Source organism: Streptomyces sp. NPDC044064 (genome assembly GCF_056434245.1).
The window spans coordinates 330,359-553,220 of the sequence record NZ_JBWKFN010000002.1 but is presented as its reverse complement, the minus strand read 5'-3'; the positions used below and the strand labels follow the sequence as shown (position 1 = coordinate 553,220).

183 protein-coding genes, 4 tRNA genes and 4 pseudogenes are annotated in these 222,862 nt (G+C 71.0%); 105 read left to right on the top strand and 86 right to left on the bottom strand.

Annotated features, from left to right (window positions below; genetic code table 11):
• Positions 1-261 precede the first annotated feature (261 nt).
• Together AC07DS_RS05475 and AC07DS_RS05470 are read right to left on the bottom strand one after the other, a co-directional pair.
• Positions 262-1,326 carry an LPO_1073/Vpar_1526 family protein gene (locus AC07DS_RS05475; RefSeq protein ID WP_479142883.1) on the bottom strand — a complete coding sequence of 355 codons (1,065 nt, stop codon included), beginning with the start codon at positions 1,324-1,326 and terminating at the stop codon, positions 262-264.
• Positions 1,327-1,338: 12 nt separating this feature from the next.
• Positions 1,339-2,379 (bottom strand): LPO_1073/Vpar_1526 family protein, encoded by a 1,041-nt coding sequence (locus AC07DS_RS05470; RefSeq protein ID WP_479142881.1) that lies wholly within the window; start codon positions 2,377-2,379, stop codon positions 1,339-1,341.
• A gap of 767 nt (positions 2,380-3,146) precedes the next feature.
• Between AC07DS_RS05470 and AC07DS_RS05465 the strand changes: the two genes are divergently transcribed.
• From AC07DS_RS05465 to AC07DS_RS05450, 4 genes are all read left to right on the top strand, one after another.
• On the top strand, positions 3,147-3,773 hold the full coding sequence (locus AC07DS_RS05465; RefSeq protein WP_479142879.1) for a hypothetical protein: 627 nt from the start codon (positions 3,147-3,149) through the stop codon (positions 3,771-3,773).
• Positions 3,774-3,982: 209 nt separating this feature from the next.
• Positions 3,983-5,647, top strand: a complete 1,665-nt coding sequence (gene ettA / locus AC07DS_RS05460; RefSeq protein WP_479142877.1) for an energy-dependent translational throttle protein EttA — start codon at positions 3,983-3,985, stop codon at positions 5,645-5,647.
• A 6-nt stretch (positions 5,648-5,653) separates the two neighbouring features.
• Entirely contained in the window at positions 5,654-6,067 is a 414-nt protein-coding gene (locus AC07DS_RS05455; RefSeq protein WP_145878241.1) for an acyl-CoA thioesterase, read from the top strand.
• Complete coding sequence (locus tag AC07DS_RS05450) at positions 6,064-6,741, top strand: DUF8185 domain-containing protein (RefSeq protein WP_479142876.1); 678 nt, start codon at positions 6,064-6,066, stop codon at positions 6,739-6,741. Before AC07DS_RS05455 ends, AC07DS_RS05450 begins: the two co-directional genes overlap by 4 nt.
• Before the next feature lie 31 nt (positions 6,742-6,772).
• On the opposite strand, the gene AC07DS_RS05445 is transcribed toward AC07DS_RS05450, so the two are convergent.
• The 4 genes from AC07DS_RS05445 to AC07DS_RS05430 form a co-directional block, all read right to left on the bottom strand.
• Positions 6,773-7,729 (bottom strand): ABC transporter ATP-binding protein, encoded by a 957-nt coding sequence (locus tag AC07DS_RS05445; protein ID WP_479142875.1) that lies wholly within the window; start codon positions 7,727-7,729, stop codon positions 6,773-6,775.
• Positions 7,730-7,758: 29 nt separating this feature from the next.
• A complete protein-coding gene (locus tag AC07DS_RS05440) occupies positions 7,759-10,464 on the bottom strand; it encodes an FtsX-like permease family protein (RefSeq protein WP_479142912.1) in 2,706 nt (901 codons plus the stop codon).
• 10 nt (positions 10,465-10,474) lie between these two features.
• The gene (locus tag AC07DS_RS05435; protein ID WP_479142873.1) at positions 10,475-13,822 is read right to left on the bottom strand and encodes an FtsX-like permease family protein; all 3,348 of its coding nucleotides are present in this window, start codon (positions 13,820-13,822) and stop codon (positions 10,475-10,477) included.
• A 153-nt stretch (positions 13,823-13,975) separates the two neighbouring features.
• Positions 13,976-14,380 (bottom strand): globin, encoded by a 405-nt coding sequence (locus AC07DS_RS05430; protein ID WP_479142872.1) that lies wholly within the window; start codon positions 14,378-14,380, stop codon positions 13,976-13,978.
• Positions 14,381-14,480: 100 nt separating this feature from the next.
• Here AC07DS_RS05430 and AC07DS_RS05425 point away from each other — a divergent pair, with 100 nt between their 5' ends.
• Positions 14,481-15,458 (top strand): methyltransferase domain-containing protein, encoded by a 978-nt coding sequence (locus AC07DS_RS05425; RefSeq protein ID WP_479142870.1) that lies wholly within the window; start codon positions 14,481-14,483, stop codon positions 15,456-15,458.
• 20 nt (positions 15,459-15,478) lie between these two features.
• Here the strand turns inward: AC07DS_RS05425 and AC07DS_RS05420 are convergent, their stop codons facing one another.
• From AC07DS_RS05420 to AC07DS_RS05390, 7 genes are all read right to left on the bottom strand, one after another.
• Positions 15,479-17,008: an FHA domain-containing protein gene (locus tag AC07DS_RS05420; RefSeq protein ID WP_479142869.1), complete on the bottom strand. Its 1,530-nt coding sequence runs from the start codon at positions 17,006-17,008 to the stop codon at positions 15,479-15,481.
• Positions 17,009-17,058: 50 nt separating this feature from the next.
• Positions 17,059-18,438 (bottom strand): vWA domain-containing protein, encoded by a 1,380-nt coding sequence (locus tag AC07DS_RS05415; RefSeq protein ID WP_479142868.1) that lies wholly within the window; start codon positions 18,436-18,438, stop codon positions 17,059-17,061.
• A 101-nt stretch (positions 18,439-18,539) separates the two neighbouring features.
• A complete protein-coding gene (locus AC07DS_RS05410; protein ID WP_479142866.1) occupies positions 18,540-19,847 on the bottom strand; it encodes a PP2C family protein-serine/threonine phosphatase in 1,308 nt (435 codons plus the stop codon).
• A 3-nt stretch (positions 19,848-19,850) separates the two neighbouring features.
• On the bottom strand, positions 19,851-22,319 hold the full coding sequence (locus AC07DS_RS05405) for a serine/threonine-protein kinase (RefSeq protein ID WP_479142864.1): 2,469 nt from the start codon (positions 22,317-22,319) through the stop codon (positions 19,851-19,853).
• Positions 22,316-23,626 carry a hypothetical protein gene (locus AC07DS_RS05400; protein ID WP_479142862.1) on the bottom strand — a complete coding sequence of 437 codons (1,311 nt, stop codon included), beginning with the start codon at positions 23,624-23,626 and terminating at the stop codon, positions 22,316-22,318. Before AC07DS_RS05400 ends, AC07DS_RS05405 begins: the two co-directional genes overlap by 4 nt.
• Positions 23,627-23,684: 58 nt before the next feature.
• Entirely contained in the window at positions 23,685-24,716 is a 1,032-nt protein-coding gene (locus tag AC07DS_RS05395; protein ID WP_479142860.1) for a glutamate ABC transporter substrate-binding protein, read from the bottom strand.
• 14 nt (positions 24,717-24,730) lie between these two features.
• On the bottom strand, positions 24,731-26,155 hold the full coding sequence (locus AC07DS_RS05390; protein ID WP_479142858.1) for a hypothetical protein: 1,425 nt from the start codon (positions 26,153-26,155) through the stop codon (positions 24,731-24,733).
• Between the two features lie 212 nt (positions 26,156-26,367).
• On the opposite strand from AC07DS_RS05390, the gene AC07DS_RS05385 reads away from it, so the two are divergent.
• Complete coding sequence (locus AC07DS_RS05385; RefSeq protein ID WP_479142856.1) at positions 26,368-26,784, top strand: VOC family protein; 417 nt, start codon at positions 26,368-26,370, stop codon at positions 26,782-26,784.
• On the opposite strand, the gene AC07DS_RS05380 is transcribed toward AC07DS_RS05385, so the two are convergent.
• Positions 26,723-27,121, bottom strand: coding sequence for an ASCH domain-containing protein (locus tag AC07DS_RS05380; protein WP_479142854.1), 399 nt, complete (start codon positions 27,119-27,121; stop codon positions 26,723-26,725). The genes AC07DS_RS05385 and AC07DS_RS05380 overlap by 62 nt on opposite strands.
• A gap of 3 nt (positions 27,122-27,124) precedes the next feature.
• On the opposite strand from AC07DS_RS05380, the gene AC07DS_RS05375 reads away from it, so the two are divergent.
• The gene (locus tag AC07DS_RS05375; RefSeq protein ID WP_479142913.1) at positions 27,125-27,304 is read left to right on the top strand and encodes a hypothetical protein; all 180 of its coding nucleotides are present in this window, start codon (positions 27,125-27,127) and stop codon (positions 27,302-27,304) included.
• Positions 27,305-27,328: 24 nt separating this feature from the next.
• On the opposite strand, the gene AC07DS_RS05370 is transcribed toward AC07DS_RS05375, so the two are convergent.
• The 7 genes from AC07DS_RS05370 to AC07DS_RS05340 form a co-directional block, all read right to left on the bottom strand.
• Positions 27,329-28,318, bottom strand: a complete 990-nt coding sequence (locus tag AC07DS_RS05370) for an N-acetylglucosamine kinase (protein WP_479142852.1) — start codon at positions 28,316-28,318, stop codon at positions 27,329-27,331.
• The gene (locus tag AC07DS_RS05365; RefSeq protein ID WP_479142850.1) at positions 28,309-29,574 is read right to left on the bottom strand and encodes a 6-phospho-beta-glucosidase; all 1,266 of its coding nucleotides are present in this window, start codon (positions 29,572-29,574) and stop codon (positions 28,309-28,311) included. The genes AC07DS_RS05370 and AC07DS_RS05365 overlap by 10 nt, the downstream gene beginning before the upstream one ends.
• Before the next feature lie 7 nt (positions 29,575-29,581).
• Positions 29,582-30,484: a carbohydrate ABC transporter permease gene (locus AC07DS_RS05360; RefSeq protein WP_479142848.1), complete on the bottom strand. Its 903-nt coding sequence runs from the start codon at positions 30,482-30,484 to the stop codon at positions 29,582-29,584.
• Positions 30,485-30,486: 2 nt separating this feature from the next.
• Positions 30,487-31,455 (bottom strand): carbohydrate ABC transporter permease, encoded by a 969-nt coding sequence (locus AC07DS_RS05355; RefSeq protein ID WP_479142846.1) that lies wholly within the window; start codon positions 31,453-31,455, stop codon positions 30,487-30,489.
• Positions 31,456-31,457: 2 nt separating this feature from the next.
• Positions 31,458-32,801 carry an ABC transporter substrate-binding protein gene (locus AC07DS_RS05350; protein ID WP_479142844.1) on the bottom strand — a complete coding sequence of 448 codons (1,344 nt, stop codon included), beginning with the start codon at positions 32,799-32,801 and terminating at the stop codon, positions 31,458-31,460.
• 56 nt (positions 32,802-32,857) lie between these two features.
• Entirely contained in the window at positions 32,858-34,069 is a 1,212-nt protein-coding gene (locus AC07DS_RS05345; RefSeq protein WP_479142842.1) for an ROK family transcriptional regulator, read from the bottom strand.
• Between the two features lie 250 nt (positions 34,070-34,319).
• Positions 34,320-35,147, bottom strand: coding sequence for a hypothetical protein (locus AC07DS_RS05340; RefSeq protein WP_479142840.1), 828 nt, complete (start codon positions 35,145-35,147; stop codon positions 34,320-34,322).
• Between the two features lie 247 nt (positions 35,148-35,394).
• On the opposite strand from AC07DS_RS05340, the gene AC07DS_RS05335 reads away from it, so the two are divergent.
• Entirely contained in the window at positions 35,395-36,033 is a 639-nt protein-coding gene (locus AC07DS_RS05335) for a hypothetical protein (protein WP_479142838.1), read from the top strand.
• Here the strand turns inward: AC07DS_RS05335 and AC07DS_RS05330 are convergent.
• On the bottom strand, positions 36,002-37,102 hold the full coding sequence (locus tag AC07DS_RS05330) for a mechanosensitive ion channel family protein (protein ID WP_479142836.1): 1,101 nt from the start codon (positions 37,100-37,102) through the stop codon (positions 36,002-36,004). The genes AC07DS_RS05335 and AC07DS_RS05330 overlap by 32 nt on opposite strands.
• 317 nt (positions 37,103-37,419) lie before the next feature.
• Here AC07DS_RS05330 and AC07DS_RS05325 point away from each other — a divergent pair, with 317 nt between their 5' ends.
• A complete protein-coding gene (locus tag AC07DS_RS05325) occupies positions 37,420-37,956 on the top strand; it encodes an HNH endonuclease (RefSeq protein ID WP_020940112.1) in 537 nt (178 codons plus the stop codon).
• Positions 37,957-38,052: 96 nt separating this feature from the next.
• On the opposite strand, the gene AC07DS_RS05320 is transcribed toward AC07DS_RS05325, so the two are convergent.
• From AC07DS_RS05320 to AC07DS_RS05310, 3 genes are read right to left on the bottom strand one after another with little or no spacing between them, the layout of a single operon-like run.
• Positions 38,053-39,432 carry an ABC transporter permease gene (locus tag AC07DS_RS05320; RefSeq protein WP_479142834.1) on the bottom strand — a complete coding sequence of 460 codons (1,380 nt, stop codon included), beginning with the start codon at positions 39,430-39,432 and terminating at the stop codon, positions 38,053-38,055.
• A complete protein-coding gene (locus AC07DS_RS05315; protein ID WP_479142832.1) occupies positions 39,429-40,127 on the bottom strand; it encodes an ABC transporter ATP-binding protein in 699 nt (232 codons plus the stop codon). The genes AC07DS_RS05320 and AC07DS_RS05315 overlap by 4 nt, the downstream gene beginning before the upstream one ends.
• Complete coding sequence (locus AC07DS_RS05310) at positions 40,124-40,657, bottom strand: PadR family transcriptional regulator (RefSeq protein ID WP_145878281.1); 534 nt, start codon at positions 40,655-40,657, stop codon at positions 40,124-40,126. The genes AC07DS_RS05315 and AC07DS_RS05310 overlap by 4 nt, the downstream gene beginning before the upstream one ends.
• Positions 40,658-40,842: 185 nt before the next feature.
• Here AC07DS_RS05310 and AC07DS_RS05305 point away from each other — a divergent pair, with 185 nt between their 5' ends.
• The 4 genes from AC07DS_RS05305 (at position 40,843) to AC07DS_RS05290 (ending at position 45,816) form a co-directional block, all read left to right on the top strand.
• Complete coding sequence (locus AC07DS_RS05305; RefSeq protein ID WP_479142830.1) at positions 40,843-41,088, top strand: hypothetical protein; 246 nt, start codon at positions 40,843-40,845, stop codon at positions 41,086-41,088.
• Positions 41,089-43,170, top strand: coding sequence for a 4-alpha-glucanotransferase (malQ, locus tag AC07DS_RS05300; protein ID WP_479142828.1), 2,082 nt, complete (start codon positions 41,089-41,091; stop codon positions 43,168-43,170).
• A gap of 47 nt (positions 43,171-43,217) precedes the next feature.
• Positions 43,218-43,472, top strand: coding sequence for a hypothetical protein (locus AC07DS_RS05295; RefSeq protein WP_479142826.1), 255 nt, complete (start codon positions 43,218-43,220; stop codon positions 43,470-43,472).
• Positions 43,473-43,719: 247 nt separating this feature from the next.
• Positions 43,720-45,816 carry a hypothetical protein gene (locus tag AC07DS_RS05290; RefSeq protein WP_479142824.1) on the top strand — a complete coding sequence of 699 codons (2,097 nt, stop codon included), beginning with the start codon at positions 43,720-43,722 and terminating at the stop codon, positions 45,814-45,816.
• A gap of 164 nt (positions 45,817-45,980) precedes the next feature.
• On the opposite strand, the gene AC07DS_RS05285 is transcribed toward AC07DS_RS05290, so the two are convergent.
• Complete coding sequence (locus tag AC07DS_RS05285) at positions 45,981-46,577, bottom strand: TetR/AcrR family transcriptional regulator (RefSeq protein ID WP_479142822.1); 597 nt, start codon at positions 46,575-46,577, stop codon at positions 45,981-45,983.
• Positions 46,578-46,691: 114 nt separating this feature from the next.
• Here AC07DS_RS05285 and AC07DS_RS05280 point away from each other — a divergent pair, with 114 nt between their 5' ends.
• Both AC07DS_RS05280 and AC07DS_RS05275 read left to right on the top strand, forming a co-directional pair.
• The gene (locus AC07DS_RS05280; protein ID WP_479142820.1) at positions 46,692-48,191 is read left to right on the top strand and encodes an FAD-dependent monooxygenase; all 1,500 of its coding nucleotides are present in this window, start codon (positions 46,692-46,694) and stop codon (positions 48,189-48,191) included.
• A gap of 134 nt (positions 48,192-48,325) precedes the next feature.
• Positions 48,326-51,676: an NACHT domain-containing protein gene (locus AC07DS_RS05275; RefSeq protein WP_479142819.1), complete on the top strand. Its 3,351-nt coding sequence runs from the start codon at positions 48,326-48,328 to the stop codon at positions 51,674-51,676.
• Positions 51,677-51,710: 34 nt separating this feature from the next.
• Here AC07DS_RS05275 and AC07DS_RS05270 read toward each other — a convergent pair whose 3' ends face one another.
• Complete coding sequence (locus AC07DS_RS05270; protein ID WP_479142817.1) at positions 51,711-52,229, bottom strand: MarR family winged helix-turn-helix transcriptional regulator; 519 nt, start codon at positions 52,227-52,229, stop codon at positions 51,711-51,713.
• Positions 52,230-52,336: 107 nt separating this feature from the next.
• Between AC07DS_RS05270 and AC07DS_RS05265 the strand changes: the two genes are divergently transcribed.
• Genes AC07DS_RS05265 through AC07DS_RS05255 form a run of 3 tightly spaced genes read left to right on the top strand, consistent with a single transcriptional unit; the run spans position 52,337 to position 55,546 of the window.
• Positions 52,337-53,635 carry an MFS transporter gene (locus tag AC07DS_RS05265; protein WP_479142815.1) on the top strand — a complete coding sequence of 433 codons (1,299 nt, stop codon included), beginning with the start codon at positions 52,337-52,339 and terminating at the stop codon, positions 53,633-53,635.
• 34 nt (positions 53,636-53,669) lie between these two features.
• On the top strand, positions 53,670-54,599 hold the full coding sequence (locus AC07DS_RS05260; protein ID WP_479142813.1) for an EamA family transporter: 930 nt from the start codon (positions 53,670-53,672) through the stop codon (positions 54,597-54,599).
• 29 nt (positions 54,600-54,628) lie between these two features.
• Positions 54,629-55,546, top strand: a complete 918-nt coding sequence (locus tag AC07DS_RS05255) for a DMT family transporter (protein ID WP_479142811.1) — start codon at positions 54,629-54,631, stop codon at positions 55,544-55,546.
• Positions 55,547-55,604: 58 nt separating this feature from the next.
• On the opposite strand, the gene AC07DS_RS05250 is transcribed toward AC07DS_RS05255, so the two are convergent.
• Positions 55,605-56,057 (bottom strand): DUF5707 domain-containing protein, encoded by a 453-nt coding sequence (locus AC07DS_RS05250; protein WP_479142809.1) that lies wholly within the window; start codon positions 56,055-56,057, stop codon positions 55,605-55,607.
• 169 nt (positions 56,058-56,226) lie between these two features.
• On the opposite strand from AC07DS_RS05250, the gene AC07DS_RS05245 reads away from it, so the two are divergent.
• The gene (locus AC07DS_RS05245; protein WP_479142807.1) at positions 56,227-57,117 is read left to right on the top strand and encodes a LysR family transcriptional regulator; all 891 of its coding nucleotides are present in this window, start codon (positions 56,227-56,229) and stop codon (positions 57,115-57,117) included.
• On the opposite strand, the gene AC07DS_RS05240 is transcribed toward AC07DS_RS05245, so the two are convergent.
• Positions 57,114-57,593 carry a DUF1203 domain-containing protein gene (locus tag AC07DS_RS05240; RefSeq protein WP_479142805.1) on the bottom strand — a complete coding sequence of 160 codons (480 nt, stop codon included), beginning with the start codon at positions 57,591-57,593 and terminating at the stop codon, positions 57,114-57,116. The two genes, AC07DS_RS05245 and AC07DS_RS05240, sit on opposite strands and share 4 nt — an antisense overlap.
• Before the next feature lie 121 nt (positions 57,594-57,714).
• Here AC07DS_RS05240 and AC07DS_RS05235 point away from each other — a divergent pair, with 121 nt between their 5' ends.
• Both AC07DS_RS05235 and AC07DS_RS05230 read left to right on the top strand, forming a co-directional pair.
• The gene (locus AC07DS_RS05235) at positions 57,715-58,368 is read left to right on the top strand and encodes an SDR family NAD(P)-dependent oxidoreductase (RefSeq protein ID WP_479142803.1); all 654 of its coding nucleotides are present in this window, start codon (positions 57,715-57,717) and stop codon (positions 58,366-58,368) included.
• Between the two features lie 87 nt (positions 58,369-58,455).
• The gene (locus AC07DS_RS05230) at positions 58,456-59,691 is read left to right on the top strand and encodes a M14 family zinc carboxypeptidase (protein ID WP_479142801.1); all 1,236 of its coding nucleotides are present in this window, start codon (positions 58,456-58,458) and stop codon (positions 59,689-59,691) included.
• A gap of 89 nt (positions 59,692-59,780) precedes the next feature.
• Here AC07DS_RS05230 and pepN (AC07DS_RS05225) read toward each other — a convergent pair whose 3' ends face one another.
• The gene (pepN, locus tag AC07DS_RS05225) at positions 59,781-62,351 is read right to left on the bottom strand and encodes an aminopeptidase N (protein WP_479142799.1); all 2,571 of its coding nucleotides are present in this window, start codon (positions 62,349-62,351) and stop codon (positions 59,781-59,783) included.
• Between the two features lie 165 nt (positions 62,352-62,516).
• Entirely contained in the window at positions 62,517-63,536 is a 1,020-nt protein-coding gene (locus tag AC07DS_RS05220; RefSeq protein WP_479142797.1) for an aspartate-semialdehyde dehydrogenase, read from the bottom strand.
• A gap of 333 nt (positions 63,537-63,869) precedes the next feature.
• Here AC07DS_RS05220 and AC07DS_RS05215 point away from each other — a divergent pair, with 333 nt between their 5' ends.
• Positions 63,870-64,415: an RNA polymerase sigma factor gene (locus tag AC07DS_RS05215; RefSeq protein ID WP_479142795.1), complete on the top strand. Its 546-nt coding sequence runs from the start codon at positions 63,870-63,872 to the stop codon at positions 64,413-64,415.
• A gap of 1 nt (position 64,416) precedes the next feature.
• Positions 64,417-65,331, top strand: a complete 915-nt coding sequence (locus AC07DS_RS05210; protein WP_479142793.1) for a hypothetical protein — start codon at positions 64,417-64,419, stop codon at positions 65,329-65,331.
• Between the two features lie 54 nt (positions 65,332-65,385).
• Here the strand turns inward: AC07DS_RS05210 and AC07DS_RS05205 are convergent, their stop codons facing one another.
• A complete protein-coding gene (locus AC07DS_RS05205) occupies positions 65,386-68,688 on the bottom strand; it encodes a S8 family serine peptidase (RefSeq protein WP_479142791.1) in 3,303 nt (1,100 codons plus the stop codon).
• A gap of 157 nt (positions 68,689-68,845) precedes the next feature.
• Entirely contained in the window at positions 68,846-69,388 is a 543-nt protein-coding gene (locus tag AC07DS_RS05200) for a CGNR zinc finger domain-containing protein (RefSeq protein WP_479142790.1), read from the bottom strand.
• A 106-nt stretch (positions 69,389-69,494) separates the two neighbouring features.
• Here AC07DS_RS05200 and AC07DS_RS05195 point away from each other — a divergent pair, with 106 nt between their 5' ends.
• The 6 genes from AC07DS_RS05195 (at position 69,495) to AC07DS_RS05170 (ending at position 76,096) form a co-directional block, all read left to right on the top strand.
• Positions 69,495-69,941: a VOC family protein gene (locus AC07DS_RS05195; protein WP_479142788.1), complete on the top strand. Its 447-nt coding sequence runs from the start codon at positions 69,495-69,497 to the stop codon at positions 69,939-69,941.
• Between the two features lie 2 nt (positions 69,942-69,943).
• Positions 69,944-70,915 carry a pyridoxamine 5'-phosphate oxidase family protein gene (locus tag AC07DS_RS05190; RefSeq protein ID WP_479142786.1) on the top strand — a complete coding sequence of 324 codons (972 nt, stop codon included), beginning with the start codon at positions 69,944-69,946 and terminating at the stop codon, positions 70,913-70,915.
• A 9-nt stretch (positions 70,916-70,924) separates the two neighbouring features.
• Entirely contained in the window at positions 70,925-71,413 is a 489-nt protein-coding gene (locus tag AC07DS_RS05185) for an NUDIX hydrolase (RefSeq protein WP_479142784.1), read from the top strand.
• 199 nt (positions 71,414-71,612) lie between these two features.
• Positions 71,613-73,367: a TIGR03767 family metallophosphoesterase gene (locus AC07DS_RS05180; protein WP_479142782.1), complete on the top strand. Its 1,755-nt coding sequence runs from the start codon at positions 71,613-71,615 to the stop codon at positions 73,365-73,367.
• A 94-nt stretch (positions 73,368-73,461) separates the two neighbouring features.
• Positions 73,462-74,577: a serine hydrolase domain-containing protein gene (locus tag AC07DS_RS05175; protein WP_479142781.1), complete on the top strand. Its 1,116-nt coding sequence runs from the start codon at positions 73,462-73,464 to the stop codon at positions 74,575-74,577.
• Between the two features lie 151 nt (positions 74,578-74,728).
• Complete coding sequence (locus AC07DS_RS05170) at positions 74,729-76,096, top strand: glycosyltransferase (protein WP_479142910.1); 1,368 nt, start codon at positions 74,729-74,731, stop codon at positions 76,094-76,096.
• Here the strand turns inward: AC07DS_RS05170 and AC07DS_RS05165 are convergent.
• The 3 genes and pseudogenes from AC07DS_RS05165 to pepN (AC07DS_RS05155) all read right to left on the bottom strand — a co-directional run.
• Positions 76,046-76,411: pseudogene (locus AC07DS_RS05165) on the bottom strand (GNAT family N-acetyltransferase); the annotation flags it as partial. The gene AC07DS_RS05170 and the pseudogene AC07DS_RS05165 overlap by 51 nt on opposite strands.
• 110 nt (positions 76,412-76,521) lie before the next feature.
• Complete coding sequence (locus tag AC07DS_RS05160; protein ID WP_479142779.1) at positions 76,522-77,559, bottom strand: hypothetical protein; 1,038 nt, start codon at positions 77,557-77,559, stop codon at positions 76,522-76,524.
• A gap of 207 nt (positions 77,560-77,766) precedes the next feature.
• Positions 77,767-80,346 carry an aminopeptidase N gene (gene pepN, locus AC07DS_RS05155; RefSeq protein WP_479142777.1) on the bottom strand — a complete coding sequence of 860 codons (2,580 nt, stop codon included), beginning with the start codon at positions 80,344-80,346 and terminating at the stop codon, positions 77,767-77,769.
• Between the two features lie 139 nt (positions 80,347-80,485).
• Here pepN (AC07DS_RS05155) and AC07DS_RS05150 point away from each other — a divergent pair, with 139 nt between their 5' ends.
• Positions 80,486-81,148, top strand: a complete 663-nt coding sequence (locus AC07DS_RS05150) for a DsbA family protein (protein ID WP_145878326.1) — start codon at positions 80,486-80,488, stop codon at positions 81,146-81,148.
• Positions 81,149-81,203: 55 nt separating this feature from the next.
• On the opposite strand, the gene AC07DS_RS05145 is transcribed toward AC07DS_RS05150, so the two are convergent.
• The 8 genes from AC07DS_RS05145 to AC07DS_RS05110 are packed head-to-tail and all read right to left on the bottom strand — an operon-like array spanning position 81,204 to position 89,792.
• Positions 81,204-82,631 carry an FGGY family carbohydrate kinase gene (locus tag AC07DS_RS05145; RefSeq protein ID WP_479142775.1) on the bottom strand — a complete coding sequence of 476 codons (1,428 nt, stop codon included), beginning with the start codon at positions 82,629-82,631 and terminating at the stop codon, positions 81,204-81,206.
• Between the two features lie 25 nt (positions 82,632-82,656).
• Positions 82,657-83,679 carry a 2-hydroxyacid dehydrogenase gene (locus tag AC07DS_RS05140; protein WP_479142773.1) on the bottom strand — a complete coding sequence of 341 codons (1,023 nt, stop codon included), beginning with the start codon at positions 83,677-83,679 and terminating at the stop codon, positions 82,657-82,659.
• On the bottom strand, positions 83,676-84,752 hold the full coding sequence (locus AC07DS_RS05135; RefSeq protein ID WP_479142771.1) for an ABC transporter ATP-binding protein: 1,077 nt from the start codon (positions 84,750-84,752) through the stop codon (positions 83,676-83,678). The genes AC07DS_RS05140 and AC07DS_RS05135 overlap by 4 nt, the downstream gene beginning before the upstream one ends.
• Entirely contained in the window at positions 84,730-85,554 is an 825-nt protein-coding gene (locus tag AC07DS_RS05130; RefSeq protein ID WP_479142769.1) for a DeoR/GlpR family DNA-binding transcription regulator, read from the bottom strand. Before AC07DS_RS05130 ends, AC07DS_RS05135 begins: the two co-directional genes overlap by 23 nt.
• On the bottom strand, positions 85,554-86,645 hold the full coding sequence (locus AC07DS_RS05125) for an ABC transporter ATP-binding protein (protein WP_479142767.1): 1,092 nt from the start codon (positions 86,643-86,645) through the stop codon (positions 85,554-85,556). The genes AC07DS_RS05130 and AC07DS_RS05125 overlap by 1 nt, the downstream gene beginning before the upstream one ends.
• Positions 86,642-87,472 (bottom strand): carbohydrate ABC transporter permease, encoded by an 831-nt coding sequence (locus tag AC07DS_RS05120; RefSeq protein WP_479142765.1) that lies wholly within the window; start codon positions 87,470-87,472, stop codon positions 86,642-86,644. Before AC07DS_RS05120 ends, AC07DS_RS05125 begins: the two co-directional genes overlap by 4 nt.
• The gene (locus AC07DS_RS05115; protein ID WP_479142764.1) at positions 87,469-88,359 is read right to left on the bottom strand and encodes a carbohydrate ABC transporter permease; all 891 of its coding nucleotides are present in this window, start codon (positions 88,357-88,359) and stop codon (positions 87,469-87,471) included. The genes AC07DS_RS05120 and AC07DS_RS05115 overlap by 4 nt, the downstream gene beginning before the upstream one ends.
• Positions 88,356-89,792: an extracellular solute-binding protein gene (locus AC07DS_RS05110; protein ID WP_479142762.1), complete on the bottom strand. Its 1,437-nt coding sequence runs from the start codon at positions 89,790-89,792 to the stop codon at positions 88,356-88,358. The genes AC07DS_RS05115 and AC07DS_RS05110 overlap by 4 nt, the downstream gene beginning before the upstream one ends.
• A 189-nt stretch (positions 89,793-89,981) precedes the next feature.
• Between AC07DS_RS05110 and AC07DS_RS05105 the strand changes: the two genes are divergently transcribed.
• Positions 89,982-91,424, top strand: a complete 1,443-nt coding sequence (locus AC07DS_RS05105) for an FGGY-family carbohydrate kinase (protein WP_479142760.1) — start codon at positions 89,982-89,984, stop codon at positions 91,422-91,424.
• A complete protein-coding gene (locus AC07DS_RS05100; RefSeq protein ID WP_479142759.1) occupies positions 91,421-92,029 on the top strand; it encodes a histidine phosphatase family protein in 609 nt (202 codons plus the stop codon). The genes AC07DS_RS05105 and AC07DS_RS05100 overlap by 4 nt, the downstream gene beginning before the upstream one ends.
• Before the next feature lie 4 nt (positions 92,030-92,033).
• Here the strand turns inward: AC07DS_RS05100 and AC07DS_RS05095 are convergent, their stop codons facing one another.
• The 11 genes from AC07DS_RS05095 to AC07DS_RS05045 form a co-directional block, all read right to left on the bottom strand.
• Positions 92,034-92,669 (bottom strand): response regulator, encoded by a 636-nt coding sequence (locus AC07DS_RS05095; RefSeq protein WP_479142757.1) that lies wholly within the window; start codon positions 92,667-92,669, stop codon positions 92,034-92,036.
• Positions 92,666-93,838 carry a sensor histidine kinase gene (locus AC07DS_RS05090; protein ID WP_479142755.1) on the bottom strand — a complete coding sequence of 391 codons (1,173 nt, stop codon included), beginning with the start codon at positions 93,836-93,838 and terminating at the stop codon, positions 92,666-92,668. Before AC07DS_RS05090 ends, AC07DS_RS05095 begins: the two co-directional genes overlap by 4 nt.
• Before the next feature lie 4 nt (positions 93,839-93,842).
• On the bottom strand, positions 93,843-96,062 hold the full coding sequence (locus AC07DS_RS05085) for an MMPL family transporter (RefSeq protein WP_479142753.1): 2,220 nt from the start codon (positions 96,060-96,062) through the stop codon (positions 93,843-93,845).
• A gap of 190 nt (positions 96,063-96,252) precedes the next feature.
• Entirely contained in the window at positions 96,253-96,900 is a 648-nt protein-coding gene (locus tag AC07DS_RS05080) for a superoxide dismutase (RefSeq protein ID WP_479142750.1), read from the bottom strand.
• 118 nt (positions 96,901-97,018) lie between these two features.
• Positions 97,019-98,410, bottom strand: a complete 1,392-nt coding sequence (locus AC07DS_RS05075; protein WP_479142748.1) for an amino acid permease — start codon at positions 98,408-98,410, stop codon at positions 97,019-97,021.
• 121 nt (positions 98,411-98,531) lie between these two features.
• Positions 98,532-99,422: a TauD/TfdA dioxygenase family protein gene (locus AC07DS_RS05070; RefSeq protein ID WP_479142746.1), complete on the bottom strand. Its 891-nt coding sequence runs from the start codon at positions 99,420-99,422 to the stop codon at positions 98,532-98,534.
• A gap of 14 nt (positions 99,423-99,436) precedes the next feature.
• On the bottom strand, positions 99,437-100,774 hold the full coding sequence (locus AC07DS_RS05065; RefSeq protein ID WP_479142745.1) for an LLM class flavin-dependent oxidoreductase: 1,338 nt from the start codon (positions 100,772-100,774) through the stop codon (positions 99,437-99,439).
• Positions 100,771-101,505: an ABC transporter ATP-binding protein gene (locus tag AC07DS_RS05060; protein ID WP_479142744.1), complete on the bottom strand. Its 735-nt coding sequence runs from the start codon at positions 101,503-101,505 to the stop codon at positions 100,771-100,773. The genes AC07DS_RS05065 and AC07DS_RS05060 overlap by 4 nt, the downstream gene beginning before the upstream one ends.
• Entirely contained in the window at positions 101,481-102,329 is an 849-nt protein-coding gene (locus tag AC07DS_RS05055; protein ID WP_479142743.1) for an ABC transporter permease, read from the bottom strand. Before AC07DS_RS05055 ends, AC07DS_RS05060 begins: the two co-directional genes overlap by 25 nt.
• Positions 102,326-103,369, bottom strand: a complete 1,044-nt coding sequence (locus AC07DS_RS05050) for an ABC transporter substrate-binding protein (RefSeq protein WP_479142741.1) — start codon at positions 103,367-103,369, stop codon at positions 102,326-102,328. Before AC07DS_RS05050 ends, AC07DS_RS05055 begins: the two co-directional genes overlap by 4 nt.
• Positions 103,370-103,576: 207 nt before the next feature.
• Positions 103,577-104,776 carry an ROK family transcriptional regulator gene (locus tag AC07DS_RS05045; RefSeq protein WP_479142739.1) on the bottom strand — a complete coding sequence of 400 codons (1,200 nt, stop codon included), beginning with the start codon at positions 104,774-104,776 and terminating at the stop codon, positions 103,577-103,579.
• Positions 104,777-105,218: 442 nt separating this feature from the next.
• On the opposite strand from AC07DS_RS05045, the gene AC07DS_RS05040 reads away from it, so the two are divergent.
• Positions 105,219-105,800, top strand: a complete 582-nt coding sequence (locus AC07DS_RS05040) for a biotin transporter BioY (RefSeq protein WP_479142738.1) — start codon at positions 105,219-105,221, stop codon at positions 105,798-105,800.
• Between the two features lie 81 nt (positions 105,801-105,881).
• Here the strand turns inward: AC07DS_RS05040 and AC07DS_RS05035 are convergent, their stop codons facing one another.
• Positions 105,882-106,598, bottom strand: a complete 717-nt coding sequence (locus AC07DS_RS05035) for an LPXTG cell wall anchor domain-containing protein (protein WP_479142736.1) — start codon at positions 106,596-106,598, stop codon at positions 105,882-105,884.
• Between the two features lie 252 nt (positions 106,599-106,850).
• Here AC07DS_RS05035 and AC07DS_RS05030 point away from each other — a divergent pair, with 252 nt between their 5' ends.
• Positions 106,851-108,728, top strand: a complete 1,878-nt coding sequence (locus AC07DS_RS05030; RefSeq protein ID WP_479142908.1) for a serine/threonine-protein kinase — start codon at positions 106,851-106,853, stop codon at positions 108,726-108,728.
• Between the two features lie 35 nt (positions 108,729-108,763).
• Here the strand turns inward: AC07DS_RS05030 and AC07DS_RS05025 are convergent, their stop codons facing one another.
• Positions 108,764-110,191, bottom strand: coding sequence for an amino acid permease (locus AC07DS_RS05025; protein WP_479142734.1), 1,428 nt, complete (start codon positions 110,189-110,191; stop codon positions 108,764-108,766).
• 203 nt (positions 110,192-110,394) lie between these two features.
• Here AC07DS_RS05025 and AC07DS_RS05020 point away from each other — a divergent pair, with 203 nt between their 5' ends.
• Positions 110,395-110,880, top strand: a complete 486-nt coding sequence (locus AC07DS_RS05020) for a ribose-5-phosphate isomerase (protein WP_479142732.1) — start codon at positions 110,395-110,397, stop codon at positions 110,878-110,880.
• Between the two features lie 126 nt (positions 110,881-111,006).
• Positions 111,007-111,816, top strand: a complete 810-nt coding sequence (locus AC07DS_RS05015) for an Fpg/Nei family DNA glycosylase (RefSeq protein ID WP_479142730.1) — start codon at positions 111,007-111,009, stop codon at positions 111,814-111,816.
• A gap of 10 nt (positions 111,817-111,826) precedes the next feature.
• On the opposite strand, the gene AC07DS_RS05010 is transcribed toward AC07DS_RS05015, so the two are convergent.
• The gene (locus AC07DS_RS05010; protein WP_479142728.1) at positions 111,827-113,068 is read right to left on the bottom strand and encodes a GNAT family N-acetyltransferase; all 1,242 of its coding nucleotides are present in this window, start codon (positions 113,066-113,068) and stop codon (positions 111,827-111,829) included.
• 175 nt (positions 113,069-113,243) lie between these two features.
• On the opposite strand from AC07DS_RS05010, the gene AC07DS_RS05005 reads away from it, so the two are divergent.
• The 4 genes from AC07DS_RS05005 to AC07DS_RS04990 all read left to right on the top strand — a co-directional run bounded on the left by AC07DS_RS05005 (position 113,244) and on the right by AC07DS_RS04990 (position 118,244).
• Complete coding sequence (locus AC07DS_RS05005) at positions 113,244-114,419, top strand: SpoIIE family protein phosphatase (RefSeq protein WP_479142726.1); 1,176 nt, start codon at positions 113,244-113,246, stop codon at positions 114,417-114,419.
• A gap of 134 nt (positions 114,420-114,553) precedes the next feature.
• A complete protein-coding gene (locus tag AC07DS_RS05000; protein ID WP_479142725.1) occupies positions 114,554-115,312 on the top strand; it encodes an ABC transporter ATP-binding protein in 759 nt (252 codons plus the stop codon).
• Positions 115,312-117,768 (top strand): ABC transporter permease, encoded by a 2,457-nt coding sequence (locus AC07DS_RS04995; RefSeq protein WP_479142723.1) that lies wholly within the window; start codon positions 115,312-115,314, stop codon positions 117,766-117,768. Before AC07DS_RS05000 ends, AC07DS_RS04995 begins: the two co-directional genes overlap by 1 nt.
• Positions 117,765-118,244 (top strand): HD domain-containing protein, encoded by a 480-nt coding sequence (locus AC07DS_RS04990; protein ID WP_479142721.1) that lies wholly within the window; start codon positions 117,765-117,767, stop codon positions 118,242-118,244. The genes AC07DS_RS04995 and AC07DS_RS04990 overlap by 4 nt, the downstream gene beginning before the upstream one ends.
• Here AC07DS_RS04990 and AC07DS_RS04985 read toward each other — a convergent pair.
• Complete coding sequence (locus AC07DS_RS04985; protein WP_479142720.1) at positions 118,241-119,335, bottom strand: acyltransferase family protein; 1,095 nt, start codon at positions 119,333-119,335, stop codon at positions 118,241-118,243. The two genes, AC07DS_RS04990 and AC07DS_RS04985, sit on opposite strands and share 4 nt — an antisense overlap.
• A 532-nt stretch (positions 119,336-119,867) precedes the next feature.
• On the opposite strand from AC07DS_RS04985, the gene AC07DS_RS04980 reads away from it, so the two are divergent.
• The gene (locus AC07DS_RS04980; RefSeq protein ID WP_145878385.1) at positions 119,868-120,062 is read left to right on the top strand and encodes a hypothetical protein; all 195 of its coding nucleotides are present in this window, start codon (positions 119,868-119,870) and stop codon (positions 120,060-120,062) included.
• A gap of 310 nt (positions 120,063-120,372) precedes the next feature.
• Positions 120,373-120,621 (top strand): SCO4226 family nickel-binding protein, encoded by a 249-nt coding sequence (locus AC07DS_RS04975; RefSeq protein WP_479142906.1) that lies wholly within the window; start codon positions 120,373-120,375, stop codon positions 120,619-120,621.
• 122 nt (positions 120,622-120,743) lie between these two features.
• On the opposite strand, the gene AC07DS_RS04970 is transcribed toward AC07DS_RS04975, so the two are convergent.
• Positions 120,744-120,814 (bottom strand) — tRNA-Gly (locus AC07DS_RS04970).
• A 163-nt stretch (positions 120,815-120,977) separates the two neighbouring features.
• Here AC07DS_RS04970 and AC07DS_RS04965 point away from each other — a divergent pair.
• From AC07DS_RS04965 to AC07DS_RS04940, 6 genes are all read left to right on the top strand, one after another.
• Positions 120,978-121,054 (top strand) — tRNA-Pro (locus AC07DS_RS04965).
• Positions 121,055-121,233: 179 nt separating this feature from the next.
• Positions 121,234-122,604, top strand: coding sequence for a trigger factor (tig, locus tag AC07DS_RS04960; protein ID WP_479142718.1), 1,371 nt, complete (start codon positions 121,234-121,236; stop codon positions 122,602-122,604).
• A 303-nt stretch (positions 122,605-122,907) separates the two neighbouring features.
• A complete protein-coding gene (locus AC07DS_RS04955; protein WP_145878692.1) occupies positions 122,908-123,513 on the top strand; it encodes an ATP-dependent Clp protease proteolytic subunit in 606 nt (201 codons plus the stop codon).
• 67 nt (positions 123,514-123,580) lie between these two features.
• Positions 123,581-124,246: an ATP-dependent Clp protease proteolytic subunit gene (locus AC07DS_RS04950; protein WP_479142716.1), complete on the top strand. Its 666-nt coding sequence runs from the start codon at positions 123,581-123,583 to the stop codon at positions 124,244-124,246.
• A 183-nt stretch (positions 124,247-124,429) separates the two neighbouring features.
• Positions 124,430-125,716 carry an ATP-dependent Clp protease ATP-binding subunit ClpX gene (clpX, locus tag AC07DS_RS04945; RefSeq protein ID WP_067003552.1) on the top strand — a complete coding sequence of 429 codons (1,287 nt, stop codon included), beginning with the start codon at positions 124,430-124,432 and terminating at the stop codon, positions 125,714-125,716.
• A 189-nt stretch (positions 125,717-125,905) separates the two neighbouring features.
• Positions 125,906-126,193 carry a hypothetical protein gene (locus tag AC07DS_RS04940; RefSeq protein ID WP_147325548.1) on the top strand — a complete coding sequence of 96 codons (288 nt, stop codon included), beginning with the start codon at positions 125,906-125,908 and terminating at the stop codon, positions 126,191-126,193.
• Between the two features lie 69 nt (positions 126,194-126,262).
• Here AC07DS_RS04940 and AC07DS_RS04935 read toward each other — a convergent pair whose 3' ends face one another.
• Positions 126,263-127,210, bottom strand: a complete 948-nt coding sequence (locus tag AC07DS_RS04935) for a hypothetical protein (protein ID WP_479142714.1) — start codon at positions 127,208-127,210, stop codon at positions 126,263-126,265.
• A gap of 137 nt (positions 127,211-127,347) precedes the next feature.
• Between AC07DS_RS04935 and AC07DS_RS04930 the strand changes: the two genes are divergently transcribed.
• The 13 genes from AC07DS_RS04930 (at position 127,348) to AC07DS_RS04870 (ending at position 145,076) form a co-directional block, all read left to right on the top strand.
• Positions 127,348-129,972 (top strand): valine--tRNA ligase, encoded by a 2,625-nt coding sequence (locus AC07DS_RS04930; RefSeq protein ID WP_479142712.1) that lies wholly within the window; start codon positions 127,348-127,350, stop codon positions 129,970-129,972.
• Between the two features lie 203 nt (positions 129,973-130,175).
• Positions 130,176-131,690 carry a bifunctional tetrahydrofolate synthase/dihydrofolate synthase gene (folC, locus tag AC07DS_RS04925; protein ID WP_336112567.1) on the top strand — a complete coding sequence of 505 codons (1,515 nt, stop codon included), beginning with the start codon at positions 130,176-130,178 and terminating at the stop codon, positions 131,688-131,690.
• Between the two features lie 9 nt (positions 131,691-131,699).
• Positions 131,700-132,056, top strand: coding sequence for a DUF4233 domain-containing protein (locus tag AC07DS_RS04920; RefSeq protein WP_145878396.1), 357 nt, complete (start codon positions 131,700-131,702; stop codon positions 132,054-132,056).
• A gap of 63 nt (positions 132,057-132,119) precedes the next feature.
• On the top strand, positions 132,120-132,533 hold the full coding sequence (gene ndk, locus AC07DS_RS04915) for a nucleoside-diphosphate kinase (RefSeq protein ID WP_145878398.1): 414 nt from the start codon (positions 132,120-132,122) through the stop codon (positions 132,531-132,533).
• Positions 132,534-132,845: 312 nt separating this feature from the next.
• Positions 132,846-133,865, top strand: a complete 1,020-nt coding sequence (locus tag AC07DS_RS04910; RefSeq protein WP_031158632.1) for a rod shape-determining protein — start codon at positions 132,846-132,848, stop codon at positions 133,863-133,865.
• Positions 133,866-134,028: 163 nt separating this feature from the next.
• Positions 134,029-134,970 carry a rod shape-determining protein MreC gene (gene mreC / locus AC07DS_RS04905; RefSeq protein ID WP_479142709.1) on the top strand — a complete coding sequence of 314 codons (942 nt, stop codon included), beginning with the start codon at positions 134,029-134,031 and terminating at the stop codon, positions 134,968-134,970.
• Positions 134,971-134,983: 13 nt separating this feature from the next.
• Positions 134,984-135,661, top strand: coding sequence for a rod shape-determining protein MreD (mreD, locus tag AC07DS_RS04900; RefSeq protein WP_479142707.1), 678 nt, complete (start codon positions 134,984-134,986; stop codon positions 135,659-135,661).
• A 136-nt stretch (positions 135,662-135,797) separates the two neighbouring features.
• On the top strand, positions 135,798-138,047 hold the full coding sequence (mrdA, locus tag AC07DS_RS04895; protein ID WP_479142706.1) for a penicillin-binding protein 2: 2,250 nt from the start codon (positions 135,798-135,800) through the stop codon (positions 138,045-138,047).
• Positions 138,044-139,240, top strand: a complete 1,197-nt coding sequence (gene rodA, locus AC07DS_RS04890; protein WP_479142705.1) for a rod shape-determining protein RodA — start codon at positions 138,044-138,046, stop codon at positions 139,238-139,240. The genes mrdA and rodA overlap by 4 nt, the downstream gene beginning before the upstream one ends.
• 111 nt (positions 139,241-139,351) lie before the next feature.
• Positions 139,352-140,851: a CYTH and CHAD domain-containing protein gene (locus AC07DS_RS04885; RefSeq protein WP_479142703.1), complete on the top strand. Its 1,500-nt coding sequence runs from the start codon at positions 139,352-139,354 to the stop codon at positions 140,849-140,851.
• Positions 140,852-140,924: 73 nt separating this feature from the next.
• Positions 140,925-142,886, top strand: a complete 1,962-nt coding sequence (locus AC07DS_RS04880; protein ID WP_479142701.1) for a TIGR03960 family B12-binding radical SAM protein — start codon at positions 140,925-140,927, stop codon at positions 142,884-142,886.
• A gap of 393 nt (positions 142,887-143,279) precedes the next feature.
• Positions 143,280-144,608, top strand: coding sequence for a globin domain-containing protein (locus AC07DS_RS04875; protein ID WP_479142904.1), 1,329 nt, complete (start codon positions 143,280-143,282; stop codon positions 144,606-144,608).
• A 345-nt stretch (positions 144,609-144,953) separates the two neighbouring features.
• Positions 144,954-145,076 carry a hypothetical protein gene (locus AC07DS_RS04870; RefSeq protein WP_479142699.1) on the top strand — a complete coding sequence of 41 codons (123 nt, stop codon included), beginning with the start codon at positions 144,954-144,956 and terminating at the stop codon, positions 145,074-145,076.
• 96 nt (positions 145,077-145,172) lie between these two features.
• On the opposite strand, the pseudogene AC07DS_RS04865 reads toward AC07DS_RS04870, so the two are convergent.
• The 4 genes and pseudogenes from AC07DS_RS04865 to AC07DS_RS04850 form a co-directional block, all read right to left on the bottom strand.
• A pseudogene (locus AC07DS_RS04865) lies at positions 145,173-146,252 on the bottom strand (cytochrome P450); the annotation flags it as partial.
• Positions 146,253-146,426: 174 nt separating this feature from the next.
• Positions 146,427-147,794: pseudogene (locus AC07DS_RS04860) on the bottom strand (NAD(P)/FAD-dependent oxidoreductase); the annotation flags it as partial.
• Positions 147,791-148,021, bottom strand: coding sequence for a ferredoxin (locus tag AC07DS_RS04855; protein ID WP_479142697.1), 231 nt, complete (start codon positions 148,019-148,021; stop codon positions 147,791-147,793). The pseudogene AC07DS_RS04860 and the gene AC07DS_RS04855, both read right to left, overlap by 4 nt.
• Before the next feature lie 388 nt (positions 148,022-148,409).
• Complete coding sequence (locus AC07DS_RS04850) at positions 148,410-148,991, bottom strand: hypothetical protein (RefSeq protein ID WP_479142695.1); 582 nt, start codon at positions 148,989-148,991, stop codon at positions 148,410-148,412.
• A 299-nt stretch (positions 148,992-149,290) separates the two neighbouring features.
• On the opposite strand from AC07DS_RS04850, the gene AC07DS_RS04845 reads away from it, so the two are divergent.
• Positions 149,291-150,118 (top strand): ZIP family metal transporter, encoded by an 828-nt coding sequence (locus AC07DS_RS04845; RefSeq protein ID WP_479142694.1) that lies wholly within the window; start codon positions 149,291-149,293, stop codon positions 150,116-150,118.
• Positions 150,119-150,263: 145 nt separating this feature from the next.
• On the opposite strand, the gene AC07DS_RS04840 is transcribed toward AC07DS_RS04845, so the two are convergent.
• Positions 150,264-151,001, bottom strand: a complete 738-nt coding sequence (locus AC07DS_RS04840) for a peptidase inhibitor family I36 protein (protein WP_479142692.1) — start codon at positions 150,999-151,001, stop codon at positions 150,264-150,266.
• A 465-nt stretch (positions 151,002-151,466) separates the two neighbouring features.
• Here AC07DS_RS04840 and AC07DS_RS04835 point away from each other — a divergent pair.
• The 3 genes and pseudogenes from AC07DS_RS04835 to AC07DS_RS04825 form a co-directional block, all read left to right on the top strand.
• A pseudogene (locus AC07DS_RS04835) lies at positions 151,467-151,646 on the top strand (hypothetical protein); the annotation flags it as partial.
• Between the two features lie 155 nt (positions 151,647-151,801).
• Positions 151,802-152,785, top strand: a complete 984-nt coding sequence (locus tag AC07DS_RS04830) for an AraC-like ligand-binding domain-containing protein (protein WP_479142691.1) — start codon at positions 151,802-151,804, stop codon at positions 152,783-152,785.
• A 71-nt stretch (positions 152,786-152,856) separates the two neighbouring features.
• On the top strand, positions 152,857-153,210 hold the full coding sequence (locus tag AC07DS_RS04825; RefSeq protein WP_479142690.1) for a hypothetical protein: 354 nt from the start codon (positions 152,857-152,859) through the stop codon (positions 153,208-153,210).
• 101 nt (positions 153,211-153,311) lie between these two features.
• On the opposite strand, the gene AC07DS_RS04820 is transcribed toward AC07DS_RS04825, so the two are convergent.
• Complete coding sequence (locus tag AC07DS_RS04820; protein ID WP_479142688.1) at positions 153,312-153,782, bottom strand: VOC family protein; 471 nt, start codon at positions 153,780-153,782, stop codon at positions 153,312-153,314.
• A gap of 324 nt (positions 153,783-154,106) precedes the next feature.
• Between AC07DS_RS04820 and AC07DS_RS04815 the strand changes: the two genes are divergently transcribed.
• The gene (locus tag AC07DS_RS04815) at positions 154,107-155,420 is read left to right on the top strand and encodes a vanadium-dependent haloperoxidase (RefSeq protein ID WP_479142686.1); all 1,314 of its coding nucleotides are present in this window, start codon (positions 154,107-154,109) and stop codon (positions 155,418-155,420) included.
• 118 nt (positions 155,421-155,538) lie between these two features.
• Here the strand turns inward: AC07DS_RS04815 and AC07DS_RS04810 are convergent, their stop codons facing one another.
• Positions 155,539-157,740 carry an FUSC family protein gene (locus AC07DS_RS04810; RefSeq protein ID WP_479142685.1) on the bottom strand — a complete coding sequence of 734 codons (2,202 nt, stop codon included), beginning with the start codon at positions 157,738-157,740 and terminating at the stop codon, positions 155,539-155,541.
• Between the two features lie 218 nt (positions 157,741-157,958).
• Between AC07DS_RS04810 and AC07DS_RS04805 the strand changes: the two genes are divergently transcribed.
• Both AC07DS_RS04805 and AC07DS_RS04800 read left to right on the top strand, forming a co-directional pair.
• Positions 157,959-158,573 (top strand): DUF1326 domain-containing protein, encoded by a 615-nt coding sequence (locus AC07DS_RS04805; RefSeq protein ID WP_479142683.1) that lies wholly within the window; start codon positions 157,959-157,961, stop codon positions 158,571-158,573.
• On the top strand, positions 158,570-159,328 hold the full coding sequence (locus AC07DS_RS04800; RefSeq protein WP_479142681.1) for a DUF2182 domain-containing protein: 759 nt from the start codon (positions 158,570-158,572) through the stop codon (positions 159,326-159,328). Before AC07DS_RS04805 ends, AC07DS_RS04800 begins: the two co-directional genes overlap by 4 nt.
• A gap of 397 nt (positions 159,329-159,725) precedes the next feature.
• Here the strand turns inward: AC07DS_RS04800 and AC07DS_RS04795 are convergent, their stop codons facing one another.
• Positions 159,726-160,319, bottom strand: coding sequence for a TetR/AcrR family transcriptional regulator (locus AC07DS_RS04795; RefSeq protein ID WP_479142679.1), 594 nt, complete (start codon positions 160,317-160,319; stop codon positions 159,726-159,728).
• Between the two features lie 158 nt (positions 160,320-160,477).
• Here AC07DS_RS04795 and AC07DS_RS04790 point away from each other — a divergent pair, with 158 nt between their 5' ends.
• The 4 genes from AC07DS_RS04790 to AC07DS_RS04775 all read left to right on the top strand — a co-directional run bounded on the left by AC07DS_RS04790 (position 160,478) and on the right by AC07DS_RS04775 (position 163,768).
• Entirely contained in the window at positions 160,478-161,386 is a 909-nt protein-coding gene (locus tag AC07DS_RS04790; RefSeq protein ID WP_479142677.1) for an NADP-dependent oxidoreductase, read from the top strand.
• A gap of 294 nt (positions 161,387-161,680) precedes the next feature.
• Positions 161,681-162,367 carry an SDR family oxidoreductase gene (locus AC07DS_RS04785; protein ID WP_479142675.1) on the top strand — a complete coding sequence of 229 codons (687 nt, stop codon included), beginning with the start codon at positions 161,681-161,683 and terminating at the stop codon, positions 162,365-162,367.
• A gap of 160 nt (positions 162,368-162,527) precedes the next feature.
• Complete coding sequence (locus tag AC07DS_RS04780) at positions 162,528-163,118, top strand: VOC family protein (RefSeq protein ID WP_479142674.1); 591 nt, start codon at positions 162,528-162,530, stop codon at positions 163,116-163,118.
• 20 nt (positions 163,119-163,138) lie between these two features.
• The gene (locus AC07DS_RS04775; protein ID WP_479142672.1) at positions 163,139-163,768 is read left to right on the top strand and encodes a cysteine hydrolase family protein; all 630 of its coding nucleotides are present in this window, start codon (positions 163,139-163,141) and stop codon (positions 163,766-163,768) included.
• 140 nt (positions 163,769-163,908) lie between these two features.
• Here AC07DS_RS04775 and AC07DS_RS04770 read toward each other — a convergent pair whose 3' ends face one another.
• Together AC07DS_RS04770 and AC07DS_RS04765 are read right to left on the bottom strand one after the other, a co-directional pair.
• Positions 163,909-165,114, bottom strand: coding sequence for a cytochrome P450 (locus AC07DS_RS04770; RefSeq protein WP_479142671.1), 1,206 nt, complete (start codon positions 165,112-165,114; stop codon positions 163,909-163,911).
• Entirely contained in the window at positions 165,114-166,112 is a 999-nt protein-coding gene (locus AC07DS_RS04765; RefSeq protein WP_479142670.1) for a DUF1259 domain-containing protein, read from the bottom strand. The genes AC07DS_RS04770 and AC07DS_RS04765 overlap by 1 nt, the downstream gene beginning before the upstream one ends.
• 240 nt (positions 166,113-166,352) lie before the next feature.
• On the opposite strand from AC07DS_RS04765, the gene AC07DS_RS04760 reads away from it, so the two are divergent.
• Positions 166,353-169,418 (top strand): SpoIIE family protein phosphatase, encoded by a 3,066-nt coding sequence (locus AC07DS_RS04760; RefSeq protein WP_479142668.1) that lies wholly within the window; start codon positions 166,353-166,355, stop codon positions 169,416-169,418.
• Positions 169,419-169,452: 34 nt separating this feature from the next.
• Here AC07DS_RS04760 and AC07DS_RS04755 read toward each other — a convergent pair whose 3' ends face one another.
• From AC07DS_RS04755 to AC07DS_RS04740, 4 genes are read right to left on the bottom strand one after another with little or no spacing between them, the layout of a single operon-like run.
• Positions 169,453-170,646 carry a PP2C family protein-serine/threonine phosphatase gene (locus AC07DS_RS04755; RefSeq protein WP_479142666.1) on the bottom strand — a complete coding sequence of 398 codons (1,194 nt, stop codon included), beginning with the start codon at positions 170,644-170,646 and terminating at the stop codon, positions 169,453-169,455.
• Between the two features lie 41 nt (positions 170,647-170,687).
• Positions 170,688-171,908, bottom strand: coding sequence for a cytochrome P450 (locus tag AC07DS_RS04750; protein ID WP_479142665.1), 1,221 nt, complete (start codon positions 171,906-171,908; stop codon positions 170,688-170,690).
• Between the two features lie 13 nt (positions 171,909-171,921).
• Positions 171,922-173,316 (bottom strand): NAD(P)/FAD-dependent oxidoreductase, encoded by a 1,395-nt coding sequence (locus tag AC07DS_RS04745; protein ID WP_479142663.1) that lies wholly within the window; start codon positions 173,314-173,316, stop codon positions 171,922-171,924.
• Entirely contained in the window at positions 173,313-173,543 is a 231-nt protein-coding gene (locus AC07DS_RS04740; RefSeq protein WP_479142662.1) for a ferredoxin, read from the bottom strand. Before AC07DS_RS04740 ends, AC07DS_RS04745 begins: the two co-directional genes overlap by 4 nt.
• A gap of 430 nt (positions 173,544-173,973) precedes the next feature.
• Here AC07DS_RS04740 and AC07DS_RS04735 point away from each other — a divergent pair, with 430 nt between their 5' ends.
• Entirely contained in the window at positions 173,974-174,651 is a 678-nt protein-coding gene (locus AC07DS_RS04735; RefSeq protein WP_479142660.1) for a GAP family protein, read from the top strand.
• 37 nt (positions 174,652-174,688) lie between these two features.
• Here the strand turns inward: AC07DS_RS04735 and AC07DS_RS04730 are convergent, their stop codons facing one another.
• Both AC07DS_RS04730 and AC07DS_RS04725 read right to left on the bottom strand, forming a co-directional pair.
• The gene (locus tag AC07DS_RS04730) at positions 174,689-174,817 is read right to left on the bottom strand and encodes a hypothetical protein (protein ID WP_479142659.1); all 129 of its coding nucleotides are present in this window, start codon (positions 174,815-174,817) and stop codon (positions 174,689-174,691) included.
• 114 nt (positions 174,818-174,931) lie between these two features.
• Positions 174,932-175,498, bottom strand: coding sequence for a hypothetical protein (locus AC07DS_RS04725; RefSeq protein ID WP_479142658.1), 567 nt, complete (start codon positions 175,496-175,498; stop codon positions 174,932-174,934).
• 182 nt (positions 175,499-175,680) lie between these two features.
• On the opposite strand from AC07DS_RS04725, the gene AC07DS_RS04720 reads away from it, so the two are divergent.
• The 5 genes from AC07DS_RS04720 to AC07DS_RS04700 all read left to right on the top strand — a co-directional run bounded on the left by AC07DS_RS04720 (position 175,681) and on the right by AC07DS_RS04700 (position 185,241).
• Positions 175,681-176,763 (top strand): DUF3533 domain-containing protein, encoded by a 1,083-nt coding sequence (locus AC07DS_RS04720; RefSeq protein WP_479142656.1) that lies wholly within the window; start codon positions 175,681-175,683, stop codon positions 176,761-176,763.
• Between the two features lie 288 nt (positions 176,764-177,051).
• Positions 177,052-179,601, top strand: a complete 2,550-nt coding sequence (locus tag AC07DS_RS04715) for an amino acid permease (protein WP_479142654.1) — start codon at positions 177,052-177,054, stop codon at positions 179,599-179,601.
• Positions 179,602-179,743: 142 nt separating this feature from the next.
• Positions 179,744-180,745 (top strand): polyphosphate kinase 2 family protein, encoded by a 1,002-nt coding sequence (locus AC07DS_RS04710; protein ID WP_479142652.1) that lies wholly within the window; start codon positions 179,744-179,746, stop codon positions 180,743-180,745.
• A gap of 28 nt (positions 180,746-180,773) precedes the next feature.
• Positions 180,774-183,491 carry a cation-translocating P-type ATPase gene (locus AC07DS_RS04705; protein WP_479142650.1) on the top strand — a complete coding sequence of 906 codons (2,718 nt, stop codon included), beginning with the start codon at positions 180,774-180,776 and terminating at the stop codon, positions 183,489-183,491.
• A gap of 10 nt (positions 183,492-183,501) precedes the next feature.
• Complete coding sequence (locus tag AC07DS_RS04700; protein ID WP_479142648.1) at positions 183,502-185,241, top strand: SulP family inorganic anion transporter; 1,740 nt, start codon at positions 183,502-183,504, stop codon at positions 185,239-185,241.
• Positions 185,242-185,243: 2 nt separating this feature from the next.
• Here AC07DS_RS04700 and AC07DS_RS04695 read toward each other — a convergent pair whose 3' ends face one another.
• The 6 genes from AC07DS_RS04695 to AC07DS_RS04670 form a co-directional block, all read right to left on the bottom strand.
• Positions 185,244-186,551, bottom strand: a complete 1,308-nt coding sequence (locus tag AC07DS_RS04695; RefSeq protein WP_479142646.1) for a diacylglycerol/lipid kinase family protein — start codon at positions 186,549-186,551, stop codon at positions 185,244-185,246.
• Between the two features lie 152 nt (positions 186,552-186,703).
• Positions 186,704-187,057, bottom strand: a complete 354-nt coding sequence (locus AC07DS_RS04690) for a DUF805 domain-containing protein (RefSeq protein ID WP_145878482.1) — start codon at positions 187,055-187,057, stop codon at positions 186,704-186,706.
• A 117-nt stretch (positions 187,058-187,174) separates the two neighbouring features.
• Positions 187,175-188,389, bottom strand: a complete 1,215-nt coding sequence (locus AC07DS_RS04685) for an alpha/beta hydrolase family protein (protein ID WP_479142645.1) — start codon at positions 188,387-188,389, stop codon at positions 187,175-187,177.
• An 18-nt stretch (positions 188,390-188,407) separates the two neighbouring features.
• Positions 188,408-189,514 (bottom strand): glycosyltransferase, encoded by a 1,107-nt coding sequence (locus AC07DS_RS04680; protein WP_479142643.1) that lies wholly within the window; start codon positions 189,512-189,514, stop codon positions 188,408-188,410.
• Positions 189,515-189,561: 47 nt separating this feature from the next.
• The gene (locus tag AC07DS_RS04675; protein WP_479142641.1) at positions 189,562-190,404 is read right to left on the bottom strand and encodes a class I SAM-dependent methyltransferase; all 843 of its coding nucleotides are present in this window, start codon (positions 190,402-190,404) and stop codon (positions 189,562-189,564) included.
• 175 nt (positions 190,405-190,579) lie between these two features.
• Positions 190,580-191,569, bottom strand: coding sequence for a hypothetical protein (locus AC07DS_RS04670; protein WP_479142639.1), 990 nt, complete (start codon positions 191,567-191,569; stop codon positions 190,580-190,582).
• A gap of 181 nt (positions 191,570-191,750) precedes the next feature.
• Between AC07DS_RS04670 and AC07DS_RS04665 the strand changes: the two genes are divergently transcribed.
• From AC07DS_RS04665 to AC07DS_RS04615, 11 genes are all read left to right on the top strand, one after another.
• Positions 191,751-192,842: a hypothetical protein gene (locus AC07DS_RS04665; protein WP_479142637.1), complete on the top strand. Its 1,092-nt coding sequence runs from the start codon at positions 191,751-191,753 to the stop codon at positions 192,840-192,842.
• A gap of 46 nt (positions 192,843-192,888) precedes the next feature.
• Positions 192,889-193,665 (top strand): TIGR03936 family radical SAM-associated protein, encoded by a 777-nt coding sequence (locus AC07DS_RS04660; RefSeq protein ID WP_479142636.1) that lies wholly within the window; start codon positions 192,889-192,891, stop codon positions 193,663-193,665.
• 262 nt (positions 193,666-193,927) lie between these two features.
• On the top strand, positions 193,928-198,169 hold the full coding sequence (locus AC07DS_RS04655) for an Rne/Rng family ribonuclease (RefSeq protein ID WP_479142634.1): 4,242 nt from the start codon (positions 193,928-193,930) through the stop codon (positions 198,167-198,169).
• Between the two features lie 240 nt (positions 198,170-198,409).
• Positions 198,410-198,730, top strand: coding sequence for a 50S ribosomal protein L21 (gene rplU / locus AC07DS_RS04650; protein ID WP_030749991.1), 321 nt, complete (start codon positions 198,410-198,412; stop codon positions 198,728-198,730).
• Positions 198,731-198,744: 14 nt separating this feature from the next.
• Positions 198,745-198,999 carry a 50S ribosomal protein L27 gene (rpmA, locus tag AC07DS_RS04645; RefSeq protein WP_061922958.1) on the top strand — a complete coding sequence of 85 codons (255 nt, stop codon included), beginning with the start codon at positions 198,745-198,747 and terminating at the stop codon, positions 198,997-198,999.
• Between the two features lie 107 nt (positions 199,000-199,106).
• Entirely contained in the window at positions 199,107-200,555 is a 1,449-nt protein-coding gene (obgE, locus tag AC07DS_RS04640; protein WP_479142632.1) for a GTPase ObgE, read from the top strand.
• Positions 200,556-200,878: 323 nt separating this feature from the next.
• Entirely contained in the window at positions 200,879-202,432 is a 1,554-nt protein-coding gene (locus AC07DS_RS04635; RefSeq protein WP_479142631.1) for an alkaline phosphatase D family protein, read from the top strand.
• A gap of 241 nt (positions 202,433-202,673) precedes the next feature.
• A complete protein-coding gene (locus AC07DS_RS04630; protein WP_479142629.1) occupies positions 202,674-203,021 on the top strand; it encodes a hypothetical protein in 348 nt (115 codons plus the stop codon).
• Between the two features lie 150 nt (positions 203,022-203,171).
• Positions 203,172-204,668: an SDR family NAD(P)-dependent oxidoreductase gene (locus tag AC07DS_RS04625; RefSeq protein WP_479142627.1), complete on the top strand. Its 1,497-nt coding sequence runs from the start codon at positions 203,172-203,174 to the stop codon at positions 204,666-204,668.
• 187 nt (positions 204,669-204,855) lie between these two features.
• Positions 204,856-206,961: a hypothetical protein gene (locus tag AC07DS_RS04620; RefSeq protein ID WP_479142902.1), complete on the top strand. Its 2,106-nt coding sequence runs from the start codon at positions 204,856-204,858 to the stop codon at positions 206,959-206,961.
• A gap of 297 nt (positions 206,962-207,258) precedes the next feature.
• Entirely contained in the window at positions 207,259-208,473 is a 1,215-nt protein-coding gene (locus tag AC07DS_RS04615; protein ID WP_479142625.1) for a glycosyltransferase family 2 protein, read from the top strand.
• 23 nt (positions 208,474-208,496) lie between these two features.
• Here AC07DS_RS04615 and AC07DS_RS04610 read toward each other — a convergent pair whose 3' ends face one another.
• On the bottom strand, positions 208,497-209,915 hold the full coding sequence (locus tag AC07DS_RS04610; RefSeq protein ID WP_479142624.1) for a polysaccharide pyruvyl transferase family protein: 1,419 nt from the start codon (positions 209,913-209,915) through the stop codon (positions 208,497-208,499).
• Between the two features lie 211 nt (positions 209,916-210,126).
• Between AC07DS_RS04610 and proB the strand changes: the two genes are divergently transcribed.
• The 5 genes from proB (at position 210,127) to AC07DS_RS04585 (ending at position 214,978) form a co-directional block, all read left to right on the top strand.
• The gene (gene proB, locus AC07DS_RS04605) at positions 210,127-211,233 is read left to right on the top strand and encodes a glutamate 5-kinase (RefSeq protein WP_479142901.1); all 1,107 of its coding nucleotides are present in this window, start codon (positions 210,127-210,129) and stop codon (positions 211,231-211,233) included.
• A gap of 122 nt (positions 211,234-211,355) precedes the next feature.
• Positions 211,356-211,784, top strand: a complete 429-nt coding sequence (locus tag AC07DS_RS04600; RefSeq protein ID WP_145878503.1) for a hypothetical protein — start codon at positions 211,356-211,358, stop codon at positions 211,782-211,784.
• 89 nt (positions 211,785-211,873) lie between these two features.
• Entirely contained in the window at positions 211,874-213,160 is a 1,287-nt protein-coding gene (locus tag AC07DS_RS04595) for a glutamate-5-semialdehyde dehydrogenase (protein ID WP_479142621.1), read from the top strand.
• 85 nt (positions 213,161-213,245) lie between these two features.
• A complete protein-coding gene (locus AC07DS_RS04590; RefSeq protein WP_479142619.1) occupies positions 213,246-213,818 on the top strand; it encodes an SCO2584 family spore wall biosynthesis protein in 573 nt (190 codons plus the stop codon).
• 89 nt (positions 213,819-213,907) lie between these two features.
• A complete protein-coding gene (locus AC07DS_RS04585; RefSeq protein ID WP_479142617.1) occupies positions 213,908-214,978 on the top strand; it encodes an SCO2583 family membrane protein in 1,071 nt (356 codons plus the stop codon).
• Positions 214,979-215,081: 103 nt separating this feature from the next.
• On the opposite strand, the gene AC07DS_RS04580 is transcribed toward AC07DS_RS04585, so the two are convergent.
• Positions 215,082-216,194, bottom strand: coding sequence for a M48 family metallopeptidase (locus tag AC07DS_RS04580; protein WP_479142615.1), 1,113 nt, complete (start codon positions 216,192-216,194; stop codon positions 215,082-215,084).
• Between the two features lie 104 nt (positions 216,195-216,298).
• Here AC07DS_RS04580 and AC07DS_RS04575 point away from each other — a divergent pair, with 104 nt between their 5' ends.
• The 9 genes from AC07DS_RS04575 to AC07DS_RS04535 all read left to right on the top strand — a co-directional run bounded on the left by AC07DS_RS04575 (position 216,299) and on the right by AC07DS_RS04535 (position 221,322).
• Positions 216,299-216,463 carry a hypothetical protein gene (locus AC07DS_RS04575; RefSeq protein WP_145878512.1) on the top strand — a complete coding sequence of 55 codons (165 nt, stop codon included), beginning with the start codon at positions 216,299-216,301 and terminating at the stop codon, positions 216,461-216,463.
• 143 nt (positions 216,464-216,606) lie between these two features.
• Positions 216,607-216,771: a hypothetical protein gene (locus AC07DS_RS04570; protein ID WP_186581454.1), complete on the top strand. Its 165-nt coding sequence runs from the start codon at positions 216,607-216,609 to the stop codon at positions 216,769-216,771.
• A gap of 56 nt (positions 216,772-216,827) precedes the next feature.
• Entirely contained in the window at positions 216,828-217,556 is a 729-nt protein-coding gene (gene nadD, locus AC07DS_RS04565; RefSeq protein WP_479142613.1) for a nicotinate-nucleotide adenylyltransferase, read from the top strand.
• 16 nt (positions 217,557-217,572) lie between these two features.
• Positions 217,573-219,270, top strand: a complete 1,698-nt coding sequence (locus AC07DS_RS04560) for an LCP family protein (protein WP_479142611.1) — start codon at positions 217,573-217,575, stop codon at positions 219,268-219,270.
• Positions 219,271-219,372: 102 nt separating this feature from the next.
• Complete coding sequence (rsfS, locus tag AC07DS_RS04555) at positions 219,373-219,816, top strand: ribosome silencing factor (RefSeq protein ID WP_145878518.1); 444 nt, start codon at positions 219,373-219,375, stop codon at positions 219,814-219,816.
• Positions 219,816-220,484, top strand: a complete 669-nt coding sequence (locus tag AC07DS_RS04550) for a histidine phosphatase family protein (protein WP_479142609.1) — start codon at positions 219,816-219,818, stop codon at positions 220,482-220,484. Before rsfS ends, AC07DS_RS04550 begins: the two co-directional genes overlap by 1 nt.
• An 81-nt stretch (positions 220,485-220,565) precedes the next feature.
• Positions 220,566-220,638: transfer RNA gene (locus tag AC07DS_RS04545), tRNA-Ala, on the top strand.
• Positions 220,639-220,911: 273 nt separating this feature from the next.
• The gene (locus AC07DS_RS04540; protein ID WP_145878522.1) at positions 220,912-221,085 is read left to right on the top strand and encodes a hypothetical protein; all 174 of its coding nucleotides are present in this window, start codon (positions 220,912-220,914) and stop codon (positions 221,083-221,085) included.
• A gap of 3 nt (positions 221,086-221,088) precedes the next feature.
• Entirely contained in the window at positions 221,089-221,322 is a 234-nt protein-coding gene (locus AC07DS_RS04535; protein ID WP_003976229.1) for a hypothetical protein, read from the top strand.
• Here AC07DS_RS04535 and AC07DS_RS04530 read toward each other — a convergent pair.
• A complete protein-coding gene (locus AC07DS_RS04530; protein ID WP_479142607.1) occupies positions 221,301-222,524 on the bottom strand; it encodes a glycosyltransferase 87 family protein in 1,224 nt (407 codons plus the stop codon). The two genes, AC07DS_RS04535 and AC07DS_RS04530, sit on opposite strands and share 22 nt — an antisense overlap.
• A 114-nt stretch (positions 222,525-222,638) precedes the next feature.
• On the opposite strand from AC07DS_RS04530, the gene AC07DS_RS04525 reads away from it, so the two are divergent.
• Positions 222,639-222,711: transfer RNA gene (locus tag AC07DS_RS04525), tRNA-Ala, on the top strand.
• Positions 222,712-222,862: the final 151 nt, after the last annotated feature.

Sequence of the window (222,862 nt, the reverse complement as noted above, 5' to 3'; positions counted from 1 at the left end):
GGCCCTTCTTCCATGCACCCGTACCGGCCAACTCACCCGAACCAGGCCCTTGTTCGAATCCCACCGACCACACGGACGGATAGAGAACAGCCAGTTAGGCAGCCACTTTGGCGCGAGCCTCGCAGATCATGGCCCCAACGTCGTGCTTTACCGGGCAGGTCCACAGACTGCCCGACGCGCCGGAAGCTTACGGGGCCATGATCACTCGCGCCAAAGCAGCTCCAGCCCAAAGCCGCTCCGCCGACCTAGTGTTACACCTGCTTAAGTCATCCAGCTGTTAATCGGAGCATTGAATTGCCCGCCAGTCACACGGCGCACATTTGCATGCCCAATACATAGCCCAACGGCCGTATTCAAGTATGAGGAAATACCCATATCGTGCCATTTCGAAAAGAATGGCCTCATGTCAGGGCGACAGGAAACCACTTTTTCCAGGATTCGCTCCTCACTCGGCAGCCTGAAACTCAACGCAGTTCTCGCCAGGTCACCCATTTCCTGGAGCTGGTACACATCAATGAGCGATTCGAGTTCCGCCCGAGTTGCAGCAGCCACTTTGTAGCGGCCACCAAATTCCGGGTGGTCAACAATTAGTGGAGTATTCAGAAGAGCCAGGCCAGGGGGAAAATCGTCTAGAGTAAACCCTTCCGAAAAAAGGCCTGGATAGTTCATGCCCATGTACCTACCAGGCGACATGCTGCCGGCTCCCATGATGAGGCAGCCTGCGCCGCACAAGTAGTCAAGATCGGCCTGCATCGCGGCAAGGAAATCTTCCCCGAAGGGCGCCAGAGCGGTAGCCAACTGGTCGGCAATGTCACTCTCTGTGCGTGCCGCAGCAAAAGCAACATGCTTAAGGAAGAAGTTACAGGACAGAAGTGAAAAATGACGCCCGCAGAGATTCTGTGAAACCTCTAGCGCAGAATTCAAAGATAGTTGGATAACATCTCGGTCGTCCCTCTCGATTCTATCCGCGAGCAATCCAACTAGCAGCTCACCAAGCTCCGGGTCCCCGGTCTTTGCATAGCCGGACTGAGCCTCAAGGATCGCCGCCTGTACTCCAGGGTCCCCTAGATTTCTATAGCCCGTTGAGCCCCTGCTTTGCAACTCCTCTAGAAGATTGTCGATGAACTCGCCTGCGCGTGAAATGGCGATTCCATAAGCCTCTTGTGAAAGCTTTGCGAAGTTGTCTTTGAAAACCTCCATTGCTACGTCTTTGGCAACTTCCTGGACATCCCGGTAACCCAGACCGACGTGCACATCTACATCTCGCCCAGCCATCAGGCTCAAAGACTGATCTCCGGAATTTTGCTTTTGCGTCCTCCACTTCATTTCAGTCGCACCTCAGGAGATCCAGATGTCGAGGTCGGCAGTGAATGCTTCCCCTATCGTCTTTTTTAGATTGGCATGAGCGATGGCCATGCCGATGACTGAAGGCACACTGCTCTTAAGCGTAGTTCGCTTCCAAAGCTGCATGAAATCATGAATGCCTGGCACACCCGCTATCAGCTCCTGCTCTACTTCATCGTCAGGCAGCGGGTTTGCATTGAGCAAGGTCTGTAGCTCTTGCATGGAATCTTGCATACCGAGTTGGGTCAGGATGGATTCGAGATGCCTTTCGCTCACAGCATTCACCTGTAGCAGCGAATTATTGCGAAGGCAAGGAGTCAACAGCGACGTGCCCTCGTATTTTTTGATGACGGGGTGTGACTCTTCACTCAGGCCGTTACAGTAGAGCCCGGGATAGTTGGTGCGAATGCTTGAAGAAATCTGTCTCGACGAAAGCAGTTCAATTCGAATAGCCCCAGCGTCGGCGAGATACTGGATATCCGCATCGGATGCCGTTAGGCCGTCCAAGAACGGTGAAAGGTGAGTGGACAAATGGCCATAGAGCTCGTCCGGCCTCGTGGGTGTTCCAAACGTTACAGCGAGGATGAGGAAGAGTACCGTAACCAGTTGTACATGTTTGTACGAAAGCTTCGCGGTAGCGCCAATTGCTTCGGTTAGCGCTAGTTGCTGAACGTTCCGTTCGGTATTCTCGGTACGCTTCACAAGCATCTCGACGAGCACCTGGCCAAGATCAGTATCACCCATCTTGGCATAAGCTGACTGAGCGTCAAGAATGGCGGACTGGACGCCAGGGTCCCTGGCATTTTCTAGGGCCTCGGGCTGGTCCTCTTTGATTGCTCTAAGGTAGTTTACGGTGAACTCTTCGACTCGGTCTTTTGCCTCTCCGAAGGCTGCTTGGGAGAGCCTGGAGAGGTTGTCATCGACGTAGTTCGATACTACAGCCAGAACATCTTCGTAACCGAGGCCAAAGTTGGCCACGGCTGCCTGAATATTCTGCGAGTTGTCACCCGAGCGTTGCTTTTGCCACCAAGCCATCGGTATCAAGTTCCTTCAGAGCTTGTTATTGTCTCCGATGTTCATGTTGCCGCCAGCCTGGAAGTTCTTGGAGTTGTCTCCACTTCGCTGTGACTGGTGAATGCCTGTAAGGCGAGATTGGCGCGGAGTTTGGATCGCGCCTCTGGTGTTGAATGCCCCCCAGGCCGATATTGCAAGTCCAGCGAGATCGACGAACACCCCTATGACGCCTGATATCTGATTGCCTTTCTCAAGGCCAACCTTCGTGAGGTATACGCCCAGCCCGAGACACGTCAGGCCGAACAAAGTCGTTACTACCCATACAGCGATGCGTTGTGCCCGAGTCATCCGGCCATTATGGAGGGCTGGGGCCCTTAGTATCAGCTGTTTGCCTATGTAGGTAGAAAAAATACGAGCTGTCCGCTTTTGCGGTTATTTGGTCACCGGTATTCATGTTCGCTGTCGACGTCAAGAACCCTAAGGTCGCCAATGGCGTACGAGGCTGACCAATACGCCGACTGCTTGGGGCCGGCCGCAGGCCCAAAGGCGGCAGGTCGAATGCGTGCCGAAGGTCAGTCGATGAGACGCCCAGCACGGGAAGAGAGGCAGGTCAGCAGCGGTGTGAGACACGACCCGCAAAGCGCCTTCTAAGCCCCTGCTCGCTCTTAGCTTGCCGCGGGCGCCACTGGGACCCGTAGCGCTATGTGGCCGGATCGCACCCTTGCTGGTCCTTCGTGTACGTGTCACACAGTTGATAGGCGGGGGTGACTGGGGGAGGGGGACTCTGCATGTCTGTGCTGGGTAGCAACCGCGGGGAGCCGTCGGACTGGGCCGTGAGGCGGTTCGGGCGGCACGCCGGCAGCCTCGTCGAAGTGATTCCGGAGCAACTGGCAAGGGCCCATGCGCGGGCTCACGCAGTGCACCTCACCGCGAGGTTGAAGAAGCGCAGTCCCTACGGCTCGACCTTGGCGGAGGCGGTACGCGAGAACCTGGCGGACACCGCGCGGGAGCTGGGAGAAGCCGTACGGGACCTACGCGGGTACGAGTACGCCGTCATCAATCACCATGCGCTCTTCCCCTTTAAGTACGCCAACAGGCTCAAGCCTCTTGAACGGGCGCGGTTGGCTGCCGACGCTTCCCCTACCCGCCGCCGCATGCTCTTGAGTCACGGGCCCGAGCCGGAGGACGGCCTCTTCCCGCTGGATGACGAGTACACGACGGAGGAGTACGAGGATCTGCACGAGACCTTCGAGGCGCTGGGCGCGTCCACGAAGCTGGTGTGCCTCTTCTTCACCGCCGACCCGGAGGGCGGCATCCACGTGATCCATTGGGGGGACGCGCGCCTCGAGCCGGACCGTACCTTCACCTGGCCTTACAGCGAACAGCTGCGGGTGGCGACCCAGCCCCTTGAGTGAGCCAGTCCCGCGCTGGGCCGTCCCTGGGCCGTCCGAGGCCCCCCGAGGCCGACCAACGGCGACCGATAGTGACAGGCGACCCACAGCCGTCACCAGCGAAACCCCAGGTCAGGGCCCCCCGGCCATACGGGTTTCCATCCAGGGCTAGCGGTCAGGCAAGATGGGGTGTATCTGCCCACTGCCAGATTCAAGCTGCCGGACGGTTTCTCTTGGCTGAGTTCATTTACACCATGCGCAAGGCGCGCAAAGCGCACGGCGACAAGGTGATCCTCGACGACGTCACCCTGAGCTTCCTGCCGGGAGCGAAGATCGGTGTCGTCGGCCCGAACGGCGCCGGTAAGTCGACCGTGCTGAAGATCATGGCTGGCCTTGAGCAGCCGTCGAACGGCGACGCGTTCCTGTCGCCGGGCTACACCGTCGGCATCCTGCTGCAGGAGCCCCCGCTGAACGAGGCGAAGACGGTCCTGGAGAACGTCCAGGACGGTGTCGCCGAGATCAAGGGCAAGCTCGACCGGTTCAACGAGATCGCCGAGCTGATGGCGACCGACTACTCCGACGCGCTGCTCGACGAGATGGGCAAGCTGCAGGAGGAGCTGGACCACGCCAACGCGTGGGACCTCGACGCCCAGCTGGAGCAGGCCATGGACGCGCTGGGCTGCCCGCCCGGCGACTGGCCCGTCACCAACCTCTCCGGTGGTGAGAAGCGCCGCGTCGCGCTCTGCAAGCTGCTGCTGGAGCAGCCCGACCTGCTGCTCCTCGACGAGCCCACCAACCACCTCGACGCCGAGTCCGTGAACTGGCTGGAGCAGCACCTCGCCAAGTACCCGGGCACCGTCGTGGCCGTCACCCACGACCGGTACTTCCTCGACAACGTCGCCGGCTGGATCTGCGAGGTCGACCGCGGCCGCCTGCACGGCTACGAGGGCAACTACTCGAAGTACCTGGAGACCAAGGCCACGCGTCTGAAGGTCGAGGGCCAGAAGGACGCCAAGCGGCAGAAGCGGCTCAAGGAAGAGCTGGAGTGGGTGCGGTCGAACGCCAAGGGGCGTCAGGCCAAGTCCAAGGCCCGTCTCGCGCGGTACGAGGAGATGGCCGCCGAGGCCGACAAGATGCGGAAGCTGGACTTCGAGGAGATCCAGATCCCGCCGGGCCCGCGCCTGGGCAACGTCGTCGTCGAGGTCGACAAGCTGAACAAGGCCTTCGGCGAGAAGGTCCTCGTCGACGGACTGAGCTTCACCCTCCCGCGCAACGGCATCGTCGGCGTCATCGGCCCGAACGGCGCCGGCAAGACCACGCTGTTCAAGATGATCCAGGGCCTGGAGACCCCGGACTCCGGCGACATCAAGGTCGGCGAGACCGTCAAGATCTCCTACGTCGACCAGAGCCGCGAGAACCTCGACCCCAAGAAGACGCTGTGGGAGGTCGTGTCCGACGGGCTCGACTACATCAACGTCGGACAGGTCGAGATGCCGTCCCGCGCGTATGTGTCCGCCTTCGGGTTCAAGGGGCCGGACCAGCAGAAGCCGTCCGGTGTCCTCTCCGGTGGTGAGCGCAACCGCCTCAACCTGGCCCTGACCCTGAAGCAGGGCGGCAACCTGCTGCTCCTCGACGAGCCCACCAACGACCTCGACGTCGAGACCCTCAGCAGCCTGGAGAACGCGCTGCTGGAGTTCCCCGGCTGCGCCGTGGTCGTCTCCCACGACCGGTGGTTCCTCGACCGGGTCGCCACGCACATCCTCGCCTACGAGGGCGAGTCGAAGTGGTTCTGGTTCGAGGGCAACTTCGAGTCGTACGAGAAGAACAAGATCGAGCGGCTCGGTGCGGACGCCGCGCGTCCGCACCGTGCCACCTACAAGAAGCTGACCCGGGGCTGATCGATCTTGCGTCACATCTACCGCTGCCCCCTGCGCTGGTCCGACATGGACGCGTACGGCCATGTCAACAACGCGGTCTTCATCCGCTACCTGGAGGAAGCCCGGATCAACTTCCTGTTCCGCCCGGACAAGGAGTTCAAGCAGGGGTCCGTGGTGGCGCGCCACGAGATCGACTACAAGCGGCAGCTCGTCCACCGGCACCACCCGGTGGACATCGAGCTGTGGATCACCGAGATCAAGGCCGCGTCCTTCACCATCACCTACGAGGTGAAGGACGAGGACGTGGTCTACGTACGGGCCTCGACGGTGGTCGTGCCGTTCGACTTCGAGGCCCAGCGGCCGCGCCGGATCACCCAGGAGGAGCGGGAGTTCCTCACGGAGTACACGGACGCGGCCGACGAGGAGGCCGTCGCCGCATGACGGTGCTGCACCTGGCCGACGAGTCGGAGGCGGCGGACCTCGCCGCCTTCCTCTCCCGGCTGCTCCACTACGACCGTGGAGCCGCGGTGCGCCTGCAGGCGTCCGGGACCGCACTCGCCGTGTTCGGGCGGCCGCCGTCCTTCGAGGTGCTGGCGGTCCGCGCGGTGCGCCTGGCGAAGCCGTACGAGAACGGGCTCGACGTCACGCTCGACGTGACCGTCTCCGCCGGTGAACTCCTGGAGTCCGTGGACGAGCGGGCTGCCACGGCCGCCGTCCCGGCCGCGGTCACCGGGCCGCCGTGGGCCGGTGTGCTGCCGCCGCGCGGCGGCTGGCAGCCCGAGCCGGGGCTGCCCGCACCGGACGTCCTGCGTACGGCGGTGGCCGCGGCCGTCGCCGAGTTCCGCTCCCGTACCGAGGAGTTGGCGCCCGAGCGGCGTACGCGTGCGGAGCTGGACCGGATCGGACGGGACATCTGGACCCGGGAGATCGGGGAGACCCGGCTGCCGGTGCGGGCCGTGCACGCGGCCCAGTCGCTGGGCTTTCTGCGGCCGGGGACCGGCGCGGCAGAGACCGGGCTGTTCTCCTCCGGGGCGTGGCTGAGGCTGCGCACGCCGTACGGCTCCGTCGTGGTGCGGCGCGCCGGGCTCGGCACCCTCGGCGTCAGCGTGCGCTGACCCGGCCTCCTGCTTCTGCGCTGCTCATCCGCTACTTCTCCGCGCTGTCGTCCGGCCACACCCCGATGTGGTCCGGCTCCAGTTCCAGGGCCACCCGGTCGCGCATGTTCAGTGCCCGCGTGTACTCGGCGGGCAGCTGGAGGCGGCCCGCGCGGTCGAGCATGGCGTACTCGCGTGCGACCACGGTCTCGTGGCCGGTCGTGGCGTCCACCTCGCTGCGGCGCAGCACCTCGGTGGAGGTGCGGCCGTCGCGGATGGCCACCGTGCGGCGGACCTCACCGGCCACCGTCTGGTCGTGGGTGACGATCACGATGGTGGTGCCGAGCGTCTCGTTCGCGGTGCGGAACGCGTCGAAGATCTGCGCGCCGGTCTGGGAGTCGAGTTCGCCGGTGGGTTCGTCGGCGAGGAGGACCGCGGGGGCGTTCGCGAGGGCCACCGCGATCGCGGTGCGCTGCTGCTGGCCGCCGGACATCTCGTGCGGGTGGCGGTCGCGGCAGTCGGCCACCTGGAGCAACTCCAGCAGTTCCAGGGCGCGTTCGGCGCGGACTCGGCGGCGGGTGCGGGTGCCGGACAGCTGGAGCGGGAGGGCGACGTTCTGGGCCGCGGTGAGGTAGGGGAGCAGATTGCGGGAGGTCTGCTGCCAGACGAACCCGACGACCTCACGGCGGTAGGCGAGGCGGTCCTTCGCGGTCATGGTGAGCAGGTCGCGGCCGGCGACGCGGGCGGCCCCCGCGGTGGGGGTGTCCAGACCGGCCAGGATGTTCATGAGGGTGGACTTGCCGCTGCCCGAGGCGCCGACCAGGGCCATCAGCTCGCCCTCACGGACGAGCAGGTCGAGCCCCTGGAGGGCCTGGACCTCCACGCCGTCCGCGGAGAAGATGCGGACGAGGCGGTCGCAGGTGATGAGGGCGTCATGGCCGTAGGCGGGTCGGTTGCGGGTCTCGGCGACCTGGTCGGCGAGGTCGGAGAGAGTGGTATCGGCTGTCATGGGGTCTCCTGGATGGTTGCCCGGAACGCTCATCGCCCCTCCCCGGCCCGCAGCTCCCGTACCGACCCGCGTCTCCCGGTCCACCACGCCTGGGCCCCCGCCACCCCCACCGTCAGCACCACGACCGTGATCGCCGGTGCCGTCAGCGACCAGGTGTCCGGGCGGAGGACGGCCGAGCTCACGCCGGGCTGGGCGGAGGTCAGGGCGACGGTGGTCAGGTCGATGCCGGGGGACAGGAGCCGGATGGCGGCCCAGCCGGTCAGGGTGCCGCCGGCCGCGGCGAGGAGGGCCTGGGGAAGGGACTCCAGGACGAGGAGGCGGCGGCCCTGGGCACGGGTGAGGCCCATCGTGCGCAGGCGGGCGAGGAGCGCGGCGCGTTCGGGTGCCGCCCGCAGCAGTGCGAGGAGCAGGGCGAGGACCGCGAAGCCGGCGCCGGCGGCCACCGCCGCCGCGTAGACGTGCCCGGCGCCGGTCTGCAGGGGCGAGTCGGCGTACCGGGAGCGCACCTCGGCCAGGGCCTGTACCCCGACCGAGGCGGGGGCCGCGCGGCGCAGCGCGTCCGCGTCCAGGTGGGCACCGGTCAGCAGCAGTGTCGTGGGGCGGTGGGCCGCGTCCGGGAGTCCGGCGCGGTTCACGATCAGGAAGTCGGCGCCGGGCACGGCCGGGGTGCGGTCGAGGACGGTGGTGATCCGGACGGTGACCGCGCTGCCGTCGCCCAGCCGTACCAGGAAGGGGCGCCGGGTGCCGTACGCGTGGGCGACGGAGGGGGAGGCGAGGGCGGGGAGCGTCTTCGCGTTCCTCAACTCGCCCGCCGGGAATGCCCCGAGGCCGGTGTCGGCCGCCAGCCGGCCGTACGCGGCCGGGTCCACCCCGACCAGCGGCACCGTGTCCTCCCCGTCCAGCGGCTTCGCCTCGTACGTGATGCTCGCCGCCGCCACCCCGTGCACCCCGGGCAGCGCGCGTACCCGGGCGGCCAGGTCCGACGGGAGCGCGGTGGCCGCGTCCATGCGGGCGTCGGCCCCGACGGTGAGCAGGGCCGCACGGTCCCGGGCCTCGGCCACCCCGGCCAGGACCGAGCCGCCGAAGGCCGCCGTGGTCAGCGCGGTCAGCAGCGCCACCAGGGGCAGTGCCGCGGAGGCCCGGGCGCGGCCCGCGCGGGCCAGGGACAGATGGCCCACCGCCCCGCGCAGCCGGCCGGCCGGGCGGGCGAGGCGGCGCAGCAGCAGGGGATGGAGGCGGAGCAGCAGCACGGCCGCGATGACGCCGGTCAGCACCGGGGCCAGGGAGACCAGTTGACCGGCCGACGTGCCGCTGCGGCGCAGGGTCGCCACCGCCCCGGCCGCCAGGGCCAGCAGGGTCAGCTCGGCCACCGTGCGGCGCCGGGAGGGTCGTACGGCCGTCACGTCCTCCCGAGCTGCCGTCACCCGTACCACGCGGTGGGCGAGCGCGACGCGCAGCGGGAGGGCGGCGCAGGCGGTGAGCGTGACGGCCAGGGCGGCGGCCACGGCGGGACCGGTACGGGCGCCGGGGAACAGGAGCAGCGCGGCGGCCAGGCCGGCCGCGCCCGCGGGTACGGCGACCACAGCGGTCTCGGCCAGCAGCCGGCCGGTGAGGCCGGGCAGGGCGGCGCCCCTGGCGCGGAGCAGGGCGAGTTCGGTGCGACGGCGGTCGGCGGCCAGGCCGCCCGCCATGAGCAGGACGACGACGGCGACCGTGGCGGTGCCTGCGGCGGCCACCGCGACCAGCGGGGCGATGCGCGAGCGCAGCCGGGAGAACGCGGTGAGGCCGTCGTCCAGGCCGGTGCCGATGTCGGTGCCCTCGCCCGTGACGGTGCGGGCGCGGCGCAGGCCGGGACCGGACTCCAGGGAGGCGACGGCGGACCGCAGACGGTCCACGTCGTGGGCGCGCAGACCGCCGAGGTCCGGTGCGAAGTACCAGTAGCGGGAGGGCTCTCCGCGCGTGTACGGGAGGGCGGGGGCCGCCTCCAGGGGCAACAGGAGTGCGCCGAGCCAGTAGGTCTCCGGCGGGTTGGGCGGGGGCGTCCGGACCAGGCTGGGCGTGCGCAGCAGCGGGACGGTCGACCAGTAGGCGCCGGCGGGGTCGTGCGGGGTGAGGATGCCGGTGACCCGGACGGCGAGCGGGCCGCGGCCGACGCAGGGCACGTGGATGACCGAACCCACCTTGATGTGCAGGCTCTTGGCGGTGGCGGCGGTGACGGCGGCCTCCACCTCGGGCGCCATCGAGTCCACCGGGCCCGAGGTGCGCGGGAGCCGGCCCTCGCGGACGCCGGCGTGTCCGGCCAGGCCGCTCTGTGCGATCAGCTGGACATGGGCGAGCAGGCCGCTGGGACGCGGGATGAACGCATCGGGCACGGCCGTGTCGGTCTGGGCCGCGATGCCGTACGCGGACTGGGCACGGTCGACGGACAGCGAGTCGTCGACCGTGTCCAGCAGCTTCTGGAACTGCCGTTTGAGCACGCCGGGACGGAGGAGCGTGCCCGAGGCGCCGCCGGACATGTCATAAAGGGGCATCGACGGGGTCACCCGCAGGGTGGTGCGCTCGGGGCGGGCCTGGTGGAGGGTGTGCACCAGACCCGCGTCCTCGTACCGGTCGACCGCACGCGGAAGGGCCCCCGCCAGACAGGCGGTCACCACGACCAGCAGCGCGAGCGCCAGCGCGGCACCGGGTGCGGACCGCAGCCGGGTGCGCACCCAGGGAGCGACCACGGCGGGCACGGAACTCACGTCACTCACCCCTCTGTTCGCGCAGTGCCCGTGCCGGGTCCGCCCGGCGTACGGTCGCCGTCGCCGCGACAGCCAGCGGAGCCACTGCGACGACGGCCAGCAGCAACGCCACACGGGCGGGCGGGAGTTGGACCAGCAGGTCGGGAACGGGCCGGGTGGCGTCACCGGTCAGGACGATCAACGGGAGTACTCCACGGGCCAGTACGGTGCCGAGGGCGACGCCCACCGCCAGGGACAGACCCACCAGGACGGCCTGTTCGGCGGCGACCGTGCGGGCCAGCCGGCGGCGTGGGGCGCCGAGGGCGCGCAGCACGGCGAAGTCCGCCTCGCGCGCCCGCAGCGATCCGGCGGCGCCCACCGCGAAGCCCACCGCGGCGAGGGCCGCCGCCACCACGGCGGCCGCGGCGAACGCGGCCGTGGGCCCGGCGCCGAACGGGTCGTCGCGCAGCTCGGCGGCCATCTCGTCCCGGACCACCACCTGCCCCGGGTCGACGACGTCCGGCAACGCCCGCACCTCGGCGGCGACCTGGGCCGGCTGGCCCGGAGCCGTACGCAGCCACCACTCGGTGGGCTTGAGGCTCTCCCCGTAGCGCGCGTGCAGCACCCGGTTCGCGGCCCGCAGATCGATCAGTACGGCGCCGCCGTCATGGCTGCCCGAGGTGCCGGTCGTGGGCAGCGCGCGCACCGCCCTGACGATCCGCACCGGGATGCTCTGGTCGCCGACCTGCACGTCCACGCGCTGCCCGGTGCGGGCGCCCGCCGAGTCCAGGAAGCGGTCGGTGGCCACGGCCGTCACCTCGGGCGGCGTGGGACGTGCCACCTGGAGCTGGACGGACACGGTGGCGACCGTCCAGTCCGCGTCCGGAAGGTATCCGGTGCGGTAGGTGACGGTCAGCGGCCGGGTGGAGACGATCCGGGGCCGGGTGGGGCTGGTGGCGGGGGTGGTGACGGCCGCGCCGCCGGTCTGCACGGCCGTGGTCCAGGAGGCCGGCAGCGCCAGCGGGCGCCGGGTCCCGTCGGTCCCTTCGGCGGTCAGGCCGCGGAACGTGAGCCGGTGCTGTTCGGCCCGATCGGCCGGCTGGGGCATGTCCAGCTGGAGCGCGGTGAGCAGCGCCGGTCCGGTGGCGGAGCCGAGGTCGAGGGTGAGGGTGTGCGGGCGGCCGTCGGCGGGGAGCCGCCCGAACGGCACCTGGTACGGCACCCCGGACCGGTCCTCGAGCCCGACCGTGACGTCGGCGGTCGTCCCGGGCCCCGCGGAGCTGTGCAGGCTCGCCGTCAGCCGCAGCTGCGCGGTGTGCGCCGGCACCCGGGTTCCGGCCGGGGAGTCCTTCGGCGTCAGCGCGGCCAGCAGCGGCCGCACCGGTACGGCCGCCAGGTCCGGTCGCATCAGCATCGCGTCGCCCGCGTGCGCGGTGTCCATGGCCAGCACGGTCGCCGTACGCTCGCCGGACAGCGGCTCCTCGGCGCGTGCGGCGGGGACCGCCCCGCGTACGTGCGGCAGCGCCGCGTACACGTCCGTACGGCCGAGCTGCCCGTCCCCCGCGGACAGCACCCGCACCGGCGCTCCGGCGCGGAAGTCGGCCTGGTCGTCCTGCGAGCGGTCCCAGGAGGACGCCTGCCCGACGGCCAGCATGCCGAGCGCGACGGCCAGCACGAGCAGCAGCACGGGGCCCGCGGCGCGTGCGGTACGGCGGCTGAACTGCCAGCCGGCCAGCGCCGCCGACAGCCCCCGCCCGGCCGCCGCCCACCGTTCGGCGAGCCGCGCCACGGGCGGCAGCAGCCGCAGCGTCAGCACGGTCCCGGCGAGCAGCGCCAGCGCCGGCGCGGCCACCAGCAGGGGATCCACCCCGAGCGCCCCCGACCGGTCGGCGGAGACACTCCCCGAGTCCTGCTGCGCCAGCTGCCAGTAGGCCACCGCGGCCACGGCGAGCAGGCCCAGGTCGCCCCCGGCGCGGAGCGGGGTGGGGAGCAGACCGGCGCCGGTGCGGCGGGCGCGGGGGCGGGAGCCGGGCGGGCCTCCCGAACGGCCCTTCCCGAAGCGGGAGATGAGCGGTCGCCGCGTCCGGCCCGGCTCCGCCCGCCGTCCGCGCCGCTCCTTCTCCGCCCCGGTCAGCGCCGGTGGTGTCAGCGTCAGCACGCAGCCCAGGGCCACGGCGGCCGCCACCAGCCAGACGCCGGGGCTGCCGCCGGGCGGGAGGTCCAGCCGCAGGCCGAGGCGGGACAGCGGGCCGTGGTCGGTCAGCAGGGTGGTGAGCGGTCCGGCGAGCAGGGGCGCGCAGACGGCGGCCGGGAGGGCGAGCAGCAGCGACTCGGCCGCGGCGAGGGCCGCGATCCGGGCCCGGGAGGCGCCCCGGGCCCTCAGCAGCCTTGTGTCGGCCGCCCGTTCGGCGCCGAGCAGCCGGGCCACCAGCAGCAGCGCGTACCCGGCGAGCAGCACCAGCTGGAGCGCGACGATCAGCAGGGTCGAGCGGGAGACCAGCAGCGAGCGGTCGGCCCGGTCCAGGACGTCCGGCAGCGAGGTCGTCGACGCGGTCACCCCGCTCAGGGCGTGGGACCTGCGCAGTGCCGTGCTCCCGGCCCGCGCCGCGTCCCGCAGCGGCCCGATCCGCCCGGTCGTCACCGCATCGAACCGGGCCGACGCCAGCCAGGCCGTCGGCCCGGTGCTCACCCGTCTGCCGGCGAGTACCGAGGGGTCGGCGAGCAGCGGCCCGTACGTCGTGAAGCCGGAGTCCTTCACACCGCGCCCGAGCAGTTCGTCCAGCTGCCAGTACGGCGCGTTCGCCGACGCGGGCCGGTACAGCCCGCTGACCCGTACCCGGACCGTCCCCTCGCCCAGCCGGTCGGCCAGGGTGAGACGGTCGCCGGGCTTCAGGCCGAGCGGCCGGGCGGCCGCCTCGGGGAGCGCCACCTCGATCTCGCCGCCCGTCCGGCCGGGAAGCCGGCCGGCGACCGTCCGCACCTGCGTGCGGTCCAGCGCGGCGAAGAAGGTCAGATCCGGGTTGCCCGACCGCTCGGCGGGCGGCTGGAGCGAGCGGGGCAGCGCGTACGGGCCCGAGCGGCGCAGCGTCCGCACGGTCACCGGTAACCCGTCGAAGGTCCGGCGCGCGCCCTGTCGTACGGCGGTGTCGGCGGCGGCGCGCCCGTCGGCCGGTACCCCGGCCTTGACGATCAGCGAGGTGGCGGCCGCGTTGCGCGGGTCGTTCAGCACATGGCGCAGTGCCGCGTCCCCGATCGCGCCCGAGTACGCCGTGAGCGTCGCCAGCACCGCGGTGGTGAGCAGCACCGTGAGCAGGGTGGAGCCGAGCAGCAGGCGATACGCCCGCGCGCGTGCGAAAACGAACCCCGTCACCCTGCCCCCGTGTCGTCCGGACGTGCAGAACTTCCAGACCTCCGGGCGATGCTGGCAGAAGTGACAGCTCGCGGGTAAGCGTTTCTCGATCGGTCTATACCGGATCGTGACCGGATTCCGGCGTCAGGCGACCGGAATCCGGCGTTCAGCGGGTCATTCGGGAGTGTTCACCATCGACTGGGCCGCATACGTCAGGTAGTTCCACAATGTCGTCTCGTGCTCCTCGGAGAGCCCCAGTTCGTCGACGGCCACCCGCATGATTCTCAGCCAGGCGTCGTGCGCGGCCCGGTCGACGGTGAACGGGGCGTGCCGCATCCGCAGCCGGGGGTGGCCGCGGTTGTCGCTGTAGGTGGTGGGGCCACCCCAGTACTGCATCAGGAACAGGGCCATCCGCTCCTCGGCCGGGCCCAGGTCCTCCTCCGGGTACATCGGCCTGAGGATCGGGTCCTCGGCGACTCCCTCGTAGAAACGGTGGACGAGCCGGCGGAAGGTCTCCTCCCCGCCGACCTGCTCGTAGAAGGTCTGCTCCTGAAGCGTGCCGCGCCGAATCTCTTTCACCCGTCCATGGTCTCAGACGGGGTGGCCCAGGACTCAAGGCTTAGGACCGCACCCGCCGGGACAGCCCCGCCGGGGGAGGCGGCAGCCCTACTGTGGACATATGGGCGCCTACGACACCGAGATCGACGTGCTCGCCGCCGTGGCGCGGGCCGCGCTGGTGCGGGAGATCGACGCCGAGGGGGTCTGGGCCGAGGACCCGGTGTGGCGGGAGGCGTTCTCGGAGGTGCCCCGGCACCTGTTCGTGCCGTTCTACTACGTCGGCGTCAGGGGCGGTTACGAGCGCCGCTGGCGGGAGAGCCCGGACCCCGAGGACCGCAGACGCTGGGTTTCCGGCGCCTACGCCGACACCCCGCTGGCCACCCGGCTGCGTGACGGCGAGCTGCTCTCCTCCAGCAGCCAGCCCTCGCTCATGGCGAGGATGCTGGTCGCCCTGCGGGTCGAGGACGGCAACCGGGTCCTGGAGGTGGGCGCGGGGACGGGATACAACGCGGCGCTGCTCGCCCACCGGCTCGGCGACGACGGCCTGGTCACCACCGTCGACCTGGAGCCGGAGATCACCGAGTCGGCCCGGCAGCACCTGGCCCTGGCCGGGTACCACCCGGTGGTCGTCACCGGCGACGGCGCGCGCGGGGTGCCCGAACGCGCCCCGTTCGACCGGATCATCGCCACCTGCACGCTGTCCACGGTGCCGCGCGCCTGGCTCGACCAGTGCAGCCCCGGCGCCCGCATCCTGACCCCGTTCGCGACCGGGCTGCTCGCCCTCGACGTCTTCGGCGCCGGGCACGCCGAGGGCCGCTTCCTGTCCACGGCGGCCTACTTCGTGCCCCTGCGGGGTGCGGGCCGGGTGGAACCCGGGGCGGTGTCCCTGCAGGGGCTGCCGCGCCCGGCCCGTGAGCACGAGCTGTTCCGCTTCCTGCTCGCCCTGACCCACGGTGCCTTCGACCCGCAGGAGGCCTACGCCCTGTGGGAGCGCGAGGGCAGACCGGAGCGTGCACGGTACGGCGTCACGGTCAGCGGCGAGCGCGTGTGGGCGTGGCTGGACGACCCGGAGGGGCCGTACATCTGGCCCCTCCCCTGATCGTCCGGTTCCTCCCGGGCTCAGCCCCGGCGGACGGTGATCGTCGTCCAGGCGCCCACGTGGACCCGGTCGCCGTCCTGCAGCGGCACCGGCACGAACGGCTGGATCGGTTCGTCCGAGCCGTTGACCGTGGTGCCGTTCGTCGAGTTCTGGTCGACGACCGCCCAGGTGCCGTCCGGCTGCTGGACCAGCACCGCGTGCTGGTGCGAGACGCCCGGGTCCTCCGGCGGCACCGACAGGTCGATGTCGGGGGTGTCGCCGGTGGAGTGCCGGCGGCGGCCGATGGTGACCTGGTTGCCGCTGAGCGTGCGCTGCTGCTCGGGCGAGTACGCGGGCAGGTTCAGACCGGCGGCCTCGGGGCCGGAGCGGTGCATCATCGCCATGAAGTACTCGCGGTCCGGGCCGATGGTCGCGATCCACGTCGTCGGACCCTGCGGCGCCGGCGGGAAGCCGGGGCCGGGCGGGGCCTGGGTGACGCCGGGCGGAGGGTAGCCGTAGCCGCCCTGTCCGCCGCCGGGGCCTCCGGGACCGCCGGGGCTTCCGGCCGACGGCGGGGAGATCACCCAGTCGTCCTCGGCGCCGCCGAAGGCCGGACCGCCGGCCGGGGGCCGGCCGGTCTCCCGCGGGAACGCGGGCGGCGCGGGCGGGCCGGACTGCTGGAAGGCCTGCGGCGCACCGCCGGGACCGGCGGGCGGGGTCGGACCGGGCGGCGGCGGAACCGGACGGGACGGGTCGCCCCCGAAGCCACCGGGGCCACCGGGACCGCCAGGACCGCCAGGACCAGAGGGCTCACGGCCGAAGGGCGGCGGGCCGGAGGGGCCGCCGGGGCCACCCTGGCTCTGCGCACCGCCGTAGCCGGAGGGACCACCAGGGCCGCCGGGGCCCTGGCCCGGGCCACCGCCGAAGCCGGACGGACCGCCGGGCCCGCCGGGGCCACCCTGGCCCTGCGCACCGCCGTAGCCCGAAGGGCCGCCGGGACCGCCCTGGCCCTGACCGGGACCGCCGCCGAAGCCCGACGGGGGACCGGAGGGGCGCTGGCCGCCGCCGAAGCCGCCCGGGCCGCCCGCGGTGGGCGGCGGGCCGGACGGGCCGCGCTCACCGGCGAACGGCGTCGGGCCCGAGGGCTCGCTGCCGAACGACGGGATCGGCTCGGCGGGACGGTTCACCTGCGAGGGCCGCGAGCCCTGGTACTCGTACGAGTCACCGCCGCCGTACGTCGAACTCGGCGGCTGGAAGCGCGGCTGGGCCGGCCGCGGCGCGGCCGGGGTGTACGAGGTGGCCGTGTTGGTCAGGAAGTTCCACCGGCACTCCTCGCAGAAGGGCGCGCCGCCCTCGCGGGGCGTCCGGCACTGCGGGCACAGCTCGGGCTCGGGCGCACCGGCCCCCTGCGGGCGGCCGCCGGCCTGGGTGCCCTGCGGGGGCGGGAAGCCGTAGCCGCCGGCGGCCGGCGGCGGTGGCGGGGGCGGAGGTACGGCACCGGCCATGCGGTGACCGCACACCTCGCACCAGTCGTCGGAACCCGACTGGTGTCCGTTCGGGCAGGTCGGCATGTCGGCGCTTCCCCCTCTCCTTCAGGGTCCTACTCAGTACTGCTTGGTCACTACTTCTTTACACGAACAGTCTTTGTGGACCGTGTCTCGAGAGTCATCTCGTCGGCCTCCGCGACCTTCGCCTTCAGTCGCACAGTACCTGTCGCTGCATCGACCACGTCCACCACCTTCGCAAGCAGTTTCGCAGTATCGGCGTTCCCGGAGGCACTCGCGAGCTGAACAGCGCGGCCCAGTTTGGCCGTTGCTCCATCGAAATCGCCCGCTTTGCGAAGATCGAGCCCTTGCTGGATGGCTTGTGCCAGTTCGGCCTGCCCGGTGTAGTGGGCGACTTGGGGGTTGATCGAGGTCGAGGCCGTCATGTCGTCGGTCCACACGGCCCGCACGAGCCCCTGGGCGCCGAGGTTCTGTGCGGTTCCTCCCCCACTCTCGGCTGCGCTCGAGCGGGAGGTGCCCCCAGGCTGCGGTACGACCAGCGAGACCCGGGCGGCGAGCATCTCCCGGCCGAGACCGGCCGCCGGGACCTCGACGCACAGGTGGTAGTCGCGGGACTCGTCGCCCCAGGACCCGGTGGGGTAGTCCCCGGCCCGGGGTCCGGCCTCCGTGCGCCGGCCGGTCAACTCCTCCACCGTGGGTGCGACTTGCTTGACGAACCTGATGGTCGTGCCGACCGGGGTCCACACCCGCAGGGCGACGTCGGCGACCTCCTTGCCCATTGCCGTCTCCATCATGTGCGTGAAGTCGGCGGCCAGCCCGGCCGGGTCGGCGACGATGTCGGCGGTGCCGAGCAGCGCGGAGGCGATGCCTGTGACTTCTTTCACTTCCCAGTCGGTGCCCACGCCGCGCGCGTCACAGGTGAACCGCCCGGCACACTCGTCCAGCGCGGCCCGCAGGTCCTCCGGCGACTCGTGCTCGTTGCGTCCGTCGGTGAGCAGGATGCCGTGCCGGATGGCCACGTCCGCCGAGGACAGCAGCCGGTCGGCCAGCCGCAGCCAGGTGCCGATGGCCGTGCCGCCGCCCGCACTGAGCCGGCGCAGCGCCTGCTTGGCCTCCTCGCGGGTCCGGGCGTCGGCGGCCGCGAGCCGTCCGCCGCCCGGGTAGACCTCCTTGGCGACGTGTGTGCCGCCGATCACCGCGAAGTGGGTGCCGTCGCGCAGGGTGTCGATCGCGGCAGCCGTGGCGTCCCGGGCGTTGCGCATCTTGGTCGGCGGGTAGTCCATCGAGCCCGAGCAGTCGACCATGATCGCCACGGCGGCGGAGGGCCCGTGGCCCGGTGCGTACACGGGTGCGGTGAGCGCGCTCCCGATCGTGCCGCCGCCCGTCGCCGTCACCGTGACGATGGCGTTGACCTCACGGCCGCCCTCGGGCAGGTACTCGTTCTGGTAGACGTCGACCGAGAACTGTGGCGCGTGGGACTTCGCGAAATTGGCCATGTTGGTTCAGATCCCCCTCGGACACCCCGCCGAAGCGGAGCAATGCGTGTGGACGGACCGGTCCCCTCCGGTCCGTCGAGGCTTCCCCGTTTTGTACGGCCTCAGGCCGATCCTGCCCCCTGCGGCGGCACCGGGAACGGCAGGACGGCCACTGTTACGTTGTCGTGGCCCCCGCCGTCCAGGGCGTGGCCGACCAGAACGCGGGCGCTGTGCAGCGGACGCTCGGCCGCGTCGGCCGGTACGGCCTCGGCCATCTCCTCGGCCGTCTCCGCGTAGTTCCACAGGCCGTCGGTGCACACCACCACGACACCGGGCCGATCCGGCTTGAAGGAGGCGGTGTGCGGCTCCAGTTCGTAGGCGTCCGCGCCGAGCCAGCCGGTGATCGCGTGGGCGCGCTCGTCGGCGTAGGCCTCCGCTTCGTTCATCAGGCCGGCCGCGACCATCTGCGCCGCCCAGGAGTCGTCCTCGGTCAGCCGGGCCGCGGGCGCGCCGCGGTCCGCCGGCACCCAGTAGGCGCGGCTGTCGCCGACCCAGCCCACCACCAGCAGCCCGGAGGTGACGACCGCGCCGACGATGGTGCACGCCGGGGCGTTCTGGTGCGGGGCGTGTTCACGGTCCCCTGCGGGCTCCTCGGCGAGCGCGTTGACGGCCTGGGCGGCCGCCACGATCGCCTCGTGCATCGCCTGCTGCGGGTGCGTGCCGCGCGGCAGGGCGGCCAGCAGGGTGTCACCGGCCGCCTGTGCGGCGGCCGCCGAGGCCTCGTCCGGGCGGGTCGCCGAGGACACGCCGTCGCAGACGATCGCCAGGTCGGCGGGCGCACCGTCGGGCAGCGCGGTGCGGCAGACCGTGAAGGCGTCCTCGTTGCGGTGGTGGCGCAGACCGCGGTCGCTGACCGCGGCGACCGGGCCCGACTCCCGCTCCATGTGGTCGCGTTCGCGGGGCTGGGCGTGCCCGCAGTTCTCGCAGTAGCCGTCGCTGTCCACCCGGCCCGCCCGGCAGGCCACACAGACCGGCTGGGGCTCCTCCGGCACGGCGGCGGCCGCCGCGCGCGGGTCCGGTGCCTGCAGCGGGTACTCGTCGGGCTCCGGGGGCCGGTCGAAGCGGACACCGGGCGCGTCCGGCTCCTCGGCGTGCAGCGGCTTGCCGCCCGAGTCGGTGCCGGGCAGATCGGCCGGCAGATGGACCTCGCCCGGGGTGCCGCCGGAGCCGGCCGGCTCGGGGGCGGGCCAGCCCACGCCGTCCCCGGGCACGGGGGAGCCGGTCATGGTGAGCGTCGGATGGTCCTGCGGCGGGACGGGCACGACGGAGAGGTCGTATCCGCACGCGCCGCAGAACAGGTCACCCGGTTCGAGCGGCTCCGCGCAGCTCGGGCACTTCGACGGTGCGGCCTGCTGGGGCATCTGCGACATCAACTACACCCACGTCCGGGGGCGGTAACGGTTGGCCCGTTCCACCAGTTCGATCCTCTCCTCGCCGCCGGGCGCCAGCCGGGCCAGCGTGCGGTACGCGCGCTCCAGTCCGAAGCGGAGGCCCCGCTCGTCCAGACCGCTGCCGAGCAACACCCGTCCGCCGGCGGCGGGTCGGTCGGTGCCCTGGCCTGTGGAGAGTATCCAGTCCAGCGCGCTGCCGAGCACTTCGGCCGACAACTGCTCGCGCCGGGACGGGTCCAGGCCGTACGCGTCGAGCGCCTCGACCTGGCCGGCGGCGGCCGTCAGATCGTCCAGGAACGGTACGTCCGCGGCGCTCGCGGTGCGCTGTCTGAGCCGCGCCCGGACCGCGGCGACCCGGGCGGCCGTGTAGTGGATGGAGGACTCCGGCACCGACTCCAGGGTCCGTACGGCACCGCGCCGGTCGCCGGCCGCGAGCTGCACCCGGGCCAGCCCGAAGGCCGTGCTGACGAAGCTCGGATCGGTCGCCCACACCAGGCCGTAGTACTCGGCCGCGTTGTCCAGCTGGCCGAGCACCTCCGCGCACAGGCCGAGCGCCAGCTTGGGCGCGGCCTCGCCCGGGAAGGCGTCGTAGATCGCGTCGAAGGACAGCGCCGCGCCTTCGAAGTCACCGGTGACCAGGGCGGCAACGCCCCGGTACCACACCACCCGCCAGTCGTCGGGCCGTTCCTCGTCCAGCTCGGCCAGTGCCGTCAGCGCGGCCTGGTGGTCACCGCTCTCCAGCCGCGCCCGGATCTGCCGCAGCCGGGTCTCGACGGTCTGCGTCGGCGCCGCGTCCAGCGCGCTGATCAGCTCGGCCGGCGCGGACGCCATCAGGCCCGCCAGGAAACCGGCGTTGGGGTCGCCCGGGTCGACCAGCGGGACGGGCAGGGCGAGGGCGGCGGCGGGGGTCTCGACCGGCTTGACGATCGAGACCGCGGGCAGCGCGGGGGCGGGGCGGGTGCTGTGTACCTGCCGCGCCCCGAGCCGGGACACGTCCCCGTCGAGCTTGGGGAACAACTCGGTGTCCGTGACCTTCACTTCGGGTCCGAGCAGCGTCGACAGCGCGGGCCGGGCCTGCCCGGTCTGCAGCGAGACGACCTCGCGCAGGACCCCGGTCAGCTGCTCGGCCATCTCCTGCGCGGAGCCGAACCGGCGGGCCGGGTCGGGGTCGGTGGCGCGGACCAGGAGCCGGTAGAAGGACTCGTACCGGTGGAAGACCTCGATGTTGTCCGGGTCGGGCAGGGAGTCCACGAAGACGTTCGTGTAGCCCTGGAAGTCGAAGGTGAGCACCGCGAGCGTACGGCCCACCGTGTACAGGTCGCTCGCCACCGACGGGCCGACCTCGGCGACCTCGGGCGCCTGGTAGCCCACCGTGCCGTAGATCGCCGACTCGTCGTCGTCCATGCGGCGCACCGCGCCCATGTCGATCAGCTTGAGCTGGTCCTCGGTCTGGATGGCGTTGTCGACCTTGAAGTCGCAGTACAGCAGGTTCCGGCTGTGCAGATGCCCGAGCGCCTCCAGCGCTTCGATGCCGTACGCGCACGCCTGTTCCACCGGCAGCGGATCGCGCCGGCCGTCCGGTGTGCGGCGGGCGTTGGCGATCTCCTTCAGCGACTTGCCGCCGACGTACTCCATGACGATGTAGCCGTCGAGGGAGCCGGTGCGCTGGTCGAGGTGCTCCACGAAGTTGTAGATCCGCACGATGTTGGCGTGCTCGATCTCCGCGAGGAACCGCCGCTCGGAGATCGCGGCCGCCATCGCGTCCTGGTCGCCGGTGTCGAGCAGGCCCTTGAGCACCACCCACCGGTCGGACACGGCCCGGTCCACGGCCAGGTAGATCCAGCCCAGGCCGCCGTGCGCGAGGCAGCCCGCGACCTCGTACTGGCCGTGCACGATGTCCCCGGCCTTCAGCTTCGGCACGAACGAGTAGGGGTGCCCGCACTTGGTGCAGAACCCCTCCGTGCGCCCCGGCCGGTCACCGCGCGCCCGGCCCACGGGAGCCCCGCAGTCGGACCGCGAGCAGAACCGCTTCCGCTCCGGCACCTCCGGGTTCTCCAGCACCATCGCGCGCGGGTCCGGCCGCGGCACCTGCGGCACCGAGACGAGACCGGCGCCCAGCCGCCCCCGGGCGGAGGTGCCGGAGGAGGAGCCGGAGCTGCGCACCGACACCGAGCGGCCGGTGGACCTGCCCGACAGCGAGCGCGAGAGCCGCCCGGACACCGAGCGCCGCGATTTGGACGACTGCGACGATGTACGCGAGCTGCGCGAACTGCCGCCGCTCGCCGAGCCCCTGCCGCCACTGGTGATCCCGGTGGGCGGCGACCCGACCATCCCGGTCGCCGAGACCACGGGAGCGAGGCCGCAGGTGTCGCAGTACAGTTCACCGCCGCCGACGTCCTCGTACGTCCCCTCGCAGCCCGGCCGCTGGCACGCCCGCTGTGCCTGACTCATGACGACTCACTCCTACGGTCCTGAGGTTCGCCCTGCTGGGGAATCCTCGACGCGCCGAGCTGTTCGGCCGCGGCCTGCTGGTAGCGCAGCACGGCCTGTTCGGCCACCCGCAGGTCGCAGGGCGCGCTCCACAGCATGCGCCGGGCGCTGTCGTACCGCTCGATCAGCAGGGGGTCCTCGGCCAGCCCGTGCCGGGCGACCTTCGCCCGGTACGCGTCCAGGCGGCCGCGCAGCTCGGCGCGGACCGCGAGCGGCGCGGTGACCGCGGTCAACGACTCACGCGCGCGCAGCAGTTCGTCCTCGGCCTTCTGTTCCAGGGACTCCAGGAGCGGGGAGAGCCGATGCCACTGCGCCTGCCGCCGGTACTCGGCCGCGGTCGCCAGCTGTTCCTGCAGCGCGGTCGGGGGTCCGCTGACGACGGGCACCTCGGTCGCCGCGATCTTGGCGAGCACCTCACCGCGCGCGGTGCGCGCCTCGGCGAGCGTGCGGTCCGCGCGGGACAGCACGTCCCGCAGCCGGATCAGCCGGGTCTCGGCGTCCTGACGGACGGTCAGCACGGCGTCGATCTCGCGGCGTACGTCCTCCAGGGCGCGCGCCTCACGGTCGTACACGGTGGTGTCCGGGCGGCCGCCGCCGGGCGCCGAACTGCCCTCCGCGGGCACCCAGAAGGCGAGCGGGTCCGAGACCACGTCCTCGCGCAGCCTGGTCAGCGTGCGGGTGATGCGTTCCAGGTCGTCGCCGGCCGGGTGCTCGCCGGGGCGTACGCCGACGGAGTGCGCGAGCTTGCGGGTGCGCTGGAGTTCCGCGGCGAGTAAATCGATCCGGGCGGGCAGTGCCGACCAGACCGCGTCGGCGGTGACGACCAGGTCCAGCGAGGACGCGTACAGCTCGTTCATCCGGTCGACCAGGGTGCCGAGCGAGAAGCTCTCGCTGAGCTTGCCGGCGGCCGCGAGGGTGGCGGCACCGCCGGGCACGGTGACGGAGTCGCCGCGCAGCAGTTCGGTCAGTTCCACCAGGTCCTCGCGGCTGGACCAGCGGCGCCGGGTGCGGATCTCCCGGGCGGAGCGCAACGCGGCCGTGTACGCGTCGAAGTACGCCCACAGCAGGGTGATCGACGCCTCCGCGGCCGGCCAGCGTTCCCTGGTGACGCCGGTCAGTTCGGCGCCTTCGAGGAGTCTGCGGCCCGCGTGGTCCTGGAGGGCGAGCAGCGAGGTCTCGATCGCCTCGTGCTCGGCGCCGAGCCGCGCCAGCGCACGGTCCACCTCGTCCCGGTCCATCACCGGCCCGGCGGGGTCCGTGACGCCCATCGATCACCTCTCGCTGCTGTGTGGTTGGCCTTAGGCGGGTTCTGGTCGGGGGTCGGGGTCAGCTCTTGCGCAGGTACTCCGGGGCCGGCGGCTTGGACGCTCCGGAGTCCTCGCCCAGTGTGGCCGACAGCCATCTGTCGTACGACGCCTGCCAGCCGCTCGCGCGGTAGCCGACCAGGATGCGATTGACCCGGCGTACCAGATCGCCGGCGTCCTTCTTCATCGCCACGCCGTAGTACTCGGTGGTGAACGCCTCGCCCTTCAGCTCGACCGTCGGGTCCTGGGCGGCCTGGCTCGCGGCGAGCGCGCCGTCGGTGACGACCGCGTCGACCTCGCCGAGCTGCAGCCGGACCAGGCAGTCGAGCTGGTTGGGGACGGTGCTGGAGATGTCCGTGGAGGCGGGCAGGGTGCCCTTGTCCCGGTCGGCCTTCAGCTTGAGGTAGGCGGTGGAACCGGACGCCGTGCAGATCCTCTTGTGCGCGAGCGTGTCGTCGTACCCCGTGATCGACGAGGACTTGGGTGCCAGTACCTGCTGCCCGGTCTTGAAGTACGGAGCGGAGAAGGCGACTTCGCCGAGCCGCTGGCAGGTGATGGTCATCGTGCGCACGACCATGTCGACCCGGCCGTCCTGGATGGCGGGGATGCGCTGGCTGGTCGGTATCGCCTTGAACTGCACCGCGTCGGGGTCGCCGAGGATGTCCGCGGCGATCCGGTGCACCAGGTCGATGTCGAAGCCCTCCAGCTCCGCGCCCTTGGTGTTCGGGTTGCGGTAACCCCAGTGGTAGCTGTTCTGGTCGACGCCCACGACCAGCTTGCGCTTGGCGCCCGTACGGGACTTGATGGCGTCGATGGTCGGCCCGTCGGCGCCGGACGGCGACAGCGTCTGCTTCTGCGCGTCCGAGTCCTTGCAGTCGGAGGCCCGGGCCTGGGTGGCCTCGGCCACTCCCGGTCCGGCCGTGCGCCCGGCCTGGCGGGCCTCCTGGGTCCGCGGCAGCAGCAGGACGAACGCCAGCGCCAGGGCGCACAGCACCGCCATCGCGCCGACTCCGCCCCAGCCCCGCAGGGAGGCCCGTGCACGTGCTGCGTACATCGTCCTGCCCCCTGTCACCGGTACTCCGAAAGCCTGCGTCCGATGCCGGCGACCGCGCCCGCGGCACCGAGGACCGCGAGGACGGCGGCGCCGACCGGAAGCCCGGTCATCGCGTCCCGTCCGTCCCCGGCCGCCTGCTTGAACTCGGCCTGCTCGTGGTCGATGGCCAGGGCGAGATTGCGGTCGACGCTGTCGAAGCACTCACCGGTCGCGCCCTTGCCGCCGATCACCATGTCCAGCGCCTGCTGGTAGTTGCCGTTCTCGTCCTCGGTGCGGGCGGTGGTGTGGCGCTTCTTCCACACCGCCATGTTGCCCTCGGCCGCCTTGACCGGCTCGGTGCCCGTCCGGTCGTCGGCGAGCCGGTCGGCCTCGGTGAGGCCCTTGCCGAGCACGGTCATGTCCTTGTCGAAGTCGTAGTAGTACGCGTCGTACGTCTGCCCGCCGACCGTGACCGTCTCGGCGCCGCGGGCCACCAGGCTCAGGTTCTCGTTGCCGCGCGCCTTCAGGGACGCGATCCGCGCGTCGTGCAGGACCTTCAGCGAGCGGATGCCGTGGTCGTACGAGCCGTCGAGGCCCGAGCGTGCGACGGCGTGCCCGACGACCAGCCACAGCAGCACCAGGGTGGTGGCGGAGGAGGCGGCGACCAGGCCGTGGTTGAGGACGCGGTTGGTGCGCCGGTAGGTGCGGTGCTGGGCCCAGCCGAGCGCGGCCAGCGCGAGCACGCCGAGCGCGATCGCGTACCACGGGTACGGCGTCGCGTCCCCGTAGTCGGCGTCGAGCCGCTGGTTCTCCTTCGTGTAGAGATCCTCCGCGGCCGGGAGCATCTCCTTCTGCATCTTCTCGTTGGCGTACCGCAGATAGGCGCCGCCGACGGGATACCCCTGCCGGTTGTAGGTCCGGGCGCGCTCGATGAGGCCCTTGTACTCGGGCAGCAGCCGGTTCAGCCTGGCGATGGTCGCCTCGGAGGGGGAGCCCGGCTCCGCGTTGGCGGCGGCCGTGACGAGCCCCGCGGCGGCCGTACGGATGTCCTTCTCGTACCGGTCGCGCGAGTCCGCGGTCTCCTGACCGCCGGCCAGGAACCCGCTGGAGGCTGCCGTGTTGGCGTCGGCCAGCGAACGGTAGATGCCGGCCGCGCCGGAACTGAGCGGCTGGCTGCGGTGCAGCACGTCGTCGGCGGCGGCCGCCCGCTCGGAGATCTGCCAGGTGGTGACCGTGCCGAACGCGACGACGAGCAGCGCGAGAACGGCCCCGATGATCCGCAGCCGCCCCGGCTCGGTGGTCGCGGCGGCGCGCACCTGCTCGACACCTTCGGCGAAGGCGGTACGGCGCGGGGCCGGGGGCGGGCCGACGCGTGCGGGCGAGCCGGGCTGGGAGGGGATCGCGGGCATGACGGGACCCGCCGGTGGCGGCGCCGCGCTGCTCTTCGGCGGGTGTGTCACTTGACCTCCCCCATGGTCATCCGTTCGCCGCCAAGTATCACCGCCCTGACCGGCATCCGCACCAGCCTTCACTCGATCTTGATCGGATCGCAGCGCAAGCCACGGCGGGACGGCGCGGGGCGCCGGCCGCACCACCCCTCGATGATGAACACGCCGGGTGCGGCGGATCGGTTCCCCCCGGGTCCCCGGCACCGCTTGTACCCTTCGCCGACATGCACGGACGACCGAGCCACGACCCCGGCTCCCCCCGCATGTCACGCCACGACTGGTGGGGCGTGGTCCTCGAAGCCCCCGACCCCCACGCCCTCGCCCGCTTCTACTCCGAACTCCTCGGCTGGGAGATCGCCGAGCAGGACCCCGACGGAGCGGCCATCACCCCGCCGGAAGGCGTCGCCTACCTCGCCTTCCAGCGCGCGGACGACTACGTCCCGCCGGTCTGGCCCGCCCGCAAGGGAGCCCAACGCATCACCACGCACCTCGACTTCGAGGTGACGAGCCTGCCGTCCGCGGTGACCCACGCCCTCGAACTCGGCGCCCGAGAGGCCGACCACCAGCCCCAGGACAACATCAGGGTGCTGCTCGACCCGGCCGGGCATCCGTTCTGTCTTTATCTGGACGACAGCGACTGATCTCGATGGCGAGCGTGCCGAGGGCCTCCTTGGCGGGTGGGTAGATGGCCCGGATGTTGGCAAGCTGCTGTTCTCGGGTGGCAGTCGGGTTGACGTTCGCCGGTCCCTCGCCGTCGAGCAGGGTTTCGAAGCTCGGGTACTCGGTGACGCGCGTGACCTCGACCTCGCAGGTCTCATCGGTGCCCTTGATGCGGAAGCGGATGGTGTCGCCTGGGGCGAGGTCGGCGAGGTGCGGGTATTTCACCCGCACCTCGATGGTCTTGGCGCCCACGGCGACGAGGTCGAAGTACTCGCGATAGAGGTTCAGTTCGCGTACGCGGACGATGCTGTCGGTCATGAGGTGGGAACACTCCTGGGCGCTGTTGTGGTCATCAGGCGGCCGATCTCGGCGGCCGAGTACGAGCGGAAGAAGTGCCGGGGGTCGGACAGCAGGATCTCGCGGGCCTGGGCGGACCAGCACGATGTGCCGTTCGATGCGACCATCGAGCGGGCCCGCGGCATCCTGGTCTGCCGCCGCTGAGCAAGCAGACCACGCGCCCGGCGCTCAGTCCCCCCTCTCCCAGTAGGCCCGAGCCCGTCCTCCCGCCCCCGCCCCCGCCCCCAGCCGGTCCAGGCCCAGCAGTGTCGCGCCCAGGACGGGGCTGGCCGTCACCACTCGGATGTCGGCCTTGGGGGCGCGGGACGACAGCAGGTCCTGGATGCCGTCGTTCAGTTGGGTGTGGCCGGCGGTCAGGACGCTGCCGCCGAGGAGGACGGGGGTCTCCTCGGTGAGGAGGTCGAGGCGGGTGAGGGCGACCGTGGCCATCGTCGCGACCTCCTCCGCGAGGCGGTGCACGATCGAGCGGGCGACCGGGTCGCCCTGCGCGGCCGTGTCGAAGAGGACCGGGGTCAGTTCGTGGCGGCGGCCGTCCTCGACGTGCTCCAGGTGCAGGGCCTCGATCAGGGCGTACATGGTCGGAAGGCCGAAGTGGGCGGGCAGGGTGCGGACCAGCTCCGTCGGCTCGCCGCGGCCGTCCTCGGCGCGGGCCGCGTACCAGAGGGCCTCCTCGGCCAGGCCCCAGCCGCCGCCCCAGTCGCCGGAGATGCGGCCGATCGCCGGGAAGCGGGCGGTGCGGCCGTCGGGGCGCATGCCGACGCAGTTGATGCCCGCGCCGCACACCACGGCCACGCCCCGGGGCTCGGCCACGCCCGCCCGCAGGATCGCGAAGGTGTCGTTGCGGACCTCCACCGAGGTGCCCCACGCGCGTGCCTGCAGCGCGGCCGCCAACTGCTCCTCCTCGACCGGCAGATCGGCGTTGGCCAGGCAGGCGGAGACGTGCGAGGCGGCGGCCAGGCCCGCGTCCGACAGCGCCCGGGTGACCGGGTCGGCGAGGGCGTCCATCGCGGCCGCGACACCCACCGCAGGCGGGCGGAAGCCCCCGCCGCGGGCCGTGGCCAGGACCTCGCCGCCGTCGGTGACCACGGCCACGTCGGTCTTGCTGTTGCCCGCGTCGATGGCGAGGACGCTCCCGGATTCAGCTGCGGTCAGGCCCACGCCAGGTGCTCCCGGTTGTGCGCGACGAGACGGTCCGTGAGGGCTTCGGCGTACTCGTACTGGCCGATCAGGGGATGGGCCAGCAGCGCCTTGAAGACGCGGTCCCGGCCGCCGCGCAGCGCCGCCTCCAGGGCCAGGTCCTCGTACGTCGTCACGTTGGCCACCAGGCCCGCGTACAGCGGGTCCAGGTCCGGGACCGGCAACGGCACCGGGCCCGTCGGGCCGACCGCTGCCTGCACCTCGATCACCGCGTCGTCGGGGAGGAAGGGAAGGGTGCCCTTGTTGAGTGTGTTGACCACCTGGTACGGGCTTCCGGAGCCGCCCAGCAGGGCCGCCGCCAGGTCCACCGCCGCCTCCGAGTAGAAGGCGCCGCCCCGCCTGGCCAGCAGCGCCGGCTTCTCGTCCAGGGACGGGTCGCCGTACATCGTCAGCAACTCGCTTTCCATCGCGGCGACTTCCTCCGCCCGGGAGGGCTTGGTGCGCAGTTCCCGTACCACCGCGTCGTGCGCGTAGTAGTAGCGCAGGTAGTACGAGGGCACCACGCCCAGGCGGTCCAGGAGGGGGCGGGGCAGACGCAGGTCGTCGGCGATGGCGTCGCCGTTCTCGGCCAGGAGCTTGGGCAGCACGTTCGCGCCCTCGGGGCCGCCGAGGCGCACCCCCGTCTCCCAGGTGAGGTGGTTGAGGCCCACGTGGTCCAGATGGATGTCCTTCGGGTCGGTGCCCAGCATCGCCGCGAACTTGCGCTGGAAGCCGATCGCCACGTTGCACAGGCCCACCGCACGGTGGCCCGCCTGGAGCAGGGCGCGGGTGACGATGCCGACGGGGTTGGTGAAGTCGATGATCCAGGCACGGGGGTTGGCGCGGCGGACGCGTTCGGCGATGTCCAGGACGACGGGGACCGTGCGCAGCGCCTTGGCGAGGCCGCCCGCGCCGGTGGTCTCCTGTCCGATGCAGCCGCACTCCAGGGGCCAGGTCTCGTCCTGCCGGCGGGCCGCCTGGCCGCCGACGCGCAGCTGGAGCAGCACGGCGTCGGCGCCCTCGACGCCCGCGTCCAGGTCGGAGGTGGTGACGATCCGGCCCGGGTGGCCCTGCCTGGCGAAGATCCGGCGGGCCAGGCCGCCCACCAGCTCCAGGCGTTCGGCCGCCGGGTCCACGAGCACCAGTTCCTCGATGGGCAGGGTGTCCCTGAGCCGGGCGAAGCCGTCGATGAGTTCGGGGGTGTAGGTCGAGCCTCCGCCGACCACAGTGAGTTTCATACGTGGTTTAACCCTTCACTCCGGTGAGCGTGACGCCCTCCACGAACGCCTTCTGGGCGAAGAAGAACACGAGGATCACGGGGGCCATGACCAGCACGGTCGCGGCCATGGTGAGGTTCCAGTCGGTGTGGTGCGCGCCCTTGAAGGACTCCAGGCCGTAGGAGAGGGTCCAGGCGCCGGGGTTCTCCGAGGCGTAGATCTGGGGGCCGAAGTAGTCGTTCCAGGCGTAGAAGAACTGGAAGAGGGCGACGGCGGCGATGCCCGGCTTTGCCATCGGCAGGACGACCCGCAGCAGGGTCCGCAGGTCACCGCAGCCGTCCACCTTCGCCGCGTCCACGTACTCGTTCGGGATCGTCATCAGGAACTGGCGCAGCAGGAAGATGGAGAACGCGTCCCCGAACGCCATCGGGATGATGAGCGGCCACAGCGTGCCGGACAGGTCCAGCTGCTTCGCCCAGAACAGGTACATCGGGATGATGACCACCTGCGGCGGCAGCATCATCATCGAGATCACCAGCATGAGTGACAGGTTGCGGCCCCGGAAGCGGAACTTCGCGAGCGCGTACGCCACCGGGAGGGACGACACCACGGTCAGCACGGTGCCGAGGCCGGCGTAGATCAGGGTGTTCTTCCACCAGGTCAGGAAGCCGGGCGTGTCGAAGACCTTCCGGTAGTTGCCCCACTCCCAGGTGTGCGGAATCAGGTCCCGGCTGAGCGCCTGGGTGTCGCTCATCAGCGAGGTCAGGAGCACGAACACGAAGGGGAGCGTGAAGAACAGCGCGGCGGCGATCCCCAGGGAGTGGATCGCGATCCACTCGAGCAGCGCCCTGCGCCGGGCGGTCCGCTCCGCCCCGGACACCGGCGGCGCCGGCTGCACCGGCTGCACCGGCTGGTCCAGTACTTGGGTCATGGTCAGTCACCTGCCTGGATGAGACCGCCCCGGCGCCGCATCAGGAGCGCGGTGAACGCCATCGACAGGGCGAACAGCACCAGCGCCACCACACAGGCCGAGCCGTAGTCGAAGCGCTGGAAGCCGAGGTTGTAGACGAGCTGGGGGAGGGTGAGCGTGGACTTGTCCGGGTAGCCGGGCTCGAACTGGGTGCCCGCGCCCTGGATCACGCCCGAGGCGACCTTCCCCGCGATCAGCGGCTGCGTGTAGTACTGCATCGTCTGGATCACGCCGGTGACCACGGCGAACATCACGATCGGGGAGATGTTCGGCAGGGTGACGTAGCGGAACCGCTGCCAGGCCGAGGCGCCGTCCAGCTCGGCCGCCTCGTACTGCTCCGTCGGCACGTCGAGCAGCGCGGCCATGAAGATGACCATCAGGTCGCCGATGCCCCACAGTGCCAGCAGGGTCAGGGCGGGCTTGGACCAGGCGGGGTCGTTGAACCAGCCCGGCGCCGGGACGCCGATCTTCTCCAGGATCGAGTTGACCGGTCCCGTACCGGGGTTGAGCAGGAAGGCGAAGGCCATCGTCGCCGCCACCGGCGGGGCGAGGTAGGGCAGGTAGAAGAGGGTGCGGAAGACACCCGCGCCCGTCTTGATCTTCGTGATGAGCAGGCCCACACCGAGTCCGAAGACGACCCGGAGCGTGACCATCACCAGTACCAGCCACAGGGTGTTGCGCAGGGCGGGCCAGAAGAGCGGGTAGTGCTCGAAGACGTACGTCCAGTTCTTCGTTCCGCTCCACGTCGGCGGCCTGAAGCCGTCGTAGTGCATGAACGAGAAGTAGACCGTCGAGATCAGCGGGTACGCGAAGAAGACCGCGAAGCCGATCAGCCAGGGCGACATGAAGGCGGCCGTACGCAGTGCTTGTTTCCGCTGCTTCGCAGCGAGGCCGGCCCTGCGGCGCTTCGAGGCGAGCGTGATCGTGTTCATGGCTACTTCGCCTGCGCGATGTCCGTGTCGATCTGCGCGGCCGTCTTCTTCAGACCGGCCTTCAGATCGGTGGCCTTGCCGCTCTCGTAGTCGTAGCCGAACTGCTGGATCGTCACCAGGTACACACCGCCGTTGATCGACGCGGGACTGGTGGTCGACTCCGGGTTCGCGGCGATGTCCAGGAAGGTCTTGAAGCGCGGGTCGTACTTCAGCTTCGGGGACTTCAGCGCGGCCAGCGTGGAGGGCACGTTGTGGATGCCGTTGGCGAAGCCGACCACCGCGTCCGTGTCCGTGGTCATGTACTTCACCAGCTCCCAGGCCGCGTTCTGCTTGTGGCTGGTGGCCGCGATGCCCGCGATGGTGCCGGTGATGTAGCCCTTGCCGTACTGGTCGGCCTGGTCGTCCGGTACGGGCAGCGGGGCGACTCCGATGTCGAACTTCGGTTTGGCGTCCAGCGCCATCCCGAGCCGCCACTCGCCGTCCAGCTGCATGGCCACCTGGCCGGTGTGGAAGGGGTGCTTCGGACCCCACTCGTCGCCGAGGGTGGCCCGGAACTTCTCCAGCTTCTGGAAGCCGCCGAGTTCGTCGACGAGCTTCTTCTGGAGGGTGAAGCCCTTCTCGAACGCCGGGTCCTCGGCCACGTTCGACTTGCCGGCCTTGTCGAAGTACGTCGGCGAGAACTGCCCGAAGTAGTGCTCGGTCGTGGACTCCCAGCCGTGGTAGTCCGGCATGAAGCCCAGCTGCTTGTAGCCGTCGCCCTGCGGGATCGTCAGCTTCTTGGCGTCGGCCTCGAACTCCGACCAGGTCTTCGGCGGGGCCGTGATGCCCGCCTTCTCGAACGCCGTCTTGTTGTAGTAGAGGCCGTACGCGTCGCCCAGCAGCGGCACCGAGCAGCGGTTGCCGTCGAACTGGGTGTACTCGTTCATCGCCTTCGGGAAGGTCGTCTCCGGGTCGATGTGCGACTTCTTGAAGAAGGGGTTGAGGTCCACCAGCGCGCCCGAGGAGCAGAACTTGCCCACGTTGTTGGTGGTGAAGGAGGAGATCACGTCCGGGGCCTTGTCGCCGCCGGAGCGCAGCGCCTGGTTGATCTTGTCGTCGGTCATGTTGCCGACGACGTTCACGTGGATGTTGGGGTGGGCCTTCTCGAAGCCGGCGACCAGCGACTTGACCGCCTTCACCTCGTTCGGCGCGCTCCACGCGTGCCAGAAGTTGATCGTCGTGTCCTTGGAGGCGTCGTCGGTGGCGCCGGAGTTGGACTGGCCGGTACAGGCGGTGGTGAGCAGGGCGAGCGACGCGGTTACGGCAAAAGCCGCCTTTCGGACAACAGAGGGTATGGCTTCGGGCATGGCGAGGTCTCCCGGGGCAGGGGTGGGTGAGAAGAGGGGGACTGCGGGGGCGGGGCTCAGCGCGAGGTGTCGAAGACCTCGTCGCGGGTGGTCGCGAGCGCGGACTCCAACGCGCCGCGCAGCACGGGGTGTTCACGGACGTCGCCGACGACGATCCGGGGGCGGGCCGCGGCCAGCTCCTCCAGCTCGGCCTGGACGAGGGCGCGCAGCACCTCGCCGCCGGCCGTCAGGACGGAGCCGCTGAGGACGACGAGTTCGGGGTCGAGGACGGAGGCGAGCGAGGCGAGACCGGTGGCCAGCCGGGTCGCGTAGGCGGCGAGCAGCTCCCGGTGGGGTCCGCTCGCATGGTCGGCGGCGCGGGCCAGGAGTTCCGCGGCGGCCTCGGCGTACGGCCCCGGCGGCACGTCCTCGATGCCGAGTTCGCGGGCCAGCCTCGGTACGGCCTGGGAGCCGGCCAGCTCCTGGTAGCCGCCGCTGTTGGCCTTGGTCACCTGGCGCACCAGGGGGGTGCCGGGCACGGGGAGGAAGCCGACCTCGCCGGCGCCGCCGGTCCAGCCGCGGTGCAGCCGGCCGCCGAGGACCAGGGCGGCGCCGAGGCCCTCCTCGTTCCACAGCAGCACGAAGTCGCTGTGGCCCCGGGCCGCGCCGAGCCGCTGTTCGGCGAGGGCGACGAGGTTGACGTCGTTCTCGTACTCGACCGGCATCGGGAGCGCGGCTGCGAGGTCGTCGAGCAGCGCGGGGGAGTGCCAGCCGGGCAGGTGGGAGGCGTAGCGCAGCCGGCCGGTGCCCGGGTCGAAGGCGCCGGGGGTGCCGATGACCAGCCGGTGGACGTCGTCCCGGGCCAGTCCGGCGGACTTCACGGCGCCGTCGAGGGCGTCGGTGACCTGCCGGACGACCGGGTGCGCGGAGCGGCGGCCGGGGGTGGGCAGTTCGTACTCGCCGACCGTGCGGCCGGTGATGTCGGCGACGGCGGCGCGGATGCGGTGCGGGGTGACGTCGAGCCCGGCGGCGTACGCGGCCGTGGGGTTGACCGCGTACAGCTGGGCGTTGGGGCCCGGCCGGCCCTCGCTGGTGCCGGTGACCCGGACCAGACCGGCCGCTTCCAGGCGGGCCAGCAGCTGGGAGGCGGTCGGCTTGGACAGGCCGGTGAGCTTGCCGATCCGGGTGCGGGACAGCGGCCCGTGCTCCAGCAGGAGGTCCAGGGCGGCGCGGTCGTTCATGGCGCGCAGCACGCGAGGGGTGCCCGGCGTACCGGCGGTTCCTGCCATGGGGGTCGACACCTGCCTTTCCAACTGCCCAGCTTCCCAGTGACCTGGTCATGACGTCCAGTCTTGATCAACCGGCCGCCCGAAGATCACTGTTAGGAAACTTTCCTATTTGGGTGGGAGGAACGTAAGCCCAGGACGAAGAGGGCGTCAATAGACAACGCCCCCGAGGCAACAGAGTCGTTACCTCGGGGGCGTGCCGTGAGCGCGTGCCGGCCTGTGGTGGGGGTGCCGGCCGGAAGGGGGTGCCGGTCTACCTGACCGTCACGTGGTCACCGGCGGAGGTCTTGGCCGCGGTGGTGGCCGTACCCGTGAACGCGAAGCGGTAGGTGCCGCTCCTGGTCGCCGTCACCGTGGTGGACAGGGCGCCACCGGTGCCGGAGGTGATCGCCTTGACGTTCTTGTACGAGCCGCCGTCGGCCTTGAACTGGAGCAGGACCGCCTGGCCCTTGTAGCCGGTGTACTTGCCGGTCTCCCAGTTCGCGCGGGTCAGGCTGCCCTTGACGGTGAGCGTCTTGCCCTTGGTCACGGGCTCCGGGGCGGCGTTCGCGGTCAGCTGCGCGGCGCGCCGCACCGTCAGCGGGGCGAGGTTGCCCCACAGCGACACGTCGGTCTCGTTGTGCAGGTAATCGTCCGAGACGGTGCCCTCGGCGTGGGCGTACAGGCCGGCGGCCTTCCAGGTGGTGGCGTCGGCGGCCTCCCACAGGGAGTCTCCCGGTTCCACGACGATCGTCTCGGTGCAGCTCTCGGTGACCGTCGTGTCCGTCGTGGCCGTGGCCGAGCAGCTGGGCGCCGTCTCCGGGTCCAGCTCGTTGCCGATGTTCCGCAGCGTGCCGCGGTAGAGGACGACCGCCTGGAATGTGTTCTTCTGGTCGATGACCAGGTCCTTGGGCCGGGTCAGGGTGTACGTCACCGGCACGCTCACGGCCTTGCTGACACCGACGACGAGCGGCTTGCCGTTGTTCACGGTCACGACGGCGAAGGTCAGGTCGGGCGTACCGGACGCGGAGGCGACGGGCACGGCCAGGCCGGTCAGGGCCAGGGCGCCGGACAGGGTGGCGCCTATGGCGAGCTTTCTCATGTATCCCCACATTCGAAACGGGCCCCCGGGCGGCGTCGCGCTCCAGAGCAAGGGCCCGTCGTGAGGTGACAGTAAAGGATCACCGGATGCGGGGGGAACGCGGGGTTCCTGTGAAGACGATCTGAATCCTTGATCCGTCACGAGTGCGTCACGGACCTGGTTTCCGCTGGTCAGAGGGCCTAGATTGCATCGTTCGCGCGAGTGCCTTCGTGGCGCCGTGGCACTGGGTGCGGAGGGTGGGGGCGGAATGAGCAGGCGTCACATCGGGGCGGCGGCGCTGCTGCTGGGGGTGGTGGCGTGCACGGCGCAGGAGAAGCCGGTCGCGCACGCGACTCCCTCCGCGTCCGCCCCTTCCTGCCGGTCCGGAGCCGTCCACTGGCGTAACACCGCGGCGGAATGGCGGCTCACCGAGGTCTCCCCGGTGGTGACGGTCGGCAAGGGCGACGTCAGGGCCGCGAAATACGCGCACTTCGAGTTCCCGGCCGTCCATGTGCGCACGGTGACGGCGAGCGTGGAGACCAGCGCGCCGAGCGTCCCGTACCGGCGCGTGCTGGCCTCGCTCGCCGACCGCCTCGGCGTGGACGTGTCCATGCTGGGCAGGCCCGGCCGGACGACCGTGCACCGCAAGCGGGACCTGGTCACGGTCGACCTGCGCGGAGTCCCGGGCCGCTTCGTCGAGGCCGACGGGGTCCATGTCGTACAGGCGAGCTTCACCGTCACCTGTCCCGGCCGTGCCACGGACCTGTACGGCAGCGTGACCACCTGGGACGGCGACGGCAGCGCGCTGCTGCGGTGCGGAAGGCGCCCCGGCAAGGACGCCTGGGTCCGCGAGGGCTACCGCCTGGCCTGCGGGACTACTTCGACGCCGGCCGCTGCTGCGGAGTGATCGGCGAAGCCGCCGTCGACTGGGGCGAGTCCGCGTTGGAGTACACCGAGGGCGCCGCGACCGAGGCCGTCGGGTCCGGGACGTCCTCGATGTCCTCGACGGCCGTCGCCCCGCCCACGATGCGGACGCCGGCCGCGTCGAACGCCCGCTTGATGCGCCAGCGCAGCTCACGCTCCACCGCCACCGACTTGCCGGGCATGGTCCTGGCCGAGACCCGGACCACCATGGAGTCGATCAGCACGCTGTCCAGGCCGAGCACCTCGATCGGCCCCCACAGCAGCTCGTTCCAGGGCTCTTCCTTGGTCATCTGCTCGGCGACCTCGTCCAGCGTGGCCTTCACCCGGTCCAGGTCCTCGCCCGACCGCACGGTCACATCGACCCCGGCCGTCGCCCAGCCCTGGGAGAGGTTGCCGATCCGCTTGACCTCGCCGTTGCGCACGTACCAGATCTCGCCGCCCGCGCCGCGCAGCTTGGTCACCCGCAGCCCGACCTCGATCACCTCGCCGGAGGCCACACCCGCGTCGATCGAGTCGCCGACGCCGTACTGGTCCTCCAGGATCATGAACACGCCGGAGAGGAAGTCCGTGACCAGGTTCCGGGCGCCGAAACCGATCGCCACACCGGCCACACCGGCCGAGGCCAGCAGCGGTGCCAGGTTGATCTTGAAGGTGGACAGCACCATCAGCGCGGCCGTGCCGAGGATGAGGAAGCTCGCCACCGAGCGCAGCACCGAGCCGATCGCCTGCGAGCGCTGCCGGCGCCGCTCGGCGTTGACCAGCAGCCCGCCAAGCGCGGTGCCGTCCACCGACTCCACGGTGCGGTTCATCCGGTCTATCAGCTTGGTGATCGCCCGCCGGACCGCCGTTCTGAGCGCGAACGCCACGACCAGGATCAGCAGGATCTGCAGACCCATCGCGAGCCAGGTCGACCAGTTCTGCTCCACCCAGCTGGCCGCGTTCGTCGCGCTCTCCTGGGCGTCCTGAAGCGTCGGCACGGCCGGGGCCGTCGCCCCCGAGGGAGACGGGGTCGGCGTCGCACCGGCGGCCAGTAGGACGACGGGCAAGGACACGGCAGGTACCTCCAACGTGCTGCGCGGTCCGCTCCGGTGGGGCGGTCAAGGTCACGAAAAGGTCACCGGACGGACAGGACCACCACACTAACGGGGCATTGCGTGTGCACCACGCCGTTCCGCGCAGGAGGGCCGCAGGAGAGACGGGTCTCACCCGGGCTTGAACAGGCCATGACCCGGGGGATGAATCAGGTGTGGTCGAAAACACTCCCAGCCCGTTACCGGGACATGGTGGCGCTTCCACCAGGCATGAGGGGAGACTGACTGCAGATCGTCCCGGCGCGAGCCACGCGCCGCCGACGCCCAAGGAGGCACCCGTGCCGCATGTCCTGGTCCTCAACGCGTCGTACGAGCCGCTCGGCGTCGTACCGCTCCGTCGCGCGCTGGTCCTCGTCCTGGAGAACAAGGCTGTCTCCCTCGAGGAATCCGGCGCCTTTATGCACAGCGCAACCGTCACAGTCCCCGCACCCAGCGTGGTCCGGCTCAAGCGATTCGTCCGGGTTCCCTATCGGGGGCCCGTTCCTCTTACCCGCAGGGCGCTGTTCGCCCGCGACGGGGGCCGGTGCATGTACTGCGGTGGCGTCGCAACCAGCGTCGACCACGTCATCCCGCGCAGCCGCGGGGGCAAGCACGTCTGGGACAACGTGGTGGCCTCCTGCCGCCGCTGCAACCACGTCAAGGCCGACCGCCACCTCGTGGAGCTGGGCTGGCGGCTGCGTCACAAACCAGCCCCGCCCACCGGTCTGGCCTGGCGCATCATCGGGACCGGCCATAGGGACCCGCGCTGGCTGCCCTACTTGCAGCCGTACGGCGCGGACGACGCCATGGCCCGGATCGACGGCATCTCAGCCTGACGATCCGGGCCTTCGTGTACCCGGGGCGGCACCCCGGGCACCCGCGTGGTCCGGCCTCGGGGACCCCCGTGCCCCGGGGCCGGACGTTTGCGGCGGTCAGGCGTAGCGCAGCTCCGCCGGGTGCACCGAGCGGCGCAGCAGGGGCAGCGAGGTCGCCGCCGCCAGCAGGCAGCAGGCGTACACACCCACCGGGACCAGCAGCGCGGCGTACGGCACGGTCTGGGCGACGTACTCCTCGGTGAGCGCGCCGTACCAGATGCCGATCGCCATCCCGCCCGCCCCGGCGAGCGCGACCGCGGGAGCCAGCGGCAGGGCAGTCTCCAGGAGCAGCGCCCGGCCGAGCACCGCCCGCGGTACCCCGGCGGCGACCTGTGCGGCCAGGCCCCGGCGGCGGTTGGCCAGGGACTCGGCGGTGCCGACGGCGAGGCCGGAGAGGGTGATCGCGAGGCCGACGAGGATCGCGGCGCCGGTCAGGTCGATGCCGGTCGTGTAGAAGGACAGGGGCATGCCCAGCTGGTTCCGGCTGCTCATGGCGTGCAGGTCGGCGAGGAACGCCTGGCGCACGCCGACGAAGCCCGTGCCGACGATCGTGACCAGCAGGACGGCCGCGTGGGTGCGGGCCGCGGCCCACGGGTCGTCGCGCAGCCGCTCCGCCGCGATCAGCGTCGCCGCGGACCGGGCACGGCCCGCCAGCGCCCGGCCGACCAGCCCGGCGGTACCTCCGGCCAGCCACACCGTGCCCGCCCCGACCGCGATGACCAGCCCGAACAGGGTCAGCGGCAGCTGCCCCCGGTCCGCGTCGGAGCTGTTCGTGACCGCCCAGAGCGCGAGGAGCAGGACGACCAGCACCCCACCGACGAACAGCAGCCCGGGCCCCCGCCCGCTGCCGGGCCGCACCCGGCGCACCCACCCGAGCGGCGAGGCCACGACCCGGCGCAGCGCCAGCGTGCCGGTCAGCGCGCCCAGCACCGGCACCCCGAGGGCGACCAGCGTGAGACCGGTCCAGGCCGCGGCGGTCGGGCCGGCCCACAGGTGCAGCAGGACCGGCACTGCGACGGCGGTGGCGAGGGCCGAGCCCAGCAGGCAGGCCAGCCCCGTTTCCAGCGCGGCGATCCGGCGCACCTGGGCCGGGCCGGCGCCGGCCAGCCGCAGCCCGGCCAGCCGCCGGTCGCGGTGCACGGCGCCGATCCGGGCGCACTGCCCGAGGAACCCCAGCACCGGCACCAGCAGAAGCAGCAGGCAGACGATCACCCCCGAGCGCTCGCCGGGGTTGTCCAGCAGACCGTTGCCGAAGGGCACCGGGTGATGCCCCCGCAGCGAGGCCAGGGCGACCGCGGTGAGGGCGAACCCCGTGGCCAGCGAGGCCCCGGCCGCGGTCAGTCCGGCCCGCCACCACTCCTGCCGGTCGGAGCCGCGGGTGAGCTGCCAGGCGAGGCGCACATCGGTGGCCAGGGTGCCGCTCGTACGGGTCGTCACACCGCCACCTCCGCCGGCACCGCGAGCCCGTCGCTCATCCGCGTCTCACGGTCCGCGTAGGCCGCGACCTGGGCGTCGTGCGTGATCAGCAGCACCGCCGTGCCCGCCTCGCGGGCCGTGTGCACCAGGGCCGTCATCACCTGCTCGGTGGCCAGCGAGTCCAGGGCGCCCGTCGGCTCGTCCGCGAAGACCACCTTCGGGCCGGTCACCAGCGCCCGGGCCAGGGCGACCCGCTGTGCCTGGCCCCCGCTCATCTCGCCCGGCCGCAGCTCCTCCTGCCCGCGCACCCCGAACCGCTCCAGCCACGCGCCGGCTCGTTCCCGGGCCCCGGCGCGGTCGGTGCCGGCCAGCATCAGCGGCAGCGCGACGTTGTCCACGGCCGTCAGCTCGGGAATCAGCTGCCCGAACTGGAACACCACACCGAAGTCGGTACGGCGCAGCTCGCTCAGCCGGTTCTCCGGCAGCTGGTCGAGGCGCTGCCCGTCGTAGGCCACCGCGCCCCCGTCCGGCCGGACGATCCCGGCCAGGCAGTGCAGCAGCGTCGATTTTCCGCTGCCGCTCGCGCCGGTCACCGCGAGGATCTCGCCCGCGCGCAGTTCGACCGAGGCGCCGCGCAGCGCCTGGGTCCTGCCGTGCGCCTTGACCAGGTCCCGGCCCGCCAGAAGCGGTACCGAGGATTCCCCCCTGTTGCTCATGTTGCGTCGACCTCCGCGGTCAGAGTGATCAGCCGGGCCGCCGTGGTGTTCATCCAGCGGAGGTCGGCGTCGAGATGGTTGAGGGCGTAGTCCGCCGAGAGCACGGTCGCCAGATCGGCGCCCGGGTCCGTCTTCACGGCCGTGAGCTGTCGCATCCGCTCCATGTGCGCGGCACGCTGGGCGCGCAGGTAGGCGGCCGGATCGCCGCCGGAGAGGATCGAGACCACGACCTTGGCGAAGATCTCGTTCGTCACGAAGGGCGCGGGCGGGGCGATCTCCCCGGCCCACCGGGCCAGTTCACGCGCTCCGTCCTGCGTCGACCGGTACAGCGTCCGCTCCGGCCCGCCGTCGGCATCGGTCCCGTCGATCTCCGCGAGACCGTCCCGGACCAGGCGTTGCAGGGTCGTGTAGACCTGCCCGTAGGCCAGCGGACGAGCCTGGGGGAAGCGTTCGTCATGGCGCCGCTTGAGGTCGTAGCCATGGCTCGGCCCCGCCTCGAGCAGCCCCAGAAGGATGTGCCGGGTGCTCATGGAGATCAGTATGCACTGGATACATGTACTGAGTGAATAGTGAACGGCGAACACCTGGCGGGAGCGGCCGGAATGTCGGAAGAAGCACGTTGCCCCTCCGTATAGGTCTGGCATCGCGCCCACGGGGTAGGCCTGCTCTCATCCGCAGACCCGGAAGCACCCGACCCAGTGACAAGGAGGCCCCCGTGGCCGCACCGGCTCATCTCCCGATCCCGGCCCAGTGGAAACCCGTGGCGGAGCTGTCCGCCGAGACCCACGAGGCGTCCGTCTGCGTCTTCAGCGCGGAGAGCGCGAGCGCCGAGGCGCCGCTGACCAGCGAACCGCCGCTGCCCGACGCCGAACCCCTGACCAGCGAACCGCCGCTCGCCGACGCCGCCCCGCTGACCAGCGAGTCCGACCCGATCCCGGACTTCTTCGGCGCGGGGCTGTAGATGGCCGCGGCGCGCGAGGACGAGGAGCTGTCCCGGCTCGCCGGGCTGCACGGGGTCGCCACCTCCTACAGCCCGGCCCCGGACCGTACGGTCGCGGTCTCCGCCTCCGCCGTGGTCGCCGCCCTGACCGCACTCGGCGTCGACGCGAGCACCCCCGACGCCGTCCGCACCGCACTCGCCGAGCGGGAGCGCGAGCTGCGCGCGCGGCTGCTGCCGCCGACGGTGGTCCAGTGGGCCGGCGCCGAGGGGCCGCCCGCCGCCTTGGCCGCGCTGCCGCCCGGTACCCGGGTGCGCGTCGAGACCGAGCAGGGGGAGGAGCGGGACGGGACCGCGGGGCTGCCCACCGGTGTGCACCGGCTGAGCGCCACCGCACCCGACGGGCGCACCGGACACGCCCACCTCATCGTCGCCCCCGACCGGCTGCCCGCCCCCGCCACCCGCTCCTGCGGCCTCCTCGTGCAGCTGTACTCGCTGCTCTCCCGGCGCTCCTGGGGCATGGGCGACCTCGGTGACCTCGCCGAGCTGGCCGGCTGGGCCGGGCGTACCGCAGGAGCCGGGTTCGTGCAGGTCAACCCGCTGCACGCGACCGTACCCGGGACCCCGGCCGACCCGTCCCCGTACCGGCCGTCCTCGCGCCGCTTCCCGGACCCCGTGCACCTGCGGATCGAGGAGATCCCCGAGTTCGCGTACATCGAGGACCAGGGCCGGGTCCGCGCGCTGCTGGAGCGTGCCGAGCGACTGCGTACCGACGTCCTCGACAAGGGCGCCCTCATCGACCGGGACGCGGTGTGGGAGCTGAAGCGGCAGGCCCTGGAGCTGGTCGTCCGGGTCCCGCTCGGACCGGGCCGGCAGGCCGCGTACGACGCCTTCCGCGCCGAGGAGGGGCAGGCGCTGGAGGACCACGCCACCTGGTGCGCCCTCGCCGAGACCCACGGCCCCGACTGGCACGGCTGGCCGCAGGCCCTGCGCGACCCACGCTCCGCCGAGACTGCCCGCGCCCGCGCCGAACTGGCCGACCGGGTCGACTTCCACGCCCGGCTCGCCTGGCTCACCGACGGCCGGCTCCGCGCCGCCCAGCGCGCCGCCCGGGAGGCCGGCATGCCCGTCGGGATCGTCCACGACCTCGCCGTCGGCGTGCACCCCGGCGGCGCGGACGCCTGGGCGCAGCAGGACCACTTCGCCGCCGGCATGTCGGTCGGCGCCCCGCCCGACGCCTTCAACGCCCGCGGCCAGGACTGGGGTCTGCCGCCGTGGCGCCCCGACCGCCTCGCCGCCTCCGGCCACGCTCCCTACCGCCACCTCCTGCGCGCCCTCTTCCGCTATGCCGGAGCCCTGCGCATCGACCACGTGATGGGCCTGTTCCGGCTCTGGTGGGTGCCCCGGGGCTGCCCGCCCACCGAGGGCACCTACGTCCGCTACGACGCCGACGCCATGCTCGCCCTGCTCCTCCTGGAGGCCTCCCGCGCCGGATCGACGGTGATCGGCGAGGACCTGGGCACCGTGGAGCCGGGGGTGCGCGAGACGCTGCAGCGGCGCGGGGTGCTCGGCACCTCCGTGCTGTGGTTCGAGCGGGACTGGGAGGGCGACGGCCGCCCGCTGCCCCCGGAGCGCTGGCGCGCCGACTGCCTGGCCACCGCCACCACCCACGACCTGCCGCCCACCGCCGCCCGGCTCACCGGCGACCACGTCGACCTGCGCGACCGCCTCGGCCTGCTGACCCGCCCGGCCGCCGAGGAGCGCGCGGAGGCGACCGCGGAGACCGCGGAGTGGCTCGCCCTGCTGGGCAGCCTGGGCCTGCTCGACAGCCCGGCCGCCGGGCCCCCGGGGTCCGACGAGGAGGCGGAGATCCAGGGTGTGTACCGCTTCCTGCTGCGCACCCCGGCCCGGCTGATCGGCGTCTGGCTCCCGGACGGCATCGGCGACCGCCGCCCGCAGAACCTGCCGGGTACGTGGGACCAGTACCCGAACTGGCGCCTGCCGGTCGCCGACGCGGAGGGCAGGCCGGTGCCCCTGGAGGACCTGACGGCCTCGCCCCGGCTGCGGGCGCTGCTGGCGGCGCTGAAGGAGGGCGGGCCTGCATAGGGCACCCCGGGCGCGCGGCCTTCCTGGGCGTTCGCTAACTTGAGAGCGTGGACAAGAAGAACGCCCTGCGCGCCGGCGCCCTGGCTGCCGGTACGACGCTGATGATGCTGCTCATGTCGTCCCCCGCGCTCGCGCTGACCCGCGACGACGGTGACGACCCCGGCACGGGCCTGAGCGTCGGCGCGACGCTGGGCCTGTACGTGCTGCTGCCGCTGGCACTGTTCGTGGTCATTGCCGGGCTGGTGATGGTCCTGGACAAGTCCAAGACGCGCGTGACCAAGCCCGCCAAGGCGAAGGCCTGAGCGCGAACCTGATCTCTGCCGAGGGCGCCGTCCTGCCGCATGTGTGCGGTGGGGCCGGCGCCCTCGGTGCTTTTTCCGGGCCGGGGCCCGATTCGCGGGGGTTGCGGGGTCGTCGCTCCAACAGGCCATCTGCTCATGCGGGACATATGCGCGCGGCATAGTCTCGACACGGGATCACGGATGGTGACCAAGGGTCACGGACAGTGAATTCTCCTCCGTGTCGATCCCGCCACCCCCTGGAGAGCACATGGCCACGTACGCCCCCGCGCCCACCCGCATACCGGAAGGCCTGGCCGCCCCGAGCGAAGCCACCTTCCCGATCGCCGAATCCTTCATGGACGGCTACCCCGCCAATCCGCACTGGAAGTTCCTCGGCACCGCAGGCCTCACCGAGGGACCCGACGGTGCCCTGCAGCTGACCTCCGACTCGGGCAACCAGTCCGGCACGGCCTATCTCGACCAGGCGTTCAGCTCCCGGCTCGGCGTCAGCATCGAGTTCGACTACGCCTGTTACGGCAGCGACAGCGCCAACCTCGGCGACGGATTCTGCTTCTACCTGATCGACGGAGCGCAGACCACGGGGCCCGGGGCCTACGGCGCCGCACTCGGCTACTCCTGCATGCGCATCAGCCACACCAACGTGGTGCCGGGTGTCACCGCCGGGTACGTCGGCATCGGCTTCGACAACTACGGCAACTTCGCCTCGGACCTGGCCGGACCCAATGGACCGGGGCGCAGCCGCAGCACCCTCGGCGTGCGCGGCTGCGGCAGCGGGAAGGAAGGGTTCCGCTGGCTTCGCGGGGAAGAGGTCCCCGACGGATTCCAGGCCCGCTGGGAGAAGCGCGCCCACGTGCAGATCAGCATCATCGACGGTCTGCTGACGGTACGTCACTCCACCGACTCCGACCGCGGCGGCATCACCCTCGTCAAGGACTTCGACCTGGCCGGCGCCCCCGAGCAGGCTGCCATGCCCAAGTCCTTCAAGCTGGGCCTCGCGGCCAGCACGGGCGCCGCCCGGGCGACCCATCTGATCCGGAACCTCCATGTCGCGCTGCCCGCCGACATGCCCCTGGAGATGGCGGGCAACCCGCCGGAGGTGGAGGCGGGCGGCCAGCTCACCTACACCGTCAAGGTGCGCAACGACGGACCGAACGACGTACCCGACGCCGAGGTCCTCGGCACGATCCCCACCGAGCTGTCCGACCGTACCCTGCACTGCGAACCGCGAGGCGGCGCCACCGCGGGCGAGGGCTCCGTCACCCACGGGCTGCACCAGCCCCTGGACCTCCCCGTCGGCGGCAGCGCCGAGATCACCCTGACCGGCACCGTCGACCCCGACGCGGGAAGCGGCACCATCAGCTGCGCCACCCGGATCAAGTCCCCCACCCGCGCGAACACCGCGTCCAAGCAGACCGACACGGTCAACACCGAGGTGCGGGCCCGCCGCCTCGGCCCGGTCTGCGGTCAGGTCCCGGCCCACGAGGGCACGAGCACCTGGCGGCAGGGCGGTGACTCGGGCATCGTCTTCGTCGACGTGGACACCAGCCACGCCGGCTTCGAGGAGACGCCGGTCTACGTCGCCGCCGTCGCCGGCAGGCAGTACGTGGCGAACCTCGGCGCCCCCGGGATCTACGGCAGGCGCCCCGACGGCTTCACGGTCGGCCTGCGCCGGAACGACCAGGCGGAACTGGACGTGGCCCAGGCTGCGGCCAACGGCTTCCGGCTGCACTGGATGGCCTGCCCCCGCAACGCCGCGGGCATCGCCTGCGGCCGGACCGAGCCCGCCGCCTGGCGGCAGGGTGAGGACTCCCGCATCCTCCTGGTCGACGTGGACACCAGCAGCGCGGGCTTCACCGAGACCCCCGTCTTCATCGCCTCCGTCGTGGGCGACAAGAACACGGCCAACCTGAGTACCGTCGCCGTCCGAAACCAGACCAGCAAGGGCTTCACCGTCGCCGTTCGCTGGATCGACCAGAGCGTCCTCACCCCGGAGGCGGCGCGGTCCAACGGCTTCCGCCTGAACTGGATCGCCTGTGCGAGCGACGCCGAAGGCATCGTCTGCGGCCGGACCGAGATCGGTGCCTGGCGGCAGGGCGACGACGCACGCATCGTCTTCGCCGAGGCGAAGACCAGCGGCGCGTACCTGCCGGACAGCCCGGCGTTCATCACCTGTGCCGCGGGCGGCCCCGAGGTCGCCGAGCTGTGCAACCCGGGCATCTACGGAGGCGCGCGCCGCGGCTTCACCGCGGGGGTCCGGCGCAGCGACAAGGGCGACCTGCCCCCGGAGTTCGCCCAGCAGAACGGCATCGCCGTGAACTGGATCGCCTGCCCGCCGCGCGCGTGACGCACGTGACGCACGGGACCCCCGGGCACTGACCCGTCCCGCTCGACCCGCTTCCCCCCGGCCTTCGGCCGCTCACGCAGCCGCGGTTCGTACGACCTGTGCGAGCCGCGGCTGCCGTCCGTCGTCGCGGCCGGCCGGCCCGATCCGGGGCCGAGTCGGCCGAGTCAGGGGCTGGGCGCCGTCAGGTAGCGCTGCACCGTGGGTGCGAGCCACGCCACGATCTCCTCCGGGTGGAGCGCCACGGTGGGCGGCAGACACAGCACGTAGCGGGTGAGGGCCAGCCCGAGCAGCTGTGCGGCGCAGAGCGCGGCCCGCGTGGGCACCTGCTCGGGGTCGGGGCACACCTGCAGGGCCACCGGGAGCAGCTGGTCCCGGAAGATGCCCTGCATGCGCTCGGCCCCGGCCTGGTTGGTGGCACCCACCCGCAGGACGGCCGTGAGTTCCTCGTTCTCCTCCCACAGGCCGAGGAAGTGGGTCACGAGGGCCCGGCCGACCTCGTCCCGCGGTACCCGGGTCAGGTCCGGCAGTCGCAGGTCGAGCGCGACGGCCGCGGCGAACAGGCCGTCCTTGTTGCCGAAGTACCGCATCACCATCGACGGGTCGATGCGCGCGTCCTTGGCGATGGCGCGGATGGTGGCCCGCTCGTAGCCGTCGGTGGCGAAGCGCTCACGGGCGGCGGTGAGGATCGCGGTGCGGGTGGCGTCGGAGCGGCGGCGGGCGCCGGGGCCGGGATCTGTGCTGGTGCTGTCGCTGCCGTTCATGCCAACGAGCGTAGGCCAACATTCGTAGGCCAACAAGCGTTGACACCTCTTTGGGGGCGTGGCTAATGTCGTCAACAAGCGTTGGCAAACAAGCGTTGGCAACAGGAGGTCATCATGAGCGGTAGCAACACCAACTCCGGCAGCACCAAAAACACCAGCCGCACCGACAGCACCCCGAGCCCCGTGATCATCGTCGGCTCCGGCCCCACCGGCCTCCTCCTCGCCGGCGACCTCGCCACCGCCGGCGTCCCGGTCACCGTCCTCGAAAAGCGCCCGCACAAGATCAGCAACCTGTCCCGCGCCTTCGTCCTGCACGCCCGCACCCTGGAGCAGCTCGATGCCCGCGGACTCGCCGACGAGCTGGAAGCAGCCGGCCGACCCTTGGACCGGCTGCGCCTCTTCGGCCGGCTCACCATCGACCTCGGCGCCCTCCCCTCCCGCTTCAACCACCTCCTCGTCCTCCCGCAGTACGAGGTGGAGAAGGTGCTGGAGCGGCGCGCGGTCGAGGCGGGCGCCGACTTCCGGTACGAGACCGAGCTGACCGGCCTCACCCAGGACGCGGACGGCGTGACCGTGGCGGCCCGCGGACCCGGGGGCCGGACGGAGAGCCTGCGGGCCGCGTACGTCGTCGGCGCCGACGGCATGCGCAGCGTCGTGCGGGACACGATCGGCCTGCCCTTCCCCGGCAGGTCGGTGATCCGCTCCGTCGTCCTCGCCGACGTGCGGCTCGCCGAGAAGCCGCCGACCCTGCTCACCGTCAACGCCGTCGGTGACGCCTTCGCCTTCCTCGCGCCCTTCGGTGACGGCTACTACCGGGTGATCGGCTGGCATCGCGGCCGTAACGTCCCCGACCGGGAGCCGCTGGACCTGGCCGAGGTCAAGGAGATCACCCGCCTCGCGCTCGGCCGGGACTTCGGGATGTACGACGCCCGCTGGATGTCCCGCTTCCACAGCGACGAACGTCAGGCGCCCGCCTACCGGGTCGGCCGGGTCTTCCTCGCCGGTGACGCCGCGCACGTGCACACCCCGGCCGGCGGCCAGGGCATGAACACCGGGCTGCAGGACGCGGCCAACCTGAGCTGGAAGCTCGCCGCGGTCGTCACCGGCCACGCGGACCCGCAGCTGCTCGACAGCTACCAGGCCGAACGCCACCCGGTCGGCAAGGCGGTGCTGCGCAGCAGCGGCGGCATCGTCCGCCTCGCCATGGCCAAGCGCCCCTGGACGCTGGCGGCCCGCGCCGCGCTCACCGCGTTCCTCGGCGCCGTGGGCCCCGCCCGCCGCAAGGCCGCCGGCCAGGTCGCCGGCATCGGCTACCGCTACCCGGCGCCCCGCGGCGCCCACCGCCTCACCGGAACCCGCGTCCCGGACGTCACCCTGACCGGCGGCGGCCGCCTCTACGAGGCCCTGCGCGGCGGCAGGTTCGTCCTGATCACCCCGGAGCCGTACGAGGGCGGGCGCGGGGAGCGGCTCGCCGTCGCGCGGTGGGCGAGCGACCGCCGTACGACGGTGCTGGTGCGCCCCGACGGATACGTGGCGTGGGCGGCGGAGGCCGCGGACGCGGTACGGATCGAGGCGGCCGTGGACGAACACGTCGGCGGCCGCGGGCTTTCGTAGTTCGAGCCGGTTCGCGTCCGCCCTCGTCGCCGACCGACGGATCCGGAAGATCTCGAATCCGTCAACTTCGCTTCCGGGCAGGGCACACACGCGCTTGGCTGGTGTGAGCGCAGGGGCGGACAAGGGGGTGGGGGATGACGGGGGTGCGCCGTGCGTTACGCATCCTGGCGGGGGCGGGGCTGCTGGTCACGGTGGGCGTGGCGACGAATCAGGTCCTCAACGACGGCAGACTCAGCTGGACCTGGCTGTACGCCTCGCTCTGCGTGTCGGCACTGAGCCTCGTCTACTCGGAGCTGGGAACCACCTCCGTCACCGCCGAGGGTGAGAACACCGGTCCCGCGCGCGGCGGCCGCCGCGTGTACCTGCGGCAGCTGCGGGCGAGCGTCCAGGACATGGAGACCGTCGGCATCGCCACGCAGGGCGAGTTCGTCTTCCGGATGCGTCAGGTGTACGTCGATGTCAGTGTCGTACCGCAGGTACTGCACGCGGCGGCCAGGGAGCCGTACCTCGGTTCGGTGGGCGGCGGAGAACGCACAAGCCTGGCGTCGGTGCTCCGGGAAGCCGAACACGACGAGGTGTCCCGGGTCCTGGCGGTCATCGGGGGTCCGGGCTCCGGCAAGACGACGCTGGCCCGTAACACGGCCCTGGAGCTGTGCGCACACCGCTGGCGTCCGTGGAAGAGGCGCCTGCCCGTGCTGCTGTACCTCCGTGACCACGCCACGGCCCTCCTGGCCGACGAACCGCCGACGCTGGAAACGGTGGCGGTCTCGGCAGGCTGGCTGGACGGCAAGGTCCCGGCACGCTGGCTCGCCCGCCATCTCGACCGCGGAGGCTGCGTGGTCATGCTGGACGGCCTGGACGAGGTCGCCGACCCGGCGGAACGGGGCCGGGTGGTGGCCTGGGTCGCTCGCCAGATCCAGCGGCACCCGCACAACACGTATGTGGTGACCTCCCGCCCGCACGGCTACGAGTCGAATCCGCTGCCGGGCGCGGAGGTCCTCCAGGTACGCCGCTTCACCTGGCAGCAGATCGAACGCTTCCTGCGCCAGTGGTCGTACGCGACGGAGAGCCGCGCCCGGGGTGGCACCGGTCACGAGGTGCGAGCCGCCGCTGTCAGGACCGCCACGGACCTGCTTGCCCGCCTACGCAGACAAGCAGCCCTGTACGACCTGGCGGCGAACCCTCTGCTGCTGACGATGACGGCGAACGTACACCGCTACCGAGGACAACTGCCCGGCAGCCGGGCCGAGTTGTACGCCGAGATGTGCGACGTGCTGCTCCACCGCCGCTCCGAGGCCCGAGGGATGACCGACGCCACGGGGCTTACCGGTCCGCACAAGCAGCACGTCGCCCAGCACCTGGCCCTGGCCATGATGAAAGCCAGGGTCCGCGACTGGCCGGTGCGAGACGCCGCGAGGGCGATCCGGGTGGCCCTTCGGCAGGTCCCGGGCCAGGTGACCGCCGAGGTGTTCCTGGAGGTGGCCCGCAAGAGCGGCCTGCTGGTCGAACGCGACCATGATGTGTACGGCTTCGCCCACCTCACGCTGCAGGAGTACCTGGCCGCTGCCCAGCTCGGCGTCCCGCACGCCGACACCGCTGTCCTGACGGCGAACGTCAACGACCCGTGGTGGCGGGAGACGATCCTGCTCTGGTCCGCCGGCAATGACGCCACGCCCGTCATCACCGCCTGCCTGGACAGTGGCACGGTTCCCGCCCTGGCCCTGGCCTTCGACTGCGCCGACGAGGCGAGAACCGTCGACCCCGACGTCCGGGCCCGACTGGAAGCACTGCTGGCCCCGCCGGAGCCCGGCCGGCCTCGCGATCCCGCCCGCGCACGTCTCGTGGCGGGGATCCTGGCCACACGGGCCCTGCGCGAGACCATCCGGATCGACGACACGACGGCGTTGTGCGCGCGGCCCGTTCCCCATGCCCTGTACATGGCGTTCGTCAACGAGGAGGAAGCGGCGGGCCGTCACCATCCCGTTCTGCTGGACCCGGCGGGGAGCGACGGCGGCGTGGCGGTAGGCATGCAGGCCGGTGACGCCGAACGCTTCGTCGACTGGATCAACACCCTCACCGGAGACGGCGAGACCGCCTACCGGCTGCCGGCAGCTGCGGAGCTCGGTGACGCCGCCGCCGTGGCCGCCGACCTCACCCGTCACACCGTCTGGGCTCATGACGGCACCGAGACGTTCCTTCATCAGCCGCAGGGAGTCGACTGGCCCTACACCTACCCGGCCGGACAGCTCCGCCCTCTCGTGGCCGCCGACCGGGAACGGATCACCCTGTATCTGCGGCTCATGGCCACGCCGGAGCCACAGCGCACCCAGGTGGAGACCTGGATCAAGGTCCTCACCACAGCACTCACACACGCTTCGGTGCTCCGCAGGGCCCCTGCCCTGTCCGTACTGAAACTCCCTCTCGTCCTGGCCATGGCGATCGCCGTCGACGACGTCCGCCTGTGTGCCGAGGCCTTCACCGACAACCGCGAGCTCGCCCCCGCTTTCCTGCGGGCATTCGACCTCGCCCACGCCTTCGCTCGCGCCGTCGGGACCGTTCCCGTCCAAGAGCTCTCCCTCAACCTGGACCCCGTTCTCGCCCGCGCTCTCGAACACGCCCACTCGGTCGTCGGCGCCCATGCCGCCGAAATCCTCGACCCCGGCATCAGCCTCGACCGCGTTCACGAACTCGCCTGGGGTCTCGCCATCGACCCCACCCTCGGCCGCGCGCTCCCACACGCCTACCGCCTGGACCTCGACCGTGCCCTCGAACACGCCCAGGGCCTAGACGAGAGCCTGATCCGTACCCTCGGCCTGGCCCTCGAATCCGCCGATGTCCCCGCCCCCGCTTTCGACCTCGTCCGCGCCGTCGACCGCGCCCTCTCGCACTCCCTGCCCCACCCCTTCCTGCGCGACCTCAATCTCGATCTCGCCCTCAACCTCGCTCTCAGCCTCACCCGCGACTCCCACACACAGGTGCTGACGCTCTCCCTCAACGTCTTCCGTTCTCTGTGCGGCCGCGATCTTCCCGGCTGGCCACTCGCCGCCGGCGATGACGCGGAGGCGCCCGGAGTCGACGCCCTGGACGACGTCCTGGTGGCGCGGGCAACCGTAGGGTGGCTGGCCACAGGCCGTCCCGTTTCACGGGCAACAGAGGATCCGGCCGGCCATCTGCGCTTTCAGCGCGACATTCTCCGGTCGACAGCCACCGATTTCCCGGCCGATCAAGCGCAGGTGCTGGTGGAGGGCGCCACGGAACTGCTCACGGCGATACGCGACCGCACCGTCCCCTGCGACGCGCGAGCGCTGTCTTCCGTCCGCACGGCCCTCATCGCCGCGACGCTCGATCTGGACGAGTCGGGTTGGCGCCATCAAGGCAGAAGCGGTCACATGTACACCGTCTGGAAGAGCCTGGCCGCTCTCGACGCCTCCTCCAGCGGCCCCCGCCCCAACCAGATCCTCCTCCTCGTCCGCACCCAGCCCTAGGGGCTTTCGTTCGAGGCGGACGGCCGCTGTCCGCCTAGTGCTCCGCTCCCTGGGTCCCCGCAAGCAACTCCCTCAGCAGGCCGGCCAGTTGGTCGGCCTGTTCGGCGTCGAGGGAGGACAGGGCCGCCGTCTGGACGGCGAGGCCCGCGCCGACCGCCTGGTCGATGACGTCCAGCCCCTTCCCGGTCAGCGTCACCTGGAGCCCGCGCCGGTCGTGGGGGTCGGGGGAGCGGCGCAGCAGGCTGGCCCGTTCCAGCTTGTCGAGGCGGCCGGTCATGCCGCCGGTGGTGAGCATCAGCGTCGCCGAGAGCTGGCGCGGGGAGAGGGTGAACGGCTCGCCGGAGCGGCGCAGGGTCGCGAGGACGTCGAACTCGCCGCGCCCGATGCCGTAGGGGGCGTAGGCCTTCGCCATGCGGTCGCCCATGGCGCGGGAGAGGCGGTAGATCCGTCCGAAGACCTCCATCGCCTTCGTGTCCAGATCGGGCCGCACCGCCGCCCACTGGTCGATGATCGCGTCGACGGGGTCCCTGTGCTGCTGTCGGCCTGCACTCATGAGCCGAGTATCGCCGTCCGGACGGTCACCCGCAAGAAAGTAGCTTGACGAAAAGTAGCTTAGGGCTAAGCTACTTTCCATCAAGTCATTCCGAAGGGGGAGCCGTCGTGAAGAGGAAGCGCGGGGAGAACGAACGCATACCGGGGGAGTGGGCCCTGCCCGTCGCCGCCGCTGTCAACGGCGTCGGCACCGGCATGTACGTCCCGTTCACGCTGGTGTTCTTCCACTACGTCACCGGGCTGTCCTTCACGGTCGTGGGTGCCGTGCTCACGGTCACCGGCCTCGTGGGCATCGGAGCCCTCCCGCTCGCCGGGACGGCCGTGGACCGGTACGGCGCGCAGCGCGTGCTGTACCTGCTCTACGGCGTCCGGGTCGTCGGCTTCGCCCTCTACCCCTTCGCCCACTCCCTCGCCGCCTTCGCGGCCGTGGCCCTGGTCACCGCGGCCGCCGACCGCGCCTTCCCCGCCGCACAGCAGTCCCTGATCGGCGAGGTGGCGCGCGGGGCCGGGCGGGACCGGCTGCAGGCGTCGACGCGCGCGCTGCAGAACGCCGGCAACGGGGCGGGCTCACTGCTGGCCGCGCTGGTCATCGCCTTCGCGGGCAGCACCGGTTACACCTACGCGGCCTGGGGCAACGCCCTCTCCTTCGCGCTGGCGGCGCTGCTGCTGCGCCCCCTGAGGCCGGTGCGCGCGGCCGACGGGGTCCCGGCCCCGCTCCCGCGCCGGTCCGGCACCGGATACCGGCTCGTCCTCGCCGACCGGCCCTTCCTGGTCGTCACCGGCGCCAACTTCCTGAACGCGCTGAGCTATTCGGCCCTGTCCGTCCTCTTCCCGCTGTTCGTCGTGGAGTGGCTGCACGGGCCCGCGGTGTTCACCGGTGCCGCGTTCACCGTCAACACAGTGCTGTGCGCGGTGGCCGGCGTGTTCGTCGGCGCCCGGGTCCGGCGGGCCGGCGCCCGGCGCACCCGGGCCGCGGCGCTGGGCGGGGTCCTGTTCGCGGCCGCCTTCGCCGCGCAGATCGTGCTCGGCACCCTGCGCCCCGGCTCGGGCACGGCCCTGGGCGTCGCCCTGGTCGCCGTGGTCGTCGTCTACACGGTCGGCGAGCTGATCCACAGCCCCGCTGCCCAGGTGCTCGCCGTGGCGGCGGCGCCCGAGGCGGTGCGCGGCCGGTACATGGCGGCCTATCAGATGTCCTGGTCGCTGGCGAACGCGGTGGCGCCGTCCCTGTTCACGTTCCTGCTCGCGCTGGACGGCCGGGCTCCCTGGGCCCTCCTCGTCCTCACCTCGGCCGTGGCCGCCGCCCTGCTGATCCGGGTGGAGCGCCGGCTGCCGACGGAGGCGGTACGGCCCCGGCCGGTGACCGTGACCCACGGCGGCGCCCCGGCTCCCTCGCCCGTCACGGCGTGACACCCATCTCCTCGCAAACCGAAGGGACTCGGCCATGAACCGCCCCACGACCATCCTGCTCACCGCCCTCGCCCCCGTCTCCTGGGGCACCACCTACGCCGTCACCACCCAGTTCCTGCCGCCGGACCGCCCCCTGTTCACGGGCCTGATGCGGGCCCTGCCCGCGGGGCTCGTCCTGCTGGCGCTGACCCGGGTGCTGCCGCGCGGCGTCTGGTGGGCGAAGGCCTTCGCGCTGGGCGCGCTGAACATCGGCGCCTTCTTCCCGCTGCTGTTCGTGTCGGCGTACCGGCTGCCGGGCGGGATGGCCGCCGTGGTCGGCTCGGTCGGACCGCTGTTCGTCGTCGGCCTCTCGGCGCTGCTCCTGGGGCAACGGCCGGCCGCGCGCACGCTGGTCGCCGGGGTGGTCGCCGCGTTCGGCGTGAGTCTCGTCGTGCTCAAGGGGGCCGGTGCCCTGGACGTGATCGGGGTGCTCGCGGCCGTCGCCTCCACCGCCTCGATGGCCGCCGGGACCGTGCTCACCAAGCGGTGGGGCCGCCCGGACGGGGTCGGCCCGCTGACGCTCACCGGCTGGCAGCTCACCGCGGGCGGCCTGCTCATCGCGCCGGTCGCCTTCCTGGCCGAGGGCGCCCCGCCCGCCCTCGACGGCCGTGCGGCCGGTGGCTACCTCTATCTGGCGCTGGCGAACACGGCGCTCGCCTACTGGCTCTGGTTCCGCGGTATCGGCCGGCTCAGCGCCACCCAGGTCGGCTTCCTCGGCCCGCTCTCCCCGCTGACCGCCGCCGTGGTCGGCTGGGCGGCCCTCGGGCAGGCGCTGACGCCCCTGCAGGTGGCCGGCATGGCACTGGCCTTCGGGGCGACGCTGGCCGGGCAACTGGGCGCGGGACGGCGTCCATCGTTCAGTTCCACTGAAGAGACCGCTCGAAAAGATTCGATGGACCTGACAGGTCGGGCGCCGCGACGGTAGGTGCAACACCCACCACCGAAAGGACCTTCGTGGCCACGGCCTCGCACCAGACCCCCACCACCCCCGTCGCTCACCCCCGGAAGGCCGCCGCCCCCGTGCTCGGCCTCGCCCTCGCCGCCCTCGCCACGGTCGTCTGGTCCGGAAGTTTCGTCACCTCCCGCGGACTGGCCGGCAGCGTCCCGCCGATCCAGCACGCCTTCTGGCGCTGGGTGATCGCCCTGGCGGCCGTGGCCCCCTTCGGCGCCCGCCGGGCCTGGCGGCAGCGGAACCTGCTCCGAGGCCACCTCCGTCACGTGCTTCTGGCCTCCCTGCTGGGTGTCGCCGTCTACAACACCCTCGTGAACCAGGCGGGCCTGACCACCCCGGCCGCCACCATGGGCATGATCATGGCCGCCTCGCCGGTCCTGATGGCGGTGTTCGAGCGGATGGGCGGCGTACGGCTCGGAGCGCGGCGGACCGCAGGCCTGCTGACCGCCTGCGCGGGCGTGCTGCTGCTCATGGGCGGCGGCGCGAGCTTCGGCGCCGGCGACCTGTGGATGATCGCCGCGTCCTGCTGCTTCGCCGCCTACAGCGCACTGCTCCGCCGCAGGCCCGCCGAACTGGACGGCACCGGCTTCCTGTTCACCACGTTCCTGATCGGCACGGCCTTCCTACTGCCCGTACAGGCGGCGAGCATGGCCGTGCAGGGCGGCTTCGCTCCCACGCCCGCCACGGTGCTGCCCCTGCTGTACGTCGGCGTGGCCTCCTCCGCGATCGCCTTCTTCGCCTGGGGCAAGGCCATCGCCCTGATCGGCGCCGCCCGCGCGGGCATCGTCTACTACCTCCAGCCCGTGTGCGTGGCCGCCCTCTCCTGGGCCCTGCTCGGCGAGGACACCGGCCGGCCCCAGCTCCTGTGCATGGCGCTGATCCTGGGCGGGGTCATGCTGGGCGCGGCGCCCCGTCGGTGACGGCGCCGGGCAGCCCGGACCACCGCGCGACGGTACTTCCCGGGACGGCGGGCCCGGCTCAGCCGACGGTGAAGCCCGCCGCCTTGGTGTCCAGGGTGGTGGTGCCGTCCTCGGCGGTGGCGAGCACGGCGACGCGCCAGGCACCGCGAGGGGACGACGCGGCGTCGGCGCCGGTCACCCCGGTCGTGTAGACACAGCGCACGGTGTCCTTGCCGGCGGGCTTGCAGGTGGCCGGCTCCGCCGCGGCCATCTCGCCGGCGGTCGGCGCCTTCTTGGCGAGGGAGGAGTTCGCCGGCCAGGCCAGCACCTTCAGGCTCTTGACGCCGGAGGACGCCGTGACCTCGGTGGTGAAGGTGAACGAGCCGTCCCGGTGGCCGTCGGGCGCGGTGTAGCGGGCGGCGCTGTGTGCCAGGGCGGGGGGCTGGTTCTCGGCGTGGGCGACGGCAAGGGCCCCGGCGCCTGCGAGGACGACGACACCGGCGGTCAGGGACAGGGCGATACGTCGGGACATGGCAGGTTCTCCGTCAGCTGTCTCAGTGGTGTGGAACCGGCGCTCTCTGCTGCGCCGCTGCATCGATACTCGCGGCGCGGGGGCGGCCGGGACGTGAGCTCGGATACTCAACCCGGCCTAGGCGGATTCTCCTGGCCCGGTTGCCCTTTCGGCCCTGTAGCGTGCCCGCATGACCGAGTGGGACCTGAGGAAACTGCAGATCCTGCGCACCCTCCGGGAGCGGGGCACCGTCACCGCGACGGCCGAGGCCCTGCACATGACCCCCTCCGCGGTCTCCCAGCAGCTCACCAACCTCGCCCGGCAGCTCGGCGTACCCCTCCTGGAGGCGCAGGGCCGCCGGGTCAGGCTGACGGACGCCGCCCGGCTGGTGCTGCGGCACACCGAACCCGTCTTCGAGCAGCTGGAGCGCACCGAAGCGGCGTTGGCGGCCCACGCCCGGGGCGAGACGGGTGAGGTGCGGGTCGGCGCCTTCTCGACGGCGGTGCCCGCCCTCGTCGTACCGGCCGTACGTTCCCTGCGGGCGACCCATCCGGGAGTGACCGTGCGCGTCCGGGAGGCCGAGGCCGCCGAGGCCTACGACCTCCTGTCCGCCGGTGAGGTCGACCTGGCCCTCTCCCTCGCCGCCGAGGCCCCGAGCGCGGCCGACCCCCGCTTCACCCGCCTGCCCCTCCTGGCCGACCCCTTGGACGTGGCCCTGCCCCCGGACCATCCCCGCGCCGCAGCACCGGAGTTGACCCTCACCGACCTCGCCGCCGAAGCGTGGATCTTCGGCGGCAGCGGCCCCTGGTCCGACATCACCCGCCGCGCCTGCGAGTCCGCGGGCTTCAGCCCCCACCAGGGCCACTCGGCCTCCGGCTGGACCGCGATCCTGGCCATGGTCGAGGCGGGGATGGGCGTAGCCCTGGTCCCCCGCATGGCCGCCGCCCGCCGCGAGGGCGTGGTGATGCGCGAACTGGGCGCGGACCGTCCGGTACGGCACGTGGTGGCGGCGGTACGGAAGGGGGCGGAGGCGGGAGCGGCGGTCGCCAGGGTGCTGGCGGCGCTGCAGGCCGCGGCCTAGTGAGGCCGCCGCACCTCGTACAGGAAGCACCCGAACTCCACCGCCCGCACCTGCACGAGGGCCACCTCGGGATCGGCGAACGCCTCCGTGAACGCCGGCTCGAAGCCGGTCGCGTCCTCGACCAGGCGGCCGCCCAGGATGCGGCCGTCGGCGGAGTAGCGGCGCACCGTGCGGTGGGCGCCGGTGAAGGGCAGGGCGGTGCCGGCCGGGCCGGGGCAGTCGTCGGCGTGGATGAAGACGGGGCCCTGTTCGTCGTAGGCGCCCGGGTCGGCGCCCGTCTCGGCCGCCCAGCGGCGCAGGGGCGCGTACGAGACCAGGGCGATGCGCTCGCCGGGCGTGCTGCGGCGCAGGCAGCAGCGCAGGGGCGCGTCGCCCTCGTCGTCCGTGAAGGGGCGCAGGGGGCGGCCCGCGTCGTCGCCGGTGCGTAGTTCCCTGAGCACCGCGGGCGTCAGCGGTCGTGCGAGGTAGGTGGTCATGGATTCAGCCTGGCCCGCGGCCGGTGCCAGGTCCGGCGGGATTCGGACCCGGCGCTGGACCGCCCCGTAGGATCGCCGCCGTCCGGAAACCCTGACGGGAGGTGCCCGTGACCGTGGACAGGTGTGCGAGCTGTGGTGGACCCCTTTCCGCGAGGGCCGGCCGGCAGCCGGCGGGCAGGCGGAGACGGCGGTCGTCGACGCGCTCGACGAGGCGGCCGTGGAGGCGCACGCCGCGCGGGTCGGCACCATCGACATCTCCTTCAACCTCGTCACCCGCGGGGACGTGCAGGGCATGCCGCTGACCGAGATGTCCGCCGACGACTTCGTGCGGCCCGTCACCACCGGCATCCGCGCCAACTTCCTCACCGCCCGCGCCGCCGCCCGGCGCATGGCCGAGCAGGGGTCGGGCGTGATCCTCACCCTCAACAGCGGTTCCGCGCACGGCAGCCCGATGATGGGCGGCACCGGGCCGGCCGACGCGGCGATCGACACGCTCGTGCGGAACCTCGCCATCGAGCTGGGGCCGCGCGGGGTACGTGCCGTGGGACTGTGGGCGGCCGGGGTGCCGGAGACGTTCAGCGAGGAGAAGCTGAAGGCCGTCGACCCGAACGTGGACATCGACGGGATCCTGGAGCACCTCGCCGGACTGCGCATGACCCGCCGCAACCCCGCTCTCGCCGAGATTGCCGCCACCGCCGTCTTCCTCGCCTCCGGCCACGCGGCGGGCATCACCGGCACCTTCGTCAACGCGACCGGCGGCATGTTCCCCGGGTGACCTGACATCGCGGGTCACTCTTGACGGGCCCTGCTCCCGACGCTCCCATGGAACCGCTCAACATCCAGAAGCGGAAGTGGAGTTTTCATGGGCTATCCGGGCGTCGACGAACTGGAGCGGCGGGCCCGCGCGCTGGTCGCCGCGGCTCCGGGGGTGCTGCGGCTGCGCGCCGTCGGCGAGAGCCGGGGCGGCCGGCCGCTGTGGCTGCTGTCCGCCGGGCACGGGGAGCGGCAGATCCTCACCGTCGCGGGTGCGCACGCCAACGAACCGGTGGGCGGGGCCTCCGCACTCCGGCTCGCCAGGCTCCTCGCCCACCGGCCGGAGTACCTGGAAGCGCTCGGCTGCACCTGGCACCTCCTGCTCTGTCTGGACCCCGACGGGGCCCGTCTCGCGCACGGCTGGCAGCCGGAGGAGCCGGTCCCCTCGCTGAAGGAGTGCCACCGGTACTTCTACCGACCCGAGTTCGCCTGTCAGCCCGAGTCGCTGCCCGTCCCCGGCTCGGGCCGGGAGCAGCTGCCCGAGTCGGCGGCACTCGTGCGGCTGCTCGACGAACTGCGGCCCGCGGTCCAGTTCACCCTGCACGGCATCGAGGTCGGCGGTGCCTTCACCCTGCAGACCAGGAGGGTCCCCGGCGCCGCGCGCGCCTTCCGCGAGACGGCCGCACTGCTGCGCATCCCGCTCGACCACCGTCCGTACGACGCTCCCGACTGGGAGCCGGACCCGCCCGGCGTCCTGCGGCTCCCGGACGGGAACACCGGGAACGAACGCGACCCCAGCGGCTACGTCGCCGAGAGCACCTGGCTGTACCCGTGGCGCTACGGCACCCTGACCGTCGTCGTCGAGGCGCCGGCCTGGTCCGCCCCCGCGGTGAGCGACCCGCGGCCCGTCCCCGACCCGCGCGGGGAGGTCGCCCGGGCGGCCGAGCTGATGCTGGGCCGCACCGGGGAGATCACGGCGCTGGCCGGTGACACCCCGGCCGGGGAGGTGCCCGAGGAGCTGCTGCCCCTGCACGCCGCCGCCCGGGAGCTGCTGGCCGTGACGCCTTCGATCGCCGCCACCTGGGAGGGGGAACGCGCCGGCTCCCGGGGCCACTTCGCCACCCTGGGCGTGGCCGCCCGCCGTATCCCGCTGCGCGTGGCGGCCATGCTGCGCCGGGCCCTGGCCGGCACCGCCCCCGGGACCGCCTGCGCCCTCACGGAGCTGGTGCACGAGTGGTGCCGGGAACTGGAGAAGACGTACGAGCCGCGGTGGATCCCGGTGTCCGCGCAGACCGGGCTGCACGTGCGGACCATGCTCGACGTCGCCCGCCGGGTGTGCGGCTGAGCAAAGGGAAAGGGCGCCCGGTGCACTCGCACACCGGGCGCCCTCGGCGCCGTACGACGACTACGACACTGTGCCGGACGGGCCGGCCGCTACTCGGCCGCCGCGTCCGCCGCCTGGGCCTTCAGCGCCCGCTCGACGCCCGAGCGGGACTCCGAGACCAGCCGGCGCAGGGCCGCGTTGGGCTCGGCCGCGGTCATCCAGGTGTCCGTCCTGGCCAGGGTCTCCTCGGAGACCTGGAGCGACGGGTACAGGCCGATCGCGATCTGCTGGGCGATCTCGTGCGAACGGGAGTCCCAGACGCCCTTGACGACCTCGAAGTACCTGTCCGTGTAGGACGCGAGCAGCTCGCGCTGGTCGGTCTGGACGAAGCCGCCGATCACGGCCTCCTGCACGGCGTTCGGCAGCTTGTCGGAGTCGATGACCGACGCCCACGCCTCCGCCTTGGCCTCCGGGGTCGGACGGGCCGCGCGGGCGGTGGCCGCGTGGCGCTCACCGGCCGCGGTCTTGTCCCGCTCGTACTCGGCCGCGATCTCCGCCTCGTCGAAGCGGCCGACCGCCGCGAGCCGCTCCACGAACGCCCAGCGCAGCTCCGTGTCGACGGCCAGGCCCTCGATCGTCTGGGTGCCGTCCAGCAGGCCCTCCAGGAGGTCCAGCTGCTCCGGCGTCCGGGCGGTCGCCGCGAAGGCGCGCGCCCAGGCCAGCTGGTGGTCGCCGGCCGGCTCGGCCGCCCGCAGGTGGGCCAGCGTGGCGTCGGTCCAGCGGGTCAGCAGGGCCTCGCGGGTCGACGGGTCGGCGTACAGGTCGATCGCCAGCTTCACCTGGCGGTGCAGCGACTGCACCACGCCGATGTCGGACTCCTTGGCGATGCCGGACAGGACGAGGGACAGGTAGGCGCGGGCGGGCAGCTCCGCGTCACGGGTCATGTCCCAGGCCGACGCCCAGCACAGGGCACGCGGCAGGGACGCCTCGAAGTCGCCGAGGTGCTCGGTGACGGCCTTCAGCGACTCCTCGTCCAGGCGGACCTTGGCGTACGACAGGTCGTCGTCGTTGAGGAGGATGACGGCCGGGCGGCTCCTGCCGTCCAGCTGCGGTACGGCGGTCAGCTCGCCGTCCACGTCCAGCTCGATGCGGTCGGTGCGCACCAGCTTGCCGCTCGCGTCGAGGTCGTAGAGGCCGATCGCGATGCGGTGCGGGCGCAGCACCGGCTCGCCCTTGGCGCCGGCGGGCAGGGCCGGGGCCTCCTGGCGGACGGCGAAGGAGGTGATGACACCGTCGGCGTCGGTGGCGACCTCGGGCCGCAGGATGTTGATGCCGGCCGTCTCCAGCCACTTCTTCGACCAGGTCTTCAGGTCACGGCCGGAGGTCTCCTCCAGGGCGCCCAGCAGGTCGGACAGGCGCGTGTTGCCGAACGCGTGCCGCTTGAAGTAGGCCTGCACGCCCTTGAAGAACTCGTCCTCGCCGACGTACGCGACGAGCTGCTTGAGCACGCTCGCGCCCTTGGCGTACGTGATGCCGTCGAAGTTGACGAGCACGTCGTCCAGGTCGCGGATGTCCGCCATGATCGGGTGCGTCGACGGCAGCTGGTCCTGCCGGTACGCCCAGGTCTTCATCGAGTTCGCGAACGTGGTCCACGAGTGCGGCCACTTCGAGCCGGGCGCGGAGGCCTGGCAGGCGATGGAGGTGTAGGTGGCGAACGACTCGTTCAGCCACAGGTCGTTCCACCACTCCATGGTGACCAGGTCGCCGAACCACATGTGGGCCAGCTCGTGCAGGATCGTCTCCGCGCGCACCTCGTACGCCGCGTCGGTCACCTTGGACCGGAAGACGTACTGGTCGCGGATGGTCACCGCGCCCGCGTTCTCCATCGCGCCCGCGTTGAACTCGGGCACGAACAGCTGGTCGTACTTCGCGAACGGGTACGCGTAGTCGAACTTCTCCTGGAACCAGTCGAAGCCCTGCCGGGTGACCTCGAAGATGGCGTCCGAGTCCAGGAACTCGGCGAGCGAGGGGCGGCAGTAGATGCCGAGCGGCACGCTCTGCCCGTCCTTCTCGTACACGCTGTGCACGGAGTGGTACGGGCCGACGATCAGCGCCGTGATGTACGACGAGATGCGCGGCGTCGGCTCGAAGACCCAGACGTCGTCCTTGGGCTCCGGCGTGGGCGAGTTGGAAATGACCGTCCAGCCAGTCGGTGCCTTCACCGTGAACTGGAAGGTCGCCTTCAGGTCGGGCTGCTCGAACGAGGCGAAGACCCGGCGGGCGTCCGGCACCTCGAACTGGGTGTAGAGGTAGGCCTGCTCGTCGACCGGGTCGACGAAGCGGTGCAGGCCCTCGCCCGTGTTGGTGTAGGCGCAGTCCGCGACGACCCGCAGGACGTTGCGGCCCTCCAGCAGGCCGGGCAGCGCGATCCGCGAGTCCGCGAAGACCTCGGCGGGGTCGAGCGCGTCGCCGTTCAGGGTCACCTCGTGGACCGCCGGCGCGACCAGGTCGATGAAGGACGCGCCGCCGTTTTCGGCGACGTCGAAGCGCACCGTGGTCACGGACCGGTAGGTACCGCCCTCCTGCGCGCCGGAGAGGTCGAGATCGATCTCGTACGAGTCAACGGTGAGCAGCGTCGCCCGCTGCTGAGCCTCTTCGCGAGTCAGGTTTGTGCCAGGCACGCGGTCATCTCCTCGTTATGTGTGCGTTCGGCCATCCTTCCACGGGACCTGCACGGAGGGCGACGTCCTGCGGCTGCGCGGCGCAGCCGTAGGGAAAGCCCTATGGACCGGAAAAACGGGAGGGCGGCCACCCGGAGGTGACCGCCCTGTTTCAGACGATTCGCGTTACTTCGCGGACAGCTCGGCCGCCACCAGCTCCGCGATCTGCACCGCGTTCAGCGCGGCACCCTTGCGCAGGTTGTCGTTGGAGATGAACAGGGCCAGGCCGTTGTCCACCGTCTCGTCGCGGCGGATGCGGCCGACGTACGAGGGGTCCTTGCCGGCCGCCTCCAGCGGGGTCGGGATCTCGGACAGGACGACGCCCGGGGCACCCGCGAGCAGCTCGGTGGCGCGCTCCGGGGTGATCGGGCGGGCGAAGCGGGCGTTGACCTGGAGGGAGTGGCCGGAGAAGACCGGGACGCGCACACAGGTGCCGGAGACCTTCAGACCCGGGATCTCCAGGATCTTGCGGGACTCGTTGCGCAGCTTCTGCTCCTCGTCGGTCTCGTTCAGACCGTCGTCGACGATCGAGCCCGCCAGCGGGAGCACGTTGAAGGCGATGGGCCGCTTGTAGACCTGCGGCTCGGGGTAGTCGACGGCCTCGCCGTCATGGGTGAGCCGGTCGGCCTCGGCGACGACCTTCTGCGCCTGCCCGTGCAGCTCCGCCACGCCCGCGAGACCGGAGCCGGACACCGCCTGGTAGGTCGCGACGACCAGCGCCTCGAGCCCGGCCTCCGCGTGCAGCGGCTGCAGGACCGGCATCGCGGCCATCGTGGTGCAGTTCGGGTTGGCGATGATGCCCTTGGGGCGGTCGGCGATCGCGTGCGGGTTCACCTCGGAGACCACCAGCGGGACCTCGGGGTCCTTGCGCCAGGCCGAGGAGTTGTCGATCACCACGGCACCCTGCGCGGCGACCTTCTCGGCCAGTGCCCGGGAGGTCGCGCCGCCCGCGGAGAAGAGCACGATGTCGAGGCCGGTGTAGTCGGCGGTCGTCGCGTCCTCCACCGTCACGCCGTCCAGCACGGTGCCGGCCGAGCGGGCCGAGGCGAACAGGCGCAGCTCGGTGACCGGGAAGTTCCGCTCCACGAGGATCCTGCGCATGACCGTGCCGACCTGACCGGTGGCTCCGACGATTCCGACCCTCACGGCGACTCCCTCTACGTTTCTCTTGCTGTGTGCCTCTGCATGACCGGGGCTTTTCCATCATGCGGCCGACCCCGGTCCACCTGTCCAATTCTTTGCGATGTGTGCCCGAGGAATGGGACACGATCACTCGGCCGACGGTTCCCGATGTCCGCCGCGCCCCCCGCTGAGCTGGAGATGTTCCCTTGTGGAGGGCCACGCACCGGAAGCTGTGCTGTCCCGCCCCTGCCCCCGCGGTTCCCGGCCACGCACGGTGTGACGTACGCCTCCGCGAAAGGGGCCGAACGTTTTTCCCTCTTGCGGCGTCGTAGGGGCAAACGCAGGAAGGGGTGGCTTGTGCTGCGCGGAGGGGCACGCCGTGGACAGGGGGCGTACGCCGGTGCCGACCAGGCCGGTGACGATCCCCTGGACGCGGCCCAGGAACGCCGGGTGCGGGCGGTGCTCGCGCTCGGCGGCGTGCCGCAGGCGGACCTGCCGGACGGGGTGCAGCAGGTCCGGCTGCGGCTGCTGGAGCGGGCCGCGAGCGGGCGCGAGGCGCCGCGGAACGTGTCGGCGTGGGCGGCGGTGGTCGCCTCCAACCTCGCCATGGACTGGCACCGGGCCAAGCGGCGCCAGGAGCGGCTCGGGGAGCGGCTGGCGTCGCTGCGCGAGCCCGTGCACCCCTCCGGCGAGGAGACCAGCCTGCTCTCCCTCGCCGTCGCCCGGGGGCTGGACGAACTGCCCGACGCCCAGCGGCAGGTGGTGATCCTGCGCTTCTTCGCCGACCTGCCCGTGCGCGGGATCGCCGAGGAACTGGGCGTTCCCGAGGGCACGGTCAAGAGCAGGCTGCACACGGCGGTCCGCGCGCTGCGCGAGAGGCTGCACGAGGACGAGGTGGTGTGACGTGACCGCCGAACACGAGGGCGCGGGAGAGTACGCCGGCATGGACGCGCTCATGGCCGCGATCACGGGTGAACCCCTGCCGCAGGAGGCCCGCGAGGACGCCGCCCGCCTGAGCGAACATGCCTCGGCCGAGGCCGACGTGGCGGTGCTGAAGGAGCAGCTGACCTGGCTCGCGGAGGCGCTGACCGGGGAGGAGCGGGCGACGGCACCGGCTGCCGAGGAGGAGACCGGGGCCGCGGTGGGCCCCGCCCGGAGCGCACCGGCCGAGGGGGCAGGGCCGACGGCGGGCTCCACCCGGAGCGCCCCGTCCGGGAAACGCCCCAGGAACCCGACGCGTCCCGCCGCCCCCTCACGCCCGGCCCGCCCGGGGCGCCCGTCCGGCCCGCGCCGGGCCCTGCGGCTCGCGCTCGGCACGCTCGTCGGTGCGGCGGCCCTCGGCATGGTCTTCGGGCTCGGCCGGCTGATCGTGAACTCCGGGGCCAACAGCTCGATGGGCGGCAGCAGCGCCGACGCGAAGAGCGAGGCCCACGCACCGGCGTACAGCGGCGCCGGCGGCCGGCCCTCCGACCCGGCACTGGCCCTGGCCTGCTACCGGCTGGTCGTGGAGGGCACCGTCGCCAAGGTGGAGCCCAAGCCCGAGAGCCCCTGGACCCTGGTCGTGCTGAAGGTGAGCCGTTCCTACAAGCCCGCGCACAAGCCGGCCGAGGTGAGCTTCCTCCTGGACGGCGGCGCGAAGCCGGCGCCGCGCACGGGACAGCATGTGCTGATCGGGGTCGGCCGGGGCCAGGACGACGCGAGCCTGTGGGCCGTGGGGGACAGCCGGGTGGCCGCCGACCGGGAGTGGATCACCGAGGCGCTGCCCGGGGCCCGGCACACCACGTGCCCGTCCGAGGAAGCGCCGACCGGGAAACCGTGAGGGGCGGGTGTCCCACCGGACACCCGCCCCTCACCTCGGCTCAGGCCCGCCGCGTCACGGCGTGACCTTCTCGATCTTCACGCTGCCGACGCCCGCGACCGTGCCGCGCGCGTTCACCAGCTGCAGCCGGCCGAAGAACTCGCGGCCCGCGGGGGCCTCGGCGGCGGCCGTGACCTGGCCGGTCACCGTGGCCGAGTCGCCCGTGCCGAGCTTGACCGGGGCCGAGCCGTCGACCGTGACGGTGCCGAGCGTGGAGGAGAAGAACACGTCCCGGTAGTCGTAGTCGGTCGCACCGGAGGGGACCGAGTAGCCGACGACCTTGATGGTGTACGTGCCGGCGGCCGGGGACGGGACGGAGACCGCCTCCTCCGAGTCGCCGTCCGCGGACTGTGCGACCTGCTTGCCGCTCGCGTCGTACACGGTCAGGTCGAGGTCGGCGGCCGCGTCGGAGACGTTGCCGATGGCGACGTCCAGGGACTTGGCGCCGGCCGGGACGTCCACCGTGGTGGTCTGGGTCTCGCCCTCCTTGATCGACGGGCGGCCCGTCTTGGCGGAGCCCAGCGGGCCGCCGGCCAGCTTGCCGTCGAGCGCCGCGTACTTGTTGGTCACCTTCCAGGAGGCGGCGGCCGGGGTACCGACCTTGGCCTCGGGCACGGTCACGGTCTCCGGGTCGAAGGCCGCGCCGAGGACGGAGACGTCCAGCTTGTACGGGTTGTCGAGCAGCGGCGAGGTACGGCGCGACTCGACCTCGATCTCCCAGACACCGGCCTGCGGGTCGGTGTAGGAGCGGACGTCCGGCGTGCAGCCGTTGCCGTCGAGGTAGTTGTTGTAGCAGTACGGAGTGCCGGTGTTGTCGACCGGAGTGCCGTACGGGTGGATCGCGATGAACCGGGTCTGGCTCTTGTCCGTCAGCCCGCTCATCGCGACCTCGAGGGACTTGGCGCCCGCGGGCACGTTCAGGAAGTACGACTGCGTGCTGTTGCGCTGCACCGAACCCGACGCCGAGTAGGTGTAGTTCACCGGGGCGGAGACCACGACGGTGGTGAGGATCTGCTTGTCGATCCCCTCGGTCCGCGGGTCGTCGACCTCCAGGATCGCGCTCTTGATGCCCGCCGACCGCGGCGCCGCCTGGACCTTGACGGTCACCGGCTGGTTCAGCGGCAGCCGCACGACGTCGTCGCCGAGGATCCGGAAGGTGTCACCGGCGTTGTTCTCGAAGTGCAGCTCGTGCCACACGGCCTTGTCCGGGCCGGAGGTACGGGTGATGGTGACGTCGTACGTCTTCTTCTGGCCGGACTTCAGGCCGCCCTCGCGGTCGTACAGGCCCGTGCCGTAACCCGGGGTCTTGAGCGCCTGGTCGAGCGCGGTGTCGACCGGGGCCTTCACGGTGTAGTCGTGCGAGGTCGCGTCGTCGCGGATCGCGTCCCACGCGTCCACGATGTTGATGCGGCCCGCGCCCTCCTCGTACGCTTGCACACCCTTGATGTGGTCGGCGGTCGAGGTCAGCGCCGTGCGCAGCATGGCGGGCGTCAGGTCGATGCCCTTCCGCTTGGCGGCCGACAGCAGCAGCGCGGAGGCGCCGGTGGCCTGCGGGGAGGCCATCGAGGTGCCCTGGAGCATCGAGTAGCCGGCCGGCAGCGAGTAGCCCGACTCGGCGACCGGGGAGCCCGGCAGCCAGGTCTGGGTGGTGTTGATCGCGGCACCGGGCGCGACCAGGGTCGGCGTGAAGCCGCCGTCCTCACGCGGGCCGCGCGAGGAGAACGGCATCATCGCGTACCGCTTCTCCACCTGCGAGCCGTAGTTGGCGGCCCAGGTCTGCTTCGAGATGGCCGCGCCGACCGAGATCACCTTGTCCGCGAGGCCCGGGTCGCCGATGGTGTTGGCGCCGGGACCGGAGTTGCCCGCGGAGATGACGAGCTGGACGCCGTAGGTGTCGATGAGCCGGGTGTACAGCTCGGCGCGTGCGTTGTTGCCGTCGTTCAGCGCCGGGAGGCCGCCGATCGACATGTTGACGATGTCGACGCCCCGGTTGGTGACCAGGTCGATCATGCCCTCGGTGAGGGCGACGTTGGTGCAGCCGCCGGTCCAGGTGCAGGCACGGGACGAGACGATCTTCGCGCCGGGGGCCGCGCCGTTCATCTCGCCGCCGAACAGGCCGTTGGCGGCGGTGATGCCGGCCACGTGGGTGCCGTGCTCGGACTCGATGACGCCGATGTTGACGAAGTCGGCCTTCTTGCCGACCCAGGACCCGCCGTAGGGGTCCATCGGGACGTCCTTGCGGATCTGCACGACGAACGGCACCCGCTCGGCGACGTCCGTCTTGGGGTCGTCGGTGCCGAAGTAGCCGATCTGGTAGCCGTCCTTGTACGGCTTCATCGGCGTGTCGTCGCTGAAGTCGTGGTTGTTGTTCAGGTCGACCGTGACCGTGCCGGCCGCGGCGTCGTACAGGACGCCCCAGCTGTCGGTGGTGTCGCCGTCCCGGTTGAGGTCGCCCTTCTCGTCGCCGCCGGTGGTCGCGGACTCCTTGAAGGTGCTGATCCCGTACGAGCCCGCCGGCGCCGTCCAGGTCTGGCCGCCGTAGCTGAAGCTCGGGCCGGAGACCGAGGTGATCATGGGCCGCCAGGTGGCGTCGCTGTCCAGGATCGGGTCGGTCGAGGTCACCCAGTCGACGATCTTGCGCTCGCCGGTGGTGGTCTTCTGCAGCGCCGGATGGCCGAGGTCGACGCCGGAGTCGAGGATGCCGATGGTGACGCCCCGGCCGTCCGCCTTCGGGTGCTCGTCGACGAAGTCGACGGCGCCGGTCTCGAAGGACGGGTTGTACGGGTTCTCGGCGGGCGTGTCCTTGCCGGGAGCCGGGTAAGTCGTGGTGGCCTTGGCCGACTTGGCGGTGTCCGCCTTCGGCGTCGGGTCGTCGAGCGCGATCTCCTGGCGCAGATCGATGGCGTGCACCGAGGACAGCTTCGCGGCGGCCGCGATCGCGGAGTCCGCCTTGGCCGTCGGGACGGTGGCGCGGACGTAGCCGAGCTTGTCGTAGGTGCGGCCCACCGAGCCGCCCTTGACCGCGTCCAGCTCATCGGTGACCTGCTCGGTCTTCCCGGGCGCGGTCGCGATCATCATCGTGACGGTCTTGGCACCGTCCGCCTTGGCCTCGGCGAGCAGGTCCGCGTCGTCCGAACCGAGCTTGTCGTGAGCGGACTTGACGCCGGGATCGGTGGCCGTGGCGGGCGGCGTGTCCGCGGCGAGGGCCAGGGGTATCGGCCCGGTCGCACAGAGAGCGGCCACCACGCCGACGGCCAGGCCTATGCGGGCCAGACGTCTGTGGCCGGGTATCGGATCGCGCTCGGGGGTGTGGGTCATCGGCATCCCTTGTAGGTAAAGAATCCAGTGCCGGACGAGGGCACAGCTTTACCCAAGGGTCAGGAATTTGGGACCCGTTGACCGAATCGATATGGATGTATGGGGAAAACCCGCGATGAGGTTTGAGCGGATTGGACCCGTCTGGTTCGGGATTCGCTCAGTTCTCCTTGGTGCGGGCGTAATGACGGGACGCCTTCGCCCGGTTGCCGCACGCCGCCATCGAGCACCAGCGGCGGGTGCCGTTCCTGGACGTGTCGAAGAAGTGCAGGATGCACGTCTCATGGGCGCAGGTGCGGATCCGGTCCGGCGCCTGCGTCAGAAGCTCCAGGTAGTTCCGGGCGGCCAGCCAGGCCGGACCCCAGGCCGGGTCGGCGAACTCGGGCTCCTCGGCCGCCCCCTGCTCGGTCAGCCGGGCCCGGATGCGCCCGTGCGCGAGAACGGCGTCGACGAGCGGTGCCCCCTCGGCCGGTGACCCGTCCACCGCGGCCTTCAGCGCCCTCCGTGCCTGGCGCACATGGTCCAGCACGTCCTCGTCGGCCGCGTGGGCGCCGTCGAGCCCGTTGCTCGCGAGCCACACCGCGAGCCCCTCGGTGTCGGCGAGCAGGTCCTGGGTGACGCCCTCCCGGTTCCAGCGGGTGTTGATCAGGTCGAGGGCGAGGGGCTCACCGGTGAGCGGGCGGGGATCGCGGGCGGCGGACATCGGACTCTCCTTCTCGGCTAACCGCTCAAGAGTACGTGACCGGTTGCATCTCCGTCTCTAACCTCCTACTCTGATTTCAACGGTTACACGACCCGATGGGGGAGCCATGACTCTGCGCACCGGCCACACCGGCCTGAACGTCACCGACCTCGACCGCTCGCTCGCCTTCTACCGGGACGTCCTCGGCTTCACCCTGCTCGCCGAGGGCAAGGAGGACGACCGGCGCTACGCCTTCCTGGGCGACGGCGGCGAAGGCCCCGTCCTCACCCTCTGGCAGCAGGCGGGGCAGGCGTACGAAGGCAGCCGGGCCGGACTGCACCACCTGGCCTTCACGGCCGACTCGATGGACCGGGTCCGGGAGTACGAGACGGCGCTGCGCGACGCCGGGGTGGAGTTCGCCCACGAGGGCGTGGTGGCCCACCGGGAGGGCGCGGCCTCGGGCGGGATCTTCTTCCACGACCCGGACGGCACCCGACTCGAGATCGCGGCGCCGCTGGGCGCCGAGACCGCCCCCGCCCCGCACGCATCTGCTCCGACCTGCGGTTTCTTCTAGCCATGAGCGTCTATCACGCCGGTTCGCGTGTCCTGCAGGACCTGGTCGGCGTCCGGGACCGCGCCGACCACGTCGGCCGCTCCCTCGGCCAGGACATCAAGCCGGTGGCGGCGGCCTTCCTGGAACTCCAGCCCCTGCTGGTCGTGGGCGCGGCGGATCCGGGGACGGGGAGGGTGTGGGCTTCGGCTCTCACGGGCAGCCCCGGGTTCGTGCGGGCTTCGGGTCCCCGCCAGATGTCCGTTGTCACTGGTGCCGGGTATGGATCTGGCGGGCGTTCGGACAGCCAGCCTGAAGGGGCGCGGGGAACTGCGCGAGCAACCACGGACAACCCGCAGCCGAACGACGGAGGCCCGCTCACCACGGCCCTCAAAACCCCCGGCACTCGCACAGGCACCATCGCCCTGGACCCCCGCACCCGCCGCCGCATGCGCCTCAACGGCAGGCTGCGGCCCACGGCCCGCGGCTTCGCGGTCGAGGCCGACCAGGTGTTCTCCAACTGCCCGAAGTACATCCAGCGCCGGGAGTCGTACGAGACGGTGGCCGACCGCGAGCCGGGAACGCCGCGGACCGGGACCCGACTGACCTCCGCACAGGTCGAGTTCGTCACGGCGGCCGACACCTTCTTCCTGGCCACCGTGCACCCCGGCGGAGCCGACGTCAGTCACCGCGGCGGCAACCCCGGCTTCGTCCAGGTCCGTTCACCGCACGAACTGAGCTGGCCCGACTACTCCGGCAACGCCATGTTCCTCACCCTCGGCAACCTGCGCACCGACCCGCGTGCCGGTCTGCTCTTCCTGGACTGGACGTCCGGCACGGTGCTGCAGCTCACCGGCGAGGCGCACACCGAGTTCACGGCCGACGGCGGGCGAACGGTCCGCTTCACCGTCGCCGAGGCGATCGAGACTCCGGCCGCCCTGCCGCTGCGCTGGTCCGCGCCCGAATATTCCCCCGCCAATCCGGGGCCCACCCGCTAACGTCCGTCCATGCGACGGAAGCTGAGGGTGGCGGCCTACGCCGTGTGCGTCCGCGACGGACAGATCCTGCTCGCCCGCTCGCCGGGCCCCGACGGCACTCCCGAGTGGGTGCTGCCGGGCGGCGGCATGGAGCACGGCGAGGACCCGTACGACACCGTCCGCCGCGAGGTGACCGAGGAGACCGGCTACCGCATCCGGGTGACCGGTCTGCTCGGTGTGGACTCCACCAGCCGCGTCTTCCGCGGCGGACGGCTGCGCCGCCTCGCCGACCACCAGGGCGTGCGGATCCTCTACGAGGGCGAGATCGCCGGCGGTGAACTCCGCCACGAGGTCGGCGGCTCCACCGACTTCGCCGCCTGGCAGGACCTGGACGCCCTGCCGGGCCTGAACCGGGTGCGCCTGGTCGACGTCGCGCTGCGGCTGTGGCGGGAGCGGCCGGCGGCCGGACATCTCGCCCCCGGGGCCCGTCCCCTACCCCAGGAGATGAACGAGGAGTAACCGTCCTCCGGACGCTCGCAATCGACTCCGTGACCGCATCTCTACCCCGAGATCCACGTACGGTGATCGGCGCTGCGCGTTGCTGTCGTGTTCACGCACAGGTCATCCCCGGTGCCAAGCATCCAGAGCGAGCGGGATGTTCGCGAGAGCGATCGCCCGCGACCACTGCCGACGCGTTCGCACTCGGGGAGATCGCGCCATGTCGCGCATACGCTCTGTCGCTACCTCCGCCATGGGGGTCCACCGCCGTACCGTCCTTGCCGCCGCCGGAGCGGTCTCACTCTCCGCGGGCGTCGGCTACGCCCTGCGCCCCACCGACAGCCAGGCCGCCACCAGAACCGCCGAGGCGCCCGTCGCCCACTCCCGGCAGGCCGCCGCGGCGACCGCGCTCGCGCCCTACACCAAGGGCACGACGCTCTCCTCCGTCGCCGCACCCCGCAACAGCTCCGGCTACCGGCGCCTCGGCGACGGCGCGGGCTGGAAGCGGGTCGTACGCAGCGAGCTGGCGGCCCCCAAGTCCGGCCGCGCGTCCCGCCGTACGCCCCTCGCCGCGTTCGTGCAGTTCACCGACCTGCACCTGCAGGACGTCCAGCACCCGCTGCGTCTGGAGTACCTGCGCTCCACCGACCCGCACGCCTGGCGCCCGCAGGAGGCGCTGACCGTGCAGGGCGCCATCTCGCTCGTCGAGCGGGTCAACGCGCTGCGCGGCGCCCCCGTCACCGGCTCGCCGCTCCACTTCGTCATGACCACCGGCGACAACACCGACAACAACGCCCACTCCGAACTGGAGTGGTTCATGAAGGTGATGAGCGGCGGCCGCATCACGCCCAACACCGGTGACCCGCGGCACTTCGAGGGTGTGCAGAACAGCGGCCTCAAGCTGTACTGGCAGCCCGACTCCACCACCCGCGACGGCGACAAGGCGCTCGGCTTCCCGTACCTGAAGGGCTTCCTGGCCGCCGCCATCCGCGAGGTGCGCAGCCCCGGCCTCAACCTGCCCTGGTACTCCACCGTCGGCAACCACGACGCCCTCCCGCTCGGCTGCTACGGCTCCCACGGCGACCCCTACCTCGCCGAGGCGGCGATCGGCGGCAAGAAGCTGATGAACGTCACCGCCGCCGAGGCCAAGAAGATCCAGGACGCCATCAAGAAGGCCGGCGACCCCAAGGGTGTCGGCTACCGCGACTTCCTCAAGGCGCACGCCCGCTCGATGCACTCGGTCACCCCGGACGAGAAGCGGGCGCCGTACACCTCCGCGGACTATCTGAAGGCCCACCTGGACCCCGCCCACCAGGGCCTCGGCCCGGTCGGTCACGGCTACTCCTCGGCGAACCTGGACGCGGGCACCCAGTACTACGCCTTCCGCATCTCCGAGGACGTCATCGGCATCAGCCTCGACACCACCGACGCCGGCGGCCACTACGAGGGCTCCGTCGGCACCGCCCAGCTGAAGTGGCTGGAGAAGACGCTCAAGGACAACAAGGACTCCTACGCCGTCGTCTTCAGCCACCACACCAGCAAGACGATGACCAACACCCGCCCCGACCCGGCCCACCCGGGGGAGCGCCGCCACAACGGCGCCGAGGTGGTCTCGGTGCTGTCCGCCCACGCCAACGTGCTGGCCTGGGTGAACGGCCACATCCACAAGAACGTCATCACCCCGCACCAGGCGTCCGGCGGCCGTTCCTTCTGGGAGATCTCCACCGCCTCGCACGTCGACTACCCGCACCTCGCCCGGATCATCGAGCTGGTGGACAACAAGGACGGCACGATCTCCCTGTTCACCACCCTGATCGAGTCCGCGGCCCCGCACCGCACCGACTTCGCCGACCTGTCCCAGACCGGCCTCGCCGCCCTCTACCGCGAGCTGGCCTACAACGCCCCCGGCGCCAGGACGACCCTCGCGGGCGCCGCGGCCGACCGGAACACCGAGCTGGTGCTCAAGATGGGCTGATATTCACTCAACCGGCCTACAGGCAGGCAACCTTCGCACACCACCACCAGGTCCCTCTCCCCGACCGAACCGAACGGCACAGTTGGGGGAAGACATGCGCGCACGTACGACCCTGGTGGGCGCCACCGCCCTGCTCCTGTCGGCGGCCCTGGTGGGCCCGGCCTTCGCGGCCGGCCCCGCCACGGGCGGCCACTCCGGCACACGCAAGGCCGTCGAGGCGGCCGTCCGGGCCGGCGTGCCCGGCGTGACCGCCACCGCGAAGGACACCCACGGCACCTGGTCCACGACGGCCGGCGTCGGCGACACCCGCACGGGCGGGCCGCGCTCGACGGCCGACCGCTACCGCGTCGGCAGCATCACCAAGACGTTCGTCTCCACCGTCCTGCTCCAGCTGGAGGCGGAGGGCCGGCTGTCGCTCGACGACACGGTGGAGAAATGGCTGCCCGGGGTGGTGCACGGCCACGGCCACGACGGAAGCCGCATCACCGTCCGCGAGCTCCTCAACCACACCAGCGGCATCTACAACTACACCTCCGACGAGGACTTCGGCCGCACCTACTTCACCAAGGACGGCTTCTACGCACACCGCTACGAACCGATCACTCCGAGTGATCTGGTCGCGATCGCGATGAGGCACGAGCCGGACTTCGCGCCGGGCACGTCCTGGCAGTACTCCAACACGAACTACGTCCTGGCCGGCATGGTGATCGAGAAGGTGACGGGCCACTCGTACGCCGACGAGATCACCCGCCGCATCATCGCCCCGCTGCACCTGACGGCCACCTCCCTGCCCGGCACGCGGGTCACCGTCCCGCGGCCCAGCAGCCGCGCCTACTCGAAGTTCACGGACACGACGGGCCCGTCGTACGACGTCACGGAGCTCAACCCCGCGATCGGCTCCTCGGCCGGCGAGATGATCTCGAACTCCGCCGACCTGGACCGCTTCTACAGCGCCCTGCTGCGTGGCAGGCTGCTCCCGCCCCGGCAGCTGCAGGAGATGAAGGCCACGGTGAAGGACACCGGGTACGGCCTCGGCCTGGCGGACATCCCGCTGAGCTGCGGCGTCCACGTCTGGGGCCATGACGGCGGCATCCACGGCTCCGTCTCCGCGGCGGTGACGACCGCCGACGGCCGTCACTCCCTGGCGGTCAATTTCAACGGGGACTGGACCGGGGACATGATCGCGGTGGTGGAAGGGGAGTTCTGTTAGCCATCGTTTCATTCGCGTAGTTCTGTGTTAACCCGTACGTAATGTCCGTACCGCCTCATATCGGCTAACCCGCTGTGGACGGGGTTGGCTCGATCTTCTCGATCATTTATGCAAGGCGGGTGGTCGTGTGCGTACGAGGCACGGACTGCGTGTGCTGTCGGTCTACGAGGGCTTCTTCTCCGGAGGGGCCCGGATCGTGCACAGTGACGTCGTACTGGGACTGGCCGAGGGCGGCCAGTCCCAGCAGGTACTCAGCATCCATGGTGAGGTCCACCGCGAGGCCACCAGGCAGCGCATGGAGGACGACCACTGCTACCGCGCGCTGACGGCCGGCGAGGTCGGCGTCACGTCACTGGGCCGCACCGCGGGCCTGGTGGACGGCTCGGTCGCGGCGTCTGTTTTCAGCGGACCTGAGCTGGCCGAAACCGCTAGGGCCATGGCCGGGGCGGATGTGATCCTCTCCCTCAAGGAGCAGCCGCTCGCCCTCCTGAACCAGGCCGGGCTGCCCCGCCGCCCGGTCGTGGTCTGTCTGCACCGCTCCGACCCCGAGAACCAGGGCCCCGCCCTGGACGAGCTGAAGGCGGCGATCGCCGACGGCACGGTGGCGGCGTGCGTGTGCTGCGCCGAGTCGACGCGGGCCGCCTACGAGGCCGCCGGCATCCCGGCCGAGCTGCTGCACGTGATCCCCAACGGCGTCGACCTGCTCCGGTTCCGCCCGGACGCGGCGGCCCGGCGGGCGTTCCGCGCGTCCCAGGGCATTCCGGCCCCCGCCCCGGTGGTGGTCTTCGCGGCCCGGTACGCGCACATGAAGAACGTCCCGCTCTTCCTCCGGGCCGCCCGGACCTGGCTGGCCCGCGAGGGCGGCGGTCACGTGGTGATGTGCGGGGCCGGGATGACGGCCGCCAACCCCGCCCTGCGGGCGGACCTGGAGGCCGCCTTCGCCGGGGAGCCGGGCCTGGCCGGCCGGGTGCACCTGCTCGGCGTACGGCACGACATGGAGGCCGTCTACGCGGGCTCCGACGTCGTCGCCCTGACCTCCGTCTCCGGGGAGGCGGCGCCGCTGTGCCTGATCGAGGGCATGATGTGCGGCGCGGTCCCGGTGACGACGGACGTCGGCGACAGTGCGGCGATCGTCACCGGCCACGGCTTCGTCACCCCGCCCGACCCCGGCGCCATCGCCCTGGCCTGGTCGGCCGCGATCGCGGGCCGTGCCGAGCTGGCTCCCGCCCTGGAGCGCAGCCGGGAACGCTTCAGCCGCACCCGCATGATCGCCGCGTACGCCGCGCTGCTCGACGAGGTGTACGCCTCACACGTGGGCGGGCAGCTGATCGCCGCGCAGCACGCTGTAGGCGACGCCGTCCCGCCACCGGCCGTCCCGGAAGACGATGCCGCGCAGTACGCCCTCGCGAGTGAAGCCGGCCTTCTCCAGGGCCCGCTGCTCGGCGAGGTTCTCGGCCTCGGTGTCCGCCTCGATCCGCATCACGGGGGTGTGGGCGAAGAGATGGCGGACGAGCTGTAGCTGGGCCCGGGTGCCGATCCCGCGCCCGCAGGCCTCGGGCAGTAGCTGGGCGCCGATGTTCCAGCAGTGGGTGGAGGGCGAGACGATGCGCTTGCGCCAGGCGACGAACCCGAGCGGGTGGGCGGCCGCCACCATCAGCAGGCCGCCGTCCTCGCCGAGCAGCCCGTTCTCGGCGAAGCGGCGCCGGAACCGCCCGGGGTCCGACCAGCCGTACCACTGGAACGGTCCGGCGGTCTCCGGCTCCAGCAGGAACCGTTCCAGCACGGTCAGGTCGTCCTCGCGAGCGGGACGCAGTACGACGGCTTCATCGCTCATCCCGTCACGGTAACGCGCTTGGTCACGACGGCAGTCGGACATGAGGAGGGGCCACCGGCGTCGTCCCGGTGGCCCCTCCTCTCCCCTCCTGGTGCGTGCCCGGTCCGTCACTACCGGGGGAGCACCACGACATAGGCGGCCGGGTCGCGGTCGCCGGAGGCCATCAGGGCCGTGCGGACCACCGTCGCCTGTTGCTCCAGGGACTGCCGGAGCTTCCTGGGGGTGATGTAGACGACCGTGATCCCCAGGCGTTCCAAGTGCTCGCGCTTGCGCGCGTATTCCGACCAGAGGGCGTCCTCGTCCTGGCGCGGGGCCCGGGTGTCCAGCTCGACCGCGACCGCCTGCTCGGGCCAGTACGCGTCCACGCCGCCGAGGTGGGGGCCGCCGGGCAGGCGCAGGTCCACGTTCCAGACCGGGTCGGGCAGGCCGCACTCGGCGACCATCCGGTAGAGGCGGTCCTCGGCGATCGCCCGGCCCTCGGCCACCAGCGAGTCCACCGCGTCCACCACGTGCGGGCGGTTCAGCAGCTTCGCCTGGGTCAACTCCCGCACGACCGCGGCCGGTTCGCAGTGGCCGGCGCGTACCGCCTCGGTCAGCAGCCGGCGTACCGCGACCGCGTCCGTCAGCTCCGCCACCGCGTCCGCCAGCGCGCGCGGCACCGGCGCCACCGGCAGGCCCGTCACCGCGCAGGGGGTGGGCAGGGAGGGCGTGCGCAGGACGCGGACGTACCCGCTGGAGCGCAGCCGGCGCAGGCGGGGGATCAGGACGTCGACGCGGTCCAGGGAGAGGAGCGGCGGGGTGGCGGAGAACCCGTGCAGGGTGAGGGCCGCGAGGCCCGTGATGACGGCGTCCGCGTACACCGGGCGGTGCGGCTCGTCGGCCGTGGGCTGGGCCGGGACGCCCGGGGCCGGCTCCCGCGCCGCGTACAGCAGCGCGCCGTGCAGCCGCTCCTCGCTCGTCGGCGGGCCGGGGTGGAGCAGGACCACGCCGGGCAGCAGCTGCTGCCAGGGGCCGCCGGGGCGGCACTGTTCGTTCAGCTCGGCCGTGGGGATGCCGTGGGAGCGGAGCTGACCTACCGTCAGAACGCGACGGTGGACCTCGGAGAGGTGGCGGAGGGGGCGGGGGGAGAGTGGGGTGTTGTGCGTCATGGCGTCGGGATTCCCGCGCCCCGTCCCCTCTTTAACCGCTGTTACACGGCCGTCGATAAATACGGACAAGGCGGTACTAAAGGACGCGTGTTCGGGTGCCGAGTAGGCATGGAAAACCCCTGGTCCAATCGGGTGTGGACCAGGGGTTACGGCTGCTATTGCCTGAATTCCGTAACGGTCACCGACCGAGAAAGCTCAGGCCAAGGATCACGCCCCGGCGGCCGCCGTGTCGCACGCCTGTGCGCGCAGCGAGCGCGCCAGGTCGTCCCGCGCCTCCAGCACCAGCCGGCGCAGCGCGGGCGCCGCGTCCGCGTGGCCCGCGAGCCACGCGTCCGTCGCGTCCAGCGTCTCCTGCCGGTCCTGGAAGCCGGGGAACAGGCCCCGTACGACGTCCATGCCGATCTGGATCGACCGCTCCTGCCACACCCGCTCGATGGCCGCGAAGTACTTCTCGGCGTACGGCGCCGTCAGCTCCCGCTGCGAGGGCCGGTCGAAGCCCGCGATCGTCGCCTCCACCAGCGCGTTCGACAGGGCGTCGGACTCCACGACCTGCGCCCAGGCCTGCGCCTTGACCGCCGCCGACGGGCGCGCGGCCAGGCAGCGGACCTGGTGGCGCTTGCCGGACGCCGTGTCGTCACGGGCCAGTTCGGCCGCGATGACGGACTCGTCGGCCACCCCGTGGGCCGCCAGCGGCTCCAGGAACGCCCAGCGCAGCTCCTGGTCCACCTCCAGACCCTCGACCGTCTCCGTGCCCTCGAGCAGGCCCTTCAGCAGCGCCAGGTCCGTCTCGCCGACGGCGACCGTCGCGAAGAACCGCGCCCAGGCCAGCTGGTGCTCACTGCCGGGCTCGGCCGCCTGCAGCTCGCGCAGCGCGCCCTCGGCGAGCAGCTCCTCGCCGGTCGCCCGCCACTCGGGGGCCACGTAGTGCACCAGCGCCGAGTCCGCCCACGCGTGCAGCATCTGCAGCACGCCGATGTCGGACTCCCGGCCCGCGAACCGCAGCACCAGGTACACGAAGTCCCGCGCCGGCAGCAGGGCGTCCCGGGTCAGGTTCCACAGCGCCGACCAGCACAGGGCACGCGCCAGCGGGTCGGTGAGCGCGCCCAGGTGCTCGCGCAGGGTGGCCAGCGAGGTCTCGTCGAAGCGGATCTTGCAGTAGGTCAGGTCGTCGTCGTTGACCAGCACCAGCTCCGGGGCATCGGCGCCGGCCAGCTCCGTCACGACCGTGCGCGGACCCTGGATGTCCGTCTCCACGCGCGCGTACCGCTCCAGGGCGCCCTCGGGCGTACGGCGGTACAGGCCCACCGCGATCCGGTGCGGGCGCTCCTCGGGGTGCGACTCCGCCGCCTCCTGCACCACCGCCAGCTCGGCCACCCGGCCCTCGGCGTCCAGCAGCACCTGCGGGGTCAGCGAGTTCACCCCGGCCGTCTGCAGCCAGGAGCGGGCCCACGCGGACATGTCCCGGCCGCTGGTCTCCGCCAGCACCGACAGCAGGTCGCCCAGGCGCGTGTTGCCGTACGCGTTCCGCTTGAAGTAGCGGCGGGCCCCCTCCAGGAAAGCGTCCTGGCCGACGTACGCCACCAGCTGCTTGAGCACCGAGGCGCCCTTGGCGTAGGTGATGCCGTCGAAGTTGAGCTTGGCGTCCTGCAGGTCGCGGATGTCCGCGGTGATCGGATGCGTGGAGGGCAGCTGGTCGGCGCGGTAGGCCCAGGCCTTGCGGCGGTTGGCGAAGGTGATCCAGGCGTCGGTGAAGCGGGTCGCGCCGACGTTCGCGAACGTGCCCATGAAGTCCGCGAAGGACTCCTTCAGCCACAGGTCGTCCCACCACACCATGGTGACCAGGTCGCCGAACCACATGTGCGCCATCTCGTGCAGGATGACGTTGGCCCGCGCCTCGTAGGAGGCCTGCGTCACCTTCCCGCGGAAGATGTACTCCTCGCGGAAGGTCACCATCCCCGGGTTCTCCATCGCGCCCAGGTTGTACTCCGGCACGAACGCCTGGTCGTACTTCCCGAACGGGTACGGGTAGTCGAAGTGCTCGTGGAAGAAGTCCAGGCCCTGCTTGGTGACCAGGAAGACGTCGTCGGCGTCGAAGTGCGGGGCGAGACCCTTGCGGCACATCGCGCCGAGCGGGATCTCCAGCTTCGTCCCGTCCTCGAGGAGCCGCTCGTAGGAGTCCGTCACATAGTGGTACGGACCCGCCACCACGCACGTGATGTACGTCGAGATCGGCTTCGTCTCCGCGAACCGCCAGACACCGTCGGCGAGTTCCCCGGCGCCGTTGCTCCACACGGTCCAGCCCTCGGGCGCCTGCACCTCGAAGCGGTACGGCGCCTTCAGGTCCGGCTGCTCGAAGTTCGCGAACACACGGCGGGCGTCGGCCGGCTCGTACTGGGTGTACAGGTAGACCTCGCCGTCCTCGGGGTCCACGAAGCGGTGCATGCCCTCGCCGGTGCGGGAGTAGGCGCACTGCGCGTCGACCGTCAGCTCGTTCTCGGCGGCCAGGTCCTCCAGCGCGATCCGGGTGCCGTCGAAGACCTCGCCCGGGTCCAGGTCCTTGCCGTTCAGCGTGACCGACGTCACGCTCGGGGCGACCAGGTCGGCGAACGTGGACGCGCCCGGCTCGTTGCAGCGGAACCTGATCGTGGTCACCGAGCGGAAGGTGCGCGGCTCGCCACCCCCGTCGCCCACGGCGGAACGCAGGTCCAGCGCCACCTCGTACCCGTCGACGGACAACAGGGCGGCCCGCTCACGGGCCTCGTCGCGGGTCAGATTCTCACCGGGCACGGGCGGCACTCCCTCGTGATCGCTTGGATGGGATGGATCAGGACCGATCCTGCCACGCACTCCTGACACGGGACACCGGGGAATGGGGACGACGAAGGGAATGTTGACCTTTCAAAAGCCCGTTTCGCTGAGGAGAAGCATGTCCGAGACCGTGACCACGAGCGGCAAGACCCCCGTGGACTTCTGGTTCGACCCGCTGTGCCCGTGGGCCTGGATGACCTCCCGCTGGGTGCTGGAGGTGGAGAAGGTCCGCGAGATCGAGGTCCGCTGGCACATCATGAGCCTCGCCGTCCTCAACGAGAACAAGCTGGACGAGCTGCCCGAGGAGTACCGCGAGATGCTCGCCGTCAAGGCGTGGCAGCCGGTGCGCGTGGTCACCGCGGCCTGGCAGAAGCACGGCGCGGACATCCTCGGCCCGCTCTACACCGCGCTCGGCACCCGCTTCCACAACAACGGCGAGGGCGCCACCCTGGAGGCCATCGCCGGTGCGCTCGCGGACGTCGGCCTGCCCGCCGAGCTGATCGAGTACGCCGAGCAGAAGGACTTCGAGTTCGACGCCGAGCTGCGCGCCTCCCACAAGGAGGGCATCGAGAAGGTCGGCCAGGACGTCGGCACCCCGGTCATCGCGGTCCCGGGCCCCGACGGCGAGCAGATCGCCTTCTTCGGTCCGGTCGTCACCCCCGCCCCCAAGGGCGAGGAGGCGGCCCGCCTGTGGGACGGCACCCTCGCCGTGGCCTCCGTCCCCGGCTTCTACGAGATCAAGCGGACCCGCACCAAGGGCCCGGACTTCAGCAACCTGTAAGCCCTGAACCTGTAGGCCCTGAACCTGGTAAGTCCTTCCGGAACGGGCCCGGCGGTCAGCGCCGGGCCCGTTCCCGTGCCTCCGTCAGGCGCCCGAGGTGCTCCTCGTACCCCTTCGCGTAGTACGCGGCGCGGTCCGCGTCCGGCTCGACGACCCGGGTCGGCTCGGTCCAGGCCGCCGCGTCCAGGGCCGTGCCGAACCGCTCGGCCGCCGCCAGCACCGCGCCCCGCGCGCCCACCTCGCCCTCGATCACCCGCAGCGGGCGGCCCAGCACGTCCGCCAGGAGCCGCATCCAGGCGGGGCTGCGGGTGCCGCCGCCGCACACCGCCAGCGTCCCGGTCAGGCCCGCCGCCGCCAGGCAGTGCCGGGCCGCGTAGCCGATCCCCTCGCAGGTGGCCCGGATCAGGTCGGCGGGCGTCGACTCCAGGGAGACACCGGTGAGTTCGGCCCGCAGCCGGGGCTCCACGAAGGGGGCGCGCTCACCGGAGGGCGCGAAGTACGGCAGCACACGCACCCCGTGGGCGCCCGGCGGGGTGGCGGCCAGCAGGGCGTCGACCTCCTCGTGCCGCACGCCCGTCGTGTTCAGCACCCAGTCCAGGGCCGCCGTGCCGACCATCGCGGGCATCGCGCGCAGCCAGTGCCCGGGCCGGTCGGTTGAGATGTACAGGCCGGCCGGTTCGCCGTCGAGGTCCAGGCCGGTGGTGGCGACCAGCGCGGCAAGACAGGTGCCGACGATCAACAGGCCGTCACCGGGCGCGGTGACGCCCGCGCCGAGCGCACAGGCCGGCAGGTCGTACGGGCCGTTCGCCAGCCGGGTGCCGGGCGGCAGCCCCGCGCCGCGCGCCGCGCCCGTCGCCACCGGATCGCTGACCGGCGCGAGCAGGCCCCGGCGGTGGGTCAGACCGAGCAGCTCCACGACCCGGTTGTCGTAGGACCGGGTGCGCGGGTCCAGGAACGGCATCGACGCGTCCGACACGTCCGTCACCGCCCGCGCCGCGCCGGTCAGCCGCTGGAAGACCATGTCCTTGCAGTAGACGGCAGCCGCGGCCGTCTCCAGGACCTGCGGCTCGTACCGGTCCAGCCACGCCAGCAGCGGGCCCGGGCAGCCCGGGAACATCGCGCCGCCGGTGCGCCGGAACACGGTCTCGAAGGTGCCGTCCGCCAGCCACTGGTCGACCAGTTCATGGGCCCGGCCGTCCATCCAGGATGCCGCCGGCCGCACCGGCCGGCCCGCCGGGTCCACCAGCCACACCCCGTCGCCCTGCCCGGTGAGTCCGGCCAGCTCCACCGGTTCCGGCACCCGTGCGGTCAGCGCCCCCAGCACGGCGACGACCGCCCCGTACACCTCCTCCATGTCCTGCTCCACGGCTCCGCCGCGCAGGTCGAGTCCCACCGGCCGTGCCTCGACGCCCAGTTCGCGCCCGCCGCCGTCGAACGCGGCGGCCTTCACCATGGACGTGCCCACATCGATCCCGACGAACATGCGGCTCCCCTTCTGTCCGGCTCGTTCAGGTCAGACAGTGCGCGAGCGGCTCCCCGCGCACCCAGCGGCCCACCTCGGCGGCGGCGATCCGGGCCGCCTTCTCCGCGACCGCCCGGCTGGCCCCGCCCAGGTGCGGGGTGAGCACGACACGGTCGGCGAGACCGGGCAGCCGGGAGTCCGGCGGGAGCGGTTCACGGGCGTAGGTGTCCAGGGCCGCCGCCGCGAGCCGCCCGCCCTCCAGCGCGTCGCACAGCGCGTCCTCGTCCAGCAGCGGCCCACGGGCCGCGTTCACCACCACCGCCCCGGGCGGCAGCAGAGCCAGCTCGCGGGCGCCGATCAGACCACGGGTCTCGGCGGTGAGCCGGGCGTGCAGGGTGATGACGGCGGAGCGGCGCAGCAGGTCGTCCAACGAGGACATCCGCAGCCCGTGCACCTCCCCGCGCACATGGGGGTCGTACACCAGCACCCGGGCCCCGAAGGCGCACAGCACCCGCGCCACCCGGCTGCCCACCGCGCCGTAACCGACGAGTCCGACCGGCAGGTCCTCCAGCTCCAGTCCGCTGTGCTCATAGGTGTAGTACGCCGACCCGGCCCAACTCCCCTCGCGGGCCAGGAGTTCATGGGCCTGGGGGATGCGGCGCAGGGCCGCCAGGAGCAGGCCGACGGTGAACTCGGCGGTGGCGGCGGCATTGCGCCCCGGCGCGAAGCAGACCCGGACGCCGTGCCGCCCGGCCGCCTCCAGGTTGACGTTGACCGGACCGCCCCGGCAGACCACGACCAGCCGCAGCTCCGGGCAGGCGCCGAGAACGCGTTCGGTCACCGGGCCCATCTGCGTGACCAGGACCTGCGCGCCGGCGAGGGCGCCGATCAGCTCGTCCTCGGCGTCACTGGCCTCGCTCACCTCGGCGACGGGACCGAAGGGCTGCAGCGGCCAGTCGAGGGTCAACTCCCGCACATCACAGGCGGCTTCCCTCCCGAGGGCGGCCGTGATGAGGGACGGCAGGACGAAGTGGTCGCCGGCGGCCACCACACGCACACTGGAGGTCATCGCAGGGTGTCTCCCGTCTCGGCGTCGAAGACATGGGTGAGTCCGGCCGCCACCCGGACCCGCTCGCCGTGCGCGAGGCGGACCTCGGGCCCGGTGAGCACCGCCAGGTGCCGCTCCACCCCGTCGAGGGCGAGCGTGGCGATGCCCGACTCCAGCAGGGGTTCGTGGGCCACGACCCGGGCGGGGATGCCGTCGGCGCCGCCGGTGAGGCTCAGGTCCTCGGGGCGGACACCGACCACCACGGCCCGGCCCTCGGCCACCGGCACGGGCAGCGCGATCCGCACCCCGGCGGACAGCCGGGCGTGGCCGTCGGCGGTGGCGGCGCCCGGCAGCAGGTTGATCGCCGGCTCGCCGACGAAGTCCGCCACGAAGGCGGAGGCGGGGCTGTCGTAGATCTCGTAGGGCGTGCCGAGCTGCTGGATCACACCGTCCCGCATGACGGCGATCCGGTCGGCGAGGGACAGGGCCTCCTCCTGGTCGTGCGTGACCAGGATCGTGGTGTGCCCCAGGTCGCGCTGGATGCGCTTGAGCTCCCGGCGGGTGGTGTCGCGCTGTGCCGCGTCCAGATGGGACAGCGGCTCGTCCAGGAGCAGGACGTCCGGCTCCCTGATCAGCGCGCGGGCCAGGGAGACGCGCTGCTTCTGCCCGCTGGAGAGTCCGGCCGGGCGGGCGTCGAGGACGTCGGTGAGGCCGACCCGCTCGGCGATCTCGGCGACCTTGCGCCGCACGTCGCCCCGCAGGCGCCTGGGGCGAGCCCGCAGCCCGAAGGCCAGGTTCTCCGCGACCGTCAGCGGCGGGTACAGCGCGTAGTTCTCGAAGGCGACCCCGATGTTCCGCGCCTGTGCCGGACGGCCGGCCACCGAGGCGCCCCCGACCAGGATGTCCCCGCCGGTCACCGCCTCCAGACCCGCGATCATCCGCAGCGTGGTGGACTTGCCGCAGCCCGACGGGCCCAGCAGCCCGAGCAGTTCACCGGACTTCAGACTCAGGTCCAGGCCCCGGACCGCCTCCACCGCCGGGCGGCCCCGCGACCGGTAGGTCTTGCGCAGCTCACGTAACTCCAGCGCGGTCATCGCCCTCCCTCGGATCCGTGGCGCACACCTCGTAGCGCACCTTGTGCTCGTCCAGATCGCGCAGCGCGTCCGGCGACGCCCCGTCGTCCACCAGCAGCAGGTCGAAGCGGGAGAGCGGGGCGACCCGGTGCAGGGCGACCCGGCCCAGCTTGGTGTGGTCGGCCAGCAGCACGTTGCGCGCGGCCGCGTCGAGCATCGCCCGCTTCACGGAGACGATGTGCTGCTCCTGGTGGTAGGCGTATCCGCCGTGCACGCCCGACGTCGACACGAAGCCCACGTCCACCCGCAGCTGCTCGACCGCCTCCACGCAGGACACCCCGAGGAACGACGAGTGCAGCTGGTCGTAGTCGCCGCCCAGCGCCATCAGATGGATGCCCCGCCGCCCGGCGAGCAGGTTGATCGCCTCCAGGAAGTTGGTGACGACCGTGAGCGGGGTGATCTCGCCCAGCCGCAGCCGGCGGGCTATCTCCAGGGTCGAGGTGGAGTCGTCGAGGAGGATCGCCATGCCGGGCTCTATGGACTTCAGCGCCCGCTCGGCGAGCGCTGCCTTCTGCGGGCGCATGGTCTTCAGCCGGTACTGCACGTTCGACTCGAACACCCCGGACGGCTGCGCGGTCACCCCGCCCCGGAACTTCCTTACGATGCCCTGCCGTTCGAGTTCGTCCAGGTCCCGGTGGATGGTCATCAGGCTCACCCCGAACCGCTCGGCCAGCTCGGCCGCGGAGGCCGAGCCCTCGGCCAGCACCAGTTCGGCCATGGCGGCCTGCCGGGCCGCGGGTCCCTGCTGCGCACCTGTGCTCATCACGTGCTCTTCCCGATCCGTCGTCCCGGACGCCCTGGCCGGTCGGCCTCGAACACCAGCAGGTTCTCAGGCCGGACGGCCGGACGGACCGGTTCGTCGGGACGCAGGCCCGCCGCCTCGCTCCGCGGCGCGACGAGCGACAGGTGCTGCGCGCCGATCCGCACGGTGACCTCGACGGACCGGCCGAGCACCTCGGTGACGTAGACCGACCCGGAGACTTGGTGGCCGTCGCCGGCCAGGGAGACGTCCCGGGGCCGTACCCCGACCAGCACCTCGCTGCCGGCGGGCGCCCGCACGGGCAGCGGCAGTTCGACCGCGCCGTCCGCCGACCGGAAGGCCCCCGCCTCCGTCACCGTCCCCGGCAGCAGATTGATCCGGGGCCGCCCGAAGGCCCGGGCGACCTCGGTGTCGTGCGGTCGGTACCAGATGTCCTCCCGGGTGCCGGTCTGCACGATCCGCCCGTCCCGGATGACCCCGATCCGGTCCCCGAGCGCCAGCGCCTCGACGGAGTCGTGGGTGACGTACAGCGTGGTGGTGCGCCGGACGGCCCCGATCGCCTTCAGCTCGGCCCGCATCTGCTGGCGCAGCTTGGCGTCCAGGTGGGAGAGGGGCTCGTCGAGGAGGAAGGCGCGGGCCGGGCGGACCAGCACCCGGCCGAGGGCGACCCGCTGCCGCTGCCCGTTGGACAACTGCCCGACGGACCGGTCCAGCAGGCCGCTGATGCCGAGCAGTTCGGCAGTCGTCCCGACCCGCTCCCGGGCCTCGGCGGCGGGCAGCCGGTGTCGCGGGGAGCGCAGCGGCGAGACGAGGTTGTCGTACACCGAGCGGTGCGGATAGAGGGCGTAGCTCTCGAAGCACATGGCCACACCCCGGTCGTACGGCTCCACGTCCCGCACGTCCCGCCCGTCGATCTCGACGGTCCCCGAGTCGGGCCGCTCAAGACCGGCGACGGTCTTCAGCGTGGTGGTCTTGCCGGCCCCGGACGGTCCGAGCAGACAGAAGAACTCGCCCTCTTCCACCCGGAGTTCCAGCCCGTCCAGGGCGGTCGTCCGGCCGAAGGACTTGTGGACGTCCCGCAGCGCCACGCTCACGACTTCACCGCCCCGAACGACAGCCCGCGCACCAGATACCGCTGGATGGTCAGCGCCAGCAGCAGCGGCGGTACGACGGAGACCAGCGCGGCCGCGGCCGTGAGGTTGTACTTGGGCCGGTCGCCGCCCAGGAAGGACAGCGCGCCCACGGTCACGGTCTGCGCCGAGCTGGAGGTGAGGATCAGCGGGAAGACGAAGTTGTTCCAGGCGAAGATGAACGCCAGCAGCGACACGGCCGCGATGCCCGGCTTCACCAGGGGCAGCGCCACCTTGAAGAAGGCCTGCTTGCGGGAGTAGCCGTCGAGCAGCGCCGCCTGCTCCAGCTCCGGGGTGAGATCGGCGAAGTACGACCGCATGATCCACACCACCAGCGGCAGCGTGACCAGCTGCAGCACCCACACCATGCCGACGTACGTGTCGAACAGCCCCAGCTTCTGGTAGAGCACGAACAGCGGGATGATCACGGTGAGTTCGGGCGCGAACCGGAACGACAGCAGCGTGAACATCAGGTTCTCCGAGCCCCGGAACCTCCAGCGCGCCGAGGCGTAGGCCGCAGGCAGTCCGACCACCAGCGAGAGCGCGACCGCGCCCACCGACACCACCAGGCTGTTGACGAAGAACCGTACGAAGGGGATGCCCTCGCTGTCGCCCAGCACGGTCCGGTACGAGTCCAGCGTCGGGGTGAACGAGAAGTAGGTGCTGAAGAGCTGGTCGGCGGGCTTGAGGGACAGGATCACCATCCAGGCGACCGGGAAGAGCGCGAAGAGGAAGTAGAGGACCAGGGCGGCATCGGCCAGCCAGTCCAACAGGCGCTTTTTGTAGGTCACTTGGCCTCGGCCGCCTTCCGCTGGATGCGCCCCAGATGCCGGACGAGGACCATCGCGGCCAGGTACACCACGGCCCACAGCACGATCGTGTAGCTGATCCCGAAGGAGTACCGCTGGAAACGGATCGCCTCCAGATACGCCCGGATCTGCAGGACGACCGTGGAGTCGCCCGGACCGCCCTCCGTCAGGGCGTAGATGATGTCGAAGACCTTCAGCGAGTCCATGAACCGGAAGATCACCGCGACCAGCACGTACGGCCACAGCATCGGCAGGGTCAGCCGCCGGAAGGTGTACCACCGGCCGGCGCCGTCCACGGCCGCCGCCTCGAACGGGGAGGCGGGCAGCGACCGCAGACCGGCCAGCGCCAGAATCGCCACGAACGGGGTGTAGACCCAGACGTCCACGGCGATCGACGACAACAGGGCGCCGGTGGGCGTGTCCGTCCACTGCACTCCGCCGAGCCCGAAGGGCCTCAGCAGGTGGTTGACCACGCCGACCGACGGCTGGAGCATCAGTTTCCAGATGATCGCCGCGATCACCGGGGCGATCATCAGGGGCAGGATCAGGATCTTCTCCAGGACCCGGCCGATCAGGGACGAGCGGTGCAGCAGCAGGGCGACGGCGACCCCGAGCACGGTCTCCGCGGCGGCCGCGCCGACCGCGTACAGCACGGTCACCCAGGCCGAGTTCCAGAAGGCTTCCTGTGTGAAGACCGTCTCGTAGTTGTGCAGCCCGACCAGGTCGGGCTGCGGCTTGCTCGCCGAGAAGTCGAACAGCGTGTAGTACAGGCCGAGCCCGAACGGATACAGAATCCCGCAGGTCAGCAGCAGTGCGGGGACGATCAGCAGGTACGGCCGCAGGGCGGCCCGGCGGCCCATCGCCCTCATCCCACCTTGGACTTGAGGTCGCTCGCCAGCCCGTTCAGCACGGACCCGGCGTCCTTCCCGCCGTAGATCTCCTGGAGGGCGGCGGCCCAGCTGGTGGTGGCGTCGAAGAACTGGGCCTGCGGGGTGAACTGGATCTTCGTCTGGTCGACGACCGTCTCGAAGGTCTCGATGAATCCGGGCAGGTGCCGCATCTTGTCCTTGTAGGCGCCGTCCTGGCTGACCGACTTCCGCACGGGGTCGATGTGGTTGTTCGTGAGGGCGGCCCGGCGCAGGTGCTCCTTCCCGGTCGCCCACTGCAGAAAGAGCCAACTGGCGCCCTTCCGCCTGCTCCTGGCGTTCATGCCGAGCGACCAGATCCACATGTTGGTGGCGAGCGACCCGTCCGGCCCCTTGGGCCCGGGGTGGAAGGCGATCTTCCCGGAGGCGGGCGAGGCCCCCTTCACGGCCTGGAAGTAGGCGGCCGTGTCCGCGTCGAACAGCATCCCGGCCTTCTTCGCACCGAGGTCGCTGGAGCACTGGTACCAGGTGTACGACGTCCAGGACGGCGGCCCGCCCTGCTTCACCATGCCGGCCCAGTCCTCGGTGAAGGCGACGGCCTTCGGGGTGTTCATGGCGGGGGTGAGCTTCCCGCCCCCGACGGTGAAGTCGTGCAGCCCGTTGCGGGCGTACATGGTCATGAACCCGGGGTGGATGGTGGCCCAGCTGCGGGACCCCCGCACGGCGATCCCGTACATGCCGTCGAACCCGGCACCAGGAGCCTTCTTCTTGATCACCCCGGCCAGCTCGCGCAGCTCGTCGAAGCTCTCGGCCGGCTTCAGCCCCAGCCTGCCGAATACCTCGGTGTTGTAGGCGACCACGTTGGTCTCCCAGCCCCACGGCAGCGCGTACTGCCCGCCCCGGCCGAGCGGGGCGCCCGCCTTCAGGGACCACTGGTCGGCCTCGAGGAGGTTAGGGAAGAAGTCGGCCTGGTCCCATTCGGCGCCGGTCGCCGCGGAGTTGCGCATCCACGGCCCGAGGTCCTCCAGCCACCCCGGTGGCCCGTACTGCCACACCATGTACGCGCCGAGCATGAAGACGTCGTAGGAGGCGCGCCCGCTGGACAGGTCGACGGTGAGCTTGTCGAAGTAGTTGTCCTCGGGGAAGACGTCGTACTTCACCTCGATGCCGGTCTTCTCGGTGAAGGACTTCAGGTCGGCGATCAGGGCGTCGGTGTACGGGTGCTTGTTGAGCAGCGCCCTGACGGTCGTGCCCTTCTCCCGCCTCCAGTCGAAGGAGCCGGTGACGTCGTCCGCGGCCGAGCCGCCGCCCTTGTGACTGTCGTCGCCGCCGAAGCCGGTACCGCAGGCGGACAGCAGCGGGGCCGCGGCGGTGGCGGCGGTGAGGGCTCCGGTGAGCGCGAGGAAGCGCCGGCGGTCGTGCACGTGCCTGTTCATCCGTGACCTCCGTCGGTGGGGCGGTGGGGCGGTGGGGTCGGGCGGGGTTAACAGCGCGAGTCGACTCGATAACAGAGGGTGTAACGGCAAGAGAAGGCCGTCAATCCCTTGTGCACGGGGAAATCAGGGGGAAATCTCGGAGGAGCATGGGAAGTTCACAGACCGGTTCGCTATCTGCGGGAGGTCCGGATGGGGTTGGCGTGGCTCGGCATCGACCTCGGGACGCAAGGGGTGCGCGCCCTGCTCGTGACGGCCGACGGCGGTGTCCTCGGCAGCGGAGCGGCGCCCCTGCGGCGCGGGCGGCGGGAGGGGGTGCGGCACGAGCAGGACCCGGGGGAGTGGTGGGAGGCGGTGTGCGCGGCCTGCGGGTCCGCGCTCGACGGGGCGCGGGTGCCGCTGGGCGGGGTCGCGGTGTGCGGGACCTCCGGGACCGTACTGCTCACGGACGACGCCGGCCGCCCGACGAGCCCGGCGCTGATGTACGACGACGGGCGGGCGGCCGCCGAGGCCGGCCGGCTGCGGTCGGCGGGACTCGCCGTGCAGGACACCTGGGCGCTGCCGAAGGTGCGCTGGCTGGTCGGCCGGTACGGCCATGGCCGGGTGGCCCACCAGCCCGACCTGGTCAACGCGCGGCTCGTCGGCCGGCCCGTCCCCGCCGACTCCAGCCACGCCCTGAAGACGGCGTACGACGCGGTCCGCGACCGCTGGCCGGACCTCACCGGCCTGCCCGCGGGGACCCTCCCGGACGTCGTACGCCCCGGCACCCGGCTCGGCGAGGTCTGCCCGGCCGCCGCCGCGGCCACCGGCATCCCGGCCGGCACCCCGGTCGTCGCGGGCATGACGGACGGCTGCGCGGCACAGATCGCCTCGGGTGCGCTGCGGGAGGGCGCCTGGAACTCGGTGCTGGGGACGACCCTGGTCCTGAAGGGGGCCGCCGCGGACCCGGTCCACGACCCGGCCGGCGTCGTCTACAACCACCGTGCGCCCGACGGCACCTGGCTGCCCGGCGGCGCCTCGAGCGTCGGCGCCGGTGTCCTCACGGCCCGCTTCCCGGGCGCCGACCCGGTCGCGCTGGACGCCGCGGCCGCCGCCTTCGAGCCCTCGAACGCGGTCGCCTACCCGCTCGTTTCCCCGGGCGAGCGCTTCCCCTTCCGCGCCCCGCGCGCCACCGCCCTCCTCCTGGGCGTCCCCGAGTCGGACGCCGACCTGTGGGCGGCCCTCCTCCAGGGCGTCGCCTTCACCGAACGCCTCTGCCTGGACTACCTAAACCACCTCGGCGCCCCCCTGCACGGCCCCCTCACCTTCACCGGCGGCGCGGCCCGCAGCCCCTACTGGACCCAGCTCCGCGCCGACGTCCTGGGCCGCCCGGCCAGGGTCCCGGAACAGCCGGAGCCCGCCCTGGGCATGGCCGCACTGGCCGCCTACGGCACCGGCGCCGCACGCACGCTGGCGGACGCGGCCGAGCGCATGGCCCGCCCCGGCACGACCGTCGACCCGCGCCCGGACCGCTCGGCCCGCTTCACCGAGCCGTACGGCCGGCTGGTGGGCGAGCTGGAGTGCAGGGGGTGGCTGCCGAAGGAGGTCGCCGCACATGCGCGGGCGCGGCTGGCCCGGGATACTCCGGGCTCATGAGTGCGATCCTTCTCCTCGCCCGCCACGGCCAGACCGTCTGGCACGCCGAGAACCGGTACGCCGGGGTGAGCGACGTGGCCCTGACCGACACGGGGCGCGCCCAGGCCGAGGCGCTGGGCCGCTGGGCCGCGGCCCACCCCGTGGACGCGATCTGGACCTCGCCCCTGTCCCGGGCGATCGCCACCGCCGAGCCGGCCTGCCGTGCCCTCGGCCTGACCCCGCACCGCGAAGCCGGCCTGCGGGAATGCGACTTCGGGGTGGTGGAGGGCCGTACGCTGGCCGAGTTCGAGGCCGAGGACCCGCAGGCGGCGCAGGCCTTCCGCGCCGATCCGGTGGCGCACCCCTTCCCCGGCGCCGAGGATCCCCGCGCCGCCGCGGCCCGGGGCACGGCCGCCCTGCGCCGGATCGCCGCCGCGCACCCGGACGAACGGGTCCTCGTCGTCGCCCACAACACCCTGCTCCGACTGGTGCTGTGCTCGCTCCTGCACATCCCGGTGGGGGAGTACCGCCGCGTCCTGCCGCGGTTGCGCAACGCGGCGGTGAGCGAGATCCGCGTCACGGAGTACGGCGCCGCGCTGCTGTCGCTCAACATCCCCTGCGAGTGACCGGTCACGGGTGCGGCAGCAGCCCCCGCTCCATCGCGACGACCACCGCCCGCGTGCGGTCGTTGACGTCCAGCTTGGCGAACAGGCGCAGCAGATGCGTCTTGACGGTGGCTTCGGAGATGACGAGCCGACGGCCGATCTCGGCGTTGGTGAGCCCGTCGGCCACCGCGGTCAGCACATCGGTCTCGCGGGTGGTGAGCGGATCGTGGACGGGGCGCCGCATCCGGGCGACCAGCTTCTCCGCCACCCGGGGTGCGAGCACGGTCTCGCCGCGCGCGGCCGAGCGGATCGCGTCGACCAGCTGCTCGCGGGTGGTGTCCTTGAGCAGGTAGCCGATGGCGCCGGCCTCGACCCCGCGCTCGATGTCGGCGTCGGTGTCGTAGGTGGTGAGGATCAGCACGCGGGTGCGCGGATGACGAGCGACGATCTCGGTGGTCGTCGCGACCCCGTCGAGCACCGGCATGCGCAGGTCGACCAGGGCCACGTCCGGGTCGTGGCGGGCGACCAGGCCGAGCGCGGCACGGCCGTCGCTCGCCTCGCCGACGACCTCGATGTCCGCCTCCCCGTCCAGCAGGGCGATCACCCCGGCCCGCATCACGGTGTGATCGTCCACCACGACGATCCGGAGCCTGTCGGTCATGCCGCTCCCTCCACCGGGATCACCGCGAGGATCCTCGTTCCGTCCCCGACCGAGCTGGTCACCGTGAGCCGCCCGCCCAGTTCGGCGAGTCGTTTGCGCATCCCGTCCAGGCCGAAGCCGGTGGAGGCCTCGACCGCGAATCCGGTGCCGTCGTCCGTGACCTCCAGCTCCACCCCGTGCGGGCGCCGGGCCAGCACCACGCCGACCGTCGAGGCACGGGCGTGTCTGCGCACGTTGGCCAGGGACTCCTGGGTGCAGCGCAGCAGTGCGACCCGGGTCTGCTGGTCGCAGTCCAGGTCGGCCAGCTCGGCGGCCACGCTCAGCCCGGTGTCCTCGGCGAACCGGTCCACGATCCGCTGCAGGGTCTGCGCCACCGAGCCGGAGTGCGCGCCGCCCGGCGGCCGACCCGAGCCGACCAGTTCCCTGGCCTCCGCCAGGTTCTCCCGGGCGGTCGACTCGATCGACACCAGCTGCCGGGCGGTGCGCCCGGGGTCGGTGACGAGCCCGGCGCGCGCCGCCTCGGCCAGCACGACGATCGAGGCGAAGCCCTGCGCCAGCGTGTCGTGGATCTCCCGTGCCATCCGCTCCCGTTCCTCCACCGCGCCCTGCCGCAGATGCGCCTCGGTCAGCTCCGCCTGGGTGCGTTCCAACTCCTCGATCAGCCGGGCGCGTTCGCTGCTCTGCTCGACCACCGCGCGGGCCCACAGACCGATCAGGACGCCGACCGCGACCACGATCAGCGTGCCCACCACCGTCTCGCCGAAGAACTCGCCGGACCAGCCCTGCCGCACCCAGGCCCCCAGCAGCGTGCCGGCGGTGGCCAGCCCCAGGAAGGTCAGCGAGATCCTCGGGGTGCGGCCGAACATCCAGTAGTGCGGCAGCGTGACCATGAACAGGGCCGCGTAACTGGTGCGCAGGTAGGAGAGTCCGGCGAGGGCGATCACCAGCACCGCGAGGTATCCGTGCGGCCGTACGACGGGATTGGCGGGGCGGCGGTCCAGCACGGCGAAGCACAGGGCCACGCTGCCCAGCAGGGCGAGGGCCGCGTACCGGTGGGCGCCGTGGCTCAGGGCCGTGATCCCGACCGCCATCGCGGCGAACAGGACCCAGCACACCGCGTTCCAGCGGCGCAGCGAGGTCGCCCACAGGGCGTCGGTGGTCGTGGCCATACCTTCAACCTACGTCCAGCAGCGCGGGGTTCGGGCCGGGCACGGCGGTCTTCGGCGGCCGCACGGGCCACCAGGCGCGCTCGCCGAGCAGCAGCAGGGCCGCAGGCAGGATCAGCACGCGCACCACGAAGGCGTCCAGCAGGACGGCCGCGGCGAGCACGAAACCGATCTGCTTCATCTCGATGATGTGCAGGAAGACGAAGCTCACGAAGACGGTCGTCATGATCACGGCCGCGCTGGTCACCACGCTCGCCGACCGCCGGATGCCCTCGACGACCGCCTGCCGGGTGGGCGTGCCGGCGAGCACCGCCTCCCGGATCCGGCTGACCACGAACACCTGGTAGTCCATCGACAGGCCGAAGAGGATCACGAGGAGGAACAGCGGCACCCGGGAACCGATCGACCCCGTGGAGCGGAAGTCCAGCAGCCCCTCGGCCCAGGTGTGCTGGAAGACCAGCACGAGCAGGCCGAGCGCGGCGGCCGCCGACAGCAGGTTCAATGCGACACCGAGCAGGCCGAGCACGACCGAGCGGAACGCGTACAGCGTCATCAGGAACGTCACCAGCAGCAACGCGCCGAGGACCAGGGGCAGTTTGCCGTTCTGATGGGCCGGATAGTCGGTGTAGCGGGCCACGTCGCCGCTCACGCCGTACCGCGCGCCGGTGACCTTGCCGACAGTGGCGGGCAGGTAGGCGTGGCGCAGCCGCTCCAGCGAGTCGTGCGCCTGCGGGGAGTTGCCCAGGTACGGCACCCGCAGTTCCAGGGTGCTGGTCCGGTGGTCCGCGGCGGTGCGGATACGGGCGTAGTCGGTGAACAACGGGTCGGCGGCGGCCCGGCGGGCCAGTGCCCGCAGCTCCCCGGTGACCTGGGCAGAGCGCTCGGCGGGGGCCTGCACGACGACCTGGTGGACGACCCGCCGCTCCGGGAACTCCGCGTTGAGGCGGTCGTACACCCGCATGGCGGGGATCGCGCGGGAGTGGGTGTCCCGGCTCATCTCGGTGATCTTCAGGCCGGTCAGCGGGAGGACGAGGGCGAGCAGGGCGAGGAGCGAGCAGCACAGGGTGGCGAGCGGATGCCGGGCGGCGGGGCGCAGCAGCGCGGACCAGAACCGGCCGTCGTCCCCGCCGCGCAGGCGCCGGGCGGGCCTGCCGTGCTCCGCCTTCCCCCGCTCTCGGCGTCGCTCGAGCGGCGGGACCCCCCTCCGAGCCCTGCGCTCGGCCCGCTTGCCCAGCACGGTCAGCAGCGCGGGCAGTGCGGTCAGGGAGCTGGCCACCGCGACCAGCACGACCACGATCGTGCCGGTGGCGAGCGAGGAGAAGATCACGTCCGAGGCCAGGTACAGCGTCGCGGTGGAGGCGACGACCGCAAGACCGGAGACCACGACGGCCCGCCCGGACGTGGCGGCCGCCAGCTCCACCAGCGCCTCGGTGCCGAGCCGGCCACCGGAGCGGGCCCGCTCCTCACGCTCCCGCTTGAGGTGGAAGAGCGTGTAGTCGACGCCGACCGCGAGGCCGATCAGGAGGATGACGTTCTTGCCGACCCCGGCGTCGGGGGTGAGATGCGAGGCGGCCATCGCCAGCCCGATGGCACCCGCGATCGACGACAGCGCCAGCAGCAGCGGTACGGCGGCCATGGTGAGCGAGCCGAACACGAGCAGCAGGGTGACCAGGGTGAGGGGCAGGCTGATCTTCTCGGAGAGGGCCAGGTCGTCGTCGCGCTGCTGGTCGACACCCTTGCTGACGGAGGGGGATCCGGTCTCCTGCACGAGCAGCTCGGGGTGTGCCCGCTGTACCGCCCGGGTCTGCGCGACGAGGGCGCCGACCTTGTGGTCGGCGTCCAGCTCCTCGCCCTTGAGGGACACCTCGACCAGGAGGACGCGTCCGTCGGAGGAGCGCTCCGGGGCGGCCACCCCGGCGACCTCGGGCAGCCGTCGCATGCGCGCGGTCAGCTCGTTCGCGGCGGAAGCGGCGGGCCCCTCGTCCAGGGCGCCCGAGGGTGCTGAGATCAGGATCTGCTCGGTGGACGGGCGTTCCAGGTGCCCTTCGGCGGCCATGGCCTCGGCCCGGCCGGCCTCGCCCACCCGGTAGTCGGCGGTCTTCGCGCTGTTGGTGCCGAGGGCGCTGCCGACACCCAGGCACAACGCCACGAGCAGCAGCCAGCCGACGAGCGCCCGCCAGGGGTGCCCGGCGCTCCAGCGTGCCATGCGCACAGTCAGTGAGTTCATGCCCAAAAGCCTTGCTGAGCAGGGCATTTGGCGGACACGGGTACCCGGTGGAACTTCGGGTCAGCCGTTCGGTGGACCCTCGGGGTGGGGAAGACCCCCGCAAGTCACGTCCTCGCGGGGGTCCTCTTTCATCCGCCTGCCGACGTGAAGGGTGAGAAGACGATCACGAGGCAGGACGACTCCGGGTGTCTCAGGGGGCGAGCAGGAGCACGTCCGTGCGGGACTTCGCGGCCGCGTGGCGCCGGGCCACGTCCTGCCAGTCGACGACCTGCCACATCGCCTCGACGAAGTCCACCTTCTGGTTGCGGTACTGGAGATAGAAGGCGTGCTCCCAGGCGTCGAAGACCAGGATGGGCGTCGCGCCCTGACCGACGTTGCCCTGGTGGTCGTAGACCTGCTCGACGATCAGCCGCCCGCTCAAGGGTTCGTGGGCGAGGACGCCCCAGCCCGAACCCTGGGTGGTGGCCGCCGCCTTGGACAGCTGCGTCCTGAACGCCGCGAAGGATCCGAAGGACTCCTTGACCGCCTCCGCCAGCTCGCCCACCCCGTCCTGCGCCAGCGGCTCGCCGCCGCCGTCCTTCGGGCCGGTCATGTTCTGCCAGTAGATGCTGTGCAGGATGTGCCCGGAGAGGTGGAAGGCCAGGTTCTTCTCCAGGCCGTTGATCGCCCCCCACGACTCCTTGTCCCGCGCCTCGGCGAGCTGCTCCAGTGTGTCGTTGGCGCCCTTCACATAGGCCGCGTGGTGCTTGTCGTGGTGCAGCTCGATGATCTCGGGGCTGATCACCGGCGCGAGCGCGGAGTAGTCGTAGGGCAGGTCGGGCAGCGTGTAGACGGGCATGGGCGGTCCCTTCGAACCCTTATTGCAAAGAGGTTGCAACTACACGCTAGCAACAAAAAGACCCCCGCGGATGCACCGCGGGGGTCTTTCGGGACGGGCCCGAAGGGGAAGGGCGAGGTCAGGAGCGGGCCCGCACCCGCTGCCACACGTACCCCACGACCGCCAGGAACAACGTCATCCCGCCGGTCGAGTACAGCTGGACCCGGGTCCCCTGCTCCCGGGCCATCAGCACGAAGATCGCCGCCATGCCCGCCAGCGCGACCCACGTCAGGAACGGGAACGCCCACATGCGGACGACCAGCTTCTCCGGCGACTCCCGCTCCATGCGCCGCCGCAGCAGCAGCTGGGAGACGGCGATGAAGATCCAGACGACCAGGATGACCGCGCCGATCATGTTCAGCAGCCAGGGGAAGACGTCGTCCGGCCGCCAGTAGCTCAGCAGCACGCACACGAAGCCGAAGACCGAGGAGACGAGGACGGCGATGCGCGGGACACCGCCGGAGACCTTCGCCAGGACCTTGGGACCCTGGCCGCGTTCCACCAGCGAGTGGGCGATGCGCGAGGAGCCGTAGATGTTGGCGTTCATCGCCGAGAGCAGGGCGACCAGCACGACGACCTTCATCACCTGGCCGGCGCCGGGAATGCCCAGGTGGTCGAGGGCGGCGACGTACGGGCCCTTGTCCGGGTCCGCGATGTCCTTCGAGTCCCACGGGACCAGCGTGACCACGACCGCCATGGAGCCGACGTAGAACAGCGCGATGCGCCACATCGCCGTACGGACCGCGCCCGCCACGCCCTTGACCGGGTTCTCGGACTCGGCGGCGGCGATGGTGACCGTCTCCAGGCCGCCGTAGGCGAAGACGGAGGCGAGCAGACCGATGACCAGACCCTCGCCGCCGTGCGGGAAGAAGTCGGTGAGGTGGGAGGCGCCCGGGGAGTCCGTGCCGGGGAGCACGCCGGCGATGGCCAGCCCGCCCAGGACCAGGAACAGGCTGATCGCGCCGACCTTCAGTGCCGCGAACCAGAACTCGAACTCGCCGAAGTTCTTCACCGCGGCCAGGTTCGCCCCGCAGAACACCAGCATGAACAGGGCGACCCAGGCCCACTGCGGGGTGCCCGGCAGCCAGCCGGTGACGATCTTCGCGGCGGCGATGCCCTCCAGGCCGACGGCCGTGCACAGCAGGACCCAGAAGGACCAGCCCGCCGTGAAGCCCGCCCAGGGCCCCATCGCCCGCTCGGCATGCGCGGAGAAGGAACCCGAGGACGGGTGGGCGGCGGACATCTCGCCGAGCATCCGCATCACCAGCATCACCAGGAGGCCGGAGAGAGCGAAGGCGATCACGATGGACGGTCCGGCGGCGGCGATACCGGCGCCGGAACCGACGAACAGGCCCGCGCCGATCACACCGCCGAGGGCGATCATCGACAGGTGACGCTGTTTGAGACCGTGGGACAGGGAGACGTCGTCCTGCTGCTGCGGTGGCGTCTCGGTGGTGGTGTTGCTGGGCATGGGCGCGGCTCGTCCAGTCCATGAGGGTGGCAAAAACGCCCACAGTCTGGGCGGCCCGTCCGCTCACGCGGACGGGCGGCCCAGTATGCGGACACCCCCTTTACGGAGGGTGAAGGCGACGTTACGCGGCCACGGGTGTGTAGTGCGAGGCGTCGCCCTCGATCGAGTAGCTCTCCTTGCCCTCGATCCCGACCGGGATGTCACCGGCGACGGTCACCCGGTGCAGCCGGCGCGGCAGGCCGTCGTAGTTGTCGATGGCGTAGTGCTGGGTGATGCGGTTGTCGAAGAGGACCAGCTGGTTCTGGGACCAGCGCCAGCGCAGGATGTTCTCCGGACGGGTGACGTACGACTGGAGCAGGTCGAGGATCCTGCGGGACTCGCCCACCGACAGGCCGACGATCCGCTGCGCGAACCCGCCGATGAACAGCCCGCGCTCACCGGTCAGCGGGTGGACGCGGACCACCGGGTGCGCGGTGCGGTACGTGATGGACGTGAACTGGGCGCGCTGGGCGGCCTTCTCCTCGTCGATCTCCTCGGCCGGCACCGCGTAGTCGTAGTCGTTGGTGTGCTCGGCCCACAGGGTGTCGGCGAGCCGGCGCAGCGGCTCGGGCAGGTCGCGGTAGGCGGCCGCCGCGTTGGCGATCAGGGTCTCGCCGCCGTACGGCGGGACGGTGATCGAGCGCAGGGTGCTGGCCTGCGGCGGGTTGAGGACGAAGGTGACGTCCGTGTGCCAGTGGTTGGCGCGGCCCCGCTCGCTGTCCACGGGCAGCACGTTCGGGGCACCCTCGACGGCGCCGACCGTCGGGTGGGCGGTGGTCAGGTCGCCGAGGTGGCGGGCGAAGGCCTGCTGGCCCGAGTCGTCGAGGTTCACGTCGTCGAAGACGAGCGCCTTGTGGACGTTCAGGGCCTCGCGGATCGCGGCGGCCTGCTCGGGGGCGAGCGGCCCGGAGATGTCGACGCCGGAGACCCGGGCGCCGATGCGTGCGGTGACCTTGGTGATCTCGATGGACATGTTCGCTGGTCCTTTCACACGAGGGAAGCGGTGTACTGGTTGGCGGGGCGGGGGAGGCCGTAGCGCTCCCGCAGGGTCTGGCGGGGGCGGCCGTCGTACTCGGTGCGGAGCAGGCCACGGGTGCGCAGGACCGGTACGACGTGCTCGACGAACGCCTCCAGACCGGAGGGCAGCACGGCCGGCATGATGTTGAAGCCGTCGGCGGCGCCCTGCGTGAACCAGGTCTCGATCTGGTCGGCGACCTGGTCGGGCGTCCCGGCGAAGGTGAGGTGCCCGCGTCCGCCGCCGAGCCGCCCGATCAGCTGCCGTACGGTCAGCCGCTCGCGCCGGGCCAGCTCCACGATGAGCGTGTAGCGGCTCTTGGCGCCCTCGACGGCGGACTCGGGCGGTAGGCCGGCCGGGAGCTGCGCGTCCAACTCAAGTGTCCCCGGGGTGAGTTGCAGCAGGCTCTCCAGGCGGCCCACCCCATGGTCGTACACGATGTGGTCCTCCAGCAGCCGCTCGGCGGCCCGCGCCTCGGCCTCCGTCGAACCGATCACCGGGACGATGCCGGGCAGCACCTTGATGTGGTCGGGGTCCCTCCCCTCCTGTGCGGTCAGGGACTTGAGGTCGCCGTAGAAGGCCTGGGCGTCCCGCAGTGTCTGCTGGGCGGTGAACACCGCCTCCGCGTACCGGGCCGCGAACCGCTTGCCGTCCTCCGAGGAGCCCGCCTGCACGAGAAGGGGGTAACCCTGCGGGGAGCGAGGCACGTTGAGCGCGCCCTCCACGCTGAAGTACGTCCCCTTGTGCCGGGGCGGGTGGATCTTGGCGTCGTCGCCCCAGACCCCGGCCGCCTTGTCGGCGACGATCGCGTCGTCCTCCCAGCTGTCCCAGAGCTTGAGGGCCACGTCGAGGAACTCGGTGGCGCGGGCGTACCGCTCGGCGTGCGCGGGTTCGCCGTCCAGGCCGAAGTTGCGGGCGGCCTCGGCGCCCGCGGTGGTGACGATGTTCCAGCCCGCCCGGCCACCGCTGATGATGTCGAGCGAGGCGAACTTGCGGGCCAGGTTGTAGGGGGAGTTGTAGGAGGTGGAGGCGGTCGCGATCAGGCCGATGTGCTCGGTGGCCGTCGCCAGGGCGGTGAGCAGGGTGAGCGGCTCCAGGGCGCCGGCCGGGCGCTGGGCGACGCTGCCCCACAGCTGCGGACCGTCGGCCAGGAAGAGGGAGTCGAAGGTGCCGCGCTCGGCGATGCGGGCGAGCCGCACGTAGTGGTCCAGCTCGACGTGCGCGTACGGGTCGCTCTCCGGCAGCCGCCAGGACGCCTCGTGGTGGCCGGTGTTCATCAGGAACGCGTTCAGGTGGAGCCGGCGGGTCATGCGTGGTCCTCCGTGACACCGAGTGCGGCCAGCAGCCGCTCGCGGTACTCGCCCAGCACCGGCTCGCGGTAGGAGCGCGGGTGGGGGTGGTCGATGGTCAGGTCGAGGCCGATACGGCCCCGGTCCAGGACGAGGACCCGGTCGGCGAGCACGATCGCCTCGTCCACGTCGTGGGTGACGAGCAGCACCGAGGGCCGGTGCCGCTTCCACAGCTCGCGCAGCAGGTGGTGCATCCGGATCCGGGTGAGCGCGTCCAGCGCGCCGAACGGCTCGTCGGCCAGCAGGAGTTCGGGTTCACGGACCAGGGAGCGGGCGAGCGCGGCCCGCTGCGCCTCGCCGCCGGACAGCTCGCCCGGCCAGGCCCGCTCCCGGCCCTCGAGGCCGACCTCGGCCAGCGCCGAACGGCCGCGCTCGACGGCGTCCTTGCCGTCCAGGCCGAGGAGTACGTTGTCCAGCACCCGGCGCCAGGGCAGCAGCCGGGAGTCCTGGAACACGACCGACACCCGCTCGGGCGCGGTGAGGTGCCCGCTGCCCGCGACCCCGTGGTCGAGGCCCGCGACGGCGCGCAGCAGGGTGGACTTGCCCGAGCCGCTGTGCCCCAGCAGGGCGGTGAACTGGCCTGCGGGCAGGTCGAGATCGATGCCGTCGAGGACCGTACGCCCCTCGTACGACCGGGTCAGGCCCCGCAGCCGGACGGCGGGCCGGGTCAGCTGCTCAGTGTGCGGCGCCACGACAGCACCCTCCGTTCGATCAGGCGGACCACGCTGTCGGAGACCAGGCCGAAGACGCCGTAGACCAGCAGGCCGACCAGGATGACGTCGCTCTGGCCGTAGTTCTGGGCCTGGAACATCAGGTAGCCGAGGCCGCTGGTGGCGTTGATCTGTTCCAGGACCACCAGGCCCAGCCAGGAGCCGGTGACGGCGAGCCGGAGTCCCACGAAGAATCCGGGCAGCGCCCCGGGGATCACGACCTGCCGGATGAAGGTGAACCTGGACAGGCCCTGCACCTCGGCGAGTTCGACGTACCGGCTGTCGATGCCGGACAGCGCGGCATGTGTGTTCAGGTAGAGCGGGATGTAGACGACGATCGCGATGACGGCGATCTTGAAGGTCTCTCCGATGCCCAGCCAGAGGATGAACAGCGGGATCAGGCCGAGGGTCGGGATCGCCCGGTTGAGCTGCACGGTCCCATCGATCAGTGCGTCCCCGGCGCGGCTGAGCCCGGCGGCGAGCGCGAGTACGACCCCGGCGGTCAGGCCGATCGCGAAGCCGTACGCGGCCCGCGTCAGCGAGGTCAGGATGTCGGTGGGCAGCGTGCCGTCGGTCCACAGCCGGGCGCCCGTGCGCAGCACGGTCCAGGGCGCCGGGATCGCGCCCGGGTCCAGCCGGCCGGCCGCCGAGGCGGCGGCCCACAGGGCGAGCAGCAGCAGCGGGCCGGCCAGCCGGGCCGCGGGCAGGCGGCGGCCGGGGGAGAGGCGGCGGCGCCGGCGGACCTGGGCGAGGTCCCCGGCGGTCGTGGCCGCCACGGCGGTCGTGGTCGTGGTCACGGCGCTCACCTCCGGTACTCCGCCGGTACGGCCTTGGCGGCGAGGGACTCGAAGCGGTGGTCGAAGAGCGAGGAGACGTCGAACTTCTTCACGAAGCCGCCCTCGGCGAGCAGGTCGGCGGTCTCCTGCTCCCACTTGACCGCCTCGTCCCAGCTGGGCGGGAACAGCGGCTTGTTGGCGAGCCTGGAGATGCCCCGGGCCTGCTCCAGGGTCAGGTTCTGCGTCTTGACGTAGAACTCCTCGTTCCACACGTCCGGGTGCTCGTACTGCCACACCTGGCCCTTGGCCCACTGCGGGATGTACGCGGCGATCGCGGCGGCCTTCGCCGGGTCGGCCAGCACGGAGACCGGCGCCCACAGCAGGTTGAGCAGGTCGACGACGTCGGTGGGGATGGTGTGGGCGCCCTTGCCCTCGTACTGCTTGAGGTAGGCGGGCGCCTGGCTGTTGGCGAGCGGGGCGATGTCCACCTGCCCGGACTGCAGGGCGGTCAGGAACTGGTTGCTGGTCAGCGGGACCAGCGTCACCTCGTCGTACTTCAGACCCGCCTGCTTCAGTGCCCGCAGGAGCACGACACCCTGCGCCTGCCCCTGGGAGAAGGCGAGTTTCCTGCCCTTGAAGTCCGCGACCGTCCGGATGTCGCTGCCCGGCTTGGTGGCGAAGAGGTAGTTGGGCTTGCGGGTGATGTTGATCGCCACGATCTTCGCGTCGAAGCCCTGGTAGTGCGCCTGGATCGGTGGAATGCCCGCGTTGTTGGCCAGATCCAGGGACTTGGCACGGAAGGCGTTGATGACATCGGGACCAGCCCCGATGTTCACCCAGCTCGACACCGCGAACGGCAGGGCGGGCAGCTTGGCCAGTCTGAACTGGAGCTGCTGCACACCCTGGTACGAGGCGACCTTCAGGCTGGTGCCGGTCGGCACCTTGTCGGCGAGCGGCTTCGTGGCCGCGCCCTCGGTGTCGGCGGCGGCGCTGCCGTGTGCGCAGCCGCTGAGACCCGCCACGGCGGCGGACGCGCCCAGCACGGAGGTGAGAAAGAGACGACGGTGCATGGGAGTACTCCCCTGAGGAAAAGGGCGGAAAGGCATGCAGAAATCCGGGTGGGGGCAGTCCGGAAAAGAAAGAACTCACGCAACGGAAACACGCGCTTCATGCGCGGCAACGTGTCAGCAACAGAGGGTGCGACAGCTCGTGTGCGGGGTCATGACCAGCATGTTCCCGGCCATACTCGACCCCTGTCAACATTCGGAGTTTCTGAATTAAATAGCCTCAGCTGATGCACTCAGCGGGTCCCGGTACAGCACGTCGAGAACCACCGATCCGCCCGCTACCGCCAGCACGGAATCGGGGAAACTGGTCGGGTGGACAGCCGTCGCGCGGCTGTTTCCGGCCGCTTCCCTGAGAGCGTGGAGGCAGTCCGTGAAGTGGATGACACCCACCTCGGTCACCACGACGGTCTCCGGGTTGAGTACATCCAGCAGCAGCCCCGCCGCCCGTCCGGTCGCCCGGGCCCGCTCCACCAGCAGCCGGCGGGCCACCGGGTCCCCGGCCGCCGCCGCGGCCACCACCTGCATCGGGTTCACCCCGTCGATCACCCCGGCCTCCCGGGCCCGTCGGCACAGCGTCCGTTCGCTCAGTTCCACCTGGAGGCAGCCGGTTCGCCCGCAACCGCACGGCTCGGTGCCGCCCGGCACCGGAAGGTGGGCGATGGCACCGGCCTGGGACCGGGGCCCGTGGTGCACCTCGTCGTTGGTCGCGAAGGCCGCGTCGACCACGTTGCCGACGAACAGATGCAGGACGCTGCTGCTGCCCCGGACCCGCCCGAACAGCCGCTCGCCGTTGACCAACGCCCGCGCGTGCCCGTCCACCTGGACCGGCAGCCCGGTGCGGGCGCCGAGCATCTCCCGCACCGGCACCTCGCGCCAGCCCAGCAGTTCGTGCTCGACGACGGTGCCCGTCTCCCGGTCCACCCAGCCGCCGACCGCGACCCCGACGCCCAGCGGCCGACGGCCCGGCACCTGCGCGAGCAGCGCCTCCAGGCCCTCGGCGGCCCGTGTCAGCACCCGGCCCGGATCGGTCCGTTCGTGCTTCAGTCGCCGCTCGGCCACCACGCGGCCGCGCAGGTCCAGCAGCGCGACGGTGGTGTACGGCACGGCCACGTGCACACCGCAGACCAGGAACCGCTCATGGTCGAGGTCGACCGGCACATGCGGCCGGCCGACCCCGTTCGAACGGCGGGGCGCCGTCTCCTCATGGATCAGCCCGAGCCCGGCCAACCGGGCGCAGTGCTCGGTCACCGAAGCGGGGGACAGCCCGGTCAGCCGGGCGATGGTGCTGCGCGCCACCGGCCCGTGCTCCAGCACGGACCGCAGCACGACGCTGGCACTCGTACGCCGCCGGTCGCTGTCGGCGGCACGGGGAACGGGGGAGACAAGGGTGGATGCCGCGGTACGGGGCATGGAGGACCGTCCTCGGAAACGGGGCCGACACGTCTCGGAGAGGAGCGGCACACCGCAGGGCGCCGCTACCCCGGGCGGCGACAGGTGGCCGTGCCCTGGCGTCGCAGGTCGACATAGCGACGCGACGTGAAGTTCCGGGCCTGGGCAACCATGCGTTCGAAGCTAGCAAAGCGCCCCCGCGCTGCCCAGACGGCGACCGACGGGCGAGACGGCCACAGGGCATTGGTGGAACCCTACAGACGAGGCGTCAGGTCCCCCCGTACCATGCACCACTTCACCTCAGTGACCGGTATCACGCCGTACCCGGTGTAACCCGCACCCTTTGTTCGGAGCCCACCAAGGGCCGGTTCCCGCCTTTGTCGAGCACCGACGGTGATCAGCGTGCTGCGGCCGGGATAGCGTCACGGTGTTCCCACCTGCCCACACCACTCGCGGAGTCCCCATGAGCACCGCCACCGTCGCCGCCCGCCCCGGCGCCGTCCTCGCCGACCTCCTGCCCGCGTCCCGCGTGCGTGACGCCGCCCTCGTGGTCGGTGGCGCCGTGCTCACCGGTCTCGCGGCCCAGCTGTCGGTTCCGGTGCCCGGCTCCCCGGTTCCGGTGACCGGCCAGACCTTCGCCGCGCTGCTCGTCGGCACCTCACTCGGCGCCCGCCGCGGCTTCCTCTCCCTCGCCCTGTACGCCGTCGCGGGTGCGGTCGGCGTGCCGTGGTTCGCGGACGGCACCTCCGGCTCGGGCGCCGTCTCCTTCGGCTACATCCTCGGCATGCTGCTCGCCTCCGCGCTGGTGGGCGCGCTGGCCGCCCGCGGCGCCGACCGCTCCCCGCTGCGCATGGCGGGCACGATGATCCTCGGCGAGGCCGTCATCTACGCCGTCGGCGTCCCCTACCTGGCCGTGGCCGCCGGCATGTCCGCCGCCCAGGCGATCTCCCTCGGCCTCACCCCGTTCCTCATCGGCGACGCCCTGAAGGCCGCCCTGGCGATGGGCCTGCTGCCCACCGCCTGGAAATTCGTCGGCAAGCGCTGACGTCGCAGTTCTTGCAGAAGAGGTTCGCCGGGTCGTACCGCTCCTTGGGCCCGGCGAGCCTCTTTTGCGTGTTCGAGCCGCTCAGGCCTCCTGCCGCCGGCGCTGCGACCACCACACCCCGGCCGCGCCGGCCGCGATCAGTGCGGCGCCCGCGGCGCCCAGGGGCAGCAGGTCACGCCCCGCACCGGTCTTCGGCAGCTCGTCGCCGCCCGGTGCGACCGGCTTGTTGTCGGTGCCGAGGAGCAGCGGGGTGGCCGGGGCGTTCGGCGACGGGTTGGTCGTGCCGAAGGGCACCGGGCCCTGCTGCCAGAAGGTCTTCTTCCCGTCCGTGGTCTGCACGGGCAGACAGATCTTGCCGGCCTTGGTCAGGTCGTAGGTCGCCCGGACCGCGTACGACTTGGACCGCCCGGCCGCAAGCGTGCCGACCGGGCAGCTGAAACCGCTGTTCGAACCTTCCGGCAGGTCCTTTTCCGCGATGGCCGAGCAGCCCTGAACACCGGTGATCTTCAGCGCGTCGAATCCGACGACCAAAAGCCGAATGTCACCGCTGTCCTTGCTGCCGTCGTTCTTCACGGTGGCGGTAATCGCCGTCTTTTTCGAACTGTTGTCGACCGAGATCTTCTCCGGCAGCAGCGTGCGCAGCTTCACGCCCGCCGGTGCCTCGTCGACCGCCTTTCCCCCCTTGTCGCTGCCCGTTCCCTGGTCATCGGCGGCGGCCGTGCAGGCGAGGACCAGCACGGCCGAAAAAGATGCCATGACCAGCGATCCCGCGATGCCCGCCGTGCGACGAGAACTCATGTTCGCCCCCCTTGCAACCCCCTGGACTGCGCCTGAATTCGCAGTACTTGAAGAGGTACCACAAGATTTCCCCGCACTATGCTGGTACGGCTCGAAGTGTGACCGTTGTGTTTCAGCAGAGACGGTCGTTGAGGGGGGTGCGACGCATTGCCGGGAAATTTGGGGGAAGCGGGAGAACCGAGGGCCGGCGGGATTCCGGGGCTGCTGGTGAACGCGCGCTATCGGCTGGTCGAAAGCATCGGGCAGGGGGGAATGGGACGGGTGTGGCGGGCCGTCGACGAAATGCTCGACCGACTGGTCGCGGTGAAGGAGATTCGCGTCGACGGGCAGGCCGCCGAGGACAGCGGCACACACCGCGAACGCACCCTGCGCGAGGCCCGGGCGACGGCCCGGATCGACCACCCCAACGTCGTGCGCGTGTACGACGTGGTGGACGAGGGCCAACGCCTGTGGATCGTCATGGAGTTGGTCACCGGCCGCTCACTGGAGCGGATCATGACGGAGGAGGGCCCGCTGAGCCCGCGCGAGACCGCGCGCATCGGCCTCGGCCTGGTGGCCGCGCTCCGCCAGGTGCACGCGGGCGGCGTCCTGCACCGGGACATCAAACCGGGAAACGTCCTGGTGGAAACGGGAGCGGGCCGGGTCGTCCTCACCGACTTCGGCATCGCCGCGATCCAGGACGCCAAGGCCCTCACCATGGTCGGCATGCTCGTCGGCTCCCCCGACTACATGGCTCCCGAGCGCATCTCCGGCCGCCGTCAGGGCCCTCCGTCCGACCTGTGGTCCCTGGGTGCGACCCTCTCCGCCGCCCTGGCGGGCAACTCCCCGTTCACCCGCGACACCACCCTGGCCACCCTGCACGCGGTCCTCTACGAAGAACCCCGCCTCCCCCCGACGGCAGGCCCCCTGCAACCCCTCCTGGCCGCCCTCCTGGCAAAGGACCCGTCGCACCGCCCCGGCCTGAGCGAGGTCGAGCGGGCCCTGAGGGTGGTGATGCATCCGTCACCGACCCCGACGGTTCCCCTGGGGGAGGTGCCGGTGGCGGGAGAGGCGCCGGTGGTGGGGGACGGTCCGGTGATGCCGGGACCGACGATGCCAGGGGTGACTGCGCCTGGCTTGACCGCGCCAGGGTTGACCGTGCCTGGGGCGACCGGGCCTGCTGTGGCGGGCGCCGGGCCCATCGGGGCCGCTTCAGCACCCGGGGTCGAGCAGGTGGCTCCTGGACCGGTGGAGTCCGGGCCGAGCGGAGCCGGGACGGTGGCGCCCGAGTCGGGCGGTGTCCCCGTTCCTGGCGGCAATGGCTCTGCCGATGTCGGCGGCGGCTCAGACTCCGCCGGTGGCCGTGGCGGACTCCTTGCGGCACCTGACGAAGCTGTGTCCGGGGGTGGTCCCGTGCAGCAGTCTGCCGGGGCTCTCGTGCGGGCAGGTGAGGTGACCCGGCGTCGGGCGGGTGCGCCGTTCGAGTCGGCCGGGGCGCCCGAAGGGCAGGACGGGCCGCACTTCCGTCGTACCGCGCTCCTGGCCGTTCTCGGGGTGGTCGCCGTCGGTGTCGTGATCGCCGTGCTGGCCGCCGGCTCCGGCGGGGGCGGGCGGCGGGAGGAGGCCCGGGGCGGGACCGCCACGGTTTCCTCGCCCAGGGTCTCGGACTCCGGGGCCGTCTCCCCGACCAACTCCCCGACCGTCGACGGGACCTCGCGGCCGCACAGTCCGCCGCCCGGCTCCAGGACGGAGGCGGGAGGCTTCGCATGGATTCCGCCGAAGGGGTGGCGGCGGGACGTGAAGACCGGGGCCGAGGTGCACTACACCTCGCCCGACGGGCGCCAGGAACTCGTCGGCAAGTCCTCGCTGGCCCGGGGCGGCCTCCTGGACACCTGGAAGCGCTCGGAGGAGAGCGCCCGGCAGGGACGCGACTACGTCAAGATCCGGCTGGCGGAGACCAGATTCCAGGGGTACCCGGCGGTCGTCTGGGAGTACACCTTCACCCTCAGGGGCACCCCCTGGCACGCCCGCCTCCTCGGCTTCGACGCGGACGGGAAGTCGTACCAGATCAACACCTGGTACCAGCCGGAGACCGAAGCACAGGCCCTGAAGACGTACAGCACGGTGAAGGAGACCTTCACCGTGCTGTGAGCCGTGAGCCGTGAGCGGCTGGAGTCAGCCGGACGTCAGCCCGTGGTGACCTTGTCGCCCACCTCGGCCTCGGCCGCGGGCACCTCGGTCCCGTGGCCCCCCGTCACCTTCTGCTTCACGAACGCGACCGCCAGGACGAGTGCCGCGACCAGCAGCGACAGCAGCACCGTCTCCTGTCCGTCGTGCTTCGTGTCGAACAGCATGTACACCAGGACGCCCACGATCAGACCGGCTGTCGCCCAGGTCAGGTACGGGTACAGCCACATCTTCACCACGAGCTTCTCCGGCGCCTCCCGCTGGATGATCTTCCGCATCCGCAGCTGCGAGAAGCAGATGACCAGCCAGACGAACAGCGCGACCGCACCGGACGAGTTGACCAGGAAGAGGAAGATCGTGTCCGGGAACTTGTAGTTGAAGAAGACCGCGACGAAGCCGAAGAGGACGGAGGCGAGGATCGCCGCCATCGGCACGCCCCGGGACGTCGTACGGGCGAACGCCTTCGGCGCGTCACCACGCTGACCGAGCGAGAACGCCATCCGGGAGGCCGTGTACATGCCCGAGTTGAGGCAGGACAGCACCGAGGTCAGCACGATGAAGTTCATGATCTCGCCGGCGTGCGCGATGCCGAGGGAGTCCAGGGCGGCGACGTACGAGCCGTCCTTCGCGATCGAGGGGTCGTTCCACGGCAGCAGAGTGACGACGACCAGGATCGAGCCCAGGTAGAAGACGCCGATACGCCAGATGATGCTGTTGGTCGACTTGGTGACCGCCTTCTGCGGGTCCTCCGACTCGCCGGCCGCCAGCGTCGCGATCTCGCTGCCCATGAAGGAGAAGACGACCAGCAGCACACCCGTGAGGATGGAGCCGGGTCCGTGCGGCAGGAAGCCGCCGTGCGAGGTCAGATTGCCGAAGCTCGCCTTGTCGGCGTGCACGCCCGGCAGGACACCGAAGATGGCCAGCAGGCCGACGACGATGAACGCGCCGATCGCCACGACCTTGATGCCGGCGAACCAGAACTCGAACTCGCCGTAGGAGCCGACCGAGACCAGGTTGGTCGCGGTCAGGACGACCATCACGATGAGCGCCCAGCCCCATTGGGGCACGGCCGGGATCCAGCCCGTGAGGATGTCCGCGCCGGCGGTGGCCTCGACGGCCAGCACGACGACCCAGAAGAACCAGTAGAGCCAGCCGATGGAGAAGCCGGCCCAGCGTCCGAGCGCGCGGTCGGCGTGCGCGGAGAAGGAACCGGAGGTCGGGTTGGCGGCGGACATCTCGCCGAGCATGCGCATCACCAGCACCACGAGCGTGCCGACGAGGGCGTACGACAGGAGGATGCCCGGTCCCGCGGTAGCGATACCGGCCTTGGAGCCGACGAAGAGGCCGGCTCCGATGACGCCACCGATCGCGATCATCGTCAGATGGCGGTTTTTGAGTCCTGCTTGGAGGCCCGAACCAGGGGTCATGGACGGATTTCCTTTACGCCAGGGGGAGCAACTCGCACGAGCGGTGTACGAGCCGGTCCAGTGAAACCGAGGCGAACGAATCCGGGAACCTCTGAATCCAGATCGTTACTTGAGGTTTCCTTGAGGTTCTATGGTTTCAGACACATTTTTTGGGCTCGACACCCGAGGCTGCTGCCCCGATACAGGCGTGTCACACTCGTCCCATGCGCGTGTATCTCGGCTCCGACCATGCGGGCTACGAACTCAAGAACCACCTCGTCGAATGGCTCACGGCGGCGGGGCACGAGCCCGTCGACTGCGGGCCTCTCATCTATGACGCCCAGGACGACTACCCGCCCTTCTGCCTGCGTGCCGCGGAGAAGGCAGCCGCGGACCCCGAGGCTCTCGGCATCGTGATCGGCGGCTCCGGCAACGGGGAGCAGATCGCCGCGAACAAAGTGAAGGGTGTGCGGGCGGCTCTCGCGTGGAGCGAGGAGACCGCGGCGCTGGGGCGGCAGCACAACAACGCGAACGTCGTGGCCGTGGGTGCGCGGATGCACAGCACGGAGGAGGCGACCAAGTTCGTCGAGGTCTTCCTCAACACGCCGTTCTCCGGTGACGAGCGTCACCAGCGCCGCATCGACATGCTGTCGGCGTACGAGACGACGGGCGACCTGCCCCCGATCCCGCCCCACCACCCGCAGCAGTAACCCCGGGGGCTCCGCCCCCAGGCCCCCCGCGCTGCCCACCCACCCGACTCGGTCGGCCGACAGGGGTGGGCAGAACGGGACGGGTGGGCGAGTGGGAAAGACACGGCAGGAAAGGACACCTCAGCCTTGCCAGAAGGGCACACCATCCACCGGCTGGCCCAGGACTACGCCGAGCGCTTCCAGGGCACCGCTCCACGGGTGACCAGCCCCCAGGGCAAGTTCTCGGACGCGGCCGACCTGCTGAACGGTGCCCTTCTCACCGGCACCGAGGCCCACGGCAAGCACCTCTTCCTCCGGTTCCGCGACACCGACTGGGTCCACATCCACCTCGGCCTGTTCGGCAAGGTCGGCTTCGGCCCCACCCCGGCACCCCCGCCCACCGAAACCGTCCGGCTCCGCCTCGCGAACGGCACCGCGTACGTCGACCTGCGCGGTCCGACGACCTGCGCGCTCATCACGGACGACGAGAAGCGGGCGATACACGACCGCCTCGGCCCCGACCCCCTGCGCGCGGACGCCGACCCGGGCGCGGCACACCGGAGGATCTCCCGCAGCCGTACGACGATCGCCGCACTGCTGATGGACCAGAAGATCATCGCCGGCGTGGGCAACGTCTACCGCGCCGAGGTCCTCTTCCGGCACCGGATCGACCCGTACCGCGAGGGCCGGGGCATCACCCCGGCCCAGTGGGACGCCATCTGGTCCGACCTCGTCGCGCTCATGCGCGAGGGCGTGCGCAACAACCGCATCGACACGGTCCGCCCCGAGCACACCCCGGAGGCGATGGGCCGCCCGCCCCGCGTGGACGACCACGGCGGCGAGGTCTACGTCTACCGCCGGGCCACCCTGCCCTGTCACATCTGCGGCACCGAGATCCGCACCGCCGACCTCGCCGCCCGCAACCTCTTCTGGTGCCCGACCTGCCAGCAGCCCTGAGCGGGAGCCGTCAGAAGCCGTGCGGCAGCCACGGGGCCACCGGTGAGGCGAACGCCACCGATGCCTCCGTCAGCGCCCCGTCCCGCAGTTCCCGTACCCGGCCGGCCGCCGCCAGCGACAGCAGGGTCACACCGCCGAGGTAGGCCGCGCCCAACTCCCGTACGGACAGGGTGAGATCGGCCGGGTCGGTGGTGCGCTCGCACGACGCGCCCTTGGTGTCCCCGGTCAGCCGCCAACGCCCCGCGTTCCAGGGGCAGAAGTCGTCCGCCACCTCGAACACGACGTCCACCGGCACCTGATAGGTGCGCGCCGCCAGCGCCGCACCGACGTCCACCAGACGGACGTAGCACGAGTCCCGCAGCCGCGGCACACAGCGCCGGACGTCGGAGACCAGGTACTGCCACGCGTCGTCGACCGGCCGTCCCCGCACGGTCAGGTTCGTCATCAGGTCGATGTCGAACAGGAAGCGCCACAGGGCCGCATCGGTCGCCGGGTCCAGCGCGGCGAGGCCCTCCAGCGACACCGTGCCGTTGTGCCCGGTCGGCCCCCAGCCCAGCTTGGTGCGGAAGCGGGCGTACCCGGTGACCTCGCCGTCCCGCTCGGCGACCACGCACTGCAGCGCGGACGCGCCCTCCCGCTCGCTCTCCGGGTCGAGCAGCGCCACCCGCTCCCAGCCGGGCTGCCGGGCCAGCATCCCGGGCCGGCGCGGCACCAGCGCCGCGTACACCGCCTCGCACTCGGCGAGGGCGTCGGCGGGCTGCGCGTACCGCAGCCGTATGTCCTCGGTGCCGGCGGGCAGGGCCAGCCGCACCCGGCTGGTGTCGATCTCGGCGTGCAGCTGGAAGGTGGCGGCGCCGTACCCGAAGCGGCCGTAGATGGCCGGCTCGGAGGCCGTCAGCGCCGCGAGCGGTTCGCCCAGGGCGTGCAGGTCGTCCAACTGGCGACGCATCATCGAGGTCAGCACGCCACGCCGCCGGTGCGTGGCGGCCACGCTCACCATGGTGACGCCCGCGGCGGGCACCTGGGACCCGCCCGGCACGGTCATCCGGAAGCTGAACGCCCCCGCAGTGCCCACCAGCACGTCCCCGTCCCAGGCGGCCAGGGAACGGTCGAACTCGGTGAGCGATCTGTCCAGTTCGCGCTCCTCGGCCGACGCCGGACCCGCGCCGAAGGCGCGGATCAGGTTGTCCCACCACCTGTCCCACTCCTCGGGGCGCAGCACCTTCAACTCGGTCGTACGGTCGATCGCCATGAGCCATGCCTATCAGGGCATTGCGGGACGAGCCAGCGAATTTCTCCCGGTCGGCGGCGCGATGACCCTCCGTGCCGTTCACTGTGTAGTTGAACCGCGAAGTTAAGCCTCTCACGGGGGACAAGTGGGACCTCCCGTGCCAAGCGGCTGGTCCGATCGATAGGGTCCCGAACTAATGGCAGCAGGACGAGAGCGGCGCGCGAAGGCCGAGACGTTCACGGCCCGGTGGAAGATGCAGTGGCACCGGGTCCGCGTCGGCCTGCGCAGAAGCGCCGTGGACTACTTCCGCGGCGACGGTTCGGACTGGATCGCGCTCGCCGGTCTGCTGCTCACCATCCCCGTCCTCGCGGCCATGACCCTCGCCAACTCGGTGTGGTGCTCCCCGGGCACCCTCGTGCTGCCGATCGTCGCGGGCGGCCTGCTGCTGCGTCCGGCGAGCCTGCTCGGCCTGTACGCGGCGGCGGCCACCGCGCTGATCGTGGAGTCGGTGCGGCTCGGCCCGTACACCGAGGGGCCCTCGCGGGTCACCCCCGGTGTGGTCCTGGTGGTCGCCGCGTGCGGCTTCTTCGGCCTGCTGACCGCGCAGTTCCGCAGCCGGGTCGGTGTGCCGTGGCGGCGCGGCGGCACCATGCTCTTCGACCTGCGCGAGCGGATCCGGGTGCAGAGCAAGCTGCCGAAGCTGCCGCAGGGCTGGCACCACGAGATGGCGCTGCGCCCGGCGGGCGGCCAGTCCTTCTCGGGCGACTTCGTCGTCGCGGCCCGTACGAACAGCGGCCGCACCCTGGAGGTCGTGCTCACGGACGTGTCCGGAAAGGGCATGGACGCGGCATCGCGTGCGCTGCTGCTGTCGGGCGCGTTCGGTGGACTCCTGGGCTCCCTCGTCCCGCACGCCTTCCTCACGGCCGCCAACGGCTACCTGCTCCGCCAGGACTGGGACGAGGGCTTCGCGACCTCCATCCACCTGGTGCTGGACCTGGACTCCGGGGACTACGAGCTGTACTCGGCGGGCCATCCGCCGGGGCTGCAGCTGAGCGCGGGCAGCGGCCGCTGGGAGGAGAAGGCCGCCGAGGGCCCGCTGCTGGGTGTGTACGACGGCGCCCAGTTCGACCCGGTCAAGGGTTCGCTGCGCCCCGGGGACGTGTTGATGCTGTTCACGGACGGACTGGTGGAAACCTCCGACCGCGACATCGTGGAGGGCATCGACCGCCTCACCGGAGAGGCCGACCGCTATGTCGCCGGGGGCTTCCACGGCGCCGCCTGGCACCTCATCGAAGCGGTCGCGAAGGACGTCAACGACGACCGGGCCCTGCTCCTGATCTGCCGCCAGGCAGCGCCGGCGACGGCCCGCTGAGCCACCCCCGGGGAACGCCGGGGGGTGGGGTTTTCCCCCGCCCGGATCCGCCAGCCGTCCGCATGGTCCGGCCACCCTCCGTATCCGTACGGTCGGCACACGTCACCGAACGCCCACGGACCGGAGGGACCCCCATGCCAAGCGACTGGGCCGTAGAACTGCACGGAGTCACGCGCCACTACGGCCGCGGAGGCTCCGCCGTGCACGCCCTGCGCGGCATCGACCTCGCCCTTCCCTCCGGCACCTTCACCGCGGTGATGGGTCCCTCCGGCTCGGGCAAGTCCACGTTCCTGCAGTGCGCGGCGGGCCTGGACCGCCCCACCGCGGGCCGGGTGGTGCTCGGCGGCACGGACATCACCGGGCTGAGCGAGAACAAGCTGACCGCGCTGCGCCGCACCCGCCTCGGCTTCGTCTTCCAGGCCTTCAACCTCCTCCCCTCCCTCACGGTCGAACAGAACGTCGTCCTGCCCCTGCGGCTGGCCGGCCACCGCCCCGACCGCCGCCGCTCGGCCGAGGTACTGGCCCAGGTCGGCCTCACCGACAAGGCCCGGCGCCGCCCGAGCGAGCTGTCCGGCGGCCAGCAGCAGCGCGTGGCCGTCGCCCGGGCCCTGGTCACCCGCCCCGACGTCGTCTTCGCCGACGAGCCCACCGGCGCCCTGGACACCAGCACCGCCGCCGAGATCCTCGCCCTGCTGCGTGACGCCGTGGACTCCCAGCGCGCCACGATCGTCATGGTCACCCACGACCCGTCGGCGGCCGCCTGGGCCGACCGCGTCCTGTTCCTGGCCGACGGCCAACTGGTCGACCACCTGGACCGAGCCCCCGCCGCCCACATCGCGTCCCGCATGACGGCCCTCACCGCCCACGCGGCCCGCACCCGCCCGGCGGCCTGATGCGCCCCAACGGCCTGGCGAGAGCCTCCCTCCGCTTCAAACCCTCCACCTTCATCGGCACCTTCGTCGCCCTCGCCCTCACCGCGATGATCGTGGCGGCCTGCGGGATCCTCCTGGAGACCGGAGCCCGCGCCAGGGTCCCACCCCAGCGCTACGCCCACGCCCCGGTGGTCGCCGCGGCCGGCCAACGCGCCCGCCTGGGCCACGCCGGCGAAGGCGACAGCCAGCCCGTCCCGGACCGAGCCCGCCTCGACAGCTCCCTGACCGCCGAGGCAGCCACCGCCCCCGGCGCCCGCGCCGCCGTACCCGACATCACCTTCCCGGTACGCGGCCCCCACGGCACCCCGTACACCGCCCACAACTGGACCTCGACCACCTTCACCGGCGAGCACCCCACCACCGGCCGCCCACCCGCCCCCGGCGAAGTCGTACTCGCCCACGACAGCACCGAGACCACCGACACCACCCGCACCGTCGGAGACCGCATCACCCTCACCACCCCCGACGGCACCCGCACCACCTACCGCGTCTCAGGCCTCACCCAAGCCCCCCGCACCACCGTCTGGTTCGCCGACTCCGACGCCCTACGGCACTCCGGCCACCCCGGCCGAGTCGACGCCATCGCCGTACTCCCCGAGCCCGGCGTCACCCCCGGCACCCTCAGGTCCCAGGTGGCCCGCGTCCTCGGCCACCACGCCCTCGTGCACACCGGCGACGACCGGGGCGCGGTGGAAGACCCCTCCCTCGCCCAGGCCCGGGAACTGCTCACCGGACTCGGCGGCTCCTTCGGCGGCGTCGCCACGCTGGTCGCCGTGTTCACCGCCGCCGGCACCGTCGCCCTCGGCATCGGCCAACGCGCCCGCGAGTTCGCCCTGTTGCGGGCCATCGGCACCACGCCGCGCCAGATCCGCCGCACCATCGCCACCGAGGCACTCCTCGTCGCCCCGCCGGCCGGCGCGGCCGGCTGCCTGCCCGGCATCGCGCTGGCCCACTGGTGGTTCGGCCAGCTCCAGGACAAGGGGGCCTTACCGGACGCCGTACGACTCTCCGTCTCCTGTATCCCGCTGGTCACCGCGGTCGGCGCCGTCTTTGTCACCGCTCTGTGCGCCGGCTTCCTGGCCGCCCGCCGCAGCTCCCGCATCAAGCCGGGCCAGGCGCTCGGCGAGGCGTCCGTGGAGCGGCTGCGCATCGGCTGGATCCGCACCCCCCTCGGCCTGGCCGCCGCCGTGGGCGGCTGCCTCTGCGCGGACCTGGCCTCATCCACGAGCAGCGAGGACGCGGCCAACGCGGCCCTCGGCATCGTGTTCCTGTTCATGCTCGCCGTCGCCCTGCTCGGCCCGCTCGTCGCCCGTGCCTGCGCCGCCCTGTTCGGGCTGCCGTTGCGCGGTGCCGGCGCCCCGGCCGAACTCGCCGCCGCCAACTCCCGCACCAACGCCCGCCGGCTGGCCTCCGCGATCACCCCGATCGTGCTCGCCATGGCCTTCGCCTCGGTCCTGGTCTTCCTGCAGACCAGCGAGGAGAAGACCACTGCCGACCAGCAGCGCGCCGGTGTCACCGCCGACCACATCGTCACGGCCGAGCCGGGCCTCGCCCCCGATGCCGTACGCCGGGCCCGGGACACTCCCCGGGTCACCGCGGCCGTCGGCCTGTTGCGCAGCTCGGTCCTCGTCCCGGTCGCCGGCTCGCTGCGGTCCGCCTCCGCCCAGGGCGTCACCGGTTCCGTAGGCGACCTGACCGCCGTCCAGGACCTGGACGTCCGGCACGGGCGCCTGACCCTGCGGCCCGGCGAGATCGCCGTGGACGCCGGCCTCGCCCGCGACGCCCATGTGCGCGTCGGCCGGCGCCTGCTCCTCCGTCTGCCCGACGGCACCCGGGCCGCCCCGCTGGTCGTGGCGACGTACGGCCGCGGCATGGGCCTGTCCGAGCTGACGGTGAGCCACGCCGACCTCGCCGGCCACGTCACCTCCGCCTTCGACACGGAGCTGTGGACGAAGGGCGGCACGACGGCCGGTCTCGCCCCTCTCGGCACGGTGCTGGACCGGTCCGGCTACTCCGCCGCCCAGTCCCTGGACCGGCAGCTCAACGCCTGGGCCAACGCCGTGATGGCCGCCGTGCTCGGCGGGTTCGCGGCCGTCGCCGCCGGCAACACGCTGGTGATGACCGTCCTCGCCCGGCGCAGGGAACTCGACACCCTGCGGCTGATCGGCTCCACGCGGCGGCAGATCCTGCGGATGATCCGCTGGGAGGCCCTGCTGGTCACCCTCGCGGGCATCGCGCTCGGCACCGCCATCGCCGTGGCCACGCTGGTGCCGATGACGAACGGGCTGACCGGGCAGGACCCGTACATCCCGCCCGTCGTCTACGGCGCCTTCGCCGGCGGCATCCTGCTGCTCGGGCTGACCGCGGTCACCGTCCCGGCCCGTGCGGCGCTGCGCCGGGAGACACTGGACGGGTGACCGAGACACCACTCACCCTGGCCGAGGTCGAGAGCCTCGCCCGCACCGCGCACGCGGGGCAGACCGACAAGGCGGGACAGCCGTACGCGGAGCACCTCGCGGCCGTCGCCGACGGGGTGCGCGCCCGCGGCGGGGACGCCGAGCAGATCGCGGCGGCCTGGCTGCACGACTCCGTCGAGGACGACGCGCTGAGCGAGGAGTGGCTGACGGCGGCCGCCCTGACCCCGCGCACCAAGGCCATCGTGCGTGCCGTCACCAAGCGGACGGGGGAGGGGCCGGAGGCGTACGCGCGCCGGATCCTCGCCACCCCGGGCGCGCTGCTGGTGAAGCAGGCCGACCTGGCGCACAACGCCGACCCGGAACGGCTCGCGGCCCTGGACGAGCCGACCCAGAAACGACTGACCGAGAAGTACGCACGGATGCACGCACTTCTCGGTCTCGATCAGCGGGGCCGGACGCCCGGGCAGCGGAGCTAGACGCCGACCTTCTGGCGCTCGCGTTCCTTCTGCTGGCGCTCGCGGGCCAGTTCGGCCGCGTCCTGCTTGAACGCCCACTCCATCTTCGGCTCCATCGCGAACCGGAAGACCCGCTGCGCGGGCCGGGTGCACAGCAGTGTGACGACGGCGGCCGCGGCGACGGTCACCGCGATCTCGCCGAGCGGGTGGTGCAGCCAGGCGTGGTCGAACCAGCCCCGGTAGTCGGCGAGCTTCACCAGGAAGCCGTGCAGCAGATAGCCGTACAGGGTGCCCGCGCCGAGCGCCGTGAACCACATCTTCCGGCGCGGCACCCAGGCGAAGAAGCACGCCGTCAGCACCAGCGAGCAGCCCAGCATCGCGAGCACCATCACCGGACCGCACCACCAGGGCGCGCCCAGCTCCTGCGCGGAGTCGCGGTGGTAGAACCAGGCGGTGTTCATGCGCGGCACCGCCCACCAGCCGACCGCCAGCGCCACGGCGAAGACGGGCACCGAGGCGATCCGCACCGAGCGACGGCGCACCAGCTGGAAGTGCTCGGGCTTCATGCACAGGCCGAGCACGAAGTACGGCAGGAACTGCAGGACGCGCTGGAGGTCGAGGTCGTCACCGATGCTCGGCGTGATGCTGGCCAGCATGGCGAGGCCGACGGCCAGCGGCAGCGGCCAGCGCACCAGCTTCCAGATCGGTGTCGTCAGCCGCCAGACGAACAGCGCGACCAGGAACCAGGTCAGGTACCAGGGATCGAGGAGGCTGATCGGCTCGTGGGAGCCGTCGACGGCGTTCTTGAAGAGCGGGTACGCGGTCTCGAAGAGGACGTACGGCACGACGACACCGGTGATGAGCCGCTTCAGCCGGTCCGGACGCATGTCGAAACTGCGCGAGAAGAAGCCGGAGATGATGATGAACGCCGGCATGTGGAAGGTGTACACGACGGTGTACACGCCCTCCAGGATCCGGCTGTCGCCCTTCAGAGGTTCCCAGGCGTGCCCCATCGCGACGAGCACGATCGCCAGGTACTTGGCGTTGTCGAAGAACGAATCGCGCTGTTTGCCCGGTCTGTCCGCGGGGGGCTGCCGCTTCTGCGCACTCATCGGGGTACGCGGACCGGGCACTCCGTCCGCCGGCGACTGTGCCGGGGGGAGCGGCCTGCGGCTGTGGCCGGGGGACGAGGCGGCGTCAAACATCTCAGGCACCCTAGCGTCGACTGTGGGATTTCGTAAAACCCCCGTGGTCATTCCTGGTTATCGCCTTCGGGTACCCGCTGATTTACATGTCGTGCCTCTTCTGTCCACGTGATGATGGGCACAACCAAGCCCCCCGTTCAGACTCAATGTCCCGATTCATCCCGACTAATTGGGGCATAGTGCGCCCCTGTGGCATCAATTCGAATTACCTGCGCACATGATGTGTGGGCACGGAAACGAAGCTGCGCAATTCCCTGTGGAGTCGGGCGCGGGTGTTCCGTCGAATTACTGTGCGGGGCGTCGCCCGCCGCGGGTGCTTGTCCAACGTTGCGTCACGAACCGCATACGGTGGCCGGGTTGGTGGCACGATGGTTCTGGCGGGGGTGCGGGGCAGTACCCCCGGGCCGGGAGAGCGGACCGACCGAGGGTGTGATCAGTTGTGGCCATTTCACTGTCTGTGGTGCTGCTGTTGGCGATCATCCTTGTGGTGCTGATCCGAGGCGGGAGCATCAAACCGGGTCCGGCCATCGTCGCCGTCCTCTTCGGTTTCTTCCTCGCCTCCACCGGCATGGCGCCCTCCATCAACCGGTTTCTGAACTCGATAGCGGAGACCATCAACCAGATCAAGTTCTGACGCCGGCGGGGCCGGGCCACTTCGTCTTCCACCGGCGACGGGCCGATCGTCATCCGCGGCTGCGCGCCGCGGCCGGGCACGGCTACTCCGTGTGCGTCGACGGCGACAGCACGCACACCATCACCCGGATGGACCTCGCCCACGGCACGGCCCGCTGGACCGCCGAGGTGGCCGGCCCCCTCCGCTCCGCTGCTGCCGAGGGTCCGCACGGTCGCTGTCGCGGTCGTACGGGCACACGATGGAGATGACGGAGTTGGCAAGCGACCCGGCGATGCGCCGGGACACGACAGCCGGAGGGAGGCGCGACGCCATGCCCCAGTTCATGGACGTCCACCACGGCATGGAGGGCATCACCGCCGACCAGCTGATGCAGGCCCACAAGGCCGACCTCGCCATCGAGAAGGACGAGGGCGTCCACTTCGAGAAGGCCTGGGCGGATCCGGAGTCCGGCACGGTCTACTGCCTCTCTGAGGCCCCCACGGCCGAAGCGGTCCAGCGCATCCATGAACGCGCCGGTCACCTGGCCGACGAGATCCACCCGGTCCCCCTGGCCGTGTGACCGACCCGGAAGGGCCCGGCCCGAAGCATCACGCCCATGGGTGAACCGGCACGAGAGGCCCTGGGAACGACTGAAGGCCCAGGGAGAGGAAACCATCTCTCACCTGGGCCTTCGGCCTTCGGAGCGGGCGACGGGAATCGAACCCGCGTAGCTAGTTTGGAAGACTAGGGCTCTACCATTGAGCTACGCCCGCGACAGTGCGCCGCAGGTCGGTGACCACGGCACTGCTGAGCATCGTAGCGGGTCGCCCGCCGCGGAGGCCAACGTGTTTGGACTGCGGCGATGCCACCCGCGCGGCAGTCTGCAAACCAGCCGACGGATCCGGCCGGGGCATGTACCCTACGTGTCGCACCAGACGGGGTGTGGCGCAGCTTGGTAGCGCGTCCGCTTTGGGAGCGGAAGGCCGTGGGTTCAAATCCCGCCACCCCGACCACCGGCTCGCGGTGCCGCAATGATCGCCTTTTGGGGCGCTGACCGGCTGCGGTTACTATGCAAGCTGCGCGCCCGTGTGTCCCGGCCCACTCGGCCTACGAACTCCTCCGGGCGGCGAAATCCGCCGGACCAGTCTGGCTCCGGCAGAACCCAAGAAGTCAGCCACAAGGAGACCGAACCGTGAAGAGCGCCGTGGAGACCCTGAACCCGACCCGGGTTCGGCTCACTGTCGAGGTGCCCTTCGAGGAGCTCAAGGACAGCCTCGACGCGGCGTACAAGAAGATCAACCAGCAGGTCACGGTGAAGGGCTTCCGTAAGGGCAAGATCCCGGCCCGCGTCATCGACCAGCGGTTCGGCCGCGGTGCGGTGCTGGAGGAGGCCGTCAACGACGCGCTCCCGAAGTTCTACACCGAGGCGGTCAACGAGGCCGAGCTGAGCCCGCTGGGCCAGCCCGACGTCGACATCACCGAGCTGAAGGACGGCGAGACGCTGAACTTCACCGCCGAGGTCGACATCCGCCCGGCCCTCGAGATCCCGGACTACTCCGGCATCGAGGTCGAGGTCGACGCCGTCGAGGTCACCGACGAGGACATCGAGAAGTCGGTCGAGCAGCTCCGTGAGCGCTTCGCCTCCACCTCCCCGGTGGAGCGTGCCGCCGAGGACGGCGACGTCGTCACCATCGACCTGGAGGCCAAGGTCGACGGCGAGGTGCTGGAGGACGGCATCGCCAACGGCGTCTCCTACACCATCGGCTCCGGCGAGCTGCTGGACGGCATCGACGACGCCGTGAAGGGCCTGGAGGCCGGTGGCGAGGCCACCTTCACCTCCGAGCTGAAGGGCGGCTCCGCCGCGGGCAAGGAGGCCGAGGTCACCGTCAAGGTCACCCAGGTCGCCGCCCGTGAACTGCCGGAGCTGGACGACGAGTTCGCGCAGCTCGCCTCCGAGTTCGACACCCTGGACGAGCTGAAGGCCGACAGCCGCAAGCGCCTGGCCAACATGAAGCAGTTCGACCAGGCCACCCAGGCGCAGGAGCGCGTCCTGGAGAAGCTCCTCGAGCTGGTCGAGGTCCCGGTCCCCGAGAAGCTGCTCGAGGACGAGATCAACACCCGCAAGCACAACCTGGAGCACCACCAGCTCGGCCAGATGGGCCTCACCCTCGAGAAGTACCTGGAGATCCAGGGCAAGACCGTCGAGGAGTTCGAGACCGAGACCCGCGAGGCCGCGGTCAAGGGCATCAAGACCCAGTTCGTCCTCGACGAGCTGGTCAAGAAGGAGAACCTCAACGTCAACCAGGAGGAGCTCACCGAGCACCTCATGCGGCGTGCGGCCTCCTCCGGCATGTCCCCCGACCAGTTCGCCCAGGCCGTCGTCGAGGGTGGCCAGGTGCCCCTCCTGGTCGGCGAGGTCGCCCGCGGCAAGGCTCTGGCCGTCGTGGTCGAGTCCGCCACGGTGAAGGACACCAACGGCGAGGTCATCGACCTGGACGACGAGGACGAGACCGAGTCCGCCGAGGGCGCCGAGGACGCGGCCGAGGAGAAGACCGAGGGCTGAGTCCCACGGCGTCTGTGACGACGTAGACGGGCCCCTGAGGACTTTCTCGGGGGCCCGTTTGTCGTACCGGCTCGTACCGGCCAACCTGGAGGGGCACGGGACCGCAAACCGCACCGCCAAACCGGCGGGGTCCTCCGCTACGCCCCCGGCGAACACCCGCTTCTCCGGGATTCCCCGAAGCGGCCTGAGCGTTAGGGTCCATGAGTACGAGGGCAAGCTGGACTTCCCGCTAAGCCCCGGCAGGACTACGTGAGACGGCCCGGCGCCGTCGTAAGACGAGCAGGTGGATACGTGACGAATCTGATGCCCTCCGCCGCCGGCGAGCCTTCCATCGGTGGTGGCCTCGGCGACCAGGTCTACAACCGGCTGCTCGGCGAGCGGATCATCTTCCTCGGTCAGCAGGTTGACGACGACATCGCCAACAAGATCACCGCTCAGCTGCTGCTCCTTGCGGCCGACCCCGCCAAGGACATCTACCTCTACATCAACAGCCCCGGCGGCTCGGTGACGGCCGGCATGGCGATCTACGACACCATGCAGTACATCCCGAACGACGTGGTCACGATCGGCATGGGCATGGCGGCCTCGATGGGCCAGTTCCTGCTCACCGGCGGCACCGCCGGCAAGCGCTTCGCCCTGCCGCACACGGACATCATGATGCACCAGGGCTCCGCGGGCCTCGGAGGTACGGTCTCGGACATCAAGATCCAGGCCCAGTACCTGCTGCGCACCAAGAAGACCATGTCCGAGCTGACCGCGCTGCACTCCGGCCAGACCGTCGAGACGATCGTTCGCGACGGCGACCGCGACCGCTGGTTCACCCCGGAAGAGGCCAAGGAGTACGGTCTCATTGACGAGATCATCACGCACGCCTCGGGTGTTCCGGGAGGCGGCGGCACCGGTGCCTGACCGGCCCGGCCACGCCAAGCACCGCCGAGACCCCAGCCCCCCGAACGCCACCAGGACGGTGAACCCCATGAGCAACTTCCACGGCGCCGCCAGCGGCATGTACGAAGGGCCCCGCCCCGACAGCCGCTACGTCATCCCGCGCTTCGTCGAGCGCACCTCCCAGGGCATCCGCGAGTACGATCCGTACGCGAAGCTCTTCGAGGAGCGCGTGATCTTCCTCGGCGTCCAGATCGACGACGCCTCCGCCAACGACGTCATGGCGCAGCTGCTGTGCCTGGAGTCGATGGACCCCGACCGGGACATCTCGATCTACATCAACAGCCCCGGTGGCGACATGACGGCCCTCACGGCCATCTACGACACCATGCAGTTCGTGAAGCCCGACATCCAGACGGTCTGCATGGGCCAGGCGGCCTCCGCCGCGGCCATCCTGCTCGCCGCCGGTACGCCGGGCAAGCGCATGGCGCTGCCGAACTCGCGCGTGCTGATCCACCAGCCCGCCGGCTCCACCGGCCGCGGCCAGCTCTCCGACCTGGAGATCATCGCCAACGAGTTCACCCGGATGCGTGACCAGCTGGAGAACATGCTGGCCAAGCACTCCAACCGGCCGATCGAGAAGGTCCGCGAGGACATCGAGCGCGACAAGATCCTCACGGCCGAGGAAGCACTCGAGTACGGCATCGTCGACCAGATCATCTCCACCCGGAAGATGAACAACGCCACGGTCCGCTGACGCGGGTCGACGTCTTCGTCGACGTATTCTCTGCCCCTCTTGGCACGGTGCACGTCAAAGTGAACCCTGCCAAGGGGGGCCCGAACACAGGGCCCGGCAAGGTACCGTCGGACATAAGGCAGCACCAGGAGCCGCTGGATTCGAAAGCGTCCAGGCGTCTCCCAGGCGAAGGGGAAGCACACCGTGGCACGCATCGGTGACGGCGGCGATCTGCTCAAGTGCTCGTTCTGCGGCAAGAGCCAGAAGCAGGTCAAGAAGCTCATCGCAGGGCCCGGTGTGTACATCTGCGACGAGTGCATCGATCTCTGTAACGAGATCATCGAGGAAGAGCTCGCCGAGACGAGCGAGGTGCGCTGGGAGGAACTCCCGAAGCCCCGCGAGATCTACGAGTTCCTGGAAGGCTACGTAGTCGGCCAGGAAGCGGCTAAGAAGGCGCTCTCCGTCGCGGTGTACAACCACTACAAGCGGGTCCAGGCAGGCGAGAACGGCGGCGCCCAAGGCCGCGACGACGCCATCGAGTTGGCGAAGTCCAACATCCTTCTGCTCGGCCCCACGGGCTCCGGCAAGACCCTCCTCGCGCAGACCCTGGCCCGCATGCTCAACGTCCCGTTCGCCATCGCCGACGCGACGGCGCTGACGGAGGCGGGCTATGTGGGCGAGGACGTCGAGAACATCCTGTTGAAGCTGATCCAGGCGGCGGACTACGACGTCAAGAAGGCCGAGACGGGGATCATCTACATCGACGAGATCGACAAGGTCGCGAGGAAGAGTGAAAACCCTTCCATCACCCGCGACGTCTCGGGCGAGGGCGTCCAGCAGGCCCTGCTCAAGATCCTCGAGGGCACCACGGCCTCCGTCCCGCCCCAGGGCGGCCGTAAGCACCCCCACCAGGAGTTCATCCAGATCGACACGACGAACGTCCTGTTCATCGTGGGCGGTGCCTTCGCGGGCCTGGAGAAGATCATCGAGTCCCGGGCCGGCGCGAAGGGCATCGGCTTCGGCGCGACGATCCGCTCCAAGCGCGAGCTGGAGGCCAAGGACCAGTTCGAGGACGTCATGCCCGAGGACCTGGTCAAGTTCGGCATGATCCCTGAGTTCATCGGCCGCCTGCCCGTCATCACGAGCGTCCACAACCTGGACCGCGAGGCCCTGCTCCAGATCCTGGTCGAGCCCCGCAACGCGCTCGTCAAGCAGTACCAGCGCCTCTTCGAACTCGACGGCGTGGAGCTGGACTTCGAGCGCGAGGCCCTGGAGGCCATCGCCGACCAGGCCATCCTCCGCCAGACCGGCGCGCGCGGCCTGCGCGCCATCATGGAGGAGGTCCTCATGTCGGTGATGTACGAGGTCCCGTCCCGCAAGGACGTGGCCCGCGTCGTCATCACCGCGGACGTGGTCCACTCCAACGTGAACCCGACCCTGATCCCGCGGGACGCCCGCGGGCGGGGCTCGGGGGAGCAGAAGACAGCCTGAGCTTCTCGGCGTCGACGGGCAGGCACCCCGCGTTGGGTGCCTGCCCGTCGACGTGTCAGACCAGGGACGATCGGATCGAGCCATCGTTCCGGCGGCAACTGGAGCCCACCCTGTTTCGGTGATCAAATCAGCCCGACCGGGTCAGACGTGTGTTCGAATGTCTGGCTTTATAAAACGGGAGGACTCCGAATGACTTTCCAGAGGGCGAAGCGCATGGTGGCCGCGGCCGGTGTGGTGGTGGCGGCAGGGGCCCTGCCGATCCTCGTGGCCTCGCCGGCGAGCGCCACGCAGGGCGACTGCTCCAACTACGTGGCCACGCATGGATACCGCGCCGGCGTGAAGGTGAAGGCGGCGTGCGGCAACAAGGCAATGCCCTTCCCCGGCGGCCCCGCCATCGCCAATCCGTACTGTATCTACGGTCTGGTGGCCCTCGGCGTGAGTAACGGCGTTGCCGACGAGGCGTGTGTACGAGCCTGACCGTGCAGAGAAGGCGGCTCGGCACCACCGAGCCGCCTTCTGTGATGCGGGAGTGCCGCTGCTGGGCCCTCAGGCCTTGACGCGTACGTCCTTGCGGAGCTTGGCGGTGATCTCCGCGGCGTCGCCGAGGGACATGCCCTTGCCTGCCATCGCGCTGGCCAAGTCGGCGTTGATGGTCACGCCGAGGGTGCTGTGGTCGCCCCAGATGCACACCGGCATGATCATCTGCTTCGGGCCCGAGGAACTGGACCCCGATCCACTCATGTCCAGCTTCACGGACTGGCACTTCATGACGGCGCCGTCGAGGCCCGCCGGCTCCTGCTCCTCGGGGCTGCCGACCAGCGTGCCCTTGGTGTCGTCGCCGCTCTGGTCCTTCTCGGACTCCTTCTTCATGTTGGCGAACATCGCGTCGACGACGACGGCGGGGTCGTCGATCTGGCCGTAGATGCCGCCGAACTTCAGCATCTTCATGGTGAGGGGGTTGCTCTTGTCGCCGGACTGGTATTCCGCGCCCACTGACTTGGCGTTCTTGACGCCGGCCTTCCGGGCAGCTGACACATCACTGTCCGTCATGGCGTCGTCGTTGGAGCTGGCACCCTTCTGGTACTCACCGTTGATCACGGTGGTCGGAGTGATCAGCTTGTGCGGGCCGTCGTCAGCGACGACGGTGCCGTTGCTTCCGCTGAGCACGAAGTACGCACCCACCGCGATCGCCGCGACGACCGCCACGGCCCCGATGATCAGGCCCGTCTTCTTCTTGCCGCCGCCCGCGGCCGGCGGCTGCGGGACGCCGTAGGGCTGCTGGCCGTACGGCTGCTGCTGGCCGTACGCGTTCGGCTGCTGCGGCACACCCTGCTGCGGGTAGCCGTAACCGGGCTGAGGAGGGGCCGGAGGGGCCTGCTGGGGGTAGCCGTAGCCGGGCTGGGGTGCCTGCGGCGGCTGGCCGTAGGGACCAGGCTGCCCCGGCTGGCCGTAGGGCGGCTGCTGGCCGTACGGGCCCGGCTGGTTGTTGCTCATTTCTGGGTTCCCCTCCAGATGCTTATGTGTTCCTGACATCCTGGACCAGGCACAGGAAGCACACGGCACCGGGGGCCGCACCGTTACACAACAAACGCGTTTCGGGACCACCCCGTGACACCTCTAAACTGACCCCCGTGACCGAGAACGCTCAGCAGCAGCCACCCGCGCCCGACACCGAACTGCCGACCCAGTACGCGCCGGCCGATGTAGAGGGGCCGCTGTACGAGCGCTGGGTAGAGCGGGGCTACTTCGAGGCGGACGCGAAGAGCGACAAGCCGCCGTACACGATCGTCATCCCGCCGCCGAACGTCACCGGCAGTCTCCACCTGGGCCACGCCTTCGAGCACACCCTCATCGACGCCCTGACCCGCCGTAAGCGCATGCAGGGCTACGAGACGCTGTGGCAGCCCGGCATGGACCACGCCGGCATCGCCACCCAGAACGTCGTCGAGCGAGAGCTGGGCAAGGAGGGCAAGTCCCGCCACGACCTCGGCCGCGAGGCCTTCGTCGAGCGCGTCTGGCAGTGGAAGGGCGAGTCCGGCGGCCAGATCAGCGGCCAGATGCGCCGTCTGGGTGACGGCGTCGCCTGGTCCCGCGAGCGCTTCACGATGGACGAGGGCCTCTCCCAGGCCGTCCAGACCATCTTCAAGCGCCTGTACGACGACGAGCTGATCTACCGCGCCGAGCGCATCATCAACTGGTGCCCCCGCTGTCTGACGGCCATCTCGGACATCGAGGTCGAGTACCAGGACGACGACGGCGAGCTGGTCTCCATGAAGTACGGCGAGGGGGACGACACCATCGTCGTCGCCACGACCCGTGCCGAGACCATGCTCGGTGACACCGCCGTCGCCGTTCATCCCGACGACGAGCGCTACAAGCACCTGATCGGCAAGCAGATCCGCCTGCCGCTCACCGACCGCTCCATCCCGGTCGTCGCCGACACGCACGTCGACCCCGAGTTCGGCACGGGCGCCGTCAAGGTCACCCCCGCGCACGACCCGAACGACTTCGAGATCGGCCAGCGCCACAACCTGCCGTCGCTCACCGTCATGGACGAGCACGCGGTCATCACGGCCCACGGCCCCTTCCAGGGCCTGGACCGCCTGGAGGCCCGCTCCGCCATCGTCGCCGCACTGCGCGCCGAGGGCCGGATCGTCACCGAGAAGCGGCCCTACGTCCACAGCGTCGGCCACTGCTCGCGCTGCAAGACCACCATCGAGCCCCGCCTGTCCATGCAGTGGTGGGTCAAGGTCGGCCCGCTGGCCAAGGCCGCCGGTGACGCCGTCCGCGACGGCAAGGTCAAGATCCATCCGCAGGAGATGGAGAAGCGGTACTTCGACTGGGTCGACAACCTCCACGACTGGTGCATCTCGAGGCAGTTGTGGTGGGGTCACCGCATCCCCGTCTGGTACGGCCCGAACGGCGAGGTCGTCTGTGTCGGCCCCGACGGCGAGGCCCCGACCGGCGAGGGCTGGCACCAGGACACCGACGTCCTGGACACCTGGTTCTCCTCCGGCCTGTGGCCCTTCTCCACGCTGGGCTGGCCCGAGCAGACCGAGTCGCTCGCGAAGTTCTACCCGAACTCCGTCCTGGTCACCGGCTACGACATCCTCTTCTTCTGGGTCGCCCGGATGATGATGTTCGGCCTGTACGCGATGGACGGCACCCCGCCGTTCCACACCATCGCCCTGCACGGCATGGTCCGTGACCAGTTCGGCAAGAAGATGTCGAAGTCCTTCGGCAACGCGGTCAACCCGCTGGACTGGATGGACAAGTACGGCAGCGACGCCCTGCGCTTCACGCTCGCTCGTGGCGCCAACCCGGGTGTCGACGTCCCGATCGGCGAGGACTGGGTCCAGGGCTCCCGCAACTTCGCCAACAAGATCTGGAACGCCACGCGCTTCGCGCTGATGAACGGCGCGACGGTGGACGGCCCGCTGCCGGACGCCTCCGCCATGTCGGCGACGGACCGCTGGATCCTGTCCCGCCTCAACTCCGTCATCGCCGAAGTCGACGCGCTCTACGACGACTTCCAGTTCGCCAAGCTGTCCGACGCCCTCTTCCACTTCGCGTGGGACGAGGTCTTCGACTGGTACGTCGAGCTGTCCAAGACGACGTTCCAGGCGGGCGGCGAGGCGGCCGAGGTCTCCAAGCGGGTCCTCGGTGAAGTCCTCGACGTCACCCTCAAGCTGCTGCACCCGATCGTTCCGTTCGTGACGGAGACCCTCTGGACCACCCTCACCGGTGGCGAGTCGGTCGTCATCGCCGACTGGCCGAGCGACAGCGGCTTCCGTGACGCGGCCGCCGAGCGCGAGATCGAGTCGCTGCAGTCGGTCATCACCGAGGTCCGCCGCTTCCGCGCCGACCAGGGCCTCCAGCCCGGCCAGCGCGTCCCGGCCCGCCTCACCCTCGACGGCACGGCCCTCGCCCCCCACGAGGCCGCGATCCGCCAGCTCCTGCGCCTCCAGCCGGAGGGCGACTCCTTCACGGCCACGGCCACCCTGCCGGTCGCCGGTGCCGAGGTCGCCCTCGACCTGTCCGGCACGATCGACGTGGCCGCGGAGCGCAAGCGCCTCGCGAAGGACCTGGCCGCCGCCGAGAAGGAGAAGGCCCAGGCCACGGCCAAGCTCGGCAACGAGGCGTTCCTGGCGAAGGCCCCGGACAACGTGGTCGACAAGATCCGCGGGCGCCTTGCCAAGGCGGACGAGGACATCACGCGGATCCAGTCCCAGCTGGAGAGGCTGCCGCAGGCGTAAGCCTTCGTACGGCGCTGAAGGCCCCCGGAGCCGCGAAGTTCCGGGGGCCTTCGCGTACCCGGGGGCAGATTCCGGTCACCCGCGCCTGCGGGGTGCCGCCGCGCCCGCCCTCCCGCAAGCGCAGTGGACCCGCAGCCGGTGGACAAGACAAGCCACCTCATACCGGCGCCGCGAAGCCACCGCCCGCTCCGTAGACTGGCCCCGTGAGCGACCTCCCGCACGAAAACGACCAGCCCGACCCCCTCGACGCCTTCGAAGAACTCATCGCCGAGGAGACCGACCGCGACCCCGACCTCGCGGTGATCGAGGCCGGCAGCCGCACCCTGCGCACCCAGGGCGGCCCGCCGCAGGCCGACGTGCCCGCGCGGCCGGAGGACCCCGAGGTCGACCGGGCCCTGCGCGAGGTCGAGGCGGAGCTGGCGGGCCGCTGGGGCGAGACCAAGCTGGAGCCCTCCGTCAGCCGTATCGCCGCGCTGATGGACGTGCTGGGCGAGCCGCAGCGGTCGTACCCCTCGATCCACATCACGGGCACGAACGGCAAGACCTCCACCGCCCGCATGATCGAGGCCCTGCTCGGCGCCTTCGACCTGCGCACCGGCCGGTACACCAGCCCGCACGTGCAGTCGGTCACCGAGCGGATCAGCCTGGACGGCGCCCCGATCTCCGCCGAGCGGTTCATCGAGACGTACCAGGACATCAAGCCGTACGTCGAGATGGTGGACGGTCTGCAGGAGTACCGGCTTTCGTTCTTCGAGGTCCTCACGGGCATGGCGTACGCCGCCTTCGCGGACGCCCCCGTCGACGTCGCTGTCGTGGAGGTCGGCATGGGCGGCAGCTGGGACGCGACGAACGTGATCGACGGTGACGTCGCGGTGGTCACCCCCATCTCCCTCGACCACACCGACCGGCTCGGCTCGACGCCGGGTGAGATCGCCGCCGAGAAGGGCGGCATCATCAAGCAGGACGCGACCGTGATCCTGGCGCAGCAGCCGGTGGACGCGGCGCAGGTGCTGCTGAAGAAGGCCGTCGAGGTGGACGCGACCGTGGCCCGGGAGGGGCTGGAGTTCGGCGTCGTGGCCCGGCAGGTCGCGGTCGGCGGCCAGCTGGTCACCCTGCGCGGCCTGGGCGGTGAGTACCCCGAGGTGTACCTGCCCCTGCACGGCGCCCACCAGGCGCACAACGCGGCCGTGGCGCTCGCCGCCGTGGAGGCGTTCTTCGGTGTCGGCTCGCTGCGCGCCGAGCCGCTGGACATCGACACCGTGCGCAAGGCCTTCGCGGCCGTGTCCTCGCCGGGCCGGCTGGAGGTCGTGCGGCGCTCTCCCACGATCGTGCTGGACGCGGCGCACAATCCGGCGGGCGCCGAGGTCACCGCCGAGGCCGTGCGGGAGGCGTTCGACTTCACCCGGCTGATCGGTGTGGTCGGGGCGAGCGCCGACAAGAACGTGCGGGGGCTGCTGGAGGCTTTCGAGCCGATCTTCGCCGAGGTCGTCGTCACGCAGAACTCCACGCACCGTGCCATGGACGCGGACGAGCTGGCTGCGATCGCCGTCGAGGTGTTCGGCGAGGAGCGGGTCCAGGTCGAGCCGCGGCTGCCCGAGGCTCTGGAGGCCGCGATCACGCTGGCCGAGGAGGAGGGCGAGTTCGCGGGCGGCGGGGTGCTGGTCACCGGTTCGGTCATCACGGTGGGCGAGGCCCGCCTGCTCCTGGGGAAGGGCTGAGGTTCCGTCGTGCGTACGCTCTGTTCATCGACGCTGATCGGCGAGTTCTTCATCATCGGGTTCGCCGGACTCGTGGCCATGAAGGACCCGGACCTGTCCACGTCGACGGTGTGGCTGGTCAGCGGCATCGCCATGGTCCTGTGCGTGCTGCTGTGCGGGATGGTGACCCGGCCGGGCGGGGTCGCCCTCGGCTGGGCCCTGCAGCTGGCCCTGATCGCCTCCGGTGTCTTCGTCCCGACGATGTACTTCATGGGCGCGGTCTTCGCGGCGCTGTGGTGGGCGTCGGTGCACTACGGCAGAAAGGTCGACGAGGCCAAGGCCCGTTTCGCGGCGCAGGCCGAGTCCTCTACACCTGACGCTGCGTGACAGCAACACGGACACGCCCTGTAACCTCGTCCCACCGCACACGTCAGTAGTAAGGAGCCCCCCGTGAGCCAGCGCACCCTCGTCCTGCTCAAGCCCGACGCCGTCCGTCGGGGCCTGACCGGCGAGATCATCAGCCGTATCGAGCGCAAGGCCGGCTGGCAGATCACCGCGCTGGAGCTGCGCACCCTGGACCAGGACACGCTGGAGCAGCACTACGGCGAGCACAAGGGCAAGCCCTTCTACGAGCCGCTGGTCGACTTCATGTCCTCGGGCCCGGTCGTCGCGCTGATCGTCGAGGGCGAGCGGGTCATCGAGGGCGTGCGCGCGCTCGCCGGCCCGACGGACCCGATCGCCGCCGCGCCCGGCTCCATCCGGGGCGACTTCGGCGTGATCGTCCGCGAGAACCTGATCCACGCCTCCGACTCGGAGGAGTCCGCCGAGCGCGAGGTGAAGATCTTCTTCCCGGGGCACGCCTGAGCGCCATCCTGCGGATTTTCCGCTAATTTTTTTGAGGGAGCGTCAGCTCCGCTCGGAGTCCTGACCAGGGGCGGCCGCACGTTTTCGGCCGTCCTTTGGCATATGCGTTGCCGATCGGGGGAACGTGTGCCCCCGATGGGCCGTCTCCACAAGCGAGGCGACGCGCCATCTGCTGACAATGGCGAAGACCCTCGCGCAGTGTTCGTGCAGGCGCGTTTACGATGGAAGCCTTCACGTCACAGCACCCGCCTCGCCGACCTGATATGCCCTCAAAAGCTTCGGAAGGCCAGATGAATCCGGATGGGGAACTCAATGTCGTTCATCGGCCGTGACATGGCTGTCGACCTCGGGACCGCCAACACGCTGGTGTACGTCAGGGGTCGCGGAATCGTGCTCAACGAGCCGTCCGTCGTCGCGATCAACACCAATACCGGTGGCATCCTCGCGGTCGGTGCCGAGGCGAAGAAGATGATCGGGCGCACGCCGGGCAACATCGTCGCCGTGCGCCCGCTCAAGGACGGCGTCATCGCCGACTTCGAGATTACCGAGCGGATGCTCCGCTACTTCATCCTGAAGATCCACAAGCGGCGGTATCTCGCCCGGCCCCGGGTCGTCGTCTGTGTGCCCTCGGGCATCACGGGCGTCGAGCGCCGCGCCGTCATCGAGGCGTCCTCCCAGGCGGGTGCCCGCCAGGTGCACATCATCGAGGAGCCCATGGCGGCCGCCATCGGCTCCGGCCTGCCGGTCCACGAGGCCACGGGCAACATGGTGGTGGACATCGGCGGCGGCACCACGGAGGTCGCGGTCATCTCGCTCGGCGGCATCGTCACCGCCCAGTCCATCCGCGTCGCGGGCGACGAGCTGGACAACGCGATCATCCAGTACATCAAGAAGGAGTACAGCCTCCTGCTGGGTGAGCGCACGGCCGAGCAGATCAAGATCACGATCGGTTCGGCGTACGACCTCGATGCCGACGAGCACACCGAAGTCCGCGGCCGGGACCTGGTGTCCGGGCTGCCGAAGACCGTCGTCATCTCGGCCGCCGAGGTCCGCAAGGCGATCGAGGAGCCGGTCAACGCGATCGTCGACGCGGTCAAGACGACCCTCGACAAGTGCCCGCCGGAGCTGTCCGGCGACATCATGGACCGAGGAATCGTTCTGACCGGCGGCGGAGCGCTGCTGCGCGGGCTGGACGAGCGGCTGCGCCGGGAGACCGGCATGCCGATCCACATCGCCGAGGACCCCCTGGACAGCGTGGCGCTCGGCTCCGGAAAGTGCGTCGAGGAGTTCGAGGCGCTCCAGCAGGTCCTGGACGCCCAGCCGCGCAGATGACGTAACTCTTCGATTCCGCCGTACGAGATGATCTCCTCTCGTACGGCGGATCGTTGGTATAGAGGCATAAGCTCCCACAAATGGGCCCCTTGGGCTGGCGCTTCGCCAGTGGCGCCTTCAGGGGTCCCCGAATTCCTACTGAGGAAGGGCACGGCCGCCGCACGTGAGGGACACGAAAGAGAGCCGGCTGCTCCTGGTCCTGCTGATCGCCATCGCGTTCGCGTTGATCACGGTGGACATCCGCGGAGGCCGGAACTCGCCGGTCGACGGTGCCCGACAAGCCGCGGCAGCGGTGTTCGGTCCGATCGAGAACGGGCTGTCCTCGGCGGTCGATCCCGTCGGCGACGCAGTCTCCGCGGTCCGCGACTCCGGCAGCCGCCACGACCGGCTCGCCCTCCTGGAGAAGGAGAACGCGGCGCTCAAGGCGAAGCTCGGCAGCGACGACCGCAACCGCAGCCGCCTCAAGCAGCTCGACAAGATGCTGAAGATCTCCGCCGAGGGCCAGTACGGCATCAAGGGCGCCCAGGTCATCGCCATAGGGTCGGCGCAGGGCTTCTCCTGGACCATCACCGTCGACGTCGGCGCGAACGACGGCATCAAGCGCGACATGACCGTCCTCAACGGGGACGGCCTCGTCGGTCGCGTGACCACGGTGGGCCCCGACACCTCCACCGTGCTTCTCGCCAACGACCCCGACTTCACCGTCGGTACGCGCATGGAGGGAAGCGACGAACTCGGCTTCGCCTCCGGGCAGGGTGACCGCCCGCTGCGCGTCGAACTCCTCAACGGCAAGGCCGAGGTGAAGAAGGGCGACCGGCTCGTCACCTTCGGCTCCCAGGCCGACAAGCCCTTCGTGCCGGGCGTGCCGGTCGGCGTGGTCTCCCGCGTCGACCCCTCCGGAGGCGGCCTCACCCGCACGCTCTACGTCACGCCGTACGTCAGCTTCACCCAGCTCGACGTCGTCGGCGTGGTCGTCGAGGCCCCGAAGAAGGACCCGCGCGACGAGGTCCTGCCGACCAAGCCCAAGCCGACACCGACACCGACGGTGACCGTCACGGTCACACCGTCCGCCGCCGCGAACGCCGCCGACGAGCAGCAGCAGTAGGAGCTGAATCCCCATGCGTGTCAACCGGATCCTGCTCTCCAGCGCGCTGGTCGTCGTCGCCCTGGTGATCCAGGTGAGCGTCCTCGCCCGCCTGCACCTGCCCGGCGCCGTCCCGGACCTGCTGCTGCTCACCGTCCTCGGTCTGGCCATGGTGTACGGCCATGTGGGCGGCGCCCTCGTCGGGTTCGGCGCCGGCCTGCTCGCCGACCTCGCCCCACCCGCCGACCACGCGGCCGGCCGCTACGCCCTCGTGCTGTGCGTCATCGGCTACGGCGCCGGACTCATCAAGCCGGACAACGGCCGACTGAAGTCGGCGACCGGCCCGATGGCGGTCGTGGTCGCCGCCGCCGTCGGCTCCACCCTGCTGTACGCGTGTGTCGGCGCCCTGGTCGGCGACACCGCCGCCCGCCATGTCGGCCTGACCGGGCTGCTGTTCTCGGCCGCCCTGTACGACCTGCTGCTCGCGCCCTTCGTGGTCCCCGGGATCATGTGGCTGGCCCGCCGCTCCGACAACGACCCGCTCGCCGACAGCAGCCCGGCCGCCAAGGCCGGCGACATCTCCTCCGGCTGGCTCTCCTCCGGCACCGGGCTGCGCATCGGCAGTCAGCGCGGCGGCCTCGGCTCCCTCAAGGCCAAGGCCCGCACCCGCTCGACCCGGGTCGGCCGCATCAAGGGGGTCAAGCGGTTGTGAGCGCACGGGAGTTGCTCAGGGGCACGCACAGCTTCGTCGTATATGACACGTACACGTACTGAGAGGGGGAGACAGCCGCAGTGACCAACGCCCACCCGTCTCCCACCACCACCCTTCCAACGAATGGGCTGCGCCCATGACCAATATTCCTGAGACCGGACGGACCCCACGGGTCCAGACCCGGCTGGTCGTGATCCAGATCCTCGTCCTCTCCCTGCTCGGCACGCTCGGCGGCCGTCTGTGGTACCTGCAGATCCGGGAGGGCGCCGAGTACCAGAAGGAGGCCTCCGGGAACCACGTCCAGCAGGTCGTCGACCCCGCCGTGCGCGGCGACATCCTGGACGCCCGGGGCGTGCCGCTCGCCGACAACGAGACGCGTCTGGTCGTCTCCGCCTCCCGCACCGACCTGCTCAAGCAGAAGGACGACGGCAAGGCCGTCCTCGCCAAGCTGGCCGGCGTCCTCGGCATGAAGCCCGAGGAGGTCAGCCAGAAGGTCCGGCTGTGCGACGCCAAGACCCCGCAGCCCTGCTGGAACGGCTCGCCGTACCAGCCGATCCCGATCACCGACGAGGCGACGCCCAAGCAGGCCCTGCAGATCCGCGAGCGGGCCGAGGACTTCCCCGGCATCACCGCCGAGCCGGAGGCCGTGCGCCGCTACGCGGGCCCGGGCAAGTCCAACAGCGCCCAGGTCCTCGGCTACCTCTCGCCGGTGACCGACGACGAGATCCAGAAGGCCAAGGACACCGACTCGCCCTACCTGCGCTCCGACATGGTCGGCCGCTCCGGCCTCGAGCGCCAGTACGACAAGGTGCTGCGCGGCAAGGCCGGCGTGACGCGGTACGAGGTGGACAACCTCGGCCGGGTCATCGGCAAGGCCAAGTCGGACGCCGCCGAGTCCGGTTCCAACCTGGTCACCAGCATGGACTCCCGGGTGCAGCGGGTCGCCGAGTACGAGCTGGACAAGGCCATGAAGAAGGCCCGTCAGCAGTTCGACAAGATCACCGGCGAGAACTACAAGGCCGACTCCGGAGCCGTCGTGGTGATGGAGGCCAAGACCGGGCGGATCGTCGCCATGGCCTCCGCCCCGACCTACGACCCGAACGTCTGGGTCGGCGGCATCTCCGGCAAGGACTACAAGGCCCTCACCGGCAAGGACAGCGACTACCCGCTGCTCAACAGGGCCATACAGGGTCAGGCGGCGCCCGGTTCGACGTTCAAGGTGGTCTCCACGGCCGCCGCCGTCCAGGCCGGCTACGTCTGGGACGGCGGCTACCCGTGCACCAGCTCGTACTCGGTGGGCGGCCAGGTCTTCAAGAACTTCGAGGGCGAGAACTTCGGCCCGATCTCCCTCGGCCGCGCCCTGGAGGTCTCCTGCGACACCGTCTTCTACGGCCTCGCGGACCGGGAGTGGAAGAGGGACGGCGGCATCAACCCCAAGAAGGGCCAGCCGAAGGACTTCTTCTTCAAGACCGCCCACCAGTTCGGCCTCGGCAAGGAGACCGGCGTCGACCTGCCCAACGAGGTCACCGGCCGCGTCCCCGACCGCCAGTGGAAGCTGGACTACTGGAAGGCCAACAAGGACGCCTGGTGCAAGTCCGGGAAGAAGGACGGCTCCTACGTCGAGAAGATCGCGTACGAGAACTGCCTCGAAGGCAACAAGATGCGCGAGGGTGACGAGATCAACTACTCCATCGGCCAGGGCGACACGCTCGTCACGCCGATCCAGGAGGCCGTGATCTACGGCGCCGTCGCCAACGGCGGCACCATGTACCACCCGACCATCGGCAAGGCGGTCATCAGCGCGGACGGCAGGACCGTCACGCCGATCAAGCCGAGGAAGTCCGGGAAGCTGCCGGTCAGCCAGGCCACCCTCAAGGGCATGAACGACGCCTTCTCGGGCGTCATCACCCGCGGTACCGCTGCCTGGAAGTTCGGCGGCTGGCCGCAGGACAAGATCGCGCTGCACGCCAAGACCGGTACCGCCGAGGTCTACGGCAAGCAGACCACGTCCTGGCTGGCCACCTACTCCAAGGACTACACGGTGATCATGACGATCGCCCAGGCCGGTACGGGTTCCGGAGCCTCCGGTGAGGCCGTGCGCAACATCTACAGCGCGCTCTACGGCGTCCAGGGCGACGGCTCCATCGACAACAAGAAGGCGCTGCTGCCCGAGCCGCAGAAGGGCCTGCCGAAGGTCCGCACGGACGGCACGATCGCCGCCCCGAAGGTCACCGGCGACCCGGGCAAGGACGCCGAGGCCTCCCAGCAGGACAACCCCACCAACGACGGCACCCAGCAGCCCGCCACCAGCCCCTCGCCCAGCACGGGCAACAGCAACACCCGCAGGCGGCCGCGCCGGAGGGGGAGCCGGAGGATGCTCACATGACCGGCAACAGCTTCTCCGTCTCCGGGTACGGCCCCGAGCGGGCCGGCTGGACCAGGGTCTTCGCCCGCGACTCGCTGACCCGCCGGCTCGACTGGCCGATGCTGCTGGCAGCCCTCGTGCTGTCGCTGCTGGGCTCGTTGCTGGTGTACTCCGCGACCCGTAACCGCACCGAGATCAACCAGGGCGACCAGTACTACTTCCTGGTCCGCCATCTGATGAACCTCGGCATCGGGCTCGCCCTGATGATCGGCACGATCTGGCTGGGCCACCGCGCCCTGCGCAACGCCGTGCCGGTCCTCTACGGCCTGTCGCTGCTCGGGGTGCTGCTGGTGCTCACCCCGCTCGGCGCCACCATCAACGGCAGCCGCAACTGGATCGTGTTCGGCGGCGGCTTCTCGCTCCAGCCCGCCGAGTTCGTGAAGATCTCGATCATCCTGGGCATGGCGATGATACTGGCGGCCCGGGTCGACGCCGGGGACAAGCCGTACCCCGACCACCGCACGGTCGTGCAGGCCCTGGGCCTGGCCACCGTGCCGATCCTGATCGTGCTCCTCATGCCAGACCTCGGCACGGTCCTGGCCATGGTGGCCATCATCCTGGGCGTGCTGCTCGCCTCCGGCGCCTCCAACCGCTGGATCTTCGGTCTGCTCACCGCCGGTGTGATCGGCTGTGTCGCCATCTGGCAGCTCCACATCCTGGACGAGTACCAGATCAACCGCTTCGCGGCCTTCGCCAACCCCGACCTGGACCCGGCGGGCGTCGGCTACAACACCAACCAGGCCCGCATCGCGATCGGCTCGGGCGGCCTCACCGGCGCCGGGCTGTTCCACGGCTCGCAGACCACCGGCCAGTTCGTGCCCGAGCAGCAGACCGACTTCGTCTTCACGGTCGCGGGGGAGGAGCTGGGCTTCGTCGGCGCCGGCCTGATCGTCCTCCTGCTGGGCGTGGTGCTGTGGCGCGCCTGCCGCATCGCCCGCGACTCGACCGAGCTGTACGGCACGGTCGTCGCCGCGGGCATCGTCGCCTGGTTCTCCTTCCAGGCCTTCGAGAACATCGGCATGACCCTCGGCATCATGCCGGTCACCGGTCTGCCCCTGCCGTTCGTGTCGTACGGCGGATCGTCGATGTTCGCGGTGTGGGTGGCGGTGGGACTGCTGCAGTCGATCAAGGTGCAGCGGCCGATGTCCGCGTGAGGACACTCGCCGGACGGGCAGGGCGTTCACCGGATGGATGACGGTAGTTTTCCCGCCATTCACCCTGGTTGGCCCCTGCCCTCCCGACCGTTCTGCCACTAGATTCAATTCATGGCGGATGCGAAACGCGAGATCGAGCGCAAGTACGAATCCGACGACAGTGGCCTGCCCGACCTGACCGGCGTCGGCGGGGTGGCGGACGTCCTCGACAAGGGCCTCGTCGAACTGGACGCCACCTACTACGACACCGCGGACGAGCGGCTGGCCGCAGCCGCCCTCACCCTGCGCCGTCGCACCGGAGGCACGGACGCGGGCTGGCACCTGAAGCTCCCGGTCGCCCCCGGCGTCCGCGACGAGATCAGAGCGCCCCTGTCCGACACCGTCCCCGACGAGATCGCCGCACTGGTCCGCTCCCGGGTCCGCTGCGCCGAACTGGTCCCCCTCGTCCGGCTCCGCTCCGCCCGCGACGTACGCCACCTCGTGGACGCCGACGGCACGCTTCTGGCCGAGGCGAGCGTGGACACCGTGACCGCCGAGCGGCTCTCCGCGGACGGCGGGACCGCCCAGTGGACCGAGATCGAGGTCGAGCTGGCCGACGACGGCGATCCGGCCTTCCTCGACAAGGTCGAGAAGCGGCTGCGCAAGGCGGGCGTACGGCCCTCGAAGTCGCCGTCGAAGCTGGCCCGGGCACTGGAGCAGACCGGCGGCCGGCGGCCCGGCTCCGGACGGCGTGCCAAGCCCGTGACCGCCGGCGACCACGTCCTCGCCTATGTGCGCGAACAGCGCGAGGCGATCCTCGGACACGACCCGGGGGTCCGCCGGGACGTACCGGACGCCGTCCACCAGATGCGGGTGGCCACCCGCCGCATGCGCAGCACCCTCCGCACCTTCGGCACCGTCCTCGACCGCGCCGTCACCGACCCGATCGCCGCCGAGCTGAAGTGGCTCGCGGGCGAGCTGGGCGTGGGCCGCGACCAGGAGGTGCTGGCGGAGCGCCTGATCACCCTGCTCGACACCCTGCCGCCCGCCCTGGTGTCCGGTCCCGTGCACAAACGGCTCACCACCTGGGCGGCCGCCAGACACAGCAGCGCCCTCGGCCACGTCGTCGCGATCCTGGACTCCGACCGGTATCTGGCCCTGCTGGACACCCTGGACACGCTGCTCGCCGACCCGCCGCTCAGGAAGAAGGCGGCGGGCAAGCCGGAGAAGGTGATCGCCGCGGCCGTACGCAAGGACCTCGCGAAGGTCTCCCGTCTGGTCACCGAGGCCCTGGACGAGTCACCCGGTGAGGCACGCGACACCGCCATCCACGAGGCCCGCAAGAAGGCGAAGCGCACCCGGTACGCCGGAGAGGCGGCCGTCCCGGCCCTGGGCGGCCCCGCCCGCTCCCTGGCCAAGTCCATGAAGTCCCTGACCAGCCTGCTCGGCGAACACCAGGACAGCGTCATGGCCCGCCACACCCTGCGCGAGCTGTCCGCGGTGGCGCACGCGGCGGGGGAGAGCGCGTTCACCTACGGGCTGCTGTACGGCAGAGAAGAGGCGGCCGCGGCGGAGGTGGAGCAGGAGCTGCCGGGCCTGTGGCAGAAGATCAAAACCGGGGTGTCCGTCTGAGCGTACGGGGAAGGCCCGCGATCAGGTTACGCTTGATGGTCACCCCTGCCAGCTCACGAAGGTAACCCCCGCGATGTCTGTCGAGTCGGTCTTCCCACAGCTCGAAGCTCTGCTCCCGCATGTGCAGAAGCCGATCCAGTACGTGGGCGGCGAGCTGAACTCCACCGTCAAGGAGTGGGACAGCTGCGACGTCCGCTGGGCGCTCATGTACCCGGACGCGTACGAGGTCGGCCTGCCCAACCAGGGCGTCATGATCCTCTACGAGGTGCTCAACGAGCAGGAGGGCGTCCTCGCCGAGCGCACCTACAGCGTGTGGCCGGACCTGGAGGCCCTGATGCGGGAGCACGGCGTCCCGCAGTTCACGGTGGACAGCCACCGCCCGGTCAAGGCCTTCGACGTGTTCGGCCTGTCCTTCTCCACGGAGCTGGGCTACACGAACATGCTCACGGCCCTGGACCTGGCCGGCATCCCCCTGGAGTCCAAGGACCGCACGATCGACGACCCGATCGTGCTGGCGGGCGGCCACGCGGCCTTCAACCCGGAGCCGATCGCGGACTTCATCGACGCGGCGATCATCGGCGACGGCGAGCAGGCCGTGCTGGACATGACGAAGATCATCCGCGAGTGGAAGGCGGAGGGCCGCCCCGGCGGCCGCGAGGAGGTCCTCTTCCGCCTGGCGAAGACGGGCGCCGTGTACATCCCGGCGTTCTACGACGTCGAGTACCTCCCCGACGGCCGCATCGGCCGCGTCGTCCCCAACAAGTCGGGCGTCCCGTGGCGTGTGTCGAAGCACACGGTCATGGACCTGGACGAGTGGCCGTACCCCAAGCAGCCGCTCGTCCCGCTGGCCGAGACCGTCCACGAGCGCATGTCGGTGGAGATCTTCCGCGGCTGCACCCGGGGCTGCCGCTTCTGCCAGGCCGGCATGATCACCCGACCTGTCCGGGAGCGCTCGATCACCGGCATCGGCGAGATGGTCGACAAGGGCCTCAAGGCGACGGGCTTCGAGGAGGTCGGCCTCCTCTCCCTGTCCTCCGCGGACCACTCGGAGATCGGCGACATCGCCAAGGGTCTGGCCGACCGCTACGAGGAAGACAAGATCGGCCTGTCCCTGCCGTCGACGCGGGTGGACGCCTTCAACGTCGACCTGGCGAACGAGCTGACGCGCAACGGCCGCCGCTCCGGCCTCACCTTCGCCCCCGAGGGCGGCTCCGAGCGCATGCGCAAGGTCATCAACAAGATGGTCTCGGAAGAGGACCTGATCCGGACGGTCTCGACGGCCTACGGCAACGGCTGGCGCCAGGTGAAGCTGTACTTCATGTGCGGCCTGCCGACGGAGACGGACGAGGACGTGCTGCAGATCGCCGACATGGCGATGCACGTCATCCAGAAGGGCCGCGAGGTCTCGAAGTCCAACGACATCCGCTGCACGGTCTCGATCGGCGGCTTCGTCCCCAAGCCCCACACCCCCTTCCAGTGGGCGCCCCAGCTCTCGGCCGAGGAGACGGACGCCCGCCTGGAGAAGCTCCGCGACAAGATCCGCGGCGACAAGAAGTACGGCCGCTCGATCGGCTTCCGCTACCACGACGGCAAGCCCGGCATCTTGGAAGGCCTCCTCTCCCGCGGCGACCGTCGCATCGGCGCGGTCATCCGCGCGGTGTACGAGGACGGCGGCCGCTTCGACGGCTGGCGCGAGCACTTCTCCTACGACCGCTGGATGGCCTGCGCCGACAAGGCCCTCGTCCCCTTCGGCGTCGACGTCGACTGGTACACCACCCGCGAGCGCACCTACGAGGAGGTCCTCCCCTGGGACCACCTCGACTCCGGCCTCGACAAGGACTGGCTCTGGGAGGACTGGCAGGACGCCCTCGACGAGACCGAGGTCGAGGACTGCCGCTGGACCCCTTGCTTCGACTGCGGTGTGTGCCCGCAGATGGACACGCACATCCAAATCGGCCCGACCGGCAAGAAGTTGCTGCCGCTGACGGTCAAGAACGCTGCGTCGGCGCCTGCTTCGAGTGGTCACTCGCACTGAGGTGAGCGAGGCACTCGATCGGGTGATTGAGGCGCTGGCGGGGGTGAGCAAGGACGAGGTCGCCGCTGCGCTGGCTGCGGTTGGCACTTCGGGCCCTCGCCCCTCTGGGACGGCAGTGTTCTCCCGGACACCGCTGCCGGGCCCTGGAGCCGCTGCGGGGATTGTCTCCGAGGTCGAGTGGGTCTAAGGGCAGTTCGGCGTTGCTGAGCGGAGCCGAGACCGTCTGAGCCCCCTTCCTTGACTGGGAGGGGGCTTGTTGGCGTTCTCTGCCCTGCGGGTCCGTTCGGCTTCTCCTAACCACACTGAGTTACGTGCCGGCAGCTCAACGTTTCGGTAGTCGAGCTACACCCTTCACCCGTTGCCGGGATGCGGCCTGACACCCCAGGCGTGAGCATGAAGTTGGGAGCAACATCGCCCGCTGCCGTGATCAACGGCATGCCTCCGCGTGACCCTGCCAGCCAGCGCGGTCGAGATGATCACGCTCGTCCCCCTCAAGGGGAGACCACCATGCAACTGTCAGACAAGTCCCGCCCCATCATTGAAGCGACGCTTCCGGTAGTCGGCGAGCACGTCGAAGAGATCACCGAGCACTTCTACCGGCACCTGTTCAGCGAGCACCCGGAACTGCTGGACGGCACTTTCAACCGCGGCAACCAGTCACAGGGCACCCAGCAACAGGCGCTGGCCGGATCGATCGCCGCGTTCGCCGGCGCCCTGGTGAACACGCCCACTCGCCTGCCCGAGAACCTGCTGACCCGCGTTGCGCACAAGCACGCGTCGCTGGGCATCCAGCCGGCCCAGTACCAGGTCGTCCACGACAACCTGATGTGGGCCATCGCCGACGTGCTGGGCGACGCGGTGACCCCGGACGTTGCGGCCGCCTGGGACGAGGTGTACTGGCTGATGGCCGAGGCGCTGACCCACATCGAACGGGGGCTCTACAGCGCCCGCGCGGTCCAGCCACACACGATATGGCGGCAATGGGAGGTCGAGCAGAAGATCCGCGAGACCGACGACGTGATGACCTTCGTCATCAAGCGAACCGACGACCGCCTGGTCAAGCCCTCGCTGCCCGGCCAATACATCACGGTGCAGGTGCCACTGCCGGACGGTACCCGCCAGCCCCGCCAGTACAGCCTCAGCCGCGCCGACAATGGCGAGTACCGCCAGTTCACCGTCAAACGAGTGCACGGCGGTGGCAATCCTGACGGAGTGGTATCCACGCTGCTGCATGACTCGCTCAACGTGGGCGACGCACTGACCCTGTCCGTCCCGTTCGGCGCCGTGGCCCTGGATGACTACACCGGCTCCCCGATGGTGTTCATCAGCGCAGGCATCGGGATCACCCCCATGGCCGGGATGCTCTCGCACCTGGTCAAAGCCGGGTCCCGGCTGCCGGTCATGCTGCTGCACGCCGACCACAATGAGGACTCCTTCGCCCTGCGCCGCCAGGTCCTGGACGACATCGCCGCGCTGCCCGGCGCCTCCGCCTACGTCTGGTACGAGCAAGGCGCAAACAGCCAACTCCCGGTAACCGGCGTCTTCTCCGGCGAGATGGACATCTCGCAGGTCGCCCTGCCCGACAATGCGAGCTACCACATGTGCGGCCCGATCCCGTTCATGCACGAGGTCCACAGCGCCCTCACCAAGCACGGCGTGCCGCCCAAGGACATCCAGTACGAGGTGTTCGGTCCGGACCTGTGGCACGCAGACTACGAGTAGGTGCCAACGCATCGAGGGGCCGTGGCAGGATCCCCGGGCCGTGCCACTCTTGTGCCAGAACTGGCGGGGACTCACGGGGAACTGAGGTTCAGAGGGATACTTCCGCCCGGATAGATCGTCGACGCGATCGGGCGGATCGCGGCGGACAAGGGCGCGACCCGGCGGTGTGTTTGAGGACATCGAGCGGTAGCGCCTCTTGTTCCGTCCGTCTCCGGTGATTGTCAGTAGCTACCTGTCCGCAGATGGACACGCACATCCAAATCGGCCCGACCGGCAAGAAGCTGCTGCCGCTGACGGTCAAGAACGCGGGTCCGACGCCGGCTGCGAGTGGTCACGCCCACTGAGGTGAGCGAGGCACTCGATCGGGTGGTTGAGGCGCCGGCGGGGGTGAGCGAGGAGGAGGTGGCGGCGTTGCTGTCCGAGATCGCTGCCCCGCGCCATCGCGGCTCCGAGGTGGAGTGGATCTGAGCGCTTGACGATGTGGCCACGGTCAGAGCGATGCCTCCGGCGGGGGATCAAAGTGGCGTGCGCGGCACAACCTTGCAGCTGCCCTCATCTGCCACCTCAACCGTCACCCTGCTCGATGTCCAGATGGATCGGACCGCGAAGGACGGGGCTGCGCCGGTACGGCGGTGGGTCGGTGAGCAGTCTGGGCCGGTCGAGGCGGCGTACGAGTTCGGTCAGGGCGATCTGGGTTTCCCGTCGGGCGAGTGGGCCGCCGAAGCAGAGGTGGATGCCGCTGCCGAAGCCGAGGTGCTGGTTGTCCCGGCGGTCGGGGTCGAAGCGGTCGGGTTCGTGGAAGCGCAGTGGGTCGCGGCTGCCCGAGGCCAGCATGAGGATGATCCGCGAGCCTTTGGGGATGACGGTGTCGGCGACGGTGATGTCGCTGTACGCCGCCCGCCAGGGAATGATGTGCACGGGCGGTTCGTAGCGCAGCAGCTCCTCGACCACCGGCACGGCCAGGCCCGGTTCGTCGCGCAGTCGCTGCAGCACCTCCGAGTGGCGCAGCAGTGTCAGCATGCCGTTGGTGATGAGGTTGACGGTGGTCTCGTGGCCGGCGATGAGCAGCAGTTTGGCGGTGGCGACGATTTCATCGTCGGTCATGCGCCCGTCCGGCCCGTCATCGTTGGCCAGCCGGCCCAACAGATCGTCGCCCGGTCGACCGTGCCGCTGTTCCACCAGCCCGCCGAGGCAGTGGCGCAAGTCCTTGCGGGCCTGTACGCCCTTGTCCAGTTTCTCCTTCGGGTCGGTCTCGGGGTTGCAGTCGATCGAGTTCATGATGTCGTTCACCCAGAGGTGGAACCTCGGTTCGTCCTCGCGTGGCACGCCGAGCAGGTGGCAGATCACGGTGACGGGGAGCGGGAGGGCGAAGTCGTCGACGATGTCGATCTGTTCCTTGCCCGTCAAATCGTCGATCAGGCTGCCGACGGTGGCGGTCAGGAAGCCTTCGAGCCCGTTCACCAGCCCAGGGGTGTGCGGAGGACCGAAGTGACGCGTCGCCATACGGCGCAGGCGGTCGTGCTCGGGCGGGTCCATGTGGATGAATGACGACGTGGCCCCTCCCTCGGCTGAGGGCGGACACGACAGATTGCGCAGGTCGGAGCTCAGATGCGGGTCATTCAGTATGTCCGTGATCTCGCGGTGGGTACTGATGACGTAGCTGCCGTCCTCCTGCAGGGCCACCGGCGTCTCGCGCAGCTCGGCGTACAGCGGGTACGGGTCGGCACGGGAGGAGTAGTCGAAGATCCGTTGCAGCGTGCCGCGCGTCCCGGTCGGGGGCATCCGGTCTTCCTCCCGCCGATGCCGGTGCGCAGTCGTGACGGGGTGCTCACTCGGGTCATGGCCTGTGATGACCGCGGTGGCGCCCTGGGCGAGCAGGGTGGGGCCGGGGAAGTCGACGGGCACCGGTTTCATGCCGACGGGCTGGTCGGGCGTGGGGCAGGGGGGTGGGAAAGGTGCGGCCGCCTCGATCAACCGTCGGTAGTGGTCAAGCCATCTGGCGTGGTTGAAGCTCACGGCTGCCGTAACGCGACCCCTGTAGCCGTATGCGGTGACAAAACGGTGGTCGTTCAGCGATCCATGGGTGACGACGACCTCGTCGGCGAAGGTCGGCACGCCGACGGACTTGATGTTGACGCCGAACTGGATCGACCAGAACAGCGGGATGGTCAGGTACGGCCGGCGGTCCGCCTGGGCGCTGACCATGTTGTGGGCCGCGACCTCGGCCTGTTCCACGGCGTTGGCCCAGTGCTCCAGCGAGATCAGCCGGTACTCGTAGACGGGGTGCGGGCAGCGTGCCACGTCTCCCGCGGCGAAGACGTCGCCGGTGACGCGGCCATTGATGTCGAGGGCGCGGCAGCCCGTGTCGCAGGCTATGCCCCAGACGCCCGCCGCCAGTCCCGAGTCCCGCAGCCAGTCGGTGTTGCGGATGCTCCCGAGCGCCACCACCGCCACGTCGGCGTCGATCGTGCTGCCGTCGTCGAAGTGAGCACGGCGAAACCGTCCTTGCGCGTCGCCCTCCAGCCGGGTGACCTTGACACCGCAGCGCAGGTCGACGCCGTGAGCGCGCTGCATGTCCGACGCCACCTCACCGATCACGGCACCGAGTGCCCCGACCAGCGGGGCCGTCCCGAGTTCGGCGACGGTCACCGGGATGTCCCGCTCGCGGCAGACGGAGGCGATCTCGGAGCCGGTGAATCCCGCGCCGATGATCAGAACGCGGGGCGGCCCGGCGGCGAGGGCCCGCTGCAGACTCTCGGCGTGCTCGCGCGTACGAACGACGAACACACCGTCCAAGGCCCCCTCGGACTCGACGAACCAGGGCCGGGCCCGCACCCCGGTGGAGATCAGCACCCGGTCGAAGGGAACCTCGCGTCCGTCGGCCAGTCGCACGTGCTTCGTCGCAAGGTCCAGCCCGCCGGCCGGCACGCCCAGCAGCCACTCCGCATCGATCCCACGACGGCGGGGCAATGCAGTGCCCCCGGCCGACACCCACCCGGTCAGCACTTGCTTGGACAGGGGAGGGCGGTCGTAGGGCTCGCCCAGTTCGTCACCGATCATGGTGAGCGAGCCGGTGAAGCCCTCGTCGCGCAGTGTCTCGGCGGCCCGCAGTCCCGCCAGTGAGGCCCCGACGATCACGATGCGGCCGTCGCGCTTGAACTCTCGCAGGTTGTCGGCGCTGGTCATGACTTGGACGCCTCCGCCGGTACGACGTCCTGTCCCTCCAGCTGGTCGACCAGGATCGCCTGGACCGGGCAGGCGGCCGCGGCCCGCAGCACCTGCTCGCGCCGGGCGTCGTCGGGGCTCGGGTCGTACATCAGCGCTTCCTCGCCGTGCATCCGGAACGCGTCCGGAGCGAGGAACGCGCACTGCGCGTACCCCTCACATCGGGAAAGATCAACGACCACTTTCACTCCGACCTCCGCAGGGAGCGGGAGCTGCAGACCCTCAAGCCGGCGCCACTCCGGCGCGCAACGAGAGGGGCTTCGGCCGTCGCCCAACCCTGCGAAGTGCGAAGGGGTGCACCGCGCTCGTCGGGTCTCTATGGAAAGAATTGATCATCGCGGCCAAGGCGATCGGCGCCTACCCAGGGACGTAATCCCCGGGTACGGCTGCATTTTGGTTACGTAAGCGGCGCTCTTTTGGATTGCCGTTTCGAGGAAACCATGTGGCACTGTGCGCCGGAATGCTCAAAGCCGCAGCCGAACCCCGGCGTTAAGCGGCTACGTCGTCAAGGGTTGCTTTCGATGGCGGAGGACAGAACCACCGATCCAGAGCGTGCGGGGAACAGCGGCTTCCCGCTCAGCGCTGGCTGTTGCGGAAGCCGATGAGTACGGCCCCCCACCAACAGATCTGGGAAACCAGAGCTGTCGAAGCTCCCCAGGCCATCAGGGATCTCGCGGGCGGGGTGGTGTCCTGCTGCGTGAGGCGTCTGCTCAGGAGACCGGCGTACAGGCCGTTCACCGTGAGGACGAGAACCAGTCCCAGCTTGATGCGAGTGGGAACCGATCCGAGGTTCGGATGGAGCATGACACCGCTGGCCACGAGACCGACAAGCCCCGTCCAGATGGGGATATGGAGGCGTGCCGTGCTGCTGAGGGCTTCCTGCAGGGTGCATCGCCCGGTGAGGTGGAGGAGCGCGTTGTAGTCGGCGGCCAGGACGGCTCCGAAGCCGAGCACGAGAGAGGCCAGGTGGAGGAAGAGAGCAGCTGTATGGAGGGTGGCGTCCACACGCAGGTGCAGGGATATCCAGGCGCACGCCGCGAGCGCCAGGCATGAGGCGAGCGAGGCGGCGGCCACTGTCCACCATGTGTCGTACAGCCCCAGCCGCCGGGCGGGCACCGGCTGGGCGGACACAGGCAACTCGGAGGGCAAGGCGGACACAGATGACTCCCAGCACACGCACAGCAAGATTTAGGTAAGGCTTACCTAAGGTGAGTCGGGGGTCAAGTCCAGGATGCAAGCAGGGTGGACCGCGATGCAGGCGTGATCGCTGCGTGCCGGATCCGAGACCTGTGGTGGCCGACGAGAACGACGCCCGAGGGGATTGCGCCCCGCGCCACGGGCGGGAACGCGTAATGACTTTCTCAAGCTTCGTGAAGCCGGGCTCTCGCCACTTGTAAGGCAAGCCTTGCCTGCCTTACGTTCTGGGCGCTTCCTGTGCACGTCAGACCGGAGTCCCCATGTCCAGCAGCAGCATCGCCCTGCTCGGAGCCATCGCAGGCTTCACCATCTACCTCGGCCTCCCCCTCGGCCGCCTCCGCACGCCCACGCCCCGGCTGAGGGCCGGCCTGAACGCCGTTGCCATCGGCATCCTGATCTTCCTCGTCTGGGACGTACTGACCCACGCCTGGGAGCCCATCGACGAGGCGCTCGGCAAGCACACCTGGGGAACGGTGGCATCCGGGGGCTTCACCCTGGCCGCCGGCCTGACCATCGGACTCGCCGGGCTCGTCCACTACGACGGCTGGATCGCCCGCCGCCGCGAAGCCGCCGCTCGGACCATGGGCCCCGGCGCCGCCGCCACCGCCGAACTGGCGCCGAAGCCCCGCAGCCAGGCGGGCTCGCTCGCCCTGATGATCGCCACCGGCATCGGCCTGCACAACTTCGCCGAGGGCCTGGCCATCGGCAATTCCGCCGCCCAGGGCGAACTCTCCCTGGCCCTCCTGCTGATCATCGGATTCGGCCTGCACAACGCCACCGAGGGCTTCGGCATCGTCGCCCCGCTGGCCGCCGAGGGTGAGCGCCCGTCCTGGCTCACCCTGCTCTGGCTCGGCCTGATCGGCGGAGGCCCCACCTTTCTCGGCACCCTCGTCGGTCAGCACGTGGTCAACGACACCCTGTCGATCGCCTTCCTCGGCCTCGCCGCCGGCTCGATCCTCTACGTCGTCATCGAGCTGCTGGCCGTCGCCCGCAAGACCGGCTTCAAGACCCTCACCACCTGGTGCATCCTCCTCGGTCTCCTGCTCGGCTTCGCCACCGACGCCATCGTCACGGCCGCGGGCGCCTGAGCCGGGGGCGTACGCAAGAAGTTGCTGCCGCTGACGGTCGCTGACTGGGTAGTCGTCCACATTCCGATGACGGCTGAGGCCGGCACGACGGAAATCTCCCGAACGCGTCTGTCCGGGAGATTTCCGCGCGGTTCGGGTGCTGGAATCAACCCAGGTCTTGGGCGTTCAGGCCCTTGAGCTGCAGGTGGGAAGGGTCCTCCTCCAGGTAGAGGACCTGGATGTCGATCCGCAGATCTGCACCGGGGTCAATGGTGTGTCCACCGTCCGACGGGGAGGCGAGCAGAATGCTGCCGCCGGCGCCGTCCTCGATGATTTCGCCCCAGAAGTTGTCAGTGAACTCCTTGGACAGAGAGGTGCCTTCCGGCAGATCACCGAAGCCGAAGGCCCACTTCACGACACGGGTGTCCGCGGCGCTGATCGTGAGTTTGTACGAGTAGATCCATTTCTGGCTCTGCCAGTCCTGCCATTTGGCAAGGAACTCCTGCCGGATGGCCAGGTTCCCCTGGAAAGGGGCCGCCTTCGCCGACTGGGCTTGGTCGTTCCAAGTGCCGTTCGGACTCCCGACCATCGCGATCCGCCTCAGGTCTGCGATGGAAGTACCGCGCCCTACTGGCAGGGTGTGTCCTTGCTGGTTGGCCGCCGAGAAGAGCGTGTTGTCCTCGTCGGTGTTGTTGACAACGCTGCTCACCCCGTCACCGCTGTGGTCGAATCCGTACCGGGAGAAGTCGTTGACGTACACGCCCGCCGGGATCGCCAGGATCTTGTCGCCCTTCCCCGGGGTCTGGCCGGCGTTGAACCGGGTGGCTCGATAGAGGCAAAAGCTTCCGTCGGGGCAAGCGTCAGCTCCCTGCCCATGGATCAGCTGTGGTTCCGTGGCGGCCACATGTTCCCCTTTCGCATCCAGACGATGAGCGACGCGTCCGTACGAGCCGTGAGGGTCCCGGCTGCCTCCAGTGGGAGCGTCCACACAGCCCGATGGCTACCGTGAGTGCTTTCTTGATCGCAATTAATAGATCATTGGCGGGTGCGTGCGTGTGATTTGCGAGCGATTGTTCGGGCATGGCGTCCGGCGTTGCTCCGATAGCGCTGCCTACGCTCACATTTACGGCGGCCGGACACCCCTGGGATCGGGGACCCGAACTCGGCGTTCAGCCGGGACCCGGCAGCCAGCCCGACTGAACCGCCGGGTGGGCATGAACGCAGGTGAACGGCAGCACACGCACCCCGGTGACCCGCCAACAGACACGAGGCCATGAAGCGTCCGTTCGCCCAGCTCAGGGCCCAAACCGCTCGACAGCGTGGCCGAGGCCGGTGGGTTGCACTCAAGTTGCTTGGGGCCGAAGAGGTCTGGGCGGGCTGCTTCGAGTGGCGGCACTGGCTGATGCGGCGCATTGCGATGCGGTTGTGCGGGCCCATTCGCCCGCAGACGGACACGCACATCCAAATCGGCCCGACCGGCAAGGAGTTGCTGCCGCTGACGGTCAAGTACGCGGGTCCGGCGCCGGCCGCGAGTGGTCACTCTCACTGAGTTCGCTGGTGCTGAGATCGCGACCCGGATCGGGCAGACCCCGCTGTCGGGGCGCCGCCACGCCGGGCCGCAACCATGCGACTGCGGGCGCGCGAGCGTTGCATCATGCCCCGTTGTGATCATTTGCTCGACAGTCGGGGGACGCTGTGTGGTCAATGATGTCGTCGGAGGAGCTGCCGCCGAGGGAGCGGTTCGACTGGTTCTCGGACCTCGTCTCACGGGAGGTGATCCCCAGCGCGCTCACCACCGAGCACACCGCCGACTTCGAGGCGAAGGCGGCCGTGCTGGAACTGGGGGACGTCCGGGTGGCGAAGATGGGGTTCTCGCCGCTGCGGTCGAGACGCACGCCGGCCCTGATCCGGCGCGGCGACCCCGAGCAGTACCAACTCGGGCTGATGCACGCGGGCGCGGCGTCCTTCTCCCAGCACCGCAACGACTGCGGCGTGGGGGCCGGGGACTTCGTGCTCTGGGACACCTCACGGCCTTCCGACGCGGAGATACCCGTCTACGGGGGCTCGGCCGGGCTGCTGATGCTGCAACTGCCCAGGAATGCCCTCCCGTTGCACGGCCGGCACGTCGACCGCCTGCTCGCCAGCCGCATCCCCGGTGATCGCGGCACGGCCGCGGTCCTGGCCGCCTTCATGCGGTCCCTCGAAGCGCACGCCGCCCAGTGCACGCGGCCGGAGCTGGAGCGTCTCGGCTCGGTCGCGGTCGACCTGCTCGCCGCCAGCCTGGCTCAAGGGCTGGACGTCGAGGAACAGCTCTCCGCCGAGGTCCGCACGCAGGCGCTGGTGCGGCGGATCCATGCCTTCATCGAGGACCACCTCGGCGATCAGGACCTGACTCCCACCACGATCGCGGCCGTGCACCACATCTCGGTACGGACACTCCACCAGTCCTTCCGGGGAACGGGGGAGACCGTCCAGGCCCGTATCCGGCGGCGCCGTCTGGAGCGGTGCCGGGCCGACCTCGGCAAGACCGGCCTTCTCGTCCATCCGGTCGCGGTGATCGCCGCCCGGTGGGGGTTCAGCGGCCCGGCGGTGTTCAGCCGTTCCTTCCGGGAGGCGTACGGGATGAGCCCGACCGAGTTCCGCGCGCTGAGTGTCAAGGAAGCCCGCGCTCACCGCACACTCCCGTGATCACCCGCTTCCTAGTGTTGGCGTCGTTCGATCGGACTGATCGACATCGGCAGAAAACGGGAGGACGAGTCATGAAGAAGAGAGTCGCGCAGGTGGCCACGGCGGCAGCCGCGGTGCTCACGTTCGGTCTGTTCAACGCCGCTCCGGCGAGCGCGGCCTCGGCGACCTGCGAGAGCTGGGGCGGCGTGTGCACCAGCAGCTCCGTACCGGCGAACTCCAACCACACGGTCTGCTTCTCCGGCAAGCACAAGGCCCTCGCCTACTGGGGACGAGCCGAGCTGTGGGACGCCGACACCGGCGTGATGGTCGGGTCCTTCCCCACCAACGCCTACGAGAACAAGAGCAGCTGCGTGGGCGGTCTCTACGGCCAGCACTACTACGAGCGCGGCACGGGCGGCTACTTCTACGGCACGGTCTCGAGCTGACCCACAGCTTCTCCGCGCCCTCGGCGGATCCCCGATCGAGAGGAGGGCCGGGTCGCCCGGCCCTCCTCTCAGAGCCCCGTCCCTGACCGGGACGGGGTGGGTCAGGCCGGGGTGTCGGTGTCCTGTGTGGAGGCCGCGAACGCCTCGGGGCCCTGCTCCACCGCCGCCGGGTCCATCCACATGACCTGCCAGCCGTGGCCGTCGAGGTCGTAGAAGCTGCGTGAGTACATGAAGCCGTAGTCCTCGGCGTCGTCCGCCTTGGAGCCGCCCGCCGCGAGCGCGGCGGCGCTGACCGTATCGACCTCATCGCGGGACGACACGCTGAAGCAGTACAGCGCCAGCGTGTGCGTGGTGGGATCGGCCATCGGCAGTTTCGCGAACTGGGCGAACTTCTCGCGGCTGAGCAGCATGACGAAGGCGTGCTCGCCGACCAGCATGCAGGCGGCGGTCTCGTCGGTGAACTTCGGGTTGAAGCTGAACCCGAGCTCGGCGAAGAACGCCTTGCTCTTCTCGAGGTCCGCTACGGGGATGTTCACGAACAGCATGCGGCCGGGGTGTGCGGGATTGGTCATGGTGGGGCTCCAGTCGGTGGCTCGATGACGTACGTCCGGGTAGACCGGCCCGGCCGGCGGAACTCATCGGTGGATCTCGGCCCAGCCGCAGTCGCAGCGTTGATCAAGTCCACGGCCGCAGCTCAGAGACCCGGCCCTGCGCGTGCGCAGGCACCCGCCAGTCGAGGGTGTACGGGCGAGTTGTCTTGATCACGCAGTGTGGCCGTTGCTAAGCCTTGGGCACTCGACGCTTGGGAGCACGCCGTGCATCAAGAGCCCCCTCTTCCCGTTCCTCCGCGTTCACGTGTCCGGGCATTCGTCTGCGCCGTCGCGGCCGTCGCCCTCGTGACGCTCACCGCTGCGACAAGTCCCCCCGACGCGGACATCCGGACCGCGGCGGACCCGGCAGCCGTGGTCCGCGAGTGGAACACCATCGCCACCGACACGATCACGACCAGCCTCGGCCCGCGCCCCTCCGGGCAGGTGGCGATCTGGGAGGGGTTCGTCTCCGTCGCCGTGTACAACGCCGTGGTGGGGATCGAGGGCGGCTACGCCCTGTACAAATGGCACGAGCGCGGTCCGGCCAAGGCGTCCTCCGCGGCGGCCGCCGCCACCGCGGCCCACGACGTGCTGCTCACCTACTTCCCTGCCTTCAAGGAGCGGCTCGACACCGCCTACGCGGACTCGCTCGCCGCTCTTCCGGCCGGTCAGGCCAGAGACCGGGGCGTGGACTACGGAAAGCGCGCTGCCGCCCGCATCGTCGAACTCCGGGAAGGGGACGGCAGGTTCGCGGACGTTCCGTTCACCGCTTCCCCGGCACCGGGGGTCTGGCGGCCCACCCCGCCCGCGTTCCAGCCCTTCATCGACACCTGGCTCGCCAGGCTCCGCCCCCTCCTGCTCGCCTCCCCGCAGCAGTTCCGCCCCGGCGGACCACCCGCCATCTCCTCGGCCGCCTACGCCGAGGACGTCCAGGAGCTGCAGGCCATGGGCGCGAAGACCGGCTCGGGCAGGAGCGCGCGGCAGACCGAGACCGCCCTCTTCTTCAGCGGCAACCTGGCCGCACAGGTCCAGGCCGCCGTACGGGACCACGCCGCCCGGCACCGGCTCGGCATCGCCGAGACGGCCCGGCTGTTCGCCGCGGTGAACGCGTCGGCGACCGACGCAGTCATCACCGCATGGGACGCCAAGCTCCACTACGCCTCCTGGCGGCCGATCACCGCCATCCGCCTCGCCGACACCGACGGCAACCCCGCGACGACGGCGGACCCGGCCTGGGAGCCGCTGCTCGTCACCCCGCCGCACCCGGACTACATCGCCGGCCATACGACCGTCGCCGCAGCCGTGGCACGCGCCCTGACCGGCGTCCTCGGCACCTCGCACATCGACCTCTACGTCCCCTCCGATGTCACCGGCACCACGCGGTTCTACGGGTCCGCCGACGACCTCGACCAGGACGTCGTCGACGCCCGTGTGTGGGGCGGCGTCCACTCCCGCACGGCGGACGTGGAGGGCTGCCGGGCCGGCACCCGCGTGGCCGCCTGGGCGCTGGACCACTACTTCCAGCCGGTCGCCAAGGACGGCATCCGGCCGTCTGCGCCGACACGAACGGCTCGGCAGGACAAGTCCGCCGAGTCGAAGTGCGGCGACGACACCGACTGACCCACGGAGCCGAAGGGGAGGCGTCATGCCTCCCCGGCGACAGGCTCTACCGGCGTCGGCAGCGCTGCCCTCCACGCCGGCCGCGACCGATGGCCGAGTACCGCAGTCTTCGCGGCGGTCAACCCGCCGCCGCGGCCCGGCCGGCCGTGGCCGCCGCCGCGACCACGCCCTGCAGGCTTGTCAGCCAGATGGCGGCGTCGACGGCGTAGTACAGCAGCGGGTCGGGCGCCCGGCCGCCCGAGGCGGCGAGCACGTCGGCGATGACGGTGCGGTCCGTCGGCGTGCTCGGCGCGTCAGGGTCCGGGGGCTCGACGGGCGCGGGGCGTGGCTTCCTGGAGCGCAGGTCGTCCATCAGCGGCAGCGCGGTCAGCCGAAGACGGTGGGCGGCGTCGCGCAGGTGGGCGGCGCTGAGCGGCCAGGGCGCCAGCGCGCCCGCTGAGCAGTGGTCGGCCAGGCCCTGCCCGATGGTGACCGCCCGGTTCCCGGCGAGCAGGACGGCCATCCAGTCCTTGTCGGCGGGGTGCGCCGGGTCCGGGTCACCGAGCTCGGTGGCGTACTGCGCGTAGCTCGCCTCGGCGAACACCAGGGCGCGGCGGGCCCGGGCCAGCGCGTTGCCGGCCGTACCGCTTCCGGTGATGGTGTCGATGGTCTCGGTGACGGCCCGGGTGCTCTGGTCCAGCAGCCGTGAGCAGGCCCGCCGCAGCTCCCCGGCGCCGCCCTGCGGCCAGGCCAGCAGTCCGATCAGGGCGCCGGTGAGGCCGCCGATGACGACGTCCGTGAACCGGACGGCGGCCAGCCCCGGCCCGGCGGGACCGAGTTGGGCGAAGGCGGCGGCCGCCGCGACCGTGGAGAACGCCTGGCCCCAGCCCATGCCGATCACGGGCCCCGCGGAGAACGCCAGGAAGTAGAGAAACGGCAGTACGACCGCGTACACCGCCACGTGGTCGCCCACGGAGTACAGCATCACGGCTACCACGGCGGCGCCCGCGAGGGTCCCGCTGAATGCGGGCCACAGCGCGGTCCGGGTGCCCGTGGCGCTGGTTCCCATCACGGTGATGGTGGCCAACAGTGCCCAGAGGCCGTGGGTCAGGTCGAGCGCGCCCACGATCAGCCGGGCGGCCGCCAGGGCCAGCGCGATCCGCACGGCGTTCTGGAAGTACACCGACCGGGGTGTGAGATGGGCCTGCAGGCGGCGCGCGTAGAGCGAGAGCTCAGGACGCCCCGCGTACCAGAACGGGCCCGGCCGCTCCGCGGGCGGCGTCGTGTCCGCGGGGACGGGCGCGCCGAGCGCGATGCGCACCGCCGTGACCAGCATGGTTCCGGTGTGCGCGACGTCCAGGGCGATCGCGCCGCCGCGCACCACGGCTGCGCTGTCCGGACGCCACATCGGCAGGCGGACACGGTGGGCCTCGAAGTCCGCCGCGGCGGCGGTGTACGGGGCGTCGGAAGGCGCCGGGCCCCGGCCGGACAGCCCGAGCGCGATGTCGTGGCATGCGGTGGCCGACGCTTGCAGCAGCCGGGCCGCAGCGGGGTCGCGGGTGCCGGGGGCATCGCGGGCCTCCTGTGCCAACTGCCTTGTCTGGGCCAGCAGATGAAGCATGCAGGCGGCGCCTTGGCACAGCGCCCGGTCCCGCGCCGACGCCGACGTCGGGCGCTCGTCGTCCGGCACGTGGCTCAGCCGCAGCTCCTGCGTCGCCGTCATCAGCTGCTCCGGGCCGTCGAACGGCGGTGACCGCGGCTCCGCCGCGAGCGCCCGCAGCGCCCCGGACGCCAGCACAGCGGCGCGCGCCAGCCGGTCCGCGTACCGCCCCGGCGCGGGGGCCGGCAGCAGCCACATCTCCGCCGCCGCCATCAGCACCACTCCGGTCGCCAGTCCGGCCAGGCGCGCCCCCAGCGTCGCGGGGGCGTACGGCGGAAAGCACGCCAGGATGTAGAACGCCTGGAGGCCGCCTGCCAGCCCGCCCAGGCGGGGCGCGCCCACCCCCGCGTACGACACCAGGAAGCCCACCACGAACATCCCGAGGGCCGCCGTCCACGAGTGCACTCCGAGCACGGTGCCCAGGGAGACCAGCGCGGCCGCGACCGGCAGCACGGCCAGCAGCGTGCGGGCGCGTTCACGCGGCGTACCCGGGACGAAGGACATCCCGCCGGTGGCGATCGCGCCGAACAGCGCGTAGATCGCCGCGACATGGTTCCCCAGGCCGTAGCGGAACGCGTAGAACCCCGTGCACGCCACGAGCGTCACCCGCGCCGAACGCCGCACCGCCCGCAGGCCCGGATCACGGGCCCGCAGCCGTTCCAGCCCACCGCGACGGGGCACCCGCGGCCTCCTCGTCGTTCGTGCAGAGAGACGTCCGCTTCCTCCCCGTTCACGCTAGGCCGGGCGGGTACGCCCGGCCACTGCGCCCGGGGCAGGGTGCCGAAGTGCGGATCGCGCCCGCCCCGCACCGGCTGTGGATCTGCGTGACTGGGGCCGTCGGGAATAGCCTGGATGAGGTACTCAGAACCTCGAGGGGGGACGCGAAACAGGGAGGAAGCATGCCCTGGAATCTGAGCGGAACCTACCTGGAGAGCTGCAACTGCGACGCGGTGTGTCCCTGCACCACCTCGGGCCTCACCGCGCCGGCCGACCAAGACCGCTGCCAGGTGACCTTTGCGTTCCACGTGGACACCGGGAACGTGGACGGCGTGGACGTCTCCGACCGCAGCGTCGCCGTCTTCATCGACGCACCGCAGGTGATGGCCGAGGGCGGCTGGCAGGTCGCGCTCTACGTCGATGGTTCGGCCGACGAGAGTCAGGCGGAGGCGCTGGGCAAGGTCTTCTCCGGCCAGGCCGGTGGGCCGATGGCGGCGCTCACTCCGCTCATCGGAGAGGTCCTGGGCGTGGAGCGCGTCCCCATCGACTACCGCGACGACGGCCGCCGTCACGCCGCGCGCGTGGGCGACGTCATCGACATCGAGATCGAGGACCAGGTCGCCCCGCAGTTCGGCGAGGACGGTCCGGTGATGGGCCTGACCGGCATGTTCCACCCTGCGAACAGCACGCTGACGATCGCCCGGTCCACCCGGGCGACGGGCGTCGGCGTGTACGGCCGGTCCTGGGACTTCACCGGCGGCAACGGGCACTCGGCGCCCTTCACGTGGTCCGTATGACTACTGGGCCGGTCGCCGGCCGCCGCGCGGCGCGCCCTGCCGGCCTGCTGCTGGTCGCCGCGGCCGCCGCCTGGATCTGGATGGTGACGCGCTGGGGAGGCATGCAGGTGACGGCCGGCACCATGGGCCTGGGACTGCCCGCTTTCCTGGTCGTGTGGACGCTGATGATGGCCGCGATGATGCTGCCCTCCACGGCGCCCGTCGCCGGGCTGTACGCACGCACCATCACCGTGCACCGGTCGAGACGCATGGCCGCTTTCACCGTCGCCTACCTGCTCGTCTGGGCCGCGGCCGGGCTGCCGGCGTACGCGCTGGCCGTGGGCCTGGGCCGGGCGGCGACCCTCCCCGCGGAGGCCGGGACCGCAGTGGCCGCGGCCGTGTTCGCGGTCGGTGGCGTCTACCAGCTCACGCCCCTCAAGGACCGCTGTCTGGCGAAGTGCCGCTCGCCGATCGGGCACATGCTTCGCTACGCCTCGTACCCGGGGCCTTCCCGCGATCTGCGCGCCGGAGCCCACCACGGTGCCTTCTGCCTGGGCTGCTGCTGGTCGCTCATGCTGCTGCTGGCCGCGTTCGGACTGATGAACCTGTGGGCCATGGTGGCACTGGCCGCCGTGATCGCCGTCGAGAAGCTCGCTCCGGCCGGCCGTCTGGTGGCCCGTGCCGTGGGCGTCGCCTCGATCGGCCTGGCCGTCGCCGTCTTCTGGGTCCCGGCGCTGGCTCCGGGGCTCACCGGCGGTGGTATGGCCGGTATGTGAAGCAACTTGCCGCTGGTCGGGGCGAACGTCGTCCGCGGCACGTGCGTCCACGGCACGGGCGGGGTCCGGCGACGGGCTGCCGCTGCTCGGTGGATCACGGCGCGATGCGGTGATGTGTCTCCGGCGCCGCACCGGGCCGGTTTGGCTTGATCGGCGGGCGGCCCCGTGCAGAGGCCGGGGTATCGAACGGCGCCCTTGGCACTCTCCGGGCACCGCAGCTCTTCGCGAGGAGTTCCGATCGTGCGACCGATCCCGCGAGCCGTGGCATTCCCCGGACACGGCGCCGGGGGCGAGTGGCCGCCGCGCCCGGTCCGCCGTGCCGCCGCCCTGCTCGCCACGGCGGCACTGCCGACCGCGCTGCATGAGCGAAACCGCGCGCCCCGTCGCTGAGCCGGCGTCAGGATCGTGCGGTTGTGCGGTCGATGGTGGTGAGCCACTGGCTGACGACGGTGTCGATGAACTCGTCGGTCGCTTCGGCCCGGTCGAAGAAGAGGCGGGCGAGGAGCGGGCCGTAGAGCAGGGTGTACTGCTCGGAGGTGATCTGCAGGCCGGACGGCTCGAGGAGCTTGTTCAGCGCGGCGAGGCGGTCCTCCAGGATCCGGGCCATGGCCTGGGCGCTGTCGGCGTCGTGGTCGGCTTCGGCGGCGATGGCCAGCGCTGCGGTGCGGGTGGCGGGGACGGTGATGCCGGCGCGCAAGCTGATCATCCAGGCGGTGGCGACGGCGCGCACGTCGGTGCCGGGTTCGGGGTAGCCGACGTCGGGGCCCTGCAGGGTGACGTCGGAGAGCAGGGCGGCGCGGCTGGGCCAGTGCCGGTACAGGGTCTGGCGGGTGACGCCGGCACGTTCGGCCAGGAGAGCGGTGGTCAATCCGGTCAGCCCGACCTCGGGCAGCAGCTCGCGGGCGACAGCCAGGATGCGGGCGCGGGTGCGCTGGACGCGGGGATTGCCCGGATTCGGCTGACGGCGGTGGACGGGCGGCTTGGACGGCATGCAACCCATCCTACCCAGGAATCACACACGGCGTGTGACGCGCATTACTTGTCGTCGGCTTCGCATTTCATACGAGCTGTGTGATACACCGGAAGGGTAATCACACATGCTGAGTGATTTCAGTGTGTGGCCCGCCTCCTCTTCCCCTGGAGCTCTCGATGTCCACCGCGATCACCTACTCCCGCTACGGCGGCCCCGACGTGCTCACCCTGACCGAGGTCGACACCCCCGAGCCGGGTCCGGGCCAGGTCCGGATCAAGGTCCGGGCGACCGCCGTCAACCTGATCGACCTGAAGGTCCGCTCCGGGATGATGGACGGCGTCTTCCCGGCCGACTTCCCGATGCTGCCGGGCTGGGACGTGGCCGGGGTCGTCGACAAGGCCGGCGAGGGCGCCACCGCCTCGGTCGGCGACGAGGTCTTCGGCGCCGCCTCGGTGGGCGGCTACAGCGAGTACGCACTCCTGGACCAGCCGTTCGCCAAGCCCCGAGAGGTCTCCTTCGAGACCGCCGCCGCCCTGGTCACCGTGGGGGAGACCGCCTATCGCGCCCTGCACCACCTGGGCGTCGAGGAAGGCGGGACCCTGCTGATCCATGGCGCGGGCGGCAGCGTCGGCACCATCGCCGTCCAGCTCGCCGTCTCCCGGGGCGTCACCGTGGTCGGCACCTCCGGCGAGGACGACACCGAGCGCGTCACCGGGCTCGGTGCCACCGCCGTGACGTACGGCGAGGGCTGGGTGGAGCGGGTCCGGGCCGCCGCCCCGCAGGGGGTGGACCGCGTCCTCGATGCCGCCGGCGCGGGAGTGCTGCCGGACTCGGTGGCTCTGGTCGGCGACGCGGCCCGGGTGATCACGATCGCCGACATGTCTGCCGCGCAGCAGGGGGTGCGTTTCACCGGCGGGGATCCGGCCGACCGGTTCTGGCAGGCCCTGCCGCAGCTGGCCGGGCTGATCGCCGCCGGCGGCCTCGAGGTCCCCGTCCGGCGCACCTACCCGCTCGCCGAGGCCGCACGGGCCCACACCGACATCGAGGCCCGCCGCGCCCGGGGCAAGGTCGTCCTCCTGCCCTGACCACCGGGACCCCGGCCGGCACCAACTCGCAGCCGGCAACCGCCCGTCCGTCGATTTGCCGCACCACCGGACGCAGGATCGTCAACCCATGGCGGCGGCGAACCGCACGCCGCCATGGACCGCGTCGGTCGCCTCCGAAGCGAGGTGGCTCCGTCTCACATGCGTCCCCGTGGCATCCGGTGCAGGCTGGTGGGGCGGGGAGTTCTGACGTGGGAACCCTGTGTGCGCCACGGCCTGTCCGCCCCGGTCCCAGTGCCTGCCGTGCTCGGCAGACGGCAGCGGGAAGGAAGCGCGATGGAGATCAAAGGTTCGGTTGCCCTGGTGACGGGGGCCAATCGTGGCATCGGCCGGGCGTTCGCTCGCGCACTGATCGGGCGGGGAGCGGCCAAGGTCTACGCCGGTGTCCGCGATCCGGCGAGCGTGAGCGACGAGGAGCTCTCTGCGCTGCGGCTGGACGTCACCAGGCCGGAGGACGTCGCAGCGGCGGCCGCGGCCGCCGGTGACGTCACCATCGTCGTCAACAACGCGGGCGTCGGAGGTTTTGAGACCAAGCTGCTGACGGGCGACTTCGCCGGTGCGCGCGAGGCGATGGAGATCAACTACTTCGGGACCTGGGCCGTGTCCCGCGCCTTCGCCCCGGTCCTGGCGCGCAACGGCGGCGGCGCACTGGTGAACATGCTGTCGGCCGCCTCCTGGACCGCCCGGCCGGAGTATCCCGGATATGCGGCCTCCAAGGCAGCCCAGTGGTCGTTGACGGGCGCACTGCGGGAAGGCCTGCGCGAGCAGGGAACGCTCGTGATCGGCGTCCACGCCGGTTTCGTGGAGACGGATCTCAGCTCCTTCACGGACGCACCGAAGATCAGCGCGGCGGACGTGGCGGAGCAGACCATGGACGCCCTGGCGAACGACCGGGTCGAAGTCCTCGCCGACGAGCGGACCAGGCAGCTCAAGCATGCCCTGGCGCAGCCGCTCGATCAGTGAGGGCACTGAGCCAGGTGGCGCTTCGTGTCCGTTTCACGCTGTGCGAGAGGTACGCGGAGCGAACGCCGGCCGGTCCGTCTCCTGGTGCGACACGGCCGTGACGACGTGACGATGGTGTCCTGCAGCACCTCAGGGGGACCACGGTGAAGAGAGCGGACTCATGAGCGTGAGCGACGTCGACATGAAGGTGGAAGTGCTCGTCGTACCGGTGTCGGACATCGACCGGGCGAACGAGTTCTACGGCCGCCTCGGGTGGCGGCTGGACCAGACGCCGCCCGGAATCGTGCAACTCACCCCGCACGGCTCCGCCTGCTCGGTCCAGTTCGGCACGGACCTGACGTCGGCCGCGCCCGGCTCGGGCAAGGCGTATCTGATCGTCTCCGACATCGAGGCCGCCCGCACCGCGCTGGTCGCCGCCGGCGTGGAGGTGAGTGCGGTCTTCCACCCCGGTCCTGACGGTCCGGTCGAGGGCCTCGACCCGGAGCGGCGCAGCTACTTCTCGCGCGCCACGTTCGCCGATCCCGACGGCAACACCTGGCTGTTGCAGGAGGTCACGACCCGGCTCCCCGGGCGCGTCGATCCCGGGCCGACGTCCTTCGCCTCCGTGACCGATCTGGCGAGTGCGCTGCGGCGCGCGGCTGCCGCCCACGGTGAACACGAGAAGCGCATCGGCCAGGAGGACCCGGACTGGCCCGACTGGTACGCCCGGTACATGGTCGACGAGCAGACCGGCGCCGAACCGCCCCGGTAGGGCAGGTGCAGGGAGGAAGCATGGCCGAGACCTACGATCCCCGCCGCACGGCCGTTCTGCTGATCGACCCCTACAACGACTTCCTCTCGGAGGGCGGCAAGGTCTGGTCGCGGCTGGAGCCCGTGGCCGGCGAGGTCGGTCTGCTGGACCATCTGCGCTCCGTGATCGCCTCGGCCCGTGCGACCGGTGTGTGCGTGGTGTTCGTGCCGCACCGCCGCTGGGAGCCGGGTGACTACGAGACCTGGGACCATCCGACCCCCTCGCAGCGGAAGATCCAGCAGTCCCACCTCTTCGCGAGGGGCTCCTGGGGCGGGGAGTTCCATCCCGACTTCCAGCCGCGGCAGGGCGAGTTCGTCGCTCTGGAACACTGGGGGTCGAGCGGGTTCGCCAACACGGACCTGGACATGCGACTCAAGCAGCACGGCATCACCCACGTGGTTCTTGTCGGCGTGCTGGCCAACACCTGTATCGAGGCCACCGCCCGGTTCGCCATGGAGCTCGGCTACCACGTGACGCTGGTCCGCGACGCCACCGCGGCCCTCGCTCCCGAGATGATGCACGCCGCCCACGAACTCAACGGCCCCACCTTCGCCCAGGCCATCGTCACCACGGACCAGCTCGTGGCCGCGTTCGACGGATCCCGGCCATGACGGCCGGGCTCGTCCGTGCCGAGGCCGGAACTGTGCGCGACTGCACGGCCGAGGGAGCTCCCCTTCCTGGCCGGGAAGGGGAGCTCCCTGGTGTCCGGTGGCGTGTGTGAGCCCGTGAGCCCGACGCCGTGCGGGCCTTCCTACCAGGCCACCGGCAGCTCCAGCGGAAACCGCCTGATCGTTTCCGTGTCCCAGCGGACCTCCTCCGGCGGCACCGCGAGCCGCAGACCGGGGAACCTCTCCACCAGGCGGCCGATGGCCACTTCGAGTTCGGCCATGGCCAACGGCATTGCGATGCACCGGTGTCCGCCCCAGCCGAAGGTCATGTGCGGAGCGGTGGGGCGGTCGAGGTCGATGACGTGGGGGGCCGCGTAGCGCTCCGGGTCACGGTTGGCCGTCAGGTACGACACGTGCACGAAGTCGCCCGCCTTGATCCGCGCGCCGTCCAGCTCCACGTCCTCCAGGGCCACGCGTGGGATTCCGACCCCCTTGCGGAACGGGATGCAGCGGAGCATCTCGTGCACGACGTCGGTCACGGTCTCGGGCCGGCGCCTGAGGTGCTGCATCAGCTCGGGACGTGTCAGGAGCAGGTAGGTGATGTCGCTGATCTGGCAGGTCGCCGTGTCCTGGCCGCTGAGCGCCAGCGTCAGTGCCATGACCGCCAGTTCCCTGTCGTCGAGCTGCTCCTCGCCCTCCCGCGCCGCGGCCATCGCGCTGATGAGGTCGGGGCCGGGCGAGTTCCGGCGCTGTTCGACGAGCTTGGCGAAGTAGGCCGTCAGATCGGCCTTGGCCGTCGCGGCGGCCTCCTTGGTGCCCGCGCCGACGACGAGCAGTTGGTGCACGGACTCCTCGATCCGGGGCCATTCCTCCCGTTCGATACCGAGGAGGTCCAGGATGGCGTGCTGGGGGAGCCTGTTGGAGAGGTGCTGGACCACGTCCGCCGGCGGTCCCTGCTTCTCCATGTCGTCCAGCAGGCGGTCCGTGAGCCGGATGATCCGCCGCCGCATGCGGTCGACCTGCTGCTGGGTGAAGGCCTGCGAGGCCAGGTGGCGGACGCGGCTGCTCAGCGGCGGGTCCATCACGTTGATCGATTCCGGCGAGACGATGGGCTCCGGCGTCATCCGCGGGTAGTCGTGACCGATGATGCCCGCCCGGCTGAACCGTGGGTCGGTCGTCACCTGCTTGACGGAGTCGAAGCCGGTGATCAGCCAGGCATCCGCATCGCCGTAGGGAAGCCGGATGCGCGCGGGGGAGCGGCGCTGCATCAGGTCCGCGAGCGCGGGGTCGAAGTCGAGTGCTTCGCTGAAGTCGAACGGGCAGGTGATTGTCTCGTGGTCCGCGGCCATCAGCCGGCTCCTCCAGGCATGGGTACGACGTTGGTGACGTCCACGGCCCGGCGAACGGCCCGGGCGAGTCCGACGGCATCGCCGACAGCCCAGTAGTGGACGAAGAACAGGCGTGGTTCGTCGGTGAGGTTGTGGTGATGCACCTCGACGAGTTCGATCCCGCCGCGTCGCAGGGCCGTGAGGGCGGGCTGGACCTCGGCGGCGATCATGACCAGGTCGCCGCTGAGGGCGGCTCTTCCGCCGCCGAGCGGCTGGAAGTTGACGGAGGTGGTGGAGCCCAGTCCCGGCGGCAGGGCCACATGGCCGTCGGCAACGGTCTCGCGGCGGACATAGGTGGACTTCCAGATCACGCCGTCGGCGGAGCCCCTGACGCCCATCGCGGCGTCGATGGCGGCGGTGTCCAGGTCGACGCGCGGCGAGGAGGTGGCGGGTGCGGCGGGCGGAGTGCCGGTGCAGTCGAACGCGGCGCGCAGACCACGGGCGACGGCGACCGGATCGTGGCCGTGGGCATGCAGATGGACCCACCAGACGTCCGGCTCATGGGCGAGCAGGTGCTTGTGGATGGCGGTCTGCATGATTCCGTGGTCCTGCAGGACGTCGCAGAAGTGCTGCAGCTCGCGCTCGGTGACCACGGCGTCACCCATCAGGAGCGTGCTCCGGTCCGCGTACCGGACGAACGAGACGTGCGTACCGAGGGCGAGCGCGGGGTCGATCAGAACGCCGCGCGAGTAGACCTTGAGGTCCTGGCGCGGCAACGGCGTGTGGTACATGAATCGCCGCATGTCACCGGGCCGGCCGAGAGACTTGCCCACGTCCGCCCAGTCCGTCAGCTTGGTCATCACCGGTTGGACCAGGGCGTGGCCCGCCGGTCCGGCGGACAGGGCGTCGGCCCGGGCCGGCACACCGGCACCTATGGGCGCCAGGGCGGCCGCCGCCAGCACACGACGCCGGGACGCGGAGAGTCGGGAGCGGGTGTCTTGCTGTCTCTCGTCAGTCATGTCATGGGCCTCCACGCAGGATGCAAGCACGGGAAACCGCGTTGATTGCTGATCGGCACAGCTGCACCCGGCCAGGTGGGCTAATGCGGGGGGTTCCCCATGGCGGAGGAAAGTGTCTAAGTTGTTCCGATTAGGTTCTAAGTTGTTCCGATTAGGATGGATTGGACGGATGTAGATCGCTAAGGTCCATATCCGATCTCTTGCAGCTCAGCGGGTGAGCGGAGGCGACAGTCGACAGTGGTGAACACCAGCGGTGGCGAAGCGCACAGCACCGACCCCTCCATGCCCCACGTCCCCCATTCGCTGCACCAGCCGCAGGGCCTGCGGACCATAGCGACCGCATGGCCCTCGGAGACACAGCGCATACGGATGCGGCTGCTCGACGCCGTGGACGAGGACCGGCGCGATGTCGAGGTCCTGCTGACCGCGCTCCAGCAGGCGGTGGCCGAGGTGCACGGCCTGGGCGGCATGGTGCATCTGCCGGGCGGCGGCATGAGCGGCATCCTCTACCTGGTCGCCGACAGCGGCCTGCCGGAGTCGATGACCCGGCCCTGGCTGATCATCCCGGTACGAGGCACGGCCCCGCCCAGCAGGGCCGCCCGCAACGACACCGTCACCTGGCGTTCCGACCTGGCCCCGCCCGACCCGGTGCCCGGCCGGGACCCCGCCGCCCTCTGGCCCTCCCGGCTCCCCGCCGGCATCGGTCACCTGGCCGTCCCCGTTCCGGGCGGTGGCCGGCGACGCGGCGCGCTCTCCGTCCTCTTCGCCCCCGGCGACGAGCCCGGTGCGGCGGAGTGCGCGTTTCTGGACGAGGTGGCGACCTGGATGTCCGGAAGGCTCGCGTCGTCCGGGATCCTCAATCCGTCGCCCACCCTGCTGCGCGCCCTGGAGAACGAGCCGGGACCGCGGGAGGCCACCCCTGCGTGGGACGTGGAAGGGGCGCCCTGCGTCACGTACACCTGGGACCTGCGCACCGGCGAGCTGACCGCCGACCGGCCGGTCGAGGATGTGCTGGCCGGGATCGATCCGGAGGTGATGAGCGGTGGCATCGAGGCGTGGGCGGCGCTGATCCACCCGGACGACCTGCCCGGGGCGGTGGCCGGCTTCGACACGGGCATCCAGCTGCGCGGCGGCTTCCAGAACGAGTACCGGGTCCGGCGGCAGGACGGCACCTACCTCTGGATCGAGGCCGGTGCCCGGACGATCACGGACCTGGACGGGACGCCGGTGAAGGTGATCGGCACCCTCCGGGACAGCAGTGAGACGCATGCCGCCGCCGAGTCGGTGGGTCGGGCGCTGCAGCACATGAGTGACGGCTTCGTCTCCCTGGACACGGACTGGCGCATCGGCTTTCTCAATCAGGCCGCCGAGCGGTTCCTCGGCGCAGCCGGGGACGTGGCCGGAGCCCTGCTCTGGAACGTCCCCGCGGTGGGTGCCGTGCCGGGGCTGGAGCAGCGCTGCCGGGCGACGGCGGCCGAGGGCCGGCCGGCCGGATTCGACGTACCGGGGCTGGACGGGACGTCCTGGTACCACCTGCGGCTGGTGCCGGTGCCGGAAGGCCTCACGCTCTACATCACCGACACGACCGAGCGCCATCTGCGCGAGGCCGAGCGGGCCGCGGCGGAGCGGGCGTCGGCCGAGCGGGCGGCCCTGGTGCAGCGGGTCACGCGGGAGCTGGCCGAGGCCGTCACGGCCCAGGACGTGATGGCGGCGACGGCCGACGGCGTGATGACAGCCCTCGGGGCCACGGGACTCGTCATGCTCGGCGTCGTCGGAGACCGGCTGAACGTGGTCGGCTCCCGGGGATACGCGGAGCGCTTCACCCGGCTGCTGGACGGGCGCTGGACCGTGCGGGACACCATGAACCCGGTGGGAGACGCCCTGCACACCCGCACCCCCCTCTGCATCTCCTCCCCGGAGGAGTTCCTGACGCGCTACCCGGGGACCGAGTCGCTGATCCAGGAGAGCGACAAGCAGGCCTGGGCCTTTCTCCCGCTGGCGGTGTCGGGGCGCGAGATCGGCGCGGCGGTGATCTCCTTCGGCCGGCCGCGGGTACTGGACGACGACGAACGAACGCTGCTGACCGCGCTCAGCGGACTGATCGCGCAGGCCCTGGAGCGAGCAGGGCTCTACGACGAGGCGACGACCCGGGCCCGCACCCTCCAGCGCAGCCTGCTGCCACAGGCACTGCCCGAGCTGCCCGAGGTGACGACGGCCGCGCGCTACCAGCCGGCCAAGCAGGGAGCCGACGTCGGCGGCGACTGGTACGACGTGATCCCCCTCTCCGCGGCCCGGGTGGCGCTCGTGATCGGCGACGTCATGGGCCACGGCATGGCCGAGGCCGCCACCATGGGCAGGCTCCGGACAGCCGTCCGCACCCTCTCGGAGCTGGAGCTGCCGCCCGACGAGATCCTCGGCCACCTCAACGACATCGTCGGCGAACTGGGCAACGACGCCTTCGCGACCTGCCTCTACGGCATCTACGACCCGGTGAGCCGGTGTCTGTCGTACGCCAGCGCCGGTCAGCCGCCCCCGGCGGTGGCCCACCCCGACGGCATGGTCACCTTCCTGCCCATGACCCCGGACCCGCCGCTCGGGGTGGCCGCTCCGCCCTTCGAAACGCTCGAGACCCCACTGCCCGCCGGCAGCCTGCTCGCCCTCTACAGCGACGGCCTGGTCGAGAGCAAGGACAGGGACGTCACCACCGGCATGAACCACCTGGCCGAGCTCCTCTTCGAGTCCGTGAACGCCACGCCGGACGCACCTTCGGACGCGACCGACCTGGACGCCCTCTGCGCCACGCTCACCTCCGCTCTCCTTCCCGCCCACGGCGCGCTCACGGACGACGCCGCCCTGCTGCTGGCCCGCACGCACCCGCTGGACGCCGAGAACGTCGCCGAGTGGCCGTTGCCGGAGGACCCGGTGGCGGCGGGCCGGGCCCGTGAGCTGGCCCGCGCCCAGCTCACCGACTGGGACCTGGCCGACGAGGACCTGCTCATGACCACCGAACTCGTGGTCAGCGAGCTGGTCGGGAACGTCGTCCGGCATGCCTGCGGCCCCATCCGGCTGCGCATGCTCCGCAGTCGCGCACTGATCTGTGAGGTCTCCGACGCCAGCCTGACCACGCCGCACATCCGGCACACCTCCGCCACCGACGAGGGCGGCCGCGGCCTGCAGCTCATCTCCGCGCTCTGCCAGCGCTGGGGCACCCGCCACACCCCCACCGGCAAGGCCATCTGGACCGAACAGCCCCTGCCTGACGCCCCGGTCCGGGCGGCACGGGACGGCGCCGGCTCGGGACCGTGACACCCGTCGGCCCGAGGTGATGCATGGAGGGCGTCTACGTCCGGCCGCCGGGGGTGGGGTGCCATTCGACCAGGACGATGGTGGCGTCGTCGCGGAGCCGGCCCCGGTGGTGGTCGAGGATGGTGTGGATCAGGCGCCTCAGCGCTTCGGGGGCGGGCTCCCCGGCCGACAGCGAGCGGGTGACGAAGTCGGCCAGACGTTGCTCACCGAACAGTTCCCCGGCCTGGGACCGGGCCTCGGTGACGCCGTCGGTGTGGATCAGGATGCGGTCACCGGGTTCCAGCTGGGCCTGGTGAACGGTGAGCCTGTCGCGGTTGCCGGGACCGAGGCCCAGCGGCAGCTGGCTGGGAGCCTCCAGGGCGTGGGGGACGATGCGGTGGCCGCGTATGAGCAACGGCGGCGGGTGGCCGCAGTTGACCCAGCTCAGGCTCCCGCTGTCGAGGTCCAGGTCGGCGAAGACTCCGGTGAGTATGCGGTCGGGCAGCCAGTGTTCGAGTTCGGCGTCGACCCGCTCGGCGATGCCGGTGAGTGTGCCGTCGGCCAGGCGGGCGGCGCGGCAGGTGGCCAGCGCGACCGCGGAACACAGCCCGGAGGCGAGGTCGTGTCCCATGGCGTCGACGACGGCCAGGTACAGCCGGGAGTCGTGCAGGCTGTGGTCGAACGCGTCGCCGCCGATCTCGTACGCGGGCTCCAGCACCGCGGTGGAGGTGACCTGGTGGGTGCCCAGAGTGCGCGGGGGCAGGAACGCCCAGACCATCTCGGCGGCGGTCGTCATCGGCCGCCGCCGTGTGGTCAGGGCGTACAGATCACTGAACCCGCTCTTGCCGACCACGATGACCGCGGCGACCGAGGCCAGGATCTCCGCATGGTCGAGCAGCCGGGCGGTCAACCGGTCCGCGGTCACCTGAAGCACGCCGATCCGCTCCACGCCGTCGATCAGCGGCAGCCAGAGGGTCAGCGCACCGTGCCGTGACAGCCGCACCGACTCCGTCCGGTACGCCCATCCGGCCACGGTGCCCTCGATCGGGATCGGCTCCGCCGTCCCGCCGCCCGACATACCGGGACTGCGCGGCAGCGGCACCAGCAGCCTTTGCTGGACGTCGGCCAGATACAGGAGCGCCGCGTCCATGCCGAGGGCTTCGGCCGCGGCATCCACGAGCCCGGCCACCTCCAGCGGCGTCGCCTGGTGCGACCGCGTCACCAGGTCTGCGAGCACCTCACCGAGCACGTCGGGAGAGCCTGGCTCTCCAGCGGGCGGCGGCTGTCGCGTCACCCCACGCCCTGCTCGACCGGCAGATGGATCGGACCGCGAAGGACGGGGCTGGGCCGGTACGGCGGTGGGTCGGTGAGCAGTCTGGGCCGGTCGAGGCGGCGTACGAGTTCGGTCAGGGCGATCTGGGTTTCCCGTCGGGCGAGTGGGCCGCCGAAGCAGAGGTGGATGCCGCTGCCGAAGCCGAGGTGCTGGTTGTCCCGGCGGTCGGGGTCGAAGCGGTCGGGTTCGTGGAAGCGCAGTGGGTCGCGGCTGCCCGAGGCCAGCATGAGGATGATCCGCGAGCCTTTGGGGATGACGGTGTCGGCGACGGTGATGTCGCTGTACGCCGCCCGCCAGGGAATGATGTGCACGGGTGGTTCGTAGCGCAGCAGCTCCTCGACCACCGGCACGGCCAGGCCGGGTTCGTCGCGCAGTCGCTGGAGCACCTCGGGGTGGCGCAGCAGTGTCAGCATGCCGTTGGTGATGAGGTTGACAGTGGTCTCGTGGCCGGCGATCAGCAGCAGGTTGGCGGTGGCGACGATCTCGTCGTCGGTCATCCGTCCGTCCGGCCCGTCGTCGTTGGCCAGCCGTGACAGCAGGTCGTCAGTCGGCCGGCCGTGGCGTTGCTCCACCAGCCCGCCGAGGTACTCGCGCAGGTCCGCGCTGGCCCGCTGGCCGTTCTCCAGCTTCTCCTTCGGATCGGTCTTGGGGTTGTAGTCGATCGAGTCGATGATGTCGTTCACCCACAGGTGGAACCTCGGTTCGTCCTCGCGCGGCACCCCGAGCAGGTGGCAGATCACGGTGACGGGGAACGGGTAGGCGAAGTCGTCGACGATGTCGATCTGCTCCTTGCTCGCGAAGGCGTCGATCAGACCGCCGACGATGGCGTGCAGGTCGGGGTCCAGGCCGGCCACCAGCCCCGGGGTGTGCGGGGGACCGAAGTGGCGCATCGCCATACGCCGCAGGCGGTCGTGCTCGGGAGGGTCGAGGTTGATGAACGGCGGCGCGCCGGGCCTCTCGAACGCCTCCATCGGATGCGACAGATTGCGGACGTCGGAGCTCAGGTGTGGGTTGTGCAGGATGTCCGCGAGCTCGCGATACGTGCTGATGACGTAGCTGCCGTCGTCCTGCAGGGCCACCGGCGTCTCGCGCAGCTCGGCGTACAGCGGGTACGGGTCGGCACGGGAGGAGTAGTCGAGGATCCGGAGCAGCGTGGCGGGCTTCTCGGTCGTGGTCATCTTGCCTTCCCCCTTACCGGTGGTGCTGCTGCATGGACGTGACGCGCCGCTCACCCGGGTCATTGCCGGTGACGACCACAGTGGCTCCCCGGGCGATCAGCTCGGGGCCGGGGAAGTCGACGGGCACCGGTTTGTTGTCGACGGGCTGGTCGGGTGTGGGGCAGGGCGGTGGGAAGGGCGCGGCCGACTCGATCAGCTGCCGGTAGTGGTCCAGCCACTTCGCGTTGTTGAAGCTCACCGCGGCGGTGACGCGGCCCTGGTAGCCGTAGGCGGCGACGAAGCGGCGGTCGGACACCGACCCCTGGGTGACGACGACCTCGTCGGCGAAGGTCGGCACGCCGACGGACTTGATGTTGACGCCGAACTGGATCGACCAGAACAGCGGGATGGTCAGGTGGGGCCAGCGGTCCGCCTGGGCGCTGACCATGTTGTGGGCCGCGACCTCGGCCTGTTCCACGGCGTTGGCCCAGTGCTCCAGCGAGATGAGCCGGTATTCGTAGATCGGGTTCGGGCAGCGTGCCACGTCTCCGGCGACGAAGACGTCGTCGGTGATCAGACCGTTGATGTCGAGGGCGCGGCAGCCCGTGTCGCAGGCGATGCCCCAGACGCCCGCCGCCAGTCCCGAGTCCCGCAGCCAGTCGGTGTTGCGGATGCCTCCGAGTGCCACCACCGCCACGTCGGCGTCGATCGTGCTGCCGTCGTCGAAGTGGGCGCGGCGGAAGTGCCCCTGCGCGTCGCCCTCCAGCCGGGTGACCTTGACGCCGCAGCGCAGGTCGACGCCGTGAGCGCGCTGCATGTCCGACGCCACCTCACCGATCATGGCACCGAGTGCCCCGACCAGCGGGGCCGGCGCGAGTTCGGCGACGGTCACGGGGATGTCCCGCTCGCGGCAGATGGAGGCGATTTCGGAGCCGGTGAATCCCGCGCCGATGACCAGTACCCGGGAGGGCCCGGCGGCGAGGGCCCGCTGCAGGCCTTCGGCGTGCTCGCGCGTACGAACGACGAACACGCCGTCCAGGGCCGCCTCGGACTCGACGAACCAGGGCCGGGCCCGCACCCCGGTGGAGATCAGCACCCGGTCGAAGGGAATCTCGCGTCCGTCGGCCAGACGCACTTGGTTGGCCGCCAGGTCCAGCCCGCTGGCCGGCACGCCCAGCAGCCACTCCGCGTTGATGTCACGGCGTCGCGGCAGCGTGGTGGCATCGGCCGGCACCCACCCGGTCAGGACCTGCTTGGACAGGGGAGGGCGGTCGTAGGGCTCGCCCAGTTCGTCACCGATCATGGTGAGTGAGCCGGTGAAGCCCTCGTTGCGCAGTGCCTCGGCGGCCCGCAGTCCCGCCAGTGAGGCCCCGACGATCACGATGCGGCCGTCGCGCTTGAACTCTCGCAGGTTGTCGGCGCTGGTCATGACTTGGACGCCTCCGCCGGTACGACGTCCTGTTCCTCCAGCTGGTCGACCAGAATCGCCTGGACCGGGCAGGCGGCCGCGGCCCGCAGCACCTGTTCGCGCCGGGCGTCGTCGGGGCTCGGGTCGTACATCAGCGCTTCCTCGCCGTGCATCCGGAACGCGTCCGGAGCGAGGAACGCGCACTGCGCGTACCCCTCACATCGGGAAAGGTCCACGACAATTCTCATCCCGACCTCCACAGGGACTGCAGACTGCGGACCCGGAGGCCTGCGCCACCGCGGCGCACACGGCGCGGGACAGGCATCGAGAGAAGGGATTCGGCCGTCGCCCACCCTTGCGAAGCGCGAAGGGGCGGGCCACGCTCGCCGGGCCACCGCAGAAGGAACTGATTGTCGGATCGTCGCGAGTAAGGCGACCGAGGTCTGCAAAAATCACCCAAATGGCGTGACCTTGCAGTCAAAAGCGTATCCCCGGCGCACATCACCTGCACCCGGGAAAGGGATGCCCTGCCTGTCCGGAGCTTGCCCCGAGGCTGCCCGGAGCGGAGGCACCACCGTCATTCACTCGCACGCCACGTGGTCATGCGGCGAAGACCGTGCGCCGTCGTCGATTCTGTAGCTGCGATCAGAGCAGTTCCTCGATGCGCCGGAGGCACGCATGGGCAAGGCGTTGGGTGATGTGCTCGGCCTGGCGGCCGGTGTCGCGGTCAGCCCTCTTCCGATCGTCGCTCTCATCATCGTGCTGGCCACGCCCCGGGGCCGTCTGAACGGGCTGGTGTTCGTCACCGGCTGGGTGATGGGTCTGTCGGCCCTGGGGGCGGTGGTGCTGGCCATCGGTGGCCAGGAGAGTGCCGACTCCCACGGGCATCCGGCCGACTGGGTGGGGGTTCTCAAGCTCGTTCTGGGCGTGGCGCTGGCTTTCTTCGGGCTGAGGCTGTGGCGTCATCGCCCTGCCGATGTCACGCAGGCGCAGCTGCCGAAGTGGATGGCGGCCATCGACGGCTTCACCGCGGTGAAGATCTTCCTTCTGGCCCTGCTGCTGTCGGCCGGGAACCTGAAGAACGCCCCGCTGACCATTGCCGCGGCAGCGTCCATCAGCTCGTCGGGGCTGCCGGTCGGGGAGCAGATCGCCACGCTGGCGATCTTCGTCGTCATCGCTTCCGCCGGGATGCTGGTTCCGCTGGGGGTCTTCCTGGTCATGGGGGAGCGGGCGAGGAACACGCTGGGCAACTGGAAGGAATGGGCGGCGCGGCACAACACGGCCATCATGGCGGTGCTGTTCTTCGTGTTCGGGCTGAAGCTGCTCGGGGACGGCATCGGCGTCCTGGTCTCCTGACGAGCCGGCACCGCCTCCGGGTGGGCTGCCGCCCCGGCTACTCGTCCCTCTGCAGGATGTACGTGCTGCGCGAGTCCGGGTCGCCGAAGAAGAAGTAGAGCTCGAGTGCCTTCCTGTCGTTGCGCCGCAACTCGAACGCACCGATCTGGTCGACTACTTCCACCACGAGTTCGGCCGGCCCGTGCCCACGCCCGAAAGGCCATCAGTACGCCACGATCCCGTTCTGGTCCTACTTCCTGGACTGAACGGCCGACGGCCACGACTGCTGCGCGGGCGGTGCTCAGCCGGACTCGGCCGTCGCGGTGGGGGTCTCCTCCTGTACGGGTGCGCCGCGGCCGATGGTCATCGACCAGCGCACGGAGGAGGGAGCCTCCACGGAGGCGACACCGCTGTGGTCCGCTCCGCCGAGGTCCAGCTGGTTGTAGGTGGTGCTGACCTGGCCGGCGAGGCACTCCAGCGGGAAGGAGGCGTGCAGGGGCTGCACTGCAACCTCGATCCTGCCCGCGCCCTGGCAGCGGACGGCGACGATCAGCGCGTCCCCCTTCTTGCCCTTGGCGAAGGCGATGCTCGCGTTCCCGGTGGTCGCCTTTTGGCGGCCGGCGAGTGTCTCGTCGGCGTCAAGTTCCGGCGGCTGCTGGACCGAAGGCTGTGCGCTGCTGCCCGGAGTCGCTGTCGCCGTCGCCGTCGCCGACGCCGACGCCGAACCCGGATCGTGCGAACGTGCGGGCCGTGCGGGCTTCTTGGCCTCGGGGTGGTCCGAGGTGCAGCCGGTGACAGGAGCGAGCAGCGCGGCGCACGCGATGCTCAGTCCTGCGAGGGTCCGCAACGGCCTCCTGGGCGTGGGCATGACATTTCTCCCTCGGTCCGGGGTGGTGAAACGCCGGGCTCGACCGGTCGCTCGCGGCTGATCATGTCAGCGGCGACGGGCGGACCGGCGGCTTCCGTCGATCTTCTGAGCAAGAGGTGAGCTTCACTTCTCGACGCCGGCCTGCGGTCGGCGGGTCAGGCCGGGTGTGCCTGCGCGCGCCGGTGGCGCAGTTCGCCCTCCTGGGCGAGTCGGCGCAGCAGCGCCAGGACCGGTTCGAGCAGCAGGATCACGAGGCGTTCGGTGCGCTGGTCGTCCCGGAGAACTTCTCCGCCTCCGTGCTGGGACTCGCGGCCAAGGGCGACACCGCCCCGTCCAGGCCGACGCTGGAGATCCTCACCAACCCCGCGGCCGGCAGCTTCGGCTCGAACATGGCCGAACAGGTCAGCCGCGCGGCCGCACACGACGCCTCGGTCGCCCTGGGGAAGAAGCTGGGGCAGCAGCTGGCCCACCAGGCCGCCCGAGCCCACGCGGCCGGGAAGCACGTCACCGCACCCAGCACCCCCGAGCGGCTGCTGCTCGCGGACCCGGTCGAGGTCGTCGTGGCGCAGGGCCACCACCTGGGCAGCCACAGCGGATACGGCCTGACCGCGTTCTTCTACACCCTGGTGCTGGTGCTCGGCGGCATGCTCGGCGCCAACGTCATCCACATGCAGGTCGACACCGCCCTCGGCTACGCGGCCAAGGACCTCGGCCCCTTCCGCACCGCCGAGCCCGTCCGGCACCTGAGCCGGACCCGGCACTTCCTCGTCGGCTGTGCGCTGATGGCCGGGGTCTCCCTGGTCACCTCGGCGCTGGCCATGGCCGCGGCGGTCGGGATCGTCGGCATCGACGCCTCGCACCTGCTGCTGCTCTGGATCTTCGGGGCCGGCGCGACGATGGCGATGGGCTGCACGGCGCTCGCCCTGCTGGCGGTCCTCGGCACCCCCGGCCCGCTCGTCTCGATGCTCGTGCTGATCGGCCTCGCCATCCCGTCGGCGGGTGCCACCATCCCGCTGCAGGCGCTGCCGTCGTTCTACCGCTTCCTCGCCGAGTTCGAGCCGTTCCGCCAGGTCCTCGACGGAGTCCGGTCGATCCTCTACTTCGGCGCCCGGCTCGACGCGGGACTCGCCCGAGCCTGGACCATGACCGGCGTGGGACTCGCTCTCTCGCTGCTCCTCGGACTGGGCCTGACCCACCTCTACGACCGCAGGGGCCTGCACCGCACCGCACAACTCGCCCCGGCCGCACTCCCCACGGCCGCCTGACCGGCCCCGGAGCAGGCGGCCCGTCGGCGCCTGCCCGTCCCAGGGGTGGCGGCTGGTGCTTGCGACCCGCTGCACCGCACCCTCGGCCTCGCCCGGGTCCACACCACCTGAGCCGCACACGATGATCAGGTGGTGTGGACCCGGCGGTGACGCCCCCGCGCTGTTGCGGAGGGCAGTGGCCCCGCGTTGGAATCAAGTGTGAGGCACTTTGGCGGCGTCGAGTCCGTCGGCCGCCCTGCGCCCGGGACGGGTGTCGGCCGGAAAGGGCTCAGGAGCAACGCCCTCGGCATGTTCTCCTCGGTGGTCATGGGCCTGGCCTCCACCGGCCCGGCTTACAGCATCGCCGCCACGCTGGGCATCATCGTGGCCGGGGTGGGACTGCAGGCCCCGATCGTCACCATGCTGGCCTTCATCCCGATGCTGTTGGTCGCGTACGCCTTCCGGGAGCTCAACGCGAGCAACGCCGACTGCGGGACCACCTTCACCTGGGCCACCCGCGCCTTCGGACCGCGCACCGGCTGGATGGGCGGCTGGGGCCTCATCGTCGCCAACATCATCGTCATGGTGAACCTCGCCGAGATCGCCGGTGTCTACGGCTTCCGGCTGCTGGGCCTGGACTCACTGGGAGAGAGCCGGCTGTGGACCACGGTGGCCGGCATCGTCTGGATCGTCCTGCTGACCGCGATCTGCTACGTCGGCATCGAGGTCTCGGCAGCCGTTCAGCGCTGGCTGCTGTGCCTGGAAGTGCTGATGCTGATCCTGTTCGCCGTCGCCGCGCTGGTCAGGGTCTACACCGATCCGCCCGCGACCGCGATCCATGTCTCCGCCTCCTGGTTCAACCCCTTCGAGGTGTCCTCGACACGGGCCCTGACCTCGGGCATCCTCGCCGGCGTCTTCATCTACTGGGGCTGGGACACCGCCTTCTCGGTCAACGAGGAGACCGTCGACAGCGCACACGTCCCCGGGCGCGCCGCGGTCCTGTCCACCGTGCTGCTCCTGGGCATCTACGGGCTGGTGTCCACGTCGTCGCAGGCGTTCGCGGGAGCCGGCACCACCGGAATCGGGCTGGGCAACCCGAACAACTCGGACGACGTGTTCTCCGGACTGGGCGATGCCGTCTTCGGGAGCCACGAAACGGGGCTGGTCCTGTCGAGACTGCTGATCCTGATGGTGCTGACCTCGGCGCTGGCCTCCGCCCAGACCACCATCCTGCCCCTGGCCAGGACCGTCTTCTCCATGGCGGTCCACAAGGCCGTCCCCGCCCGGTTCGCCCGCATCCACCGCAGGTTTCTCACCCCGACCTGGGGGACCATCGGCATGGGAGCGGTCTCGATCGCCCTGCTGATCCTGCTGACGTCGTTCAGCCAGAACATCGTGGCCGACTCGATCGACTCGGTCGGGCTCGCGATCGCGTTCCAGTACGGACTCACCGGCTTCGCCTGCCTCTGGTACTACCGCAAGATCCTCACCCGCAGTGTCCGGGACATGATCTTCAAGGGCGTGTTCCCGGCGCTCGGCGGGCTGATCATGCTCCTGCTGTTCCTGTACGCCACCTTCGTCGTCTACGCCAACCCGCGGTACGGCTCGACCCGCGTCGATCTGCCGCTGATCGGACCGACCGGCGGGGTCACGGTGCTGGGCCTGGGTGCCCTGCTGATCGGTCTCCTGCTGATGCCGTTGGTCACCCGTGGCCACACGGTGGCCCTGAAACTCCAGCGGAGCCTGCTCCCGCGCCATCTGCCGGCGCACACCGCCGTGGACTCGGCGGCCCGCTACCAGCCCGCCGACAGCGGGTCCGGGGTGGGCGGCGACTGGTACGACGTCATCCCCCTGTCGGGCGGCCGGGTCGGCCTGGTCGTCGGGGACGTGCTCGGTCACGGTCTGCGCGCCGCGGCGACCATGGGGCAGCTGCGCACGGGGGTACGCGTCCTGGCCCGCCTGGACCTGAGCCCGGACGAGCTGCTGTCCCGCCTGGGCGACCTCGCCGAGCAGACCGCGCGCGAGCGCAGGACCGGACACGGTCCCGGCCACCTGAGGCCGCGGGACACCGCGATCCAGGGCGTGGCCTGCCTGTACGCGGTGTACGACCCCGCTTCGGGCAAGTGCCGTCTGGCGCGGGCCGGGGACTCGGTGCTGGCGGCCGTCGTACCCCACCCGGGTGTCGTCGAGCGTCCGGAGCTGCCGTCCGGACCACCGCTGGGAGTCGGCGGCCCGCCCTACCAGAGCACGGAACTGGAGTTCTCGCCGGGCAGTGTCGTCGCCCTCTTCACGGGTGGCCTCCTCCAGGCGGCCGACGACCAGGCGGCCGGGCTGGCGCAGCTGTCCCGGGTGCTCGCCGGCGACTGCGGGTCCCTGCAAGGGCTGTGCGACATGGTGATGGACACCCTGCTGCCCGGCGCGGTGGACGTCGACGCGACCGTGCTCACGGTCCGCACCCGCATGCTCGACCGGAACCAGTTCGCCCAGTGGGCACTGGTCTCGGACCCGGCGGCGGTGGCCACCATCCGTTCCGCCGTCGCGAAGCAGCTCGGCGACTGGGGGCTGGACGACCTGGCGTTCACCACCGAGCTGATCGTCAGTGAACTGGTCACCAACGCCATCCGCTACGCCGGCGGCGGCCCGATCCAGGTGCGCCTGATCCGCGACCGGAGCCTGATCTGCGAGGTCTCCGACACCGGCCACACGACACCGAATCTGAAGCACGCGGAGAACGACGACGAGGGCGGCCGGGGCCTGTTCATCATCGCCCAGATGACCCACCACTGGGGCACGCGCTACACCCCCACCGGCAAGACGATCTGGACCGAGCAGGACCTGCAGCCGGCGGACGGCCGGTAGCGCCTCGCTCGCCGGCTGTTCCTCGGAGCAACCACCCGCGGAGGGTGAGGTCGTCCCCGCCGATCGGTCCGATCCTGTCGGGAAGGCGACCCGGCGCGAGGCCGGGCCGGCGGGTCGGGCCAGGGCGGAAGGCGGGCGGACGATGGCCGACGACATGGCCGAACGCATAGCGGAGTTCATCAGGCCTCTGCGGGTCGAGCCCGGCAGGAAGGTGCATCTGGCGGACGACTTCGATCCCGGCTACAAGGCGGGCATCCGGAAGAAGAAGGAGGGCGTCGAGCTGCTCCGCACCGGTGTCGAGCTGCTCGCCGACTACCAGCGGCGGCTGGCGGCCCAGGACACCTATGGAGTGCTGGTGTGCCTGCAGGCCCTGGACGCAGGCGGCAAGGACGGGACGATCCGCCATGTGATGAGCGGCGTCAATCCGCAGGGTGTGCGGGTGTCCAGCTTCAAGGTGCCCTCGACCGAGGAACTCGATCACGACTATCTGTGGCGCTACGCCTGCCGGCTGCCGGGACGCGGGGAGATAGGCATCTTCAACCGGTCCCACTACGAGGAGGTCCTGGTCGTACGGGTGCACCCGGAGAACCTCGACCGGCAGCGGCTGCCGGACTCGGTGCGCGGCCATGACGTGTGGGACCGGCGGTACCGGGAGATCAACGACTGGGAGCGCTATCTGACCGACAACGGGTTCCGGATCGTGAAGCTGTTCCTGAACCTGTCGAAGGAGGAGCAGCGGATCCGCTTCCTCAAGCGCATCGACGTTCCCGAGCGCAACTGGAAGTTCTCGCCCGCCGACGTGCGGGAGCGGGCCCGGTGGGACGACTACCAGCGCGCCTTCTCGCAGATGCTGTCCGCCACCAGCACGGAATGGGCGCCCTGGTACGTCATACCTGCCGACCACAAGTGGTTCGCGCGTGTCTGCGCGGCCGCGGTGGTGGCGCACACGCTGATCGAGATCGATCCCCAGTACCCGCAGGTCAGTGACGAGACCCGGCGCGGGCTGGCCGAGGTCAGGCGGGAGCTGGAGCGTGAGGCGCCCAAGGGCGCGGCGCCCGACCCGTACGCCGCATCGGTTTCCAAAGGCGGATCCGGCAACGGGAAGCACGGCAGGAAGGGCAAGCACTCCGGCGGGAACGGCTGACGGGAACGGCTGAGAGGAGGCGCATGCCATGACCGCGCAGACGGATGCCCCGGACGAGGGGACGACGGACGACCGGGCCTGGTACGCGCGCTCCGCGGAGGAGGTGGCCGCCGGGTTCGAGGTGGATCCGGCCGCGGGACTGTCCTCGGCGAGGGCCGCGGAGCTGCTGCGGACGAACGGTCCCAACGCGCTGCCGGAGGAGAAAGCCCTGCCGGGCTGGCGCCGGTACCTGGCCCAGTACCGCAGCTACATGCAGCTGGTCCTGGTCGCCGCCGCCGTGGTGTCGTTCCTGATCGCGGAGTGGAGCACGGGCATCCTGCTGGTCGTGCTGACGGTCCTCAACGCGGTCGTCGGCATGCGGCAGGAGGGTAAGGCGGAGAGCGCCATGAACGCGCTCAAGTCGATGCTGAAGGCGACCGCCCGGGTGCGCCGGGACGGGACCGAGTCCGAGATACCGGCCGAGGAAGTGGTCGTCGGCGATGTCGTCCTCCTCACCGCCGGGGACGAGGTCCCCGCCGACGGCCGGATCATCGCGGCCAGCGCCCTGCAGATCGACGAGTCGGCGCTGACGGGCGAGAGCGTGCCCGCCGCCAAGGACGCGGCGACCCTGGCCGGCGGCGACCTGGGCCCCGGGGACCGGACCAACATGGCGTTCATGAACACGCCGGTCACGCACGGCAGCGCGACGCTGATCGTCACGGCCACGGGCGCCGGCACCGAACTCGGCCGCATCTCCGGGATGCTGTCGGCGACGCCCCGCGAGCCCTCTCCACTGGACCTGGAGCTCAACCGGCTCACCCTGTGGATCACGGGGGCGGCCGGACTGACGATGATCGTGATGTTCGTCCTGGGACGCAGCCGCGGCACGGCGTGGGACGCGCTGTTCGTGAGCGCCGTCTCGCTGGCCATCGCCGCCATCCCGGAGGCCCTGCCCACGGTGACCCAGACGATCCTGTCGATCGGCGGGGTGGACCTGGCCCGGCGCCAGGCGATCGTGAAGGACCTGCCGTCGGTGCAGTCGCTGGGGTTCACCTCGGCGATCAACTCCGACAAGACCGGCACGCTCACGATGAACCAGATGACCGTCGTTGAGGTCATCGATCCCGGCGACCGCTACACCGTCTCCGGCACCGGTTACGGCCTGGAGGGCAAGGTCCATCACGCCGTCGGCAGCACGCCCGGCATCGAGGACGCGATCCTGCCCTACGTGGTCGCCAGCGATGCGGGGCTCGTGGACGGCAAGGTCGTCGGCGACCCCACCGAGGGCGCCCTGCTGGTGCTCGGCCACAAGGCCGGGCTGGACATCGACGCCACCCGGGAGCGGCTGCCCCGGCTGGCCACGCTGCCGTTCGACCCGTCGTACAAGCTGATGGCCACCTTCCACCCGGCCGCGGACGCGGCCGGCCGGCCGGTCGTGCGGTGCTTCGTGAAGGGGGCGGCGCCCGCGGTCATGGCCCGGGCCGCCACCGCGCTGCGCGACGGTACGACCGTCCCCTGGGACGCGGAGCTGCGCGAGCGGGCCCAGACACACGTCCAGCGCATGGGCGGCGAGGGCCTGCGGGTGATGGCCGCCGCGCGCCGCGACCTCGACCCGGCCGTCTTCGATCCGGACGGCGACCTGCTCGCCCACGTCACCGACCTGCAGATGACGAGCCTGGTCGGCATGGTCGACCCGCCCCGCGCGGAGTCGCGGGCCGCCGTGGCCGACGCGCAGGCCGCGCACATCCGGGTGCGGATGGTGACCGGCGACGACGTCGTCACGGGCGCCGCCATCGCCCGGCAGCTGGGCATCGAGGGCGAGGCGCTCCTCGGCGCCGAGTTCGCCGCGCTGCCGGAGAGCGAGCGGCTCGCCCGGATCGACGACATCGGGGTGGTCGGCCGCGTCGCCCCCGAACACAAGGTGCTGCTCGCCGACACGCTCAAGAAGAAGGGCGACGTGGTGGCCATGACCGGGGACGGCGTCAACGACGCCCCGGCCATCAAGGCTGCCGACATCGGCATCGCCATGGGCTCCGGCACCGAGGTCGCCAAGAACGCCGGGCGGATGGTGCTGTCCGACGACAACTTCGCGACGATCGTCTTCGCCGTCGAGCAGGGCCGCAAGATCTACGACAACCTCACGAAGTACATCCGCTTCGTCCTCGTGCTCCTCGTGGTGTTCGTCCTGACCTTCCTCGGCGCGACCCTGTTCAACATCGCGGCGGGCGAACCCTTCACCCCGGCCCAGGTGCTGTGGATCCACTTCTTCGTCAACGCGGCCTTCGGCTTCGCGCTCGGCTTCGACCGGCAGAGCCCGGGACTCATGGAGCGCAGACCGCGTCCGCGCGGTGAACCCGTGCTGACCAGGGGAGTGATGGTCACGGTCGGGCTGTCCGGGCTGGTGATCGCGATCAGTCTGCTCGTCCTGATCAAGCTCGGCGAGTCGCACTACGGCAGCACCGCCGTCGGCCAGTCCATCGCGTTCACGTCCTTCGCGCTCTGCCTGATCGTGGCCGCGCTCGAATGCCGCAGCGAGACGGCGACCGTCCTGACCACCGCCAGCTTCGACAGCAAGCAGATGAACTGGGCGATGCTCGTGGAGTTCGCCCTCGCGGTGCTGGTCACGCAGATGGACGGGTTCCGGCGGCTGCTGGGCACGACACAGATCAACGTGCGGCAGTTCGGCTGGGCGCTGGTGCCGGCGCTGGTGCTGCTCGGGCTGTGGGAGCTCGGCAAGCTCGTCGCCAGGCGGGCCGGGGGGACGTGAGAGGCCGTAGATGGCGACCCGGCACGCCACCGCACGGATAGTGTCCCGGCTGCGGGCCGTTCCCGGGGTCCGCGCCGTGTCGTCCTACCGGCGCGAGTGGCTGGCCAGGGACCTGGTCGCCGGAGTGGTCCTGACGACACTGCTGGTGCCGCAGGGCATGGCCTACGCCGAACTCGCGGGCCTGCCGCCGATCACCGGCCTGTACACGTCGATCCTGTGCCTGCTGGGCTACGCGGTCTGCGGGCCGTCCCGGATCCTGGTGCTGGGCCCGGACTCCTCGCTCGGCCCGATGATCGCCGCCACCGTGCTCCCGCTGGCCGGGGCGGGCGGGAACCCCGCACGGGCCGTCGCCCTGGCCTCGATGCTCGCCCTGATGGTCGCGCTCGTGATGATCCTGGCCTCGGTGGCGAGGCTCGGCTTCGTCGCCGACCTGATCTCCAAGCCCACGATGATCGGCTACATGAACGGGCTGGCCCTGACCATCCTGATCGGACAGCTGCCCAAGCTGCTCGGCTTCAAGGTCGAGGCGGACACCCTGATCGGGGAGTGCGTCGGCCTGGTGGAGAAGCTGGCCGCCGGGGCGGTCGTGCCGGCGGCGGCCGCGGTGGGCATCGGCGGGGTCGTACTGCTGCTGGTGCTGCAGCGCCGGCTGCCGAAGGTGCCCGCGGTGCTGGTGATGGTGGTGCTGGCGATCGGCGCCGCCGCCGTGTTCGAGCTGGGCGAGCACGGGGTCGGCCTGGTCGGGGTGCTGCCGAAGGGCTTCCCGCCGTTCACCGTGCCCGATGTCCGGCTCGACGACCTCGGGCCGCTGTCCGCGGGCGCCCTGGGCATCGCCGTGGTCTCCCTTGCCGACACCATCTCCAACGCGTCGGCCTTCGCGGCCCGCACCGGGCAGGAGGTCCGGGGCAACCAGGAGATGGCCGGGATCGGGGCCGCCAACCTGGCCGCGGGCTTCTTCCAGGGCTTCCCGGTGAGCACGAGCGGCTCGCGCACGGCGGTGGCGGAACGGGCGGGCGCGCGGACCCAGCTGACCGGGGTCGTCGGCGCGGCCCTGATCGTCCTCATGCTCCTGCTGGTCCCGGGGCTGTTCCGGAACCTGCCCCAGCCCGCCCTGGCCGCCGTGGTCATCGTCGCGTCCCTCTCCCTGGCCGACCTGCCGGGGACCGTACGGCTGTGGCGGCAGCGCCGCGTCGAGTTCCTGCTCTCGCTCGCGGCCTTCTTCGGCGTCGCGTTCCTCGGGGTGCTGCCCGGGATCGCGATCGCGGTCGCCCTGTCCGTCCTCAACGTCTTCCGGCGGGCCTGGTGGCCCTACGACGCCCTGCTGGGCCGGGTGCCCGGACTGGAGGGCTTCCACGACGTCCGCTCCCACCCCGGCGCGCAGCGGCTGCCCGGCCTGGTGATCTACCGGTTCGACGCGCCGCTCTTCTTCGCCAACGCCAGGACCTTCCGCGACCAGGTCCGCCGGCTCGCCCACGGGGACCCGCCGCCGAGCTGGATCGTGGTCGCGGCCGAGCCGATGACCGACGTGGACACCACGGCCGCCGACGTCCTGGAGGACCTGGACGAGGCTCTCAACGCCGAGCACATCCATCTGGTGTTCGCCGAGCTCAAGGACCCGGTGCGGCGGAAGATCGAACGCTACGGGCTCACCCGCACCATCGACCCGGACCACTTCTTCCCCACGGTCGAGGCCGCCGTCGCCGCCTACCGTCTGCGCACCGGCGCCCGGTGGACCACCGGCGCCGGGTGATCTCACCTGCCCAGCGCCAGCCGCGCAACCCGTGGCCAGTCGGCGGCCGGCCGGGCGACCGGTGAACCGGGACGGCGGCGCGGCACGCGGACGCGCAGGGCCCCGGCGTCGATCCGGCACACGACGGGTACGGGCAGCACGACGTGCTCCCCGTCGATACCGGCCGGGACGGTGGGCGTGTCCGCCTCGACGACGACCTCCCGCGCGGTCAGCCGGGTCAGCCCCGGCGAGCGCGGACCGCGCAGCAGCCGGGCCGCCTGCACGGTGCTGCCGACACGCACGCACAGCACGCCGAGCCGTCCGGAGTTCAGGCAGACCCTGCGCCCCGGGCGGTCGACGTCGACGGCGCGCCGGTAGGGGTTGTTGCTGACGAGCAGTGCCTGCAGGTCCGAGGCCCGCGACCGGCCGGCCCGCATCCGCAGCCGGGGGGCCTTGTCACCGGTGAGGAGATCGGGCAGCTCCCGCAGGGCCGTGCGGACCTTCTGGTCCCGGTAGGCGGGATTGGCCACCACGACCGCGTACGTGCCGAAGGAGACGTTGTTGACGAACACCCGGTCGGCGGCGAACCCGAGGTCGACGCGGAACTCGTCGGCGTCGGTCAGTGCCGCCAGGGCGGCCGCGGGATCTTCCCGGTCCAGGCCGAGGTCCAGGGCGAAGTGGTTGCGGGTGCCGGCCGGGATCACGACGAAGGGCAGTCCGTGCCGGGCCGCGACCTCGGCGACCAGGGCCTGTGTGCCGTCCCCGCCGGCCACCCCCAGCAGGTCGGCGCCGTCCGCCACCGCCCGCCGGGCCAGCTCGGCCACGTCCTGGTGGTGTGCCGGGTCCAGCAGGAACACCTCGGCGCCCGCCGCCCGTGCCCGCTCCGCCAGGTGGCAGCGGGCCACCTTGCCGCCGCCGGAGTTCGGGTTCATCAGGACCCACGGGCGGCGCGGCGGCTCGACGGGACCCCGGTCACGGTGGCGCGGGGAAGCACCCGCTGGCGTCAGGGCGATCCGCGCGGCCACCACCGCCAGCACCCACAGGCCCAGCGACAGGCAGGCCGCCCACAGCAGGTCGTGCGTGGCGTACAGCGCGAGGACCGCCAGGGGCGCGGCCACCGACAACAGCGTCCCCACGGCCCGGACGACTCCGGTGTGCGCGAGGGCCCACCACACCCCGGCCGCGGTGAGCACCAGCCCCCCGACCCCGACCAGCACCCACAGCACGCTCTTCAGCCCGGCGACGACCAGCGGCACCGCCACGCTGCCCAGCAGGGCGAGCAGCGCCGCACGGGCCCAGCGGGCAGGAGCCGGGCCGGAAACCGATCTCACGGTGCTCGTGGCACACCTCGGCAGGATTCGCAGGAGCCGTCATCCCGTCCACCTTGGACACAACGGCCGCCGGCCGGCTTCACCCGACGCGGGTGAACACAACGGGAAAGGCCCGCCGGAGAACTCCGGCGGGCCTTTTCGCTGATGCCGGCTCAGTGGGCCGGGGCGTACTTCGGGTTGGGGCCGTACTGGTTCGGCTCCGCCTTGCCCTCGGAGGCGAGGAAGACGATCAGGATGATCGTGCCCACCAGCGGGATCAGGGAGATGAAGATCCACCAGCCGGAGCGGCCCGTGTCGTGCAGGCGGCGGATCGTGACACCGAGGCCGGGGAGCAGGACGGCGAGGGTGTAGATGAGGCTGATGACGTTCGAACCGATGGCGCGGTCGACGACCGTCAGCACGATGCTGATGATCAGGTTGAACAGGAAGAACATCCAGTATTCCTGCCGCCGCGCACGGCCGCTGAACACCGCGTACTTCTTGAGTACGTCCACATACCAGTGCATTCTCGTCCCCCCTGGGATTCGCTTGATTGCTCCCCCATCGAATCAGTCAGGGTGACTGGAAACCATGGTTTTGGCGTGCGCGGGTCAATGTGTTACCCGGCCGCTGCCGTTCGGTGATCAGACCCCGACGCCGGCGGCGAGACGGGCGTCCAGCCAGTCGAACACGCGCTGTTCGAACAGAGCGCGGCCCAGCGGCTCGCAATGCCGGTGCGCCCCTTCCGCCTCGGTGAAGCGGACCAGGTGTTTCGGGCCGGTCAGGGCCTCGTACAACTCCCTCGAAGCACCGGGCCAGAAGTGCTCGCCGTCCGGGTCGGTGATCAGCAGCGGGGTGGTGATCCGGTCGACGACCGGCATGACGTCGTACCGGGAGACCTCGGCGAGGAGGTCGTACGGGGAGTCGATGCCGTACGGCTTGGCCCGCCGGCGCCAGGTCGCCGCGAGTGCCCGGTCCTGGGTGAGGGCGCCCTCGACGACGCCGTCGAAGGCGGCACGGTCACCTGACTCCCACAGACCGCGCAGACCGGGGCCGAGGTTGCGCCACCAGCTGTCCACCACGCGGGTCACCCCCGGGTCGGCGACCGCGGCCGCGATCCGGCGCTCGAAGGCAAGCGCGCGCGGGACCCAGTAGCCGGCCTGGCTGATGCCGGCCAGCACGATCCGGCGGGGGTCCACGTCGGGCCGGGAGAGGAGGAAGTCCACCACCGGGGTGATGACGTTCTCCCAGTCCGGCCGGAAGGTCACGCCCCGTTCGAAGAGCATCGACTGCTGGCCCGGGCCGTCGAAGAGCAGTACGCGGTACCCGCGGGCCACCGCCGGTGCGCCGAGCAACGTCCAGGCGGCGCTGAGCGGGCCGTCGCTGCCGTTGTTGGCGATCAGTGTGGGGAGGGGGCCAAGGGCGCCGGGCGGGCTGACGAGGTAGCCGGGCAGGGGCGCGTTCTCGTACGGGACGGCGACCGGCTCGGCGGGCGGGTCCCAGGACGTCAGGAAGCGGTGCAGACAGGCGCGGTGCTCCGGGAACACCTCGGCCAGCCGTCGGTCGGGGTCGGCGACCGCGTCGACGCCCACGAGGGCGGTGCCGAAGTAACCGGCGGCGCGCAGCAGGGCGTCCCGGGCGCTCACCGTCCGTCCCGCGGCCGCGCTGCGAGCGGCCTGCTCCCGCACTCCGCGGGCCAGTTCAACCCAGGCGGTGAACCAGGCCTCGCCGTCACCGTCCGCCACGGCGGAAGCGGTCGCCAGCACCTCGCCCACGTCGGCGCCCTGCCGCCAGGCCGCGCCCAGGGCGAGCAGGATCTCGTAGTCGAACTGGTCGTTCTCGCTGAAGCGGTAGGTCATGGCGGCTCCCGGCACCGTTCAGGCGCCGACGAGGGACCTCGACCCCGCCGCGGCGCCCAGGCGCAGCCTGGCCAGGGCGAAGTCCCTGTTCGCGACGACGCGTTCGCGATGGGCTTCGGGCACCTTGCCGCCGTCGAGCAGCCTCTCGCAGCACTCCAGGCTCTCGCGGTACTCACCCATCCAGTACGCCGCGACCGCGAGCTCGTCCAACGCCCGCCACTCGTACCAGTGGTGCTCCACGAACAGGGTGTCCGACGGTTGCGGGATCTCCGCCGCGCGCTTCGCGAACAGGTACGCGAGCGGCCAGCGCTCCCCGTGCACACGGCACAGGTAGGCCAGCTCGGCGAGCGGCTCGGCGCGGGTGGGACGGTACTCGTGCGCGTCCAGGAAGCGGGCGATCACCTCGGGCATCCGGCGCTTGAGCAGTACCGCCGTACGGGCGGCGTACAGCCGGGCGCAGAACGTCTCCTCGACGAAGCCGCTCATCACCGCCCGCCGGTCGTAGGCGGCCAGTGCCTTCCCGTGTTCGTCGGCGTCGCGCCAGCTCTGGGCGAGGTAGAAGGCGTACCGGGCGTTGTCCGGCTCCTTGGTGAGGGCTTCCTTGAGGATCGCGGCGTCGCGGAGGTACTTCTTGCGCCGGTTTCCCTGCAGGCGTCCGCCGCCGCCCATGATGACCATGCGCGCGCCGGCGAAGGTCGCCCGGTCGAAGGACGTGTCGCACTCCAGGTACTCGTGCAGCACACCGACGTACCGCCACGGGAGGCGCGTCGACACCAGCGTCGGGCGCCAGTGGACGACGGAACCGTGACGGATCTCGAAGTCGTAGCAGTCATGGCCCAGTTCCGGCATCGAGAAACCGGGCGCGATCTCCAGCGCGTCGTCGGCATCGATGAACAGCAGGTAGTCGGCGCGCTCCCGGGCCAGCTGGATCGCCTCGGTACGGCTCAGGTCGAAGCCCTTCCAGGGGCTCTCGTACAGCGCGCCGGGCAGGTCGGCCAGGGTTTCGCGGATGACGTCCTGAGTACCGTCGGTCGAGCCGGTGTCGAGGATCACCCAGGTGTCGATGAGGGGGCGCACGGATTCGATGCAGCGCCGGATCACATGTGCCTCATCCTTGACGATCATGTTGAGGCAGACCGTTTTCATGGCTGTTCTTGTTTCTTTTCTGTGATTCAGGCGTCGACTCGGCGTGCGATCACTTCCATGCAGATGCGGTAGCGCTCGCTGATCGTGTAGTGGACGGGCTCGAAGCCCTGCTCGGTCAGGAGCGCGTAGAGACGCCGGCGGCTGAAATTGTGGAAGTGCTCGAGTTCGCCCCAGTAGGGATTGGCGTCGCCGGCGTCCAACAGCCGCCAGGCGGCGCAGTCGTAGTTGGGCATCGACGCGAAGAGCACGCCGTCCGGCCGCAGCAGGCGGTGTGCGGCGGCCAGGCCGGCGCGCGGATACGGCATGTGCTCGAGTACGTCGGCCATGCTGATGACCGCGAACCGTCCGGGCTCGTCGAGGTCCGTGACATCCGTGCAACGCGCCTCGAAGCCGAGGCGTCGCAGACCCTCGACGCTCGAACGCCGGAGGTCGAGGCCCATCGGCTCGAAGCCCCATTCCTCGGCGGTGAACAGGAGCGAGCCGTTTCCGAATCCGACGTCGAGCCAGGTGCCGTCCGCCACGTGACGGGCGACGCGCTCCACGATGCGCGCCGACACGGCTCGGCTCTGTTCGAACCCCGCGCCCGGCTGCTGGTGCCCGTTGGTCGAGGAGAAGATCACCGACGCCGCCTCGGGCGTGAAGTAGCCGTCGGTGAAGACGTGTTCACAGTCGGTGCAGCGCATCCAGGTCATCGTGGGATCGATGACCGGCCGGTACAGCGGATGGCGCGAGCAGTCGCCGGTCCGCAGCGTGGACAGGACGCGGCCCGGGCAGAGGGGACAGGCGTCGTACGGCAGGCGCCCCTTGGGCGGGACGCGCGTGGCCGCGGCAACGGACGCGTCGGCCACGACTGCGGAGTCGGCGGTCATGCGAGCAAGCTACTCGCGGCCCTCGCCGATGCCGGGGTGGCGCGGCGAGACCGGTCCCACGGTCGGCCCAAGCGCGAGGGGTGTCCGCCGGGCCCGGACGGACCCTGCGGACACCCCTCGCACCGTGTGCCGGTCGGCCGGACTCATGGAGTCCGGGTGGGGTACGGCACGTCGGCTACGGCATTCCGTCGTTGACCGCGCCCGGGCTGGGCTGATGGATCACGAAGGTCCAGGGGGTGTTGCAGGTGAGGGTGGCCGGGTGCTGGTTGTTGTTCTCCGTGCAGGAGGTCTCGAAGACCAGCCCCGTGGTGGTGATGACGTCGATGTTGATGCCTTTGTTCTCGCCCTGGGCGTGCGCGTTGATGGAGACGCCACAGGCGAAGCCGGTCGCGGCGGTGTTGGGGTAGCCCGTGAGGCCGCTGAGGTCGGTCCACCGCAGGGTGTGGTCCGTTTCCTGGCCCCGGTTGTCCCGGATGCCTGCGTACGTCCTCGGCGCGCCGGTCGAACCGGTGGCGATCGCGGCGCGGAGTTCGAAGTCGGCCGAGTCCTGCTGCGCGTCGATGTCGGTGCACGGGCCGGGAGCACCGGTGGCGCCGGTGGCGCCGGTAGCGCCGGTTGCACCGGTGGCGCCGGTCGCACCCGTTGCTCCGGTGGCACCTGTGGCACCTGTGGCACCCGGCCGACCGGGGCCACCTGTCGCGCCGGTGGCACCCGTCGCCCCCGTGGCACCCGTGGCGCCCGTCGCTCCGGTCGCGCCGGTGTCGCCCTTCGGGCCGGGCGGACCCGTGGGACCGGTGGGGCCGGTCGGGCCTGTCGCGCCCCGGCACTCGTCCTTGCCGCCGTTGCCGCCCTTGGCCAAGGACGCCTTCAGGCCGGACTTCGGCTTGTTGGGCTTGCCGGGCTTCTCCGGCTCGCCCTTGCACTCGTCGTGGTCGCCGCCGTAGCGGCCCATCCAGTAGTCGCCGGCGGTGCGGCTCATCCGGCTCTCGGCGGGCTGACGCCCCGCCAGAGCCGCGTGCCCCGACACGTTCTTCGCCGCGGCTACGGCAGGGCTGACCACGCCGGCCGCCATGACCAGCGTGAGGGAGGCCACCATTCCGGCCTTCTTGAACCTGTCTCGCGCCAGGGGCCCGAGTAGTGAGGTCGTCCTGTACTCAGGACTCATCGACGTGCTCCTTGCCTCGTCCGGTCCGGGAGGCGTCCCGAACCCGAATGCGAGGTTGACCCGTGCGGGCCCGGACCGGGCGCGTGGCACGTCGGAACTCACCGGTTTATCCGTGGTTTATCCGTGGATCGGACTAACAGATGACTGCATCCGTAGGGGCTGCTCGGGCGTCTACCTCGGTATGGATCTCCAGAAGCCCCCGCCCGAGCCGCAGTACCCCGAGGGATGCCTCGCCGTCGCGATCCGCATCCCCGTGCGCATCGTCGTGCTCGTGCTGGTGCTTCCCGTGCGCATGGCGTGGGACGCGCTGGCGGTCTGCGGCCGCTTCCTCACCGACACCGTGCTGCGGCCGGTGGGGCGGGCGCTGCTGTGGGTCGGCCGGGCGGTCTTCGTGTGGCCGTGGGTGGCGCTGTGGCGCTACGTCCTCGTGCCCGTCGGGAAGGCGCTCGGATGGCTCGGGCACGTCCTCGTCGTCGTACCGCTGCGGTGGCTGTACACCTATGTGCTGACCCCGGTCGGGCGCGCCTTCGCCTGGGTCGCGCGGGGGATCGGGGCGGGCCTGGAGTGGCTGTACACGCGCGTGCTCGCGCCGGTGGGCCGGGGTGTTCTCCGGCTGCTGAAGGGTGTGGGCCTCCTGCTCGCCGCCGTCGGGACGGGCGTGTTCGCCGCCGTGGCCTGGCTGGTGCGGTACCTGCTCGTCGTACCCGCACAGTGGCTGTACGAGTGGGTCCTCGCCCCGGTCGGGCGGGCGCTGGCATGGGTCGCCGGCGCCGTGGTCACCGCGATCGGTGCGGTCCTGTACTGGACCACCCGCGTCCTGGTCGTCCTGCCCGCCCTCGCCCTGTGGCGCTGGGTCCTCGCACCCGTCGGCCGTTTCCTCGCCGTCGTCGCGCGCGAGGTGGGCGAGGCACTCGGGCACGCCTGGCGGATCGCGGGGCGGGTCTCGCGCGTCGTCGGCAGGGCCCTCGCGACCCTCTTCCGGTGGATCTTCGTGGAGCCGCTGCGCTGGGTGTACCGCACGGTCCTGACCCCCGTCGGGCACGTCGTGCGGGATTTCGTCCTGCGGCCCGCCGCCGAGGCCGCGCGCGTGGTGGGGCGGACCGCGCGGCAGGCGCTGACCGCCGCCCGCGACACCGTGCGGCAGGCCCGCGCGGACCTGAGGCGGATGGTCTTCGGCGAGCCCCGGCAGCCGGTCCCGGTCGACCGGCGGGAACCCACGGGACCCGGGACACGTACTCTTGGTAGCAGTACGACCGCTCTCACGAAGGACTAGGACACTGGGCAAGCGACAGCCCGAAGGCCCGCCGCCCGCACCCGCGGTGCAGCGCATCCGACTGCGCTACACCAAGCGCGGCCGCCTCCGGTTCACCAGCCACCGTGACTTCCAGCGCGCCTTCGAGCGTGCGCTGCGCCGCGCCGAGGTGCCCATGGCGTACTCGGCGGGGTTCACGCCGCACCCGAAGGTGTCGTACGCCAATGCCGCACCCACCGGCACGGGCAGTGAGGCGGAGTACCTGGAGATCGCGCTGACCGCGTCGCGCGACCCCGAGAGCCTGCGCGATCTGCTCGACGAGTCGCTGCCCACCGGGCTCGACATCGTCGACGCGGTCGAGGCACGGACCTCGGGCCTCGCCGACCGGCTCACGGCCTCCGTATGGGAGCTGCGGCTGGACGGAGTCGACCCGGTCGACGCACAGCGCGCGGTCGAGGCCTTCACCGAGGCCGACACCGTCGAGGTGCAGCGCATGACCAAGAACGGCGTCCGCACCTTCGACGCCCGCCCCGCGGTCGTGCACCTGGAAACGCACAGTTCGACTCCTGATAGGCCCAGCGACCAGCCCTGTGCGATACTGCGGCTGGTTGTTCGGCACGTGACGCCTGCCGTACGACCCGACGACGTCCTGTCCGGTCTCCGCGCCGTGGCCGACCTGGCGCCGCCGGTCCCCGCAGCGGTGACCAGGCTGGCGCAGGGGCTGCTCGATGAAGAGACCGGCACGGTGACCGACCCGCTCGCGCCCGACCGCGAGGCAGCCGAGGCCCTGACGGCCCAACCGGTTGCCGCCGCGACGGCGCCGACGCCGGAAGGTTCCGCGTAGGGACGGACGTCGTAGCGCCGCCCTCGTACTCGGGAGCCACCTGGGTCGGGCAGCGCACCGACCAGAAGACTTTCGCCAGGCCGTACCGACAAGGCGTACGGAACCGGCGAGACAGGACACAGAGTGCTCCCGTGCGGCGCCCGCGCCCCGGACGGCGGCCACTGCGCATCGCGCGGGCCGCGGACGTCAACGGCGGACGGTCCTTGGAGACCGACGCCGGACCAGGCGCGGCGCCCGGGAGCCTGACGGGAGAAACGCCCGCATGCTCGAGCCGACCGAGCCCCGCGAGGGCTCCGAACTGAACACACCGAGCGACACCCTGCCGCCGCGCAGGCGTCGCCGTGCCTCTTCTCGCCCGGCGGGTCCGCCCGTCGCGGCCGAGGCACCCACCGAGGTCACCCTGCCGGCCATACCGGCAGCGGAGGCCGAGGAGATCACCGAGGAGCAGGCCGCGACCCTCGAGGCGCCCGCCGCCGTCGAGGAGCCCGCGCCCGCCGCTCGTACCCGCCGCCGTGCCACGCGGCGTGCGTCCGCACCCGCCGGGGCACCCGCGGCTGCCGAGGCCGTGGAGAAGGCTGACACGGCTGTTGCGACCGCTGCCGCCGAGGCCGTTGAGCCGGCTGAGGCCGCCGAGACCGCCGAGACCGTCGAAGAGGTCGCGCCCGCACCCCGTACCCGCCGCCGTGCCCCCCGCCGCGCCTCCGCGCCGGCCGGAGCTCCGGCCGCGGCCGAGGCCGAGGAGGAGACCGAGGTGAAGGCCGAGGAGAAGGCGGCGGCCGAGACCGCTCCCGCCGTCGAGATGGAGACCGCTCCCGCCGCCGAGGCGGAGGCCGCGCCCGCCGCCCGTCCGCGCCGTCGTGCCACCCGCCGCGCATCCGCGCCCGCCGGTGCGCCGCAGGCCGCCGAGGCCCCCGAGACCGCGCCCGCCGCTGAGGCGCCGGTCGCCGAGGCCGCCCCCGCCGTCGAGGTCCCCGCGGCCGAGGCCGCGCCCGCCGTCGAGGCGGAGGCCGTGTCGACCGCTCGTACGCGTCGTCGTGCCATCCGCCGGGCGTCCGCGCCCGCCGGTGCCCCGGCCGCGGCCGAGACCGTCGAGACCGTCGTGCCGGCCGCTGCCGCCGCGCCCGTCGCCGAGGACGTGGAAGAGCCCGAGGCTGCCGAGACCGTCGAGGCCGCTGAAGCCCCTGCGGCGGCCGACGTCGCCGAAGAGGCCGCGCCGCGCCGTACCCGCCGCCGCGCCACCCGCCAGGTCTCCGCGCCCGTCGGTGCGCCGGCGACCGCCGAGGCCCCTGTGGTCGCCGAGCAGGCCGCCGCCGAGACGGCCGAGACCGCCGAGCCCGTCGCCGTCCAGGCCACCGCCGAGGGTGCGCCGCGCCGTCGCCGCCGGGTCGTGCGACAGGCCGCGAGCGGGTTCTCCGCGCCCGCGCACTCCGCGGCCGCCGAGGGCGAGTCCGAGTCCGAGTCCGATGCACCTCGTCGCCCGGCCCGCCCCGCCGTGGCGGTGTTCCAGGCGCCGGTGTTCGCCGAGCCGAAGTTCCAGACCCCCGAGCGGGCCGCCGCCGAGGCCGCTGCCGAGGCCGCCGGGTCGGAGGAGACCGAGAAGACCGCGGAGCCCGCGGAGACCGCCGGGACCGGGACGTACGCGGAGGAGCGCGCCGAAGCCGGCTCCCGCCGTCGCCGTCGCCGCCGTGGCGCCGCCTTCGCCGAGGAGCCGCAGGCCGTCGAGGCCGCCACCGAGGACGAGGAGCCGGAGGAGGCCGAGGAGGCCGCCGCCGAGGACCTCGCCGAGGGCGACGAGACCGAAGAGGCCGAGGGCGCCGAGGAGGCCGGCTCGCGCCGGCGCCGTCGCCGGGGCGGCCGTCGCCGTCGCCGCGGTGACGCCGCCGAGGGCGAGGCCGGTGAGGGTGCGGACGCCGAGGCCGACGAACTGGCCGCCGAGCAGGCCGCCCAGGACGCCGAGGACACCGCCGAGCAGGAGGAGGAGGACGCCGAGGACGCGCACGACGAGTCCGGCTCCTCCAGCAGCCGTCGCCGTCGGCGCCGTCGTCGTCGCGCCGGTGACACCTCCGTCGACACCGAGCCCGACGAGACCGACCCGGAGCGCACGGTCGTCAAGGTCCGCGAGCCCCGCAAGCCCGCCGAGCCGTCCGACGAGGTGCAGTCCATCAAGGGCTCGACCCGTCTCGAGGCGAAGAAGCAGCGCCGCCGCGAAGGCCGCGAGCAGGGCCGCCGACGCGTTCCGATCATCACCGAGGCCGAGTTCCTGGCCCGCCGCGAGGCTGTCGAGCGCGTGATGGTCGTGCGCCAGCACGGCGAGCGCACGCAGATCGGCGTCCTCGAGGACGGCGTGCTGGTCGAGCACTACGTCAACAAGGAGCAGGCCACCTCGTACGTCGGCAACGTCTACCTGGGCAAGGTCCAGAACGTGCTGCCGTCGATGGAGGCCGCCTTCATCGACATCGGCAAGGGCCGCAACGCCGTCCTGTACGCCGGTGAGGTCAACTTCGAGGCGCTGGGCATGGCAAACGGCCCGCGTCGCATCGAGGCCGCCCTGAAGTCCGGCCAGTCGGTCCTCGTCCAGGTGACGAAGGACCCGATCGGTCACAAGGGCGCCCGTCTGACCAGTCAGGTCTCCCTGCCGGGCCGTTACCTCGTGTACGTGCCCGAGGGCTCGATGACCGGCATCAGCCGCAAGCTGCCCGACACCGAGCGCGCGCGTCTGAAGACCATCCTCAAGAAGATCGTCCCCGAGGACGCGGGCGTCATCGTGCGCACCGCCGCCGAGGGCGCGAGCGAGGAGGAGCTGCGCCGGGACGTCGAGCGGCTGCAGGCGCAGTGGGAGGACATCCAGAAGAAGGCGAAGAGCGGCAACGCTCCGACGCTGCTGTACGGCGAGCCGGACATGACCGTCCGGGTCGTGCGCGACATCTTCAACGAGGACTTCTCCAAGGTCGTCGTCAGCGGTGACGAGGCCTGGCAGACGATCCACGGGTACGTCTCCCACGTGGCCCCGGACCTGGCCGAGCGGCTGTCGAAGTGGACCTCCGAGGTCGACGCCTTCGCCACCTACCGGATCGACGAGCAGCTCGCCAAGGCGCTGGACCGCAAGGTCTGGCTGCCCAGCGGCGGTTCGCTGGTGATCGACCGGACCGAGGCGATGGTCGTCGTCGACGTCAACACCGGCAAGTTCACCGGCCAGGGCGGCAACCTGGAGGAGACGGTCACCAGGAACAACCTGGAGGCGGCCGAGGAGATCGTGCGCCAGCTGCGGCTGCGCGACCTCGGCGGCATCATCGTCATCGACTTCATCGACATGGTCCTGGAGTCGAACCGGGACCTGGTGCTGCGCCGCCTGCTGGAGTGCCTGGGCCGCGACCGTACGAAGCACCAGGTCGCCGAGGTGACCTCGCTGGGCCTGGTCCAGATGACCCGCAAGCGGGTCGGCCAGGGCCTGCTGGAGTCCTTCTCCGAGACCTGCGTCCACTGCAACGGCCGTGGCGTCATCGTCCACATGGAGCAGCCGACCGCGGTCGGCGGCGGTGGCGGCGGCAAGCGCAAGAAGCGCGGGCGCGGCGGTGACGGGCAGCTGCCCGAGCACGAGGTCGCCGCGGTGGCCGTGGAGACGGGCGAGGCCGTCGAGCCGGCGGCGGAGACCGTCGTCGAGGTCGCCGCTGAGCTGGCCGAGCCGGTCGCCCTGCCCGCCCCCGACTTCGCGCCGGACGAGGAGCTGTACAGCAGCGTCGCCGAGGCGGAGGCGGCGGCCGGCCGTGGCCGTTCGCGTCGCCGCGTCAGCCGTCGGGCCTCGGCCCCGGCCGGTACGCCGAAGGCCGAGCGCCGCAGGGCCGGGAAGGCCACCGAGGCCGCGGAGACCGCCGAGGTCGTCGCGCCCGCCGAGGAGGCCGTGCTGCCCGCACAGCCGGAGCCGGTGGTCGAGGCGCAGGCCGCCGAGCCGGTCGCCGTGGCGGCCCCGGAGCCCGCTGCCGAGGAGGCCGCGCCCAAGGTCCGTACGCGTCGTCGCGCGACCCGGAAGGTGTCCGCGCCGGCCGGTTCCCCGGCGGGCGCGGAGGCGGCCGTGGTGACGGTCGCCGAGACCGCGCCGGTGGAGCAGGCCGAGGCCCCGGCTCCGGTCGAGGAGGCGCCCGCCGAGAGCGCCGCCCCGGCCCGCCCGCGGCGTCGTGCCGTGCGCAAGGCCACCGCGCCGACCACGTCCGAGGAGACGGCCGTCGTGGTCGTCCCGGCCACCGGGTCGGAGGCGGCTGCCGCCGAGGCGCCCGCTGCCGAGGCGGCGGATGAGGCGGTCGAGGAGGCCGCGCCGGCCAAGAAGACCGCCCGCAAGGCGGCCAAGAAGGTGACGGCGAAGAAGGCCGCCACCAAGAAGACCGTGGCCAAGAAGACGGCCGCCAAGAAGACGACGGCCAAGAAGGCGGCCAAGACCGCCAAGACGGCCGCCGCCAAGTCGACGGCGAAGAAGACCACCACGGTCGTCGCCGCCGCCGACGAGAGCTGAACCCGCTGAGCGGTGTGCGGCCGGTCCGTGTGACCGGCCGCATACCGCGGGGGCCCGGCCCGGTTTGACCCCTTCGGTCGTGGCCCCGTAACCTTGACCGTCGGCGTGTCCACTGAACACGCCACATCCCCGTAAACCTCTTCCTCCCGGACACACGGTTGGCCGGGAGAGGTCGTTCCTGCTGTTCCTGGGCGGCTGGCCTTCGGGGGTGCCGTTTCTTCGAGCGAAAGAGAGATCCGCGTGTACGCCATCGTGCGCAGCGGTGGTCGCCAGCACAAGGTTGCTGTCGGCGACATCGTTGAGGTTGACAAGATTTCCACTGCCAAGGTTGGCGACACGGTCGAGCTCTCGACCCTGCTCGTTGTCGACGGCGACGCTGTGACCAGCGACCCGTGGGTGCTGGCCGGCATCAAGGTCCAGGCCGAGGTCGTGGACCACCACAAGGGCCAGAAGATCGACATTCTGCGCTACAAGAACAAGACCGGCTACCGCCGTCGTCAGGGCCACCGCCAGCAGTACACGGCGATCAAGGTCACGTCGATCCCCGCGGCTGCGAAGTAAGGGACTGAGGAGACATGGCACACAAGAAGGGCGCATCGTCCACCCGGAACGGTCGCGACTCCAATGCCCAGCGGCTCGGCGTGAAGCGCTTCGGCGGTCAGGTCGTGAACGCTGGTGAGATCCTGGTCCGCCAGCGCGGCACCCACTTCCACCCGGGCGCCGGTGTCGGCCGCGGCGGCGACGACACGCTGTTCGCGCTGCAGGCCGGTGCGGTGGAGTTCGGCAGCCACCGTGGCCGCAAGGTCGTGAACATCGTTCCGGTCGCCTGACCGAACGTTCACTTCGCGAGGCGGACCTCACTTCCCGGTCGGGAAGGCGGGTCCGCCTTTCGCGTGTTGAGTAGAGAAACACCCGTATGCACTGGAGGCACTGAACCATGACCACCTTCGTGGACCGCGTCGAACTGCATGTCGCCGCGGGTAACGGAGGTCACGGCTGTGCCTCCGTTCACCGTGAGAAGTTCAAGCCGCTCGGCGGCCCGGACGGCGGCAACGGCGGCCGTGGCGGTGACGTCATCCTGACCGTGGACCAGTCGATCACCACGCTCCTGGACTACCACCACTCCCCGCACCGCAAGGCCACCAACGGCAAGCCCGGCGAGGGCGGCAACCGCTCCGGCAAGGACGGCGAGGACCTGGTCCTGCCGGTGCCGGACGGCACCGTCGTCCTGGACAGGGCGGGCAAGGTGCTCGCCGACCTGGTCGGCCACGGCACCTCGTACATCGCGGCGCAGGGCGGCCGCGGCGGCCTCGGCAACGCGGCGCTGGCGAGCGCCCGCCGCAAGGCGCCCGGCTTCGCGCTGCTGGGCGTGCCCGGGGACCTGCAGGACATCGTCCTGGAGCTGAAGACGGTCGCCGACGTGGCCCTGGTGGGCTACCCGAGTGCGGGCAAGTCCTCGCTGATCTCCGTGCTCAGCGCGGCCAAGCCGAAGATCGCGGACTACCCGTTCACCACCCTCGTCCCGAACCTGGGCGTGGTGACCGCCGGCTCGACCGTCTACACCATCGCCGACGTGCCCGGTCTGATCCCGGGCGCCAGCCAGGGCAAGGGCCTCGGCCTGGAGTTCCTGCGGCACGTGGAGCGGTGCAGTGTGCTCGTGCACGTGCTGGACACCGCGACCCTGGAGTCCGACCGCGACCCGGTCTCCGACCTCGACATCATCGAGGAGGAGCTGCGGCAGTACGGCGGCCTCGGCAACCGTCCCCGCATCGTCGTCCTGAACAAGATCGACGTGCCGGACGGCAAGGACCTCGCCGAGATGGTCCGCCCCGACCTGGAGGCGCGCGGCTACCGTGTCTTCGAGGTGTCGGCGGTGGCGCACATCGGGCTGCGGGAGCTGTCGTTCGCCCTCGGTGACCTGGTCGGCAGGGCGCGCGCCGCGAAGCCGAAGGAGGAGGCGACGCGGATCGTCATCCGGCCCAAGGCCGTGGACGACGCGGGCTTCACGGTCGTCCGCGAGGAGATCGAAGGGGAGCCGGTGTTCCGGGTGCGCGGCGAGAAGCCGGAGCGCTGGGTCCGCCAGACCGACTTCAACAACGACGAGGCCGTCGGCTACCTCGCCGACCGGCTCAACCGCCTCGGCGTCGAGGAGCGGCTGATGAAGGCGGGTGCCCGGGCGGGCGACGGCGTCGCCATCGGGCCCGAGGAGAACGCGGTCGTCTTCGACTGGGAGCCGACGGTCATGGCGGGCGCGGAGATGCTCGGCCGGCGTGGCGAGGACCACCGCTTCGAGGAGCCGCGGCCCGCGGCGCAGCGCCGCCGTGACAAGCAGGCCGAGCGGGATGAGACGGATCGCGAGTACGACGAGTTCGACCCGTTCGAGTAGTCGCTCGCACCACCCGGGCCGAGAAGGTGAGCGCCGGGCACCGCACCTGCGGTGTCCCGGTGCCGGGCACACCTGCGGCGAATGGCCGGATCGGCTCGGGATTCGCCCGCTAACTCCCGTTACCGTAGGCATCTCCTGACATGCAGTGAGACCCGTTGCGGCAAGGTCACGTTCCATCCGTGGTTCCTGTGTCGCGGCGGGTCTTCTGTTGTCTGCCTGTTTGTCATGCACGCGAAGGTTCTCGTTCAGCGGGCGGGACGTCCGGCCGTGGGAGCTTCCGAAGGTCCGGGCCCAAGAGGCCTCTGTGGCAAGGGAGTCAGCGAATGACCGGAGCATTACCGCCCGACCGACGCCGCTTTCTGACCGCCGGTGCCGCCGTCCTCGGCGCCGCGGCCTCCGCCCAGCTCTGGCTGCCGGCCACCGCGGCCCGGGCAGCCGGAACCCCGCTGCCCGACGGGGTGTTCACCCTCGGCGTGGCCTCCGGCGACCCGCTGCCCGACGGCATCGTGCTGTGGACCCGGCTCGCCCCCGATCCCCTCCACGGCGGCGGCATGCCCGACGCGGTCGTCCCCGTGGAGTGGGAGATCGCCGAGGACGAGCGGTTCGCGAAGACCGCCCGCAGAGGCACCGCCGAGGCCCGGCCCGAGTACGGGCACAGCGTTCACGCGGATGTACGGGGACTGCGCCCGGACCGCCCGTACTGGTACCGCTTCCGTGTCGACGGCCAGGTCTCGCCCACCGGCCGCACCCGCACCGCGCCCCACCCGCACCGCAGGGGCGGCTCGCTGCGCGTCGCGCTCGCGTCCTGCCAGAACTGGCAGCACGGCTACTTCACCCCGTACGCCGACATGCTCGCCCAGGACCCCGACGTCGTGCTCTTCGTCGGCGACTACATCTACGAGTCCAAGCCCTCCGCCGCCTCCGTACGCCGGCACGAGGGCAACGACGAGCCGTACACCCTGGTCCAGTACCGCAACCGCTACGCCCAGTACCGCACCGACCCCGACCTCGCAGCGATGCACGCGAACGCGCCCTGGGTGGTCACCTTCGACGACCACGAGGTCGACAACGACTTCGCCGGCGAGATCCCGCAGGACCCCGACAAGCAGTCGCACGACGCGTTCGTGGCCCGGCTGACCGCGGCCTACCAGGCGTACTACGAGCACATGCCGGTCCGCGCCACCGCGATCCCGAACGGCCCGCACATCCAGATGTACCGCCGGCTGGAGTTCGGCCGCCTGGCCCGGCTCAACGTCCTCGACACCCGGCAGTTCCGCACCGACCAGGCAACGACCCAGGACGGCGCCGAGAGCCCTTCGATGACCATGCTCGGCGCCGAGCAGAAGCAGTGGCTGCTGGACGGGCTGTACGACTCCCCGGCCCGCTGGAACCTGATCGCCTCGCAGATCATGATGGCCGAGACCGACCTGCTGCTCGGCGAGGGCAAGCTCTGGTACTACGACGCCTGGGACGGCTACCAGGCCGAACGCAACGCCCTGCTGGAGGAGTTCGCCGGCATCCGCAACCCGGTCGTGCTCAGCGGCGACCGGCACCTGACGATGATCAGCAACCTGCTGGAGGACTTCGCCGACCCGGACTCCGACGTGGTCGGCGCGGAGTTCGTCGGCACCTCCATCTCCAGCAACGGTGACCAGGACCAGGCGGCCTTCCACGCCCAGTGGGACCCGCTGATGGCGGACAACCCGCACTGGAAGGTGATCGACGCCCACCGCGGCTACCACCTCTTCGACATCCGCCGCGACGGCATCGACGCCCAGGTCCGGGCAGTCGACACGGTGGTCCGGCCGCAGGCCACGGCGAGCACGCTGGCGCGGCTGCGGGTGGAGTCGGACGAGCCGGGCGTGCGCCTGGTCTGACAGGTGAGACCCGGGTAAGGGCACTTTCGAGACACTGCCTGGATTGCCGGTAAATTTCCTTCATCCGGCTGCCGGCACCGTTAACCGCTCTCTTACCTTGGCCGGGACCGAGATGCCGCGGAATCCCGATGTCGAATTCCACGACAATGGAACTGCCTGACGCGCTGTATTCACGCCTGGTACGGAACGGAGCCGTGCTGCGCCGCATATGAAGAACGTGTGCAGCTCCACACCCCTGGACGTGAAGATCGTGACCCCGAGCCGGGCGGCCGAGGCGGCGGGTGCGATCGGCGCCGAGACGGCGGAGCGGATCGGTGCGCTCGGCGTCGGCGATCCGGGCCTGCTGTCCATCGCACCGAAGCAGCCCGAACTGCCGTGTGCCGCGCCGCAAATCGCGCCCGAGGCCGCCGCCCCGGCGCTGTACGGCGCGCTCGCCGCGGCGGTGTCCGTACCGGTCGGCGCGGGCCACGCGCGCACCGTGCACCAGATGTGCACGAAGGAGCTCGTGAGGGTCCTCGGGCACCGCTGTCCGAAGTGGCTGGGGCGGCCCTGGGCGCAGGTTGTGTACTTACTCACAGGAATTTCATGAGCCTGGACGGCAACCATGTCCAACCATCGGGAGTCCAAGGTGAATGAGCGGTTGCGCTCACATGGGCAGGGGATGTCGTCCGCCTTGCACCCTGCTTATCGAAAGTGAGAGCATTTCACGGTTCTCTGTCGTCCCAAGGTAGGTCAGCCTGTGTCCCAGCACATAGCCAAGCCCCGAACCACCGCAGTGATCCTGGCCGGTGGTACCGGTCAGCGGGTGGGTCTGTCGATTCCCAAGCAGCTGCTGAAGATCGCCGGCAAGGCAGTCATCGAGCACACCCTGACCACCTTCGAGAACGCCGAGTCGATCGACGACGTCATCGTGCTGATGGCGCCGGGCTATGTGCCGGACATCGAGAAGATCGTCGCCAAGGCCGGGTTCCGGAAGATCAAGAAGATCATCGAGGGCGGCTCGACCCGCAACGAGACCACCGAGCGCGCCATCGAGGCCCTCGGTGAGGGTCTGGCCGAGGGCGAGGACCTCAACGTCCTCTTCCACGACGCCGTCCGCCCCCTGCTCTCGCAGCGCGTCATCGACGACTGCGTGACCGCGCTGGACCGCTTCCAGGCCGTCGACGTCGCCATCCCGTCCGCGGACACCATCATCGTCACGCGTACGCACGGCGAGGACGGCGAGTTCATCACCGAGATCCCGGACCGCTCCCGGCTGCGCCGCGGTCAGACGCCGCAGGCCTTCAAGCTGTCCACGATCAAGCGGGCCTACGAGGTCGCCGCCGGCGACCCCAACTTCCAGGCCACGGACGACTGCTCCGTCGTCCTCAAGTACCTGCCGGACGTGCCGATCCACGTCGTCGCGGGCGACGAGTACAACATGAAGGTGACGCAGCCGGTCGACGTCTTCATCGCCGACAAGCTGTTCCAGCTCGCCTCCACCGCCGCCCCCGAGCAGAAGGGCGAGGAGGACTACCGCGCACTCCTCACCGGCAAGACCGTCGTGATCTTCGGCGGCTCCTACGGCATCGGCAAGGACATCGCCGAACTCGCCGAGTCCTACGGCGCGAACGTCTACGCGCTGGGCCGCTCCACCACCGGCACCCACGTGGAGAACCCGGAGGAGGTCGACGACGCGCTGTCCAAGGCGTACGCGGAGACCGGCCGGATCGACTACGTCGTCAACACCGCGGGCGTGCTGCGCATCGGCAAGCTCGCCGAGACCGACAACGCCACCATCGAGGAGGCGCTGAAGGTCAACTACCTGGCCCCGGTGCAGATCGCCCGCTCGTCGTACAAGTACCTGGCCGAGACCAAGGGCCAGCTGCTGCTCTACACCTCCAGCAGCTACACCCGCGGCCGCGCCGAGTACAGCCTCTACTCCTCGACCAAGGCCGCCATGGTGAACCTCACCCAGGCACTGTCCGACGAGTGGGCCGGCGACGGCATCCGCGTGAACTGCATCAACCCGGAGCGCACCGCCACCCCGATGCGCACCAAGGCCTTCGGCCAGGAGCCGGCCGGTTCGCTGCTCTCCTCCGAGGCCGTGGCCGGCACCTCCCTGGACGTGCTGCTCTCGGAGCTGACAGGTCATGTGATCGACGTCCGCCAGCAGGACCCGACGGCGGGCGCCGCCAAGGCCTCCGGGTTCGAGCAGGCGCTTGCATCCGTTCTGGACCGCCAGGACGGCATGTAATAATTGCGACTAAATAACTTTTTGGAATTCAGGCCTCTGTGGTCGCCCATTCGACGGGCGTTCGCAGAGGCCTGAATCCGTACACCTCGCAAAAGCATCGCCACCTCCGGCAATACCGAACAAAACCGGCACTCCCCCTCCCAGAGCAGGTTTCTCTGTGATATCCACCGCTATTCGCGTCGCCCGGGTGGGCAGCGTGGCCGAGCTGGCCGCGGCGGCTCTCGTGATGCTGGGCTTCCCGGCGCTCATGCTGGCCGCGCTCGTCCCGAGCGTCTACGCCTTCGCGGCCGTTGCAGCCGTGACGTACCTGGCGGACCACTATCTGCACCGCAAGGGCAGCTACCTGATCAACCGCCTCAGCAAGGTCCGGGCAGGTCTGTCGATCCGGTTCCTGATCCGGCAGCTGCTGCTGATCCTGCTGCTGGCCCGGCTCTCGCACGCGGACGACCTGATCTTCTACGGCGCGGTTGCCTGCTTCATCGCCTTCTACGGCCTCCAGGCCCCGCACGGCGCGCTGGTCACCCTCATCCGTAGCCGTCGCCGGATGCCGGTCGCCACCCGCAACGTGGACCTGAAGTCCCGCATCCGCATCCCGGACGCCCCGCCGCGCCGTCTGCTGCACCGCTCCGCGGAGAAGATGCTCCACCTCGACCTCTTCGCCGTCGTCGGCATCGTGGTCTCGGCGATCGTGGACTCGTCCGTCGCCGGTTTCGTGGGTGTCGGCCTCACCGTGGCCCTCGGCTGCCTGTACGTCCTGGTGCTGGTGCCGTACGTGCGCGGCCGGAGGATCCCGCCGAAGGCCGATGTCGTCCTCGCCGCCCTCGACGAGTGGCTGGCCGGCTACAAGCCGGAGACGGTCCTGTACTTCTCCGGCTCCAAGGACTCCGCGTACCAGGTCAACATGTGGCTGGAGACGATGGAGCGGCTGGAGAGCCGGCCGCTGATCATCCTGCGCGAGCGCGCCATCCTGAACAACCTTGCGCCCACCACGGTCCCCGTCATCTGCGTGCCCGGAGGGGTGCACCTGATGAACCTGGACCTGTCGACCGTGCGCGTCGCCCTGTACGCGGCCAACGTCGGCAAGAACATCCACCTGCTGCGCGTGCCGACCATGAAGCACGTCTTCATCGGCCACGGCGACAGCGACAAGCTGGCCAGCGTCAACCCGTACAGCAAGGTGTACGACGAGGTCTGGACCGCCGGCCGGGCCGGCCGCGACCGCTACGCCATCGCCGACGTCGGTGTCCGCGACGACGACATCGTCGAGGTCGGCCGCCCGCAGCTGGCGCCCATCCAGAGCCGGCAGAGCGTGCCCGACGGGCCCCGCGGCGCAGCCGCCGACGGACACTGCCCGACCGTTCTCTACGCCCCCACCTGGGAGGGCTGGGACGGCAACCCCGGCAACACCTCGATCGTGCTCGCCGGCGAGAACATCGTGCAGAAGCTGATCACGGCCGACCCGCCGGTCCGTGTCCTGTACAAGCCGCACCCGTTCACCGGCACCGTCAGCAAGGACGCCGGCGCCGCGCACCAGCGGATCACCGCCCTGGTCGAGAAGGCCGCCGCCGAGCGGGCCGCCGATCCGCGCTTCACCGCCGACAGGGCCGCCCAGGAGAAGGCGAAGTCGGACCTGAGTCGCATCGAGGCCCGGATCGCCGAGCTGACCGGCAAGGGCGGCGACAAGGGCGACGAGGCCGAGGCCACCCGCGACGGGATCGTCGACGTCCACAAGCACGAGGAGATCGCCCGGCTGCGCACCGAGTGGAACGACGCCTACTGGCGCTCCTTCCCCTCGTACGAGCACCGGGTCATCACGGGTGCCGAGCCGCGCCTGTACGACTGCTTCAACGTCTCGGACGCGATGGTCTCCGACATCTCCTCCGTGGTCTCGGACTTCATCGCGAGCGGCAAGCCGTACGCGGTGACGGACTCCGCCGAGCTGGGCGTGGAGGAGTTCAAGCGGCAGAACACGGCCGTGCGCGCGGCGACGATCCTGTCCAACGGCGCAGCCGAGCTGGGCGGCCTGCTGGACGCCGTACGCGACCCCTCCACCGACCCGCTGGCCGAGGACCGGGGCGAGCTGAAGCGGTACCTGCTGGGCCCGGACGAGCCGAAGTCCATCGACCAGTTCAACACCGCGGTCGCCGACCTGGCCCTCAAGGCCGAGACCCGCAACGTCGGCCAGGAGTCCCGGCCGGCCACCGGGAACGCCGACACCGCCGAGCTGACCAACGCGGTACCGGGCCAGCGCGTGGCGTCCGCCGGTGAGACGGACGGCGTGAACGCGGGCTGACCCGTCCCCCTGCCATGCGGCCCCCGAGGAGCAGCCCTCGGGGGCCGTTGCCGTGTCCGGCCGTCTTGCGCGGCTCTTAACCGCAGCTGAACCGCTCTTACTCCGGATGCGTACTGTCTCGTGCCGCCCGCCGTGCTCCGTTTCTGTCCGGTTCCTGTGAGGCGGCATCGGTGTGATGTGCACCACTGATTACCCGCTGTGGGGCAACCGCTTCCCACGGGTGCCCGTCTATCAGGTTGCGAATGAGGCGATACGGGGGAAATGTTCCGTTGACCAGCGGGAAAGCAAGGGGGAAACGTGACCGTCGTGACGCAGCCTGATGTCACCGTGATCATCGGGGCGTACGAGGCGATGCCGTACCTGGTCGAGTGCCTGGCATCCGTCGAGGCTCAGACCATCGACCCGGCACGTATGGAGGTCATCGCGGTCGACGACGGCTCGACGGACGGCACCGGGGAGTACCTGGAGGAGTTCGCGGACCGCGCCCCCATGCCGGTCACCGTCATCCGTCAGGACAACTCCGGCGGCCCCAGCGGACCGCGCAACGTCGGCCTCGGCAAGGCGGCCGGACGCTACGTCTTCTTCCTGGACGCCGACGACCGGCTCGGGCCCGAGGCCCTGGAGCGCATGGTCGCCATGGCCGACAAGAACGGCACCGACGTGGTGCTCGGCAAGGTCGAGGGCATCAACCGCATCCCGCCGAAGTCCATGTGGGGCAAGACCCTCGACCGGACCGACGTCTTCTCGTCGAACATCAAGTTCACGCTCAGCGCGCAGAAGCTGTTCCGCCGGGCCCTGCTGGAGAAGCACGGCATGCGCTTCGACGAGTCCCTGTGGACCGGCGAGGACGCGCTGTTCACGATGGAGGCCTACCTGCGGGCCGACGGCGTCTCCGTGGTCGCCGACCACCCCTGCTACTACCTGGTCGGCCGCGAGGACGGCAAGCACGTCACGAAGACCGGCAGCTACACGCTCCGCTTCGACTCCGCCCGCGCCCTGATGAAGCTGATCGCCGACATGGTCCCGGCGGGCGACAAGCGCGACACCCTGATGATCCGGCCGTTCCTGATCACCCTGCTGCCGCAGTTCGGGCCGAAGTTCCTGACGGACGACGAAGAGGTCCGCCGGCACAAGTTCGAGCTGGCCAAGCCGCTGATGGAGGCCTACTGGACGCCCGGGGTGGCCCGCCGGCTCAAGGTGCACGAGCGGCTGCGGCTGCACCTCGTGGCCATGCAGCGGCCCGAACTGCTGCTGGACGTCGTGAAGTTCGTCAAGGCGAAGAAGCAGGCCGCCGCGATCCTGGAGAAGCGCGGCACCCGCGTCTACCTCGTCTATCCGCACTTCCGGTCCAAGGAGGCCGGCGTCCCCGATCAGGTCTACCTCGCCGAACCCCGCGAGGCCCGGGCCTTCGAGGGCTACCGGGAGGCCGCCGCCAACTCCTTCCTGCGCCGGGCGCTCAGGAAGATCCGGCGGATGCTCCCGAGCGGAGGATTCGGCGCGGCGGCGGCCTGAGGGCCGCCGCCGCGCCGGGGGAGTCACTGCTTGCCGGACTGCAGCGCCCGGCGCAGCGGCCGGCCCACCACGCGGCGGGCGCGCCGGTAGACGGACGCGCTGGGCGCGGGCACGCCGTCCTTGACCTTCCTCGCCCGCGCCAGCTCCCGGCGCAACTGGGTGTTGTCCTCGGTCAGTTCGCCGACCCGGGTGTGCAGCCAGCCGAACCGGCTGCTGAGCGAGGCGAGGTCGGTGTCGTTCCACGGGCGCACACCCGGCGGGAACGACAGCGAGTCCATCTTCTTCTCGAAGGCCGCGCCGCCGTCGCCGTGCGTGAAGGTGTTCTGCAGCCCGTTCCTGTCCAGGAAGCCGACGAACCGCTCGAAGCGCTCCCGGTGGTTGCCGACCAGCCCGCCGAAGTCGGCCTGCTCGTACAGCCGCGCCGGGTCGGCCGCCTCCGGGTCCTTGGCGACCCTGTCCAGCCGCTGGTGCGGGATCTCGAAGTACCGGCACAGCTCCAGCGTGCGCGAGTCGCCGCACAGCACGGTCGCGGGCGTTCCCGCGAGCAGCGCCGCGATGTTGCCGTGGATGCGCGAGCCGAAGGAGAAGTCGAAGGGGCGCAGCTCGTCGATCCAGGTGACCGGGTCGACGTACACCCGCACCTTGTCCTCCCGGTACATCGGGTGGTCCGGGTGCGTCGGTATCGCGGTCACCGCGGCGTTCGGGTCGCTGAGGTCCCGCCAGTGCAGCTGCCGCGCGTCGCTGAGGTTCTGCCCGATGAAGCGCAGGTTCGGGTACTGGTCGTGGGCCCGGGTGATGATCCGGCCCAGGCCCTGCTTCTTCACCGCGCTGTGCGAGCCGTTGACCGCGATCCGCGACTCGGCGGTCAGTCCGGGCACCCGCTTGCGCACGTCGAGTTCGCTTCCGTACATGAACAGCGACGGGCAGCCGATGACCTCCACGTCCCTGAAGCCCATGTCCCGCAGGTACTGCTCGGTGAACTCGCCCCGCACCCCGATCGAGGCGCTGCGCTCCAGCACCGCCGCGCAGAACTCGCGCACCGTCGGCTCGATGCTCTTCAGCCGTGCCGGGTCGTAGCTCACCCCGGTCTGCGCGCCGACGCCGAGCACCACGACGGGGATCCTCAGCCGGGTGATGAGCCGGGTCAGGCGCTTCAGCGCGGTCTCGAAGGACGGCCGGAAGGCGTTGGCGAGCGGCACGACGAAGGCGTCGTACTCCGCGTTGATGCGCGCGGCAGCGGCCACCTCGGTCCGTCCGCCGTTCGAGACGACCTCGGTCCCCGGGACCTCGAGGATCTTGTGCGCCGCGTCCTGGAAGATCAGGTTGCCCGCGTTGGTGGCGATGACGTCCTGGTGGAGAGCCTCCTCCACGGTGAAGACGTCGTAGGGGCTCTTGCCGGAGCGAAGGAGTATGCGCCTCGGTCGGCGAACGTTAGGTGACACGAAGGTCAAATTATGTTTGTCAGGGATTTAATTTCTATAGGCAACCACTACAACCTTTTTACCGTACGCAAACAGTGATCGAACGGTCACGCCGCGCCTGTCCGGGGGCTGGACCGGTGCGCGGCGCACGGCCCCCTTCGCGTAGATTGCCGCACAGCAGCCGGAACCGGGCGAGGGGACAGCAGGCAAGGTGGCAAGGGCAAGGCAGGCCGTGGGTGAGGCCCGCAGGATCGTCGTCAAGGTGGGCTCCTCGTCGCTGACCACCGCCGCGGGCGGCCTGGACGCCGACCGCGTCGACGCGCTGGTCGACGTCCTCGCCAAGATCCGCAGCGGGGGAGAGAGGGAGATCGTGCTGGTCTCCTCGGGTGCCATCGCCGCGGGCCTCGCTCCACTGGGGCTGCGCCGCCGCCCCAAGGACCTGGCCCGCCAGCAGGCCGCCGCCAGCGTCGGCCAGGGCCTGCTCGTCGCCCGCTACACCGCCTCCTTCGCCCGCTACGGCGTGCGCGTCGGACAGGTCCTGCTCACCAGCGACGACATGAGCCGCCGCGCCCACCACCGCAACGCCTCCCGCACCCTGGACAAGTTGCTGGCCATGGGCGCCTTCCCCATCGTCAACGAGAACGACACCGTCGCCACCGACGAGATCCGCTTCGGCGACAACGACCGCCTCGCCGCCCTCGTCGCCCACCTCGTCCACGCCGACCTGCTGGTGCTCCTCTCCGACATCGACGGCGTCTACGACGGCGACCCCAGCAAGCCGGGCACCTCGCGGATAGCGGAGGTGCGGGGGCCCGCCGACCTCGAGGGCATCGAGATCGGCAGCACGGGCAAGGCCGGCGTCGGTACCGGCGGCATGGTCACCAAGGTCGAGGCCGCCCGGATCGCCGCCGCCGCGGGCATCCCGGTGGTGCTCACCAGCGCCGTCCACGCGGCGGAGGCGCTCGCCGGCGGCGACACCGGGACCTACTTCCACCCCGCCGGCAGGCGCTCCGCGGACCGGCTGCTGTGGCTCCAGCACGCCTCCACCCCGCAGGGCTCCCTCACCCTGGACGACGGCGCCGTCCGCGCGGTCGTGGAGCGGCGCAAGTCGCTGCTGCCCGCCGGAATCGCCGCCGTGGAGGGCGAGTTCAGCGCAGGCGATCCCGTCGAGCTGCGCGACGGCACCGGCCGCGCCGTGGCCCGCGGGCTCGTCAACTTCGACGCCAAGGAGATCCCCCAGCTGATCGGGCGTTCGACCCGGGAGCTGGCGCGCGAGCTGGGCCCGGCGTACGAACGCGAGGTCGTACACAGGGACGACCTGGTGCTCCTGCACCCGTAAAAACGGGGCGTAACGACGGCCCCCGGTGGGGGACGTTCCGTAAAACCGCCCCGCGGAGCCGTAGGGCCTGCTCAACTTTCTCTCAGGAACACGTTCCCGAGCGCTGCGTGAAGGAGGCCGTCGTGAGACGAGTGCGCCCTGGGGCGGCGGCGTCCCGTGGTGCTCTGACGAGCGTCGCGGCCGGGGGCACCTACGAGGAGCCCAGGGATCTGCCCCGCCTGTGGCACGTCACCCTCAGCGTCTCCGGGCAGGAGGTCCCCCTGGGGGATCTGCGGCGCGCCCTCGAGCAGCTGGCCCATGACCACCCCTTCCTGCTGACGAGCAGATATGCGAACGACCACGCGGAGATCCGCTACTGGGAAGAGGCCCGCGACCTGCACGACGCGGCCGCCGTGGCCCTGCGCCTGTGGGGCGAGCACCGCCAGACCGCCGGACTCCCCGCCTGGGAGATCGTCGGCCTGGAGGTCATCGACCGGGAGACCTACCACCAGCGCATCTCCGAGGGCTACGGCCCGCCGCCCGCGGCCCCGGTGGGGGTTCATCCCTTCTGACGCCGTACAGGTGTTTCCGCCCCCTTGATCCCGTCTCGGGGTGTGGAACGAGCGATGGACGGCCCCGTTCGGCGCACTACCCTTCCCTCATGACCACGCTCTCGCCGTACGACTCCATGTCCCCGGTCACCCAGGCCGCCTACCGGGCCAAGGCCGCTGCCGCCGACCTCGCGCCGCTCCCGCGCGCCGCGAAGGACGACGCGCTGCTCGCCATCGCCGACGCCCTGGAGGTCCGGACCGGCGAGATCGTCGAGGCCAACGCCAAGGACGTGGCCAAGGCCCGGGAGAACGGCACCAGCGAGGCCATCGTCGACCGGCTCACCCTCACCCCCGAGCGGGTCCGCGCCATCGCCGCCGACGTCCGCGACGTCGCGAAGCTGCCCGACCCGGTCGGCGAGGTCGTCCGCGGTTCCACCCTCCCCAACGGCATCGACCTGCGCCAGGTCCGTGTCCCGCTCGGCGTGGTCGGCATCATCTACGAGGCCCGCCCGAACGTCACCGTCGACGCCGCCGCCCTCTGCCTGAAGTCCGGCAACGCCGTCCTGCTGCGCGGCTCGGCCTCCGCCTACGAGTCCAACAGCGCCCTGGTCCGGGTGATCCGGGACGCCGTCGGCGGCTCCGGGCTGCCCGCCGACGCCGTCCAGCTGGTGCCCGGTGAGAGCCGTGACTCCGTGCGCGAGCTGATGCGCGCCCGGGGCCTGGTCGACGTGCTCATCCCGCGCGGCGGCGCCTCCCTGATCCAGACCGTGGTGAGCGAGTCCACCGTCCCCGTCATCGAGACCGGCACCGGCAACTGCCACGTCTACGTCGACGCCCGGGCCGACATCGGCATGGCGATCGAGATCCTGATCAACTCCAAGGCCCAGCGGGTCAGCGTCTGCAACGCCGCCGAGACCCTCCTGGTCCACCAGGACATCGCCCCCGAGTTCCTGCCGCGCGCTCTCGACGCCCTCGCCGAGGCCGGCGTCACCGTCCACGCCGACGAGCGCGTCATGGCCTACGCCAAGGACTCCAAGGCCACCGTGGTCGAGGCCACCCCCGAGGACTGGGAGACCGAGTACCTCTCGTACGACATCGCCGCCGCCGTCGTCGACTCGCTGGACAAGGCCGTCGAGCACATCCGGCTGTGGACCTCCGGCCACACCGAGGCGATCGTCACCACCTCCCAGCAGGCCGCCCGCCGCTTCACCCAGCTGGTCGACTCCACCACCGTCGCCGTGAACACCTCCACCCGCTTCACCGACGGCGGCCAGTTCGGCTTCGGCGCCGAGATCGGCATCTCCACCCAGAAGCTGCACGCCCGCGGCCCGATGGGCCTCCCGGAGCTGACCAGCACGAAGTACATCGTCACCGGCGACGGTCACGTGCGCCGCTGACGGCCCTGGCGAAAAGACGTCTCAGCAGGCGGATGAATTTCCATACCGTCTGCCCAAATTGACCCCCCAGGTCTACTCTGGATCCGTGCCGGAGGACGTGGGGGGCACGCCGTTCCCTGACGGCTGGGAGCCCGACGACGACCACGACCACGGGGTGTCGGACGAAGAGTTCGCCTCCGTGGTCTTCGACGAGGCCTTCGTGCAGGCGGCCGTGGTGCACGAGCCGACCGCCGTCGAACGCCTCCTGGCCGCCGCACAGGCAAGAGCCGAGGCCTCCGAGGCCGAAGCCCGCCGCGCCCACCCCAGAGGCGAGCGCTACGACGACGGCTACGGCCCCGAGGGGACCGATTTCGGTCATGATCGGGACGACGACGAACTGGACGACACCTACGTCCTCGGCGACGGCCGCGGCTTCTTCGGGACCCACGGCAGGCAGGTCCGCTGGCATCGTCCCGTCGCCTGGGTGCTCGCCCTGGTGATGGGCATCGGAATGGTCGCGCTGGCCTTCGCCGCCGTCTACCGGGGCGCTTCCTCGAACACCCGCGACCGGGTGCCGTCCCCCGCCGCCACCGGCCTGGAGCAGGGCGCGGCCTCGCCCCCCTCCGCCTCCGCCGACTCCAGTCCGCCGGCCGTCTCGGCCTTCCCGCGGACCCCCTGAACGCCCGTACGGGCACCTGTTGAGAACCTGTCAGAAGTTGTCGCGTAGCGGGGCGTTTACCCGAGGCCCGCGAGACCTACTCTGAAAGTATGGGCGGGCCTGGAGACCCACCTGAGGGGACACCCGAGGGCGGCCCCGGAGGTGGAGAGGACGAGTACCGATCCGTCGTCTTCGACGAGTCGTTCGTCCGTGCTGCCCGCCTCCAGGAGTACTCCGCGCAGGAACGCATGGGCGACCACGCGCCCGCCGTGCGCCGCCGCCGGCCCCTGCACCGGGGACTGACCCGGCAGCTCCTGGTCCTTGCCCTGCTGCTCGCCGTCGCCTTCGGCACCGCGATCTACATGGGCGTCCGTCACCCGTACAGCTCCCCGCAGGCCCGGCGGTCCGCCGAGGCCCTGCGGATGACCGTCATCCCGCTCGCGCCCCAGGGCAAGGTGCCCGGCGCCGCCGACGCCGAGCTGCTCTACGCACACAGCCCTGCCGCCCAGTTCGAGGTCGGCGCCGCCGGAATCCCGCTGCCGGCCACCCGCAGCACCCCGCACTTCTCCGACAGCCAGGTCACGGCCGCGCTGAGCATCGCCAGGACCTACCTGGTCCGCTCCTCCCTCGACCCCGACGTGCTCACCGGCCGCCAGTTCCGCCCGGCCCGGTCCCTCCTCGACTCCGAGCAGCTCGACCAGTTCGACCAGAGCTTCGACCACCCCGCGGCGGACGGCCGCCACGCACCCACCGGCTGGCTGGTCCGCCTCGACCCCTCCCGCGCGCAACTGGCCGACGACCGGATCCGCGTCCAGGGCACCCTGCAGGCCGCCGAGGCCGACGCGGCCACGCTGGAGGTCAGCGCCGACACGATCTTCGTCTACGCCCTGCGCCGGACCGGTGCGGCCGACGACGCGCCCGTGTCGCTGTTCACCGTCCGCCGTGAGATGACCTTCCACTTCGACAGCGACGACCTGCGCGTGGGCCAGCTCCAGCTGGTCACCTCCTACGCCCAGGCAGGCCCCATGTCCTGCGCGGAGACCGCGACCTCCTACCTCCACCCCCTGCTGGCCGGGGAGACCGCCAGGGTGGGCGGGCCGGCGGGGACCGACCCGTATGCGACGGACAGCGCCACCGCGCTGTGCGGGACGCTGGCCACCGGGGTTCGGCCGACGGGGTGAGGGTGTGCCGCCGGGTGCGGCTGCGGGTGCCGGTGCGTGGGGTTGCGCGCCCACGCGGCGGGGCCGTATGTCGATACAGCCACGCGCCGCCGGGGAGTTGCGGTTACTCCTCGTCCGTCGTCGATGCGTCCTTGGGCGGCGCGTCCTGCGACGGCGCGTCCTTCGGCGGAGTCGGGCTCCTGAAGCCGTCGAAGCCCCGGCGGACCCGGCCGCCCAGGTCGCCGGCGCCGCCCGCGAGGTCGGTGACGAGCTTCATCAGCGGGTCCTTGGAGGTCTTCACGTCGTCCGCGTAGCTCGCGGCGGACTCACGGAAGGAGTCGCTGACCGAGGTGTCCTTGTCGTCGGAGCGCCGCGGGTAGTGGCCGTCCATGATCCGCTGGTAGTCCCGGGACTCGGTCCACTTCTTCAGCTCGGCCGCCCGGATGGTGGCGAAGGGGTGCGAGCGGGGGAGCACGTTGAGGATCTTCAGCACGGAGTCGCGCAGATCGCCGCCGGCCTCGTACTCCTCCGCCTGCTCCAGGAACGCGTCCACGTTCATCTCGTGCAGGTGATTGCCGCCCGCGATCTTCATCAGGCCGCGCATGGAGGCCTTCGGGTCCTGCCCCACCAGCAGCCCGGCCCGGTCGGCGGACAGCTCCGACTTGCGGAACCACTCCCGCAGCGCCGCCACCAGCGCCATGATCGCGAAGTTGCCCAGTGGTATCCAGGCGACCTTCAGCGCCAGGGTGGTGAGGAACAGCAGGATCGTGCGGTACACCGCGTGCCCGGACAGGGCGTGGCCCACCTCGTGCCCGACGACCGCCCGCATCTCCTCCTCGTCGAGCAGTTCGACCAGCCCAGTGGTGACCACGATGATCGGCTCGTCGAGCCCGATGCACATCGCGTTCGGCTGTGGGTCCTGGTTGACGTACATCGGCGGGACCTTCTCCAGGTCCAGGATGTAGCAGGCGTCCAGCAGCATGTCGTGCAGATGCTTGAACTGCCGCTCGGAGACGCGCACCGAGTCGGAAAGGAACAGCAGCCGCAGGCTCCGCTCCGGAAGGAGCCCGCTGAGCGCCTTGAACACCGTGTCGAAACCGCTCAGCTTGCGCAGCGCCACCAGGGCCGACCGGTCGGCCGGGTGCTCGTACGCGCGCGAGGAGATCCCGGGGAAGCGCCTGCGCTGCCTGCTCGGCACGCGCTCGTGCCCCGTCTGCTCGCGGCCGTCGTCGGACATGTCTTCCCCCATGTGCGTATGAGTGCCTCACTGTGCCCCCGAGGCGGGAGCCAGCCTAGGCGGAGATACCGTGGACGGGCAGTACAGCCGAAGGAGTCCACGTCATGGAGCACCACCCCGCAGCCGCCTGGCTGACCGAGGCCGCCAGCAGTGCCGTCCAGCAGCATGGTTCAGGGAATCTGCTCCGGGTCGTCCTGATCGTGATGTTCGTCGGCTGCGCACTGACCGCGTGGCTCCTGCTGCGCGGCTACAAGCGGAAGGACGACTGACCGCCCGCGAAAGTTCCCTCGCCGACGGCCGAACCGCGCCCGGGCCCGCACCAACGGCGGAGTCGGGGTGATCGCCGCCGGGACGCCCGCTTACGATGAGCCGACGTCTTTATCCCGCCCACACGCGATAGGTCCTGCCGAAGATGAGCTTCCACAGCGCCACTGCCCAGTTGGTCACCCTCGCCGCCGAGGGCGGGGAGCACGGCGGCAACCACGACAGCCTGAACCCCGCCGTCACCGGCGGCAGCGCCCTCGTCATCCTGCTCCTGCTCCTGTGGATCACCACCCGCTTCAACCGGGACCGCTGACCCCGGACCCCGTCCCCCGCCGGGGCCCTCAAGTGGGGCCGGTAGGGTCTGCACGCATGGGAGAGCAGGACATGCCTACCGGCCCGGCGCACGAGACAGCCGCACCCGCGGCCGCCGACGCCACCCAGCACGCCGAGACGGCGGCAGGCACGGTGAAGACCCCGGCGTACGCTCCGGGCAGCGGCCCCGCCCACTCGGGCAAGCGCCGCCTCGGCGTCATGGGCGGAACGTTCGATCCGATCCACCACGGACACCTGGTGGCCGCCAGCGAGGTCGCGGCGCAGTTCCAGCTGGACGAGGTGGTGTTCGTGCCCACCGGCCAGCCGTGGCAGAAGTCCCACCGCAAGGTCTCCCCGGCCGAGGACCGCTACCTGATGACGGTCATCGCGACCGCCGAGAACCCGCAGTTCTCCGTCAGCCGCATCGACCTCGACCGCGGCGGCCCCACCTACACCGTGGACACCCTGCGCGACCTGCGGGCCCTCAACCCCGACACGGACCTCTTCTTCATCACCGGCGCCGACGCCCTCGCCCAGCTGCTGACCTGGCGCGACTCGGAGGAGCTGTTCTCCCTGGCGCACTTCGTCGGCGTCACGCGGCCCGGCCACCACCTGACCGACCCCGGCCTGCCGGAGGGCGGTGTCACACTCGTCGAGGTACCCGCGCTCGCGATCTCCTCGACGGACTGCCGTGCGCGAGTCGCCAAGGGCGAGCCCATCTGGTACATGGTGCCGGACGGAGTCGTGCGCTACATCGACAAGCGCGAGCTGTACCGCGGCGAGTGAGCCGAGAGGGGCACCGGTGAACGACCGATACGACGCGGGGTACGAAGACGGCCAGTACGAACTCGTCGGCTACGACGAGTACGGCCGGCCGGTGTACCAGCAGGTCCCGGCCCAGCCGACCCCGCAGCAGCCCTACGACCCGTACGCCCAGCAGGGCTACGGCTACGACCCCTACGCCACCGGGCAGCAGCCGGCCCAGCCCTACGACACCGGCAACCAGCGCCCTGCCCCGTCCTACGACGCGTACGACACCGGCCAGCAGCCGTCCGCCTCCTCCTACGACACCTACGGTGGCAGGGGCGCGGCGAACGCGTACGACCCGTACGGCCGGACCACGACCAGCGGACAGCACCCGCGGGTCACCGAGCAGACCGCCTACATCCCGCAGCAGGCCGGCCCGGCCGAGGAGTCGGAGCCCCAGGCCGCCCCCGAACGCGACTACCGCACCGAGCAGTTCGCCTTCGTCGAGGAGCCGACCGACGACTCCGAAGACGTCATCGACTGGCTGAAGTTCACCGAGAACCGCACCGAGCGCCGCGAGGAGGCCCGCCGCCGTGCCCGCAGCCGGATCGTCGCCCTGCTCGTCGTCCTCGCCCTCGTCGCCGTGGGCGGTGTCGGCTACCTCTGGTACGCCGGAAAGCTGCCCGGCCTGTCCTCCTCCGGCTCCAAGTCGGGCACGGCGACGCCGGCGGCCGCCCAGAAGCGTGACGTGATCGTCGTCCACCTGCACAACACCGGCAAGGGCGGCACCTCCACGGCGCTCCTGGTCGACAACACCACCACCGAGCAGGGCACGACCGTCCTGCTGCCCAACTCCCTCGCGCTCAGCGGCGACGACGGCAGCACCACGACCCTCGCCAAGTCGGTGGACGACGACGGCGCCTCCGGCACCCGCGACCAGCTCGACACCGTCCTGGGCACCAACATCCAGGGCACCTGGCGCCTGGACACCCCGTATCTGCAGAACCTCGTCGACCTGGTCGGCAGCATCGACATCGACACCAACACGGACGTACCCGACCCGGACGCCAAGAAGAAGGGCACCTCGCCGCTGGTCCACAAGGGCAAGGCCCAGACCCTCAGCGGCAAGATGGCCGTCGCGTACGCCACCTACCGCGCCTCCGGCGAGGCCCAGAACGCCCAGCTGGAGCGGTTCGGGCAGGTCATGCAGGGCGTGCTGCGCAAGATCTCTTCGGATGCGCAGGGCGCCACGGTCACCGTCCAGACCCTCGCGCAGATCCTCGACCCGCCGCTGACCGACAAGGACCTCGGCGCCTTCCTGGCAAAGCTCGCCGACCTCGCCAAGGGCGGCGACTACAGGACGGCCCTGCTGCCCGTGCAGTCCGACGGCACGCTGAGCGCGCGGACCAGCGACAGCGTGGTGAAGGACATCCTCGGCGGCACCGCCAAGAGCCCCGACGCGGGCTCCGCGGTCCGGGTATCCGTCCAGAACGCCACCGGTGTGAAGGACGACACCGAGAAGGCCCGCGTGGTCCTCCTCAACGGCGGCTTCACCTTCCTTGAGGGCGGCACCGCGTCCGCCGCCCGGCCCACCTCGAAGGTGCTCTACGCCGATGCCGCCGACAAGGCGAACGCCGCCGAGGTCGCCAAGACCCTGGGCCTGCCCGCCGGCTCCGTGGCCAAGGGCACCGTCTCCTCCGGCGCCGACGTCTCGGTCGTCCTGGGCAGCGACTACCGGCCCGCCTCCTCCTGACAGCGGCAGGGGCACCCCATGTGATCCATTAATCACGTGGGGTGCGCCCGGCGGTCCGTGAGACCCTTGACGTCAAGTGTCCCCTTGACGGAAAGCCATGTAGTGACCGCCACTGATCGTTCCCTTGAGCTCATCAACACCGCCGCCCAGGCGGCGGCCGACAAGCTCGCCCACGACGTCATCGCCTACGACGTCAGCGACGTGCTGTCGATCACGGATGCCTTCTTGCTGGCCTCCGCGCCGAACGACCGCCAGGTCAGGGCGATCGTCGACGAGATCGAGGAGCGCCTGCAGAAGGAACTCGGCGCCAAGCCGGTACGCCGCGAGGGCGACCGCGAGTCCCGCTGGATCCTGCTCGACTACGTCGACATCGTCGTTCACGTCCAGCACAGCGAGGAGCGTGTCTTCTACGCCCTGGAGCGGCTGTGGAAGGACTGCCCCGAGCTCGAGCTGCCCGCCGACGCCAAGGCCACCCGCGGCAAGGCCGAGGAGCACGCCAAGCTGCTGTCCGCCGAGGCCGCCGAGGAACCGGGCGGGGACTGGTGATGAGCGCCACCGGCGAGGTGAGCGACCGCAGGGACCGGGGCCGCCGCATCATCCTGTGGCGGCACGGCCAGACCGCGTGGAACGTGGAGCGCCGCTTCCAGGGCACCACCGACGTCGAGCTGACCGAGACCGGCCTCGGCCAGGCCCGCCGGGCCGCCCGGCTGCTCGCCTCCCTGGGCCCCGACGCGATCGTCTCCTCGGACCTGCAGCGGGCCGCGAAGACGGCCGCCGAGCTGTCCGCCCTCACCGGCCTCGACATCGTCCGCGAGGAGGGCCTGCGGGAGACCTACGCGGGTGTCTGGCAGGGCCTGACGCACGAGGAGATCATCGACCGCTACGGCGAGCAGTACGCCGCCTGGAAACGCGGTGAGGCGGTCCGCCGCGGCGGTGGCGAGCTGGAGACCGAGGTCGCCGACCGCGCCGCCCCCGTCGTGCTGCGGCACGCCGAGAAGCTGCCCGAGGACGGCACCCTCGTGGTGGTCAGCCACGGCGGCACGATCCGCACCACCATCGGCCGGCTCCTCGGTCTGGAGGCCCAGCACTGGGAGAGCCTCGGCGGCCTCTCCAACTGCTGCTGGTCCGTGCTCGGCGAAGGCGCCCGCGGCTGGCGCCTGCTGGAGCACAATGCGGGCACCCTCCCGGAGCCCGTCCTCGGCGACGACGACTGACCCCCGACCCCGGATTTCACTTTCCGGCAGGTCACAGGCTAGAGTTCTTCTTGTTCGCCCCGCTGAGCGGGAAGAACGCCAGGGGCTATAGCTCAGTTGGTAGAGCGCCTGCATGGCATGCAGGAGGTCAGGAGTTCAATTCTCCTTAGCTCCACTGATCGACACTCGCTGGAGTTGTCAAAGATCGGTGAAGAGGATCCCGTCCCCTCAGGGGGGCGGGATTTTCTGTGTTCATCCTTGAGTCGGTCGGGGCCCTGCGGGCGTATAGCCATGCGGAGACGTTCTCGGTGTGCCCGTGGCGCGGGCCGGAACGGCCCGAGTCGGGGGCCGTGTCCGGACTGGTACTGAGGCGTCGCTGACCGTATTGGTCCGGCCGTGGCAGAATCAAACGGCCGGAAGGGGGCGCGGCCCGACGGGAGGAGTAGCGATGCCTGCGAGCATCCTTGAGGAGGGCGGCCACCTCCTCGGTGCGGCGTTGATACGGGGCACGGCGACCCGGCTCAGCTGCCCTTCCTGCGGTTCCGCGCGGGTCGCCCAGGTTCTCGGGGACAACGGCGGAATCTCCTACGTGTGCACGGCCTGCGGCCACAGCTGGAGCTGATCGATGGGTGCACACAGGCGGAAGTGCGACTGGTGCGGCAGTGGTACGCCGATCGTCCGTGACATGGAGCCGGTCAATCCCGACTACCAGTACTGGTGCGAGGAATGCGCGCGGGCGCTGATCATAAAAGGCGACCCGATCGAGACCTACCGCGAGCTGGAGGGCGAGCCGATCTACGGCCGGCTGCTCGAGGAGCACTGCACGCTCAAGAGGTTCTACTCCTTCGTGACCGCCTGACGCGCCGCCGACCGCGGCCGGGGGCTCGGCGACGACGTCCGGGCCAGCGCGAGGAACAGTGCGGCGGCCCCCGCGTAGAGGGCCGACAGCGTCAACTGGATGCCCGTCTGATGCAGTTCGGGCCGTCCGGGGCCGTGCGGCACCCACCACGGAGCGTACGAGCAGAAGACCAGCGCCGTCCCCAGGGCGGCCGCCCGGTGCCCGCGCGTCCACAGCAGCAGCACCAGGGGCACGCACCACACCCAGTGGTGCGTCCACGACACCGGACTGATCAGCAGCGCCGTGACCGCGCAGGCGCACACCGCCCAGGGTCGCATCCCCCGCAGCTCCGCCGTCACCGCCACCGCGAGCCCCAGGGCGGCCGCCACGGCCGCTGTGGCGACCCAGAGGGCTCCCGGGTCGGGTGTGTGCAGCAGACGGGCCAGAACGCCGCGCAGGGCCTGGTTGGCGGTGGCCTCGACATGGCCGGCCCGGTCCGCGCGGAACACCGTGTCCGTCCAGAACCGCCACGAGTCGTACGGCAGTGCGGCCGCCGCGAGCAGGGTCGCCCCGGCGAACGCGGTGGCGGCCCCGCGCGCGTGCCGCAGCCAGGGCCCGCCTTCCCCGCCCCCGAGCCGGGCCACGGCACCCGTGGCGAGCAGGAACGCGGGGAACAGGGCGGGGGTCAGCTTGACCGCGGCGGCCAGCCCGAGCCCCGCCCCGGCCAGACGGCCGTACCCGCCGGCGGGACGACGGGTCAGGTCCCACAGCACCAGGGCGGCCAGCAGCAGATTGACCTGGCCGTAGCGCAGCGTCGTCCACACCGGCTCGCACCAGACGGCCACCGCCGCGACCCACCAGACGCTCTCCGCGCGCGCGTGGCCGACGAGTTTCAGCGACAGCCGTACGAACACCAGGAGCAGGGCGAGATTCCCCGCCGTCGCCAACACCCGCAGCGTCAGGGGGTCCGGCAGGGTCAGCGCGGTGAACAGCAGGGCCGCGAACGGCGGGTAGGTGGAGGGCAGGTGTGCGGCGGTCGCCCGCAGCGCGTACAGGTCGCCTCCCGCGCGAACGGCGGCCCCCTCGGCCCGGTACACCATCAGGTCGATCATCGTCACCTGCGCGGCCCGCTGTGCCAGCCAGAACGCGGTGAACGAGACCAGGCACGCACCCACGGCCAACGGCACCCGGCGCCGGGCTCCGGAGAACGCGATCAGGGTCACGAAAGCAGACATTAGCCCCCGTATGAGGGCAGAGTGGAAACCGATTTGGTGCCGCACCCCAGGGACCGTGTAATGTTGGCGTCGCCGCCAGGGAAACCGGGCAGAACAAAGCAAGGGGCTATAGCTCAGTTGGTAGAGCGCCTGCATGGCATGCAGGAGGTCAGGAGTTCAATTCTCCTTAGCTCCACAGAAGTCGAAGGCGGACCATCCGAACGGATGGTCCGCCTTCGGCGTGTTCCGCGTTCTCCGGAGCGAGCAGACCGGGGGCGGTCACCCGGCTCGGGTGGCCCCCCCCAGCTTCCCCCCGGGGCTCCACGGCCGAGGGGGGGGGCGAAGTA

What these genes read in the sequence shown, in the direction of transcription:
- AC07DS_RS05475 (WP_479142883.1), bottom strand. Translation starts at nt 1,326, where the DNA reads ATGAAGTGGAGGACGCAAAAGCAAAATTCCGGAGATCAGTCTTTGAGC.
- AC07DS_RS05470 (WP_479142881.1), bottom strand. Translation starts at nt 2,379, where the DNA reads ATGGCTTGGTGGCAAAAGCAACGCTCGGGTGACAACTCGCAGAATATT.
- AC07DS_RS05465 (WP_479142879.1), top strand. Translation starts at nt 3,147, where the DNA reads ATGTCTGTGCTGGGTAGCAACCGCGGGGAGCCGTCGGACTGGGCCGTG.
- AC07DS_RS05450 (WP_479142876.1), top strand. Translation starts at nt 6,064, where the DNA reads ATGACGGTGCTGCACCTGGCCGACGAGTCGGAGGCGGCGGACCTCGCC.
- AC07DS_RS05445 (WP_479142875.1), bottom strand. Translation starts at nt 7,729, where the DNA reads ATGACAGCCGATACCACTCTCTCCGACCTCGCCGACCAGGTCGCCGAG.
- AC07DS_RS05425 (WP_479142870.1), top strand. Translation starts at nt 14,481, where the DNA reads ATGGGCGCCTACGACACCGAGATCGACGTGCTCGCCGCCGTGGCGCGG.
- AC07DS_RS05420 (WP_479142869.1), bottom strand. Translation starts at nt 17,008, where the DNA reads ATGCCGACCTGCCCGAACGGACACCAGTCGGGTTCCGACGACTGGTGC.
- AC07DS_RS05415 (WP_479142868.1), bottom strand. Translation starts at nt 18,438, where the DNA reads ATGGCCAATTTCGCGAAGTCCCACGCGCCACAGTTCTCGGTCGACGTC.
- AC07DS_RS05410 (WP_479142866.1), bottom strand. Translation starts at nt 19,847, where the DNA reads ATGTCGCAGATGCCCCAGCAGGCCGCACCGTCGAAGTGCCCGAGCTGC.
- AC07DS_RS05405 (WP_479142864.1), bottom strand. Translation starts at nt 22,319, where the DNA reads ATGAGTCAGGCACAGCGGGCGTGCCAGCGGCCGGGCTGCGAGGGGACG.
- AC07DS_RS05400 (WP_479142862.1), bottom strand. Translation starts at nt 23,626, where the DNA reads ATGGGCGTCACGGACCCCGCCGGGCCGGTGATGGACCGGGACGAGGTG.
- AC07DS_RS05395 (WP_479142860.1), bottom strand. Translation starts at nt 24,716, where the DNA reads ATGTACGCAGCACGTGCACGGGCCTCCCTGCGGGGCTGGGGCGGAGTC.
- AC07DS_RS05385 (WP_479142856.1), top strand. Translation starts at nt 26,368, where the DNA reads ATGCACGGACGACCGAGCCACGACCCCGGCTCCCCCCGCATGTCACGC.
- AC07DS_RS05380 (WP_479142854.1), bottom strand. Translation starts at nt 27,121, where the DNA reads ATGACCGACAGCATCGTCCGCGTACGCGAACTGAACCTCTATCGCGAG.
- AC07DS_RS05365 (WP_479142850.1), bottom strand. Translation starts at nt 29,574, where the DNA reads ATGAAACTCACTGTGGTCGGCGGAGGCTCGACCTACACCCCCGAACTC.
- AC07DS_RS05360 (WP_479142848.1), bottom strand. Translation starts at nt 30,484, where the DNA reads ATGACCCAAGTACTGGACCAGCCGGTGCAGCCGGTGCAGCCGGCGCCG.
- AC07DS_RS05355 (WP_479142846.1), bottom strand. Translation starts at nt 31,455, where the DNA reads ATGAACACGATCACGCTCGCCTCGAAGCGCCGCAGGGCCGGCCTCGCT.
- AC07DS_RS05350 (WP_479142844.1), bottom strand. Translation starts at nt 32,801, where the DNA reads ATGCCCGAAGCCATACCCTCTGTTGTCCGAAAGGCGGCTTTTGCCGTA.
- AC07DS_RS05345 (WP_479142842.1), bottom strand. Translation starts at nt 34,069, where the DNA reads ATGGCAGGAACCGCCGGTACGCCGGGCACCCCTCGCGTGCTGCGCGCC.
- AC07DS_RS05340 (WP_479142840.1), bottom strand. Translation starts at nt 35,147, where the DNA reads ATGAGAAAGCTCGCCATAGGCGCCACCCTGTCCGGCGCCCTGGCCCTG.
- AC07DS_RS05335 (WP_479142838.1), top strand. Translation starts at nt 35,395, where the DNA reads ATGAGCAGGCGTCACATCGGGGCGGCGGCGCTGCTGCTGGGGGTGGTG.
- AC07DS_RS05315 (WP_479142832.1), bottom strand. Translation starts at nt 40,127, where the DNA reads ATGAGCAACAGGGGGGAATCCTCGGTACCGCTTCTGGCGGGCCGGGAC.
- AC07DS_RS05310 (WP_145878281.1), bottom strand. Translation starts at nt 40,657, where the DNA reads ATGAGCACCCGGCACATCCTTCTGGGGCTGCTCGAGGCGGGGCCGAGC.
- malQ (WP_479142828.1), top strand. Translation starts at nt 41,089, where the DNA reads ATGGCCGCGGCGCGCGAGGACGAGGAGCTGTCCCGGCTCGCCGGGCTG.
- AC07DS_RS05290 (WP_479142824.1), top strand. Translation starts at nt 43,720, where the DNA reads ATGGCCACGTACGCCCCCGCGCCCACCCGCATACCGGAAGGCCTGGCC.
- AC07DS_RS05285 (WP_479142822.1), bottom strand. Translation starts at nt 46,577, where the DNA reads ATGAACGGCAGCGACAGCACCAGCACAGATCCCGGCCCCGGCGCCCGC.
- AC07DS_RS05280 (WP_479142820.1), top strand. Translation starts at nt 46,692, where the DNA reads ATGAGCGGTAGCAACACCAACTCCGGCAGCACCAAAAACACCAGCCGC.
- AC07DS_RS05275 (WP_479142819.1), top strand. Translation starts at nt 48,326, where the DNA reads ATGACGGGGGTGCGCCGTGCGTTACGCATCCTGGCGGGGGCGGGGCTG.
- AC07DS_RS05270 (WP_479142817.1), bottom strand. Translation starts at nt 52,229, where the DNA reads ATGAGTGCAGGCCGACAGCAGCACAGGGACCCCGTCGACGCGATCATC.
- AC07DS_RS05260 (WP_479142813.1), top strand. Translation starts at nt 53,670, where the DNA reads ATGAACCGCCCCACGACCATCCTGCTCACCGCCCTCGCCCCCGTCTCC.
- AC07DS_RS05250 (WP_479142809.1), bottom strand. Translation starts at nt 56,057, where the DNA reads ATGTCCCGACGTATCGCCCTGTCCCTGACCGCCGGTGTCGTCGTCCTC.
- AC07DS_RS05245 (WP_479142807.1), top strand. Translation starts at nt 56,227, where the DNA reads ATGACCGAGTGGGACCTGAGGAAACTGCAGATCCTGCGCACCCTCCGG.
- AC07DS_RS05240 (WP_479142805.1), bottom strand. Translation starts at nt 57,593, where the DNA reads ATGACCACCTACCTCGCACGACCGCTGACGCCCGCGGTGCTCAGGGAA.
- AC07DS_RS05230 (WP_479142801.1), top strand. Translation starts at nt 58,456, where the DNA reads ATGGGCTATCCGGGCGTCGACGAACTGGAGCGGCGGGCCCGCGCGCTG.
- AC07DS_RS05205 (WP_479142791.1), bottom strand. Translation starts at nt 68,688, where the DNA reads ATGACCCACACCCCCGAGCGCGATCCGATACCCGGCCACAGACGTCTG.
- AC07DS_RS05200 (WP_479142790.1), bottom strand. Translation starts at nt 69,388, where the DNA reads ATGTCCGCCGCCCGCGATCCCCGCCCGCTCACCGGTGAGCCCCTCGCC.
- AC07DS_RS05195 (WP_479142788.1), top strand. Translation starts at nt 69,495, where the DNA reads ATGACTCTGCGCACCGGCCACACCGGCCTGAACGTCACCGACCTCGAC.
- AC07DS_RS05190 (WP_479142786.1), top strand. Translation starts at nt 69,944, where the DNA reads ATGAGCGTCTATCACGCCGGTTCGCGTGTCCTGCAGGACCTGGTCGGC.
- AC07DS_RS05185 (WP_479142784.1), top strand. Translation starts at nt 70,925, where the DNA reads ATGCGACGGAAGCTGAGGGTGGCGGCCTACGCCGTGTGCGTCCGCGAC.
- AC07DS_RS05180 (WP_479142782.1), top strand. Translation starts at nt 71,613, where the DNA reads ATGTCGCGCATACGCTCTGTCGCTACCTCCGCCATGGGGGTCCACCGC.
- AC07DS_RS05175 (WP_479142781.1), top strand. Translation starts at nt 73,462, where the DNA reads ATGCGCGCACGTACGACCCTGGTGGGCGCCACCGCCCTGCTCCTGTCG.
- AC07DS_RS05160 (WP_479142779.1), bottom strand. Translation starts at nt 77,559, where the DNA reads ATGACGCACAACACCCCACTCTCCCCCCGCCCCCTCCGCCACCTCTCC.
- AC07DS_RS05150 (WP_145878326.1), top strand. Translation starts at nt 80,486, where the DNA reads ATGTCCGAGACCGTGACCACGAGCGGCAAGACCCCCGTGGACTTCTGG.
- AC07DS_RS05145 (WP_479142775.1), bottom strand. Translation starts at nt 82,631, where the DNA reads ATGTTCGTCGGGATCGATGTGGGCACGTCCATGGTGAAGGCCGCCGCG.
- AC07DS_RS05140 (WP_479142773.1), bottom strand. Translation starts at nt 83,679, where the DNA reads ATGACCTCCAGTGTGCGTGTGGTGGCCGCCGGCGACCACTTCGTCCTG.
- AC07DS_RS05135 (WP_479142771.1), bottom strand. Translation starts at nt 84,752, where the DNA reads ATGACCGCGCTGGAGTTACGTGAGCTGCGCAAGACCTACCGGTCGCGG.
- AC07DS_RS05130 (WP_479142769.1), bottom strand. Translation starts at nt 85,554, where the DNA reads ATGAGCACAGGTGCGCAGCAGGGACCCGCGGCCCGGCAGGCCGCCATG.
- AC07DS_RS05115 (WP_479142764.1), bottom strand. Translation starts at nt 88,359, where the DNA reads ATGAGGGCGATGGGCCGCCGGGCCGCCCTGCGGCCGTACCTGCTGATC.
- AC07DS_RS05110 (WP_479142762.1), bottom strand. Translation starts at nt 89,792, where the DNA reads ATGAACAGGCACGTGCACGACCGCCGGCGCTTCCTCGCGCTCACCGGA.
- AC07DS_RS05105 (WP_479142760.1), top strand. Translation starts at nt 89,982, where the DNA reads ATGGGGTTGGCGTGGCTCGGCATCGACCTCGGGACGCAAGGGGTGCGC.
- AC07DS_RS05100 (WP_479142759.1), top strand. Translation starts at nt 91,421, where the DNA reads ATGAGTGCGATCCTTCTCCTCGCCCGCCACGGCCAGACCGTCTGGCAC.
- AC07DS_RS05095 (WP_479142757.1), bottom strand. Translation starts at nt 92,669, where the DNA reads ATGACCGACAGGCTCCGGATCGTCGTGGTGGACGATCACACCGTGATG.
- AC07DS_RS05090 (WP_479142755.1), bottom strand. Translation starts at nt 93,838, where the DNA reads ATGGCCACGACCACCGACGCCCTGTGGGCGACCTCGCTGCGCCGCTGG.
- AC07DS_RS05085 (WP_479142753.1), bottom strand. Translation starts at nt 96,062, where the DNA reads ATGAACTCACTGACTGTGCGCATGGCACGCTGGAGCGCCGGGCACCCC.
- AC07DS_RS05080 (WP_479142750.1), bottom strand. Translation starts at nt 96,900, where the DNA reads ATGCCCGTCTACACGCTGCCCGACCTGCCCTACGACTACTCCGCGCTC.
- AC07DS_RS05075 (WP_479142748.1), bottom strand. Translation starts at nt 98,410, where the DNA reads ATGCCCAGCAACACCACCACCGAGACGCCACCGCAGCAGCAGGACGAC.
- AC07DS_RS05070 (WP_479142746.1), bottom strand. Translation starts at nt 99,422, where the DNA reads ATGTCCATCGAGATCACCAAGGTCACCGCACGCATCGGCGCCCGGGTC.
- AC07DS_RS05065 (WP_479142745.1), bottom strand. Translation starts at nt 100,774, where the DNA reads ATGACCCGCCGGCTCCACCTGAACGCGTTCCTGATGAACACCGGCCAC.
- AC07DS_RS05050 (WP_479142741.1), bottom strand. Translation starts at nt 103,369, where the DNA reads ATGCACCGTCGTCTCTTTCTCACCTCCGTGCTGGGCGCGTCCGCCGCC.
- AC07DS_RS05045 (WP_479142739.1), bottom strand. Translation starts at nt 104,776, where the DNA reads ATGCCCCGTACCGCGGCATCCACCCTTGTCTCCCCCGTTCCCCGTGCC.
- AC07DS_RS05040 (WP_479142738.1), top strand. Translation starts at nt 105,219, where the DNA reads ATGAGCACCGCCACCGTCGCCGCCCGCCCCGGCGCCGTCCTCGCCGAC.
- AC07DS_RS05035 (WP_479142736.1), bottom strand. Translation starts at nt 106,598, where the DNA reads ATGAGTTCTCGTCGCACGGCGGGCATCGCGGGATCGCTGGTCATGGCA.
- AC07DS_RS05030 (WP_479142908.1), top strand. Translation starts at nt 106,851, where the DNA reads ATGGGACGGGTGTGGCGGGCCGTCGACGAAATGCTCGACCGACTGGTC.
- AC07DS_RS05025 (WP_479142734.1), bottom strand. Translation starts at nt 110,191, where the DNA reads ATGACCCCTGGTTCGGGCCTCCAAGCAGGACTCAAAAACCGCCATCTG.
- AC07DS_RS05020 (WP_479142732.1), top strand. Translation starts at nt 110,395, where the DNA reads ATGCGCGTGTATCTCGGCTCCGACCATGCGGGCTACGAACTCAAGAAC.
- AC07DS_RS05010 (WP_479142728.1), bottom strand. Translation starts at nt 113,068, where the DNA reads ATGGCGATCGACCGTACGACCGAGTTGAAGGTGCTGCGCCCCGAGGAG.
- AC07DS_RS05005 (WP_479142726.1), top strand. Translation starts at nt 113,244, where the DNA reads ATGGCAGCAGGACGAGAGCGGCGCGCGAAGGCCGAGACGTTCACGGCC.
- AC07DS_RS05000 (WP_479142725.1), top strand. Translation starts at nt 114,554, where the DNA reads ATGCCAAGCGACTGGGCCGTAGAACTGCACGGAGTCACGCGCCACTAC.
- AC07DS_RS04995 (WP_479142723.1), top strand. Translation starts at nt 115,312, where the DNA reads ATGCGCCCCAACGGCCTGGCGAGAGCCTCCCTCCGCTTCAAACCCTCC.
- AC07DS_RS04985 (WP_479142720.1), bottom strand. Translation starts at nt 119,335, where the DNA reads ATGAGTGCGCAGAAGCGGCAGCCCCCCGCGGACAGACCGGGCAAACAG.
- AC07DS_RS04975 (WP_479142906.1), top strand. Translation starts at nt 120,373, where the DNA reads ATGCCCCAGTTCATGGACGTCCACCACGGCATGGAGGGCATCACCGCC.
- AC07DS_RS04955 (WP_145878692.1), top strand. Translation starts at nt 122,908, where the DNA reads ATGCCCTCCGCCGCCGGCGAGCCTTCCATCGGTGGTGGCCTCGGCGAC.
- AC07DS_RS04950 (WP_479142716.1), top strand. Translation starts at nt 123,581, where the DNA reads ATGAGCAACTTCCACGGCGCCGCCAGCGGCATGTACGAAGGGCCCCGC.
- AC07DS_RS04940 (WP_147325548.1), top strand. Translation starts at nt 125,906, where the DNA reads ATGACTTTCCAGAGGGCGAAGCGCATGGTGGCCGCGGCCGGTGTGGTG.
- AC07DS_RS04935 (WP_479142714.1), bottom strand. Translation starts at nt 127,210, where the DNA reads ATGAGCAACAACCAGCCGGGCCCGTACGGCCAGCAGCCGCCCTACGGC.
- AC07DS_RS04910 (WP_031158632.1), top strand. Translation starts at nt 132,846, where the DNA reads ATGTCGTTCATCGGCCGTGACATGGCTGTCGACCTCGGGACCGCCAAC.
- mreD (WP_479142707.1), top strand. Translation starts at nt 134,984, where the DNA reads ATGCGTGTCAACCGGATCCTGCTCTCCAGCGCGCTGGTCGTCGTCGCC.
- mrdA (WP_479142706.1), top strand. Translation starts at nt 135,798, where the DNA reads ATGACCAATATTCCTGAGACCGGACGGACCCCACGGGTCCAGACCCGG.
- rodA (WP_479142705.1), top strand. Translation starts at nt 138,044, where the DNA reads ATGACCGGCAACAGCTTCTCCGTCTCCGGGTACGGCCCCGAGCGGGCC.
- AC07DS_RS04885 (WP_479142703.1), top strand. Translation starts at nt 139,352, where the DNA reads ATGGCGGATGCGAAACGCGAGATCGAGCGCAAGTACGAATCCGACGAC.
- AC07DS_RS04880 (WP_479142701.1), top strand. Translation starts at nt 140,925, where the DNA reads ATGTCTGTCGAGTCGGTCTTCCCACAGCTCGAAGCTCTGCTCCCGCAT.
- AC07DS_RS04875 (WP_479142904.1), top strand. Translation starts at nt 143,280, where the DNA reads ATGAAGTTGGGAGCAACATCGCCCGCTGCCGTGATCAACGGCATGCCT.
- AC07DS_RS04845 (WP_479142694.1), top strand. Translation starts at nt 149,291, where the DNA reads ATGTCCAGCAGCAGCATCGCCCTGCTCGGAGCCATCGCAGGCTTCACC.
- AC07DS_RS04830 (WP_479142691.1), top strand. Translation starts at nt 151,802, where the DNA reads ATGATGTCGTCGGAGGAGCTGCCGCCGAGGGAGCGGTTCGACTGGTTC.
- AC07DS_RS04825 (WP_479142690.1), top strand. Translation starts at nt 152,857, where the DNA reads ATGAAGAAGAGAGTCGCGCAGGTGGCCACGGCGGCAGCCGCGGTGCTC.
- AC07DS_RS04820 (WP_479142688.1), bottom strand. Translation starts at nt 153,782, where the DNA reads ATGACCAATCCCGCACACCCCGGCCGCATGCTGTTCGTGAACATCCCC.
- AC07DS_RS04805 (WP_479142683.1), top strand. Translation starts at nt 157,959, where the DNA reads ATGCCCTGGAATCTGAGCGGAACCTACCTGGAGAGCTGCAACTGCGAC.
- AC07DS_RS04800 (WP_479142681.1), top strand. Translation starts at nt 158,570, where the DNA reads ATGACTACTGGGCCGGTCGCCGGCCGCCGCGCGGCGCGCCCTGCCGGC.
- AC07DS_RS04795 (WP_479142679.1), bottom strand. Translation starts at nt 160,319, where the DNA reads ATGCCGTCCAAGCCGCCCGTCCACCGCCGTCAGCCGAATCCGGGCAAT.
- AC07DS_RS04790 (WP_479142677.1), top strand. Translation starts at nt 160,478, where the DNA reads ATGTCCACCGCGATCACCTACTCCCGCTACGGCGGCCCCGACGTGCTC.
- AC07DS_RS04785 (WP_479142675.1), top strand. Translation starts at nt 161,681, where the DNA reads ATGGAGATCAAAGGTTCGGTTGCCCTGGTGACGGGGGCCAATCGTGGC.
- AC07DS_RS04780 (WP_479142674.1), top strand. Translation starts at nt 162,528, where the DNA reads ATGAGCGTGAGCGACGTCGACATGAAGGTGGAAGTGCTCGTCGTACCG.
- AC07DS_RS04775 (WP_479142672.1), top strand. Translation starts at nt 163,139, where the DNA reads ATGGCCGAGACCTACGATCCCCGCCGCACGGCCGTTCTGCTGATCGAC.
- AC07DS_RS04770 (WP_479142671.1), bottom strand. Translation starts at nt 165,114, where the DNA reads ATGGCCGCGGACCACGAGACAATCACCTGCCCGTTCGACTTCAGCGAA.
- AC07DS_RS04765 (WP_479142670.1), bottom strand. Translation starts at nt 166,112, where the DNA reads ATGACTGACGAGAGACAGCAAGACACCCGCTCCCGACTCTCCGCGTCC.
- AC07DS_RS04750 (WP_479142665.1), bottom strand. Translation starts at nt 171,908, where the DNA reads ATGACCACGACCGAGAAGCCCGCCACGCTGCTCCGGATCCTCGACTAC.
- AC07DS_RS04745 (WP_479142663.1), bottom strand. Translation starts at nt 173,316, where the DNA reads ATGACCAGCGCCGACAACCTGCGAGAGTTCAAGCGCGACGGCCGCATC.
- AC07DS_RS04740 (WP_479142662.1), bottom strand. Translation starts at nt 173,543, where the DNA reads ATGAGAATTGTCGTGGACCTTTCCCGATGTGAGGGGTACGCGCAGTGC.
- AC07DS_RS04735 (WP_479142660.1), top strand. Translation starts at nt 173,974, where the DNA reads ATGGGCAAGGCGTTGGGTGATGTGCTCGGCCTGGCGGCCGGTGTCGCG.
- AC07DS_RS04725 (WP_479142658.1), bottom strand. Translation starts at nt 175,498, where the DNA reads ATGCCCACGCCCAGGAGGCCGTTGCGGACCCTCGCAGGACTGAGCATC.
- AC07DS_RS04715 (WP_479142654.1), top strand. Translation starts at nt 177,052, where the DNA reads ATGTTCTCCTCGGTGGTCATGGGCCTGGCCTCCACCGGCCCGGCTTAC.
- AC07DS_RS04710 (WP_479142652.1), top strand. Translation starts at nt 179,744, where the DNA reads ATGGCCGACGACATGGCCGAACGCATAGCGGAGTTCATCAGGCCTCTG.
- AC07DS_RS04705 (WP_479142650.1), top strand. Translation starts at nt 180,774, where the DNA reads ATGACCGCGCAGACGGATGCCCCGGACGAGGGGACGACGGACGACCGG.
- AC07DS_RS04700 (WP_479142648.1), top strand. Translation starts at nt 183,502, where the DNA reads ATGGCGACCCGGCACGCCACCGCACGGATAGTGTCCCGGCTGCGGGCC.
- AC07DS_RS04690 (WP_145878482.1), bottom strand. Translation starts at nt 187,057, where the DNA reads ATGCACTGGTATGTGGACGTACTCAAGAAGTACGCGGTGTTCAGCGGC.
- AC07DS_RS04685 (WP_479142645.1), bottom strand. Translation starts at nt 188,389, where the DNA reads ATGACCTACCGCTTCAGCGAGAACGACCAGTTCGACTACGAGATCCTG.
- AC07DS_RS04680 (WP_479142643.1), bottom strand. Translation starts at nt 189,514, where the DNA reads ATGATCGTCAAGGATGAGGCACATGTGATCCGGCGCTGCATCGAATCC.
- AC07DS_RS04675 (WP_479142641.1), bottom strand. Translation starts at nt 190,404, where the DNA reads ATGACCGCCGACTCCGCAGTCGTGGCCGACGCGTCCGTTGCCGCGGCC.
- AC07DS_RS04670 (WP_479142639.1), bottom strand. Translation starts at nt 191,569, where the DNA reads ATGAGTCCTGAGTACAGGACGACCTCACTACTCGGGCCCCTGGCGCGA.
- AC07DS_RS04665 (WP_479142637.1), top strand. Translation starts at nt 191,751, where the DNA reads ATGGATCTCCAGAAGCCCCCGCCCGAGCCGCAGTACCCCGAGGGATGC.
- AC07DS_RS04655 (WP_479142634.1), top strand. Translation starts at nt 193,928, where the DNA reads ATGCTCGAGCCGACCGAGCCCCGCGAGGGCTCCGAACTGAACACACCG.
- rpmA (WP_061922958.1), top strand. Translation starts at nt 198,745, where the DNA reads ATGGCACACAAGAAGGGCGCATCGTCCACCCGGAACGGTCGCGACTCC.
- obgE (WP_479142632.1), top strand. Translation starts at nt 199,107, where the DNA reads ATGACCACCTTCGTGGACCGCGTCGAACTGCATGTCGCCGCGGGTAAC.
- AC07DS_RS04635 (WP_479142631.1), top strand. Translation starts at nt 200,879, where the DNA reads ATGACCGGAGCATTACCGCCCGACCGACGCCGCTTTCTGACCGCCGGT.
- AC07DS_RS04595 (WP_479142621.1), top strand. Translation starts at nt 211,874, where the DNA reads ATGACCACGCTCTCGCCGTACGACTCCATGTCCCCGGTCACCCAGGCC.
- AC07DS_RS04585 (WP_479142617.1), top strand. Translation starts at nt 213,908, where the DNA reads ATGGGCGGGCCTGGAGACCCACCTGAGGGGACACCCGAGGGCGGCCCC.
- AC07DS_RS04580 (WP_479142615.1), bottom strand. Translation starts at nt 216,194, where the DNA reads ATGTCCGACGACGGCCGCGAGCAGACGGGGCACGAGCGCGTGCCGAGC.
- AC07DS_RS04575 (WP_145878512.1), top strand. Translation starts at nt 216,299, where the DNA reads ATGGAGCACCACCCCGCAGCCGCCTGGCTGACCGAGGCCGCCAGCAGT.
- AC07DS_RS04570 (WP_186581454.1), top strand. Translation starts at nt 216,607, where the DNA reads ATGAGCTTCCACAGCGCCACTGCCCAGTTGGTCACCCTCGCCGCCGAG.
- nadD (WP_479142613.1), top strand. Translation starts at nt 216,828, where the DNA reads ATGGGAGAGCAGGACATGCCTACCGGCCCGGCGCACGAGACAGCCGCA.
- AC07DS_RS04550 (WP_479142609.1), top strand. Translation starts at nt 219,816, where the DNA reads ATGAGCGCCACCGGCGAGGTGAGCGACCGCAGGGACCGGGGCCGCCGC.
- AC07DS_RS04540 (WP_145878522.1), top strand. Translation starts at nt 220,912, where the DNA reads ATGCCTGCGAGCATCCTTGAGGAGGGCGGCCACCTCCTCGGTGCGGCG.
- AC07DS_RS04535 (WP_003976229.1), top strand. Translation starts at nt 221,089, where the DNA reads ATGGGTGCACACAGGCGGAAGTGCGACTGGTGCGGCAGTGGTACGCCG.